Genomic DNA, 226672 nt, shown 5'->3' with positions numbered 1-226672 from the left:
TGCTTGTATTCTTGGTGTGGCTAATGACACGCCAAGTATTGATAAATTCTTCGGCTTGGGTCTGGCTAAAACTCCCCCCTCTCTCGGGCTCCTGAAGAATATCTGCAACATCCTCATCAGAAAAGTCACCACCCAGATACTCAAACAACGTATACGAAGCCTCTGCCAATTGAGCCCTATCAAAAAAACTCATAAATCAACCTCCTTGCCGATTTCTCTATATTTTTTCTTAATAGCTAGAAAGCTAGAGTACCCAGGACTGCATAGAAAGTTGCCAGCCCATATCTTAAATGCCAACGCCCCCATACCACCACGCTTATCATATCCAGTACTAACAGCAACCTCCCTAACCAAGACCTCTCCACTATAAGCATCACGTATCTCTTGAGTTATAATATTCACAGGAATAATACTCATAAGATCCCTGCGAACCGAATGCACCAACCTTGGGTTTAAAACATTATCCGCCAATTGAGGAGGCGTCCTTTGCCACACAATCGCCCCCCCGGGCCCTGAATTTTCGGCCAACCATTGATCTGGGGTTTTATAGACCGTGATACCTGCCTGAGTCGCACAGTAATACCTGCCTATCAGAAAGGTAGGTATTTGCTCATAAGCCACCAGCAGATACATGACAAGCCCTGCAGCCGCACACCAAGGCCACCTTCGTCGTCCACGCTTCTTCGCCCACTTCCCAACCAGAACTATCACACCAACGGAAAGTGCCAAATACAAAGCAATACACGCCAACAAGATGAGCCCTATCATTCCATGTTCACTCCTGTAACCGATCTAGAAAAAAGGGGACAGATTTATTTTCTAGACTCAAAACAGACCCAAATAGACCAAAAAATAAATCCACCCCCTTTTCCTTATCACCGTCATCAAGCTTTTTTGTCAAGCTGGCAATATTTTCTGATGAAAGAGCCATAACAACTTCCTTAGTCAATTACAAACAAAGCCATCAATTAACTCGCGAACCCGAGAGTCAATATCATCTATAGAATCAAGCAGTTCTTCTTCGAAGGTAACTTCATAATTAATCGAGGCATTATAATAATTGTCAAGCTGGCACCTGGCGCCAGAGTTACAGCCTATAACATAGGAATAATCATTAGTCCCCGACGGAACCAAGTAATACTTAAACATTGCAGCGCGCGGACGATCTGATGTCAGCCTTGTATATCTACCGACCTGCTCTTGCTGTGCGCCGCTCAAGTTATTCTGCCACTGCTCACTAGCTGACTTCTTGCCGTCCTTCAAATAACCAATTTTCACACCAATTTTTCTTTTCTCTATCTCATCGACCTCCCTCTTTGATATTTTTTTACGAATCTTATAAAAGTCAATTCTGTCCAGGTATACGTTCCATGGCTCAAGACCATCTGCTTCCGCAGCAAGAGAAAGCCCGATGCCCGAGTCAGGATAAAATGAATTAGAAAATACAAAATATGATTTCGCAACACAAAACTCTTTATCACCCACGGACAGCTTATACTCGTGCATACTTGTCGAGTGATTAAAGACCAGCCCTCCACCATAAAAAGAGATCACAATCCGATCCCCATAGAAGACTACTAAGCTCGCCATTAAGGCCAAAAAAGCCAGTATCGACAGCCTATTTTCCTGCGAGTTGTCACTATCATCAGCTTTTTCCGACATCCCTTCATATCTCAATATAAAATAATTCCGCTGTTTGATACTTCTAAAGAATTGTCCCTCCGAATGCTCGACAGAATTATGCTGGTATAGTCTCTTTGGCCAACCTCGATGGAGTAATCTCGGGCTTTGCACCGTGCCATATGGCGTAACTGCTGATTTTTTTGCGGGAGGGCCAATGCTTCTAGCAATCGCTCGCTCATTGCTCCGATATCGAAGAAATCCACTAACCAGCCGTTGACCCCATCTTGGATGACTTCCCGCACTGGAGCCGTATCGGAAGCAATCACCTGGCAGCCGCAGGCCAACGCCTCCAGCAGCGACCAGGACAAAACGAAGGGATAAGTCAGATAGACGTGTACTGCCGATACCTGCAGTACCTTCTTGTAGGTGGCGTAAGACACTTTTCCAAGAAAATGCACTCGACTCAAATCCACCTGATTCTCGCGCAATAACTTGGTACGCCAATTAGGGGCATCCTTGGGTTTACTGCCGTAGCTCACGTCATCACCACCAACGACCACCACCTGACAAGTCGGGTGTTCCTTGAGGATTTTCGGCAGCGCGCGCATAAAGCAGTGAAAGCCCCGATACGGCTCCAGATTGCGCGCCACATAGGTCACCACCGGGTCGCCGGCCTTCAGTTGCTGACCATTGGGTAGCCTAAGTACTGCATCGGGATCAGGGCCGAGATTGGCTGTATCGATGCCTTCATGAATGACCTTGATCTTGTCCTGGTAAGCGGCAGGATGCAGGCTGTGTTGCCAGTGGGTCGGGGTAATGGCGGCGGCGCAGTTCTCCAGGTTGAGCAGGTGCAGTGCGTTGCGACTGTGGATGCTAGCGGCACCATTCAGCGTCAGCGGAAACTCGGGATCGAAGCCTGCATCCGCTCCATCGGTGCGGTAGTAGTACTCGCAGAAATGGATCAGCTTGCTATCTGGAAAAGCTTGCTTGGCATAGAGGGTTTCACCCCAGCCGGGGTGAGCGACGATCACATCCGGGCGGTAGCCCTTGGCCTTGATGTCGAGCAGCAGGCGTAGTACCTGCTGGCCATGCAGTACACCTTCTTCGAAGGTGCGTGCATAAGGGTGGGTTTCCTTGCTGGCAGGGCGGTGTGGGCGGTAGCGATACAGGCGTATTCCTGCCAGGCCCGGCGCGTGTTCGCGACCAATCGCGCATACATTGACGTCAGGTTGCCGGGCCAGGTGTGCAGCAATATGGCGAAACTGACCAGGAAAGTTCTGGTGGATGAACAGGATATTCAATTGACCACCTGCAGCTTATCGGTTTCATTGGCAGCTTCGAGTAAGGCCACAAGTCGTGTCATGACCTGCTGGCCCGTTGGCTGACCGCTGGAGAATTGCCGTGCTCTCTCGTAGCAACTATCGAGTTGTTTGATGTCGAACCCGAAGACTTTTGATTCGGCAGGCCTGAACGGCATCAACCCCAGCTGTTGCCCTACCGCTGCAAGAGCGGTTCTGAACTGTTCTACATGAGTAGGGATCAGTAACAGTGGTTTGCCCGCCCGCAGACTATGCGTCACGGTTCCAATGCCTCCGTGAGATAGTGTGAAGTCACACGCCTCAAGTATCGAATCAAGCGCCAGTGGTTCCAAGCTCAGGTTGACCCTGCCTGTCTGCCGCAATCGCTCCATCAACTCTTTAGGCCAAAGCGGTAGATAGGCCATCACGCGAAAGCCATTCGCGACACACCACTCAAGGGCTGGAAGTGATTCTGTGCAGTTGGGTTTAAGGTAGGCGAATACCTTTTTCCCACTACCTTCCGGCCACGCCAGACAGTTCCCATGTCTGGGCGACTGTAGCGGCCCTAGGTGCCGCTCGGGCGAGTGATAGCCAAAGTGGTTGAGTTCAGGCCAGGTCAACCAGTACGTTTCATGATCGAACAAGGCGGAGAAGCAGCTCAGAGGTTTTAAGCTAAGCCGGTTCAAGGCCTGATTAACGTATTCAAGTACACGGGCTTCCCTCTCCAGTAGCTGTGCAGCGTCCAACGAGCGCCATTGCCGCAAAGGTGGAAAAGGCTTAGAAATAGGCGGGCAAAAGAAGCCGTTATCGAGAGAAACCACGCGTAAATCTAATGAGCGGGCCGCCAGCCCTGCCGTGGGAGATGCCTCGATCAGGACACGATCAGGTTTCAATAGCTGTAGCAGTGAGCGCCACGCCTGGATGAGCCCAGTCAGGCTTGAGATGCTGTTAAACCCTTGCGCTCTCAGGATATCCGCATGGTTGAGTGGGAGTTCTCTTGGACGGGGGGCCGTTGACAGCGGTGCTTGATACCAAGCAATACCTAATGGATACAAGTAGCTAAAGGCATGTCTCGTGTCCTTGATGATGGCGGTTACCCTATGGCCGTGAGCTTGCAAAGCCTGCCCAATGCTGGCCAATTGGGTTATGTGCCCGAGATCCGCTCCAATTTCCCAGCAGTACACGAAATGCATCACCCCACTCCTTGGCGGTTGCACGCAATGTTTCAACGCTCAGCCAAACTCTCGTCCACGTATTGCTGCAACGGGCTGAGGAAGTAATCGATCACCTTGCGCTTGTCGGTCTTCACCTCTGCCCTGATCGACATCCCGGGCGACAACGCTACCTGTTGGTCGCCCACCACAATGCTGTTCTCCTTAAGCTGTATGCGCGTGCTGTACACCAGTCCCAGACGCTCATCCTCGATGGCGTCGTCGGAGATGCTCACGACCGTGCCGTGCACCACGCCGTACTTGGTGAAGGTGAAGGTGTCGACCTTGACCTCCACCTCCTGGCCCGGGCGCACGAAGCCGATGTCCTTGTTCTCCAGCATGGCCTCGACTTCCACCGGCTGATTGCTGGGCACGATGACCATCAGTGGCTGAGCTTCGGTCACCACGCCGCCGGCGGTGTGGATCGCCAGTTGCTGGACGGTGCCGTCCACCGGTGCGGTGAGGTGCATCAGGCGGTTGCGTTGCTCGGCCTTGCTCAGTTCCTGTTGCAGGCCAGCGGCGCGCTGTTCGGATTCATGCAGGAGGTCGAGCATCGCCCGGCGGGTCTGCGCCAGTACGCTCTGGCGGCGGCTCTCGGCCTGTTGTTTGGCCGCCTGCAGCTCCAGCACGCGCGCCTGTTGCACGGCCAGCTCGCGCTCCTGATCCAGGCGCTGCTGTTCCTTTTCCAGGTAGGCGTGCTTGGCGACATAGGCCTTGTCGAGCAGGCGCTTGTAGTCCGCTGCCAGTTGTCGGGCGATGGGCAAGGACTCCTGCAGCTTGGCCACCCAGGCGCGGGCGGCCTGGATCTCCGCCGTGCGCTGGGCGATCTCGGCATCGCTTTGCTGCAGGGTGCTCTGCAGTTCCAGGTACTGGCCCCGCAGCCAGGTCTGTGCCGAGCGCTGCAGGGCTTCGCTGGCTTGCGCGATACGGCTGGCCAGGGAGGCGGGCTCTCGGCCTTCCTCGATGGCATCAAGCAGGGCACCGGCCCGGGCGCTGTCGACCTGGGCCGCCAGCAGGTCGCTCTTCAAGCGCTGGACGTCAGCACCGGTGATCTGGGTGTCCAGCTCGACCAGCAGCTCGCCTGCCTTCACGCGCTGCCCGTCGTAAACCTGGATGGCCTTGACTACCGCCACTTCGCTGGGCTGGATGACCTTGCTCTTGCCGCTGGGCACGATCTTGCCGGTGGCGGTGGCGACCACGTCGATCTCACCGATGCAGGCCCAGAGCAGCGCAACCACGGCGAACGCGATGATCGTCCACTGAATGATCCGTGGTGCGGGTGAACGGGCGCCTCCTGCAGCGCCAGGGCGGCGGGCAGAAAGTGCACTTCGTGATTGAGCCGTGGCGGTGCATCCATCGCCTGGCGGTTACGCCAGGAGTGGCGCCAAGCCTGGCGGTAGCGGTTGATCAGCTCGCGCTTGGCACTCATGCGGCACCGCCTTGCTGCAGGCGGTGCAGACGCGAATAGTGGCCGGCCTGGTGGGTGAGCAGTTCGGCATGGCTGCCCTGCTCGACGATCTGCCCGCGATCCATCACCAGGATGCGGTTGGCGTCGCGCACCGCACTCAGGCGGTGAGCGATGATGATCACCGTGCGGCCCTTGCAGATGGCCTGCATGTTCTGCTGGATGATGCGTTCGGACTCGTAGTCCAGGGCGCTGGTGGCCTCGTCGAAGATCAGGATGCGCGGGTTGCCCATCAGTGCGCGGGCGATGGCGATACGTTGGCGTTGCCCCCCGGACAGCGAGGCACCGTGTTCACCGACCACGGTGTCGTAGCCCTCCGACAGCTCCAGGATGAACTCATGGGCGCCGGCCATCTTCGCCGCCTGCATCACCTGCTCGATCGGCGCACCGGGGTCGGTCAGCGCAATGTTCTCGCGGATGCTGCGGGCGAACAGCATGTTGTCCTGCAGCACCACGCCGATCTGTCGGCGCAGGGAAGAGACATCGGCCAGGGCCAGGTCCATGCCGTCGACCAGCACCCGGCCGCGTTCAGGCGTATAGAGGCGCTGCAGCAGGCGAGTCAGGGTGCTCTTGCCCGAGCCGGAGCGACCGACCACGCCGATCACGTCGCCAGCCTGAATGTGCAAGCTGATGCCGCGCAGAATCTCCGAGCCATCCGGGCGGTAGCGGAAGTGCACCTGATCGAACTCGATCTGCCCTTTCAGCGGTGGCAGCGCGCTACGGGTGGCCTGGGACAGCTCGGTGCGGGTATTGAGGATGTCCCCCAGGCGCTGCACCGAGACGCCGGTCTGCTGGAAGTTGGTCCACAGCTGGGCCAGGCGCATGATCGGCTGTGAGACCCGCCCGGCCAGCATGTTGAAAGCGATCAACTGGCCGACCGTCAGGTCGCCCTCGATCACCAGGCGCGCGCCCAGCCAGAGGGTGGCCACGGTGACCAGCTTGCCGATGAAACCAACACTTTCATTGGCCAGCATGGAAAGGTTCTGCGTCTTGAAACTCGCAGCTACGTAGCCCGCGAGCTGGTTGTCCCACTTGCGGTTGATCTGCGGTTCCACCGCCATGGCCTTGAGGGTATCGATGCCGTTGACCGTCTCCACCAGAAAGGCCTGGTTCTCCGCGCCCCGGGAGAAACTCTCGTTGAGGCGCGCGCGCAGGACCGGGGTGATCAGCAGAGACACCAGGAAATACAGCGGCAGCGACAGAATCACCACCAGCGTCAGCCAGCCGCTGTAGTAGAACATCACCGCGATGAACACCACGGAGAACAGCACGTCGAGGATCAGCGTGATGGCATTGCCGGTGAGAAAGCTGCGGATGTTCTCCAGTTCACGCACCCGCGCCACCGAATCCCCCACCCGACGGGCCTGGAAATACGCCAGCGGCAGGGTCACCAGATGGCGGAACAGCTTCGACCCCAGCTCCACGTCGATGCGGCTCGCGGTATGCGCGAACACATAGCTGCGCAAGCCCGACAGCAGAGTCTCGAAGATCATGATGCCGAGCAGGCCGATGGCGATCACATCCAGGGTCGACAGGCCACGGTGCACCAGCACCTTGTCCATCACCACCTGAAAGAACAGCGGCGTGAGCAGCGCGAAGATCTGCAGCACGAACGACACCAGCAGCACTTCGCCCAGCAGTTTGCGGTACTTGACGATGGCGGGAATGAACCAGGTGAAGTCGAAACGCGACAGCTCGCCCGCCAGTGAGGCTTCGGAGCGAATCAGGACCAGCTCGCCCGCCCAGCGCGCCTGCAACTGTTCGAACGAAAGGACCTCGGGGCGCTGCGCCTGCGGGTCGTGAATCAGAACCTGGCTCTTGCCTTCATCGATACGGGCGATGATGAAGAAGCGGCCATCCTGATCAGCCGCGATTGCAGGCAACGGGACATGCGGCAGGCGCTCGATGGAACTGCGTGCGGACTTGGCCTTGAGGCCGAGCTTCTTCGCCGCCAGCAGCAACTCGGCACGACCAAAAGCACGGCCATCTTCGGCGAATTCATGAGCGAGTTGCTCCGGGGAGGCCGCTACATTGTGGAAGCGTGCCAGCATGACCAGGCAGGCGAGCCCTGAGTCCAGCTCGCTGTCAGCTTTGGAATTCGAATCGTCACTGGCCATTGTTTCATCCTTGAAACGGCTGTAGGCATGACCAGCGTCTGCATGGTCAGATCTCCAGATACAACAGGACCTGGCATGTCGTCAATCCTGTAACCTAAAAACGTGACACAGATGACCCAAACAAATTATCTGGGCAGGTCGGCAGAACGCTGATCCAGCACCGCTCCCTGCCTACATGCGAAGCATGGGACATGACCTAACGCAGCGCCTCTCCGCGGGAGCTGATGGGCGCAGGACTGTCTAGCTGCTCGACCTGCCAGCCGCCGCCCAGTGCCGCGATCAGTTGCACGCTGGCCAGCAGGCGATTGCCCAGTAGCGTCAGGTTCGAGCGTTCGTTGCTCAATGCCGTCGCCTGCACGGTGACCACGCTGTTGTAGTCCACCGTACCGGCACGGTACTGGTTCTCGATCAGGCGCAGCGCTTCACGCGCGGCATCCAGCGCTTCCTGCTGCACCCCGCTCTCCTGCTCCAGCACGCGCAACTGCACCAGGTAGTCCTCCACTTCGCGGAAGCTATCCAGCACGGCCTGGCGGTACTCGGCCACGGTCTGGTCGTAGGCGGCCTCGCTGCGTTCCAGTTCGGCCCGCCGTGCGCCGCCGTCGAACAGGGTCAGTGCCAGCTGTGGGCCAAGCGACCAGAAGCGGTTGGGCACCTCGATCCAGTCGGCGAAGCTGCTACTGCGATAACCGCCCGTGGCGGAGAGGCTCAGATCGGGAAACCAGGCTGCTTCGGCCACGCCGATCTGCGCGTTGGCGGCCATCACCCGGCGCTCGGCGGCCGCCACGTCCGGACGCCGCTCCAGCAGTTGCGAGGGCAGCGCCAGCGGTATCGCCGGCAAGGCCGGCAGGCTTTCGCGCGGCGCGATCGACAACTGCGCCGGGCTGACACCCACCAGTACGGCGATCGCATGCTCCAGCTGCGCGCGTTGCCATTGCAGGTCGATGGCCTGGGCCTGGGTACTCTTGAGCTGGGTGGTGGCCTGGCTCACGTCGGATTTCGGCACGATGCCGGCGCGGTACTGGTTCTCGGTCAGACGCAACGAGCGTGCATAGGCGGCGACCGTGGCATCGAGCAGGCGCGACTGCTCGTCGAGCACCCGCAGTTGCAGGTAGTTCTGCACCAGCTCGCTCTGCAGGCTCAGGCGCGCGGCGGCGAGATCCGCGGCACTGGCCTCGAACTCGGCACGACTGGCCTCCAGGCCACGGCGCAGCTTGCCCCAGACATCCAGCTCCCACGCCGCGCTGAGGCTCAGGTCATAGCTCTTGCTGATGCCCGATGCGCTGGTGCTGCTGTTCGTCCCCGAGGCGCCCTGCCCCGAACGCGTGACCCCGGCGCTACCGGACAGTGTCGGGTAGAAGCTGGCCCGGGCGCCGCGCACCAGTGCGCGCGCCTGGCGGTACTGAGCTTCGGCTGCCGCCAGGTTCTGGTTGGACAGCTGCAGGCGCTCGACCAGCGCGTTCAGCTCGGCATCGCCGTACAGGGCCCACCAGTTGCCGCGCGCCAGGGCATCGGCCGGGGCCGCCGAGGTCCAGCCCTCGACCTGCTTGAACTGTACCGGCGTGGTCAGTTCGGGGCGCTGATAGTCCGGGCCGAGGGCGCAGCCCGCCAGCAGCCCGAGCAGCCCGAGCAGCAGGATCAGGCTGCAGGAACGCGGCAGGCGCCCGGCCCGGAGCGCACGAGCAGGAGGAAAAACATCTGGGAACTGGACGGGTTTCATAGCGGATTATCCAACGAAGCATCGGTACGCACGCCGCGCCAGCGATTGACGCGATGGCGCAGGCGGTCGAAATAGAGGTAAACCACCGGGGTGGTGTAGAGCGTCAGCAACTGGCTGAGAACCAGGCCGCCGACGATGGTGATGCCCAGCGGCTGGCGCATCTCCGAGCCTTCGGCGCTGCCGAGCACCAGGGGCAAGGCACCGAGAATGGCGGCGAGCGTGGTCATCAGGATCGGCCTGAAGCGCAGCAGGCAGGCCTGGCGGATAGATTCCTGCGGGCCGAGCCGTTCGCCGCGCTCGAGCTGCAGCGCCAGGTCGACCATCAGAATGGCATTCTTCTTGACGATACCGATCAGCAGGAACAGCCCCAGCAGGGAGATCAGGCTGAATTCCATGCCCACCAGCTGCAACGCCAGCAAGGCCCCGACACCGGCCGAAGGCAGCGTGGAGAGGATGGTCAGCGGATGCACGTAGCTCTCGTAGAGCACGCCGAGGACGATGTACACCACCACCAGCGCCAGCAGGATCATCAACGGCTGGTTGCCCTGGGTCTGCTGGAAGGCGGCGCCCGTACCACCCATGGTGCCCTGCACCTCGGTGGGCAGGCCGAGCCGCGCCACCGCATCGTCGATCGCCCGGCTGGCCTGGTCCAGGCTCACGCCTTCGCTCAGGGCGAAACCGATGTTCTCGGAGGCGAACTGGCCCTGGTGGTTGACCCGGTCTTCCTCCAGGCTGCGTTCCCAGCGGGCGAAGGTGGACAATGGCACGCGCGCGCCGTCGGCGGTGATTAGCTGGATCTGATCCAGCGCCTCGGGGTACTGCGCATAGCGCGGGTCGATTTCCATGACCACGCTGTACTGGTTGAGCGCTTCGTAGATGGTCGACACCTGGCGCTGGCTGAATGCATTGTTGAGCACCGAGGTGATCATGACCATGTCCACGCCCAGGCGTTTCGCCGTCTCACGGTCGACCACCAGGCGTATCTGCTGCGCGCCGTCGTTCTCGCTGGCATCGATGTCGGTCAGCTCGGGCAGCGCCCGCAACGCATCGCGCACCTTGGGCAACCACTCGCGCAGCGCATCGAGGTCATCGGAGAGGAGCATGTATTCGGTCTCCGAACTGCGCCCTTCCCGCCCGCCGATTTGCAGGTCCTGATCCGACATGAGGAACATGCGGCCACCCGGCACCTTGGGCACTTCCCTGCGCAGACGGTTGATCACCTCCTGCGACGACAGCCCGCGTTCACCGATGGCCTTGAGCCGCACGATCATGAACGCATTGTTGATGCCACCGCTGCCGCCGATGAAGCCCGCCACGCTGTCCACCGCCGGGTCGGCCAATACGGCCTTGCGGAAGGCCTCCATCTTCGGCTGCATGACCTGGAACGACAGGCCGTCGTCGCCACGGATGAAACCGATCAGCTGGCCGGTGTCCTGCTGCGGCATGAAGGTCTTGGGAATGCTGACGAACAGGTAGACGTTGAGCGCGATGGTGGCGATGAAGCTCAGCAGCATCAGCAGCGAATGGTGCAGGGCCCAGTCCAGCGTACGCCCGTAGACGGCCAACACCCGGCTCTGCACGCGGTCGCCCCATTGCTGCAGGCGGCTGCGCGACTGTTCGTCCTCGGCCCTGAGCCAACGCGCGCAGAGCATCGGCGTCAGGGTCAGCGACACCAGCAGGGAGATCACCACCGCTACCGCGAGGGTGATGGAGAACTCGCGGAACAGGCGCTCGACGATGCCGCCCATGAACAGGATGGAAATGAACACCGCCACCAGCGACAGGTTCATCGACAGCAGGGTGAAACCGACCTCGCGCGTGCCCTTCAGGGCTGCCGCCATGGGTGTTTCGCCATCGTGGATGTGGCGGGCGATGTTCTCCAGCACCACGATGGCATCGTCCACCACCAGGCCGGTGGCGATGATCAGCGCCATCAGCGACAGGTTGTTGAGCGAGAACCCCAGCAGGTACATCGCGGCGAAACTGCCGATCAGCGAAACCGGTACCGCCAGGGCCGGGATCAGCGCCGCCCGCCAGCGCCCGAGAAACGCCAGCACCACCAGGATCACCAGGCCGACGGCGATCAGCAGGGTCTGCTCGGCTTCATGCAGGGTCGCGCGAATCACCGGCGAACGGTCCATCGCCACCTGCAGCTCGACACTGGCGGGGATCACCTCGCGCAACGCCGGCAGTTGCTCGCGGATATCGCTGATGGTCTGCAGGATGTTCGCCCCGCTCTGCCGGTTGATCACCAGCAGCACGGACTCGCGGTCATTGTAGAAGCCGCTGTTGTAACGGTCCTCGACGCCATCGGTCACCGTGGCCACGTCGCCGAGGCGCACGGCGGCACCATCCTGATAGCGAATGATCATCGGGATGTAGTCGGCGGCCTTGGCCAGCTGGTCGCTGGCCTGCACCTGCCAGCGACGCTGCTCGTCCTCCACCGCCCCCTTGGGACGCAGCGCGTTGCTGGAGGCGATGGTCTGGCGCACCTCGTCGAGGGCGATGCCGTAGTGATCGAGCAGGCGCGGCTCCAGCGACACGCGCACGGCAGGCAGGGAGCTGCCGCCGACCTGGACTTCACCCACGCCACCGACCTGCGCCAGCTTCTGCGCGAGGATGGTCGAGGCCACATCGTACAGCTGCCCCTTGTCGAGGTTCGGGCTGGTCAGCGAAAGCACCATGATCGGTGCCTGCGACGGGTTGATCTTGCGGTAGGTGGGCATGGTGCGCATGCCGCTGGGCAGCAGGTCACGGGCCGCGTTGATCGCTGCCTGTACTTCGCGGGCCGCGGTATTGATGTCCTTGTCCAGGTCGAACTGCACCATGATCCGCGTGCTGCCCTGGCTGCTGCGGCTGTTCATCTGGCTGATGCCGGAAATGCTGCCGAGCGAGCGTTCCAGCGGCGTGGCCACGGTGGAGGCCATGATCTGCGGGCTGGCGCCAGGCAGGCTGGCCTGCACGGTGATGGTCGGAAAGTCCATCTGCGGCAGCGGCGCCACCGGCAGCAGGCCGAAGCTGACGCCACCGAGCAGCATGATCGCCAGGCTCAGCAGCAAGGTCGCCACCGGGCGACGGATGAAGGGGGCAGAGAGATTCATGGGCACACGCTCTGCTCCCTCTCCCATTCATGGGAGAGGGCTGGGGAGAGGGTCACCAACGCGACGCGATACCCACCCTCTCCCCCGGCCCCTCTCCCGCAAGCGAGAGAGGGGAGGAAAAGCCCGGCACCGCTCATACCGACACCCCGGCGCCGCTGCGCCCGCTGACGCGGCGCGACAGCCGATCGAAGTACAGATAGATCACCGGCGTGGTGAACAGCGTCAGCACCTGGCTGAGCAGCAGGCCGCCGACCATCACCAGGCCCAGCGGCTGGCGCAGCTCGGCACCGGAGCCCGAGGCCAGCATCAGCGGAATGGCACCGAACAGCGCCGCCAGGGTGGTCATCAGGATCGGCCGGAAACGCAGCAGGGCCGCCTGGTAGATGGCGTCCTGCGGCGCCATGCCCTGATTGCGTTCGGCCTCCAGGGCGAAGTCGATCATCATGATCGCGTTCTTCTTGACGATGCCGATCAGCAGGATGATGCCGATGATCGCGATCAGCCCCAGGTCGTTGCCGGTGAGCAGCAGGGCCAGCAAGGCGCCGACCCCGGCCGACGGCAGCGTGGAGAGAATGGTGATCGGGTGGATGTAGCTCTCGTAGAGCACGCCGAGCACGATGTACATGGTGACGATGGCCGCCAGGATCAGCAGCAGGGTCGATGACAGCGACGCACGGAACGCCTCGGCCGCCCCCTGGAACTGGGTGTTGATACCGCCTGGCAGGCCGATGTCCTGCTCGACACGCTCGATCACCGCTACGGCTTCGCCGAGCGAAACGCCGGGCGCCAGGTTGAACGACAGGGTCACGGCGGGGAACTGACCGATGTGGTTGACCAGCAGGCTGGCCGGACGCTCCTCGATGTGCGCCAGGGACGACAGCGGCACCTGCAGGCCATCCGTGGTGGGCACATGGATCTGGCGCAGCGCGGCCAGGCCGATACGCCCGCCGTCACGGCTTTCCAGGACCACGCGGTACTGGCTGGCCTGGGTATAGATGGTGCTGATCTGGCGCTGGCCGAAGGCGTCGTACAGCGCATCGTCGATATCGCCGACGCTGATGCCGAGGCGCGCGGCGGCGTCGCGGTCGATATCCAGGTACACCTGCAGGCCACGGTTCTGCAGGTCGCTGGCGACGTCGGTCAGCGCTTCCTGTTCACGCAGCGCCTCGACCAGGCGCGGTGTCCAGGTTTCCAGCAGGTCGTTGTCCGGCGACTCCAGGGTGAACTGGAACTGGGTCCGGCTGATGCGATCCTCGATGGTCAGGTCCTGCACCGGCTGCATGTACAGCTCGATACCGGGGACCTTCGCCAGCTCCGGACGCAGCCGCTCGATCACCTCGCTGGCGGTGACATCGCGCTCGGCATGGGTCTTCAGGTTGATCAGCAGGCGCCCGCTGTTGAGCGTCGGGTTGTCGCCGTCCACGCCGATCGACGACGACAGGCTGGCCACCGCCGGATCACGCAGGATCACATCGGCCAGGCGCTGCTGGCGCTCGCTCATGGCAGTGAAGGACACCGACTGCGGCGCCTCGGAGATGCCCTGGATCACGCCGGTGTCCTGCACCGGGAAGAAGCCCTTGGGCACCGCCAGGTAGAGCAGCACGGTCAGGCCCAGGGTCGCCACGGCCACCAGCAGGGTCAGCGCCTGATGCCGCAGGACCCATGACAGGCCCACCCCGTAGCGCTCGATCATGGCATCGATGAAGCCGCCCGCCAGGTGGTAGAAGCGCCCTTCCTGCTCGGGCCGTTCCACCTTGAGCAGGCGCGCGCACATCATCGGCGTCAGGGTCAGCGACACCACCAGTGAGATCAGGATCGCCACCGCCAGGGTGATGGCGAACTCGCGGAACAGGCGGCCGACGACATCGGCCATGAACAGCAGCGGAATCAGCACGGCGATCAGCGACAGAGTCAGCGAGACCAGGGTGAAACCGATCTGCCGGGCCCCCTTGAGCGCGGCGTTCAGCGGCGTCTCGCCCTCCTCCAGATGGCGGGCGATGTTCTCCAGCATGACGATGGCATCGTCGACCACGAAACCGGTGGCGATGGTCAGCGCCATCAGCGTCAGGTTGTTGATGGTGAAACCGGCCAGGTACATCACCGCGAAGGTGCCGATCAGCGACAGCGGCACGACGATGGACGGGATGATGGTCGCCGACAGCTTACGCAGGAACAGGAAGGTCACCATCACCACCAGGGCGATGGCCAGCAGCAGTTCGTGCTGCACGTCGCGCACGGCGGCGCGGATGGTTTGCGTGCGGTCGGTGAGCACCTTGACCTCGACGCTCGCCGGCAGGCCTTCGGTGAGGTGTGGCAGCAGCGTCTGGATGCGGTCGACCACGTCGATCACGTTCGCGCCGGGCTGGCGCTGGACGTTGACCAGCACCGCCTGGTTGCGATTGGCCCAGGCCGCCAGGCGCTCGTTCTCGGCGCCATCGACGATCTCGGCGACGTCCTTCAGGCGTAGCGCGGCGCCGTCCTGGTAGGTGAGGATCAGCTCGCGGTACTCGTCCACCGATTTCAGCTGGTCGTTGGCATCGAGCTGCGAAACCCGCGTCGGCCCGTCGAAGTTGCCCTTGGGCTGGTTGACGTTGCTGGCGGTGATCAGCGTGCGCACGTCGGCCAGGCTCAGGCCATAGGCCGCCAGCGCCTCGGGATTGACCCGGATGCGCACCGCCGGACGTTGCCCGCCGGCCAGGGTCACCAGGCCCACGCCGCTGGTCTGCGCCAGTTTCTGCGCCAGGCGGGTATCGACCAGGTCATTGATCTGCGGCAGCGGCAGCGTGGTCGAACTGACCGCCAGGGTCAGCACCGGGGTATCGGCCGGGTTGACCTTGTTGTACACCGGAGGCGCCGGCAGGTCGCTGGGCAGCAGGTTGCTCGCCGCGTTGATCGCCGCCTGCACCTCCTGCTCCGCAACCGCCAGCGACACGTCCAGGTTGAAGCGCAGGGTGATCACCGAGGCGCCGCCGGAGCTGGTCGAGGACATCTGCTTGAGGCCGGCCATCTGCCCGAACTGGCGCTCCAGCGGCGCCGTCACGGCGCTGGTCATCACGTCCGGGCTGGCGCCTGGATAGAGGGTCAGCACGCGGATGGTCGGGTAGTCCACTTCCGGCAGGGCCGACACCGGCAACAGGCGATAGGCGATCAGGCCGCTGAGGAAGATCGCCACCATCAGCAGCGTGGTGGCGACCGGCCGCAGGATGAACGGGCGCGAGATGTTCATGCGTCGTTCCGCGCTGCGGCCTTGCCCGGTTTGCCCTTGCCTGCCGCGTCGCCGGCCTGCGTGGCGCTGGCGTCGATCACCTCGACCTGGCTGCCGTCGCGCAGGCGGTCGGTGCCCTCGAGCACCAGGCGCTCACCGGGCTGAACGCCTCCGGCCACCATGCTGCGCTCGGCATCGCTGGCGGCGATCGTCACCTGGCGCACGCTGACCTTGCTGTCGCTGTCGACCACGTAGACGAAGGTGCCCTGGGTACCGAACTGCACGGCAGCCGACGGAATGATGGTGGCGGCCTCGCGGGTTTCCACGCGCAGGCGCACGTTGACGAACTGGTTGGGGAACAGCATCTGCTCGGCGTTGGCGAAACGCGCCTTGAGCTTGACCGTGCCGGTGGCGGTGTCGATCTGGTTGTCCAGGCTCTCCAGCACGCCCTCGGCCAGGCGCAGGCGCTCACCGCGATCCCAGGCTTCGACGGCCAGGGTCGCGCCTTCGTTGCGGCGCTTGAGCACCGCCGGCAGATCCCCTTCGGGAATGGTGAAGATCACCGCGATCGGGTCGGCCTGGGTGATCACCACCAGCGGCGTGGTATCGCCGCTGCTGACCAGGTTGCCAAGGTCCAGCTGGCGCAACCCCAGGCGTCCAGCGATGGGCGCGCGGATCTGGGTGAAATCCAGGTTCAGCTTGGCCGTGGCCACGTCGGCCTGGTTGCTCTGCAGGCTGCCACGATACTGGTTGACCAGCGCCTGCTGGGTATCGAGGGTCTGCTTGGCGATGCTGTCTTCGGCGTAGAGTCCCTTGTAGCGCTGCAGGTCCAGTTCGGCATTCTTCAGTTGCGCCTGGTTTTCCTGCAACGCGCCTTGTGCCTGCTGCAGCGCCACCTGATAAGGACGCGGGTCGATCACTGCCAGCAGGTCGCCAGCCTTGACCTGCTGGCCCTCCTCGAACAGCACCTTGACCAGCTCGCCGTCGACGCGCGAACGCACGTTGACCGTGTTGTAAGAGGTCACCGTGCCGAGCGCCTTGAGTTCGATGGCGAAGTCACCCTGCACCACCGGCGCCACCCGCACCGGGACCGGGCCCGTGTCACCGAAGCGGCCCCGCCCCATCTGCTGCTTCTGTGGCTCGCTCGGCCAGAACCACCACAGCAGGACGAGCGACAAAGCGAGCAGTGCCAGGCCGATCAGCCACTGGCGAGAGGTATTCGAGGGGGATGGAGAAACGTTCGACATGGCAGGCGTGGGATCACTTTTTCTGGGAGTCGGCACGATAAGCACTCGCCCGCGTCAAGCAAAGCCCATTTACCGGCTATTTACGCTGCACTTACGTAACCAACTGTTTGCGTCCGGCCTTGGCCGGAGATTGGCCAGCAAGGCGGACGCCTTTTGCGGCAGCAACGAAAACGGCCTGCAGAGCAGGCCGTTTTCAGGTGACGCCTGGCGACTTACTTCAGCACGGCCAGGGCAGCGGCATAGTTCGGCTCGTCGGCGATCTCGCCAACCAGCTCGCTGTGCAGCACCTTGTCGTTCTCGTCGAGCACCACCACGGCGCGCGCGGCCAGGCCGGTCAGCGGGCCACTGGCGATGGCCACGCCGTAATCCTTGAGGAAGCCGGCACCGCGCAGGGTGGACAGGTTGACCACGCTTTCCAGGCCTTCCGCGCCACAGAAACGCGCCTGGGCGAACGGCAGGTCAGCGGAGATGCACAGCACCACGGTGTTGTTCAGCTGGCTGGCTTCGGCGTTGAAGGTGCGCACGGAGGTCGCACAGGTCGGCGTGTCGACACTCGGGAAGATGTTCAGCACCTTGCGTTTCCCGGCCAGGCTGGCCAGGGTGACGTCGCTCAGGTCGCCTGCGACCAGGCTGAAAGCCGGAGCCTGTTGGCCCGCTTGCGGCAGCTGGCCGTCGACCTGCACCGGGTTGCCTTTGAGAGTGACTTGCGCCATGGGAATTTTCCTTATCGTTCAGGGAGTTGAAGGGCGGATAGGTGACTTGGGCGGCACGCTGACGAGCGCCCTGTCGAATGGCAGGTCACGGCCCGACCATCCGTCCAGACTAGCGCAGAAGCGCGGCCGATACACCTGCGAGCATGTAGGGATATAGCAAAAATCAGAAGTCTCGCCGGTAGAACAGGTCCAGCGAACTGGCCAGGCCACTGGCCGCCTCGAGATACAGGCGACGGGTCAGCTCGTAGCGCAGGGCGATGGTGTTGGCCGGCTCGAACACCCCCACGCCATAGCGCAGGCTGAGGCGGTCGGTGAGGTTGCCGCTGGCCACCACGCTGGTGGTCAGGCCGCTGCCCTCGGTATCCAGCTGGAAGTCCTTGATGCCCAGGCTGCCTGCCAGGCTGGTGGTCAGCGAACTGCTACCCGCCAGGCCCAGCGCCAGGGCCGCCTGACCAAGCATGTTGTTGTCGCCGCTGCCCTGCCCCATCGGCCGCCCCAGCACCAGATAGGACAACGCCTGCTCCTGGCTCATGGCCGGCTCGGCGAATACCGTGGTGCTGGGTTGTTCGGCACTGCCGGACAGGCGAATGCCGGCCACCACGTTATCCACGCGGCGAATCGCCTCGACATCGAGGAACGGCTGATCGATCGGCCCGGTGAACAGCAGGCGCGCGCGGCGGATGGTCAGGCGCTGGCCGTAGGCGCGGTAGCGACCATTGACTAGGTCCAGTTCACCACGGGTGTCGAGGTCGTCGCCGATGTGCATGCGGCCGCGCAGATCGGCGCTCAGGCCAAAGCCGCTGAAGGCCAGCCTGTCCTGGCCGACCTCGACATCGACGTCCATGGCGATGCCCAGGCCCTGCTCGGCCAGCGGTTCCTCGCGACCGACCACCCGGGCGTCGCCGGACAGCTTCACCGTGGACGGCGGCAGTTCACGCACGCTGATCAGGCCACGTGGCACGCCCACCTTGCCGCTGACGACCAGATGCTGCTCGCGCAACTGCAGGCGCAGGTCGGGCTCGACCTCCAGCTCGGCGTAGGGCTCCACCTTGACCGGCAGGTGCTGACCCAGCAGGGTCAGCTCCGCGCTCAGCCCGGCGGCCCAGTTCAGTTGCCCGTTGAGCTGGCCACTGCCCTGCTCCCCACTGCGCCAGTTGCCGGACAGCTGCACCTGCTCGCCGGCAATCAGCGCCTGCACCTGCAGCGCCTCGAGGCTCACCGGCAACGCGCTGCCGGACAGCGCACCGCCCTGCAGACGCAACTGGCCATCGATCTGCGGCGCCAGCAACCCGCCCGCCAGCCTGCCAGCGCCCTGCAGGCGGCCTTCGAGTGTTTCCGCCATTGGCACGAAGGGGCGCAGCACGGCCAGGTCGAAGCCGCTCAGGCGGAACTCGCCGCTGATCGGTTTGCTCTGCGGCCGTGGGTCGATCCGCGCCTGCAGCGACAGCTCACCCAGGCGCTCGCTGAGGAAACGCAGCTGGCTGTCGACCCGTTGCGGGCGCAGGCTGCTCTCCAGACGCAGGCTGTCATAGGGGAAATCCAGCCACTGCTCCTGCTCCGGCTGCCGGATACGCAGGGTGCCGGCACCGGCGTCGAGGGTGATCTCGCCATTGGGGCCGCTTTCGCGCAGATCGACCTTGAGCCGGCCGGCCAGCTGCCCTTGCCAGGCAAAATCCTCGGGCAGCCAGGGTTGCAGGCTGGCCAGTGGGAAGTCCTGCAGGCGCCAGTCGAGACTGGGCTGCGGCATCAGCCGCTGCTCGCCACCACACAGGCTGGCCGCACCGGACTGCCAGCAGTGTGCACCCAGGTTCAGCCGGCCGCTGGCCAGGCGTTCCAGGCTGGCGGCCTGTTGCAGCTGCCAGTCCTGGCCACCGCTCTGGACACGGCCGCTGGCGATACGCCCTCGCCAGTCGCCCTGTTCACCGAGCCGGCCATCCAGCGCCAGCGCCAGTGTCAGCAGCGGCCCTTGCAGGTCCAGCTGCAGCGCCTGGCGTTGTAGGTCGCCACGCGCTTCGGCCTGCAAGCGCCCCAGCAGGGTGTCGCCAATGCGGATACCCCGCAGGTTCAAGGCGATGTCCGCCTGCTGCCGGGCATCCAGCGTCGCATCCAGTTGCAGGCGACGCACGCTGGGCTCGCCGAATGCCAGCCGTTCCCCGGTCAAGGCCAACTGCCCCTGTGCAGCCTGCCGGCTGCCGGCCAGCGCCAGGCGCCCCTGCAACTGCCCCTGCAGGCCGGGCCAGAGCTGCCCGAGACGTGGCAGCGCCAGGTCCAGCTGGCCACGCAAGCGCTGCTCGAGCGCGCCCTGGCCGCTGATGCGGTTGTCGCCCAGGCGCACCGACAGCCGATCCAGCTGCCAGTGTTCGCCACTCCCGGCCCCCTGCACTTGGAGCTGCGCAGGCTGGCCGCGCAGACGGCCGTTGAGGTCGATATCGGCGCGCGCCTGCAACACGTCCGCGGCGAAACGCCCCGAGGTGTTCAGCGGGCCTGCCAGCGTGCCCGGCATCTCCGCCAGCCAGTAGCCGGGGTCGAACTCGCTGAGCTGCAGCATCGCCTGCCAGTCGATGCCCGTGGCGAAGCCAAGCCTGACCACACCCTCAGCTCGTCCCTGCCCGGCCACCAGCTGCAACTGAGGCAGACTGACCTGGCCAAGATCGCCGCTGACCGGGCTGCTCAGGCTGAATTCACCGGCCGGCCCCTGCAGCTGTGCGCTGAAGTTACCCAGGTAGTTGCCCTCGCTGAAACTCATCTCGGCCTGCAGGCGGTGCAACGCCACCGGGGGCGGCTGGTCCAGCGGATAGAGGCGCTGCCAGGGAAAGTCCTGCCAGTCCAGTCGCGCATCGATGCTGAACACGTCGCTCCAGTCCAGTGTGCCGTCGAGCTGTACATGCTGCTCCTCGGCCTGGATGCGCAGCGCGTCGATCTTCGCCCCCTGGGCATCGACGCGGCCGCTGAGCCGCACCGGCATGGGCGCCTGCTCGGCCGGCAGGCTGGCCGTGCCGTCGATGCGATAGCCGGCAGCCAGATCGCCCCTGGCCTGCAGGTCCAGGTCGCGCAGCTGCAGGGTCGCCGGCAAGGCGCTGCTGGCCTGAAACTCGCGACTGCTCAGATGCAGTTCCGCCGGCAGCTGCTCGGCCAGCGCCTGCACCTTGCCCTGAATGCGCGCATCCAGGTAGCCGCTGCTGTCTGCGCTGAGCTGCAGGGTGCCCTGCAGCTCGCCCGCCACCTGCAAGGCGACCTGCCAGGGCCTGTCATCGACCTGCGGCAGTTGCAGGCGGCCGCTCAGGGTCAGCGGCCAGTCGCCCTGTGGCGTCAGTTGACCGCTGACCTCCAGCTGCAGGTCATCACGCTGCAAGGTCAGGCGCTGCAGATCGACGCCCTGCTCGTTCCAGTTGCCGATCAGCTGCAACTCCGTCAATTGCGACTGCCCGTCCAGGCGCAGCTCACCCAGGCGGATATCTCCGAGCTGCAGGCGCAGGGGCAGCTTCAGGCTCGGCAGGCGCAGCGGCGCGGCGCTCGCCTCGCTCGGCGGCACGCTCAGCGCGGCCTGCTCGAGATGCACGCGGTCGAGGCACAGGGTCAGGCGCAGCAGGCAGGAAGGTGACCAGGCGAAGTCCACTCGCTGCAACTGCAGCTGCGCATCCGCCTGTTGCCAGCGCACACGTTCAGACTGCCAGGCGCCACCCAGACGACCGCTGAAGTGCTCGACCTCGAGCCCCGGCACCTGGGCCAGCAGCCAGCGACTGCCTCCCTGGGTACCGAGCAGCCCCGCCAGCGTGGCGCCCAGTACCAGCAGCAGCCCCAGTGAAGCGGCGAGCAGGCCTTTCAGCAGGCGCCACGTCATAGCTCGGGCCCCATGGAAAAATGCAGGCGGATGCCGCCATCGTCATCCAGGGCGTGGGCCAGGTCCAGGCGCAGCGGCCCGACCGGCGACACCCAGCGCACGCCGAAGCCGACCCCGGTCTTCAGCGTTGGCAGCTCCAGCGAGTTGAAGGCATTGCCCTGGTCGATGAAGGTCGCCAGGCGCCATTTGTCCGTGAGGCTGTACTGGTACTCGGCGCTGACGGCGAACAGGTAGCGGCCGCCGATCTTGTCGCCCTGGTTGTTCTCCGGCGACAGGGTCTGGTAGTCGTAACCCCGCACGCTCTGGTCGCCGCCGGCGAAGAAGCGCAAGGACGGCGGCACGGCGGTGAAGCCGTTGGTCTCGGTGCCGCCGAACTGCACGCGACCGAGCAGGCGATGGTTGTCGAACAGCGTGGTCAGCCCCTTGAGCATGACGTTGCCGTGCAGCACATTGGCGTCGGACAGCACCCCGTCCACGGCGCCACGCAGATCGAACTGCAGGCGATAGCCCTGGTTCGGATCGAGCCGGTTGTCGCTGCGCAGCAACGAATAGCTGGCGCCCGGCATCAGCAGGGTACTGAGGCCGGAATCGTCGCCCAGGCGATACTCCTCGCGCTGCCACTTGAGCGAGAGCACCCGCTGCCAGCCTCCGGAGCGCTGGCTGTGCCATTCCGGCCCCAGGCTGAGCAGGCGGCTGAGGCTGTCCTTGCTGGCCAGTTCCTCGTACTGATAGCCACCCGCCAGGCGCAGCTTGTCCGTCAGCGGCGGATCGCCCGGTATGTCGTACCACAGCCCGACGTTCTGCCGTGGCGCCGACAACTCGCTCTCTATGCCATAGCTATGCCCTTGCGGGTTGCGCCAGTGGCGCGTCCAGTTGGCCCGCAGGCGCGGCCCGACGTCGGTGGAGAAACCCAGGCCCAGCCCCATGGAGCGCGGCTCGCGCACCTGCAGCGCCACCGTGACGGGAATGCGCTGCTGATCGGCCTGCGTAGGGATGGCATCGACCCGTACCGATTCGAAGTAGCCGCTGGATTGCAACGCCTGGTACAGCTCGGCAATCAGTTCGGAGTCATAGGGCGTGTCCGCCTCGAACGGCGCCATGCGCCGCAGCAGCGCTTCGTCGAAGGGGAAGTCGCCGGTGAAGCTGAGATCACCCAGGCGGTAGCGCGGCCCGCTGACGAACACCAGCTCGATGTCGGCCACCCCGGCGTCCGGGTCGATCAGCAGGCTCTGCCGGGAGAAACGGCCATCGAAGAAGCCATAGCGCGAGGCCTGGTTCTGGATCAGGCGCTTGGCATCCTCGTAGCGCCCATGGTTGAGCACGGCGCCCGGCTGCAGACGGCTGGCGCTGGGCACGCGAAAGGCCGCCAGGTCACTCGCCGGGCCCTCGATACGGATATCGACAGTGCGCAGGCGCACACGCTCGCCGGGCTCGACCTCCAGCACCAGGCGCGGCGGTTCACCTTCGTCGACATGGCTGCGGATACGTGCCTGGTAGTAGCCCAGCGCCTGGGCGGCCTTGTCGGCCTCGCCCTCGACGATGCGGCGCAGACGGCGCAATGCCTGCCGGTCGCGCCCGTCCAGGCTGCCGACATAACCTTCGATATTGGCTTTCAGAGCGGCGTTGCTCGGGGTAATCCGTACGTCCAGTTCGTTCGCGGCGAAAGCCCCCGAACTGATCAGCAACAGCGCCAGGCTGCGCCTGATATGTCCATATACACTCATGGCGGAGGATGCTACCACGGAGCAGAGCCCCAGCCAGAGCCGTCGCGTACCGGGCAGACAGCCGGGGTTCAGGCGCTGGCGCGCACCACCGGCTGCGGGTTGGGATGAAAGAACACGTGCTCCACCACCGGGCCGAGCGCCAGTTCACCGATTTCCTCGTAGCCCTGGCGGCGATAGAACTCCAGGTGCCTGGCATTCCCGGTATCCAGCACCACCCCCTGCGAACCGCTGTCCTGCGCGCACCAGTCATGCAGCGCCTCGAGCAGCTGCTCACCACGGTGCTGGCCCTGGAACTCGGGATGAACGCCGAGCAATGGCAATACGTGGTAGGGACCCGGCGGCAGGCAGGCGAGCACGGCATCGTGGTAGTCGAGATAGCGACGGGTGCAGCTAAAGCCGGTGGTCAGCAGCATGCGCAGGCGCCAGCTCCAGCTTTCGGTGATGTCCAGCCGCCGCTGCGGCGGTGCGATCAGGGCCGCGCCGATCAGACGATCGTCGATCAGCAGGCCGATGGCCGGCAGGTCCTCGGCAAAGTGCTGCTGCACCAGCTCGCGAATCGTCGCGCGAACACGCTGATCGAACCCCGGCCGATCCGCGTCGAACAGATAGCCGAAGGTGGGTTCGTGGCGGTAGGCATGGTAGAGCAGCGAGCGCACCTCACGGGCGTAACCACCATCGAGCATGCGCACTTCTGCAGGAGCGTTGTGGGGCATGGCGGACCTCTGTTGTTATAGGTTGTGGGCCAGATGGTTCTCGGATGACTCAGGCGCTGTCCGTTCCGGCCTGTTGATGCACGGCCCGGACTTCGCCCGCTGACTTTTCGTACAGACCCTAGCACCGCCATGCCATGCTCGCCAGGCGCTGGCCGCAGCCGTGAAGGATCGGCTAGCATCGCCTTTTGCCCAGGACCCGCTGCCCATGAAAATCGTTTCTTTCAATATCAATGGCCTGCGCGCGCGCCCTCATCAACTGCAGGCGCTGATCGAGAAACACCAGCCAGACGTGATCGGCCTGCAGGAAACCAAGGTGTCCGATGAACAGTTCCCGGAGGCCGAGATCCGTCAGCTCGGCTATCACGTGCACTACCACGGGCAAAAGGGCCACTACGGCGTCGCCCTGCTCTCGCGCCAGGAGCCGCTGAGCCTGCACAAGGGTTTCCCGGGCGATGACGAGGAGGCCCAGCGACGTTTCATCTACGCCACCTTCGCCGACGCCGCGGGCAAGCCGGTCACGGTGATGAACGGCTACTTCCCCCAGGGCGAAAGCCGCGACCACCCCGTGAAGTTCCCGGCCAAGCAACGCTTCTACGCCGACCTGCAGCAGCTGCTGACGGAAGGTTTCGATCCGCAGCAGGCGCTGGTGGTGATGGGCGACATCAACATCAGCCCCGAGGATTGCGACATCGGCATCGGCGAACCCAATCGCCTGCGCTGGCTGAAAACCGGCAAGTGCAGCTTCCTGCCGGAAGAGCGCGAGTGGCTGGCGACCCTGAAGAACTGGGGGCTGGTGGACAGTTTCCGCCACCTCAACCCCGAGGTGAACGACCGCTTCAGCTGGTTCGACTATCGCAGCCGGGGTTTCGAGGACGAACCCAAGCGCGGCCTGCGCATCGACGTGATTCTCGCCAGCCAGGCGCTGCAACCACGCCTGCTCGAAGCCGGTATCGACTACGAACTGCGCGGCATGGAGAAACCTTCGGATCACGCGCCGATCTGGCTGCAGATTGCTGAATGATCCACGCAGGCTAGGCTAATTCGATAACGCCATCATTTTCTCCGGTGGCGATCTCGAGGGTCCGGCCATGAGCAGTTCCGCCACCTCACCTCCCGACGCCCGCCACTGCGCAGCGGGCGTTGCAGCCCTGGTTTGCCTGCTGGTACTCGGTGCTTGCCTGTTGGGCATCCTCACCCGCCCGATCGGCCACCTGGCGGCGCTGTGGCCGGCCAACGCCGTACTGCTCGGTGCCCTGGTCCGGTTTCCCCGCCTGGCTCGTCCGGCCGGCTGGTGCGGCGCGTTGTGCGCCTATCTGCTGGCCGACCTGCTGGCCGGCAGCAGCCTGCAGCAGACCCTGCTGCTGAGCGCCGGCAACCTGTCGGGGGTGATTGTCGGCTTCCTCCTGCTCAGGCGCCTGCACGCCGGTCATCGCAGCCTGCGCACGCCCGCCTCGGTGCCTTACCTGGTGCTGGCTATCGTCGCGGCGGCCGCTGCCTCCGGCTGCTTCGGCGCAATCACCGACCCGCTGCTGTACGGCGGCAAGCCGATGGGTGGCTGGGTGTTCTGGTTCATGACCGAGCTGGTCAACTACATGCTGTTCCTGCCGGTCATGCTCACCCTGCCCGCATGCCGGGCCGTGCGCACCGAGCGGCGGCGCCGCCCGCTGTGGACGGCCGAACAGGCGCGCAAGCTCCTGCCACTGCTCGGGCTGCTGATCTCCGCGGCGCTGTGCCTGCTGATCGGCGGCCCCGGCGTGGTCGCCTTCCCGGTGCCGGCGTTGCTGTGGTGCGCCCTGAGCTACCGACTGTTCAGCACCGCCTTGCTGACGTTCCTGGCCAGTGGCTGGGTGCTGGTGTCGATCGCCCTGAACGGCCTGTCGCTGGCGCCGCTGGACGTCAACTCACGGCCGGTGCTGCTGTCGCTGCGCCTGGGCGTGTCGCTGATCGCCCTGGCACCGCTGACCGTGGCCAGTGTGATGTCGGCGCGCAACGAACTGCTGCAACGCATGCGCTACCTGGCCAGCCATGACCAGCTGAGCAGCCTGCTCAACCGCTGGGCCTTTCGTGAGCAGGCCAGCGAACAACTGAGCCTGCTGGCTCAGCAACAGCGCCCCCTGGCCTTGCTGATGCTGGACATCGACCATTTCAAGCTCATCAACGACAACCATGGCCATGCCGCCGGCGACCAGGTCCTCAAGGCCTTCGCCAACCTGGCGGGCAGCGGCCTGCGCAAGGACGAACTGCTGGCGCGCATCGGTGGCGAGGAATTCGCCCTGCTGCTGCCCGGCTGCGACCTCGAACAGGCACGGGAAATCGCCGAACGCATTCGCCAGCGCTTCGGCGACACCCAGGTGCAACTGGACACGCAGACGATCAGTTGCACCCTGAGCATCGGGGCAGTGGTCGCCTGGCCACCCTTCGGCGACCTGGACGGCCTGCTGTTGGCGGCCGACCGCATGCTCTACCAGGCCAAGGCGCTTGGCCGCAACCGCTGCGAGATCACCTTCCTCGGCGGCGCCGCGGAGCCCGGTGCAGAGCCACCCGGCGGCCCGCTGTAACCTGACTGTCATTCAATCGACTTATTCTGCGCACACTTTCTCCCACCCACTAGAAGGTGCCTGCCGCATGCCGCGCGCCCTGTCCTACGCTGATCGCGACCTCTGGGGTCGTACCCTGTCCCTGCTGTTCATCGGTTTCATCTGCTACGCCCTGCCCCTGTCGGTGTTCGCCGCCCTGCCCGCTTCCCAGGGCAACCAGCCGGTCCTGCGCATCCAGGGCTCCAACACCATCGGTGCCAAGCTCGGTCCGGAACTGGTCAAGGGCCTGTTCGAGGCCCAGGGGCTGCGCGACATCCGCAGCGAAGCCGGCGCCCGGGAAAACGAGCAGCGCATCGTCGGCCGTCAGGCCAACGGCCGCAGCGTGATCGTCGAGGTGGCGGCCCATGGTTCCGGCACCGGCTTCGCCTCGCTGCAGAACGGCAGTACCGACCTGGCCGCCTCGTCCCGCCCGATCAAGGACAGCGAAGCCGCCAGCCTGGCGAGCCTGGGCGACCTGCACAGCCCGCAGAGCGAACAGATCATCGCCATCGACGGCCTGGCGATCATCGTCCACCCCGGCAACCCGATCAGCGCCCTCAGCGTCGAGCAGATCGCCCAGCTGTTCTCCGGCGAGATCAGCGACTGGGCCGCCCTCGGCGGCAAGTCTGGCAAGGTGCAGGCCTACGCGCGTGACGACAACTCCGGCACCTACGACACCTTCAAGGAACTGGTCCTGGCGCCAGGTGGCCGGACGCTGGCCGCCAGCGCCCGGCGCTTCGAGTCCAGCAACCAGCTCTCCGACCTGGTCAGCGGCGATCCCAACGGCATCGGCTTCATCGGCCTGCCCTACGTTCGCCAGGCCAAGGCCATCGCCGTGGCTGCGGGCGAATCGCATCCGATGCTGCCGAGCACCTCGCTGATCGCCACCGAGGACTACCCGCTCGCACGCCGCCTGTTCATCTACAACGATCCGCAACTGGAAAATCCCTGGGCGCGCGCACTGATCGACTTCGCGCACAGCCCTCGCGGCCAGGCGATCGTCGACAGCGCTGGCTTCATCGCCCAGACCGTGCAGGCGATCAAGGTCGCCCCGGAAACGCAGATGCCGAGCGACTACCGCCAGCTCGCCGAGCAGGCGCAGCGCCTGTCGGTGAACTTCCGCTTCCAGGAAGGCAGCGCGACCCTGGACAACAAGGCCTACCGTGACCTGCAGCGGGTCATGGACTACCTAAAGCAGCACGACAAGCTGCGGAACAAGGTAGTGCTGGTCGGCTTCGGCGACCCCAAGAGCGACCCCGAGCGCGCCGCACTGCTCTCCAAGCTGCGGGCGATGGCCGTACGTCGGGAACTGGCCAAGCAGGGCGTACTGTTCCGCGAGATCACCGGCCTGGGCAGCGAACTGCCGGTAGCGGCCAACGACCAGGACAGCGGGCGCATCCGCAATCGCCGCGTCGAGGTGTGGGTCTACTGACCACGCCAATATTCCTCGTCAGGGGGCTTGGCAGTTTCTCGGCGCGGCGTTAGCCTTTGCTCCGCGTGACGCCGGGCCCCTCTGGCGGTGAGCTGCTCACCGTGATGTCGGAGTCACTGAGTCGATTTCTTTCAACTCAGGCAGACACAGGGAGGGCTCATGGACGCTCTACTCGCCTTTTTGACATCCCCACTCTTCGGCACACCCGGCTGGTTCTGGCTGGCCTTCCTGCTGCTGATCATCGCCCTGCTGGTACTCGACCTCGGCGTGCTGCACCGCGACCAGCATGAAATCGAGGTGCGTGAAAGCCTGCTGCTGTACGCCGGCTACTTCAGCGTCGGCGTCGCCTTCGGCGGCTGGATCTGGTGGCAGCTCGGCGGCACCAAGGCCATGGAGTACTACACCGGCTTTCTGGTGGAGCAGTCGCTGTCGATGGACAACGTCTTCGTCATGGCGATGATCCTCGGCTACTTCAACATCCCCCGCCGCTACCAGCACCGCGTGCTGTTCTGGGGTATCCTCGGCGTCATCGTGCTGCGCGCGCTGATGATCGGCCTGGGCACGGCGCTGGTGCAGCAGTTCGACTGGATTCTCTACCTGTTCGGCGCCTTCCTGCTGTTCAGTGGCGTGAAGATGCTGCGCAGCAACGATGAAGAGGCGCACCCGGACCTGGCGCAGAACCCGCTGCTGCGCTTCGTGCGCACGCGCATCCGCGTCACCGACGACCTGCACGGCGGCCGCTTCCTGGTGCGCCTGAAGGATCAGGCCAGCGGCAGAGCCCTGCTCTACGCCACACCACTGCTGCTGGCGCTGGTGCTGATCGAACTGGCCGACCTGGTGTTCGCTGTCGACAGCGTGCCCGCCGTCCTGGCCATCTCGCAGGACCCGTTCATCGTCTACACCTCGAACATCTTCGCCATCCTCGGCCTGCGCGCGCTGTACTTTGCCCTGGCCGCACTGATGCACCGCTTCATCTATCTGAAGTACGCCCTGGCGCTGGTGCTGATGTACATCGGCGGCAAGATCTTCCTGCATGACCTGGTCAAGGTTCCCGCCCTGCTCTCACTTGGCGTAACCTTGGGCTTGCTGGCCGGCGGCGTGTTGCTTTCCCTGCTCAAGACACGCGACCGGAAGGCCATCGACTAGCCAGGAGTCGCGATGCCTGACGTCTGCATAGAACTCATCGAGCGCCAGGGTCAACGCCTCTGGCAGGTACGCCTCGGCCGTCGCGCGCTGACGTTCCAGGACGAGCTGGCAGCCCGTCATTTCGCCGCGCAACTGCACATGCGCCTCGGCTGGCTGGGCCAGACCCAGCCAGCCGAAGACCGCCTGCCCTGAGGCGCAAACGCAGAGGCCCGCAGAATGCGGGCCTCTTCATCTACAGCGGCTGATTCAGCGGCTGGCTTTCATCATTTCGCGCGGCACGTACTTGCCGATCTCGTACTTGCCGATCGCCGCACGGTGCACTTCATCCGGACCGTCCGCCAGGCGCAGGGTACGCTGCATGGCGTACCAGTAGGCCAGCGGGAAGTCGTTGGAGACCCCGGCGCCACCGTGCATCTGGATCGCCCGGTCGATCACCTTGAGCGCCACGTTGGGCGCGACAACCTTGATCTGGGCGATCTCGCTGGCGGCGATCTTGTTGCCCACCGTGTCCATCATGTAGGCCGCGTTCAGCGTCAGCAGGCGCGCCTGGTTGATCTCCATGCGCGAATCGGCGATGTGATCGATGTTGCCACCCAGGCGGGCCAGCGGCTTGCCGAACGCCGTACGGCTCACGGCGCGCTTGCACATCAGTTCCAGGGCGCGCTCGGCCATGCCGATCGAACGCATGCAATGGTGGATACGGCCCGGGCCGAGGCGGCCCTGAGCGATCTCGAAGCCGCGCCCCTCGCCCAGCAGCACGCTGTCGTAAGGCACCCGCACGTTCTCGAACAGCACCTCGGCATGGCCGTGCGGGGCGTCGTCATAGCCGAACACCGGCAGCGGTCGCAGTACCGTCACGCCGGGCGCGTCCATCGGCACCAGGATCATCGAGTGCTGCTGGTGGCGCGGCGCGTCCGGGTTGGTCAGGCCCATGAAGATCATCACCTTGCAGCGTGGGTCGCAGGCGCCGGACGTCCACCACTTGCGCCCGTTGATGACCCACTCGTCGCCCTCGCGACGCGCATTGGCCTGCATGTTGGTGGCGTCCGACGAGGCCACCCCCGGCTCGGTCATGGCGAACGCGGAGCGGATCTCGCCGGACAGCAGCGGCTCCAGCCATTGCCGCTTCTGCGCCTCGCTGCCGTAGCGCACCAGGACTTCCATGTTGCCGGTGTCCGGCGCCGCGCAGTTGAAGGGCTCCGGGCCGATCAGCGAACGGCCCATGATTTCCGCCAGCGGTGCGTATTCGGTGTTGCTCAGGCCGGCGCCGTAGTCCGACTCGGGCAGGAACAGGTTCCACAATCCCTCGGCCTTGGCCTTGCTCTTCAGCTCTTCCATGATCGCGGTCGGCTGCCAGCGGTCACCTTCGGCCACCTGCTGCTCGAATACCGCTTCGGCCGGATAGACGTGCGCTTCCATGAATGCGCTGACGCGCTCACGCAGCTCTTGAACCTTCGGGGAATAGGCGAAATCCATGGGCAATACCTTCTGGCGGATCGGGTGTGATGTCGGTGTGGAAATGATGCTAGAACAGCGCTTAAGATTTATCTAACCTATTTTCAGCGTGTATGAACATTCATAACCGATATATGATCGATTGATATCGACAGCCCTGGAGTGCTTGCGGCATGAACTTGACCAAGGTGGATCTCAACCTCTTCATCGTCTTCGACGCCATCTACACCGAGGCCAATCTGACACGTGCCGGACAGATCGTCGGCATCACCCAGCCGGCGGTTTCCAACGCCCTCGCCCGCCTGCGCGAAACCTTCAACGACCCGCTGTTCGTGCGCACCGCCCAGGGCATGGTGCCCACGCCGATGGCGCAGAACATCATCGGTCCGGTGCGCAACGCCCTGCAGCTGCTGCGCGTGTCGGTGCAGGAGAGCCGCACCTTCAACCCGCAGCAGGCCGGCAAGACCTACCGCATCAGCATGACCGACCTCTCCGAGCAGATTCTCCTGCCGCCGCTGTTCCAGCGCCTGCGTCGCCTGGCGCCGAGCGTGTGCATCGAGAGTTTCCTGGCCAAACGCCGCGAAACCACCAAGGAGCTGGCCGCCGGGCGCCTGGACTTCGCCGTCGACGCCCCGCTCAACACCGACCCGCAGGTGCGCCACGTCAAGCTGCTGGATGACCGCTACGTCTGCGCCATGCGCCCTGGCCACCCGCTGGCTAAGGAGAAGATCAGCCTCGACGAATACCTGTCGCTGACCCACATCCACATCTCCAGCCGCCGCAGCGGCCTCGGCTATGTCGACCTGGCCCTGGGCAAGATGGGGATTCAACGCAAGATCGCCCTGCGCTCGCAGCACTACCTGATGGCCAGCAGCGTGATGCAGCAGACCGATATGGTGATGACCGTGCCGGAGCGCTTCGCCCGCCGCCACAACCTGCACCATGTGACCTTGCCGGTGGGCGACGTGCCGGCACTGGAAACGCACCTGTACTGGCACGAAAGCACCGACCAGGACCCGGCCAACCGCTGGATGCGCGAGCAGATGATCGAGCTGGCGCAGCAGGTCGCCGCGCAGGAGAAGAAGGCCGAGCAAGCGCCGGCAGCATGATCGCCCGGCGCTGAACGCAAGAAGGCCCGCATTGGCGGGCCTTCCTGTTGCTTGCGAAGCGAATCAGCCGGCGATCTTGCCGTCGAGCGACAGCTTGCCGGCACCTTCGAACACCAGCGCGATGCTGATCGCCAGCAGCGCCAGGGCGAACTCGTAGCCGTTGTTGCTCATGAAGAAGCCGTTGGCCAGGTGCACGCTGAAGATCGCCACCAGCATGGTCACCGCCAGCACCGCAGCCGCCGGACGCACCAGCAGGCCGATGATCAGTGCCACACCGCCGAAGAATTCGGCGCTACCGGCCATCAGCGCCATCACGTAGCCCGGCGCCAGACCGATGCTTTCCATCCACTGCGCGACACCGGCCAGACCATAGCCGCCGAACCAGCCGAACAGCTTCTGCGAACCATGCGCGGCGAAGGTGAGGCCGGCGATCACGCGCAGAATGGTGATACCCATGCCGGCCTGGCTGGCGGTGATGCTCTTGATCAGGTTGTTCATTGCAAGGCTTCCTTTGATGTGTGAGGTAGATGGCGCACAGAATATCCAATTTATTCGATTTAAAAATCGCAAAATACCGCTAACGATAATCGAAAAAATAGATACCTATTTAACCGTCAGACGCTGTCCTTGCGGTTCGAGCAAATAGCGCTCGCGGTCATAAGCAAGGTAGTACTTATTCACCGAGTTCACATAGCTCACGACCCCCATCCCCATCTGCTCCATGGCCACCCGCTCGACCTGGAAGAACCACTGATTGGGATTGAGGCCACGCCGACGCGCTTCCGCCCGCAGGCTCTGCACCCGTTGCGGCCCGAGGTTGTATCCCGCCAGGACGAAGGCCATGCGCTCACGCTCGTTGAGCTGCGGGCTGTTGAAGAAGTTGCGCCGAATCATCGCCAGGTACTTGCTGCTGGCCTGGACGTTGGCGTCGACCTGCGTGATGTTGCTGACGCCGACGCTGCGCGCCGCCGCCGGCGTGATCTGCATCAGCCCGGTCGCCCCGCTGGCACCGCGCGCCGCAGGATTGAGGGTCGACTCCTTGAACGCCAGCGCCGCCAGCAGCAGCCAGTCGAAGCCCTGCTGCTCGGCATGTTTCTGCAATACCGGGCGCACCTTCTCCAGACGCTGGCGCTCGGTTCGCCCCAGGGGCGAATGCACCTTGTACAGGCGCCGATAGACGCGCTGGAAGGCACTGTCCTGATCCGCCGGGGCCTGATAGCCGCTGAAGAAGCGGTCGATGCTGGCGCGCAGCATCGGCGCGTCGGGGCGCACGAACCACTTCATCTCGCCATCGCGTGCCAGCACCAGCTGCTTGTCGACGCGCAGCCTGGGCATCACCTTGGCCCAGCGCTCGGCAATCGGCAGCTCCACCGCCGTGCGTTCGAAGATGCCGGCCTGGACCATTTCCAGGACGTCCTCGACCGCCAGGCTGGGGTCGACCCACTCGACCACGATGGGCGGCAGCTTGCGCTCCGCCAGTTGCTGATTGATCCGCCGCAGCGCCTCGCCGACCGCGCTGCCTGCTGGCAGCGAAAGACTGCGCCCGGCCAGCTGCTCGAGGCTGCGGTAGTGCCGGTTGCCCTGCTTGGATACCAGCACCAGCGGTACCTGACGGCGAATCGCGGCACTGGCGCTGACATCATGACCGGCGCGAACGCTGAGCAGCTCCCCGGGGGCGACGAGATCGCCCTCGCCGCGCTGCAGGGCGCCAAGCAACTGGTCCTTGGCCTTGGGGATGATCTTCAGGGTGATGCTGCGCCCGTCGCGGGCGTTGCGATTGAGGTACTGCTCGAACGCGCGCAGACGGTGGTACTCGACACCGATGCTCTGCCCTTTCACCAGGCCCGAGCTGTTGCGGCTCTGATTGACCAGGACGCGCAGCTCGCCGCTGGCGCGAATCGTCGACAGGTCACGGGCGCTGCGCGTCTGGCTGCTGACCTCGGGCGGGCCTGCCAGGCGTGCGCTGACCGGCAGCGGCAGCGCGACCAGCAGGCACAGGATCAGCAGCAATCGCGACATCGACTCTCCAACAATGGCAGCAGGCCGGCGAAGCCTCGCGGGGGTGCTTGATCTGCTGCTCGCGGATGCGCGCCAAACGGCAACTGACTGCGAAGCTGCCAAACAAGTTCCCTGGGCCGACACGGGGGCGCGGAGATTGGCACAGGCGCGCCCCGCCACGCCAGCCCATGGCCCTCCGCCGGTCCTGAAAACAACTACCAAGCCGTTGTTTTCAATCGACTTCCTGACGAACGGATGGCGTCTGCTATTCTGCCCCCCTCGCGCTAATCAGGTGGCACCATGCAACTCGTCGACATCGCCGTCAATCTCACCCACCCCAGCCTGGCCGCCCAGTCCGAGGCGCTGCTGGAGCGCGCCTATGCAGCCGGCGTCTGCCAGATGGTGCTGACCGGCACCAATCTGAACGAAAGCGAGGCCAGCCTGGCACTTTGCCGACAGCTGGACGCCAGCGGCCAGCGACTGTTCAGCACGGCCGGCATCCACCCGCACGATGCCAGCAGCTGGAGCACGACCAGCAGCACCGCCCTGAAAGCACTGCTGAACGAGCCCGAGGTCCGTGCCGTCGGCGAATGCGGCCTGGATTTCGACCGCGACTTCTCACCCCGGCCCATCCAGGAAAAGGCCCTGGAAGAACAGCTGGCGCTGGCGGTGGAACTGCAGATGCCGGTGTTCCTCCACGAGCGCGAGGCCAGCCAGCGCCTGCTGGAGATCCTGCGCAGCTATCGTGACCAATTGCCCGCTGCGGTGGTGCACTGCTTCACCGGCGAGCGCCGTGCCCTCTATGCCTATCTCGACCTCGACCTGCACATCGGCATCACCGGCTGGGTCTGCGACGAACGCCGTGGCACCCATCTGCATCCATTGCTCAAGGACATCCCCGCCGAGCGCCTGATGCTGGAGACCGATGCCCCCTTCCTGCTGCCACGCAGCCTGCGGCCCAAGCCCAGGAGCGGGCGCAACGAGCCGGCCTACCTCGGCGAGGTCCTGCGCGAAGTGGCACTGCATCGTGGCCAGAGCGAACAGCAGCTGGCGGCGCAGTCGACGGCATGCGCACGGGCATTCTTCGCCATGCCGACCATACTGGAGAGTGGCAGCACGGACTCTTGATTGACGTCAAGACTCTGACCTTGCCCCAAGGCATACTACTGGCACATAGCCAATAGTGAACGCAGCGAAACGGATAACGACAGCATGGGCGCCTGGATCAGCGATCTTTCTCTCAAGTACAAATTCTGGGCGGTCAACGCCGTCGCATTCGTCATCAGCCTGATGCTGGTGCTGTTCGCCCTGCACACCGAGCAGGCGGCCCGCAGCCTCGATGCGCGCCAGGCAGCCAGCGCCCAGGCACGCCTGCTTCAGCAGTGGCCGCAGCAGGCGACACTGCCCAGCTCCGGCAATGTCCAGGTACTGCAAGGCGATGCCTCCCTGGCGAATGCCCAGGGTGCGGCCGATGCCAGCGGCTGGCAGGTACTGAAACACGACGCCTGGTTCGACAGCATGCCGGCGGTTGGCGCGCAGCGGGTTTCGCTCGCCGACGGACGCAACCTCGCCGTAGTGGCGCGGGCGCCGAGCCTATTCGACCTGTTCACCGAGCACGCGCTGTCCTATGCCCTGGCGGTGGCGGTGCTCATGTTGCTGTTGCTGGCGGCCTCGCAGTTGCTGATCCGCTTCCTGCTCAGCCACCTCAACACGCTCAAGGACGTGATGCTGCAGGCAGAACGCAGCGGTGACCTGTCATTGCGCGTACCGCTGGACAGCCGCGACGAGGTCGGCCAGATGGCTGCCGCCTTCAACGCCATGCAGGCCGGCTACCAGCGTGTGGTCGGCACCGTCGGCCAGGTCGCCAGCGAACTCGACAGCGGCACGCGCAACATGGCCCAGCGCATGGGCGCGGTACGCCAGGGCATGCTCAGCCAGCAGAGCGAAACCGACCAGGCCGCCACGGCGATCAACGAAATGTCGGCGACCGTGCAGCACATCGCCGATCACGCCGGCACGACCCGCGACCAGTCGCTCAGCGCCGACCAGCTGGCACGCGCCGGCCAGCAGGTGGTCGAACGCGTGGAGCAGTCCATCGCCGCCCTCTCCCAGGGCGTGCGCCAGAGCGCCGGCAGCATCGAGCGCCTGGCCGAGGATAGCCAGCACATCAGTCGCGTGGTCGGCGTCATTCATGGCATCGCCGAACAGACCAACCTGCTCGCCCTCAATGCGGCCATCGAGGCTGCCCGCGCTGGCGAAATGGGTCGCGGCTTCGCCGTGGTCGCCGACGAGGTGCGCAACCTGGCCAAGCGCGTACAGGACTCCACCGACGAGATCACCCAGATGATCGGCAACCTGCAAGGCGGCACTCGTGACGCCGTGGAATTCATGCGCGAGAGCTCGGAGAACGCCAACCAGTGCGTGCAGCTGGCACAGGAAGCCGGAGAGTCGCTGGAAGCGATCACCGCCGCCGTGGCCCTGATGCGTGACAGCAACACGCAGATCGCCGTGGCAGCTGCGCAGCAGAGCCAGGTGGCCGAGGAAATGAGCCGCTCGGTCGTCGGCATCCGCGACGTCACCGAGCAGACTGTTGGCCAGACGCTGGAATCGGCAGCCACCAGCCAGCAACTGGCCACATTGGCGGCCCAGCTCAACCAGGCGATCCGCCAGCTCAAGCTGTAGGGTCGCTGGAAGCTATGCCGGTCATAGCCAGAAACGATTCGTCGCCCGCGCCGGAGCGCTCATAGACTGGTTGCACCCCCCCGAGGAATGCAACATGAGCGCCCTTCTGCTTGCCCCGTACAGCACCGCCCGCGCCATTCAGCAATTGGCGGCGTGCCTGCTGCTGCTCGCCGTGGCCCTGCTGGTGACGGCCGCCTGCCAGCCCAGCGCGCTGGCCCTGGCTCTGGCCGGCATCGGCCTGCGCGCCGCCTTCGTCCTGCGTCGCCATGCCGGCGCGAGCCACGCAACGCCCTGAATCCGCGCGCCTCCGTTCGTCGGGCCAATTCAGGCGCCCAGGCTAAACCACGATAGCATCGACAATATATTGACCGATGGCAGCCGCTTTTTTATGTCACGACATTTTATTGTCACGTGTTGCGTGACGTTTTTCTGTCTGACCGCGGTCAAGGCGGAGCCCGTTCCCTACCCGCAGGACCGGACGGCGCTGCGCCTGTACCTGGCCGACGGCCGCCAGCAGAGTTTCACCCTGCACCAGTTGCAGCGTTTCCCGCAAAGCACCGTTCGCCTGCGTGACGCCAGCGGCAAGGAGCAGCTGTGGATGGGCGTGTCCCTGCCGTGGCTGCTGCAATCCATGGATGAAGAAACGCACGACAGGCCGGTGTACACCCGCTCGCTCAATCACTACTCGGTGGTGATCCCGGCGGCCGATATCCAGCGCTACCAGCCGTTGATCGCCTACCAGCGCGACGGCCAGTTCCTCTCCATCCGCGACCTCGGGCCGCTGTACCTCATCTATCCGCTCGACGACTACCCCGAACTGCACCAACAGGTGTTCTACAACCGCTCCGTCTGGCAGCTCAGCGAGATTCACGTCGAATGAGTTCGATTGCAACGCCCCCCGTTTCGCCCTCCCGTCACCGCCTGAAACTGTCCGCCCTGATCACCCTGGTGCTGGCCATGGCACTGGTCACGCTCGGCTCGCTCTGGCTGGTGCAGGAGCAGGCACGCCAACTGGCCCTGCCGACGCTGCACAACGAGCTCTGGCAGGCGTACCAGATCGACAACGAGATGAACCACTTGCTCGACGCGGCGCACAGCCTGCGCAAGGGTGAGCTGGACAGCGACGATCTGGTGGTGCGCATCCAGGTGCTGCGCAGCCTGACCCAGTCACTGGAACGCCACCATCTGTTCGACTTCCTGCCCGAGTCGCAGTCGATCACCCAGGGCACGCTCGATCAGATCATCGGCCTGAGCCGCGACTGGGATGCACGCGCGCGCTGGGGTGACCCGCAGGGTGTCCGGCAACTGGCCGAGGAAATCCATCAACGCCTGCCGCAGCTGCTCAAGCCGATGCACGAGGTGATGGTGGCCAGCAAGATTTCCCTGGCCAACAAGATCGACGCCAAGCGCCAGCTCCTGCACCGCTGCTTCATCGGCCTGGGCTGGACACTGCTCGGCCTGCTGCTCGGCGGCGCCCTGCTGGTGTCGCGCCTGGTCAGCGACTACCGCAAGGCGCGCACGCTGTCGCACAACCTGGCCGAGCTGAATCAGCACCTGGAGCAGCGCGTCAGCGAACGCACCGCCGAGCTCAGCGAGGGCCAGGCGCTGCTGCGGCAGATCCTCGACGCCAGCCCCAGTGACGTGGCGCTGATCAGCGACGACGGCAAGCAGGTGCATTTCGTCAACCAGCGGCTGCGCGAGCGCCTGGAGCTCGATGCCAGCAGCGACTTCTCGCTGAGTCGCCTGTTCAGCAACGCCCGCGAGGCCGTGCATTTCAGCGAGGCCTTGCAGGCCCGCCAGCGCCTGGACGGCTGGGAGACCCAGTTGACCGGAGCCGAACCTTACTGGGGCGTGGTCTCGGGACGCGTGCTGGAGTATCACGGCAGGCCTGCGTTGCTGATCTGGAGCTACGACATCAGCCTGCGCAAGCAGATGGAACAGGAGCTGCTGGTGCTGGCCACCACCGATGCGCTCACCGGCCTGAACAACCGCCACGCGTTCCTGCAGCGCGCCGGCGAGCTGTTCAAGAGCGCCGAACGCTTCGACCAGCCCTGCACCCTGCTGATGCTCGACATCGACCATTTCAAGGCGATCAACGACAACCACGGCCACCAGAGCGGCGACGAGGTTCTCGCCCGCCTGGGCGAGTTGCTGCGCCAGGTGCTGCGTGAAGTGGACATCATCGGCCGCCTCGGCGGCGAGGAGTTCGCCGCCCTGCTGACCCAGACCGACCGTTGCGACGCCCTGCAGGTGGCCGAGCGTCTGCGCCTGAGTGCCAAGGCACTGGCGCTGAACGGCGCCGACGGCCAGTAACTGGGCATCACGCTGAGCGTCGGCCTAGCCGAGCGCCGCCCCGCGGAGCCTCTGGAAGGTGTGCTGGCGCGCGCCGACAGCGCGCTGTACCGGGCCAAGGCAGAGGGCCGTAACCGCACCGCCCAGGCCGTCGACTGAGGCCGCTCAGCCGAACACCGTCACCGTCTGCCGGCTCAGCGCCAGCAGGTCGCCCGCCGGGCTCCACATGGCTGCGGCGACATGCCCATAGCCATCGCGTGCATGCTCGATCTCGGCGCGGTACAGGCACCACTGCTCGGTCGTCAGCGCCTGCAAAGGCTGGACGAACTCGATCGTCCAGGTCAGCGAGCTACCGGGCGCCGGGCTGCTCAGGTGTGGCAGTACCGCTGGCGGCCAGGCGTCGACCAGCGCCAGCAGGTAGGCCTCGTCCAGCGGCTGGGCCGCCTGCTCGCCGCGCAGGCGCACCCAGCCGCCCATCTGCCGCGAAGGATTGTTGCTGAACGGCATGCCGCCAATGCCCCAGCGCATGGCCAGGTAACGGGTGAATTCCGGCGTCACGCCCGGCACGTAAGGCAACTCCTGGCACTGCTCGACCGGCGTGATCTCCGGGGCTGCCAGCGCCGCCACGTCGACCGCGGAGGCACGCGACGCGCCAAAGCTGCCCTGCACCACCGTCACCACCTGGCCATCCTGGACCGCGCGCAGGAGCATCTGGCTGACGGCCTTGCCCTCGCGCAGCACTTCCGCCTGGAAGCTCACCGGCACGTGCGGGGCGACGGGACCGACGAAGGTGATCGCCAGCGAACGCACCGGGCGCCCTTGCGGGACCTTGGCACGCATGGCCTCGAACGCCAGGGCGGCGACCAGGCCACCGAAACTGGCACGCCCCTGGCCCCATTCGGCCGGTATCACCACGGCATCGGGATCGCGGCGCACCGCGTCGAGCAATTGCAAAAGCGTCATACGGACCTCGCGCGTCATCAAGGGCGATGATCTTAGGGGATGGCACAGCCTGGAAGATAGGCCGACAAGATGCCGATTCGGTCATATTGCCGGCGAAAATGTCGCCTCATTCGCTCAGGGGAAAGTCGCCGAACAACGCGATCAGGGCCCCGTCCGCACGCTCCTCGGCAGCCAGCTGCCCCTGCAGCCAGGCCTCCCGGCAGGGATGCAGCGCCTCGATCACCTCGCTCTGCGCCAGCCACTGCAGGTGATCGTGCCAGTCGCCCAGCGCGCTCTGGGCGCGCTTGAGCCGCGCCAGCGCCGCCCTGTCCAGGCCGCTCTGCAAGGGATAGGTCTCGCCCGCGTAGCGCACCCGCTTGATCAGCAGGCGCAGGCGATGGCGGTCGTGCGCTGGGTCACGCAGGGCCTGCGCCAGCTGCGCCTGCTGACGCCGCAGGCGACGCCGGATGCGTTTGCTGACGCTACGCAGCTGGCCACGCCGTGCTGCCTCGCGCCAGGCAACCGGCCAGCTGTCGAGCAAGGCGATCAGTTCGGCCAGTTCACGACTGCTGGCCACTGCCGCAAAAGCCCTGGCATGCGCCTCCTGGTCAAAGGCGAGCAAGCGGGTCAGGCCCATGCGTTCGAGTTCGGCCATCAGCACCTCGCGATCACGCAAGGGACCAGTCAGCCGGCCGAGTACCGCGGCGGCCTGCTCCAGGGCATCCAGCGTCGCCAGGCCGCGCATGGGGCGCAGCAGGCTACGCAGCTGGCGCAAGGTGATGCGCAGGTCGTGCAACGCCTCGGCGTCGGTGAATCCGCTCAGGCGGGCCTGGCAGGCATATAGCCGTACCTGCAGGGCCAGCACACGTTGCAGGCTGCGCTCGATCAGATCGCTCATGCTCGCTACTCCTTGACGCTCAGGGTGACGACCAACAAACCCGTCGCGCCCGAAAAAACCTAATTCAGCCAGCGCCAGGGCAACGCCTGGCGCAACTTACCCAGCGCCTGACGCAGCGCGGCCGGCGCCACGGCCTGGCCGGCGTACTGCTGGCGCTCGAAACACGCGGCGAACGCCTGGATCTGCGCCGCCTGCGCCGGCAGTTCCTGGCTGGCGCGCCGGGCGAAGGCACGCATGCCCTCGCCGGCCTGCCGATGCACGCCATGCCGTGCCAGCAGACGCTCGAACCGTCGCAGCACCTGACGCAGAGGGTCACGCCGCTGCTGCCAGGGCTTGAGCAGCCACAGCGCCAGCAGGCCGAGCAGCGCCGCACCACCCCCGACCAGCGCCAGGGCGAGACGCTGCCAGTCGAGACTGCCGAACCAGCTCTGCAGCAGGCTGAGCTGTTGTTCCCCCTGATAACCCAGCACCCAGCGCTGCCAACCGTAGTTGAGACGCTCCCAGCTCAGGCGCAACTGGTTGAGCCAGGCCAGTTCCCGGTAACGCAGCGGCGAGAAGGGTTGGTCGTCGAGAAAACCGTCCTCTTCGCTCAACGCCTCCTGCAGGCCCTGCTCGATGCGCTCGGGAGCGACCTGGAAGGTCGGGTCGACGCTGCGCCAGCCGGTCCCGGGTTGCCAGTACTCGACCCAGGCATGGGCATCGAACTGGCGAACCTGGATGTAGTTGCCCGAGGGGTTGAGCTCGCCACCCTGGTAGCCGGTCACCACGCGTGCCGGGATGCCGGCGGCACGCAGGACGAAGGTCATGGCCCCGGCGTAGTGGGCACAGAAGCCACTGCGGGTGTCGAACAGGAATTCGTCGACGCTGTCCTGCCCCAGCGTTTGTGGGCGCAGGGTGTAGGCGAACGGCTCACGATTGAAATGCCGCAACAGCGCGTCCACCAGCGCATCGGCCTGCGGGTACTGGCGCTGCAGTTGGGCCGCCCAGGCGCGACTGCGCGGATCGCCCTGCGCCGGCAGCTGCAGGGCATGGCGCAGCGTCGACGGTTGCGCCTCGGCCTCGCGCAGGGCCTGCAGCCAGGAACGCACCTGGTAGAGCAGGCTGCGGTCCACGGGGCGACGGTTCTGCCAGCGGAAGTCGCTCATCATGCGCGTGCCATCCTGGGCGACCTCGCCGACATCGAGCGCGAACAGCCAGGGTTTGCCGCTGGGCTGCATGATGATGCTGTAGTCCAGCGGTTGCCCGGCCTTGCTCCACTGCGGCGCCCTGGGCAGCTGCGCCAGGCTCGATTGCGACCAGCGCCGACCATCGAATCGGTCCAGCGTCAGCGCCCGCCAGTACAGCTGGTTGCGGGGCGGCACGGCGCCTTCGAAACTGGCGCGAAACGCCAGCTCCGAGGAGCGGCTGAGCTCGGCGATATCGGCTGGTTCCATGCTGTCGGAGAGGCCGGTCCGGCCCTTGTCGCTGGGCATCGGCAAGGACCACAGCGGTCCCATGCGCGGAAAGAACACGAACAGCAGCAGCATCAGCGGCAACGCCTGCAGCAGCAGGCCGCCGGCAAGACGCAGGGTGGGCCAGGGCCGCTCGGCAACGCCGCTCTGCTGCAGACCGACCAGGGCAGCCAGCAGCGCCGTGACCGGCAGCAGGCTGTAGAGCGCGGCGACGATGCCATCCTCGAACAGGTAGGCGGTGACCACGCAGAAGAAGCCAAGGAAGACCAGCACCAGCGCGTCACGCCGCGTGCGCATCTCCAGCAGCTTGAGGATGAAGGTGGCGATCAGCAGCACCACGGCGGCATCCAGCCCGACCAGGGTCCCCCGCGAGAACAGGATGCCGATCAGGACCAGCAGCACCAGGCCGCCCTTGACCCAGCCACCGGGGTAGCGCGCACGCATGCGGAAGATCTGCACCCGCCAGCTCGCAGCGCCCAGCCACAGGGCGATCATCCACATGGGCAGATGCACCAGGTGCGGCACGATCACCAGCACCTGCGCCACCAGCAACCAGGTCAGGGCAATGCGCGGAATGCCTGGCAGCCGGCTCATGGACGTTGCCCGAACAGCGCCAGGGCGCGCAGGCAGGCATCGCGATGCGCCTCGCCAACGTCCGCAGCGATCGACGTGCCCGGCAACTGCAGGCCGAAGGGCTGCTGCCGCGCGGAGAACTGCAGCACCCAGTGGCACAGCAGCGACAGGCGCATTTCGCTGTCGCCAGCCAGGCTCTCGTAGTCGAGCCACAGGTCCCGCCCACTGAGCATGGCGAAGTCCTTGACCAGCAGCCCCTGGCCGCGCGAATAGGCCTTCCAGTCCAGCCGCCGCTTGGAATCGCCCGGCTGGTAGTCACGCAGTCCCTGGAAGTCATCGGCACCCTGGCCACGCGCCCGCATGCCTTCGTCGTCGTCCTCGCCGAGACCGGCGGACACGGGCAGATCGCCTTCCAGCGGGCGCGGGTAGACCAGCACCGACTGGTCCAGGTCGACCCAGCTCCACGCCACCAGCAGGCCCAGCGGGAAGCGGCTCTCGACCCGCAGACGACCGGGCCGCAACCAGCCACGTCGCCGCGCCGGCAGGCTCACCTCCACCTCGCACTGGCCTTCGCGCGGCACATCACGCAGCACCAGCTCGGCCGGTGGCCAGCCCAGGGCCACGGCCTGGTGCTCACGCCTGCGGCTTTCCAGGCGCACGCGAAAGACGGCCTGCTCACCCACGAACACCGCCCCGCCGCCGCCCGCCTTCAGCACCAGCCCGGCAAGATTGCGATAGGTGTGCAGGATGGCGACGACGAACACCGCCATCAGCAGGAACGTCAGGCCATACGCCAGGCTGTTCTGGTAGTTGATGGCGACCAGCAGCATCAGCACCAGGGCGACGGCGAAGGCCGCCCCGACCCGACTCGGCACGATGAAGATGCGCCGCTGATTGAGGCGAACGCTGGCCGCAGGCGGGATGCGCCGGGCCAGCCAGCGTGCCCAGAGGGGCCTCAGCGCCGTGCGCATCAGAGCGCCGGAACTTCGCGCAGCAGCCACTGCACCAGGCTGCCGCCACCATGGCCGGCCGGATCGGCGCGTTCGCGCAGGCGGTGACCGACCACGGCGGGCAACACCGCCTGCACGTCCTCGGGAATCAGGTAATCACGCTCGGCGAGCAGCGCCCAGGCCCTGGCCGCAGCCAGCAGCGCCAGGCTGGCACGGGGCGACAGGCCCCAGGCGAACTGCGGCTGGCTGCGGGTAGCCTCCACCAGGCGCAGTACGTAGTCGATCAGGGCATCGCTGGCGCGAATCTTCGGCACCTCGGCCTGCAGGCGCGCCAGTTCGGCATGGTCGAGCACCGGCTCGAGCTTGGGCAGGATGTCGCGCCGCGCATCGCCAAGCAGCAGTGCGCGCTCTGCCGCCTGGGCCGGATAGCCGAGCGATAGGCGCATGAGGAAACGGTCGAGCTGGGATTCGGGCAGCGCGAAGGTGCCGCCGCTGCTGACCGGGTTCTGCGTGGCGATGACGAAGAACGGCTCGGGCAACGGCCGGGTCGCCCCCTCGATGGTGACCTGCCCTTCCTCCATGGCTTCGAGCAATGCGCTCTGGCTCTTCGGCGTGGCGCGGTTGATCTCGTCCGCCAGCACCAGTTCGGCGAAGATCGGCCCCTGGTGAAACACGAACTGCCCGGTGTCCTTGTCGAACACGGAGGTGCCGAGAATGTCGCCCGGCAACAGGTCGGAAGTGAACTGGATGCGCTGGAAACTCAGCCCCAGCACCCGCGCCAGGGCATGACTGAGGGTGGTCTTGCCCATGCCGGGCAGGTCCTCGATCAGCAGGTGACCACGCGCCAGCAGACAGGTCAGCGCCAGACGCACCTGCGCCTCTTTGCCCAGTACCACCTGATTGACCGAGTCGAGGCAGGCATCCAGTTTGGTTCGCATCGTTTGCTCCTTGTACGGACTGCCGATGCTACTGGGCCACTCGGCCGGGGCAAAGCGCCATGTAACCTTTGCTCACGAAACTGTGAATGGCCGTCCAAAGTGCGCCGCAGGCGAACAGCGCGGCCTCACAGGCGGAAGTGCCCCGCCATGCCCTGCAATTCGCGCCCCAGTTCGGCCAGCTGAATGCTGGACGCCGCCGTCTCGTCCATCGCCGTGGCCGACTGATCGGCGATGTCGCGGATCGAGGTGACGCTGCGGTTGATCTCTTCGGCGACGGCCGTCTGCTGCTCGGCCGCCGCGGCGATCTGCTGGTTCATCTCGGAAATCAGCGTCACTGCCTCGGCAATGGCCACCAGGGCGACTTCGGTCTGGCTGGCGTCGTCGACGGTCTTTTCCACCAGCCCGGCGCTCTGCTCCATGTCTGCCACCGCACGCCGGCTGCCCTCGCGCAAGGCGGAGATCAGCGACTCGATCTCCGCCGTCGATTGCTGGGTACGCTTGGCCAGCGCCCGCACCTCGTCGGCGACCACCGCGAAGCCGCGGCCCTGCTCGCCCGCACGGGCCGCCTCGATGGCGGCATTGAGGGCAAGCAGGTTGGTCTGCTCCGCGACGCTCTTGATCACCTCCAGCACCGCGTCGATACGCTGGGTATCCTGGCTCAGGCGCTGGATGCTGGCGGTCGTGGTGTCCATCGCCCGGGCCAGCTGCTCGATGCGTTGCAGGGTCTGGCGGACCACCTGGCTGCCATTGCCCACGCGCTGGTCGGCCTGCTCCGTCGAAGCGGCTGCCGCCTCGGCGTTGCGCGCCACTTCGTGCACGGTGGCGGTCATCTCGCTCATGGCCGTGGCCACCTGATCGGTCTCCAGTTTCTGCCCGTTGACGCCCTGGCGGGTCTGCTCGGCGGTCGCCGAAAGCGACTGAGCCGAGTTGGAAATCTGCGCCACGCCACCCTGCAGGCGGCCAACCATGTCGCGCAGGTTGCCGGCCATGCGCTGCATGGCAGCGAGCAGCTGGCCGATCTCATCGCGGCGGTCCTGCTCGAGGTGCACGCTCAGGTCACCGCCGGCGACCGACTCGGCCAGCGCGATGACGCGCTTGAGCGGCCTGACGATGACCAGGCTGATGATGATCGCCGCCGCAAGGCCGAAGAGCAGCGCCAGCGCCGCAGCCACCACGATCAGGCCACTGCTGGCCTTGCGCTCCGCCTGCATGGCCTGCTGCTGCGCCTGCAGTGCCTGATCGACACGCTGCAGCAACAGTTCGACCTGGGCGACGAGCTGGGCGTAGACCGCCTTCTGCTGCTGCAACTGGCTGGCGTACTCCTGCAGGCGTTCGTTGAACGAGTCGACGTTGACCACCACCTCACCGAGCACGGCGGAATAGCCGGGGTCGTCCAGCGCATCGCGCAGCTCTGCCGCCAGGGCCTGCGCCTCGCCCGCCTGGGCGATCTCCGCCTGTTCGGTGGTGTCCGCACGGCGGCTGGCTTCCAGGCGCTGGCGCGCCTGATCCAGCGCCTGCAGCAGCAACTGGTGGATCTTGCCGACCTGCCCCGCCTGCAGCACCGAGTCACCGCCCCGCTCACCCTGGGAGCTTTTCAGCAGGTCGACGCCATCCTCAGACAGCCCCTCCTGCAGCAGGTCCAGGCTGTTGGCCGCAGCGACCACCAGCCAGTCGGCAGCCTGCAAGGACAGCTGCATGTTGTCGGTCAGTTCGACATAGCGCGCGAAGGCCGTGCGGTAGTCGGCCAGGGCCGGCTCGACCTGCGCCAGGATCGCCGCGCTGTCGCTGTCCAGCTCGCCCTGCAGCGCCTGGCTGGCCTGGAGGATGGCATCGGCCTGCTCGTTGAGCCGTTCTGCATGCTGACTGTCGCCGGCTAGGGCGAAGGCCTGCTCGCTCTGGCGCATGCGCAGCACCTGTTCACCTAGAGCGCTCATGCGCTGCTGCAGTTCGGCGCCGGCGCTGACTTCGCGCAACGCCAGCAGGCCGGTGGCGGCCACCAGCGCGGTCAACAGCAGCACCAGGGCGAAGCCCAGCATCAGTTTGCTGGCCGTACTCAAGCTGGCCAGCCGCTTGGTCAATGAGCTACCCATGACATCCCCCTGCCTACTGCAGCCAGCCCAGAATCCTGAAACATAGGAGCAGCGCCCTGCTGGCGACAAGCCAGCAGGCGGCAGGATGGCCGGAACAGTTAACTGGAGGTCGTTTTCAGAACGAATTCAAGGGCGTTGCATGTTGAAGACATCGCGCGTGCGGCAATAGGCGCTGCCGCCCAGGCGACCGACCAGATCAAGCTGCAGCGGGTCGAGACGGCCCTGCTCGGTCAGCAGCGCGTCGTCGATATGGGCCAGCAGCACTTCGGCGAAGATCAGGTGACTGTTGGGCTGCTGCGCGGGGTACGGCTGGATCTGCGCGACGCGGCACTCGAAGGTCACCGGGGCGCCGACGACACGGGGCACGTCGATGCGCTCGCAGGGCACGCTGGCGATGGCGCAATGCTCGAACTCGCTGACCTCGTGGGGCAACACCGCAGCGCTGGCATTCATCGCTTCGGCCTGCGCGAAGCTCACCAGCTGAATCGCCAGTTCGCCACTGGCCTGGGCGTTGCGCAGCGTGTCCTTGAGACTGCCGTCGTCACGGGTATTGACGTTGACCAGCAGCGTGGGTGGATTGTCGCTGATCACCTGGAAGAAACTGAACGGTGCCAGGTTGGCGACGCCCTCGGGCGAACGACTCGACACCCAGGCGATGGGGCGCGGCGTGACGCTGGACGCCAGCCAGCGATAGGCATCCAGAGGGCTCAGGGCAGAGAAGTCGAGCTGCATCAGCGCCCCGCTCGCGATTCGCGGATGTAGAAGCGCGCGCGCTCGGCCTTGCTGGTACAGCCTTCGTAGGCCTCGAACTGCTGCTGGGTCTTGGCAGCCGTCAGCAGCGACAACGCCTTGGAATAGCTCACGGTGCCAGCGAAGCCTTCGGCCTCGGCGATGCTCAGCTCCTTCCATGCGGCATCCAGCTGGTTGGCGCAGGTATCGCGGTAAACCGTCTTGCCGGCACAGCCGGTCAACGCTACCGCGAGCAGCGGCAAACAGATCCAGTGTTTCATCAACCACACTCCTCGAACGGACATGACTACGGATTGGCCCAGTCTATGACGCTAAGGCCGGGCGAAAGTGCCCGGTTCAGCGTTCGCTGCGACTGCGCAGGTACTCCACCACCGCCTGCTGCTCGCCCGCGAACTCGATGCGTCCGGACTTGCTTTCACGTTGGAACACATACATAGGATCGTAGTACTCAACCAGCAAAGCTTCGATCCAACCGCGATGGCTGTCGACCACGCCATCGTTCTGCTGCTCGTGCAGCGCCTGCTCCATGATCGCCGCCAGGCGCTGATAACGCTCGCCGCCCAGGCGCCGGGTGATATTGGCCAGGCTCTCGCGCAGCCGTGCGGCGAATGCGGGGAATCCCTCCTCCGCCCCCTGCACCGCGACGAACTCGGCGCACAGTTCGACGACATAGGCCTGCAGGATGCGCTCGATGCGGTTCTCCAGGCTGTCTTCCAGCCACACCAGCGGGTAGTTCTGCATGGCCTGGTGCAGCGACAGCGGCAAGGAGCAACGACCGATCAGGCGTGCCTCGTCCTCCAGCACGAACTGGCGCTGGCCAGTCGCCTGGCGCTTGAGCAGATCGATGGCCAGGGCGTTCTCGAAGTCGATCTGCGCCGGCTGGCCACTGGCACGCTTGCCGAAGCTGGAGCCGCGGTGATTGGCATGCGCCTCCAGGTCGAGGCTGTTGCCCAGCTGGCTGATCACCTCGGTCTTGCCGGTACCGGTCATGCCGCCCACGAGGACGAAATCGCACTCCTCCACGGCCTGTTCGGTGATGTGCAGGAGGTAGTTGCGCATCGCCTTGTAACCGCCGACCACGCGCGGATAGTCGATGCCGGCCTCGCTCTTCAGCCATTGCTGGACGATCTGCGAACGCAGGCCGCCGCGAAAGCAGTACAGGTAACCTTCGGGGTTGGCCTTGGCGAAGCGGGCCCAGGCCTCGATGCGTTCGTCCTTGCTGCGCCCGCTGACCAGCTGGTGCCCCAGCTCGATGGCGGCCTGCTGGCCGTGCTGCTTGTAGCAGGTGCCGACCTTCTGCCGCTCCACATCGTTCATCAGCGGCAGGTTGATCACGCCCGGGAAGGCGCCCTTGTGAAATTCGACCGGCGCACGGGCATCCATCATCGGCCGGTCGTGCAGGAAGATGTCGCGGTAATCGGTGCAGTTGTCACGCATTACAGCACCTCGACCGCGTAACGCTGTCGCTCGACCATCTCGCCGATCGGCGCGAGGTCCAGCCCCAGTTCGGCAGCGACCGCCAGAAACTGCGCCTCGCCCTCCGGCGCCACGGCCACCAGCAGCCCGCCGCTGGTCTGCGGATCGCACAGCAGCAGCTTGCTCAGCTCGGGCAGCGGCGCGATCCGCTCGCCGTAGCTGTCGAAGTTGCGCAGGGTGCCGCCCGGCACGCAACCTTCCTGCAGGTAGTATTCCGCGCTCTGCAGACGCGGCACGCGGGCGAACTCGATGCGCGCACTGAGGTGGCTGCCGTCCGCCATCTCCACCAGGTGGCCGAGCAGACCGAAGCCGGTGACATCGGTCATCGCCCGCACGCCTTCCAGCTTGCCGAAACGGCTGCCAGGCTTGTTCAGCGTGCACATCCAGTCACGCGCCAGGCCGATGTCGGCGTCGCGCAGCTTGGCCTTCTTCTCGGCCGTGGTGAGGATACCGATGCCCAGTGGCTTGGTGAGGTACAGCTTGCAGCCGACCGTCGCGGTGTCATTGCGCTTCATGTTGCCCTTGCTCACCAGCCCGGTGACGGCGAGGCCGAAGATCGGCTCGGGGGCATCGATGGAATGGCCGCCGGCCAGTGCGATACCGGCTTCGTCGCAGACCGCGCGGCCGCCACGGATCACCTCGCGGGCGACTTCGGGCGCCAGCACGTTGACCGGCCAGCCGAGGATGGCGATCGCCATCAGCGGGTCCCCGCCCATGGCGTAGATGTCGCTGATGGCGTTGGTCGCGGCGATACGGCCGAAATCGAACGGATCATCGACGATCGGCATGAAGAAGTCGGTGGTCGACACCACTCCGCGCTCCTCATCGATGGCATACACCGCGGCATCGTCGCGCGATGCATTGCCCACCCACAGCTTGGGGTCGAGATTCTGTGCGCCACTGCCGGCAAGAATCACCTCGAGCACCTTGGGCGCGATCTTGCAGCCGCAACCGGCACCGTGGCTGTACTGGGTCAAACGAATGGGTTCGCTCATGCTTCTCTCTCACTGCGACGACTGGCGACGGATTCTAGCAAAGACCGCCTTGGCGCAGCGTCATCGCGCGAGTAAGGTCGTGGCCTGAACGGGGGATTTTTCACATGAGCAAGAAAGTGGCGCTGGTACTGGGCTCGGGGGGAGCGCGTGGCTATGCGCACATTGGCGTGATCGAGGAGCTGCAGGCACGCGGTTACGAAATCGGCTGCATCGCGGGCTGTTCGATGGGCGCGGTGGTCGGCGGCATCTTCGCCGCCGGCAAGTTGCGCGAGTACCGCGAGTGGACGGAGAGCCTGGACTACCTGGACGTGCTGCGCCTGCTCGACGTCAGCTTCCGCCTCGGTGCGATACGCGGCGAACGGGTGTTCGGACGCATCCAGGAGATCGTCGGCGAGGTGGACATCGAGAACCTCGACATCCCCTTCACCGCCGTCGCCACCGACCTGACCAACCAGCAGGAAATCTGGTTCCAGGAAGGCTGCCTGCACCAGGCCATGCGCGCTTCGGCGGCGATTCCCAGCCTGTTCACCCCGGTGGTTCAGGGCAAGCGCATGCTGGTCGACGGCGGCCTGCTCAACCCCTTGCCCATCGTGCCGGTGGTCTCCAGCCACTGCGACCTGATCATCGCGGTCAACCTCAATGCCACCAACCATACCCATTACCAGCTGCCGGTGATCGAGCGGCCGGCCGCCCTCAAGGGGCGCATCGACCAGATGATGAGCAGCCTGGGTTCGCGCCTGCCCAGTTTCCGACGCAAGAGCGAGGATGAAGTCCTGCTGCTGGCCGAGGGGCAGCAGCAGGCCGATGACATCAGCCCGGCCGCGGCACCGAGTCATGACGATGACGAAGCGGCGCCGAAATCCGCCAGCGGTTCGCACGTGGCGGAGTTCAGCGGGCCCGCCTCGCTGCTGGAGCTGGTCAACCAGAGCTTCGAAGTGATGCAGACCTCGCTGGCGCAGTACAAGATCGCCGGTTACCCGCCGGACATCCTGATCAACGTGCCCAAGCGCGTGTGCCGCTTCTTCGAGTTCTACAAGGCGCCGGAACTGATCATGCTCGGCCGGCAGATCGCGCGCGACACCCTGGACAAGTACGAAAGCGAGCGCGGCTGACGATCAACCGCGCGTCTCCTCGTCCGCCAGCGGCTTGTCCACCAGGTTCTCGGCAGGCGGCGCGCGGTCCGCCACCCAGTCGCTGAGCAGGCTGTAGGCCACGGCCAGCAGGGTCGGGCCGAGGAACAGCCCCATGAAGCCGAAGGCAAGAATGCCGCCGAACACCCCGAGCAGCACCACCACCAGCGGCAGGTTGCCGCCGCGGCTGATCAGGTAGGGCTTGAGGATGTTGTCCACGCCGCTGATGACGAAGAAGCCCCAGACCCCGAGGAAGATCGCCATGCCGATCTCCCCCTGCCAGACCAGCCAGGCCACCGCCGGCCCCCAGATCAGCGGCGGGATCATGATGAAACTGAAGGCGAAGGTGAGCAGCCCCAGCACCAGCGCACCCGGCACCCCGGCGATGACGAAACCGATATAGGCCAGCACCGCCTGCGCCGCTGCCGTGCCGATCACCCCGTTGACCACCCGCTGCACCGTGCCGGCGACCAGCTCCAGGTAGTGATCGGCGCGGTCACCGATCAGGCGCTCCAGCAGGCTGTGCACGAACACGGCCAGGCGCGGGCCGTCACGGTAGAAGAAGAACACCAGCACCAGGCTCAGCGCCAGCTCGACCATGCCGCCGCCGATTTTCGCACTGCGCGCCACCAGCCAGTTGCCCACCTGGCCCAGGTAGGGTCGCACGGTGTCGAAGAACGCCGCGCCCTGCTGGTCGATGGTGTGCCACATCTCCACCAGGCGCCCGCCCACCAGCGGTATCGCTTCCAGCCAGCTCGGCGGTGGCGGCAGGCCTTCGACCTGCAGGTCCTTGACCAGTGCATTGGCGTCCTTGATGTGATCGGCAAGGTTGAACCCCAGCCAGACCAGCGGCACGGCCACCAGCACCACCCAGACCCCGGTGAGGATCCCGGCGGCCAGCGACATGCGGCCGTTCAGCAGTTGCGTCAGCAGGCGCATCAGCGGCCAACTGGCGAACGCCAGCACCGCCGCCCAGAACAGCGCCGACCAGAATGGCGCCAGCACCCACAGGCTGGCCGCCAGCAAACCGAGCAGCAGAATCTGCACCAGCAGACGATCATTAGTGGCCATCAATCGAAACTCCATTCGACGAAACGACAAAGCGCCCGAGATGGGCGCTCTGCAAACTTCCCCCGGCACGCCCCTGCTTAACGCAGCAGCCGCACATTCAGCGTATCGCCTTCGCCCTCACCCAGTTCGAGCCGGGCCTCGCGCACACGCTGCGCCATCAGCGCTTCGCGCCAGGCCGGCGCCTGGCCGCCGGACAGGCTGACACGCAGGGTGCTGTCCAGATTCAGGCTGCGCGCCAGCACCTCGACCCAGGCGCTGTCGGCCTTGGCATCCACCGGCAACTGCAGTTGCCCATCGCTGCGCAGTTGCCGCAACAGGGTCGCAGGCGTCGGCAGCAAGGTACCCAGCGGCGCGTCGGCATCCAGCTGCTCGGCATGCAGGTAGGCCCGACGGTTACCACGGGTGATGCTGTACAGCGCCAGCAGGCTTTCATGATTCGGCTCGGCCAGGCGCAACAGGGCATAGGCCTGCTGGTCATCCGAGCCGTACAGGGTGGAATTGCCGAACACCGCATTGGCCCACAGGCTGCTGGAGCCGCACTCACGCCCCTGGCACCAGTACAGCAGCTCTGCGCCCTGCTTCAGCAGGGCCTCGCGCGATGCGCTGAAGACCTGGTCGGCACTGTGGGTGCCCGGCAGCTCGTAGGTCACGGCCTGATGCCGGCCCTGCGCCTGGATTTCGCGCTCGTAGCGCAGGCGTCCGCTGATGCGCCGGACCGAGCCCTGCGGATAGATGCGCTCGGCCGCGGGCTCCTGCGCGAAGGCCACGATGTGGCTTGCAGGAAAGCGCGGCAACGCCTCGAGGTCACGGCTACCGGGCACATCGGCAGCGGCGGCGAGCAGCGCGCCGCTGAAGACGCTGGCAAACAGCGCAGAGAACAGCTTCATGCCTCCCCTCATCGAGTGAACATCCTCTGAGGGGAAACGGTAGACGGTCTTGCTGAACAATGAGTGGCGACTTCGAAAGAGTCGATCATGCGATCCTCCATGGCAGACCGCCACACCTTTCCCCAGGAGCCGCCGGCAAGTCAAGGCACGCGCAGGAATGGATTGAAACAATCCGCTACGAGTTGCGCCCCCCGCTCGTCGTCGAGGTGCAGGTGGTGACCGCCCGGCAGCCTGTGCACCTCGAACGGCAGGTCCTGAAGCAAGGCCCTGACCGCAGGTTGCGCGCCCATCATGCCCTGCTCCGCCAGCACCAGGCTGACCGGGCATTGCAGCGCGCGGACGAAGGCCTGCGCATGCGCCCAGCTCAGGCGCAATGGCGAAGGCAGGGTCAGGCGACTGTCGGTGCGCCAGGTGTAGCCACCCGGCACCGGCATCAGGCCACGCTGGGCCAGCAGCTCGGCGGCCTCACGGCTGACCGCGCCGACACCCTTCATGCGCGCCTCCACGGCACGCGAGACCTCGGCATACACCGGCTTGCGCTTGTCACTGAGCTGTTGCCGGGCACGTAGCGCCTCGCCGAGCTTCTCCGGGGCCTGTTCGGCCTCGCCGGTATAGGGCACCAGGCCATCGATCAGCGCCAGGCGCGCGACCCGCTCCGGCAGGGCTGCCGCCAGCAGCACGGCGGTAATCGCGCCCATGGAATGGCCGAGAATGGAGAAGCGCGACCAGCCGAACTGTTCGGCCACCTGCAGCACATCGAAGGCGTAGTCCCACAGGGCGTAGCCGGCACCTGCCGCACGGTGCTCGGAATGGCCATGCCCGGCAAAGTCCAGGGCGACGATGCGCAATCCTTCGAGCCTGGGCGCCAGGCGCGCGAAGCTCGCCGCGTTGTCCAGCCAGCCATGCAGGGCCAGCACCGGCACGCCATCCTCGGGGCCATACAGGTGCGCCGCCAGTTCGATGTGCGGCAGGCTCAGGCGTACTTCTTCGAAACCGCTGTTCATGCTCTCTCCTCCTGGCCGCCGGCCCAGCGCAGGAACAACTCGCGCAACAGCTCGGCAGTCGCCTGTGGCCGCTCCAGAGGGAACATGTGCCCTCCGGGCAGGCTGTGATATTCGGCCCGCGGCATGCTGCGCAGCAGGCGTGCGTGGTGCGGCAGGACCACACGGCTATGGCGGCCGCGCACCATGGCCAGCGGCACCGCCAGCTGCTGCGGTCGCCCGGGCGAGGTGTGCGGCACGCTGCGATAGATGCTGATCTCGGTGGCCGGGTCGAAACGCAGGCGCAGGCCCTGCTCGTCAGCCTGCAAGCCGTGGCTGACATAGGCATCGAGGCATTCGGGATCGAAACGGCGGAACAGACTCTTGCCGGCGAAGTAGTCACGCGCCTCGTCCGAGTCGGCGAATGCTTCACGCCGCCCCAGGGTACGCCCAGCGGGCGTGATGCGGTCGATGAAGCCGAAGCGCTTGGCCGCACGGATCACCATGCGATCGGCCAGCGTCAGCACCGGCGAGTCGAGCATCACCACGCCGCGATACAGCTCCGGACGGAGCAAGGCGGCGTGATAGTGCAGCACCCCGCCCAGCGAGTGGCCCACGCCCCAGACCGGCTCGTCACTGCACTGCAGGTGATGGATCAGCTCGTCGACCAGGTTGGACCAGTTGTCATTCACCGGGAAACGCGGGTCGTGGCCGTGCTGCTGCAGGTGCCGAATCTGGAAGTCCGGCGCCAGGGCTGCGAACAGCTTGCCGTAGGTCGCGGACGGAAAGCCGTTGGCGTGAGCGAAGAAAAGCGGCTGCGGCATGCATGAAACCCGAGGAAGTCAGTACCAGCGCGATTCTCCGGCAGCCCGCCAGGTACGACAATGACCGTAACCGCCATTGATGGCGGCGCAATGGTCAGGACTATAACAACAGGCGGCCGACGATACTCGCCGCCACCAGCAGGAACACCAGGCCGCAGACGAAATCGATGGTCGGCGCCACCTGCAGCAGGCGCTGGCGCATCAGCGGCCGGCTCAGGGTCATGCCGAGCAGACTGAACCAGAACAGGCTGAGGCCGAACAGCAGCGCCGCGCAGGCCATCTTGCCGGGCAAGGACATGTCCGCGGGCACCAGGCTGGTGAGCAGCGCGAGGAAGAACACCAGCGCCTTCGGGTTGCCCAGGTTGGTGAACACGCCCCGCAGCCAGGGACCGAACACCGAGGGCGCCAGTTCGCCGTCCAGGCGCCGATTGCCCGGGGCCCCGCGCCACCAGGCCTGCACCGCACCGACACCCAGCCAGGCCAGGTACAGCGCCCCGCCGACCTGCAGCAGGTCGAACAGCCACTGCGTGCGACTGAGCAGCAGCGCCACGCCGCTGAGCACCAGGGTGCCGTGCAGGAGAATCCCGCAGGCCAGGCCCAGCGCGCTGAGCAACCCGGCACGCTGCCCCTGGTGCAGCGCCGTACGCACGACCAGCGCCACATCGGGGCCGGGACTGATGAGCGCTACCGCGAACACGGCAGCCAGCGACAGCAAGACGGACGTCTCCTGCATGGTGAACTCCACGAGATTGAAGAGATGAATCGGGGCGGCTGGGCTCAGCGCTGACGCAGTCGCGCGGGTGGCAAGCCGTAGGTACGACGGAACAACCGCGAGAAATGCGCCTGGTCGTAAAAGCCCAGGCGCAGGGCGATTTCGCTGAGCGACTCGCCCGCCAGTACCAGCGGCAAGGCGCGCTGCAGGCGCAACTGCGTCAGCCACTGATGCGGCGGCAGGCCGGTGTGCTGGCGAAAACGCCGCAGCGCCTGCCAGGGGCTCATCGCGCAGAACGAGGCGATTTCCTCCAGCGAAGGCGGATCGTCCAGGCGACTCTCCAGCCATTCGCGCAGCTGCTGCCAGGTACGGCTGTCGAATACCCGGTCGGGCTCGCTGACACGCAGGGTCGAGCCCATGTCCAGCAGATAGGCCAGCGCTTGCCAGAGCGCGCTTTCCTGCGCCAGCGTCGAACCGTCGAGCATGGCCGCATGAAAACGTTGCAGATGCTGCGACAGCAGCGGATGACGCAGGCTGGTGGTGGTCAGCCTGGGCGCACCCTGGCGCCCATCGCTGAGGGTCCGGCTGGCCTCGTCGAGCCAGTGCGGGTCGAAGGCCATCACGCGGATGCGATAGCTCTCTCCCTCCAGACACGCTCCATCGTGGATCCCCTCCGGCGCCATCAGCAGCACATCCCCTGCCCCGACCTGGCGCCGCTCGCCACGATAGGCATAGCGATGCTGCCCCTGGATCAACAGGCCAACGTGGTACTCCAGGTGGAAGTGCCGAGGGAAGGTAAAGCGGCGGTACTCGGCGTCGATCAGGCGAACGCCGGGCAAACTGCTCTGGATGTGAGTGATCTGGTCCATGGCGCCTACTCTAGCGCCATGTGCCGGGTAAATCTTGGATGAAATTGCAGCCTCGGCACCCGCTAAAGGGCGCCGCTGCCGGGTTCGCAAAGCCTGTTCACGATCTCGACGGCGAAATCACCCGAAGAGGCGCGGTTCAGCTGCTGTAGATGCGCATCTTGAGGGGAGTTTCAACACCGCTTGGCCAACGCGCAGCAGATCGTCGACAGGCGATCAGGCCTTCGGCGGCTGCTCACCCAGGGGCACGATGGCCATGGTCAGGCGCGAGATGCAGCTGGTCTTGCCATCGTCACCGCTCAGACGGATATCCCAGACGTGCGTGGTACGCCCCAGGTGCACCGGGCGGGCCACGGCATGCACCCGGCCACTGCGCAGGCCGCGCAGGTGGTTGGCGTTGACCTCCAGCCCGACGCAGTAGAAACGCCGGTTGTCGATGCACAGGTAGCTGGCGGTGGAACCCAGGGTTTCCGCCAGCACCACCGATGCCCCGCCATGCAGCAGGCCGTAGGGTTGATGGGTGCGCGCGTCGATCACCATGCTGGCGCTGATGGAGGCGTCGTCGAACGACTCGAAGCGAATGTCCAGCACTTCACCGACGGTGTTCTTCAGGGTCGCGTTGAGTTCATCGAGATCGGGAGTTCGTTGCCACAGGCCCATGCTGGTAGTACCTCACGTCCACTGGAGACCGGGCCGGCACGAACCGGCCCACCCTGTTCAGTCGTGCCAGAGCACCGCTTCGCTGCGCTCCTGCCACTCGGCGAAACGCTCGCCGTAGGTGCCCTCGATCACCGCCCGCTTGATCTTCAGGGTCGGAGTGAGGAAGCCGTTCTCCACCGCCCAGACCTCCTTGACCAGGACCAGCCCCTGCAAGCGCTCATGCTGATCGAGACGACCGTTGACCTCGCTCAGCAGGGCCTTGAGGCTGCTCTCCAGATCGCTGCGGCTGTCATTGGCCGCCTCCTGCCGCCCCATCTCGGAGAGCACGCACAGGGCGATGGGCTGCGGCAGCCCGTCGCCGACCACGCAGACCTGCTCGATGCGCGAATGTTCGCCGATGCGGTTCTCGATCGGCGCGGGCGCCACGTACTTGCCCTTGCTGGTCTTGAAGATTTCCTTGATCCGCCCGGTCAGGCGCAGGTTGCCCTCGGCGTCCTGCTCGCCCTTGTCACCGGTGCGCAGGAAGCCGTCGTCGGTCAGCGCTTCGGCGGTCTTGATCGGGTCCTTGTAGTAGCCCTGCATCGTGGCGCCACTGCGCACCTGCACCTCGCCGTCCTCGGCAATGCGCACCTCGACGCCCGGGTTGTTCTGGCCGATCCAGCCCTGCTTGAAACTGCCGGGCCGGCATACATGCGAGTAGCCGCAGTTCTCGGTCATGCCGTAGACCTCCTGGATCTCCATGCCCAGACGGCGATACCAGTTGAGCAGCGCCTCGGGGACGGGCGCCGCACCGGACAACGCGTAGCGGATGGCATCGAGCCCCAGCCCGGCGAGCACCTTGCGCCCGACCAGTCGGCCGATGATCGGCAGCCTGAGCAGGCGGTCGAGCTTGTGTGCGGGCATCTTGCCGTACACGCCCATCTGGAACTTGGTCCAGATCCGCGGCACGCCGAACATCACCGTCGGCCGTGCGCGCTTGAGGTCTTCGAGGAAGGTGTCCAGGCTCTCGGCGAAAAAGATCGTCTGCCCGGCATAAAGAGACGCCAGCTCGACGAACATGCGCTCGGCAACGTGACACAGCGGCAGATAGGAGATCAGGCGATCGTCCTCGCCCACGCCGAACAGCGCGGTGGCGTGGCCGGCAGCGAAGCCGAAGTTGGAGAAATTGTGCATCACCCCCTTGGGCATGCCCGTGGTGCCGGAGGTGTAGATGATGGTGGCCATCTGATTGGCCGCCAGCTTGGGGTCGTCCTGGATCGGCGTGCTGCGCTGCAGGTCGTCCCAGCTGTAGTCGAAGTCGCCCGGTGCATGCAGTGGCAGGCTGATGGTCGGCAGGCCCTGCGGCACGCCCGGAGCCATCGCCGCCCAGTCATCGAGCTTGCCGACGAAGGCCAGCGCCGCTTCGGAGTGCTCCAGCACCTGTTGCATCGACTCGGCGGTGAGGTTGGGATACAGCGGCACGGAGACATGGCCGGCCATCCAGATCGCCAGATCGCTGATGATCCAGTGCGCGCAGTTCTTGGAGATGATGGCGATGCGGCTGCCCTGCGGCAGTTCCCGGCTGCGCAGCCAGCTGGCGGCCCGCCGCGCCTGGTCGCCGACATCGGCCCAGCTCAGTTCCAGCAGCTGACCGCCACCCAGCGGCTGCACCATGTAGCGTTTGTTCGGGTGCCTTGCTTCACGTTCGTAGAACAGCTCGAGCGGCAAACGGATTGCATCAGCCACAGGGCTTCCTCCTTGTTGTTTTTGTAGGAATCGACCAAGCACTTGCTTGGTCGACTATTCCACGCAGACACAGGAGGCGCAAGTTAAGAAATGTTTCTCGACAGGACACATCTCGCCAGGGCTTGCGTCAGTCCGCAGCCCCTGGCGGATCAGTGCGGATGGATCAGCGCGAGCAGCTCCATCAGCCCCGCAGCCGGGATGTCGCCTTCCAGCTCGGCCAGGCTCGCGGTACGCATCGGCAATGGATCCTGGCGGTGCCCATGCACCAGCAGGCCACCCAGCGCGCCGATCAGGGGCTGGTGACTGACCAGCAGCACCTCGGCTCGCTCGCGCTCGTCGAGGTACTTCAGCACGTCACGCGGGTCGCTGTCGGGCGTCAGCCAGGGCACGGTGTTCACCTTGCCAGCGAAGCCGAGCGTCTCGCGCACCAGCTCGGCCGTCTGCTGAGCGCGCACGTAAGGGCTGGCGACTATGGCTGTCAGCGGCCGGCCAGCGAGCTGGGCGGCCGCCTGCTGCACCTCGTTGCGGCCATGGGCGGTCAGCTCGCGAGCGGCATCGCTCGCGGCCCGAGGCTCGGCCTCGCCATGTCGCAACAGCCACAGCCTCACAGCTTGGGCTCCTCGTCGCGCACCGGATGCGCAGCGGGTGGAATGCTGTGTGCGGCCTCGCCTTCCGGCGCCCGCGGCGTCGGCCAGTCGGCGAACGGCCAGGGCTTCTCGTCGCTGTTGAAGGTGCCGAAGCGACCGATCTGCGCCAGGTACTGGCTCAGGCTGTCGCCAAAGCCCAGCAGACTGGCGTTCGGTGCGCCGTAGAACAGGCGATAGCCGAGTTGCAGCAGCACCACGGCGCCGAGCAGCAGCTCGGCCAGTTGCCAGACGATAACGAAGATCACCATCCACAGAATGCGCAACAGAATCGACTCGCGCTCAAGCTCCTGTTTTTCATCGCTCATGCTTCAACTCTCCTTGATTGACTTAGCGCTGCTAGAAACCTGCGGTGGGAATGAAGTCGACGTCGGTCTTGGGTTCACCGGCCATCAACAGCTCGATCACCTGAGCCAGCGTACGCCCCTCGAAGAGGATGGCATGCAGGCCCGCGACCAGCGGCATGTAGACGTCGAGTTCCTCGGCACGCGCCTTGAGGACCTTGAGCGTGTTGACCCCTTCGGCCACCTCGCCCAGGCGCTCCACCGCCTCCTGCAGGCTGAGGCCCTCGCCGAGGGCGAAGCCGACCTGATAGTTACGGCTTTTCGGTGACGAGCAGGTGACGATGAGATCGCCGACCCCTGCCAGCCCCAGGAAGGTCATGGGGTTGGCGCCGAGCTTGACGGCAAAGCGGGTCATCTCGGCCAGGGCACGGGTGATCAGCATGCTCTTGGTGTTCTCGCCCATGCCCAGCGCGGCGGCCATGCCGGACATGATGGCGTAGACGTTCTTCAGCGCACCGCCCAGCTCGACACCGAAGCGATCGGCGCTGGCGTAGACCCGGAAGGTCCGGCCATGCAGCGCCTGCTGCACGCACAGGCACAGCGCTTCGTCTTCGCTGGCGATCACCGTGGCGGTCAGTGCGTGGTCGGCGACTTCCTTGGCCAGGTTCGGGCCGGACAGCACGCCGATACGCGCCTGCGGGGCGATCTCTTCGAGAATCTGGCTCATCAACTTGAAGCTCTTGGCCTCGATGCCCTTGGTGGTGCTGATCAGCATCTTGTTCGCCAACTGCCCGGCCACGGGCTGCAGGGCGTCGCGCAATGCGCTCGACGGCAACGCCACCAGCACCAGCTCGGCCTGCTGCAGCACGCCGGCCAGATCGCTGGTCGGCTCGATCCCGGGGTGCAGCTTCACGCCCTTCAGGTAGCGCGGGTTCTCGCCACTCTGGCGCATCTGCTCGGCCTGTTCAGGGTCACGCATCCACTGCAGGACACGCTGGCCGTTCTCTGCCAGCAGATTGGCCAGGGCGGTACCGAAGCTGCCGCCACCCAGGACGGCAATGGGTTGAAGCTCTGTCATATGTCTTCCGAATGAGGCCATGGGTGATGGCGGTCTGCGCTCATTATACGGAGCCGAGAGTACCCGGCCAGGGCAAAAGTTCAGCACGGACGGGCAGATAGATGGCACAAACGCGAATTACCGCAGAGTGCGCGCGCCTGCCACTGGTAAAGCCCGGCAGCTGCGTTAACATGCCGGATCGACGTCAGTTGCCAAGGACAATTCGTGCCAACAGGCAAGCCTTTGCCCGAGCCCTGCCCGCCACGCTCAGACGCGGCAGCGCCACATCCAACCAGGGACGGTAGGGCCTCGAGGCAACGCCGTGGCTGGAACATTCATACCCGCACGCAACTGATCAGCGTTGGCCCGGCGCTGCTGCTGACCCTGTTGCTGACGGGTTTTCTCACGTTCACGCGCCTGCAGGACCTGCGCCAGGAGCAGGGCCACACCGGCCAGCTGATCGCCAACCAGCTGGCGCCAGCCACCGAGTACGGTGTGCTCAACGGCGACCTGAGCATCCTGGAAAACCTCCTGCGCGCCACCCTGAGCACGCCCGACGTGCGCTTCGCCGAAGTCCGTGATCGCGACGACAACATCCTGGTGTACGTCGAACGCGCCAAGGAACAGGGGCAGAGCACCCCGCAGGTGGAAGTCTTCCAGGCCGCGATTCGCCTGCACGCCTCGCAGACCCGCGAACAGCTGCCGCTGGGCAAGGTGCTTGGCAACGGTTACCTGGGGCGCGTGGTGATCGGCATGTCCAACGACACCTTCAATGCCCGCCAACAGGAAATCCTGCTCAAGGCCGGCGTGCTCTCGCTGGTCGCCCTGCTGCTGACCTTCCTGCTCGCCAGGCGCCTGGCCAGACGCCTGGCCCAGCCGCTCAGCGCCATGGGTCAGGCGCTGGAGCGCATCCAGAGCGGCGACTACCGACCGGCGCTGGTCGAACGGGGCAACGACGAACTGACCGACCTGGCCCGCCACATCAACAACCTCGCCTGTGCGCTGGAACAGAGCGGCCAGGAACAGCAACAGGCGATTGCCGAGCTGATCCAGGCACGCGAGGAATCCGAACAGGCCAACCGCGCCAAATCGGACTTCCTGGCGATGATGAGCCACGAGCTGCGCACCCCCATGAATGGCGTGCTGGGCATGCTGCAGCTGCTCGAGACCACCAGTCTCAGCGACGAACAGGCCGAGTACGCGGCGCTGGCCACCGAATCGACCGAGCACCTGCTCAAGGTGATCAACGACATCCTCGACTTCTCCCGCATCGAGCGCGGCGCGCTGGAGCTGGAAGCCATACCCTTCAACCTGCTGGAGTTGCTGCAGAGTTCGATCCAGGTGTTCCAGCACAGCGCCCAGCAGCGCGGTCTGCAGCTGCTGCTGGAGAAACAGGCCGGACTGGAGCAGCTGGAAGTGCGCGGCGACCCGACACGCATCCGGCAGATTCTGGTCAACCTCATCGGCAACGCACTGAAATTCACCGAAGAAGGCCACATCCGCGTCGAGACCCACTGGCAGCCGCTGGATGAGCAGGTGCTGTGGTTCACCTGCGCCGTCCACGACAGCGGCATCGGCATCGACAGCGAACGCCTGGAACACATGTTCGACGCCTTCCAGCAGGCCGACACCTCGATTTCCCGACGCTACGGCGGCACCGGCCTCGGCCTGCCGATCGCCAGGACCCTGGCCGAGCGCATGGGCGGCACCCTGCGGGCAGACAGCCAGCTGGGCAGCGGCTCGGTGTTCACCCTGGAAATTCCGCTGCCATTTCGCACCTACAGCGAACGGCCGCATGACCATGAGAACCTGCCCCTCGGCCAGGACGCAGGCGATGGCCAGGCCGTGCTGCTGGTAGAGGACAACCCGGTCAACCAGACGGTGATCGAGGCCATGCTGCGCAGCCTCGGCTATCAGGTCAGCCTGGTCGGAGACGGCCAGCAGGCGGTGCAGAGCTGCACGCAGAACGACTATGCGGCGATCCTGATGGACTGCCGCCTGCCCGTCATGGACGGCTACGAAGCGACCCGACAGATCCGCCTGCTGCAACAAGGCCAGGATGTACCGATCATCGCCCTGACCGCCAATGCCCTGCAGGGCGACCGCGAAGCCTGCCTGGCGGCCGGGATGAACGATTACCTGGCAAAGCCGTTCAAACGTGCGGATCTGCAGCGCATTCTGCAGCGCTGGCTACCGGTGCGACCTTAGGCCAGTAGCCCTGATGACGAACACGGGTTACAAGGAGAAATTGCAGGGTCTGTGACATTGCGCGGCCAGCGGAGTACAACTGTACTCACTGCGCTGTGACTTTCACCACAACGCAACAGTCTATGACTAGGCTGCCGGCATATGCCCACCGGGCGTGGCCGGCCAGGACGATTCGCCCAGCCTTAGAAGCGTGGGGACAATTGAGGAGCTCGCATGACAAAACAAAACGCCTACACCCGGGAAGACCTGCTCGCCTGCAGCCGCGGCGAACTGTTCGGCCCGGGGAACGCGCAACTGCCCGCCCCCAACATGCTGATGATCGATCGTATCGCTCACATCAGCGAAACCGGCGGCAAGTACGGTAAAGGCGAAATCGTCGCTGAGCTCGATATCAACCCGGACCTGTGGTTCTTCGGCTGCCACTTCCAGGGCGACCCGGTCATGCCCGGTTGCCTGGGCCTCGACGCCATGTGGCAGCTGGTCGGCTTCTACCTCGGCTGGCAGGGCAACCCCGGCCGCGGCCGTGCCCTGGGCAGTGGCGAAGTGAAATTCTTCGGCCAGGTACTGCCGACCGCAAAGAAGGTCACCTACAACATTCATATCAAGCGCACCATCAGCCGCTCGCTGATCCTCGGCATCGCCGACGGCAGCGTCAGCGTCGATGGTCGCGAGATCTACAGTGCCGAAGGCCTGCGTGTCGGCCTGTTCACCTCCACTGACAGTTTCTGAAGGACTTGCACATGCGTCGTGTCGTGATTACCGGTCTGGGCATCGTTTCCTGCCTGGGCAGTGACAAAGCAAGCGTGGCCAGCAGCCTGCGCGAGGGTAAATCGGGTATCCGTTTCAACCCAGCCTACGCCGAAATGGGCCTGCGCAGCCATGTCTCCGGCTCGGTCAACCTGAACCTGGAAGAGCTGATCGATCGCAAGATCATGCGCTTCATGGGGGATGCCGCCGCATTCGCCTACCTGTCCATGGAACAGGCGATCAAGGACTCCGGCCTGACTCCCGAGCAGGTTTCCAACCCGCGTACCGGCCTGATCGCCGGCTCCGGCGGTGCTTCCACCTTCAACCAGATGGAAGCCCTGGACACCCTGCGCGAGAAAGGCGTCAAGCGCATCGGCCCATACCGCGTCACCCGCACCATGGGCAGCACCGTTTCCGCCTGCCTGGCCACGCCGTTCCAGATCAAGGGCGTGAACTTCTCCATCTCCTCGGCCTGCGCCACCAGCGCGCACTGCATCGGCCAGGCCATGGAGCAGATCCAGCTGGGCAAGCAGGACGTGGTCTTCGCCGGCGGTGGTGAAGAGGAGCACTGGAGCCAGAGCTGCCTGTTCGACGCCATGGGCGCCCTCTCCACCCAGTACAACGAGACCCCAGAAAAGGCCTCGCGCGCCTACGACGCCAAGCGTGACGGTTTCGTCATCGCCGGCGGTGGCGGCATGGTCGTGGTCGAGGAACTGGAGCACGCTCTGGCCCGCGGCGCGAAGATCTACGCCGAAATCGTCGGCTACGGCGCCACCAGCGACGGCTACGACATGGTCGCCCCGAGCGGTGAAGGCGCCGTGCGCTGCATGCAGCAGGCACTGTCCACCGTCGACACCCCGATCGACTACCTCAACACCCACGGCACCTCGACACCGGTCGGTGACGTCGCGGAAATCCGTGGCGTACGTGAAGTGTTCGGCGACAAGGCACCGAAGATCAGCTCGACCAAGAGCCTCTCCGGCCACTCGCTGGGCGCCGCCGGCGTACAGGAAGCGATCTACTGCCTGCTGATGATGGAGAACAACTTCATCGCCGGCTCGGCCAACATCGAAGAGCTCGACCCGGAAGTCGCCGACCTGCCGATCCTCTGCAAGACCGAGGAAAACGCCAAGGTCGACACCGTGATGAGCAACAGCTTCGGTTTCGGCGGCACCAACGCCACCCTGGTGCTCAAGCGCTGGAACGGCAAGTGATCGCCACCCGGCTGTAAGCAGAACGGCGCCCCAGGGCGCCGTTTTCTTTTGCCGGCTGCGCTCAGACCTTGAAGCGTGCCACCAGGCCGTTGAGGTCCACCGCCAGGCGCGACAGTTCCTGGCTGGCCGCGCTGGTCTGGTCGGCGCCGGCCGAGGTCTGCATCGACAGATCGCGGATATTGACCAGGTTGCGGTCGACCTCGCGCGCCACCTGCGCCTGCTCCTCGGAGGCGCTGGCGATGACCAGGTTGCGCTCGTTGATCGAGGCGATCGCCTGGGTGATCTGTTCCAGCGCCACCCCGGCAGCCTGTGCGACCTCCAGCGTCGAGCGCGCACGCCCGTTGCTGCCCTGCATGGAGGTGACGGCACGCTCGCTGCCGTCCTGGATGCCACCGATCATCTGCTCGATCTCCTGGGTCGACTGCTGGGTGCGGTGCGCCAGCGCCCTCACCTCGTCGGCGACCACGGCGAAACCGCGCCCGGCTTCCCCGGCACGAGCAGCTTCGATGGCGGCGTTGAGCGCCAGCAGGTTGGTCTGCTCGGCAATGGAGCGGATCACGTCGAGGACCTTGCTGATCTCGCGTACACGTTCGGCCAACTGCTCCACCTCGGCCGCCGTGCTGCCGACGTCGTCGCTGAGCTGGCTGATCGAGTCGACGGTCTGGCGCACCTGTTCGCGTCCCTGCTGCGCGGTGACGTTCGACTCGCGCGAGGCCTCCGAGGTGCTGACCGCATTGCGCGCCACCTCCTCCACGGCGGCGGTCATCTCGTTCACCGCGGTAGCGGCCTGCTCGATCTCGGTGTTCTGCTGGTGCAGGCCGCGGGTCGCATCCTCGGTCACCGCATGCAGCTCCTCGGAGGCCGAGGCCAGCTGGTTGGAGGAATCGGCGATGCCCTGGATGGTGCTGCGCAGGCTCTGCTGCATGCTGCGCAGCGCCAGCAGCAGGCGCGCCGGTTCATCCTTGCCCTCGGCCTCGATGTTCCGGGTCAGATCGCCCGAGGCCACGACCTCCGCCACCTGCACCGCCTCGCTCAGCGGCGCGACGATGCTGCGGGTCAGCAGCATGGCCAGCGCGACGGTGATCAGCGCCGCCACCAGCATCATCACGATGCCCCAGACACGTGCCGACTCGAACACCGCGATCGATTGCGTGGCGGCATCGGCGGCGCCGCTGCGATTGAGCGCGGCGAGCGCCGTCAGCGCCCGGGAAATGTCATCGGCATGCTGATTGATCGTACCGCTCATGACCCCCTTGGCCTGCTCGAAATCGTCCTGGCGGACGAATGTGGTGATCTTTTCCTGCTCGCCCAGGTAGTCCGTCTTCGCCTGCTTGAAGCGGTCGTAGAGCGCGCGCTCCTCATCGCTGGAGATCAGCTTCTCGTAGTTGGCTTCGGCCTGGCCGAGCTTGGCCCGCAGCTCCTCGACGGTACGCAGGCTGGCCTGTACCGTCGCCGCATCCTGGCTGACCAGCATGCGCAGGGTGAGTGCGCGCAGACGCTGAGAGTCCTGACTCAGCTCCCCCAGCGCCATGACACTGGGCAGCCAGTTGCTGTCGACCGCAGCGGACTGCTTGCGCATTTCGGACATCTGCAGCAGGGAGAACATCCCGAGCAGGATCACCAGCAACGCCACCAGACCGAAGCCCAGGGCTGCTCTAGGTGCAATGGACAGATTACGCAGCGACATGTGGCGAAACTCCTTTTACGCACGGAAATCGAGACCTCCGCCGCGTGATCCGGCGGGGGACCTGGGGAAACTGAAGCCACTCCCTGCGTAACTATCGGCACGGCGCGCCAGCGCTTGATAGCGAACCTGCGCTAACGGCGCAGCGCGCTGGCCATCGCCTGATCGACCTGGTGACGCCACTTCCGGTCACTGCGCTGCTGATCCCGCGCCCAGCGCCAGCCGTCGGCATGTTGCACCTGCTCGCACTGGCGAAAACCGTCATCCCAGCCCTGCGCATACAGCGGCTCCCGCTGATAGCGTAGCGGGGCTTTGTCGAACCCGCCCAGCGGGCCGACCATCGCTCGTCCGGAGCTGCAACCGGCCTCGAAGCCGTCCACGTAGGTCGGCGGATAATCGGCCGCGAGCAACTGCTCGCGCAGGCTGGCGCAGCCACCCAGCAGCGCCAGCGTCAGGATGCCGCCGAACAGGCGCGATGCGCCCACCTCACACGCCCTCGACCAGCGACGTGAGCTTCGCCTTGAGTGCGCAGAGTGCCCAGGGGCTGGTGCTGCAGGCACCGCTTTCGAGAGCGATGCGCAGCGCGCCGACATCGGCCCCGCGGATATAGCGTTCGGCATCGCCCATGCGATCCTCGCCACCGAAGCCTGCACCGGCCATCTCCGCCAGCGCCTGCTCCTTGCTCCAGCCCTGGTAGATCACCCGGTACATGGCGGCGATCAGTCCCGTGCGGTTCTGCCCGTGCTTGCAGTGGATCAGCACGGCACCACGACTTTCGCCCTCGCGAATGCTACGCAGCGCGGCGATCACATCACTGTCGTCGACACGATCGGTATGCATCGGCAGGTGCACCTGGGTGACCTGCGGATCGCGCAGCCATTCAGCGTCGCTGTGCTGGTAGAAATTGACCACCGTGGTCACGCCCAGCCGTTGCAGGGCCGGCCAGTCAGTGGCCTTCGGCAAGGCGCTGCGGTACAGCCCCGGCCCCATGCGGTACAGGTTCAGGCGCGGTTCCAGAGATTGCGCCCAGCCCGCCGGGTGAGCCGGTTCGAGTGGCAGCGCGCTGCTGGCGCCCCAGGCCATGCTCAGTGGCAGCGCCAGCAGAGCGCCGAGGAACACCAGTGCGGCAAGACCCAGTCGAGCCAGTTGCAGATAACCTGTCATTGAAGCTGCCCTCCCATCACCAATCGAGCATCCGCGGAGTGAACAGCCGGCGCGCGGTAGAGCACGAGCCGGTAGGTGACCAGGCAGATGACCCAGTCGATCAGCAAGGTCCAGACGTTGTGCGAGAGGAAGTGCGCGCCTTGCAGCATGCGTCCGAGCGAGAACAACGAACCCAGGCCCAGCGCCACGGCCAGGGCAACGCGGGCGGCCCGTGGGCGGCGATCACGCAGGACGAAGAACAGCGCCAGCAGCGAGAAGCCTGCCGAGGCATGCCCGCCCGGCCAGCAGCGCCCGGGCTTGGCCGTGGGGGCCCGCTCGGCGAGCAACGGGGTGAACTGCTCCTGGCCGCCGAACTCAGTGAGGCTCCAGGGGCAATGCATGCCGGTCAGGGCCTTCAGCGGTGTTACCACCGAGGTCGACAGGCCCAGCGCCAGCACCAGATAGCCCAGCGGCCGGCGCCATGCGCGCAGCCTCGTCGGCAACAGGCTGAGGACGAAGCCGACGATCGCCAGCACACCGACGACGATCACGGCCTGCTTGGCGCGGTCATGCAGAATGTCCTCCAGCCAGAAGCTGTGGCGCCCGATGAAGCCCTGCCCCGGTTCGTAGAACAGGTTGGCCAGGGCGAAGTCCAGCGGGGCCGGGTCGATCAGCAGCAAGGCCGCCATCAGGGCCAGGGGGATGCCCAGGGCCAGGCGAAAGTCCAGATAACGCGAAGTCATTGAGGTCTCCTCGGCGGCACTAGCGCTGGCTGACATGCTGCGCATCGCCGCTGTCGGCCTGCCAGGCGATCAGGCGCTTCTGGTAGGCATGGCTGGCCCCCTGGTAGTAGGCGATGTCACGGCGCAGCAACGGGTCGGTGGTGTCGACACGCGCCTCGTGACTGAGCCCCAGGGCGTCTTCGTGGCGACGCATGCCCTGCTGCGGGCTGAGAATGGCCAGGTCATGCCCGTCGAACAGCCCCAGGTGCTGGTAGTTGCCCAGCAGGGCGCGGCCCGGCGCATGGTCCTCGCGCAACACGTTGCGACCGAAGAAGGTGGACACATAGTCGAGGTTGAGCAGGCCCATCAGCGTCGGCGCCACGTCGATCTGACTGACGACGTCGGTGTACTCGGCCTGCTTGACGTGCTTGGGCGAATAGACGAACAGCGGGATGTGGTAGTTGGCCACCGGCAGGTCCTCGCGCCCGGCGCTGCCGGCCGTGTGGTCGGCGACGAAGACGAACAGGGTGTCGTCGAACCAGGGCTTGCTCCGTGCCTCGGCCAGGAACTGGCCGATGGCGTAGTCGGTGTACTTCACCGCGCCTTCGCGCCCCTCCCCCGACTTGATGTCGATACGCCCATCGGGATAGGTGTAGGGACGATGGTTGGAGGTGGTCATCAGCTGCAGGAAGAAACGCTTGCCACTGGCATGATCGGCATCGGCCACCTTCATGGCCTGGCGATAGAGATCCTCGTCAGCCATGCCCCAGGCGTTCTGGAAGCTCATGTCGGCGTCGGCGACGCTGCTCTGGTCGACGATGCGGTAGCCGTTGCCGCCGAAGAAGGCGTTCATGTTGTCGAAGTAGCCGCGCCCGCCATAGACGAACACGCTGTCGTAGCCCTTGGCGCCCAGTTGCTGGCCCAGGCTGGCGTAACCGGATTCGCGGCCGATGCGCTTGACGATCGACCGCCCCGGGGTCGGCGGAATCGACAGGGTGATCGCCTCCAGGCCGCGATCGGTGCGGGTGCCAGTGGCATACAGGTTGGTGAACACCAGGCTGTGCTTGCGCAGCTCGTCGAGGTTCGGCGTCAGCCCGCGAGTGTCGCCGAAGCTCCCCAGGTACTTGGCGCTGAGGCTTTCGATGGTCACCAGCACCACGTTCAGTGGCTTGGCCTTGCCGGGGTTGTCGATGACCCGGCGGATGTCTTCCGGGTCGCGACCGATGAAGCGTGCATTGGGTTCGCTGACTTCTTCGCGCAGCAGCCCCGCCACCGCACCGTCCGGCAAGGTGGCGTAGAACTGCCGGTAGTCCAGCTCGTTGTTGCGGAAAGCGGCGAAGAACTGATATGGGCCGTTGCTCGCCAGCTCACGCTGATAGGTGTTGCCGCCCAGGCCGCGCGGTGCGTCCTGGCCGACCAGGCCACTGCACAGGCCGACCAGCAGGGCCAGCATCAGCACGCCATAGGCCGACCGGCTGAACGGCAGGCGCGGAGCCTGCAACGCGGCGTGCAGGGTACGACGCAGGGCGAAGGTCAGGCCGATGGCCACGACCGCCAGGAGCGACAGCAGCGGATAGATCGGGTAGGACTCGAGGATGTTGTTCACCACCTCCTTGGAGTACACCAGGTAGTCGACGGCGATGAAGTTGAAGCGCACCCCGAACTCGTCCCAGAACAGCCACTCCGCCACGGCGGTGAAGAACATCACGAACAGGCTGACCGCGACCACGCCGACCAGCATGCGCTGGTGCCAGCGTCGGCGCCACAGCCAGGCCGGGCACAGCAGCAGGTACAGGGTCATGGGGATGGCGGCGTAGACCAGGAAGCTCAGGTCATAGACCAGGCCGACGCCGTACAGCCCGAACAGGTCCGTCAGTGACACGCTGGCGTCGCCCAGGTGGCTGAGCAGCAGCACGCTGCGCGTCAGGAAGAAGACCGCCAGCCAGGCCAGCAGAATGATCGACAGATAACGAAGTTGCGCGTAATGGAGCCGAGGCATCGTATGATCCTTGTGGGATGAACGAGCCGAAGTCTGCTCAGTGCGCCGTGAGCCGTTCGTCAAAGCCGTGTGAAAAATTCGTCAAACCCGGGACTATTCGCCGATGCGCATTCTGGTCATCGAAGACAACCGCGACATCCTCGCCAACGTGCTGGACTACCTGCAGCTCAAGGGTTTCAGCGTCGACTGCGCCCAGGACGGCCTCAGCGGCCTGCACCTGGCCAGCACCGGGCATTACGACCTGATCGTGCTGGACATCATGCTGCCGGGCATCGATGGCTACCAGGTGTGCAAGCGCCTGCGCGAGGACGGCCGCAACGAGGTGCCGATCCTCATGCTCACCGCCCGCGATGCGCTGGACGACCGCCTGCAGGGCCTCAACGCCGGAGCCGACGACTACCTGATCAAGCCGTTCGCCCTCTCCGAACTGGTGGCCCGCATCGAGGCCATCCTGCGGCGCAGTCAGGGCACCCGCAAACGCCAGCTGCAGATCGCCGACCTGCTCTACGACCTCGACACCCTGCACGTCAGCCGCGCCGGCCAGCCGCTCAAGCTCAACCCACTGGGGCTGAAGCTGCTGGCCATCCTCATGCAGCGCAGCCCGGCGGTGGTGCGCCGCGAAGCGCTGGAGGAAGCCCTGTGGGGCGACGACTGCCCCGACAGCGACAGCCTGCGCAGCCACGTCCACCAGTTGCGCCAGGTGCTCGACAAGCCCTTCCCGAGCCCCTTGCTGCACACCATCCACGGCGTGGGTTACCGCCTGGCGGAGAACGAGCATGCTGGCTAAGCAGCCTTTCGAACGGCGCATCCTGATCGCCTTCGTGCTGATGACCGTGATGGTCAGCGGCCTGTTCTCGCTGAGCATCGTCGCCGTGGTGCACTTCATCGAGGAGCACCTGGTCTCACAGGAGATGAGCCGCGAACTCGGCGAAACGCTGAACGAGGACATCCACCACGGGCGCCCGCCGCGTCTCGACTCGAGCACCCGCTTTTTCTCCTCGAGCAACCCCGACTACGCCATCCCGGCCGAATACGACGGCCTGGCGGAAGGCTTCAACGAGGTCGTCAGTGGCAACGAAGCGCTCTATGTCTACGTGCAGGAGATCAACGGCCAGACCTACATGCTGGTGCAGGAGCAAGAGGAATTCGAAGCCCGCGAAAATGCCCTGTTCAACGTCGTGCTGGCGGGTTTCCTGCTCACCGTGGTCGCCGCCTGGGGCCTGGGCCTGATCACCGCGCGCAAGGTGATGGCTCCCGTCACCCGCCTGGCGCAGCAGGTGCGCCATCGCGACCAGCTGCATCCACTGGCTCCGCCCCTCGCCCCGGACTATCCGGATGACGAGATCGGCCAGCTGGCCGCCGCCTTCGACAGCACGCTGGGCCAGGTGCGCCAGTCGCTGGAGCGCGAACGCCTGTTCACCAGCGACGTCAGCCACGAGCTGCGCACGCCGCTGATGGTCATCGCCACCTCGTGCGAACTGCTCGCCGAAGCGCCCCTGGCGCCGCGCGAGAAGGAGCAGCTGGCACGCATCACGCGGGCGACCGAGGAGATGCGCGAGCTGGTACAGACCTTCCTCGAACTGGCGCGCGACAAGTCCAACGAGGCGGTGCTCATGGGCACCCGTCCGCTGGCCACCATCGCCCAGGAGCAGGCCAGTCGCTGGGGCGCACTGATGAAGGAGAAAGGCCTGGACTTCCAGCTGATCGAAGAAGGCCAGGACGACGGTCGCTACAACACCACCTTCCTCGCCACGGTGATGGCCAACCTGCTGCGCAACGCCCTGCACTACACCGAACGCGGTAGCGTGCGCCTGATCCTGGAACGCGGCGCCTTTCGCATCGAGGACAGTGGCGCGGGCATTCCGCCCGAGCAGCACGAGCGTATCTTCCAGCCGTTCGTCCGTGGCGCCCAGGCGCGCGGTGAAGGGCTCGGCCTGGGGCTGTCGCTGGTCAAGCGCATCTGCGCCAAGCAGGGCTGGAGCGTCAGCCTGCAGAGCGAACCGGGCGATACGCGCTTCCGCGTGGCCCTGAGCAGCGAGGCTTGACGTTTTTTTCACATCTCTTTGACATTGCCTTGATGCCGCGACGCCTAGGGTGACGAACGTATCCATCAGCGGACGTTCGTCATGCCCAAGCCAAGCCCCATCGAGCTGGAATTCTCCCGCAAGTACGATCTCGACCACGCCCAGCACTACCTGCACAAGCATCGCGACGGCCTGGCCCGTCGCCTGTCGCACTGGCGCGACGTACAGGTGGCACGCCATGCCCTGAAGCTGGCCGATGAACCCAATCTGGTACTCGACCTGCCCTGCGGCGCCGGGCGATTCTGGCCCATGCTCTGCGAGCAGCCCAACCGGGTGATCCTCGCGGCGGACAACTCCGCCGACATGATCGCCACCGCGCGTGCCGCGCAGCCGCCCGAGGTGGTGGCCCGGATCAACAGCTTCCGCACCTCGGCCTTCGATATCGACCTGGGCGCCAACGCCGTGGATTGCATCTTCTGCATCCGCCTGCTGCACCACATCGAGTCCGCCGAGCACCGCGTCGCCGTGCTGCGCGAGTTTCACCGGGTCAGCCGTGACAGCGTGATCGTCTCGCTCTGGGTCGATGGCAACTACAAGGCCTGGAAGCGTCGCCGCCTGGAAGAACGCCGGGCGGCCGAGGGCCGCGCCACGCAGAACCAGAATCGCTTCGTCGTGCCGCGCGCAGTGATCGAAGGCGAATTCCGCCAGGCCGGCTTCGAGATCATCGGCCACCTGGACTTCCTGCCGGGCTATGCCATGTGGCGCACCTACGTGCTGCGCAAGGAGGCCTGAGATGGGCGTCCTCACCGAGAAGGCCATCGGCGCCCTGCCCGCCACCGAATTCGATCGCTGGTGGCACAGCCCCGGCGAGTGGGTCGAGCCGGCCAATCAGCGCCGTGGTGGCGATAGCGGCGTGCTGCTCCTGCAGAGCCGGGACAACGCCCGGCCGCCGCTGTACTGCAAGCGCCAGAACGGCCACATCCATCGGTCACTGCGCCATCCCCTCGGGCGCCCGACCATCCTGCGCGAGCTGCAGGCCTACCGGGCCCTCGCCCGCCTCGGCATCCGCACGCCCAACATCGTCTACTGCGCGGCACGCCGTCAGGCCGGAGACTGGCAGGCGCTGCTGGTCACCGAAGCCCTGCAGGGTTTCATCAGCCTGGAGCAGTGGTATGCCCAGCAGATGCCCACCGCGCTGACCCGGGAGATGCTGCGCCAACTGGCCCTGACCCTGGCCCGCATGCACCTGGGCGGCTGGCAGCATGGTTGCTGCTACGCCAAGCACATCTTCGTCAAGGTACGCGGCGCCGACGATGTCGATATCGCCCTGCTGGACCTGGAAAAGGGGCGCCGCCGCTGGCGCGTCGCCAGTGCTTCCCGGCACGATCTCGGCCAACTGCAACGCCACCGTGGCGACATGCCTGACGGCGACGTGCAGTACCTGCAGCAGGCTTACCAGCACGCGCTCAACAACCCCTGGGGAGTGCTGCAGCCATGAGTGAGGCCCCCGACCTCGACGCCCTGTCGTTCAAGGGCCGTAGCGGCCTGACGCGGATACTCAACGCCACCGGTTACTCGCTGGCCGGCCTGCGCGCGGCCTATCGGGGCGAGGCCGCTTTCCGCCAGCTGGTGTGGCTGAACCTGGTGCTGCTGCCGCTGGCCTGCCTGCTGGATGTCAGCCGCGCCGAACGCGTCCTGCTGATGCTGACGCCGCTGCTGGCACTGGTGGTGGAGCTGCTCAATTCGGCGATCGAAGCGGTGGTCGACCGCATTTCGCTGAACCTGCATCCGCTGTCGAAGCAGGCCAAGGACATGGGTAGCGCCGCGCAGTTGCTGGCGCTGCTGATCATTGCCCTGACCTGGGCGCTGATCCTGCTCTGATCAGCGGACCTGGAAGCGCTGCTCGGCCAGCTTGCGATCGCCCTGATAGACGATGAAATGCCACTCGCCGGGCACCACCTCGTGGTGTTCGGTGAACTCGAACGCCATCACGTCCTGCGGCGCCCCGACCACCAGCTTCTGCTGCACTTCGAACTTGTCGTGACGCTGACCATCCGGGGTGACCACGCCAGGCGTCAGGTACAGCAGGGTCAGCGGCAGATCACCCTCGCGCTTGCCGGCCAGGCTGTAGCGCATGCCGAACTTGGTGCCGAGCCTGGCGGGAATCTCCTCGGTACGCTCGATATCCTGATTGCTGCGCGTCAGCACTCGCTCTCCAGGCTGGAAATCCTTGTACTGGCTGCTGAAAACGCCGTATTCGACCGGACCTTCCACACGCACATCGGCCTGGACCAGGCCGGAGCAGGCCAACAGGCCGGCAATCAGAGTCATTCGGGTGTGATGCATGACGCGCTCCTCGTTGAAATGAGCGCGAGCCTATGACGCCCGAATGACAGGTTGATGACAACGGATCAGGGGTCGAGCTCGGCCTGCACCCTGCGCGGCAGCACAGAGAGGAAATTGTCGCGCGCGACCTTGTGCGCCACGTCCTCGGGAAGCGCGTCGAGGAAGGGGTCGAAGCCCGTCATGTAGTCACCCAGGCTGTCGAAGCGCCCCACCACGTCCGAGCCGATCATGAAACGCTCCGGGTAGCTGCTGACCAGGTGGACCCAGTCCGGGTCCGGCTTGCCGTCCGCATCCAGCAGATACGGGCGCAGCATGGTCCAGGACAGGTCGATGTACAGATTGGGGTACTGGCCGAGCATGCGTTCCAGGGTGTCGAGGAGAAAGTCCAGCTTCTGCTGGTGACGGTGAATCTCCGCGCTGGTGCCGGCATGCGCCCAGATGAAGCGCACATGCGGATGATTGCGCAGCGGCGCCTCGATCTCCTCCAGATACAGCGGTTCCCGCTCGCGCTTTGAGGTGACGTTGGAGTGCAGCATCACCGGCAGGTCGTACTCCGCCGCCAGGTGAAACACGCGGGCCAGGGCTTCGTTGTCGGCGCGCGGGGCACTGCCGTGAATCAGCGCGGTCAGGTCGTCATGCCGGGTGAACACCTCGCCGATGCCCTGCCACAACCCCGGGTCCAGTTCGAGCATGCGGCGGATATGCGCATCCGCGTTCTTGTCGTTGGGATTGAAGCCGGAGAGAAAGGGATGGAAGCGCTTGCGCTGCTCGGCCGGCAGGCGCTTGTAGGCGGCGGCGATGAACACGTCGGTGGCGCTGTACCAGTATGCGTTGGCATCGTCACCGGCGTAGTAGCGCGGACGCTTGGGCTCGTCCTCGTCCCATTTCTTGGCCACCGGAATACCGGAAAACATCACATGCTCGACATTGTTCTCGGCCATTTTCTCCAGCAAGGCATCCATGCCGGCGCTTTCCTGGAAGAAGTCGACATAGTGCAGGTGAGCATCGCTGTAACGGTAATCGCGCGCCTCGGCGCTGCAGGCAATCGCGGCACTGAGCGCGACTATCCATGACATCTTTCGGCGTATGAGCACGTCGAGTCCTCCTGACGGTACGAGCACCATAGACCCGCGGCAGGTGGGGCAAGTTCGCTGGCCCCTTACCGTTCGCCGCACCCCGCTGGAGCGGCCGGCACGACCGGCGCACCAGATTCGCCCGCCGCCACCCGGCACCGCCCGCAGTCAGGGCCATGCGGGCGGTGCGGGATGATGGCACCTGGCTTGCAGTGCGTCGGGTAGACCGAAGAGGGGAACCATCATGCTGCAGTTGCTGCGCAAGCCCGCCCGCAAAGCCAGGGACGAGGCCGCACTGGATGCCTTGTTTCAACAACACGATCTCACCATCCGGTTGCCGGAACACTATCAATGGATGACGCGCCTCAACGATTTCAGCGCCGGTCTCCAGCAGCGCATTCGTGCCAGCCTGGGCGCCGCCGTCGGCATCGCCGCGCATGCCCCGCAACTGGCCCGCATCGCCGCAGCCAACCAGCAGAGCGGCCAGACCCTGGCGCAATCGTCGGAGCTGATCGCCAGCGCCAGCGAACAGGTCACCACCACCCTCGACGCGGAACTGGTGCCGGGTGCCGGCGCGGTCGCGCGCCTGTCGGCGGAGGTGTCCGCGACCCTGCACCAGTGCCAGGAAAGCGGCCAGGCCGTGCTGAGACAGGTCGAGGTGATCGACGCCAGCGAGGCGCAGCTGGCCCAGGTCATCCAGCGCCTGGCCGGGCAGCTCGACGAGGTGAGCAAGGTCATCGGCGTGATCGCCAGCATTTCCCAGCAGACCAACCTGCTGGCACTCAATGCCGCGATCGAGGCCGCCCGGGCCGGTGAGCATGGCCGAGGCTTCGCCGTGGTCGCAGAAGAGGTTCGACGCCTGGCGGGCCACACCACCGACGCCACCGGCCAGGTCAGCGATATCATCGAGCGCTTCCGTGAAGGCATGCAGCAGCTCGGCGATGCCGGGCAGCACATGAACCAGGCGGTGGCCGACGGTCGCGCCGGTATCCTCGCCGTCAGCGACGGCTTGGGCAGCACCCGCCAGGCCATGGACCGGCTGGATGCCCAGGTCGGCCAGATCGCCGCGGGTACCGAGCAGATCGGCCAGGCGGTGCGCTCGATCAACGGCGACGTGCAGAACATCGCCCAGGTCGCGGGTGAACTGCTGGGCAAGGCCGGTCAGGTACTGCACCACAGCAAGGCAGTACGTGAGGATGGCGACCGCCTGCTCGCCGGCCTGGGTGACTTCCGCCTGGAAATCCACAGCGCGGTACGCGCCAGCGTCGAACAGCTGGCCAGGCAAGCGGCGCTGTCAGGGGATGTGGCGGCTGCCGAACGCCTGCTCGGCGAAACCCTGGCACGCGATGCACGCTTCGAACTCTTCTACCTGGTCGACAGTCGCGGCGTGCAGATCTCCGAGAACGTCTTCGCCGCCGACATCGCACAAGGCAGCGCGGCCAGTTGCCGGGGCCGGGACTGGAGCCAGCGGCCCTGGTTCCGCGCCGTGGCCGAGCAGATGCGCAGCCACATCACCCAGGTCTATCGCTCATCGGCGACCGACGACTTCTGCTTCACCGTGTCGGTACCCATCGTCGATGCGCAGGGCCGCCTGCTGCGTGTGCTGGGCGCCGATGTACGGCTGTCGGCACTGGTGTGATCCTGCTGCACTGGGCTAGGCTGGCGGACATTGCCGTCCAGCCTCGCATCCTAAGGAAGAGCCATGATCCGCATCCATCACCGCAAGGGCCTGCAACAGGCGATCGAAATCGGCTCGCACCAGCTCCTCGGGGACGTCGCGCCCGAGCTCGGCGGAGAAGGTGCCGGCCCCGATCCGCATGACCTGTTCGACGCCTCGCTCGGTACCTGCAAGGCCATGACCCTGCTGCTCTATGCGCGCCAGCGTGGCCTGCCGCTGGAAGGTATCGACGTCAACGTCGAGCGTGACGACAGCGAGGAGCGTGAAGGCAACTACCGCCTGGTCGTCGAGCTGGCGCTCAGGGGGCCGCTGGACGATGCCCAGCGCCAGCAGCTGCTGCGCGTCGCCGACAAGTGCCCGATCCACAAGCTGATGACCAGCACCGACATCCAGGTCGAGACCCGTCTGGCGGGAGCACTGGCATGAGCGAGCTGCAGCTGATCCGGCCACGTGCCGAGGACATTTCCGGCCAGCCGATCCTGCGCCCCCTGCCCTCGGCACGCTTTCGCAGCATCGGTCCATTCGTCTTCTTCGATCACATGCTGGAACAGGCGTATCCCGCTGGCAGCGGCATGAACATCGCCCAGCATCCGCACATCGGCCTGTCCACCCTCACCTACCTGTTCGAGGGCCAGCTGCAGCACAAGGACAGTCTCGGCTCCGATCAGTTGGTCGAGCCCGGCGACGTCAGCTGGATGACTGCCGGCGATGCGGTGGCCCACGTGGAGCGCACCCCGCAGGCGCAGCTCGGGCAGAACAAGCGCTTGCACGGGCTGCAGGTGTGGCTGGCGCTGCCGGAGGCCGAGGAACGCTGCGCGCCCAGCTACAGCCACCACCCTGCGGCAACCCTGCCATGCAGCGACGCGCTTGGCGTGCGCATCACCCTGATCGCCGGCAAGGGCTTCTGCCTCGAATCCCCTGTCGCGGTTCGCTCGCCGACCCTCTATGCCGAGCTGCGCCTGGCCGCCGGCGCCAACCTGGTGATTCCGGCCGAGCACAGCGAGCGCGCCCTGTACCTGATCGACGGCGACGCCGAACTGGATGGCGAAGCGCTGCCAGCCCGCGCCATGGCCGTCATCCCTGCCGGAGAAACCCCACTGCTCGGGGCCTGTGGCGAATGCCACCTGGCCCTGATCGGCGGCGAGCCCATCGGCCCACGCCGGATGAACTGGAACTTCGTCGCCAGCAGCGCGGAACTGATCGACCAGGCCCGCCAACGCTGGGCGGCCGGCGACTGGCCACAGGTACCAGGCGAAACCGCGCGCATCGAACTGCCGCGCTGAAAACACCCAATCACCGGCAGGCAGCAGCGGCTGCCTGCCGACCCGCAAAGGATTGCCCGCATGCCCCGACTCCACTCATTGGCCTGGCTGCTGTTCCTGCCCGCCTGTGCCCTGGCCGAGCTGCCTCGCTTCGAACCGCAGAACGGGTTGCAGGCCCAGGTGCTGCAACAGGGCGACGGCTACGTTCTGCAGCAGCCCGACGGCAGCCGTATCGAACTGAGCATTCCCGAGGGTAACGAGGTGGACGCCGCGCCCGGCTTCGAGGTCGACGACTACGACTTCGACGGCCATCCCGACCTGGCCATACGCGTGCCCGTGGGCATGGTCAACTCGAGCTACCACCTCTACCTCTATCGCCCCGACCGGCAGGGCTTCGAGCGCCTGCACATGCCCGAGGCCCTGCTGGACCGCGCCAACTGCGGCGAGCTGTCGGAGCTGCAGGCCAAGCCGGCCGAACGCGCCCTGTACAGCCAATGCCGCAGCGGCCCGCGCTGGTATTACGACGCCTACCGGTTCGATGCCTCCGGCACGCCCTGGCTGTACAAGACGCTGCAGATGCGTCACCACGACCCGGACGCGCCGGTGTTCTTCCACGTATTCGAAAGGACCCTCGATCCGTACGGCAAGGTCATCGCCAGCCGCGCCCTCGACGACGCTGATCAGCCCGTGAGCTGGACCGTCCCCAGCCCGCGCCTGTATCTGCATGCGCGACCGACCGCCAGCAGCCGGAGCAAGGCGTACCTGATCGCCGGTGACGTCTGCGAGGTGCTGGACCAGCAAGGCGACTGGCTGATGATTCGCTACCTCTCGCGCAAGGGCCCGCTGGAGCGCTGGGTCTCGCTCGACGAGGCCTACAGCCGCCCCTGAGGCGACCTTGCACAGGTTTTTTATTGCCTGGCGATGATCCAGTCGTCGTGCTGGCGGGTATAAGCTGCAATGAGGATTTCTCAGGCCGACGGACACCCCATGGCTGCGCGCGAATTCGACTATGAAAGTACCCTGGAAGCCTGTGCCCGCCGAGACGAGCGTGCCTTCCAGGCCCTCTACCGCCAGGAAGCCGGGCAACTGCTGGGGCTGGCCATCAGCATGCTCGGCCGTCGTGATGTCGCCGAAGACTGCCTGCACGACGCCTTCGTGCGCATCTGGCAGCACGCCGCACGCTACCGGCGAGAGCTGGGCAGCGGTCGTGCCTGGGTGCACAGCATCCTGCGCTACCGGGTGCTGAACGCGCTGCGCAGCGGCACCCGCCACATCGAGATGGACGACGGCTTCATCGAGCGCGTACTGGACGACGCTCCCCAGGCTGAAGCACAGGCACTGGAACGCTCCGAGCAACGCCTGCTGCGCCATTGCCTGCAGCGCCTGGAACGGCCACGCCGTCAGCCGATCCTGCTGGCCTTCTATCGCGGCCTGACGCACGAACAGATCGCCCAGCGCCTGAGCACCCCTCTTGGCACCATCAAAGGCCGTATCCGCGCCGGCCTGCGCGCGCTGCAGGAGTGTTTGCAAGCATGATTCCGCATGATCCCGAAGAACGCCGCGCCATGATCGGCGAATACCTGCTCGGCCTGCTCGACGCGTCTGACGCTACCGAGATACGCCAGCTGCTGGAAGAGGATCAGGACGCCGCCCGCATGGCCCTGGAGTGGGAACGGCATTTCCTCGAACTGAGCGACCAGCTACCGCCCCAGCAGCCCTCCCCGGCACTCTGGACGCGTATCAGGCACAGCCTGGGGACGACAGACACGCCGCGCAGCGGGCTCGCGGCCAGCTGGTGGAACAGCCTGCTGACCTGGCGCCTCACCACTGCGGCTCTGGCCATGGCCCTGCTGGTCGCCATCCTGCTGCCCCTGCTGCAGGCTCCGCAGGTCGAAGGTGAACGCTATACCGTCGTCCTGCAACAGCCAGGGCAAGCGGCTCAGCCCGGCTGGGTGATCCAGGTCGGCGGCGACGGCACGCTGCAACTCGAACCGCTGGTCGCCGATCGCATTCCCGAAGGCCGCACGTTGCAGTTCTGGACGCTACAGGACCCGGCTGACGGCCCAAGATCGCTGGGGCTGGTCGAGGCTGGCCAGCCACTGCATCTGCCCGCCGAACGGATAGGCGCGGTACAGGCCGGGCAACTGTTCGAGCTCACCCTGGAACCCGCAGGCGGCTCACCCTACAACCGCCCGAGCGGACCGGTGCAATACATCGGCCGTGCCGTGCTGGCCAGCGCCAACTGATGGATCGCCGGCCCTGCGGCCGGCGATTTCACCCTCCGCAAAATATTTTCTGCCTGCCGACATCCAGCGGCGTTCCTCGCGGGTATTGCTATCAGGTGTTTCGTCGAGGCACCTGCGAAGCCACCACGCGGCTTCGTCTCGATGCTGAACCGTTGAGAGGAACCATCATGAAGCGCATCACCCTCCTGTGCACCGCCAGCCTGCTGACCCTGGGTGCAGGTGCAAGCCATGCCACCGAACTGATCGCCCTGGGCACCGATGGCAAGCTGTTCAAGATCAATGTCGCCGACCTCAGGGTCGCAGCCAGCATGAACGTCAGCGGTGCCAGCGACCTGCGCGGCCTGGACGTGCGCCCGGCCAGCGGCCAGCTCTACGCGCTGGGTGGCAACGACCGGCTCTACACCCTGGACGCCAGCAGCGGCAAGGCGACGCCCGCCAGCACGCTGAAGACCGCACTCCCCGGCAACAGTCAGGCCGTGGTCGACTTCAACCCGGTCGCCGACCGCCTGCGCCTGATGAGCCCGGACGGCACCAACCTGCGGGTCAATGTCGACACCGGCGAGGCGGTGGTCGACGGCAAGCAGGCCTACGGGGCGGACGGCCCCTACGCGGGGCAGCAGCCGCAGGTGATTGCCGGCGCCTACACCAACTCCTATGCAGGTACGCCGAGCACGGCGCTCTACAACATCGACCTGGCCAGCGGCAGCCTGATGCTGCAGAACCCGCCAAACGATGGTGTGCAGCAGCTGGTGGGCAAACTGGCGGATGGCTTGCAGACGGCCGCACTGGACATCGCCAGCGACGGCAAAGGCGGCAATACCGCCTACGTGCTGACAGGCAAGACCCTGCACCAGTTGGACCTGGCCAGCGGCAAGCCGACCACGCTGGGAGATATCGCGAACCTGCCTGACGGCATCATCGACATCAGCGTATTGCCTGCGAAATAGCACCACCAAGGCTGCGCCCACCGGGCGCAGCCTCCCTCATGACGGATCACGGCTCGGCGAAGACCTCGTCGAACAGGTCGTTCATCGCCTTGAACGCCCGCGCGGCAACCACCGGGTGGTACTGGTTGCGCCCCGGCACGTTGGCCTTGGGATCGGTGAACGAATGCACCGCGCCACCGTAGCTGACCAACTGCCAGTCGACCGCGGCGGCCTTCATCTCGGCGACGAAGCCATCCACCTGTGCCTGAGGCACCGCCGGATCATCCGCACCGTGCAGCACCAGCACCGGCGCCTGGATGTTCTTCGCATCCGCTGGGTTGGGGGTGTCCAGATTGCCGTGGAACGAAACGAAACCCTGTAGCGGTGCGCCCGAGCGAGCCAGTTCGAGCACCGCGCCGCCGCCGAAGCAGAAGCCGATGGCGCCCAGCCTGCGGGTATCCAGGGCGACCTCGTCACCCTGCGCCTTGAACACCTCGACCGCCGCCTGGGCGCGCCTGCGCATCAGCGCGCGGTCGGCGCGCACGCTCGTGGCGGCGGCCCTGGCCTCGTCCGCATTGCTGGGGCGCACCGCCTTGCCGTACATGTCGGCGAGAAACACCACGTAGCGGCTGCCCGCCGCACGGGCGGCCTTGGCCACGGTGTCGTCGTTGACACCCATCCAGTTGGGAATGGCCAGCAAGCCGGGACGTGGCGTGGTGACCGAATCGTCGTAGAGCAGAACGCCCTCGAAGGCTTCGCCGTCGATCTCGTAGGGAACCGCCTTGGCCACGACGGCCGCGTCGGCAAGGCCGGCGAATGCTGCGCACAACAGGGGAACCCATGTCTTCTTCTGCATGCTGAGACCTGCCCTTGGCAATGGTGAGAGTTCAACGATAGACCGCCGGCGGTCGATGACCAAGCCGCAGCACCCGGCAGTGTTGCACAGGACATGTCAGGCGACGGGCTGCTCGGCCCAGCGTTCCTTGATCTGCAGAATCTCCGGCAGGCAGCCGATGAACAGCTCCACCAGGCGCGGATCGAAGTGTCGCCCGCTCTGCTCACGCAGAAAGGCCACCGCCTGCTCGACGGGCCAGGCCTGCTTGTAGGGCCGCACGCTGGTCAAGGCGTCGAACACATCGGCAATCGCGACGATGCGCCCCTCCAGGGGAATGTCCTCACCGCAGAGGCCGTTGGGATAGCCGCTGCCATCCCACTTCTCGTGATGCGACAGGGCAACCCGCTGCGCCGTCCTGAGCAGCCCGGAGCTGTGTTCGCCGATGATCCTCGCACCGATCTCCACATGCTGGCGCATCACCTGCCATTCGGCATCGTCCAGCTTGCCCGGTTTGCGCAGTACCGCATCGGGAATGCCGATCTTGCCGACATCGTGCATGGGCGCGGCGTGCAGCAACTCCTCCGCAGCGCTCTCGGAGAAGCCGGCAGCCAGGGCCAGCACCCTGGAGAAGTGACTCATGCGAATCACATGCAGGCCCGTCTCGTTGTCCTTGTACTCGGCCGCCATGCCCAGGCGCTGGACGATCTGCAGACGGGTGTGGGTCAGCTCGTCGACCCTGACCAGCGACAGGTGGGTACGCACCCGGGCGCGCACGATGGGCGGGCTGATCGGCTTGGTGATGTAGTCCACCGCACCGACCTCGAAGCCGTGCGTCTCGTCCTCCACATCGCCCAGGGCGGTGACGAAGATCACCGGAATCCCCTGCAGCAGCGGGTTGGCCTTGAGCTGCTCGCACACCTGGTAGCCGGTCATGCCCGGCATCATCACGTCGAGCAGGATCAGGGCCGGTTGCTCGCGCTCGGCCATTTCCAGCGCGCGCGCCCCCTCCTTGGCGAACAGCAGGCGGTAGTCATCCTGCAGTACATGCCGCAGCACCTGCAGGTTGGTGGGTTCGTCATCGACCAGCAGCAACAGCGGACGGGTATCGGCGACCGGGCTCATGATGGGGTGGTTTCCTCGTCTTGCAGCTGCAACAACAACCGATCCAGCGCAGCCAGGGCCTGATCGAAATCGAACTCGTCGAGGGCCTGGCGCAACTCGCTCATGCTGTTCGCAAAGGCCGTGCCGCTCAGTGCCTGCTCGAGCGCGGACAACGCCTGGTCGTCCAGCCCGCCCCTGGCCAGCACGGCCCGCAAGTGGCCGGCGCGCTCGCGCAGCAGGCCCGGATCAGCGGCCGCGGATTCTAGCGCATTGCTCTCCTCCGGCAACTGCGGCAACGTTTCGATGACGGCCTGCAGGGCCTGTTCGAGTTCGACCAGAAGCGCGCGCAGACTGTCCACGTCACGCGCCTCGAAGCCCTGCTCGAGGCTGCGCCCCAGCTGCGTCAGACGGGTCAGCGCGAGGTTGCCGGCCGCGCCGTGGAAACGGTGTGCCAGTGCCCGGCCTTCGTCCCACTCGGCGGCCTCGAGGAACTGCCTCATGCTCGCCACCAGTGCGCCCTGCTCCTTGATGAAGGCAGCGATCGCCTGGGCCATGCGCAGCGGACCGCCCCACAGGTGGCTGCCGCGCACCCAGTCGAACAGCCCCGTCTCCACGTGTGGCCCGCTGGCGCCAGCGGCACGGGCGGTCTCTGTCACGCCGAGCAGCCTGGCCATCTCCCAGAGCAGCGCGGTCATGTCCAGCGGCTTCGAGGCGAATGCGTTCATCCCGGCGTCCAGCGCGGCCTGACGGTCGCGATCCAGCACACTCGCCGTCAACGCGATGATCGGTATCGCCTGGCGCCCTTCGCTGGCTTCCAGCTGGCGAATCCGCCGCGTGGCCTCCAGGCCATCGACACCGGGCATCTGCACATCCATCAGAATCAGGTCGAAGCGCTCCTCGCCGAACGCCCGCAAGGCGCTCTTGCCATCGGCGACGCAGCGTACCTGGTGGCCCCGGTACTGCAGATTGAGCTGCAGCAGTTCGAGATTCTGCGGCACGTCATCGGCCGCCAGGATGTTCAGTACTCCCAGCTCCGGCAGCGTGGTCGGTTGCTGAGGCGCAGCGCGTTTACCGACCTGCAGGGGCAACTCGACACTAAAGCAGCTGCCCTGCCCCTCGACGCTTTCCACGCGCAAGCGCCCGCCCATCAGCTCGACGAGCTGGCGAGAAATGGTGGTCCCCAGGCCGGTGCCACCGAAACGCCGGCTCATCGAGGCGTCGGCCTGGGCGAAAGGCTCGAAGATCTTCTCCAGGCGGTCGGCGGCGATGCCGATGCCGGTGTCCTTCACCGCCAGGCGGATCGCACCAGGCTCGCCAGAGACCTTCAGGCACACCTCGCCGTGCTGGGTGAACTTGACCGCGTTGCCCAGCAGGTTCGTCAGCACCTGCTGCAGGCGCAGCGGATCGCCGCAGAAGAAGTCGCTGACCGTGGCCGGGTAATCCAGGTGCAGTTGCAGCCCTTTGCCTTCGGCGCCGAGGCGCTGGGTCGTGACGACCTGCTCGCACAGCTCGCGCAGGGAAAAGTCCAGTTGCTCCAGCTCGATCGCGCCACGGTCGAGCTTGGCCGTGTCGAGGATGTCGTTGAGCAGCCCGAGCAGCGAGCGGGAAGACTGCTGCACCGTCGTCAGGTGCCGCCGCTGCTCGGCCGACAGCGAGGTTTCCAGGAGCAGCTCGGTAAAGCCGATGATGGCGTTCATCGGCGTGCGGATTTCATGGCTCATGTTGGCCAGGAAGCTGCTGCGCGCCGCAGCGGCCGCTTCGGCGTGATCGCGGGCGGCGCGCAGTTCCTGTTCCATCACCCGCCGCGGGGTCAGGTCAGTGGCCAGCTTGACGACCTTGAATGGCTTGCCGTCAGTGTCCAGGATCGGGTTGTAGCTGGCCTGGATCCAGACCTCGCGCCCGCCCTTGCCGATGCGCCGGTATTCGCCCGTACGGAAATGCCCGGCGCGCAGCTCCTGCCATATCTGGTGATACTTCGCACTGGCGACCAGTTCAGGGTCGCAGAACAGCGAATGGTGCTGCCCGAGCACCTCGGCCCTGTCGTAGCCATACAGGGCCAGGGCATTGTCGTTGATGTCGAGAATCGTACCGTCGAGGTCGAACTCCGTGAGCGCCATGGCCTTGCTGATGGCCGTCACCTTGCCTTCGTACTCGGCATTGCGCCGCTTGGTCTCGGTCTGATCCAGCAGCACGCCGTCGATCCAGCGCGGCACGCCATGCTCGTCGCAAACCGCACTGCCGCTCTCCCAGATCCAGTGCTCCGCCCCGGCGCTGTCGAACAGCCGGTACTCGACGGTGTAGTTGCGGCCCTGTTCGATCGCCTCCACCACCTCGCTGGCGACTCGCTCGTAGTCATCCGGGTGGTACATGTCGGCGATCGAGCAGCGCCGGTTGATGAAATCGTCAGCGCTGCGCCCGGTCAGGGTCTGCACCGCATCGCTGATGAACAGCATGCTCCAGTCGCGATCCAGCAGACAGCGGAACGACACCCCCGGAATGTTGCTGATCAACGAGCGGTATTGCTGCTCGCTGTCGCGCAGCGCCTTCTCCATGCGCTGCCGCTCGCTGATGTCGGCGACGAACACCACGAACAGCGGCCGGCTGTCGACATGGGTGATGCCGACGCTGATGCGTATGGGCTTTTCCTTACCCTGGCGCGTCAGGCCGATCAGGTCCTGCTCGCCCCTGGGCAGGCTCAGGTTGCCGGTGCGCAGGTAGCTGGCCAGCCGCTCCTCCACCTCGCGCACCAGGCGCGCAGGCACCAGCGAGCGGATGTGCATCCCCACCATCTCCTGCGGGCTCCAGCCGAACAGGCCCGTCACCGCGGGGTTGGCGGAACGCACCCGGCCTTCGTAATCGACGGTCACGATGGCGTCCAGGGCGGTGTCGAAGATCGAGCGCAGGTGCTGCTCGCTGGCCTTGAGCTGCAGGCTCAGGCGGCGATAGCGCAGCAGGGTGTTGGCGGCCACCACGAACACCGTCAGCGCCACGGTCAGCAGGGTAATGGCGATGGCGATGTAGCCGCTGTCGACCACGGCCATCGGGCTGTCCGACTCGGGCGTGCCCACGAAGCGAGCGGCCGCCATGCCGGTGTAGTGCATGCCACTGATGGCCAGGCCCATGACCATGGCACTGATCAGCAGGGCCCAGAGCGCAGGCAGGCGCCCTTCGAGGCCGAAGCGCACCCACAGCGCGATGATGGCCAGGCCGATGGCCACGACGATGGATAGCGCGAACATCCAGGGGTCATAGCGCAGCAACGGCGCCATCTCCATCGCCGCCATGCCGCTGTAATGCATCGCCCCGATCCCGGCGCCGACCAGCACGCCGCCGACGCACAGCTGCACCAGGCTCAGATTGGGCCGGGCCAGCAGGCTCAGAGCCACCCAGGAGGCGCCGAGGCTGGGCAGCATCGAGAGCAGCGTGATGCCCAGGTCGAAACGCACGGCGGCACACAGCTCGAACGCCAGCATCCCGAGGAAATGCATGGCCCAGATGCCCCCGCCAAGTGCGAGCGAGCCGGTGAGAATGGTGACCTGTCGAGCGATGGGCTGAGTGCTGTTGCGGGCTTCGCCTGCGAGTTGCAGTGCCATGCCTGCGGCGAATACGGAGATGGCAAGAGACAGCAGTACCAGGACGGGGTCGTAACTGCTGAGTATCAGGACGCCGGGGTCCGCACCCATGATGAAGAACAGCTCGAGAATCGACATACAACCCCAAGGAAAACGCCGACAAATGCTATCGGAATGCAATCATCTGAAACGACGGGATAGTTCTTGTCAATTGCGGCCTGTCTATCGCGCCCCATGAAAAAAGCCCGCCGAAGCGGGCTTTTCACAAGCTTAGCCGGTCAGGCGGACAATTCCACCAGCAGCTTGTTGAGGCGCTGCACGTACGCGGCCGGGTCCTTCAGGCTGTCACCGGCAGCCAGCGCGGCCTGGTCGAACAGGATGTGCGACAGGTCGGTGAAGCGGTCTTCGTCCGGCTCGGCATCCAGGCGCTCGATCAACGGGTGCGCCGGGTTGAACTCGAAGATCGGCTTCGCGTCCGGCACCTTCTGCCCGCTGGCTTCGAGAATCTGGCGCATCTGCAGGCCGAGGTCCTGCTCGCCGATGGCGAGAATCGCCGGCGAGTCGGTCAGGCGGTGAGACACGCGCACCTCGGCGACCTGCTCGCCCAGGGCACCCTTGAGGCGCTCGATCAGCCCTTCCTTGGCCTTGGCGACTTCCTCCTGGGCCTTCTTGTCCTCTTCCGAGTCCAGCTTGCCCAGGTCCAGATCGCCACGCGCCACGTCGACGAACTGCTTGCCGTCGAACTCGGTCAGGTAGCTCATCAGCCACTCGTCGATGCGATCGGTGAGCAGCAGGACCTCGATGCCTTTCTTGCGGAAGACTTCCAGGTGCGGGCTGTTCTTGATCTGTGCGTAGCTCTCGCCGGTGAGGTAGTAGATCTTGTCCTGCCCGTCCTTGGCACGGGACAGGTAGTCGGCCAGCGACACCGATTGCTCGTCGCCTTCGCCGGCGGTGGACGCGAAGCGCAGCAGACCGGCGATCTTCTCCTTGTTGGCGAAGTCTTCCGCCGGGCCTTCCTTGAGCACCTGACCGAAGGCCTTCCAGAACGCCTTGTAGTCGTCCGGCTTGTCCTTGGCCAGTTTCTCCAGCATGTCCAGCACGCGCTTGGTCAGGGCCGACTTCATCGAATCGATGACCGGACCGGACTGCAGGATCTCGCGGGAAACGTTCAGCGACAGGTCGTTGGAATCCACCACGCCCTTGATGAAACGCAGGTACAGCGGCAGGAACTGGTCGGCCTGGTCCATGATGAACACGCGCTGCACATAGAGCTTCAGGCCCTTGGGCGCCTCGCGGTGGTACAGGTCGAACGGCGCGCGGCCCGGCACGTAGAGCAGCGAGGTGTACTCCAGCTTGCCCTCGACCTTGTTGTGGCTCCAGGACAGCGGGTTCTCGAAGTCGTGGCCGACGTGCTTGTAGAACTCCTGGTATTCCTCGTCCTTGATCTCGGTACGCGGACGGGTCCACAGGGCGCTGGCGCGGTTGACGGTTTCCCACTCGACCTCGGCAGGCGCGTCTTCGCCGTGCTGCTCCTTCGGCAACTCGATGGGCAGGGCAATATGGTCAGAGTACTTCTTGACGATGTTGCGCAGGCGCCAGCCATCGGCGAACTCTTCCTCACCACTCTTGAGGTGCAGGACGATGCGCGTACCACGCTCGGCCTTGTCGATGCTGGCGACTTCGAACTCGCCCTCGCCCTTCGACGACCAGTGCACGCCTTCGCTGGCGGCAGCGCCGGCACGTCGCGTGAAGACTTCGACCTGATCGGCCACGATGAACGCCGAATAGAAGCCCACGCCGAACTGACCGATCAGGTGCGAATCCTTCTTCTGGTCGCCGGACAGGTTCTTCAGGAAATCGGCGGTACCGGATTTGGCGATGGTGCCCAGGTGCGCGATCACTTCATCGCGGTTCATGCCGATGCCGTTGTCTTCGAGGGTGACGGTCTTGGCGTCCTTGTCGAAGGACAGGCGAATCTTCAGCTCGGCGCCGCCTTCGAGCAGTTCGGGCTTGGCCAGCGCCTCGAAGCGCAGCTTGTCGGCGGCATCGGACGCGTTGGAAATCAACTCGCGAAGGAAGATTTCCTTGTTCGAGTACAGGGAATGGATCATCAGGTGAAGCAGCTGCTTCACCTCGGTCTGGAAGCCCAGGGTTTCTTTTTGAGTTTCCACACTCATGGTCTTCTAACTCCATCTGCAGGACAGGAACCGCTATCGCGGCGGATGTCCTGCAGATGGGGGCAACCTGATGGATTTCAAGGGCCTAGGGTTCCAGCAGCTCCAGGTTGCCGATCTCCTGCGGTTTGAAGCTGAAGCTGGCCTGCCCGCCGCCGCTGCCCAGTTGCTGGCTGATGCGGATACTGCCGTCGTCGTCGACGCCGACGAAGCGCCCCTCCACGGTGCCCCCGCTGGCACGCTTGAGGCGCATGCTGAGGTTGCGGTACTGCTCCGGGTTGCGCTGCAGGCGTGCCAGGCTGAAGCGCTGACGACGATCGATACGCCGGCTGAGGCGCTCCTCCGTCGGGGTCGCCTCGGACGGCGGCGCGGCCTGCGCCACGGTGGCCTTGGGCAGCACCGGGAAATGGTCGCCTTCGACACTCCAGCCCTGGCTGGCGCTCTTGTGCAGGCGCAGCGCCAGGCGCTCGTCGCGCTGCTCGACCCGGGCCTCGACCTCCAGCTCCAGGCGGTCGCCGCCAAAGGTGAACGGCGGCAACTTCAGGTCATGCACATCGCGGCTGGCGAAGCGTCGTTGCAGGTAGTCCTGCAGGACATGGGCAACGGTGTCGCGCGAGTCGAAACGCCTGTCGACCTGACCATCGACATAGCGCAGACGGTCACGATAGAGCTCGACACGGCCACTCAGGCTGGTTTTGAAGCGCGGCGGCAGGACCAGGTGAAAGTCACCGACCAGACGATTCGGCGCCTGCGGCTGCAGATCCAGGTGCAGGGTGTAGCCTCGGCTCAGGCGCCGCGCCTCGGGCAGGTCCTGTTCCGGAAGCAGCCAGCTCAGTTCCACCTCGGGCAGATCGCCGCTGTCCTGTGGCAGAACGTCGATGCGCACGGGGCCCTCGACAGGCGGTGGCAAACGGATGCTCAGTTCGCGCAGGGCAAAGAAGTCGAGCCCCTCACGCAGGCTCAGCACGCCATCGATCAGCTCGCCCTGTTGCGGCCGAAATGCTTGGCCGTTGAGCTCGCCATCCAGGTCGATGGCCAGTTCAGCCGGTGCCTGGGCTTCGGGCTTCAGCCAGTCGAGGCGAACGATCGCGGCAAGCCGTTCGGCATCCTTGCTGGCGAGCAAGGTGAAACCGACCACCAGCGGGATCACTCCCAGGCCGATGAGCATCACGGCACTGCGCGCGCGCGCCCAATGGCGCACCACATAGATCAGGGTGAGCGGCGGTAGCAGGCTGCCCCACCCCCACAGCAGGCTCGTGGCGAAGGCCCGCATGACCAGCCAGACCAGACCGGCCAGCATCAACAGCAGACCACCGATTATCAGCAACGCATCCATCTACAGATTCCTTGTCATCATTTCGCTGCGCTACCGATCCGTTCCGTCATGCAAGCAATCACCTCGACAAGGGCTCAGGGCTCATCGACCTTGAAATGGGCACGGGCTGTGGCAATCGGCTCGGTCTGGCTGGTCTGCCAGGCATTGATCGCCACGTTGGCGACCCGTCGCCCCTGGCGCCAGACCTGGCACTGCGCATAGGTGTCACGATAATGGCCGGCGCGCAGGTAATCTATCGAGAAGTCGATGATTTTCGGCAAATGTGGAATTCCCATGAACATCAGCAGATGCAGCATGGCGGCATGCTCCATGAACCCGGCGATCACGCCGCCATGCAGCGCCGGCAGTACCGGGTTGCCGATGCAGTCACGATTGGCCGGCAGGCGAAAGACCATGTCATCGCCCAGGCGCAGGCACTCGATCCCCAGCAGCTTCGCGTAGGGGATCAGGCTGATCAGCGGGTCGTAGTCGTTCTGCTGGTGCGCGCGTGCGACCAGCTGCTCCAGGTTGAGCTCGCTCATGCCGCACCACCCTGCTGAATGTCTTGTTTCAGCTCTCCGCCGCCTTGCGCGGCCTTGCCCATGCGCATGAAGGCGCCGACCACGTGGGCGATGGGCTGCTCGGGGTCATCCTGATAGGCGTAGCCACGGGTGAAGATGACGTTGGGGGTCACGCGATAGCACTCGGCGAAACCGAACACATCCTTGCCCGGCTCGGCGGGATGCATGTAGTCGATGCGCAGGTCCAGCGTCGGGCAGATCTCGAACTCGGGCAGCACGCACACGGTGGAGATGCCGCAGGTGGTGTCCATCAGCGTGGTGATCGCCCCGCCATGGATGACGCCGGTATCCGGATTGCCGACGATGTGCGGCGCGTACGGCAGGCGCAGGGTCAGGCCCTTGCTGTCAGCGCGCTCGACCGCCATGCCGAGCACCTGACAATGACGCAATGCAGCAAGAAACCGCTGCGCGCGATCCTCAATCGACTGTTCACTCATCTCTCTACTCCCGACCGCACCAGCAGCAATGCCTGGGGCACTCCTGACGTCCGCATGCGTTGGACAATGGATCGCAGCTGCCAGACGCGTTTCCGGGCGGCGCCGGCGCGGTGCAACGGCCCGACACGCGCGCTGGCAGGCTGCAAAAAGGGCTGCGCATCATAGCGCCTCGAGGCGCTGCCTCACACCGGCGTCGTGCCAGCGAAACGAAAACGCAGGGAACTTGCGCAGTCGATCAAGGTTCAGAGTGGGTGTGCGCTCTTGGGGTCAACCCAGCCACCTATAACTCTCACACATGGAGTGATGACTGTGAACAAACCTCTGACTTATGCCCTTCTGCTTGCCACCGCCCTGGGTCTCGCCGCCTGCGAGAAAACCCCGGAAGACAAGATGGAGTCAGCCAAGGAGTCAGTCTCCGAAGCCATGGAGAATCTGGGCAATGCGGCCGAGGAAACCGGCGAAGCCATCGAGCAGAAAACCAACGAGGCCCTGGGCAACGAGCCCACCACCGGCGAGAAGATCGAGAATGCAGCCGACGACGCGGCCAACGCCCTCGAAGATGCCGGCAACAAGGCCAAGGACGTCGTGGACGGCGAGTAAGCCTCAGGCGCCTGCGAAAAGGCCCGCATTTTGCGGGCCTTTTTCATTTCAATGCCGGGCTGATCATCAGCAGCAGGCTGCACGCCAGGCCCACGACCCAGACCAGGCTGCGCTGCCAGTGCAGGTCCCACCAGTAGAGCAGCAGGTACAGCACACGACTGACGACGAAGGTCACCGCCAGCACGTCGACGAGCACGCCGTAGGTCTGGGTGACATGCGCCATCAACACGCCGACGGCGAACAGCGGGAAGGCCTCGATGCTGTTCAGGTGCCCGGCCAGCGCACGTGCGCCAAAGCCGGTGAGACGCGCCTGCTGCGCGCGCGGATGGTGGTTGTCGTAGCGACCACCACCCTCCTTGGCCATCGCCTTGGCGACCGGCGCCTTGGCGATGAAGATCAACAGGGCACTGATGAACACACACCAGAACGGCAGACTCATTCACTCTTCTCCTTGGCCACGTCCGTAGCCGGTGTTGGGGTATAGACCATCACTTCCAGTACATCCGAATGGAACTCGCGGCGGTAGAGGATCAGCACCACGCCGGTGGTCACCAGCATGAAGAACCAGGGGTTGATGAACCAGGCCAGCGTCGACATCCCGAAATAATAGGCACGCAGGCCGAAGTTGAACTGGTTCGCAGCCATCGAGATGACCCGCGCGGTGCGCTCGGCGAACGCCTTGCGCTCCTGCTCGGTGACATGGCGCTCCCCCACCATCGGCGCGGAACCGACCAGCACCGCTGCGAAGTTGTACTGACGCATGCACCAGCTGAAGGTGAAGAAGGCGTAGACGAAAATCACCCCCAGGCACAGCAGCTTGATCTCGGACAGGCCGCGGCTGGCCGGTTGCACGAAGGGAATGTCGGCCAGCAGCGAAAGGGCCCGGTCGGACGCGCCGAGCACGGTGAGGATACCGGCCAGGATGATCAGCGTGCTGGAGGCGAAGAACGACGCGTTGCGCTCCAGATTACCGATCACGTTGGCATCGGCAATGCGGTTCTCGCGCAACAGCATGCGGCGCATCCAGTCCTCGCGGTACAGGTGCAGCACGCTGGCGAGACAGGGCGTGGTCCGGCCCTTCCAGGACGCGTAGCGGGTGTAGCCGCCCCAGCACAGGACGAACCAGAGCACGGCGAGAAAGTGAGGCAGGTACGGGTAGCTGTCGAGCATGCCAACTCCTTGTATGACTGCCGCGGATTATAGCCAGAGCGCCAGGCGACTTGTTCGACAAAAAGAAGGCCGCCTCGTGGGCGGCCTTGCTTTGACGGCGACGCGCCTCAGGCAGTGGCGCCCTGGCGCAGACCGAGGATGCGGTCGAGCACCACGACCAGCGCCAGCGTGATCGCCACCGGCAGCAGCCAGCCCAGGCTCTGCCCTGCCAGCGGCAACTGGCCGAACCACGCCGGCACCTTGTCTGCCCACGGCGTCGCTGCGACGCCATCGGCCACGCCGAAGATCAGCGTCACCGCCATCACCGGCACGAAAACCAGGGACTGCGAGAGCCACAGGCGGTTGGCCAGGCTCAGAGCGACCAGCACGATCGCCAGCGGATAGAGGCCGACCAGCACCGGGATGGAGAAGCTGATCAGCTGGGTCAGGCCCTGGTTGGCCACGATCAGGCTGAACAGGCCGAAAACGATCACCACGCTGCGATACGACACCGGCAGCAGCTTGCTGAAGAACTCGCCGCAAGCGGTCAGCAGGCCGACGGCGGTGGTCAGGCAGGCCAGGGTGATGACCACTGCCAGCAGCAGGCTGCCGGTGGTACCGAAAGTGTGCTGGACGTAAGTGGTCAGGACCTGCACGCCGTTTTCCGCATCGCCGGCGATGCCCTGGCTGGTGGCGCCGAGGTAGAACAGCGCCAGGTACACCAGCGACAGGCCGATGGCGGCGATCACCCCGGCGACGATCGAGTAGCGGGTCACCAGGGCGCCGTCGGTGACACCACGGTCACGGATGGCACTGGCGATGACGATACCGAATACCAGGGCGCCAAGGGTGTCCATGGTCAGGTAGCCCTGGAGGAAACCCTGCACCAGGGGCGCCTCGCGATAGCTGTCGGCGACCACGCCGATCTCGCCAGCCGGTGCGAACAGCGCAGCACCGCCCAGTACCAGCAGTGCAGCCAGCAATACCGGGGTGATGAACTTGCCGATACGGTCGACCAGTTGCCCGGGGTTGAGCGAGAGGAACAGGACGGCAGCGAAATAGACCAAGGTGTAGATCAGCAGCGGCGTGCCCTCGTTGCCGGCGAACGGGGCGATGCCCATCTCGAACGACACCACCGCCGTGCGTGGCGTGGCGAACAACGGCCCGATGGCCAGGTACACCGCCACGGCCAGGATCGCACCGGCGACCTTGCCCAGCGGCGCGGTGAGCAGGTCCATGCCGCCGCCGACACGGGCCAGCGCCACGACGGTCAGCAGGGGCAGCCCGACACCGGTCAGGAGAAAGCCGACTGCGGCAGGCAGCAGGTTGGCCCCGGCAGCCAGGCCGGCGCTGGGCGGAAAGATGATGTTGCCGGCGCCAAGGAACAGCGCAAATGTCATGAAGCCAAGGGCCAGGAGATCCGAGCCTTTCAAACGAGTCATAGAGGGGAATACCACGGGCAGGAAATCGAAGAGTTGCGGGGGTTTCCTCAGGGATCAGGGAAACGTCGCCCGAGCGTTTTGGCTCGAACCACTGCTGGTATCGCCAGGCGCTTGTGGCGCCACGGACACGATAAGCCGCGCATACTAGCGAAAACCGCGCAGCAGCAGCACAGTTGCCGGACGAGCTGTCGAACTGGCGTAACTGCCTGTCGCCTCAGCAACAGTTACCGTGCATTTCCATGCGGCTGCTCACGCCGCGCCGCACCAGAGCGGGCAGAAAAACAAAAAGGCCACCCGAAGGTGGCCTTTTTGCGAGCATCAGGAACGCTTAGGCGTTCTTGACTTCCCAACCGGTCAGCTCGGCCAGGGCCTTGCCGATGTCAGCCAGGGAACGCACGGTTTTCACACCCGCGTCCTGCAGTGCAGCGAACTTCTCGTCTGCAGTGCCCTTGCCGCCGGAGATGATGGCGCCAGCGTGGCCCATGCGCTTGCCGGGAGGAGCGGTCACACCAGCGATGTAGGAAACTACAGGCTTGGTGACGTTGGCCTTGATGTAGGCAGCCGCTTCTTCTTCAGCCGAACCGCCGATCTCACCGATCATGACGATCGCTTCGGTCTTCGGATCTTCCTGGAACAGCTTCAGGATGTCGATGAAGTTGGAGCCCGGGATGGGGTCACCGCCGATGCCCACGCAGGTGGACTGGCCGAAACCGGCGTCGGTGGTCTGCTTGACGGCTTCATAGGTCAGGGTGCCGGAACGCGACACGATGCCTACCTTGCCTGGCAGGTGGATGTGACCCGGCATGATGCCGATCTTGCACTCGCCGGGAGTGATCACGCCCGGGCAGTTCGGGCCGATCAGGGTAATGCCCAGCTCGTCGCAGATGACTTTGGCATCCAGCATGTCCAGGGTAGGAATGCCTTCGGTGATGCAGACGATCAGCTTGATGCCGCCGAATGCAGCTTCCAGGATCGAGTCCTTGCAGAACGGAGCCGGAACGTAGATGACCGAAGCGTCGGCGCCGGTGGCTTCGACGGCTTCTTTCACAGTGTTGAACACTGGCAGGCCCAGGTGGGTAGTACCACCTTTGCCCGGAGTCACGCCGCCAACCATCTTGGTGCCGTAGGCGATGGCTTGTTCGGAGTGGAAAGTGCCCTGCGAGCCGGTGAAGCCCTGGCAGATGACTTTGGTGTCTTTATTGATCAGGACGCTCATTACTTGCCCTCCGCAGCTTTGACGACTTGCTGAGCAGCGTCGGTCAGGCTGGTTGCCGCGATGATGTTCAGGCCGCTTTCAGCCAGGACCTTGGCGCCCAGCTCGGCGTTGTTACCTTCCAGGCGGACGACCACCGGGATCTTCACGCCGACTTCTTTCACGGCGCCGATGATGCCTTCGGCAATCATGTCGCAACGAACGATACCGCCGAAGATGTTCACCAGAACGGCAGCAACGTTGCTGTCGGACAGGATGATCTTGAAGGCTTCGGTCACGCGCTCTTTGGTCGCGCCGCCACCTACGTCGAGGAAGTTGGCTGGCTTGCCGCCGTGCAGGTTGACGATGTCCATGGTACCCATGGCCAGGCCGGCACCGTTGACCATGCAGCCGATGTTGCCTTCCAGGGCCACGTAGTTCAGCTCGAAGCTGGCAGCGTGGGCTTCACGAGGATCGTCTTGCGACGGATCGTGGAAGGTCTTCAGCTTCGGCTGACGGTACATGGCGTTAGCGTCGATGTTGATCTTCGCGTCCAGGCAGTGCAGGTCGCCGTCGGCCTTGATGACCAGCGGGTTGACTTCCAGCAGAGCCAGATCGTGATCTTTGAACAGCTTGGCCAGACCTACGAAGATCTTGGCGAACTGAGCGACCTGCTTGCCTTCCAGGCCCAGCTGGAAAGCCAGCTCGCGACCCTGGTACGGCTGAGCGCCGACCAGCGGATCGACGGTGGCCTTGAGGATCTTCTCAGGGGTTTCGTGGGCCACTTTCTCGATGTCCACGCCACCTTCGGTGGACGCCATGAACACGATGCGACGGCTGGAGCGGTCCACTACAGCGCCCAGGTACAGTTCCTTGGCGATGTCGGTGCAGGATTCGACCAGGATTTTGCTGACCGGCTGACCATTGGCGTCAGTCTGGTAAGTCACCAGACGCTTGCCCAGCCAGTTGGCGGCGAAGGCTTTGGCGTCTTCCTTGCTCTTGACCAGTTTTACGCCACCGGCTTTACCGCGGCCACCGGCGTGGACCTGGGCCTTGACGACCCACTCGCTGCCACCGATTTTTTCGCAGGCTTCTGCGGCTTCTTCCGGGGTGTCTACCGCGAAGCCCTTGGATACAGGCAGGCCGTATTCAGCGAACAGCTGCTTACCCTGATACTCGTGAAGATTCATGCTTGTCTACCGTCTTCGTTTAGGTATTGCGCATTCGGCGCTGTACTTTTGATACCGCGCCACCTGTGACTGCCGAGGCAGTCCGCCGGGCATTCCGCTGCGAGTCGAGCTCGACGCGGGCCACCCGCCGTGGTTCTGCTTGCAAAAACCACCGCGACGATGAGGCGATTACGCGACGCCCCACCTACCACGGCGGCTTACAACAACTCGGGCGGCCGGCAGATGCCGACCACCTTTCACACTTAGCGCTTCTTGCGGTTGGCGATGTGGATCGCGCCACCGTTCACTGCCAGGGCCGCTTCGTGCAGCGCCTCGGACAGGGTCGGGTGCGAGAAGACCATCATGCCCAGGTCTTCGGCGCTGGTGCCGAATTCCATACCGATGGCGCCTTGCTGTACCAGCTCGGCAGCGCTTGGGCCGATCACGTGAACGCCCAGTACGCGGTCGGTGTTGGCATCGGCGATGACCTTGACCAGGCCGCCGGTGTCGTTGGCAGCCATGGCACGGCCGCTGGCAGCGAACGGGAAGGTACCGATGTTGATGGCAACGCCCTCACCTTTCAGCTGCTGCTCGGTCTTGCCGACCCATGCGATTTCCGGGTGGGTGTAGATGACCGACGGGATCAGGTCGTAGTTCATCTGCGCCTTGTGGCCGGCGATACGCTCGGCGACCATCACGCCCTCTTCCGAGGCCTTGTGCGCGAGCATGGCGCCACGCACCACGTCACCGATGGCGTAGACGCCCGGTACGCTGGTTTCGCACTGATCGTTGACGTAGATGAAGCCACGCTCGTCCAGGTCCACGCCGCTGTCGGCGGCCAGCAGATCGGTGGTCACCGGGCGACGGCCCACGGCCACGATCAGCTTGTCGAAGACCATCTTCTGCTCGCCGTTGGCGTCGGTGAAGCTGACGGTGACCTGCTTCTTCTTGACTTCCGAACCGGTGACGCGAGCGCCCAGGCGGATGTCCAGACCCTGCTTGGTCAGGGTCTTCTGGGCTTCCTTGGCGATCTGCTCGTCAGCAGCGGCGAGGAACTTGTCCATCGCTTCCAGCACGGTGACTTCGGAACCCAGACGGGCCCATACCGAGCCCAGCTCCAGACCGATCACGCCAGCGCCGATGACGCCCAGCTTCTTCGGTACGCTCTGGAATTCCAGGGCGCCGGTAGAGTCGACGATGACGTCCTGATCGACCGGAGCCGGCGGAATCTCGACCGGCTTGGAGCCGGAAGCGATGATCACGTGAGCGCCTTCGACCACCTGGGTCTTGCCGTCGGTGCCGGTCACTTCGACCTGCTTGCCAGCCAGCAGCTTGCCGTGGCCTTCCAGCAGGGTCACGCCGTTGGCCTTGAACAGCGAGGCGATACCACCGGTCAGGTTCTTAACGATGGTGGCCTTGCGCCCGATCATCGCCGGAACGTCGATGGTCACGCCCTTGGCTTCGATGCCGTGAACGGCGAAACCTTCCTTCGCTTCGTGGTACTTCCAGGAGCTGTCCAGCAGCGCCTTGGAGGGGATGCAGCCGACGTTCAGGCAGGTGCCGCCGAGGGCGGTCTTGCCGTCCTTGCCCTGATATTTTTCGATACAGGCGGTCTTCAGACCGAGTTGCGCTGCTTTGATGGCGGCAACATAGCCACCAGGGCCGGCACCGATGACTACCACGTCGAATTTCTGGGTCATAACGTATTCCTTCTCGAATAAACCGGACGGCCCTGTAAACAGGGCCGCCGTGGAGGAGACTGGCTTTTAGATGTCCAGCAGCAGGCGAGCCGGGTCTTCAAGCAAGTTCTTGATGGTCACCAGGAAGGTCACGGCTTCCTTACCATCGATCAGGCGGTGGTCGTAAGACAGCGCCAGATACATCATCGGGCGGATCACCACCTGGCCGTTGATCGCCATCGGACGCTGGATGATGTTGTGCATACCCAGGATGGCGGCCTGCGGCGGGTTGACGATCGGAGTCGACATCATCGAACCGAAGGTACCACCGTTGGTGATGGTGAAGGTGCCGCCGGTCATTTCTTCGATCGCCAGCTTGCCGTCACGGGCCTTCTTGCCGAAGGTGGCAATGCCGTTCTCGATTTCAGCCAGGCTCATCAGCTCGGCGTTGCGCAGAACCGGGACCACCAGGCCACGGTCGCTGGATACGGCGACGCCGACGTCGGCATAGCCGTGGTAAACGATGTCGTTGCCGTCGATCGAGGCGTTGACCGCCGGGAAGCGTTTCAGCGCCTCGGTAGCCGCCTTGACGAAGAACGACATGAAGCCCAGGCGTACGCCGTTGTGGGACTTCTCGAACAGGTCCTTGTACTTCGAACGCAGCGCCATGACTTCGGTCATGTCGACTTCGTTGAAGGTGGTCAGCATGGCCATGGAGGACTGCGCCTCGACCAGACGCTCGGCGATCTTGGCGCGCAGGCGGGTCATCGGTACGCGCTTCTCGGTACGGTCGCCAGTGGCGACTACCGGAGCAGCAGCGGCCGGAGCGGCAGCCGGCTTGGCAGCAGCGGCCGGCGCGTTCTTCTTGGCTTCGACGGCGGCGACCACGTCTTCCTTGGTCACGCGGCCACCCTTGCCGGTGCCGGCGATGCTGTTCGGGTCGATGCCGTTCTCTTCGGCCAGCTTGCGCGCAGCCGGGGACAGGATCGCATCGTCACCGCCAGCAGCGGCCGGAGCAGCAGCCTGGGCAGGCGCAGCGGCAGCGGCCGGAGCGGCAGCCGGAGCAGCGGCGGCAGCGCCACCTTCGGTCAGTTTGCCCAGCAGCTCGTTGGACAGAACGGTGTCGCCTTCGTTCTTGATGACTTCAGCCAGGACACCATCGGCCTCGGCCAGGACTTCGATCACCACCTTGTCGGTTTCGATGTCGACGATCAGCTCATCGCGCTTGACCGCTTCGCCCGGCTTCTTGTGCCAGGTGGCCACGGTGCCGTCGGCAACCGATTCCGGGAAGGTTGGGGCTTTGATCTCGATAGCCATTGTATGCGTTTCCTTAAATTCGGTTTTACCGCCAGGTGGCACCTGCCACCTGGCGGATGAAGGCGTTAAACAGTAAAGGCGTCCTGCAGCAGTTTTTCCTGCTGCTCGGCGTGCATCGAGGCATAACCGCAAGCCGGCGCTGCCGACGCATCACGACCGGCGTACTCGAGGAACAGGGCCTTCTTGTGCGCAGTGGCGACGCGACGCATGTGGTGCTGACTGCAGTACCAGGCGCCCTGGTTCATCGGTTCTTCCTGACACCAGACGATGTGCTTGAGGTTCTTGTACGGTGCCAGCGCCTCGGCCAGGTCCTCTTCCGGGAACGGGTAGAGCTGCTCGATACGCACGATGGCGATATCTTCGCGGCCCTCGGCACGACGCTTCTCCAGCAGGTCGTAGTAGACCTTGCCGCTGCACAGGACCAGACGCTCGACCTTCTTCGGATCCAGCCCATCGATCTCGCCGATGACGGTCTGGAAGGAGCCTTCGGCCAGATCGTCCAGGGTCGAGATGGCCAGCTTGTGGCGCAGCAGCGACTTCGGCGTCAGCACCACCAGCGGCTTGCGCAGCGGACGGATCACCTGGCGACGCAGCATGTGGTAGACCTGTGCCGGGGTGGTCGGTACGCAGACCTGCATGTTGTGCTCGGCGCACAGCTGCAGGTAACGCTCCAGACGCGCCGAGCTGTGCTCAGGCCCCTGCCCTTCGTAACCATGCGGCAGCAGGACGGTCAGGCCGCAGAGACGACCCCACTTGTGCTCGCCACTGGAGATGAACTGGTCGAACACCACCTGGGCACCGTTGGCGAAGTCGCCGAACTGGGCTTCCCAGATCACCAGCGCGTTCGGCGTGGTGGTGGCGTAGCCGTATTCGAAGGCCAGTACGGCTTCCTCGGAGAGGTAGGAGTCGTACAGCTCGAACTTCGGCTGACCGTCGTACAGGTTCTTCAGCGGAACATAGGTCGCGGCGTCCTTCTGGTTGTGCAGCACCGCGTGGCGGTGCGAGAAGGTGCCACGGCCGATGTCCTGGCCGGTCATGCGGATCGGGTGACCTTCGACCAGCAGCGTGGCGTAGGCCATGGTCTCGGCGAAGCCCCAGTTGATCGGCAGGCCACCGGCGCCCATCTTCTGGCGATCCTCGAGAATCTTCGCGACCTGACGCTGGACGACGAAGCCTTCCGGGATTTCCAGCAGCTTGGAGGACAGATCCTGCAGGGTCTTGAGGTCGAAACGCGTGTCGTGACGCGCGGTCCAGGCGTGGCCCAGGTACGGACGCCAGTCGACGAACAGTTCCTTGTTGGGCTCCTTGACCAGGCTCTTGACCACGTGCTGACCGTTGTCCAGCGCGGTGCGGTACTCGTCGATCTTGGCCTGCACGTCGTCGTTGCTCTGCACGCCGGCCGCAATCAGGGCATCCGCGTACAGCTCACGGGTGGTGCGCTGCTTGGAGATCTGCTGGTACATCAGCGGCTGGGTGCCGTTCGGCTCGTCGGCCTCGTTGTGACCACGGCGGCGGTAGCAGACCAGGTCGATGACCACGTCACGCTTGTACTGCATGCGGTAATCGACGGCCAGCTGGGTAACGAACAGCACCGCTTCCGGATCATCGCCGTTCACGTGGAAGATCGGCGCCTGGATCATCTTGGCCACGTCGGTAGCGTACTCGGTGGAGCGCGCATCCAGCGGGTTGCTGATGGTGAAGCCGACCTGGTTGTTGATCACGATGTGGATGGTGCCGCCAGTCTTGTAGCCGCGGGTCTGCGACATCTGGAAGGTTTCCATGACCACGCCCTGACCGGCGAAAGCCGCGTCGCCGTGGATGGAGATCGGCAGGACCTTCTCACCACCGGCATCGCTGCGGCGATCCTGACGGGCACGTACCGAGCCCTCGACCACCGGGGAAACGATTTCCAGGTGCGAGGGGTTGAATGCCAGCGCCAGGTGCACTTCGCCACCCTGGGTCATCACGTTGGACGAGAAACCCTGGTGGTACTTGACGTCACCGGAGGACAGGCCTTCGGTCTTCTTGCCTTCGAACTCGTCGAACAGGTCGCGCGGGTTCTTGCCGAAGGTGTTGACCAGTACGTTCAGACGGCCACGGTGGGCCATGCCGATGACGATTTCCTTGGTGCCATAGGAACCGGAGCGCTGGATGATCTCATCCAGCAGCGGGATCAGGCTCTCGCCACCTTCCAGGCCGAAGCGCTTGGTGCCCGGGTACTTGGTGCCCAGGTACTTCTCCAGGCCTTCGGCAGCGGTGACGCGTTCGAGCACGTGCGCCTGAACCTCGGCGGAAAACTGCGGGCGACCGCGTACGCTTTCCAGGCGCTGGGCGAACCAGTTGCGCTGACCGGAATCGACGATGTGGGTGAACTCGGCCCCGATGGTGCGACAATATGTCTGCTGCAGCGCATCGCGGATTTCGCGTAGCGTTGCTTCTTCTTTGCCGATGTACAGTTCGCCAGTACGGAACGTGGTATCCAGATCCGCATCGGTCAGACCGTAGTGATTGATCGACAGATCAGACGGCGCAGTGCGCACCCACAGACCCAGAGGGTCGAGCTGGGCGGCCTGATGGCCACGCATGCGGTAGGCCTGGATCAGACGCAGCACTTCCACCTGCTTTTTCTCGTGCTCGCTGCTGACGGCCCCGGCGGAAACCGGCTGGGCACGACGCGAATTCTTGGCGAGCAGGACGAAATGATCGCGAATGGTCGAATGCGATACGTCCGTTGCAGCGCTGCCGTCGGTCGGCAACTTCTGGAAGTAAGTGCGCCACTCTTCTGGCACAGCGTTGGGATCGTGCAGGTAGAGCTCGTAGAGCTCTTCCACGTAGGCAGCGTTGCCACCGGATAGGTGGGCACTGTCCCACATGCGCTGCATCACGCTTTCTTGCATGCTTGGTCACCCTCGGTAAGGGGACACCACCGGCGTGAAAACCGCATGGTCCGATCAGAAGTCATGATGCTGCGACTCGGATACAGCCACTTGGGTTCCCGCAGATAGCCCGGGTACCAGCCCGGATGCCCCTGCTGGTCGTCATGTTTTTCGAGTATGAACCGCGGCTTTGTGGGCTGCGGTTCTGGCTTTTGCTGCGAAACCGACCGGAGTCGGTCCCGCAGGTGTTACAGGTATAGCAACTTGCGAATCAGGTACCGCTCTGCAGCAGCATGTTGCGCACGTGACCGATGGCCTTGGTCGGGTTCAGGCCTTTCGGACAAACGTTGACGCAGTTCATGATGCCGCGGCAGCGGAACACGCTGAACGGATCATCCAGGGACGCCAGACGCTCGGAGGTCTTGGTGTCGCGGCTGTCGGCCAGGAAACGATAGGCCTGCAGCAGCGCAGCGGGACCGAGGAACTTGTCCGGATTCCACCAGAACGACGGGCAGCTGGTCGAGCAGCAAGCGCACAGGATGCACTCGTACAGACCGTCGAGCTTCTCACGCTCTTCCGGCGACTGCAGACGCTCGATGGCCGGAGCCGGCGTGTCGTTCTGCAGGAACGGCTGCACTTTCTCGTACTGCTTGTAGAAGATGCTCATGTCGACGACCAGGTCACGAATGACCGGCAGCCCCGGCAGCGGACGGATCACCAGCTTGCCACCCTTCAGCCCCGCTGCGGACAGCGGAGTGATGCAGGCCAGACCGTTCTTGCCGTTGATGTTCATGCCGTCGGAGCCGCACACGCCTTCACGGCAGGAACGACGATAGGAGAAACCCTCGTCCTGTTCCTTGATCAGCGCCAGCACGTCCAGGACCATGATGTCCTTGCCGTTGGTGTCGATCTGGAAGTCCTGCATGAACGGAGCAGCGTCTTTCTCCGGGTTGTAGCGATAAACACTGACTTGCAACATATCAGTCACCCTTAATAAGTCCGAACCTTGGGTTCAAACGCCGGAACGGTCTTCGGCGCGAAGTTCACGTCACGCTTGGCTACGCGCTTCTCACCCGGGAAGTACAGGGAGTGGCACAGCCAGTTCTGATCGTCGCGCTCTTCGAAGTCTTCACGAGCGTGGGCACCACGGGACTCCTTGCGAGCCTCGGCGGCAACCGCAGTCGCTTCGGCAACTTCGAGCAGGTTTTGCAGTTCCAGCGCCTCGATACGCGCAGTGTTGAACGCCTGGCTCTTGTCGGAGATCTTCACCGTCGCGATACGCTCGCGCAGGTCGGCCAGTTGTTGGATGCCCTTCTGCATGTATTCGCCGGTACGGAATACACCGAAGTAGTTCTGCATGCACTGTTGCAGCTCGCGCTTGAGCGGCGCGACCTCTTCACCGGTGCTGCGCTCGTTGACGCCGGCCAGACGGGCCAGCGACTGCTCGATGTCGGTTTCGCTGGCGCCACGCACCTCGACACCTTCCTTGAGCGCTTTTTCCAGGTGCAGGCCAGCCGCGCGGCCAAATACCACCAGGTCGAGCAGCGAGTTGCCGCCCAGACGGTTGGCACCGTGCACCGATACGCAGGCGACCTCGCCCACGGCGAACAGACCTTCGATGATGGTGTCCTTGCCGTTGGCGTCCTGAGTGATGGCCTGGCCATGGATGTTGGTGGCCACGCCGCCCATCATGTAGTGGCAGGTCGGGATCACCGGAACCGGGGCAACGACCGGGTCGACGTGCGCGAAGGTCTTGGACAGTTCGCAGATGCCCGGCAGACGGCTGTGCAGCACTTCTTCGCCGAGGTGATCGAGTTTCAGCAGTACGTGGTCCTTGTTCGGGCCCACACCGTTGCCGGCGATCACTTCCTTGACCATGGAACGGGCGACGACGTCACGACCAGCGAGGTCCTTGGCGTTCGGCGCATAGCGCTCCATGAAGCGCTCGCCATGGGCGTTGATCAGGTAACCACCCTCACCACGGCAGCCTTCGGTGACCAGTACACCAGCGCCGGCGATACCGGTCGGGTGGAACTGCCACATTTCGATGTCCTGCACCGGCACACCGGCACGCAGGGCCATGCCCACGCCGTCACCGGTGTTGATCAGGGCGTTGGTGGTGGAGGCGTAGATACGGCCAGCACCGCCAGTGGCCAGGACCACGGCCTTGGAGCGGATGTATACGGTCTCGCCGGTCTCGATGCAGATGGCGATGATGCCGACGATGGCGCCATCCTGGTTCTTCACCAGGTCGACGGCGTACCACTCGTTGAGGAACGAGGTGCCAGCCTTCAGGTTGGCCTGGTACAGGGTGTGCAGCAGCGCGTGACCGGTACGGTCGGCAGCGGCGCAGGTACGAGCAGCCTGGGTCGGATTGTCCGGCCCCTTGGACTGACCACCGAACGGACGCTGGTAGATGCGGCCCTGTTCGGTACGGGAGAACGGCAGACCCATGTGCTCGAGCTCGAACACGGCTTCCGGACCAACGGAGCACATGTATTCGATGGCGTCCTGGTCACCGATGTAGTCGGAGCCCTTGACGGTGTCGTACATGTGCCAGCGCCAATCGTCATTCGGGTCGGCCGAAGCGATGGCGCAGGTGATGCCACCCTGGGCGGAAACGGTGTGCGAGCGAGTCGGGAACACCTTGGTGACCACGGCAGTCTTGTGACCACCCTGGGCCAGTTGCAGCGCAGCACGCATGCCGGCGCCGCCGCCACCTACGATGATGGCGTCATAGGAAAGAGTACGGATGCTAGACATGAATCAGAAACCCCACAGAATCTGCACGCCCCAGACGAACATCGCGAACATGGCGATGCCACACACGGCCTGGAACAGGAAACGCACACCAGTCGCCCACTTGCCCAGCGCCATCGGCGTCAGGTAGTCGGTGGAAATGGTCCACATGCCGACCCAGGCGTGCACGCTCAGTGCAACCAGTGCCAGCAGGCTGAAGATGCGCATCGCGGTACTGGAGAACAGGCCGTGCCATTCGGCGTAGCCCATGCCCGGATTGCAGATCACATAGCCCAGCAGGAACAGCGTGTAAGCCGCGAGAACGACCGCAGAAACGCGCTGAGCCATCCAGTCATAGAGGCCCGAACGCGAGAAGTTCGTGACATTAGTTACCATATCCATACCCCCAGCAGCACGATCACGACCGCAGCAACGGCGATGACGATTTTCGAGCCCAGCTTGCCGCCTTCCAGCGTCTCACCGATGCCCATGTCCATGATCAAGTGGCGCACACCGGCCACCAGGTGGTACAGCAGAGCGGACAGAAGACCCCAGATCACGAACTTGGCCAGCGGGCTGGTCAGGCATTCTTTCACCTGGGCGAAGCCCTCTTCGGACGCCAGCGACTTGTCGAGGCCGAACAGCAGAATGGCGATACCGACAAAGAGGATGACACCGGAGATACGGTGAAGAATGGACGTGTAAGCGGTGATTGGGAGCTTGATAGTCCTAAGGTCTAGGTTTACAGGTCGTTGGCTATTCACGGCTTTTTATCACACTGAGAGCCCCTAAACTTCAGGGCAAAGTTGTTGGGAAGTGCACTGGTCAGGTACCCATCACCCAAGGAGTGACGACCGCCATGATATGGCCGCAAAGCCCCTGGCGGTCGGGCGCAGAGTATAGACAGTTAGCAGACTAATGACAATGCAATGGCCTACCCCAAAAAGCGCATTGCAGCCTGCAAACAAATGGCGTAAATAGCGGCCTTTTTTCGCTGAAAATCCCGCCCAAACCCTTCTACTGCCTGGGTTCTCGCAAATTGACTTTCGAATTTATCCCACTATAGTGGTGCGGGCCCTGCGTGGGGGGCCGTCTGATGATTTCAAGCATAACTAGGAGGCCACATATGGCTGACAAAAAAGCGCAGTTGATCATCGAGGGCAATGCCCCCGTCGAACTGCCCGTTCTGACCGGCACTGTTGGTCCCGATGTAATCGATGTGCGGAGCCTGACCGCCACGGGTCGGTTCACATTTGATCCTGGTTTCATGTCGACCGCCTCTTGCGAGTCGAAGATCACCTATATCGACGGCGACAAAGGGATTCTGCTGCACCGCGGCTACCCCATCGAACAGCTCGCCGAGCAATCCGACTACCTGGAAACCTGCTACCTGCTGCTCAACGGCGAACTGCCGAGCAAGGAAGAGAAAGCCAAGTTCGTCAGCACCATCAAGAACCACACCATGGTTCACGAGCAGCTGAAGACCTTCTTCAACGGTTTCCGCCGTGACGCCCACCCGATGGCCATCATGTGTGGCGTGGTCGGCGCCCTGTCCGCCTTCTATCACGACTCGCTGGACATCAAGAACCCGCAGCACCGTGAAGTATCCGCCATGCGCCTGGTCGCCAAGATGCCGACCATCGCCGCGATGACCTACAAGTACTCCATGGGCCAGCCCATGATGTACCCGCGTAACGACCTGAACTACGCGGAAAACTTCCTGCACATGATGTTCAACACCCCGTGCGAGATCAAACCGATCAGCCCGGTGCTGGCCAAGGCGATGGACAAGATCTTCATCCTTCACGCCGATCACGAGCAGAATGCCTCCACCTCCACCGTACGCCTGGCGGGCTCCTCGGGCGCCAACCCGTTCGCCTGTATCGCAGCCGGCATCGCCGCGCTCTGGGGCCCGGCTCACGGCGGCGCCAACGAAGCCGTGCTGACCATGCTCGACGAGATCGGCAGCGTGGACAACATCGAGAAGTTCGTGGCCAAGGCCAAGGACAAGGATGACCCGTTCAAGCTGATGGGCTTCGGCCACCGCGTGTACAAGAACTTCGACCCGCGCGCCAAGGTCATGAAGCAGACCTGCGACGAGGTTCTGGCGGAGCTGGGCATCAACGATCCGCAGCTGGAGCTGGCCATGAAGCTGGAAGAGATCGCGCGCAACGATCCTTACTTCAAGGAGCGCAACCTCTACCCGAACGTGGACTTCTACTCGGGCATCATCCTCAAGGCCATCGGCATTCCGACCTCCATGTTCACCGTGATCTTCGCCCTGGCACGTACCGTGGGCTGGATCTCGCACTGGAAGGAAATGCTCTCCGGTCCGTACAAGATCGGCCGTCCGCGCCAGCTGTACACCGGCTACGAGCAGCGCGACCTGCCCGCCGACCGCGACTGATCGATCGCTGCACGACAAGAAAGGCTGCCATCCGGCAGCCTTTTTCATTCCCGCCTGTCAGCGCCCCTCGACCCGGGCACGCAAGCCCTGCAGGGTCTGCAACGGCGCGTCGACGACGAAGCTGTTGGCCAGCCACGAAGGCACGCTCCCGCCCGGCTCGGTATGCACCTCGTAGGTCACCTCTACCCTGCCCTCGCCCATTGGCTGCAGGTGCCACTGGCCGTCTACCCGCTGCACCCGCACGAAATCATCGTTTTCCGGCAGGCGCTGCGGCACCGCCTCCAGCACCCGCGTGACAGTGCCATCGGCCTCCGTGCGCGTCGTGACCTCGATCACCGAGTCGCGCGCCTTGACCGGCCAGGGCATGTCGAAGCGCGTGTACACCTCGCTCACCTCGCCCTCGTGCTCGAGCAGGCGTTGCTGCTGGCAACTGAATATCCAGGCACAGGAGCCGGCGACATCCTCCTGGGCGGCCTGCACGGCGGCCAGATCCCCCTTGATCGTCACCACGCCGCGATAGGCCTTGTACTTGGAACCCGGCACGTCGGCCAGATAGACGCGCACGCCATCCTCCTCACGCTCCAGCTGCCATTGCCTTTCGGCAGCCTGGGCAGCGCTTGCACACAGCATCACGGCCAACACGGACATACGGATCATCTTGGAACCTGCTCTCTGGGTAGTGTTTGCGTTTCGACCGCAGCAAGGGGAAACGGGTTCAGCCGTCAGACCGTCGCCTGCTCCAGCCAGCCGAGCATGCGAATGGCGCTGTCGCGACTGTCGCCGCAAAGCTCGACCTCGGCCTTGAACGCCAAGCAGACGGGCGGCCGCTCCGGTTTGCCGAACAGGGCACAGAGCGCATCGACGGACAGATGAATGCAGCGCACACCCGCCGGCTTGCCGTCGGGCATGCCAGGGATGGGCGAACTGATGGAGGGCGCGACGCAACAGGCGCCACAGCCGGCACGGCATTCCATGGGGAACCTCGACGAGGCAGAACGAACGGCGCGATGCTAATAAGCCGCGCGCCGTCAGTCGAGGGCTTTCGTGATCAGCGGTTACGCTGCAGGCGCGCCAGCAGGCTGGAGGTATCCCAGCGTCCACCGCCCATGGCCTGGACGTCGGCGTAGAACTGATCGACCAGCGCCGTCACCGGCAACTGCGCACCGTTGCGGCGCGACTCCTCGAGCAGGATCGACAGGTCCTTGCGCATCCAGTCGACGGCGAAGCCGAAGTCGAATTCCCCGGCCAGCATGGTCTTGTAGCGGTTCTCCATCTGCCAGGACTGCGCGGCGCCCTTGCTGATCACATCGACCACCGCCTGACCATCGAGCCCGGCGCACTGCGCGAAGTTCAGCGCCTCGGCCAGGCCCTGCACCAGGCCGGCAATGCAGATCTGGTTGACCATCTTGCTCAGCTGCCCGCTGCCCGCAGGCCCCATCAGGCGCATCATCCGCGCGTAACTCTGGATCACCGGTTCGGCCACCGCATAGGTCTCCGCCTCGCCGCCCACCATGACCGTCAGCACGCCGTTGACCGCCCCCGCCTGGCCACCGGAGACTGGCGCATCGAGAAAGCCCAGCCCGCTCTCGGCGGCCATGCTCGCCAGCTCGCGGGCGACATCGGCGGATGCCGTGGTGTGGTCGACCAGGATCGCCCCCGGCGACATCCCGGCGAAGGCGCCCTGCTCGCCCAGGATCACGCTGCGCAGATCGTCGTCGTTGCCCACGCAGCACATCACCAGCTCGGCGCCCTGCGCGGCCTCGCGCGGCGTCGGCGCCGCACTGCCGGCGTACTCGCCGAGCCACTGCTCGGCCTTGCCCGGCGAGCGGTTGTACACCGTCACCTGGTGACCGTTGCGGGCGAGATGCCCGGCCATCGGATACCCCATCACGCCCAAGCCGATAAACGCGACCTTAGCCATAGCAACCTCCTGCGGACATAGGCGGCAGAGCCTAACACGACGTTTGCCCTCGCCGGAAAGCCCTTCCATACTGCCAGCGGACCCGCTCGAACCGGGCATCGGACGCTAAGGAGTGCCAATGGGACATTGGTTGGTCATCGACCTGGAAGCCACGACCGACGAAGGCGGCTGGCCGGTGGAAGAAATGGAAATCATCGAGATCGGTGCCAGCCTGGTCGGAGCGGACGGCCATGAACGCGACCACTTCCAGCGCATCGTCAGGCCGCAACGACGCCCCTGCCTGACCGATTTCTGCCGTCAGCTCACCCACATCACCCAGGCGGACGTCGACAGCGCGGCGCCACTGCCCCAGGTCTGGGCGCAGTTCGAGCGCTGGCTGACGCAGCATGCGCCGCGCCTGGTCGGCTGGAGCAGCTGGGGCGATTACGACCGCCGCCAGCTGCACCAGGAGTGGCGCCAGCACCAACTCCTCAGCCTGCTCGCCGATGTGCCCCACCTGAACCTCAAGCAGGCCTTCGCCAAGGCTCGCCAGCTGCAGCGCCCGGTAGGCCTGCACAGCGCCCTGCAACTGGCCGGCATGCAGTTTCAGGGGCAGCAGCACCGTGCGCTCGAGGATGCCCGCAACACCGCTCGCCTGCTGCCGCTGGTACTGCCCATCAAAGGGTGATGACGAAAAAAAGGCGCTTGGGCATACTGGCGCCCCTTTTATGGCCATGCCCGCCGTGGCGGCCTGCCTTCGGGGCGGCGCCAGGCGACGTTGCAAATGGCTCCCAGCAGTTTGTCCACCCACTTCCGAGGAATCGCAGATGTTCAAGGTCAACGAGTACTTCGACGGCACCGTCAAATCCATCGGCTTCAGCATGGCTGAAGGCCCGGCCACCCTCGGCGTCATGGCCCCGGGCGAATACGAGTTCGGCACCAGCCAGCTGGAAGTGATGCACGTCGTGGCCGGCGCCCTGACCGTCAAGCTGCCGGGCACTGACAGCTGGACCACCTTCGAGGCCGGCAGCCAGTTCACCGTCGAGGCCAACAGCAAGTTCCAGCTGAAGGTCGCCGTGGATACCGCGTACCTCTGCGAATACCGCTAAGCCGCAAGCCTCATGAAGAACCGGCCCCTGCGGCCGGTTTTTTCGTTGAACAGCACCAGGACACAGCCTCATGCCCCGCCCCGCCCTCCTTGTCCCCATCGCCCTGCTCGTGGTGGCCATGACCTCGATCCAGAGCGGCGCATCGCTGGCCAAGAACCTGTTCCCCCTGGTCGGCGCCGAAGGCACCACGGCCCTGCGCCTGGTGCTTGGCGCGATCATCCTGTCGCTGGTGATGCAGCCCTGGCGCGCCAGGCTCGACCTGCGCAAGTGCCATGCCCTGCTCGCCTACGGCCTGGCCCTCGGCGGCATGAACCTGTTGTTCTACATGTCGCTGCAGAGCATTCCGCTGGGCATCGCCGTCGCCCTGGAGTTCACCGGGCCGCTGGCCCTGGCGCTGTTCTCGTCGCGACGCCTGCTGGATTTCGTCTGGGTAATCCTGGCCATCGCCGGCCTGTGGCTGCTGCTGCCCACCGGCGCGACGCAAAGCGCCATCGATCCGCTCGGCGCGGGCCTGGCACTTGGCGCCGGCGTATGCTGGTCGCTGTACATCATCTTCGGCCAGAAAGCCGGCGCGCAGCATGGCCGTCATACTGTCGCGCTGGGCACCTGGGTTGCCGCATTGCTGGTCCTGCCGGTCGGCCTGTGGCACGCCGGCGGCGACCTGTTCGACCTCGACCTGCTGCCCATCGCCCTCGGCGTGGCGGTGATGTCATCGGCGCTGCCGTACAGCCTGGAAATGATAGCCCTGACACGCATGCCCGCGCGCACCTTCAGCGTGCTGATGAGCCTGGAGCCGGCGATAGCCGCGCTCTGTGGCTTGATCTTCCTCGGCGAGAAGCTGCTTTGGGGACAGTGGCTGGCCGTGGCGGCGATCATCATCGCCTCGACCGGCGCCGCCGCCACCATCAAGCCGCAACGTTAACTGCCGAACTGCAGCTCTGCCAGGCGCGCATACAGCGCGCTGCTGTCGATCAGCTCGGCATGCCGGCCAATGGCGGCCAGACGCCCGCGCTCGATCACCGCGATGCGGTCGGCCTGCTTCACCGTGGCCAGACGATGGGCGATCACCAGGGTCGTGCGCCCGGCCATCAGCGACGGCAACGCCTGCTGGATCAGGTGCTCGCTTTCGGCGTCCAGCGCACTGGTCGCCTCGTCCAGCAGCAGGATCGGCGCATCGGCGAGCAAGGCGCGGGCAATCGCCAGGCGCTGGCGCTGCCCACCGGACAAGCCCAGCCCCGCCTCGCCCAGATGTGTCTGATAGCCCTGCGGCAGGCGCTGAATGAACTCGTGCGCATGCGCGGCGCGCGCAGCGGCCTCGACCTCGGCCTGACTCGCATCCAGGCGACCATAGCGGATGTTGTCTTCGATCGAGCCGTAGAACAGCGCCGGGTTCTGCGACACCAGCGCGAAGCAGGCACGCAGCTCACGTGGATCGAGCTGATCGATCGGCACCCCGTCGATGAGGATACGCCCTTGCTGTGGGTCGAAGAAGCGCAGCAGCAGATCGAACAGGGTCGACTTGCCGGCCCCGGAGGGGCCCACCAGCGCCAGCGTCTCGCCCGCGGCTACCTGCAGGTCGACGCCGTCGATGGCATAGCTGTCCGCACGTGACGGATAGGCGAAGCGCACCCCCTGCAACTCGATGCGCCCCTGCACTGGCCGCTGCAGCGGCTGCGACCGTTCCGGCGCCACGATGGCGTTGCGCGAACGCAGCAGCTCGCCGATGCGCTCGGCCGCCCCGGCTGCACGCTGCAGCTCGCCGATCACCTCGCTCAGCGTACCGAAGGACGAGCCGACGATCAGGCTGTAGAACACGAAGGCCGCCAGCTCGCCACCGGAAATGCGTCCGGCGATGACATCCATGCCGCCGACCCAGAGCATCACCCCCACCGCGCCGAGCACCAGCACGATCACCACCGTGATCAGCCAGGAGCGCTGGGCGATGCGCTTGCGCGCGACATCGAAGGCCGCCTCGGCGGACTCGCCGAAACGCCGCTTGTCTTCATCCTGGTGGTTGTAGGCCTGCACGGTCTTGATCTGCCCCAGCACCTCGCCGACGTAGCTGCCGACGTCGGCCACGCGATCCTGACTCTGCCGCGACAGCGCCCGCACGCGCCGGCCGAACAGCAGGATGGGCACCACCACCAGCGGCAAGGCCAGCAGCACGATGCCGCTGAGCTTGGGGTTGGTGACCACCAGCAGGATGCTGCCGCCGATGAGCATGATCAGGTTGCGCAGCGCCATCGACAGCGATGAACCGATCACCGATTGCAGCAAGGTGGTGTCGGCGGTCAGCCGCGACTGGATCTCCGAACTGCGGTTGCTCTCGTAGAAACCGGGGTGCAGCTCGATCAGGTGATCGAACACCCGGCGGCGGATGTCGGCGACCACCCGTTCACCGATCCACGACACCAGGTAGAACCGCGTGTAGGTGCCGAACGCCAGTGCCAGCACCAGCACGAAGAACAGCAGCAGGGAATGCCGCAACGCGGCCGGTGACTGCGTGGCCAGGCCCTGGTCCACCAGCAGCTTGATGCCCTGGCCCATGGACAGGGTGATGGCCGCCGTGAACAGCAGCGCCAGCAGTGCACCCAGCACGCGGCCGCGATACGGCGCGATGAAGCGCCAGGCCAGGCGGACGGCGCCACGCTGGCGAGAAGAAAGCATCGATGTCATGACAGGTCTCAGGAGTCAGCAGCCGAGGGCGCTTCGGCCAGCCAGGCCACTGCGCACAAGGCCAGCGCAGCCAGGTTGGTGGAAAGCGGGTTGAACGCCTGAAGCAACAGATGGGGACTGAACAGCGCAACATCAAGCCGCAGCACCAGCAATACCGCGACAGCGACCCGCAGCGGCCAGCGCCGGCGACGCATCGTCAGCAGAACGATACCCGGAGTATTTCCCCCGCGCCGGCGATGCGGGCGATCAGTTCCGGCGCGAACAGCGGGTGCTGCGGAAGCCCATGGACACCGATCATCGCCACCTCGTCAGGACTGAGCCAGAGGATCTTCGGCGCCAGCCGATGCCAGATGAACACCAGTGCCGGGGCCAGGCGATCCGCACCAGACGCGGCTCAGTCATGCAGGAAGCGTTCGCCATGGTCGGCCGTGGGCAGCAGGCAGACGTCATGCCGACCGAACAGGCGGTAGCGATTCAGCGCGATCCGGTCATAGCACCAGTCACGCAGCGGCCTGGGCACCAGGCGCAGCCAGCTCAACCCGCGCCACGGCCAGGGCAGCCTGGCGAGAATGCGCAGCAGCGCGGAGGAACGCAGGTGCAAGCCCTGCTCGTCGATCAGCGCCATACTGTCGAAGTGATCGGTCGGCAGGCCGTACCAGGCCAGCAGCGCCTGACCCTGTGCGGACTGCACCGAGGCCAGACGAAAGCGTCGTTCGGGGTCATGCCGGATGAGAAACTTCGCCCAGCCGTTGCACAGCTTGCAGACGCCGTCGAACAGCACGACGCGCTCTCCAGCAGCCAGCCCCGGCGGCAGATTCGACTGCGTCATCGCGCGGCACTCGCCTGTTGCGCCTGCGGGCGATAATGGCCGGTGATCCGGAAGGTGAACAGGATGTCCTCCTCCTGCGTGCCACGGCCGATGTTGTGCAGCACCAGCGGCACGCCATCTGGCGCCCGACGGTCGCTGACGATGCCGATATGGGTGAGGCCACGCCCCAGATCCCAGGTGACGATGTCACCGGCCGCGTAGGCGGCTGGCTCCTGGCTGACCGGCAGGGACCAGCCCTGGCGCGCGAACCAGGTCATCAGGTTCGGCACGCGGCGATGGTCGATGTTGCTGTCCGCCCGCTTCAGCCCCCAGTGCTGCGGATACACCGCGAAGTTGCCACGCATGTCGCGGTGCACCGCCTCCTGCAGGTCCAGCCCCTGCTCGCGCAACGCCCGGATCACCACATCGGTGCAGACCCCGGTGGCCATGGGTACATCGCCGCCCGGGTAGCTCAGGCGCCGGTACGCCGGATCATAGCTCAGGGTCACACCCACCTGCTTGCGCGCATCCAGCACCAGCCGGTCGGCCTCGATGGCTTGCGCGGCGAACGCCAGCGACCAGGCCAGCAGCAGCATCACTACCCGCATTTCGATCTCCTATCGACTCAGGGGATAAAGCAATTCTTCCTTGTAGCCTGCCCAGACCCGCACGGCATCGGGAAAGGCGTCGTCCAGCGTCACGTCGCCGCTGTCGACCAGCAGCGGACGGCCTTCCAGCGTCGCCAGCTTGCGCTTGGTGGCGACCACCCGCAGGCGCTCCAGGCCGACTTCGCGCAGCACGCGCGGGCTGATCTGCTGATTGCCACGGCCGATGACATGCCCCTGGCCGCCGATGGCGGTCACCAGGATGTAGGCGGGATGGCCAGCGACCAGGGCGAACAGTTCGGCCTCGTTGACGTCGCGGGCGATCACCTGACCATCCTCGATCACGTCGACGCCCAGCAAGGTTGTTTCCAGCCCCAGGTTCTGCGCCAGGCCGTGCAGGGTCGAACCGGGGCCGAACACATAGCGCACGCCCGACTCCCACTCTGCTTCCAGCCAGGCAGCAAGGTCGGCCAGCACCAGCTCCTCGGACTCCATGCCGCCCTGCTTGACCGCCTGCACATAGCCGCCCTCCTGCGGCACGCACAGTTCGCCGTACCAGCGCGCGGTAACGCGCCCCTCACGCAGGGCGCTCTCATCGATATCGCGCACCTCGCCACTGGCCAGGCGCACCAGGCCGCCCTCCACCAGGCGAGCGGTCAACTCGCCCGCCGCGCGCGGGCTGATGGCATAGACCCCGGACTGGATCTTCACCCCGGCCGGGATGCCCAGCACCGGCTGCCCGTCTCGCACCACCGCGCAGACATCGCGCGCCGTCCCGTCACCCCCGGCGAAGAGGATCAGCGCCACACCGGCATCCTGCAGTTGCTGCACGGCGCGCCGGGTATCCTCGGCAGTGGTCGGCTGCGCACCCAGCGAGCCCAGCAGGCGGTGCTCGAAACCCATCTGCGCCAGCAGATCGCCGCCCATGGCACCGGGATAGGTGACGAACTCGATACGCTCATGCAAGCCCTGCAGCTGTTCGAGCGCGGTACGCGTACGCTGCGCCGCCTTGGCCTCGACACCCAGCGCCAAAGCCTGCTCGGCCATGCCATCGCTGCCCTTGAACGCAGCCGGACCGCCAAGCCCGGCCAATGGATTGATGATCAGCCCAACATGAAAACGCGACATGTATTCCTCGTTCCGCGCAGGCTGGCACGCAGCCTGCAATACCACTTTCGCACTGTGTTTCGTGACGGAATTCCGCCGTCGCAGCTGTCACCGCGCCTTCATCTGGACTTCCTAGAATGGCGCGCATCATTGATCAGGAGACAGGCCATGAGCTTGCACGACAACGCCGCCCAACACCCCGACACATCGGCCCGGCAACTGCCGGTCGGGGGCTTCGTCATCGACGCCGAAGGCCGCGAAGTGCCCATCACCGAAGACATGATCCAGCGCGCCTGCAGCGAACTGGAAGAAAACCGCCAGGCCAGCGACAAGCCGGATTGAATCGCACGCCAGACAGGATCGAGCCTGGCGCGCAGGCTCAATCGCGCGGTACCAGCTTCAGCGACAGCGAGTTGATGCAGTAACGCAGCCCGGTAGGCCGTGGCCCATCGGGAAACACATGCCCCAGATGGGCATCGCACTTGGCGCACTTGACCTCGATGCGGTGCATGCCGTGGCTGAAATCGTCGACGCTGGCGACCACCTCGTCGTTGACCGGCTGGAAATAGCTCGGCCAGCCACTGCCGGAATCGTACTTGGCAGCGGAATCGAACAGCGCCTCGCCGCAGCAGGCGCAATGGTAGATACCCGGCGTCTTGCTGTCATGGTACTCGCCAGTGAACGGCCGCTCCGTGCCCCCCAGGCGGCACACGTGAAATTGCTCCTGCGACAGCTCTTCGCGCCAGGTTTCCAGGGATTTGTCGACTTTATCCACGGGCTGCTTTCCTCCTCGACGATCAGGTGAACGGTGGCGACGGTGAATCTTCGTGATCACGGCCAGTCCAGGCGCAGTCCGCACGGCACTGCCGCCATCCTCCGCCTCGTTGCCAGGGTAGCAGGCATGAAAAAAGCCCGACTGGTACCTTTGCCGCGATCAGGTCGCCACGTATGATTCGACCCCAGTCTGTCACCCACGTTACAGGCTGCCAAGACTCACCCACGGGGAATCTCGGCAGCCTGAGCCGGTGGGTTCTTCATAGATCGGGATCCCATACATGCAGGTCAGCAAATCGAACAAGCTCGCCAACGTCTGCTACGACATCCGCGGGCCCGTGCTCAAGCACGCCAAACGCCTGGAAGAGGAAGGCCACCGCATCCTCAAGCTGAACATCGGCAACCCGGCACCGTTCGGTTTCGAAGCACCGGAAGAGATCCTCCAGGACGTCATCCGCAACCTGCCGACCGCACAGGGCTACAGCGACTCCAAGGGGCTGTTTAGCGCGCGCAAGGCGGTGATGCAGTACTACCAGCAGAAGCAGGTCGAAGGCGTCTCCATCGAGGACATCTACCTCGGCAACGGCGTCTCCGAACTGATCGTCATGGCCATGCAGGCCCTGCTCAACAACGGTGACGAAGTGCTGATCCCGGCGCCCGACTACCCGCTGTGGACCGCCGCCGTGGCGCTGTCCGGCGGCAAGCCGGTGCACTACCTGTGCGACGAACAGGCCGGCTGGTTCCCCGACATCGCCGACATGCGCGCCAAGATCACCCCGAACACCAAGGCGCTGGTACTGATCAACCCGAACAACCCGACCGGCGCGGTGTATTCGCGGGAAGTCCTGCAGGACATCGTCGAACTGGCCCGCCAGCACAACCTGGTGATCTTCTCCGACGAGATCTACGACAAGATTCTCTACGACGAAGCCGTGCACATCAGCACCGCCTCGCTGGCACCGGACGTGCTCTGCCTGACCTTCAACGGCCTGTCCAAGAGCTACCGCGTGGCGGGCTTCCGCTCCGGCTGGGTAGCCATCTCCGGGCCCAAGCACCGGGCACAGAGCTACATCGAGGGGCTCGACATCCTGGCCAACATGCGCCTGTGCGCCAACGTGCCGAGCCAGCATGCGATCCAGACCGCCCTCGGCGGCTACCAGAGCATCAACGATCTGGTGCTGCCCAACGGCCGTCTGCTGGAACAGCGCAACCGCGCCTGGGAGCTGCTCAACGACATCCCCGGCGTCAGTTGCGTCAAACCCATGGGCGCGCTGTACGCATTCCCGAAGATCGACCCCAAGGTCTGCCCGATCCACAACGACGAGAAGTTCGTCCTCGACCTGCTGCTCTCGGAAAAGCTGCTGATCGTGCAGGGCACCGCCTTCAACTGGCCCTGGCCCGACCACTTCCGCGTGGTCACCCTGCCCCGTGTCGACGACCTGGAGCAGGCCATCGGCCGCATCGGCAACTTCCTCAAGGGCTACAGCCAGTAAACCGGCATGGACCTGCAGATAGACGATTTCTACAAGGACGCGGCCAGCGGCCTGCTCATGCTCTACCAGGCCTTCCCGCGCAAGATGGCGCTGTACGTGGAAGACCTGATTGGGCGTGAGGAACCGGACGAGTTCGGCCTGCCCAGCAAACGCCATCAGGCCTGTCTCGGCGCACTGCTGTGGCTGGCCGAGGAAGGCTACCTGCGCTTCGAGTCGACCATCGCCTACGATGCGCTGGATCAGGCGGTGCTGACCGAGAAAGGCTTCCTGCGCCTGTCGCGCTCCATTCCCCACGCCCTGCGCGAAGGCGAAGTGCTGCCGCCGAGCGTGCGCCGCGTGCACGCAACGCTGGCCTTCCAGCTGCGCGAAGCCCTGGCGCAGCGCCACGGCGAGCGCACCGCACGGCTGACTCGCCTGCTGTTCGAGAGCACGCTGCACGGCCAAGAGACATAGTTTGAAATAGTCGCCGGTTGAAAGCCCCGGGGGCGCGCCCTTATATAGCCCGCATTACTCGTACGTCTTTCCCGTGAGGAGTCCGTTCACACCATGATGCGCATTATGTTGTTCCTGGCCACCAACCTGGCGGTCCTGGTTATCGCCAGCATCACTCTCAAACTGCTGGGCGTCGACCGCTTCACTGGCCAGAACCACGGCAGCCTGCTGATCTTCTGCGCCGTGTTCGGCTTCGCCGGCTCGCTGGTCTCGCTGTTCCTCTCCAAGTGGATGGCGAAGATGAGCACCGGCACGCAGATCATCACCCAGCCGCGCACCCGCCACGAACAGTGGCTGCTGCAGACCGTCGAGGAGCTGTCCCGCGAAGCCGGCATCAAGATGCCGGAAGTCGGCATCTTCCCGGCCTACGAGTCCAACGCCTTCGCCACCGGCTGGAACAAGAACGATGCGCTGGTCGCCGTCAGCCAGGGCCTGCTCGAGCGTTTCTCGCCGGATGAAGTACGCGCGGTGCTGGCCCACGAGATCGGCCACGTCGCCAACGGCGACATGGTCACCCTGGCGCTGATCCAGGGCGTGGTGAACACCTTCGTCATGTTCTTCGCACGCATCTTCGGCAACTTCGTCGACAAGGCGATCCTGAAGAACGAGGAAGGTCACGGCATCGGCTATTTCGTCGCGACCATCTTCGCCGAACTGGTACTGGGCATCCTGGCCAGCATCATCGTCATGTGGTTCTCGCGCAAGCGCGAGTACAAGGCCGACGAAGCCGGCGCCCGCCTGGCCGGTACCGGTGCGATGATCGCCGCCCTGCAGCGCCTGCGTGCCGAACAGGGCGTGCCGGTACAGATGCCCGACAGCCTCACCGCCTTCGGCATCAACGGCGGCCTGAAGAATGGCCTCGCCGGCTTGCTGATGAGCCACCCGCCGCTGGAAGACCGCATCGAGGCGCTGCGCCGCCTCGGCTGATCGACAGCCGCAAAAGAAAAGGCGACCCCAGGGTCGCCTTTTTCATGACGCTGCCGAATCAGCGCCGCGTGAGGTGGAACACCACCTCGTCCACCGCCTCGAGCTGGTTCTCGCTGAAGCGCGGATTGCCGCTCAGCACATCCTTGCGTTCGACCTCCTGCAGCGCCCAGCCCCCGCTGAAGAGGCGCTCGGCCTCGGCATCCTCGACCGAGAATGGCGGGCCATCCATGCGCTGCTGGTCGTAGACCAGGGTCACCAGCAGCCCCTGACAGGCAGCCGGCAATATCGCCTGCAGGTGCGCGGCGTAGCGCTCGCGCATCTCGGCCGGCAAGGCGATCAGCGCCGCACGGTCATAGAACGCCTGGCAGCCGGCAACGTCCTCGCCAGTCAGGGCGAAGAAATCGCCACAGAGAATCTGCAGGTTGCCGGCGGCATAGACCTTGTACGCACCGCGTTGCGATATCTGCGGCTGCACATCGCGCTCGGCGAAGAAATCCTGCACGGCGCGCTCGGCCAGCTCCACGCCGATCACCGCATGCCCCCTGCTCCGCCAGCCAGGCCAGGTCGAGGCTCTTGCCGCACAGCGGCACCAGCACCGTCGCCTGCGCCGGCAACCCCAGGGCAGACCAGTGACGACGCAGGTAGCCGTTGACCTTCTCCTGGTGAAAACCAATCTGGCTACGCGCCCAACGATCCTGCCAGAACGCCTCGTGCATCAGAAACCCTCCATGAAATTCGATAGGAATACTCAATAATTTATACTGGAAGTCGATACATCCAGCGCCGAAGATGGCCACATCCTACTTCAGGAGCCAACTTCCATGCTGCCTTCCCTGTACATTTCCCATGGTTCCCCCATGCTCGCCCTGGAGCCCGGCGCCAGCGGCCCGGCACTGGCGCGCCTGGCCAGCGAACTGCCGCGGCCGCAGGCCATCCTGGTGGTCTCCGCGCACTGGGAAAGCCGGCGCCTGCTGCTCACGGCGGCTGAACGACCGGAAACCTGGCACGACTTTGGTGGCTTTCCCGCGGCGCTCTACGCCGTGCAATACCCGGCCCCCGGCGCTCCGCAGCTGGCCGAGACGATCGCCCGGCAACTGGACGCCGCCGGCCTGCCTGCCGAGCTGGACGCACGCCGCCCCTTCGACCATGGCGCCTGGGTCCCGCTGTCACTGATGTATCCGGACGCGGACATCCCGCTGCTGCAACTGTCGCTGCCCAGCCAGCTCGGCCCCGAGCTGCAGACGCGCGTGGGCCGAGCGCTGGCGAGCTTGCGCGAGCAAGGCATATTGCTGATCGGTTCCGGCAGCATCACCCACAATCTCGGCGAACTGGACTGGCGGGCCGGGCCGGATGTCGTCACACCCTGGGCCAAGGCGTTTCGCGACTGGATGGTGGAGCAACTCGAAGCCGGGGACGAGCAGGCGCTGCACCACTACCGCCAGCGGGCGCCAAGCGCCGTGCGCAACCACCCCAGCGAAGAGCACCTGCTACCGCTGTTCTTCGCCCGTGGCGCTGGCGGCAGCTTCTCCGTGGCGCACACAGGCTTCACCTACGGCGCACTGGGCATGGACATCTACCGCTTCGACTAGCCGTCGTTCCTCACGCTGTCCCAGGCGATCTGCGCCAGCAGCTCGCGGCAATCGCGCAGCTCGCTGCGGGTCCGCCCAGCCAGCCAGTTGCGCGCCAGATCCTGCGTCGGACCGATCACCACCGAGGCGAAGCAGTCATCCGGCAGTGCCTTGAACAGCCCCTGCTGACGGTATTCGGCCAGCGCCGCGAAAATCTGCGCGAAGTGCGCGCGGTTGGCCTCGCGCAGCGCATCACCCATCTCCCCCGCCTCGACCCGACTGCGGCTGTGCAGAATGAAGCGCGCCCAGTCCGGGTTGGCCACCACCCAGTCGATGTAGCTGGTCACCAGCAGCCTGACGCAGGCCTCGGCGCTGTCTGCGCTGGCGAAACCGCGTTGCAGCATTTGCGCGTACTGCGCGGTGCCGCTCATGTACAACGCGGCGATGATCCGTTCCTTGTTGCCGAAGTGGTGATACAGACTGCCGATGCTCGCACCGGAGCGGTCACGGATCATCTCGATGGTGGTGCCATCGACCCCCTGCTCGGTGACGCAGGCCAGTGCGGCCTGGAGGATTTCGTCTTTGCGTGATGGACGGGCCATGCCGCTCCTCGATGACTAGAATATTTTTCTAGAATAATTTTCTAACGCTCGTATACTGCCTCGGCGCGCGCTCATCTTCAATCGCAGACACGCAGGAGAGAGTCATGAGTCAGATGTTGCAGATGTTCCAGCAGGCCGGCGCTGCCCAGTTCAGCGCGATGATCGGCCAGGTCGCCCCCTACTTCGCCAGCATCGCCCCGCAGATGGTCGAGTTGCGCCCCGGCTACGCCGAGGTGCATTTCGCCAAGCGTCGCGAAGTGCTGAACCATATCGGTACGGTGCACGCCATCGCCCTGTGCAACGCGGCGGAACTGGCCGCCGGCAGCATGACCGATGCCTCGATTGCCAGCGGTTGCCGCTGGATTCCCAAGGGCATGACGGTGGAATACCTGGCCAAGGCCGATGGCGACATCCGCGCGGTGGCCGACGGCAGCGCGGTGGACTGGAGCCAGACCGGCGACATCAGCGTGCCGGTGATGGCCTACGTCGGCGACAAGCCGGTATTCCGCGCCGAGATCACCATGTACGTCAGCCAGGCCTGAAAACACGAGGCCCGTCATGACGGGCCTCGTACCTGCATTCAGTCCAGTCGCACCAGGATACGGCCGACCATGCCGCCGGAAAGTATGCGCTCGATGGCTGCCGGCAACTCCGCCAGGCCAATTTCCTGGCACAGCGGCGCAAGATCGAGTTTCCACTGCAGCGAGAGCTTGTCCCACATCGACGCCTTGACCACCAGTGGCAGCTCCACCGAGTCCACGCCCAGCAGGTTGACCCCACGCAGGATGAACGGCAGCACGTTGGCCTGGAAGCCAACGCCGGCCGTCAGCCCGCAGCAGGCCACACTGGCGCTGTGACGCAGCGACTTGACCACGTTGAACAGAATCTCGCCGCCCACGGTGTCCACCGCGCCGGCCCAGCGCTCCTTGAGCAGCGGACGCTCACCACCCTGCTGCAGCTCCTCGCGGCTGACGATCTCGTCGGCCCCGAGCCCACGCAGGAAATCGCCCTGCTCGGCCTTGCCGGTCGCGGCGGCGACCCGGTAGCCCAGTTGCTTGAGCAGCACCACGGCAATGCTGCCAACGCCGCCCGTGGCGCCGGTGACCAGCACCGTGCCGGCCTCGGGAACCACACCGGCCTGCTCCAGCTTGTCCACGCACAGTGCGGCAGTCAGTCCGGCGGTGCCGAGGATCATCGCCTCGCGCAGCGGCAAGCCCTGCGGGCGCTTGATCGCCCAGGCAGCCGGCACGCGGATGTACTGGCCAAAACCGCCCGCCGTGTTCATGCCCAGGTCGTAGCCGGTGACGATCACCTCGTCGCCCACCGCGAACTCGGCCACGCCGGACGCCTCGACCACCCCGGCGGCGTCGATCCCCGGCGTATGCGGATACGCCTTGGTGACACCACGGTTGCCGCTGGCGGACAGTGCATCCTTGTAGTTGAGCGAGGAGTAGCGCACCCGGATCAACAGCTCGCCCTGCGGCAACTGTTCGACGTTGCGCCCGACCACTTCACGCTTGAAGGCGCCAGTGGCGTCTTCGCTGACCAGCAAGGCCTTGAACTCAGTCATCACCCTCTCCTCTTGTCATTGTTCGCGGTGTACGCCGTACACGAAGCGCTACCAGAAACGCTGCTGATTGAGACGACTCAACCAGGTCAGGACGAAGCGGTCCAGCGCCATGCTGGCAGCCAGGCCGACACGCTCCTGCAGGCTCTTCTTCTGAGCGAAGTGCAGATGGAACAGTTCAGCCTCGGCGGCCCGCTCGGCCAGGTACTGGTCGCTGGTCTTCAGCTCATCCACCAGCAGCCGCTCCTGCGCCGCCATGCCCAGCCAGACCTCGCCGGTGGCGATGGCATCGATGTCCAGTTGCGGGCGATAGCGCGCGACGAAGCCCTTGAACAGCTCGTGCGTGGTTTCCAGGTCTTCCTGGAACTTCTCCCGGCCTTTCTCGGTGTTCTCGCCGAATACGGTCAGGGTACGCTTGTATTCGCCGGCGGTGAGCACTTCGAAGTCGATCTCGTGCTTCTTCAGCAGGCGGTGCACGTTCGGCAGCTGCGCCACCACGCCGATGGAGCCGAGGATGGCGAACGGCGCGCTGAGGATCTTCCCGCCGATGCAGGCCATCATGTAGCCGCCGCTGGCCGCCACCTTGTCCACGCATACCGTCAGCGGTATGCCGGCATCGCGGATGCGCACCAGTTGCGAGGACGCCAGGCCGTAGCTGTGCACCATGCCACCCCCGCTTTCCAGGCGCAGCACCACCTCGTCATCGGCCTTGGCCATCGACAGCAGCGCCGTGACCTCGTGGCGCAGGTTCTCGGTGGCCGATGCCTTGATGTCGCCATCGAAGTCGAGCACGAACACCCGCGCCTTGCTCGACGGCGCCTTCTTCTCCTGCTTGGCTGCCTTGGCCTCGGCCTTGCGCACGGTCTTGAGCTGATCCTTCGACAGCACGCTGTGCTCGAGACGCTCGCGCAGGTCCTTGTAGAAATCGTTGAGCTTCTGCACCTGCAACTGGCCGTTGCCGCGTCGCCCCTTGCCGCGCGTGGCGGCCACCACCAGCAACACCGCGACGATGGCGACCAGCACGGTCAGGGTCTTCGCCAGAAAGCTGGCGTACTCGCTAAGAAACTCCACGGATCCCCCTTGGGTAATACAGCGGCGCCTGGGCGCACAAAGGCTCAAGCATACCGGCGCGGCAACGGGTCGGCCAAGCGCGATGGCGGTTCAGGAATGCCATACAAGCATTTCAAACAAGCGTATGTTTTTTCATTGACAGCCCCCGAGCTTCCTCATAACCTCGCGAAACCTTCAACGTGCCGAGACCGATACGGACGTGGGCAGCATTTACCTGATTCGACATGGCCAGGCTTCATTCGGTGCAGACGACTACGATGTCCTGTCTCCCGTCGGTGTACGCCAGGCCGAAGTGCTGGGCGAGCACCTCGAGCAGCTCGGCATCGTTTTCGATCGCTGCGTCAGCGGCAGTCTGCGCCGCCAGCAGCATACGGCCACGTCGGCCCTGCAGCGCATGAGCAGCGCCCCGGCGCTGGACATCGACGCCGCCTTCAACGAGTTCGATGCCGACGCGGTGATCCGCAGCCTGCTGCCCGGTCTGCTGCCCGAAGAACCCGAGGCGCTGCACATCCTGCGCAACGGCGCGCAGAACCGTGCCGAGTTCCAGCGCCTGTTCGCCAAGCTGATCCAGCGCTGGGTATCGGGCGAGCACGACACGCCCGAGCTGCAAAGCTGGCAGGCCTATGTCGAGCAGGTCGCCGGCGGCCTGCAGCGGATTCTCGAACAGGCCCACAGCAAACAGAACATCGCCATCTTCACGTCCGGCGGCACCATCACCGCCCTGCTGCGCCTGATCACCGGCGTACCGGCAGAGAAGGCCTTCGACCTGAACTGGCAAATCGTCAACACCTCGCTCAGCCTGCTGAAGTTTCGCGGCAGCGAGGTAAGTCTGGCTTCCTTCAACAGCCATGTGCATTTACAGCTGCTGAAGGCGCCGGAGCTCATCACCTACCGTTGAGCTCCAGCCCACTGCGGCCATCAGGCTGCGCGAAAAACCCGAGAAAAGGATAAGACCATGAGCGTTGCTGACATCGTCCAAACCATGCAATCCAAGTTCAACGCCAGCGCCGCTGCGGGCCTGGATCTGGTATTCCAGTTCAACATCGAAGATGGCGAGAACTACGCACTGATCGTCAAGGATGGCACCTGCGCCATCGAACAAGGCGACAACCCGAACGCCAACGTGACCCTGATCATGGACAGCGAAACCCTCAAGGGTATCGTCAGCGGCGAAACCGACGGCATGCAGGCCTTCATGGCTGGCAAGCTGCGCGCCGAAGGCGACATGATGCTGGCGATGAAGCTGGGCGAACTGTTCCCGGTCTGATCGGCGAGCCGAGCGCAAGACACGAAAACCGGAGTCCTGGACTCCGGTTTTTTATTGCCCGGCATCCTGGACGGCACCCTTGCAGACTGCCGCCAGGCGACGTCAAAAGCGTTCTCCTTGAATTTTTTCCACACCGGTGCACTGGCGAACGGCTCAGCGCGAAGATGACTGATCAGGCAGTTTGATCGTGGTGCAACACGCCCGCCTATAACGGCGCGTATTGCTTGTGACAGCCTGAGTGCAGCATTAGATTAGCCAATTATCTAGGGCACCCATCATAAGTAGAAGGGATAAGCATGGCGCTCACTGACCAGTCCACCCGTATCCGCTCAGGCGAAGAGCTCGACGCCAGCGTCATCGACGCCTACCTCAAGGCCAACATTCCCGGCCTGAGCGGCGAAGCCAGGATCAGCCAGTTCCCTGGCGGCGCTTCCAACCTGACCTACCTGATCGAGTACCCGCAGCAGGAGTTCGTCCTGCGCCGTCCGCCGTTCGGCCACAAGGCCAAGTCGGCGCACGACATGGGCCGCGAGTACCGCATCCTCAACCAGCTCAACGCAGGTTTCCCCTACTGCCCCAAAGCCTACGTGCACTGCACCGACGACGCGGTGATCGGCGCCGAGTTCTACGTCATGGAGCGCGTCAAGGGCATCATCCTGCGCTCCGAGATGCCGGCCGAGCTGAACTTCACCCCGGAGCAGACCAGTGCCCTGTGCAAGAGCTTCATCGACAAGCTGGTGGAGCTGCACAACGTCGATTACAACGCCTGCGGCCTGGGTGACCTGGGCAAGCCCGAGGGTTACGTCGAGCGTCAGATCAAGGGCTGGAGCGATCGCTACGAGAAAGCCCTGACCCCGGATGCGCCGACCTGGGAACCGGTCAAGGCCTGGCTGAACGACAAGATGCCGGCCGACCATCACAAGCCGGGCATCGTGCACAACGACTACCGCTTCGACAACGTCATCCTCGACCCGAACAACCCGATGCAGATCATCGGCGTGCTCGACTGGGAAATGACCACCATCGGCGACCCGCTGATGGACCTGGGCAACACCCTGGCCTACTGGATCGAAGCCGGCGACCCGGCGCCGGTGCAGCTGATGCGCCGCCAACCGAGCAACGCCCCCGGCATGCTCACCCGCCAGCAGTTCGTCGACTACTACGCCGAGCAGGCCGGCATCGAGATCAACAGCTTCGATTTCTACTACACCTACGGCCTGTTCCGCCTGGCCGGCATCGTGCAGCAGATCTACTACCGCTTCTATCACGGCCAGACCCAGGACAAGCGCTTCGCCCAGTTCATCCACATGAACAAGCTGCTGGAACAGATGTGCCTGCAGGTCATCGGCAAATCCACTCTCTAACCCCGGGGTAACCACCATGTCCAAGACCCAACTGTTCGATCTCGACGGCAAGATCGCCTTCGTCTCCGGCGCCAGCCGTGGCATCGGCGAGGCCATCGCCAAGCTGCTGGCCCAGCAAGGTGCCCATGTGATCGTATCCAGCCGCAAGACCGAAGGCTGCCAGGCCGTGGCCGACGCCATCGTCGCGGAAGGTGGCAAGGCCACCGCGATCGCCTGCCACATCGGCGAGATGGAGCAGATCACCAGCGTCTTCGCGCAGATCAAGGAGCAGTTCGGTCGCCTCGACATCCTGGTCAACAACGCCGCCACCAACCCGCAGTTCTGCAATGTGCTGGACACCGACCTGGGTGCCTTCCAGAAGACCGTGGACGTGAACATCCGTGGCTACTACTTCATGTCCATCGAAGGCGGCAAGCTGATGAAGGAAAACGGGGGTGGCAGCATCATCAACGTCGCCTCGATCAACGGCGTCTCCCCCGGCGAGTTCCAGGGTATCTACTCGGTGACCAAGGCTGCGGTGATCAGCATGACCAAGGTGTTCGCCAAGGAGTGCGCGCAGTTCGGCATTCGCTGCAACGCGCTGCTGCCGGGCCTGACCGACACCAAGTTCGCCTCGGCGCTGACCAAGAACGACGCCATTCTCAAGCACGCCCTGCAGCGCATCCCGCTCAAGCGTGTGGCCGACCCGAGCGAGATGGCCGGCGCCGTGCTGTACCTGGCCAGCGAAGCCTCCAGCTACACCACCGGTGTGGCCCTCAACGTGGACGGTGGCTTCCTCTCCTAAGGCCCTGGCCAGAATGAAAAAGGCACCCGATGGGTGCCTTTTTCGTTTCAGGACGACCAGCCACACGCACGAACCGGTTTCACTGACGCATCCCGCGACCACTGACCAGCAGGCGGATGCACAGCGTGTAGAGCGCCGCGGTGGCCAGCAGCATGAAACCGATGGCCACGCCGATACGGATGTCCGACACCCCGAGGATGCCGTAGCGGAAGGCGTTGACCATGTGCAGGATCGGGTTGCCCAGCGAGACCGCCTGCCAGAACGGCGGCAGCAGGGTGATGGAATAGAACACCCCGCCCAGATAGGTCAGCGGCGTCAGCACGAAGGTCGGAATGATCGAGATGTCGTCGAAGTTGCGTGCGTACACCGCATTGACGAAGCCACCGAGGGAGAAGATGGTCGCCGTCAGCAGCACCACCAGCACGGTCACGCCGAGGTGATGCACCTGCAGGTGGGTGAAGAACAGCGACAGCATGGTGACGATCACGCCCACCGCCAGCCCACGCAGCACACCCCCGACGACGAAGCCGATGAGGATGGTGTGCGGCGATACCGGCGACACCAGCAGCTCCTCGACGTTGCGCTGGAACTTGCTGCCGAAGAAGCTCGACACCACGTTGCCGTAGCTGTTGGTGATCACCGACATCATGATCAGCCCCGGGACGATGTACTCCATGTAGGTGAAACCGCCCATGTCGCCGATCTGCCGGCCGATCAGATTGCCGAAGATGACGAAGTACAGAACCATGGTGATCGCCGGCGGCAGCAGGGTCTGCGGCCAGATGCGCAGGAAGCGCCGCACCTCGCGGTGGACGATGGTACGCAGGGCCACCAGGTTGGCGGCGAATTCGCTGTTGAGGTACTGGGTATTCATTGCGCCACCTTGGCCAGGTTCTTTTCCACCAGGGAGACGAACAGCTCCTCCAGGCGATTGGTCTTGTTGCGCAGGCTGAGCACCTGCACCTGCTGCTGCGCCAGTTGCTGGAACAGGGCATTGAGGCCCTGGCTCTTCTCCACCTGCACCTCCAGGGTGTGGTGGTCGAGCAGGCGCGCCGGGTAGCCGACCAGGTCAGGCGCCTCGCGGTAGGAGTCCTGCAGGTCGAGCAGGAAGGTCTCGACGTGCAGCTTCTTCAGCAGGTCCTTCATGCTGCTCAGCTCGACGATGCGACCATGGTCGATGATGCCGATGTTGCGGCACAGCTGCTCGGCCTCCTCCAGATAGTGGGTGGTGAGGATGATGGTGATGCCCTGCTTGTTCAGGTCGGTGAGGAAGCTCCACATCGAGCGACGCAACTCGATGTCCACCCCGGCGGTGGGCTCGTCGAGGATCAGCAGGCGCGGCTGATGCACCAGCGCGCGGGCGATCATCAGGCGCCGTTTCATGCCACCGGACAGCTCGCGCGAGGCGACATCACGCTTCTCCCACAACCCGAGCTGGGTCAGGTACTGCTCGGCACGCTCCTTGGCGATGGAGCGCGGAATGCCGTAGTAGCCGGCCTGGGTGACGACGATGTCGAACACCTTCTCGAACTGGTTGAAGTTGAATTCCTGCGGCACCACGCCCAGACAGCGCTTGAGCGCATAGGGCTCGCGGTCGAGGTCGTGGCCGAACACATTGACCGTACCGCTGCTCTTGTTCACCAGCGTGGAGAGAATGCCGATGGTGGTGGACTTGCCGGCGCCGTTGGGTCCGAGCAAGGCGAAGAAGTCTCCCTCGGCGACGTCCAGATCGATGCCGTGCAGGGCCTGGAAGCCGTTTCCGTAGGTCTTGGTCAACTGGCGAATGGTCAGGGCGGAGCTCATGTAGATGGGGTTTCCCGCGCGAGTGAGGTCATTGAAGGCAGCTCTGAAAACATGGACGAAGCAGTCAGCACGATACCGACGGCGGCCCTGCGAGAACAGGCGAAAAGCGCTCGCAGCCGCGCTGCAGATCAGCCGGGCCAGCAAAGCGTTTTCAGAGATGCCTTGTTGATGAGGGCGAAGAGGCGTGATTGCAACCAGGTGTTTCCGCTCTTCGCAGGCATGCACCCTACCGACCCTGGCGTGCGGAGAAAAGGCCGTCGTGACGATCTTGACTATCGACTCAGTCGATAACGCCCGCCTCGCGCTGCATGTCGCCGCTGGGTTGCTGCGCGCCCGGCTCGAACAGATGTGGGTAGCAGTGGCGCAGATGGCCGAAGAACAGCTGCTCGGGCAGGTCCTCGAACTGGCCGTGGTCCTGCAGGTATTCCATGTAGCGCTCGCCCTGCTCGTTGTAGGGGTGGAAGACGCTGTCACAGGTACCGTCGAACGCCAGCGGCGCCACCTTGAACACCCGGCACAGCGCCTCGTTGAACGCAGGCGTGGCCTTGACCCAGCGACCATCGAGGTACAGCTCGGTATAGCCATGCATGGCGAACACCTCGCTGCGCAACAGCTCCAGCAGACGCGGGGTGGACAGGTGATTGCGCACGTCGGCCAGGCCGATGCGCGCTGGAATGCCGCAGTGCCGGGCGCAGGCCGCGAGCAGGATGGCCTTCGGCACGCAATAGGACTCCCCCGCCAGCAACGCATGGCTGGCCTTCAGCGTCTGTGCATCGAGGCTGAAGGCATAGGGGTTGTAGCGAATCTCGTCACGCACGGCGAGATAGAGTGCGACAACCTGACTGCGCGGTTCTCGTGACGCACCACGGTAACGTTCGGCGAACTCGATTACCCTCGGGTGGTCACTGTCAATGAAGCGGCCGGGACGTAGGTAGGTCTGCATGGGGGCTCCTGAAGTTCGTTTCAGTGTAAGCCTGCCGATTGCGCCAACTTAACGACGATCCGGCCAAGCTCACCGCCCTTGCCGCCATTTATAGCTATGCTCGGGGCGTCGCCCGCTCGAATCATGGAGGAATGCAAATGCTCGTCATCTGGTTGCTGGTTCTGCTACTCGGGGTCGTCTATCTGGCCCATAGCCGTACCGCCGCCCTGCCCGCGCTGGGCATCACCGCCGCCTACCTGTTGGCCATGGCCCTGTTCAGCCCGGTACCCGGCTGGCTGCAGCTGCTGCTGTGGATCGTCACCGGCGCGGTCGCTGCCTTCATGCTGCTCGGCGACCTCCGCCGGCAGCTGTTCACCAGCCCGCTGTTCGCCTGGTTCCAGCGCGTGCTGCCGCCCATGTCGAGCACCGAGCGCGACGCCATCGAAGCCGGCACCGTCTGGTGGGATGGCGAGCTGTTCAGCGGCAGACCGGACTGGGACAAGCTGCTGGCCTACCCCAAGGCCACGCTGAGCGAGGAAGAGCAGGCCTTCATCGACGGCCCCACCGAGGAACTCTGCGGCATGATCAGCGACTGGCAGGTCGGCCAGCAGCTGGACCTGCCGGAGAAAGCCTGGCAGCACATCAGGCAGCACGGTTTCTTCGCCCTGATCATTCCCAAGGAGTACGGCGGCAAGGGTTTCTCCGCCTACGCCCACTCGCAGGTGGCGATGAAACTGGCCACCCGCAGCGGTGACCTGGCCTCCACCGTGATGGTGCCCAACTCGCTCGGCCCTGCCGAGCTGCTGCTGCACTACGGCACCGACGCGCAGCGCCAGCACTACCTGCCGCGCCTGGCCAGCGGCGAGGACATCCCCTGCTTCGCCCTCACCGGCCCGCTGGCAGGCTCCGATGCCGGCGCAATGCCCGACACCGGGATCATCTGCAAGGGCCAGTGGAATGGCGAGGAAGTCATCGGCCTGCGCCTGAACTGGGAGAAGCGCTACATCACCCTGGGCCCGGTCGCCACCCTGCTCGGCCTGGCGTTCAAGGCCTATGACCCCGAGCACCTGCTGGGCGACCAGGAAGACCTCGGCATCAGCCTGGCCCTGGTGCCCACCGAGACCCCTGGCGTGGAAATCGGTCGCCGCCACCTGCCGCTGGGCGCCGCCTTCATGAACGGGCCCAACAGTGGCAAGGACGTGTTCATTCCGCTGGACTACCTGATCGGTGGCCAGGAGTACCTCGGCAAGGGCTGGATGATGCTGATGAACTGCCTGTCGGTCGGTCGTTCCATCTCGCTGCCGGCCGTCGGCACCGGCGCCGCCAAGTTCACCAGCCTGACCACCGGCCAGTACGCCCAGTTGCGCGAGCAGTTCAACGTGCCGCTGGCCGCCTTCGAAGGCATTCAGGAGGCCCTCGCGCGCATCGGCGGCAACGCCTGGCTGATGGACAGCGCGCGCATCCTCACCGCCAACGCCGTCGACCTGGGCGAGAAACCGTCGGTACTGTCGGCGATTCTCAAGTACCACCTCACCGAGCGCGGCCGCGAGTGCATCGGCCACGCCATGGACGTGCACGGCGGCAAGGGCATCATCATGGGCCCGAACAACTACCTGGCCCGCTCCTGGCAGGGCGCGCCGATCTTCATCACCGTCGAGGGCGCCAACATCCTCTCGCGCAACCTGATGATCTTCGGCCAGGGCGCCATCCGCTGCCATCCCTATGTGCTCAAGGAAATGGCCCTGGCAGACCGCGAGGACAAGGACCAGGCGCTGGCCGAATTCGACACGCTGCTGATGAACCATATCGGCTTCGCCGTGGGCAACGCCGCCAGCAGCTTGCTCCTGGGCCTGACCCTCAACCGCCTGGGCCAGGTTCCCGGCGACGACATCAGCCAGCCCTACTACCGTGCGCTCAACCGCCTGGCGGCTGCGTTCGCCCTGTGTGCCGACAGCAGCATGATGCTGCTCGGCGGCGACCTGAAGCGCCGCGAGCGCCTCTCCGCGCGCCTCGGCGATGTGCTCAGCCACCTGTACCTGGGCTCGGCGGCGCTCAAGCGCTATCACGACCTGGACTACCCGGAGGCCCTACGGCCGCTGCTGCGCTGGGCCATGGAGGAAAACCTGTACCACGCCGAGCAGGCCCTCGATGAGTTGCTGGGCAACTTCCCCAACCGCCTGTTCGGCTGCCTGCTCAAGGTGCTGGTGTTCCCGCTGGGCCGCCGCCATCAGGGGCCGAGCGACGAACTGGATGGCGAAGTCGCCGCGATCATCGGCCGCCAGGCCGGCGACCCGGCCCTGGAGTCGGTCCTGGAAGGCTGCTATCGCCCGCAGGCCGACCAGGATTCGGTCGGCGCCCTGCAGCATGCGCTGAACCTGGTGCACGCCAGCCACGATGCCCGCAAGCGCCTGCACCAGGCGCTCAAGGATGGCAGCCTGCAACCGGCCCCCGGCCAGGACGCCATCGAAGCGGCGATTGGCGCCGGCATTCTCGACGGCGAGCAGGGCCAGCGCCTGCAGGATGCCGAAGCGGCGCGGCGCCGCGTGATCGACGTCGACGACTTCGCCAAGGAAGAGCTCAAGCTCGGTCGCGGCAAGGTGCGCTGACAGCAGCCGGCACCAGGCCGGCAATCACCCGGACGGGACAGCGGGCGCCAGGAACTCTATACTCCTGCGCCCGTTTTACCCTTCAGGAAATCGCATCATGGCCAGCCATCTCGAACACCACCTCGCCCTGCTCAACCACCTGCGCGGCATCCTCGTCGCCCTGGGCGAAGCCGAACAGGTGCTCGACGACAGCCACGCCCTGTTCCTCGAACGTTACGACGAACTGCTCGCCGAACTGCCGCGCGACCCGGTCTCCAGCCAGTACCTGGGCCAGGACCTGATCAGCCAGGTGTTCAACCGCTACCCGCAGATCGCCCATCTGGTGCCGCGCGACCTGCTGTGGTTCTTCGGCGGCGATTGCCTGCACTTCATGCCGGACGAGGAAATTGCCCTGTACCAGACGCTCGATGAACGTCGCTTCGCCGCCGAAGAGAACGGCGAGCCGTTCGACTGGCACCAGGAAAAGCAACTGCTGACCCTGCCCACCGACGGCGCCCGGCACTGATCCGCACCTGAATGCACTACGAGTCGTCGTGTCGCAGGTCGTGGCGATGACAGCGCGCTGGTTTCGTGCATAAATACCCCCACCAGTATTTATGAGGATCGATCATGCGCACCCTGCTGCTCGCCGCCCTGCTTACCAGCGACACCCTGTATGCCGCCACGCCCTGGCAGGAGGACGCGGCCAAGCAGATACCTGCGTTCGCCGAACAGCTGCTCGGCACCGTGCGCCAGGCCATCGCCGATGGCGGGCCGGGTGCAGCGGTCCAGGCCTGCCACGCACTGGCGCCGCGGATCGCCAGCGAACACAGCCGGCAGACCTGGCAGATCGGCCGCACGTCCCTGAAGGTACGCAACCCGGACAACGCCCCCGATGCCTGGGAGCGCCGTGTACTGCAGGATTTTGCCGCCGCAGCCGCCAGCGGCACGCCCGTCGCGCAGCTGCGCCATGCCGAGGAAGTCGACGGGCAATACCGCTACATGCAGGCCATCGCCGTCGGCGAGCCTTGCCTGGCGTGCCACGGTGCGACGATCAGGACAGAGGTAGAGAATGCGATTGACCAGTACTATCCGCATGATCAGGCCCGCGGCTACCAGCTTGGCGAACTGCGCGGCGCCTTCACCCTGAGTCGCCCCATCGCACAGGACACGCCATGACCGAACCTACCGACCTGCACGCACGCATGCTCGAGCAGCAACAAGCGATGCTCAAACGCCTGGCCCGGGTCGAGGGCCAGATACGCGGCATCCAGGCGATGATCAGGCGCGGCGAGGATTGTGCCGCCATTGCCCAGCAGTTCTCGGCGGCGCGCAGTGCGCTGGACAAGTCCTATCGGCTGATGCTCACCTGCCTCATCGAAGAAGCCATGCTCGACCCGGAGCAGGACACCGAAGCGTCACTGCAGCGCGTGCGCGAGATCTTCACCAAGTACACCTGATCACCCCTCTCCGGCGTGCGTTCGAGTCCGCCGGATCTGGCCAAAGCCAAGTCATTCAACGACTTGCAGGACGGTTATGGCCGTCCTGAACAAGGCCACCCTCGCTTATTCCATATCAATCTATGCATAGAACCAAAACACAGTTAAGCTCTTTCTTAACTAAATACTCCCACGGGTATGAGAAGGAGCCTGGTCATGCAGCCCGATGTCGTCGAATTCTTCGATCCTGCCACCTACACCTACAGCTATGTGGTCATTGACCCAACCTCGCAGCATTGCGCGATCATCGACTCGGTGCTGGACTACGATGCCGCCTCCGGGCGCACCTCGCACGCCAGCGCCGAGCGCATCGTCGCCTTCGTCAGGGCACGCGATCTGCACGTCGAGTGGCTGCTGGAAACCCACGTGCACGCCGACCACCTCTCCGCCGCGCCCTTCCTCAAGCGCGAACTGGGCGGCCAGTTGGCCATCGGTGAAAACATCAGGGTGGTGCAGAACACCTTCGGCAAGCTGTTCAACGCCGGCAGCGAGTTCGCCACCGACGGCAGCCAGTTCGACCGCCTGCTTCGCGATGGTGACGAGTTCCGCATCGGCGAGCTGCGTGGCCGGGCCCTGCACACCCCTGGCCATACCCCGGCCTGTATGACTTACCTGATCGGCGACGCCGGCTTCGTCGGCGACACGCTGTTCATGCCGGACTACGGCACCGCGCGCTGCGACTTCCCCGGCGGCGATGCCCATGTGCTGTTCCAGTCGATCCAGAAGCTCTTCGCCCTGCCCGACGACACCCGCCTGTTCATGTGCCACGACTACAAGGCAGCGGGCCGCGACGATTTCCGCAACCAGACCACGGTCGCCGAACAGCGCGCGCACAACGTGCACGTTCACCAGGGCATCGCCGAGGCCGATTTCGTCGCCATGCGGCGCGAGCGCGACGCCACCCTGGGCATGCCCAACCTGATCCTGCCCTCGGTGCAGGTCAACATGCGCGCCGGTCAGCTGCCGCCGGCCGAAGGCAACGGCACCCGCTACCTGAAGATCCCTCTCGACGTGCTCTGAGGTCATCACCATGGAATCGCTCAAGCGCCTGACCCCGTTCATCGCCGTGGCAGCCCAGTTGCAGCCGGCGGACATGGGCATGCTCGCCGCTGCCGGTTTTCGCAGCGTCATCAACAATCGCCCCGACGGCGAAGAGCAGGGCCAGCCCGGCTCCGCCGAACTGGCGGCCGCCGCCCAGGCCAATGGCCTGGAGTACTACCACCTGCCCGTGGTTTCCGGACAGATCGGCGACGACGACGTCAGCGCCTTCAATGCCCTGCTGACACAGGCGCGTGGCCCGCTGCTGGCGTTCTGCCGAAGCGGCACTCGCTCGACCAGCCTGTGGGCGCTGAGCGAGGCCCACCACCTCGACCCGCAGGTGCTGCTCAGCACCGCAGGCGAGCAGGGTTACGACCTCAGTGGGCTGGCACCACGCCTGCAGCAACGCTGGCAGCAGGCGCCGCTGCCCCAGGCGCAGTCCGCCAGTACGCCCACCCAGCGCTACGACGTGGTCGTGGTCGGAGGCGGCGCGGCGGGCTGTGCGGTGACCGCCAGTCTGTTCAAGCGCAACCCCGAGCTGCGCATCGCGGTGATCGAACCGCGTGAGCAGCACTACTACCAGCCGGGCTGGACCCTGGTCGGTGCCGGCGTGTTCGACCGCGCCCGCACCGAGCGCCCGATGGCGCGCTGCATTCCCCATGGCGCGCACTGGATCCACGCGGCGGTGGCCGGTTTCGAGCCGGAGCAGCAACGGGTGGTGCTGGAAGACGGCAACCGGATCAGCTATCGCGCCCTGGTCGTGTGCCCCGGCCTCAGCCTGCACTGGGATGGCATCGAAGGTCTCAGGGAGACGCTGGGCAAGAACGGCGTGACCTCCAACTACCAGTTCGAACTGGCGCCCTATACCTGGCAACAGGTACAGAACCTGCGCGAGGGCCGCGCCCTGTTCACCCAGCCGGCCATGCCGATCAAATGCGCGGGAGCGCCGCAGAAGGCCATGTACCTGTCGTGCGACTGGTGGCTCAAGCAGGCGGTGCTGGCGCAGATCGACGTCGAGTTCTGCTCGGCAGGCGCGGTGCTGTTCGGCGTCGCGGCCTTCGTTCCGCCGCTGATGCAGTACGTCGAGCGCTATGGCGCACAGCTCAACTTCAATACCGATCTGATTGCCGTCGATGGCCCCGCCAGACGGGCCTGGTTCCGGCAGACCGATGCCAATGGCGAAAGCCGGACGATCGAGAAGACCTTCGACTTCCTGCATGCCGTCCCACCCCAGCGCGCCCCCGAGTTCATCCGCCAGAGCCCGCTGGCGGGTGCCGATGGCTGGCTCGAGGCCGATCACGAAACCCTGCGCCACCCGCGCTTCGGCAACGTCTTCAGCCTGGGCGACGTCTGCGCGGCACCCAATGCGAAAACCGCAGCCGCCGTGCGCAAGCAGGCCCCGGTCGTCGCCGAGAATGTGCTGGCGCTGCTCGCTGGCCGAGGCCCACAGGCGATCTATGACGGCTACGGCTCCTGCCCGCTGACGGTGGAGCGCGGCAAGGTGGTGCTGGCCGAATTCGGCTATGGCGGCAAGCTGCTGCCGACCTTCCCCCTGGACCCGACCGTACCGCGCCGCCTGGCCTGGGACCTGAAGGTGAAGATGATGCCTGGCATCTACTTCGACCTGATGCTCCGGGGCCGCGAGTGGCTGGCCGAACCCAGGCACCTGCCGCATCAGCCCCTGGCGGTGGAGGCACCCGCAGCGTGTGACTTCGACAAGGAGCAGAAATGAAGCTGGGCCACTGGCTGCCCTGTCTGCAATGGGGGCGCACGTACAACCGCGCCAGCGCCTCGCAGGATGGACTGGCCGCGGTGATCGTCACGCTGATGCTGATCCCGCAGAGCCTGGCCTACGCCATGCTCGCGGGCCTGCCGCCGGTGACCGGCCTGTACGCCAGTATCCTGCCGCTGCTGGCCTATGCCGTGTTCGGCACCAGCCGCACCCTGGCCGTCGGCCCGGTGGCCGTGGTCTCGCTGATGACCGCCGCCAGCCTGGCACCGCTGTTCCCTGCCGGCAGCCCGGAATACATCGGCGCCGCGATGCTGCTGGCCTTGCTCTCGGGCCTGCTGCTGGCCGCGATGGCCATGCTGCGCCTGGGTTTCGTCGCCAACTTCCTCAGTCATCCGGTGGTTTCCGGCTTCATCAGCGCCTCCGGCATCCTCATCGCCGTCGGCCAGCTCAAGCACCTGCTGGGCGTCTCCGCCTCCGGCGAGAACCTGCTGCACCTGCTGCCAGAGCTGCTGCAGGCACTGCCGCAGACGCACTGGCCCACGCTGATCATCGGCCTGCTCAGCCTCGCCTGGCTGGGATGGGCCAGGGGTTACCTCAAGCAGACGCTGCAACGCCTCGGGCTGTCGCCGCAGCTGGCCGGCAACCTGGCCAAGGCCGGGCCGGTGCTGGCCATCGTCGTCGCGATCATCGCGGTCAGCCTGCTGCACCTGCAGCAGGCCGGGGTCAAGGTCGTCGGCAGCGTGCCCCAGGGCCTGCCCGGCCTGACACTGCCGACGCTGAACCTGGAGCTGGCCGTGCAGCTGCTGCCGGCCGCGCTGCTGATCAGCCTGGTGGGCTTCGTCGAGTCGGTCTCCGTCGGCCAGACACTGGCGGCGAAACGCCGCCAGCGCATCCAGCCGGACAACGAGCTGCTCGGGCTGGGGGCGGCGAACCTCTCCGCAGCCTTCAGCGGCGGCTTTCCCGTCACCGGCGGTTTCGCTCGCTCGGTGGTCAATTACGATGCCGGGGCGCAAACCCCCATGGCCGGCGTGTTCACCGCCATCGGCATCGGCGTCAGCGTGATGCTGCTGACACCCCTGCTGCACGACCTGCCGCAAGCGGTGCTGGCAGCCACCATCATCGTCGCGGTGCTCAGCCTGGTGGACCTGCGGTCACTGCGCCATACCTGGCGCTACTCGCGCCAGGATGGCGCAGCGCAGGCCGCGACCCTGTTCGGCGTGCTGCTGATCGGTGTCGAAGCCGGCATCCTCATCGGCGTCGGCCTGTCGCTGCTGCTGTTTCTCTGGCGCACCAGCCAGCCGCACATGGCCGTGGTCGGCCAGGTACCGGGCAGCGAGCACTTTCGCAACGTCGAGCGCTTCGCCGTGGTCGAGTCACCCAGCGTGCTGTCGCTGCGTGTCGACGAGAGCCTGTACTTCCCCAATGCCCGCTATCTGGAAGACCGTATCGGCGAGCTGATCGCCAGCCGCCCGCAGGTGCGCCACCTGGTGCTGATGTGTCCGGGCGTCAACCTGATCGACGCCAGCGCCCTGGATTCGCTGCACGCCATCGTCGAGCGCCTGCATGCGGCCGGCGTGCAGCTGCACCTGTCCGAGGTCAAGGGACCGGTGATGGATCAGCTGCGCCGCTCCGACTTCCTCGAACGCTTCGCCGGCCAGGTATTCATCAGCCAGTTCCAGGCGCTCAAGCACCTGGCGCCGCAGCTGACCCGGGAGACCCTGGAGCGTGCCGATACTCCCTCCCCCATACGCGACGAAAGGAACGTTTCATGAAGAGCGCACATGACCTGGTGGCCGCTGCCAGGAGCCGCATCGACGAAGTCGATCTGCCGCAGGCTGACGCGGCCATCCGGGCTGCCGACCTGCTGATCGACGTGCGAGAGGCGGACGAGTTCAGCGCAGCGCACATTCCCGGCGCCGTCCACATCCCTCGCGGGCTGCTGGAATTCAGGCTGAGCAACGACCCGCAACTGGCCAACCGCGACCTCAGGCTGGTGCTCTACTGCAAGAACAGTGGACGCTCGGCGCTGGCCGCCGACGCCCTGCGGGAAATGGGCTACCGCCAGGTGCTTTCCCTGGCAGGTGGTATCGATGCCTGGCAGGCCGCCGGACGCGACGTGCTCGCCCCCAGCCTGCCGGAATTCGACTGAAACGGCCCGTGACCGGCAACGCCTGTCACCGTCGGCAAGCTAATCGCGGTTCTACTGACCTGCATCAATCCCCGGCACTTCTATACTCCCCCAGGTAATCAGTAACATTAGGACACACACTGCCAGCGAGCGTCGCCCGCTCAGGGCCGCCCGCTGCCGGCAAGGAGCTCCTGGATGTCCGAACGCCAACCCTCCGCCTCCGCATGGCGCATCCCGCTGGTACGCGAGATCGCCGTGATCCTGCTGATCAAGCTGACCCTGCTGCTGAGCATCAAGGCCATCTGGTTCAACGAGCCGGCCGTCCCCGGCGACGGCCAGCAACGCGTCGAGGCCCACCTGTTCGGCCCCGCTACCACCCCCTCTTCAATACCCACCGAGGAGAAACCGAGATGATCTCGGAATCAGTCGTCGACCTGTCACGCCTGCAGTTCGCCATGACAGCGATGTATCACTTCATCTTCGTGCCCCTGACCCTGGGCCTGGCCTTCCTGCTGGCGATCATGGAGTCGGTCTACGTGATGACCGGCAAACAGGTCTATCAGGACATGGTCAAGTTCTGGGGCAAGCTGTTCGGCATCAACTTCGCCCTGGGCGTCACCACCGGGCTGACCATGGAGTTCCAGTTCGGCACCAACTGGGCCTACTACAGCCACTACGTCGGTGACATCTTCGGCGCGCCACTGGCCATCGAAGGGCTGATGGCCTTCTTCCTCGAATCCACCTTCATCGGCCTGTTCTTCTTTGGCTGGGATCGCCTGTCCAGGCTGCAGCACCTGACCGTGACCTGGCTGGTGGCACTGGGTTCGAACCTCTCGGCGCTGTGGATCCTGATCGCCAACGGCTGGATGCAGAACCCGGTCGGCGCCGAGTTCAACTTCGAGACCATGCGCATGGAGCTGACCGACTTCGGCGCCCTGCTGTTCAACCCGGTGGCCCAGGTCAAGTTCGTGCACACCGTGGCGGCCGGCTACGTCACCGGTTCGATCTTCGTCCTGGCGATCTCCAGCTACTACCTGCTGAAAAAGCGCGACCAGGGCTTCGCCCGCCGCTCCTTCGCCATCGCTTCGGCCTTCGGCCTGGCCTCGATCCTCTCGGTGATCGTCCTCGGCGACGAATCCGGCTACGAGATCGGTGACGTGCAGAAGACCAAGCTGGCCGCCATCGAAGCCGAGTGGGACACCCACCCGGCACCGGCCGGCTTCACCCTGTTCGGCCTGCCCAACCAGCAGGAGCAGCGCACCGACTATGCGGTGAAGATTCCCTACGTGCTGGGCCTGATCGCCACCCGCTCGCTGGATGAAGAGGTCAAGGGCATCAAGGACCTGCTCATCGAGCACGAGGCACGCATCCGTACCGGCATGAGCGCCTACGCGCTGCTGGAGCGCCTGCGCGGCGGCGACAAGTCGGCAGAGACCATCGCCGCCTTCAACGAGGTCAAGAACGACCTGGGCTACGGTCTGCTGCTGAAGAAGTACACGCCGAACGTGGTCGATGCCAGCGAAGCGCAGATCAGGCAGGCGGCGCTGGACACCATCCCCAACGTATTCAGCCTGTTCTGGACCTTCCGCATCATGGTCGCCTGCGGCTTCCTCATGCTGGCGCTGTTCGCCTGCGCCTTCTGGGCCTCGGCGAAGAAGAACGAGGAAAGCAAACCCTGGCTGCTGAAATGGGCGCTGTGGAGCCTGCCCCTGCCGTGGATCGCCGCGCAGACCGGCTGGTACGTGGCCGAGCATGGTCGCCAGCCCTGGTCGATCGGCGAGGTGCTGCCGACCCACCTGTCCGCCTCCAGTCTGTCGACCGGCGACATCTGGGGCTCGCTGACGGCGCTGATCGCCTTCTACAGCCTGCTGCTGGTGGTGGAGATGTACCTGATGATCAAGTTCGCCCGCCTCGGCCCCTCCAGCCTGCACAGCGGACGCTACCACTTCGAGCAACAGCAGCCGGCCCACGCCTGAGGACTTCGTCATGTTCGACTACGAAACACTGAAACTCGTGTGGTGGCTGCTGATCGGCGTGCTGCTGATCGGCTTCGCCCTGACCGACGGCTTCGACATGGGCGCCATGGCGCTGATGCCCTTCGTGGGCAGGACCGACAACGAACGCCGCGTCGCCATCAACACCATCGCCCCGCACTGGGACGGCAACCAGGTATGGTTCATCACCGCCGGCGGCGCGCTGTTCGCCGCCTGGCCAATGGTCTACGCGGTGGCCTTCTCCGGACTGTACTGGGCGATGCTGCTGGTGCTGTTCGCCCTGTTCTGCCGGCCCGTCGGCTTCGACTACCGCAGCAAGGTCAGCGACCCGCGCTGGCGCAGCGCCTGGGACTGGGCCCTGTTCGTCGGCGGCGCGGTGCCTGCGCTGGTATTCGGCGTGGCCTTCGGCAACCTCTTCCTCGGCCTGCCGTTCCAGCTCGACGACATGATGCGTTCGACCTACCACGGCTCCTTCTTCGCCCTGCTCAACCCGTTCGCGCTGCTCTGTGGCGTGGTCAGCCTGAGCATGCTCTGCGCCCATGGCGGCGCCTGGCTGATGCTGCGCACCGAGGGTGACCTGGCAGCACGTTCGCGCCGCGCCACCTACCTCTGTGCCCTGGTATTCCTGGTTGGCTTCCTTCTCGCTGGCAGCTGGCTGGCCATGGGCATCGAAGGCATGACCCTGGCCAGCGCCGTGGATGCCGGCGCCGCCCTGAACCCGCTGAACAAGCAGGTGATCGCCGACAACGCCGGCTGGCTCGGCAACTATGCCCGTTACCCGGTGACCCTGGTCGCCCCCGTACTGGCCCTGCTCGGCGCCCTGCTGGCGATTCTCGCCAGCACCTGGCGACGCGCCGGCCTGGCCTTCGCCGGCAGCAGCCTGATGATAGTCGGGGCCATCTGCACCGCAGGCTTCGCCCTGTTCCCCTTCGTCTTCCCCTCGAGCCTCGATCCGGCCTCCAGCCTGACCCTGTGGGACGCGGTATCGAGTCGCAAGACCCTGGGCATCATGTTCGTCGTCGCCTGCATCTTCGTTCCGCTGATCCTCGTCTACACCCTGTGGGGCTACGTGAAGATGTGGGGCAAGCTCAACGAGCAGAGCATCGAAGCCAACCCCCACGGCCTGTATTGAGGAGAAACGCGATGTGGTACTTCACCTGGATTCTTGGCGTGCTGCTGGCCTGCAGCTTCGGCATCATCAACGCCCTGTGGCTGGAAACCACTCAGGACCTCGACACCGAGAGCGAGCATGAGTGAACTTGCCCTGAGCGAGCGCGCGCCACTGCGCGCGCTCTCCTGGCTGCTGGCGATGCCCATGGCGCTGGTGCTGCTGATCCATCCCGGCGCCATGCTCGACAGCCAGGGAGGCTACAGCCATTCGCTGCTGATGCTGGTGATGTGGGGCGTGTCCTGCGCCTTCATCCACGGCGTCGGCTTCACGCCGCGCCTGCGGCTCTGGCGCACGCTGTTCTCGCCCTGGCTGGGCTGGGGGCTGTGCGGACTGGGCTATGCCCTGCTGGGCCTGGCACAAGCGACCTGAAGGCAAATCGCAGAAACGAAAACGCCGCTCGAATGAGCGGCGTTTTCGTTTATTTGGAGCGGGAAACGAGACTCGAACTCGCGACCCCGACCTTGGCAAGGTCGTGCTCTACCAACTGAGCTATTCCCGCGGTACAACTTGAAGTGGCGTCCCCTAGGGGACTCGAACCCCTGTTACCGCCGTGAAAGGGCGGTGTCCTAGGCCACTAGACGAAGGGGACCTGGAACTTCGTTTGAAACCCTGCCGAAGCAGTATTTCGAAAATCTGGAGCGGGAAACGAGACTCGAACTCGCGACCCCGACCTTGGCAAGGTCGTGCTCTACCAACTGAGCTATTCCCGCATGTACAACTTAAAGTGGCGTCCCCTAGGGGACTCGAACCCCTGTTACCGCCGTGAAAGGGCGGTGTCCTAGGCCACTAGACGAAGGGGACACACCCCGGAACATCAAACAACTTTCCGGCTTCCTTCGCTCTGTTTCTAGCATTGCGCTGGAAGTGGCGCGCATTCTATGGAGCCTTTCGGAGTCCGTCAACCTCTCTCTAAAAAATTTTTAAAATCAAAGACTTCAGACCATAAATTGACATGGCACTAGGAGCCATGCGGCCAAGCCACTACACTCGGTCGAAAAGTCGATTTCCGAGAGGTCCCAAGCAGTGTCCGCACTCGTGATTACCCTGCTGATCGTCGGCGGCATCGCCCTGTTGATGGTGATTGCCTATATCAACCACGCCGTCGAGAACAGCAAGCTGGAGAAGGCGCGCCAACGTGCCGACCTGCTCGACCGCATCCGGCGCTGCCAGGACCTCTCCGAACGTCTGCCAGGCCAACTGATGACCCCGCAGCTGAAGCTGCTGCTCGCCAAACTGCAACTGCAGGCCAGTGAACGCCTGCTGCCGCTGGAAAAACAGAACGCCACGCTCAAGACAGACATCGAGACGCTGAAGGCGCAGATCGCGCAAGGCGAATCCATCGCGGTGAAGAATCCCCCACAACCGATCGCCAACGAAGCCAAGGCCAAGGATGTGCGCTTCCTGCTGGAGAACCTTCACGCCCTGGTCACCGGTTCGGTACAAGGCGGGCTGCTGCCGGCCAACGAAGGCAAGCACTGGCTGAAGCAGATCCGCCAGATGCTGGTGCTGGTGCATATCGAGTTCTTCAGCACCCTGGGCCAGGCGGCCCTGCAACAGAAGCAGCCAGGACAGGCCCGCCTGGCCTTCGAGCGAGGCGTCCAGTACCTGCGCAAGCAGCCTGAGCCCGCCCAGTACCAGGCGCAGCTCAAGCGCTTCGAAGAGCAGCTGGCGCGCGCCAACGCCATGGTACTCAACAACAACGCCCCGAGCGCCGAGGAGTCCAGCGAGCTGACCGAAGGCCTGAAGAACCTGGGAGACGACGACTGGAAGAAGAAGAACATCTACGACTGAGCCTCGCGCGACTTCATCCGGCCCAGTCGAAAACACCGTACGCCGAGAGAAAGGAACTGAAATGAGCCTGACCGTCTACGGGGCACCCCTGTCCCCTTTCGTCCGCAAACTCTGCCTGTGCCTGATCGAAAAGGAGCTGGATTACGAGCTCGAAGTGGTCATGCCCTTCGGCCAACCCGACTGGTTCCGTGAGCTCAACCCGCTGGGGCGCATTCCGGCCTTTCGTGACGGCGACCTCAAGCTGGCCGACTCCAGCGTCATCTGCCAGTACCTGGAAGAACGCTACTCCGAGCGCAAGCCTCTCTATGGTGCGGACGCGCAGCAGCGCGCCCAGGTCCGCTGGCTGGAGAAGTACGCCGACTACGAGCTGGCCCCCTTGTGCACCTTCACCGTGTTCCGCCATCGCGTGCTGAAAACCAGCATGGGCCAGCCCTGTGACGAGGACAAGGTGCAGCAGACGCTCAAGGACAAGCTGCCCGGCCATTTCGACTATTTCGAGACAACCCTGGGCGACGCGCCCTACTTCCTGGGCGAGCAACCGAGCATGGCCGACCTGGCGCTGGCCAGCCAGCTGCTGAACATGGAACACGGCGGGGAGACACTGGACGCTGCGCGCTGGCCGAAGCTGGCTGCTCACTACCAGCGCATCAAGGCCAGCGCCTCGATGCAGCAATTGCTCCCACGCGAACTGCGCACGCTGGAAAAGATCGGCATCAAGCGCTAAGCCGGAACGCCCGCTGGGCATACAACCCAACCGAAACGCCCCTGAAAGAACAATGCCCCTGATCCTTGCGAGGATCAGGGGCATTTCACGTCACCTGAGTACTGCGCTTACCAGTCCTTCAGCGCCGCCTCGGCAGCAGAATTCATCGGCTCGGCCAGCAGCCCGGTCGGGGTCAGGCTCACGCTGTACACGGCATCCGCCGCGATCGGCAGGTAGGTCACCCGCAGCGCCTGCGGATCGAACAGCAGCAGGTCACGCTGGCTCAGGCGCAACCAGCGCCACAGGTCGACGCCATAGGGACTCTCGGCCAGCTGCACGCGGCCATGCTGCGCCAGTGCCTGCTGCTCGATGGCGAGGAAACGCCCGGAAAGGCGCTCCAGGCGGTAACCGGGCTCGAGGCCGATCAGCTCGGCCAGGCCCTTCCAGCGAATCAGCCGGCCATCGAGCTGCCACATGTCCCCCTCGAGGGTGACGACCCGCTCCCGCCCGCCTTCCAGCAGGCTGACCCGATAGCGCTGCGGGCCATCCGCCTTGAAGCTCAGCGTCACCAGCGGCTTGCCCGGCTCCAGCGGCTCGTAGGTATACAGGTCGTAGGCCACCAGGCCTATCAGGCCGGCCAGTGCGAGAAACGCCAGGCCGCAGGTGCCGCGCAGCCAACCGAGGAACCAGCCTGTATTGAGCAGAACGCGCAATGCCACCAGTAGCGCCAGCACGGCCAACAGCGCCACGGCCCAGGCCAACCCATCGTATTGCATCGCTCGCATTCCTTCTCTGACGAAATCCCGGCATTATGCGCAGCTCTCCCTGCCACGAACAGCCGCCAGGCTGCGCACTTGCCCACAAGTCGACATTTTTAATATGCCCCTGCTCGAACTCGCCATCGACCCCAGCACGCTGGCCATCCTCGCTCTGGTTGCCTTCATCGCCGGTTTCATCGACGCCATCGCCGGCGGCGGTGGCCTGCTGACCATCCCGGCACTGCTGACCGCTGGCCTGCCACCACACCTGGTGCTGGGCACCAACAAGCTCTGCGCCACCTTCGGCTCGGGCACTGCCGCACTGACGTTCTACCGGCGCAAACTGTTCGATCCGAAACAGTGGCGCAACGCCCTGCTGGCCACCCTGATCGGCGCCCTGCTCGGCGCCGTCATCGCCCACTGGATGCCGGCCGCCTGGCTCAATCAGATGCTGCCGGCCGTGGTCTTCGCCTGCGGCATCTACCTGCTGTTCGGCCGCATGCCGGAGGCCCCGGCCGAACACGACCTGCCGATCGCCAAAGCCCGCCAGTGGCCTCAAGGCCTGGGGCTCGGTCTCTATGACGGGGTGGCCGGCCCTGGCACGGGCGCATTCTGGACGGTCAGCAGCCTGCTGATGTACCCGCTGGACCTGGTTCGTGCCAGCGGTGTCGCACGCACCATGAACTTCGTCAGCAACGCGGCGGCACTGGTGGTCTTCATCGCCTTCGGCCAGGTGGCCTGGGTGCTCGGCCTGAGCATGGGCGCAGCCCTGATGATCGGCGCCTTCCTGGGCGCGCGCACCGCGATCAAGGGCGGCTCGAGATTCATTCGCCCGGTGTTCATTCTGGTGGTATTGGCACTGACCGCCCGCCTGGTCTGGCAACACTGGGTCGCCTGAGCGACCTCGCACCGCGCACGAGCAGGCCTTGCGCCTGCTCTGTCAGGCCTGCAGTTCGGGCTCCGGCAGGCCCAGGCGGCGAGCCACGTAGAGATCGATCAGGTAGCGCGCGATGGAGCGCGAAGCCGGCAGCGGTGGCAGGTCGTCGACACGGAACCAGCGCGCGTCCTCGATCTCGTCCTCCTGCATGACGATGTCGCCGCCGGCATACTCGGCATGGAAGCCCAGCATCAGCGAGTGTGGGAACGGCCAGCCCTGGCTGCCAATGTACTGCAGGTTCTGCACCTCGACACCGACTTCCTCGCGCACTTCACGCGCCACGCAGTGCTCCACCGACTCGCCTGGCTCGACGAAGCCGGCCAGGGTGCTGTAGATCCCCGTGACGAAACGCGGCGAGCGCGCCAGCAGGACCTCATCGCCGCGCGTGACCAGAACGATCATGCTCGGTGAAATCCGCGGATAGTGCTGCGATTCGCAGCTGTCGCAGCGCATCGCCCGCTCGCCAGGCAACTGCCGTGTCGCAGCCCCGCAGCTGCCACAGAAACGGTGCTCGGCATACCAGGTGCCGATCTGCGCGGCGTAGGCGAGCATGCGGAAGGTTTCCGCCTCGCCCTGCAACATGAACTGACGCAGGCTCTGCCAGCTGCAGCCCTCGAGCTGTGTCGACGGTTTCACCTGCAGCAGGTAGACCGCATCCTCGCCGAAGTAGCCAATGCCCTGCTCACCGACTATCTCCAGGTCCTGGCGCTTGATCCAGTCACGCGGGAACAGGACGCCGTTGCTGTCAGCCAGAAAGTGCTGCTGGTTGTACAGCAGCGCCCAGCCCCCCGCCTGCGCGGGATCGAGAAAGGCATTGCGCCAGGCCATCAGGCGGCCACCGGCATGCCCAGCGCCTTGACGCTTTCCTCGGCCAGGTCGAGCACGCTGGGCCGCGTTTCCGGACGCATCACGGCACCGGCTTCCAGGTAGTACTCCAGGCTGCTGAGGGCATCAGCCAGGGTTTCGAGCATCTGCTCGGAGGGCATCTGCCCCGAATCGAGCATGCGCGTCTGGATGTAGTCGGCGCAGGCGCCGACCAGGTTCGCCGCACGACGCTGCTCGAGGAACCACAGACCACCCCGGACGGCCTGCAGGCTGAACGGTACGTTGGCCAGGTGCATCTTGTCGCCACCCGCTTCCAGGTAGGCGGTGATGGCCCGCTTGGCCAGCGCCAGGCCGGCCTGAGCCTCGTCGACCACCACGATGCGCGCTTCGTTGAGCTGGTGATGGGCGAAGGAGTCGGCCTCGTTGCCAGGCTCGGCCGCCGCCGGCCGCGCCTCTCGACCCTCGCCCCGCTCCAGGCTGGCCACCATACCCTCGACGTACAGCACCGCGTCGGCAAGCTTGTGCAGCTGCTCCGGTTGCGGCGGTGTCTCGGCATTCCAGGCGGCGACGTGCGGCAACTGGGCGCTGAGCGAGTTGCCAGCGGAATTCAAGCCGACCATGCCAAGGGTCTTGGCCAGCTTGCCCAGCAACGCATGCAGGGTACCCAGGGTCTCGCCCTGTAGGGTGCCGCGCTCGAGCAGGTCGAGCATGTCCTTGACGCTGGCCAGTTCCTCACGGATCGCCGAGGACAGCGAACGCATCACCGCCTTGCCCGGCCCGGACAGGCGCTGGTATTCCTCTTCCAGCAGGTGATCGGTGAACGGCAGCGGCGTCAGGCCGAATACCTCGCGCATGGCGCTCGCCTGGGGGCCGTGGCTGTCCGCCAGCGCGACGAGGTACAGCAGCTCCTTCAGCAGGCTGCGCGGGGCTTCGTACTGCGGGTTGCCCAGCATCAGCTTGAGTTCGCGGTCGACCCGCGAGAACAGCTGCTTGCGGGACTTGCGCGCCAGCAATTGTGCGTCGCACTGCGCCTCGATGGCCGCAGCGCCGATCCAGCACATGCGCCCGCGCGGCTCGTTGGCGAACAGGCTGTCGAGGCGCACCATCGCCCGCACCATCAGCTTCAGGCTGGCCTGCGGGTTCTGTTCGCGGATGAAGCCCAGCAGGCCGACCTGGTACATGTGCCGCAGGCGCTTACCTTCCGCCAGCTTGGCCGCGCCATCGAGCGGCTGGGTCGCGGTGTGCGGCCGCGCATGATCGAGGCGCACGCTGAAGAAGAAGCTCTCCGGCAAGGGCTGCTGCGCACCGGCCTGGCGCAGGTCATTGATCGCCGGCAGCAGCAGCTCGGGCATTTCCTGGCGATGGGCATCGACGTTTTCCAGGTAGCGGCGCAGCACGTGCAGCGCATTGCTCAGCGCCGCCAGCTGCACGTCACGCTCCTCGCCCGCCCCGACCGGAATGTCGGTGGCCTGGTCCAGCACTTCCTGGGCCAGCAGTTCGGCCCCGGCCAGCTCGATCAGGTTGAGCGTGCCACGCACCTGCTGCAGGCTCTCTACCGCCTGCTGCAGCAGGCTGCCGTTGTGCCGCTCGGCAATGAAATGCTCCAGGCTCTGCTCGGCCTCTTCCATGGTGACGAACAGCTCGTCGCGCACCAGACTCAGGGATGTGGCTCCACTTACCATGCTCTATGCACCTCGCGGTTCGCTCGCATCAAACGACAGTGGAACGGCATCAGTCGGCGAACTCCGGCTTCTGCTTGCTCATGTGCGCGGTCATCGCCAGGCGCAGGTCTTCCGACTGCAGCATGGCGGCATTCCAGGTGGCAATGTATTCGAGACCATCGTCGACCCGATGATCACGCATGTAGCGAATCATTTCCTTGGTTCCTCGTACCGCAATCGGTGATTTGCTGGCGATCTCCGCGGCGATGCCCATGACCCCGTCCAGCAGCGCCTCCTGGCTGGCATAGGTGCGGTTGACCAGGCCGATACGTGCGGCCTCGCTGCCATCGATGCTGCGTCCGGTGAAAGCCAGCTCGCGCATCATGCCATCGCCGATGATACGCGGCAGACGCTGCAGGGTGCCGACATCCGCGGCCATGCCCATGTCGATCTCCTTGATGGAGAACTGCGCATCGGCCGTCGAATAACGCATGTCGCAGGCGCTGACCAGATCGATGGCGCCACCGATGCAATAACCCTGGATCGCCGCCAGCACCGGCTTGCGGCAGTTGTCGACGGCATTGAAGGAGGCCTGCAGCTCGAGAATCTTGCGGCGCAGGGCATCGGCGTTGCGACCGACGTCCTTGCCCAGCTGCGCGCCGACCGAAGCCAGCAGCATCAGGTCGATGCCCGAGGAGAAATGCTTGCCCGCACCGGAAAGCACCACGACACGCACTGCGTCGGTGGCATCGACCCAGCGGAAGATCTCGATGATCTCCCGCCAGAAATCGGCGTTCATCGCGTTGACCTTTTCCGGACGATTGATCTGCACATGGGCGATCTTGTCCGCCAGGTCGACGCGGAAGGCTTTGTAGTCGGACATGGCAGGCATCCTCAGCCGCAGCTCGGCACAATAATTATTTTGTGATTAATAACCGAGCAACTATAACAAGCACGCCATAAAAGTCGATGCTTGCCAGTGTGACGCAGGGCACGCCCCGGATGTTAACGAACGCTTTGAATATCCGTGGTAAGGGTTTGATCTGCCGAGAATCCCGCTCCCCGGCAGAGCGACCCTGCGGTCATTCCATCAGGCAATCCACGCAGTACTGCCCCGCCTCGGTCTGCAATCCGTGCACGTCGATGTCGAAGCCCGGGAAGGCCTGGTCGAAGGTCCGCGCGAAGGCCAGATAGTCGAGAATAGAGCGCGTCGCTGCCGTGAAGCGCTCGCCCGGCATGATCAGCGGAATGCCCGGCGGATAAGGCACCAGCATCACCGCCGCGATGCGCCCCTGCAGCTGATCGATGGGCACTGCCTCGACCTCGCCGCGCACCAGCCGGTCATAGGCATCGGCCGGTTTGATCGCCACCTCGGGCAGCGCCGTGTACATGCTCTTCAGCGCCTTGGCCGTGGCGTTGTCGCGGTAGCAGCCATGCAGCGCATCGCACAGGTCGCGCAAGCCCATGCCCTGGTAGCGTCCGGCGCCGGCATGGGCGATGGACGGCAGCACGTCGATCAGCGGCAGGTTGGCATCGAAGCTGCGCTTGAACTCCAGCAACTCGGTCAACAGCGTGCTCCACTTGCCCTTGGTGATGCCCATGGAGAACAGCACCAGGAAGGAGTACAGGCCGGTCTTCTCCACCACCAGACCGCGCTCCCAGAGGAACTTGCTGACCACGGCGGCGGGAATGCCCTGCTGCTCCAGCTTGCCCGCCGCGTTAAGGCCGGGCATGACCAGCGTGACCTTGATCGGATCGAGCAACACGTAGTCGTCGGCCACCTCGCCGAAGCCATGCCAGTCGGCATCCGGCTGCAGCACCCAGTCGCCCGTGGCCAGCTCATCGGCGCCGTCGACCGCCCCCGGCTGCCAGATGCTGAACCACCAGTCGTCAGCACTGAGGTTGCGGCGCACGTTGGCCAGGGCGCGGCGGAAGCTCAGCGCCTCGTCGAAGGTTTCCTGGATCAGCGAACGACCGGCCGGCCCCTCCATCATCGCCGAGGCCACATCCAGCGAAGCGATGATGCCGTACTGCGGCGAGGTCGAGATGTGCATCATGAACGCCTCGTTGAAGCGATCACGGTCGAGCTGGCGCTGCCCGCCATCCTGCACATGGATCATCGACGCCTGGCTGAAGGCCGCCAGCAGCTTGTGCGTCGAATGCGTGGTGAACACCAGCGGCGAGTGCTCGTCGCACTGGGTGCCCATGCCAAAGCGCCCGGCGTAGAAGTCGTGGAAGGCGGCGTAGGCGTACCAGGCCTCGTCGAAGTGCAGCACCTCGACCGAATCGCCCAGGGCCTGCTTGACCATCTCGGCGTTGTAGCAGAGCCCGTCGTAGGTGGAGTTGGTCACCACGGCCAGCTTGACCTTCGGCGCCCGACCGCGCGCCAGCGGGCTGGCGTCGATCTTGGCCTGGATCGACTCCCGGCTGAACTCGCTCAGCGGAATGGGGCCGATGATGCCCAGTTCGTTGCGCTCGGGGCAGAGATACAGGGGAATCGCCCCGGTCATGATGATCGAATGCAGGATCGACTTGTGGCAGTTGCGGTCGACCAGCACCAGGTCGTCCCGGCCGACCATCGAATGCCAGACGATCTTGTTCGCCGTGGAGGTGCCGTTGATCACGAAGAAGGTGTGATCGGCGCCGAAATTGCGCGCAGCCCGTGCTTCGGCCTCGGCCAGCGGCCCGGTGTGATCGAGCAGCGAGCCCAGTTCCGGTACCGACACCGAGAGGTCCGAACGCAGCGTGTTCTCCCCGAAGAACTGGTGGAAGGCCTGGCCCACCGGGCTCTTGCGATAGGCCACGCCACCGCCGTGCCCGGGCGTGTGCCAGGAGTAATTGGACTGCGCGGTATGCTGCACCAGCGCCTTGAAGAAGGGCGGCAGCAGGCCTTCCAGGTAGTTGTGCGCGGCACGCGCCACCTGCCGCGCCAGGAAGGACACGGTGTCTTCGTAGAGGTAGAGGATGCCACGCAGGTGGTTGAGATCGGCCATCGCCTCGGCCGGGGCATTCTCGATGGTGACCTGCTCGCCGAGGGCGAAGATCGGCAGCTGCGGCGCCCTGACCCGCGCCACGCGAATCAGCTCGACCATGTCCTGCAGCAGCCGGCTGTTCTCACCGGCGCCCTCGGCGGCGACGAGGATGCAGGCCAGGCCATGGTGGGTCGAGGCGACGATGCGACCCTCGGCTGCACTGGCGGTGGGCAGGATGCTGAAGCCGTCCTGGGTGAGTTCCTGAGCGATGGCGCGCACCCGATCACCGGCCACGGTGTCGGCCTTGATGTCGCGGTGCACGATTAGGACGGGAAACTTGAGATCTTTATACATTGTGACGTCCTGAAGGCTGGCAGGCCTGGCCTGCCCATCGCCTCAGGTTAGAGGCTCCCCCCTGGCGGCGGAACCCCCTGTGCATCACGCTATAAGAAAAGGTCGCAATTGCGCTGTTCGGTTATTCCGGCGCCTTTTCCAGCTGGGCCCACAATGCCGGGCCGCCGGAGGATTTCTCGATGGCGGCGAGCCGCGTCAGATGCGCCGCCAGCTCGTCTTCACTGGCGCGGATGACCCGCGTGCGAGGACGACCGGCATCCAGCCGGCGAATCGGCGTGGCCTGCTGGCGCCCGCTGCCATCGCCATCACCGCCCTCGCCCGCCAGCGACAGGTGGGTCTGCCCACCGGTCATGGCCAGGTAGACGTCGGCCAGAATCTCGGAGTCGAGCAGTGCGCCGTGCAGCTCACGGTTGGAGTTGTCCACGCCGTAACGCTTGCACAGCGCATCCAGACTGTTGCGCTGCCCCGGATGGCGCTCGCGCGCCATCATCAGGGTATCGAGCACCGAGCAGTAGTCACTGACATCGGCGCGCTCGCTCTGCCCCAGCAGGGCGAACTCGTTGTTGATGAAGCCGACGTCGAACGCCGCGTTGTGGATGATCAGCTGGGCGCCCTTGATGAACTCGTAGAATTCATCGGCCACTTCCCTGAAGCGCGGCTTGTCGGCCACGTAGTCGTTGGTGATGCCGTGGACCGCGATGGCGCCTTCGTCGATCTCGCGGTCCGGATTGAGGTAGACATGGAAGTGACGCCCGGTCAGGCGCCGCCCCAGCAACTCGACACAACCGATCTCGATGATCCGGTGCCCGTCCGTGACCGGCATGCCCGTGGTTTCGGTATCCAGCACCACATAGCGGTTGGGGGTGTTATCGGTCGTCACGCCTTGTCTCTCTCATCGTTCAGGTTGCCGCACAAGCGCGACATGTTAACCCAGGTTGCCGGGCATCACTCAGCGCGCTGCGCGCACCTCGTCGACACCACGGTTGGCCAACTGGTCGGCACGCTCGTTGCCCGGATGCCCGGTGTGACCACGCACCCACTGCCAGCTGACCTGGTGGCGATTCACCTCCTCGTCCAGCTTCTGCCAGAGGTCGGCATTCTTCACCGGCTCCTTCGAGGCGGTTTTCCAGCCACGCTTCTTCCAGTTCGGCATCCATTCCTGGATACCCTTCATCACGTACTGCGAATCGGTCACCAGCTTCACCGCGCAAGGGCGGGTCAGCGCGATCAGGCCGGCAATCGCGGCCATCAGCTCCATGCGATTGTTGGTGGTACTCGGGTCGCCGCCCCACAGTTCCTTCTCCACGCCCTTGTAGACCAGCAACGCGCCCCAGCCGCCGGGGCCGGGATTGCCCTTGCAGGCGCCATCGGTGTAGATCACCACTTCATCGGTTTCAGACATTCATCAGCTCTGTACGGGTTTGACCAACCGGGGCGCGGCGCCTAGCTGTCCAGATCGCGCCGGCTGACCTTCGCCACCGGCATCGGCAACAGCTTGCCCATCGGCTCGCGGCGCGCCTGCCGCAGCGGACGCAAGCCGACCACCAGCTTGCGCGCCACCAGCAGGTAGAAGCCGGCACCCGGCAGCTGCCAGGTATCGCCCCAGCGCTCCATCCGGCGCAGGCGCATCTGCCAGGCCAGTGAAGCGAGCGGCGGACGATAGCACCCGAACCGGCGTTTCTCCAACGCAAAGCCGAGCAGTGCCAGCCAGTCGCCAACGCGCCCGGGGTCGATGCAACGCGCCTTGCTCAGGCCATCGCGCGCGAACAGGCGGCGAGCGCCCCACGCGCTCCAGGGGTGAATGCCCAGAATCAGCAGATGCCCACCGGGCCTGACGCTGCGCGCCGCCTCGCGCAGCAGGCCGTGAGGCGACAGGCTGAAATCCAGACCGTGCTGCAGCAGCACCACATCGGCGGCGTGCTCGCCCAGTGGCCAGGACTGCTCTTCGCAGACGATCTGCACGCCGGGCAGCGGCGCCCCCAGGCGCACGTTGTGCTGAATCTGCCCGGCCTCCGGCGTGCGCTCGGCACCCGGACCGTAACTCACCAGATAGCCGCCGAAGAAACGCGCCAGCTCGTCTTCCAGCAAGCGCCGCTCCTCCTCCAGCAGCAACTGCCCGAGCGGCCCGGAAAGCCAGTCGCGCGCCTCGCTGATGAGCTTGAGCCACTCAGGATCGGCCTGAGCGAATACCTGATCGGTCATCGCTGCCTCCGCATGACAGTCTCTGCATCCAGTGTCTAAGATGCACCTTTATATCCAGCTTAGCGACCCACAATGATTCAGATCGACGCGCTACCGGCCTTCAACGACAACTACCTCTGGCTGCTGCAGGAGCCGACCAGCAAGCGCTGCGCAGTGGTCGACCCGGGCGATGCGGCGCCGGTGCTGGCGTGGCTGGAGGCGCACCCCGGCTGGTGCCTCAGCGACATTCTCATCACCCACCATCACTTCGACCATGTCGGCGGCGTCGAGACGCTGAAGAACGCCACCGGCGCCCGCGTGGCCGGCCCGGCGGCAGAGAAGATCCCGGCACGCGAGCTGGACCTGGGCGACAACGACACGCTCGAGGTGCTCGGCCTGCGCTTCCAGGTTCTTGCCGTTCCGGGACACACCCTCGGCCACATCGCCTACTACAACGCCGAGCAGCAGCTGCTGTTCTGCGGCGACACCCTGTTCGCCGGTGGCTGTGGCCGCCTGTTCGAAGGAACGCCGCAACAGATGCACGCCTCGCTCGGCCGCCTGGCTGCCCTGCCCGGGAGCACGCAGGTCTACTGCACCCACGAGTACACCCTCAGCAACCTGCGCTTCGCCCATGCCGTGGAGCCGGACAACCTGCGCCTCAGCGAGCGCCTGGCCGAAGTGACGCGCTGGCGCGAGGCGGGCCGCATCAGCCTGCCCTCCTCGATCAAGCTGGAACTGGCCACCAATCCGTTCCTGCGCACCGACGCGCCAGACGTCATCGCGGCGGCTGCGAACCGTGCGGGCGAATCCCTCGACGAAGCCAGCGCGGTGTTCGCCAGCCTGCGTGCGTGGAAGGATAAATTCTGATTCGCCGACGAACGCGCCGGCGCCTTGCCAGCAGCGGTTTTCTGGCGCCATGACCCAGGCATATTGAACCAAGTGAGAGGGATACAGGTCACAATTGGCTGGTGAAAACTTGACCAACCTTGACCCGATTCCTAGAATCGCCCGATCTTTTTGTCGGGAAAAACACCTCACCCAATGCCTTTTTTGTCACGTAAGCCATTGAATTTCAAGGCATTGGCGCGAAGCTCTCGAGTGCTCGCGGTGATGTGTTGCATAACCCTGGCCGGCTGCCAGAGCCTGCCCAGCGAGGGCCCGGACGGCGCGACCGATACCTCGCGCGCCGTCGGCCTGGAGCGCGAGCCCGAGTGGCTGAGCAACGAGATCAAGCCGCGCGAGTACAACGATATCTGGGAGCGTCTGCGCGATGGCTTCCAGCTGCAGGACGAGATCGGCGTCAACCCGCGCATTGAGCGCCTGCGTCTCTGGTACGCCAGCAACCCCCGGCACGTCAACGCCGTCAGCGAACGCAGCGCGCCGTACATCCACTACATCGTCGAGCGACTGGCAGAGCGCGACATGCCGATGGAACTGGCACTGCTGCCGGTCATCGAGAGCGCCTACGACCCCCAGGCCTATTCCCCGGCGAACGCCGTCGGCCTGTGGCAGTTCATCCCCTCCACGGGTCGCCACTTCAATCTGCGCCAGACCAACTGGTATGACGGCCGCCGCGACGTCACCGCCTCCACCCAGGCAGCGCTGAACTACCTGAGCCGCCTGCACGAGATGTTCAATGGCGACTGGCTGCTCGCCCTGGCCGCCTACAACGCAGGCGAAGGCCGCGTCAGCCGCGCCATCGAACGCAACGAGAAACTCGGCCTGCCCAGCGACTACTGGAACCTGTCGCTGCCCAAGGAAACCGAAGACTACGTGCCCAAGCTGCTGGCCCTGTCGCAGGTGATCCTCACCCCCGAGGCCTACGGCGTGAACCTGGCGCCGATCGCCGACGCGCCCTACTTCGAACAGATCGCCATCAAGCAGCACATGGACCTGTCCCGCGTGGCCAAGCTGGCCGACCTGGACGAAGAGGAACTGCTGCAACTAAACCCCGCCTACAAGCGCGGCATCACCCTGGACGGCCCGCAGCACCTGCTGGTGCCTACCGACAAGGCGGAAATGCTCAGCGCCAACCTGGCACTGATGAAGCCCCAGGAGCTGGTCGACTGGCAGACCTATACCGTGCGTTCCGGCGATAGCCTGCATGCCATTGCCAATCGCAATCACCTGACCGTCAGCATGCTCAAGGACGTCAACCGCCTGAGCAGCAACAACCTGCGCATCGGCCAGGTGCTGACCATTCCGGGCAAACCCGGCGCCCAGCCGAGCGAGCCGCTCTACCAGCAACGCAGCACGCTGGCCAGCGCAAGCCGCACCTACAAGGTGAAGAACGGCGACAACCTCTGGCAGATCGCCCGCGAACACCAGGTTGCGGTGCATGACCTGCGCCGCTGGAACGCACTGCAGGGCAACAACCTCAAGGTTGGCCAGGTGCTCAATCTGGCCGCCGCCGAGAGCGCACCACAGGCCGTCGCCGCGACACGCCGGCAGAACGCCGCACACGACAAGGCGACCTACTATCGCGTGCAGCAAGGTGACTCGCTCTACGTCATCGCCAAGCGCTTCAAGATCGAACTCAAGCACCTGCAGGCCTGGAACCCGCGCAGCAATACGCTGCGCCCAGGGCAGATGCTGACGCTCTACCTGCCCTGATCAGCGCTTGCTGATCGCCTCCAGGCAACGCCCGGTCAGCTGGGTAAAACGCTGGAACGCCACGAACTGCTCGTGGCGCAAGGCGCGGCCGGACAAGCGACTGTCGGCATAAAGCACGCCGATCTCCCGCGTACCCGCGACGATCGGTGCGATGAAGAACATGCCACTGCCGAGGCTGCGGCGAATCGGCTGGGTGACCAGCTCGGCCAGGTTGTAGCTGGCCGGCACCCCCATCCAGATCGCTTCGCGATGGCGCAGCACATAGCTGAAGATGTGCGGCTGTTCCGTCTGCTCCGCTGGCAGGACGAAGTCGTCCAGCCAGTGCTGGGTGTCTTCGCCAACCACGCGCTTGGCGCGAAAGCGACTCTGGCCATCGGCCAGCACCGTGAGCATGACCCGCTCCAGCCCCACCCCACGATGCAGGCCCTTGAGCAGGGTATCGAGCACCAGGCCGACATCGGCTCGCGCACTGACCATCAGCCCCAGGTCCTGCAGCGCCTGCTGCATCAGCAGCAGGTCCGGCTGCAGGAGCCGCGCGCGCCGCTCCTCCTGCTGCAGGCGAATCTGCTCCGGGTCGGTATTGGGTATCAGGCAGCACAGCTTGCTGGCACCGAAGGTCGAGGCGACCTTGACGGCCTCCTCGGCGCTGGCCAGCACCTGCTGCAGGGTTTCCTCCTGGGTCAGCGCAGTGAAGCTGGCCACCTTGGCCAGCACCTCCTCCATCTCTGCGCAATCCCAGCCATCTAGCGCGGCCTCGCTGATACGCACGCCCAACTGCACGGCATAGGCGGCGGGGTCGTGCTGATTGCTCCCGGCCTGCGCCAGGCTGGCGGTCTCACCCAGGTTCCAGCTCTTCAGCAAGGCCTGCGTCAGCTGTCGGAAACTGGTGCCGAGAACCTCGCGCACCGCTTCATCGACGTCCCCCCCTGGCCGCTCGAGCACCGCGACCAGCTCATCGGCCTGCTCGCCAGCGCAGCCCCAGAACGCCAGCTCACCCAGGTGATGCAGCAAGGCGGCGATGAACACCTCTTCGGCGTGCCCGGACAAGGCGTAGCCCGCGATATTGCGCGCCTGCACGGCGGCGTGGAAGGAACGCGCGAGCAGCATCTGCAGCTGCTCGCGCGGGGTTCGGGTCAGCAACCCGTCGATCAGGCTGACCGACAGGCCGATCAGGCGCACGTTCTCGAAACCGATCAGGACGATGGCCCTGGAGATGGTCTTGATCGCTTCCTGCGACGGGTTGTAATAGACGCTGTTGCCGACGCGCAGCACCTTGGACGTCAGCGACGCGTCGCGCAGCAGCACATCGGCCAGCTGCTGCACCGAGGCGGAGTCCTGCTGGGCGAGGCGCTGAAGGTCCTGCACGACGGCGGCCAGCGCGGGGAGTTCGGCTTGGTTGAGGCGATCGATCCATGACTGCAAACCATGGCTACGTTCCGGCAAAATCTTACCCTCTAGGTGTCTCCTTCAAGTGTATGTCAAAGCGCCACGACTGCTCGCTCGCCAGCCCACTCTTTTTCCTGCCGATACAAGCTGTTACTGTACCGCTCAAGAAGCCCAAACGCCGCCATGGATCGGATCTCACCTCCCGATGCGACCCCTCCTCCTGCCGTTCCTCAGCCTGGCCTTGAGCTTTCCCGCCTCTGCGACTATCAGCGAGAGCCACGGCTACGCCCAGTTCGGGACGCTCAAGTACCCTGCCAGCTTCAGTCACTTCGACTGGGTCAACGCCGACGCGCCCAAGGGCGGCACGTTGCGCGTCATGGCGTCCGGCACCTTCGATACGCTCAACCCCTACACGTTCAAGGGTACCAGCCCGATCGCCACTGCACATTTCCTGCAGTACGGCGTCAATGAACTGAACGAACCGCTGATGGTGGGCACCGGCGCCTACGACCCGTCGGGCGACGAGCCGGCCTCCAGCTATGGCCTGATCGCCGGAAGCGTGGAGTACAGCGAAGACCGCAGCTGGGTGGTCTTCAACCTGCGCCCGGAGGCGCGCTTCAACGATGGCAAGCCGATCACGGCCTATGACGTGGCCTTCTCCTATCGCCTGCTGCTTGCCGAAGGCCATCCGCAGTACCGGACCAACCTGCAGGAGGTGAAGCGTGTCGACATCCTCGGCCGCCACCGCATTCGCTTCGTCTTCAAGCGTGCCGGCAATCCCCTGTTGATACTGCGCCTGGGGGAACTGCCGGTCCTGCCGCAGCACTACTGGAAAGGCCGCGACTTCAAGAGCACCACCTTCGAGCCACCACTGGGCAGCGGCCCCTACCGCATCGTCGAGGTCGTGCCCGGGCGACGCCTGGTGTTCGAACGGGTGAAGAACTGGTGGGGCAAGGACCTGCCGGTCAATCGCGGCAAGTACAACTTCGACCGGGTGGAAGTGGAGTTCTACCGCGACAACAACGTGGCCTTCGAAGCGTTCAAGGCCGGTGAATTCGATTTCTACATCGAGAACCAGGCAAAGAACTGGAGCAACGGCTACGACTTCCCGGCCGTCGCCCGCGGCGAGGTGGTTCGCGCCGAGATTCCGCACCGCATCCCGACCCAGACCCAGGCGCTGTTCATGAACAGCCGGCGCGCCCTGTTCAGCGACCGTCGGGTGCGCGAGGCACTGGGCCTGATGTTCGACTTCGAATGGACCAACCGCACGTTGTTCAACAACGCCTACGTGCGCGCCGCCAGCTACTACCCCAACAGCGAATTCTCGGCGACCGGCAAGCCCGAGGGCGCCGAGTGGCTGCTGCTGTCACCGCACCGCGACAAGCTCCCCGCCCGCCTGTTCACCGAGCCACCGACCCAGCCAGTGACCAACGGCCGTGGCATCCCCCGGGAAACCTTGCGCCGTGCCCTCGGTCTATTGGCCGAAGCCGGCTGGAAGCCGGTCGGTCAGGAGCTGCGCAATGCCCGCGGGCAGCGTCTCGAATTCGAGATCATGCTGGTCAACCCCAGCCTCGAGCGCATCCTCCAGCCCTACACCGCCAACCTTGCCAGCATCGGCATACAGGCCAATCTGCGTACCGTGGACCGCGCCCAGTACAAGCAACGCCTCGATCAGTTCGACTACGACATGATTCTGCTGACCCTGCCACAAACCCTCAGCCCGGGCCTGGAACAGTCGCTGTATTTCCACTCCAGCCAGGTAAACGTCAAGGGCGGCAAGAACTACGCCGGAATCAACGACCCGGTGGTCGACGAGATGATCGACAAACTGCTCTCGGCGCAGACCCGCGACGAACAGATCGCCGCCACCCGCGCCCTCGACCGCGTGCTGCTGTGGCAGTACTACAGCATCCCCAACTGGTACATCAATTATCACCGCCTGGCGTACCGCAATCGGTTCGCCTTCGTCACCACGCCGCCCTACACGCTGGGCCTGCGTACCTGGTGGCTGAAGCCAACGGAGAACGCTCGATGACCCACCCGCTGCGCAGTTTCCTGCTTCACGGCAGCAGCCTCATTCTGCTCGGCCTGGCCGGCCTGGCCTCCGCCGCCCCGCAACACGCCGTCACGCTGTATGACGAACCGCCCAAGTACCCCGCCAACTTCACCCACTTCGAGTACACCAATCCCGATGCGCCCAAGGGCGGCACTTTCCGCGAGGCCGGTTTCGGCGGCTTCGACAGCCTCAACCCGTTCATCAGCAAAGGCGTGGCCGCCGACGACATCGGCCTGATCTACGACACCCTCGCCGTACAGAGCATGGATGAGCCCTTCACCGCCTACGGCCTGATCGCGGAGAAGATCGAGAAAGCGCCGGACAATGCCTGGGTGCGCTTCCTGTTGCGCAAGCAAGCGCGCTTTCATGACGGCACCCCCGTCACCGCCGAGGACGTCAAGTTCACCTTCGATACCCTGATGGAAAAAGGCGCGCCCATGTACCGCGGCTACTACGCCGACGTCGACCACGTCGAGGTGGAGTCGCCACACAGCGTGCGCTTCGTGTTCAAGCATGCCGGCAACCGCGAGCTGCCGCTGATCGTCGGCCAGTTGCCGGTACTGCCCAAGCACTGGTGGGCCGAGCGCGACTTCGCCAAGGGCAATCTCGATGCTCCGCTGGGCAGCGGCCCGTACCAGGTCGACCGGGTCCAGGCCGGGCGCAGCATCCGCTACGAACGGGTCAAGGACTGGTGGGCCAAGGACCTGCCGGTCACCCGTGGCTTCTACAATTTCGACGCCATCCAGATCGACTACTACCGCGATAACACCGTGGCCCTGGAAGCGCTCAAGGCGGGTCAGTTCGACTATTGGCTCGAGACCAGCGCGAAGAACTGGGCCACGGCCTACAACACGCCGGCCGTCGCCAACGGCCAGCTGATCAAGGAAGAGATCCAGAACCGCAACCCCACCGGCATGCAGGGCTTCATCTTCAACACCCGCCGCCCGCAGTTCCAGGACCGCCGGGTGCGAGAGGCACTGGGCCTGCTGTTCGACTTCGAGTGGGCCAACAAGCGCCTGTTCAACGGCGCCTACAGCCGCACCCACAGCTACTTCGACAACTCCGAGCTGGGCTCCAGCGGCTTGCCGGGCGACGAGGAACTGGCGATTCTCGAGCCGCTGCGCAACCAGATTCCGCCCGAGGTGTTCAACGAGGAGTTCCGCGTGCCGGTCACCGACGGCAGCGGCATCATCCGCGAGCAGCAGCGCCGCGCCTATCAGCTGCTGCAACAGGCCGGCTGGCGCATCGACGGCGACCGCATGCTCGATGCCAACGGCCAGCCGGTGACGTTCGAATTCCTCCTCGCGCAGACCGAGTTCGAGCGCATCCTCCTGCCCTTCAAGCGCAACCTTTCCGACCTCGGCATCGAACTGGTCATCCGCCGTGTCGACGTCTCGCAGTACATCAACCGCCTGCGCTCGCGTGATTTCGACATGATCGTCGGCGGCTTCGGCCAGTCCAACTCGCCCGGCAACGAGCAGCGCGAGTACTGGCACTCCTCCAGCGCCGACAACCCGGGCAGCCGCAACTACATCGGCCTGAAGGACCCGGCCATCGACCAGCTCGTCGAAGGGCTGATCAACGCCGACTCCCGGCAGGACCTGATCAGTCACACCCGCGCCCTGGATCGCGTGCTGCTGTGGGGCTACTACGTGATCCCCAACTGGCATATCAAGACCTGGCGCGTGGCCTACTGGAATCGCTTCGAGCATCCCAAGGTCACTCCGCTCTACGACATCGGCCTGCATACCTGGTGGGTACGCCCCGGTCTCGAGCAACCGGACGAAGAACAGCAACAACCCGCTGAACAGGCGGAGCAATAAGCATGCTGGCCTATATCATCCGCCGTTTGCTGCTGATCATTCCGACCCTGTTCGGCATCCTGGTGATCAACTTCATCATCATCCAGGCCGCGCCAGGTGGCCCGGTCGAGCAGATGATCGCCAAGCTCGAGGGTTTCGAGGGCGCCACCAGCCGCATCGCCGGTGGCGGCGCCGAAGTCTCGGTGGCCGGCTCCAACTACCGCGGCGCCCAGGGCCTCGACCCGCAGCTGATCAAGGAAATCGAGAAGATGTACGGTTTCGACAAGTCGGCGCCGGAACGCTTCTGGATCATGCTGAAGAACTACGCGCAGCTGGACTTCGGCTCCAGCTTCTTTCGCGACGCCCAGGTCATCGACCTGATCATCGAGAAGATGCCGGTCTCCATATCACTGGGCCTGTGGAGCACCCTGATCATGTACCTGGTCTCCATCCCGCTGGGGATCGCCAAGGCCACCCGGCACGGCAGCGCCTTCGACATCTGGACCAGCTCGGCGATCATCATCGGCTACGCCATTCCCGCCTTCCTCTTCGCCATTCTGCTGATCGTGCTGTTCGCCGGCGGCAGCTACTGGGACTGGTTCCCGTTGCGCGGCCTGACCTCCAACGACTTCGAGTCGCTCAGCCTCGGCGGCAAGATCCTCGACTACCTCTGGCACCTGGTGCTGCCGGTCACGGCACTGGTCATCGGCAACTTCGCCACCCTGACCCTGCTGACCAAGAACAGCTTCCTCGACGAGATCAACAAGCAGTACGTGATCACCGCCCGCGCCAAGGGCCTGACCAACCACCGCGTGCTCTATGGTCACGTCTTCCGCAACGCCATGCTGCTGATCATCGCCGGCTTCCCGGCGGCCTTCATCGGCATCTTCTTCACCGGTTCCCTGCTGATCGAAGTGATCTTCTCCCTCGACGGCCTCGGCCTGATGAGCTTCGAGGCGGCAATCAACCGCGACTATCCGGTGGTCTTCGGCACCCTGTTCATCTTCACCCTGCTGGGGCTGATCGTGAAACTGATCGGTGACATCACCTACACCCTGGTCGACCCCCGTATCGACTTCGAAAGCCGGGAGTGTTGAGCATGAAACTGTCCCCGCTCAATCGCCGCCGTCTCGACCGTTTCAAGGCCCACAAGCGTGGCTGGTGGTCGCTCTGGCTGTTCCTCATCCTGTTCGGCCTGAGCCTCGGCGCCGAACTGATCGCCAACGACAAGCCGCTGGCCGTGCGCTACGACGGCGAGTGGTACTTCCCCGTGCTCAAGCGCTACCCGGAGACCGTGTTCGGTGGCGAATTCCCGCTGCAGGCCAACTACAAGAGCCCGTACATCCAGGACCTGATCGCAGAGAAGGATGGCTGGATGCTCTGGCCACCGATCCCGTTCAGCTATTCGAGCATCAACTACGACCTGGAAGTCCCGGCCCCGGCGCCGCCCTCGGCGCAGAACTGGCTCGGCACCGACGACCAGGGGCGCGACGTGCTGGCGCGGGTCATCTACGGCTTCCGCATCTCGGTGCTGTTCGCCCTGACCCTGACCCTGGCCAGCTCGGTGATCGGCGTCATCGCCGGCGCCCTCCAGGGCTTCTATGGCGGCTGGGTCGACCTGCTCGGCCAGCGTTTCCTGGAAATCTGGTCCGGGCTGCCCGTGCTCTATCTGCTGATCATCCTGGCCAGCTTCGTGCAGCCGAACTTCTGGTGGCTGCTGGGCATCATGCTGCTGTTCTCCTGGATGAGCCTGGTCGACGTGGTCCGCGCCGAGTTCCTCCGTGGGCGCAACCTGGAATACGTGCGCGCCGCACGCGCGCTGGGCATGGGCAATGGCGCGATCATGTTCCGCCACATCCTGCCCAACGCCATGGTCTCGACCATGACCTTCATGCCCTTCATCCTCACCGGCGCGATCGGCACCCTGACCGCTTTGGACTTCCTCGGTTTCGGCCTGCCTCCGGGCGCGCCCTCGCTGGGGGAACTGGTCGCCCAGGGCAAGAGCAACCTGCAGGCGCCCTGGCTGGGCATCAGCGCCTTCGCCGTGCTGGCACTCATGCTGAGCCTGCTGGTGTTCATCGGCGAGGCCGCCCGCGATGCTTTCGACCCGAGGAAATGACATGAGCCAGAACGAAACCCTGCTGCAAGTTCGCGACCTGGCCGTCGAGTTCGTCATGGGCGAGCAGTGCCAGCGCGTGGTCGAGGGCGTCAGCTTCGACATCCACAAAGGCGAGACCCTGGCCCTGGTCGGCGAAAGCGGTTCGGGCAAGTCGGTCACTGCGCATTCCATCCTGCGCCTGCTGCCCTACCCCCTCGCCCGCCATCCGTCCGGCAGCATCGAATACGTCGGTGAAGACCTGCTCAAGCTCGGCGAGGGCCGCCTGCGTGGCATTCGCGGTAACCGTATCGCCATGGTCTTCCAGGAGCCGATGACCTCGCTCAACCCGCTGCACAGCATCGAGAAGCAGATCAACGAGGTGCTAGCCCTGCACAAGGGCCTGCGCGGCAAGGCCGCCAGTGCGCGCACGCTGGAGCTGCTGGAACTGGTCGGCATTCCCGAGCCGAAGAAACGCCTGAAGGCCTACCCCCACGAGCTGTCCGGCGGCCAACGCCAGCGCGTGATGATCGCCATGGCCCTGGCCAACGAGCCGCAACTGCTGATCGCGGATGAGCCAACCACCGCGCTGGACGTCACGGTGCAGCTGAAAATCCTCGAGCTGCTCAAGGATCTGCAGGCGCGCCTGGGCATGTCGTTGCTGCTGATCAGCCACGATCTCAACCTGGTGCGCAGAATTGCGCATCGCGTATGTGTCATGCAGCGCGGTCGCATCGTCGAACAGGCGTCGTGTGAAGAATTGTTCCAGGCTCCGCAGCATCCCTATACCAGGGAACTGCTCGGTGCCGAGCCCAGCGGCGAACCTGCGGCCAACCCCGTGGGCCAGCCGCTGCTGGAAGTGGACGACCTGCGCGTGTGGTTCCCGATCAAGAAGGGCCTGCTGCGTCGGACGGTGGATCATGTCAAAGCGGTGGACGGCATCAACTTCAGCCTGCCCCAGGGCCAGACCCTGGGCATCGTCGGCGAGAGTGGCTCCGGCAAATCCACCCTGGGCATGGCTATTCTGCGGCTGCTCGCCAGCCAAGGTGACATCCGCTTCCAGGGTCAGCATCTGCAGGGCCTTAGCCAGCAGCAGGTACGTCCGCTGCGCCGGCAGATGCAGGTGGTGTTTCAGGACCCCTTTGGCAGCCTGAGCCCACGCATGTCGGTGAGCCAGATCGTCGGTGAGGGTCTGCGCATTCACGGTATGGGCAACGAGGCGGAACAGGAACAAGCCATCATCGACGCGCTTTTGGAGGTAGGGCTGGACCCGCAGACGCGGCATCGCTACCCCCACGAGTTTTCTGGCGGACAACGGCAGCGGATTGCCATTGCCCGAGCACTGGTGTTGAAACCGGCGCTGATCCTGCTCGACGAGCCCACTTCGGCGCTCGACCGCACGGTACAGCGTCAGGTGGTGGAGTTGTTGCGCGGCTTGCAGGCCAAGTACAACCTGACCTATCTGTTTATCAGCCATGATCTGGCGGTAGTCAGAGCGCTGAGCCATCAGCTGATGGTGGTCAAGCAGGGCCAGGTAGTCGAACAGGGGTCTGCCGAGTCGATCTTCAGTGCACCGCAACACCCTTATACGCAGCAGTTGCTGGAAGCCGCTTTCATGGCCCCGGCAACGGCTCACTGATCCTTGAAACAGGAAGAGGAATAGCACAATGGGTTTTCTAACCGGTAAGCGCGTACTCATCGTTGGCGTAGCCAGCAAACTGTCCATCGCCTCGGGTATCGCCGCCGCCATGCACCGCGAAGGTGCCGAGCTGGCTTTCACCTACCAGAACGAAAAGCTCAAGGGTCGCGTCGAAGATTTCGCTGCCGGCTGGGGCTCCAGTGCCGACCTGTGCTTCCCTTGCGATGTGGCCAGCGACGAGGAAATCGCCGCGGTATTCGAAGCGCTGAGCAAGAAATGGGATGGCCTGGACTGCATCGTCCACTCCGTCGGTTTCGCTCCGGGTGACCAGCTGAACGGCGACTTCACCGACGTCACCACCCGTGAAGGCTTCAAGATCGCCCACGACATCAGCGCCTACAGCTTCGTCGCCCTGGCCAAGGCCGGTCGCGAGATGATGAAAGGCCGCAACGGCAGCCTGCTCACCCTCTCCTACCTGGGTGCCGAGCGCACCATGCCCAACTACAACGTCATGGGCATGGCCAAGGCCAGCCTGGAAGCCGGCGTTCGCTACCTCGCCGGCAGCCTCGGCCCGGAAGGCACCCGCGTCAACGCCATCTCCGCCGGCCCGATCCGCACCCTGGCCGCCAGCGGCATCGCCAGCTTCCGCAAGATGCTGGCCGCCAACGAGAAGCAGACCCCGCTGCGCCGCAACGTCACCATCGAGGAAGTCGGCAACGCCGGCGCGTTCCTCTGCTCCGACCTGGCTTCGGGCATCAGCGGTGAAATCATGTACGTCGACGGCGGCTTCAACACCACCGCCATGGGCGCCATGGAAGACTGATCCGCGCCGCTCCCGGCAGAGCAGTTGCCGGGAGCGTCTCGCTGTCATCCCCGGATGGCAGGCAATAAAAAACCCGCACGCCGTGCGGGTTTTATTATTGCCTGTTCCAGCGCCTCGCCAGAGGCACTGGAGGAGCGACTCAGAAGCGCTCGATATCGGCTTCGGCGGCCAGCTGCTTGCGCAGTGCGGCGAAGTCCTGCTGGCCTTCGCGCGAGGCCAGGAAGTTGCGGTACATGGCCAGTTGCTCGGCCGCCAGCGCTTCCTCCGGCACGTTGACGCCATCCAGGCGCAACAGCACGTAGTCACCCGTGTTCAGGGTCACGCCGGCAAAGGTCGGCTCACCCGCCTTGCTCGGCTTGGCCATGCGGAACAATGCCTGCAGTACCTTGGGCTCCACGCCGTCCTGGCTGCGGGTAACCGCTTCCTGGACCTGCCAGCCGGCATCCTGGGCCTCGCCAGCCTGGGCTGCGGCCAGGCGCTTCTCACCCTCGGCCTTGGCTGCCGCGCTTGCACGCTCCTGCAGCAGATGACCGCGAATGCTCTCGGCAACCTGCTCCAGCGGCAACTGCTCGGGCTGGTTGTGCTCCTTGACGCGAACGACGACGACGGTGCTCGGGTCCAGCTCGATGGTCGAGCTGTTGGCGCCATCCTCGAGAACCTCGGGGCTGAATGCCGCCTGCAGCACCTGACGATTGGCCGTGATGCCGGTAGCGCCGCCTTCGCGGCCAACGGGCTCGCTGACCTTGACCTCGAGACCGAGATCCTGAGCCGGCTGCGCCAGATCCGAAGCCTCGAACGCCGCATCTTCCAGTTGCTTGGTCGCCTCGACGAAACGCTGCTCGACCTGCTGCGCCTTGAAGTCACGTGCCAGCTTGTCCTTGAGGCTATCGAAGCTCGGCACCTCAGGCGACTGGACACCCAGCAGCTTGATCAGGTGCCAGCCGAACGCGCTCTTCACCGGCGCGGAGACTTGCCCCTGCTGCAGTGCATAAAGCGCCTCTTCGAAGGCCGGATCGTAGACGCCAGGGCCGGCATAGCCCAGATCACCGCCGTCGGCGGCCGAGCCCGGATCCTGAGAGAACTCCTTGGCCAGTGCCGCGAAGTCTTCGCCAGCGTCGATGCGCGCCTTGATTTCCTTGGCCTTGGCACGGGCCGCCTCGTCATCACCCTCGATGAGAATGTGCGCGGCATGGCGCTGCTCGGCGAGGTTGGCGATCTCGCTCTCGTACGCCGGCTTGAGGTCCTCGTCACTCACTTCGATCTGATCGAAGAAGCTGTCCTTCTTCAGCTCGACGTATTCCAGCACCACCTGTTCAGGGCTCATGAACTCGCTGGCGTGCTCGTCGTAGTAAGCCTTGACGTCGCTGTCGCTGAGCTCGACCGCAGCGGTGTCGGCCTTGATGGTCAGGCTGGCGAAATCACGCGTCTGACGCTCGAGATTGGCGAAGGCAAGCGCCTGCTGCTCGGTGACGAAGCTGCTGGCACCGATGCCTGCGCGCAGCTGCCCGATCAGCATTTCCTCTTCCAGCATCTGGCGGAACTGCAGGCGGGTGTAACCCATCTGGCGAATCACCTGGTCGAAACGCGCCGCGTCGAAGCGGCCGTCGGCCTGAAACTCCGGCGTCTGCAGGATGACCTGGTCGAGCGCGGTCTGCGAGAAGGCGAAACCGGCGTCGCCAGCGGCCTGTAGCAGCAGCTTGCGGTCGATCAGACCCTTGAGCGAAGACTCGCGCAGCAGCTTGTCATCGAGCTGCGAAGCATCGAAATCACGCCCCAGTTGCTGCAGCAACTGACGACGCTGCATCTCAACGGCCTGACTCAGCTCGTTGAGGGTAATGGTGTCACCGTTCACGTCTGCAGCGTTGTTACGATTGCTGGTTCCCGTGACGATGGCTTCGAAACCGGTAAATGCCATCAGCATGACGATGAGGCCGATGATGGTTTTGGCAATCCAACCGCGTGAATTGTCCCTGATGTTTTGCAGCATGCTTCCCCCAGAACGACTGTACAGAGCCACCAGCCGCGCAATATGGGTAATGTCCAGATAGAGGAAAGGCGCATCCTTGGATGCGCCTTCTCGTAATGCGTTAAGCGGTCAGTGCAGAAAAATTGAAACCACCTGCTCTGCGCCTAACAACCACCGGGCATGGCCCTGGCGGCGAGGCAAACCCGGAAGACGCTTAATTGACGGCGTCTTTCAGAGCCTTGCCGGCTTTGAAGCCTGGGATCTTGGCGGCGGCGATGCTGATCGGCTTGCCGGTCTGCGGGTTGCGGCCAGTGCGAGCAGCACGCTCTTTGACAGCGAAGGTGCCGAAGCCAACCAGTACAACGGAGTCACCAGCCTTCAGGGCGCCAGTGACGGATTCAATCACTGCATCCAGCGCGCGGCCAGCAACAGCTTTCGGGATATCAGCAGATGCAGCAATGGCATCGATCAGTTCCGACTTGTTCACTCTAAGTCCCCTTATTTCTGTTGAGTTTGTTTCTTGATTTTTAGTGTAAGCAAAGCGGGTGCTGGAAGGCCTGCCGACACAATAAAAGCCGTTTTATAGCAAGGGCCGAAAAATTGTGTCAAGAAAGCCCCCCTGCTAATGCGTGCTGATTCGCTCCTTGGAATCAGACTCGCGCTTGTCATCCGTTGCAATCATCTCGGGAGCCGCATCAGGCAAGGGCTCCGGGGCGTATTGCAGCGCAATTTGCAGGACCTCGTCAATCCATTTAACCGGTTTAATCTGCAGGTCTTGTTTAATATTTTCCGGAATTTCTTTCAGGTCACGCACATTTTCTTCCGGAATGATCACCGTCTTGATCCCACCACGGTGAGCGGCCAGAAGTTTTTCCTTGAGCCCGCCGATCGCCAGCACCTGACCACGCAGGGTGATTTCCCCCGTCATGGCGACGTCCGCGCGCACCGGAATCTGCGTCAGCGCCGACACCAGCGCCGTGCACAGGCCGATGCCTGCACTCGGGCCATCCTTGGGCGTCGCACCTTCCGGCATATGGATGTGAACGTCGCGCTTCTCGTTGAAATCGCCGGGAATTCCGAGGCTTCTGGCACGACTGCGGACCACCGTCATGGCAGCCGTCATGGACTCCGCCATGACATCGCCGAGGGAACCGGTCTTGATCAGATTGCCCTTGCCCGGCACCACCGCCGTCTCGATGGTGAGCAGCTCGCCACCCACCTGAGTCCAGGCCAGACCGGTCACCTGACCGATCTGATCCTGCTGCTCGGCAAGGCCATAGCGATGCTTGCGCACGCCCAGGAAGTGCTCCAGCGACTCCGCCGTCACCGTGACCTGGAAGCGCTTCTCGCGCATGTGCTCCTTCACCGCCTTGCGGCACACCTTGGCAATCTGCCGCTCCAGGCTGCGCACACCCGCCTCGCGAGTGTAGTAACGAATGATGTCGCGAATCGCCGCCTCGTCGAATGCCAGTTCGCCCTTCTTCAGGCCATTGGCCTGGATCTGCTTGGGCGCCAGGTACTTGATGGCGATGTTGACCTTCTCGTCCTCGGTGTAACCCGGCAGACGGATGATTTCCATCCGGTCCAGCAGCGGGCCGGGGATGTTCATCGAGTTGGCCGTGCAGAGGAACATCACGTCCGACAGGTCGTAGTCGACCTCCAGATAGTGATCGTTGAAATTGTGGTTCTGCTCGGGATCGAGGACTTCGAGCAGCGCCGAGGCGGGATCGCCGCGCATGTCCTGCCCCATCTTGTCGATCTCGTCGAGCAGGAACAGCGGGTTGCGCACGCCGACCTTGGTCAGTTTCTGGATCAGGCGCCCAGGCATCGAGCCGATGTAGGTGCGGCGATGGCCGCGAATCTCGGCCTCGTCACGCACGCCACCCAGGGCCATGCGCACGAACTTGCGATTGGTCGCGGTAGCGATGGACTCGGCCAGCGAGGTCTTGCCCACGCCAGGCGGCCCTACCAGGCACAGCACCGGGCCCTTGAGCTTCTTCACCCGTTTCTGCACGGCGAGGTACTCGAGAATGCGTTCCTTGACCTCTTCGAGGCCATAGTGGTCGGCATCGAGGATGCTCTCCGCACGCACCAGGTCGAGGCGCACCTTGCTCTCGGCCTTCCACGGCACGTTCACCAGCCAGTCGATATAGGAGCGCACCACGGTGGCTTCGGCGGACATCGGCGACATCTGCTTGAGCTTGTTCAGCTCCGCATTGGCCTTGGCCAGCGCCTCCTTGGACAGGCCCGCGTTGTCGATGCGCTTGCGCAGCTCATCGAGCTCGTTGTGCCCCTCGTCGATGTCGCCCAGCTCTTTCTGAATGGCCTTCATCTGCTCATTCAGGTAGTACTCGCGCTGGCTGCGCTCCATCTGCTTCTTGACGCGACCACGGATGCGTTTCTCGACCTGCAGCAGGTCGATCTCGGCATCCAGCAGGGCCAGCACGTGCTCGACACGCGCGGACAGGGAGGTGATTTCGAGGATTTCCTGCTTCTGCTCGATCTTCAGCGCCATGTGCGCGGCCATGGTGTCGACCAGGCGGCTGGGCTCATCGATGCTGTTGAGCGACGAAAGCACCTCGGCGGGCACCTTCTTGCCCAGCTGCACGTACTGTTCGAACTGGCTCAGCAGGCTGCGCGTGAAGACTTCGGACTCGCGCTCGGCGGTTTCGCCCTCTTCGATCAGCAGCACCTCGGCACGGCAGTGCTCGTCCACCTCGAGGACACGCTCGATGGAGCCGCGCTGCTCGCCCTCGACCAGCACCTTGACGGTGCCGTCCGGCAACTTGAGCAGCTGCAGCACGGTGGCGACGGTGCCAACGCGATAGAGGTCCTGATCATCCGGATCATCGACCGCCGGGTTCTTCTGGGCCACCAGCAAAATCTGCTTGTCACCCGTCATCGCGGCCTCGAGGGCCTCGATGGATTTCTCACGCCCGACGAAAAGCGGGATGACCATGTGCGGATAGACCACAACATCGCGCAACGGCAGGAGAGGCAATTCGATGGTTGTCTTCATGATTTCGGCTCAGCGGCGGCCATAAGGCCGTAAACAGGCGGGATTACCCTTGGCTTTTAAGATGGGGGCAGTGCCCGTAAAAAACAAGCGCAATGTCCACAAAAGCAAAGGGCCCCTGGGGGCCCCTTGCGTGCATCGTGTGACAGGCGTTACGCGTCTGGCGCGGCCTTCGCGGGCGGCTCGCTGTTCTCGTAGATCAGCAGCGGCTTGGAAGAACCATCGATGACGCTCTCGTCGATCACCACCTTGCTCACGTCCTGCTGGGACGGGATTTCATACATGGTGTCGAGCAGAATGCCCTCCAGGATCGACCGCAGACCACGCGCACCGGTCTTGCGCTCCAGGGCCTTCTGCGCCACGGATTTCAGCGCATCCGGACGGAACTCCAGGTCCACGCCCTCCATCTCGAACAGCTTGCCATACTGCTTGGTCAGCGCGTTCTTCGGCTCGGTCAGGATCTGTACCAGGGCCGCCTCGTCCAGCTCTTCGAGGGTCGCGATGACCGGCAGACGACCGACGAACTCGGGAATCAGTCCGAACTTGACCAGATCGTCCGGCTCGACCTCACGCAGCGACTCGCCGATCTTCTTGCCCTCTTCCTTGCTGCGCACCTCGGCACCGAAACCGATACCGCCCTTGGTGGAGCGGGCCTGAATGACCTTCTCCAGGCCAGCGAAGGCACCGCCGCAGATGAACAGGATATTGCGCGTGTCGACCTGCAGGAACTCCTGCTGCGGGTGCTTGCGGCCGCCCTGCGGCGGTACCGAAGCCACGGTCCCCTCGATCAGCTTGAGCAGGGCCTGCTGCACGCCCTCGCCCGATACGTCACGGGTGATCGACGGGTTGTCGGACTTGCGCGAGATCTTGTCGATTTCGTCGATGTAGACGATGCCCATCTGGGCCTTCTCGACATCGTAATCGCACTTCTGCAGCAGCTTCTGGATGATGTTCTCGACGTCCTCGCCCACGTAACCGGCCTCGGTCAGCGTGGTCGCGTCGGCGATGGTGAACGGCACATTGAGCAGGCGCGCCAGGGTTTCCGCCAGCAGCGTCTTGCCCGAACCGGTCGGACCGATCAGCAGGATGTTGCTCTTGCCCAGTTCGACATCGTCTTTCTTGTCGCGCTGATTGAGACGCTTGTAGTGGTTGTACACCGCTACCGACAGCACCTTCTTCGCACGCTCCTGACCAATCACATACTGATCGAGGATGCTGCTGATTTCCTTGGGTGCCGGGAGTTTGTGCGCGCTGCTCTCGGCCTGGGCTTCCTGCACCTCCTCGCGGATGATGTCATTGCACAGGTCGACGCATTCGTCGCAGATGAAGACGGAAGGACCGGCGATCAACTTGCGCACTTCGTGCTGGCTCTTGCCGCAGAAGGAGCAATAAAGCAGTTTGCCGCTGTCCTCACCGTTACGGGTGTCAGTCATTCGATCAATCCAATACGGTAGGCTTGAAACACAAGATGAAGGCAAATGCGGGCATTTTCAAGGGCACGAATCGTCCCCGTGCAGAATGCCCGCAGCCGGCGCCTCATCTACACCGGCATTTTACGCTTCTCATGCACCGCATCGACCAGGCCGTACTCGACGGCACGCGACGCGCTCATGAAGTTGTCGCGGTTGGTATCACGCTCGATGGTTTCCAGGTTCTGCCCCGTGTGATGCGCCAGCAACTCGTTCAGGCGCTCACGGATGAAGAGGATTTCCTTGGCATGGATCTCGATATCCGAGGCCTGACCCTGGAAGCCGCCCAACGGCTGGTGGATCATCACGCGCGAGTTCGGCAGGCAGAAACGCTTGCCCTTGGCGCCGCCGGCCAGCAGGAAAGCACCCATGCTGCAGGCCTGACCGATGCAGGTAGTGGACACGTCCGCCTTGATGAACTGCATGGTGTCGTAGATGGCCATACCGGCCGTCACCGAACCACCCGGCGAGTTGATGTACAGGTGAATGTCCTTGTCCGGGTTCTCTGCTTCCAGGAACAGCAGCTGGGCGCAGATCAGGTTGGCCATGTAGTCCTCGACCTGACCCACCAGGAAGATCACACGCTCCTTGAGCAGGCGCGAGTAGATGTCATAGGCACGCTCGCCACGAGCGGACTGCTCGATGACCATCGGCACCAGGCCGCCAGCGGCCTGGATTTCAGGCATGTTTTGCATAAAAGGATTGCGGGACATGTCTTGCGCTCACTCCCTAATAGTCATGTCTCAAATACACATAAGCCAGCACGGAGGCTGGCTTATGGTGGTGTTCTCGAACGAGGTGACCCGATCAGTCGGCTTTAGGAGCTTCCGCCGGCTTGACTGCGTCTTCGTAGGAAACCGCTTTATCGGTCACGTTGGCCTTCTGCAGAACAGTATCTACAACTTGTTCTTCCAGTACAACCGAACGCACTTCGTTCATCTGCTGATCGTTCTTGTAGTACCAGGCGACCACTTGCTCGGGCTCCTGGTAGGCGGAGGCCATCTCTTCGATCAGCTCGCGCACACGGGCCTCGTCAGGCTTCAGCTCGAACTGCTTGACCACTTCCGCGACGATCAGGCCCAGCACGACGCGACGCTTGGCTTGTTCTTCGAACAGTTCGGCCGGCAGTTGGTCTGGCTTGATGTTGCCACCGAACTGCTGAACAGCCTGCACGCGCAGACGATCCACTTCGTTGCCGATCAGCGCCTTCGGTACTTCGACCGGGTTGGCAGCCAGCAGGCCGTCCATTACCTGGTTCTTGACCTTGGACTTGATGGCCTGGCGCAGCTCGCGCTCCATGTTCTTGCGAACTTCGGCGCGGAAGCCTTCCAGACCGCCTTCCTTGATGCCGAACAGGGCGAAGAACTCGTCGTTCAGCTCAGGCAGTTGCGGTGCGGAAACGCTGTTCACGGTCACGGTGAACTCGGCGGTCTTGCCGGCCAGATCGAGGTTCTGATAGTCCTCGGGGAAGGTCGGGTTGATGACGCGTTCTTCACCCGCCTTGACGCCGACCAGAGCCTCTTCGAAGCCTGGGATCATGCGACCGGAGCCCAGTACCAGCTGAGTGCCCTTGGCGCTGCCGCCGGCGAAGGCTTCGCCGTCGATCTTGCCGACGAAGTCGATGTTCAGCTGGTCGTCGTTCTCGGCAGCACGCTCGACGGTTTCGAAGCGAGTGTTCTGCTTGCGCAGGATGTCCAGCATGTTGTCGACATCGCTGTCAGCCACGTCGGCCTGCAGGCGCTCGATGGCGATGGAGTCGAAGCCGGAAACCTCGAACTCGGGGAAAACTTCGAAGGTCGCGACGTATTCCAGGTCCTTGCCCTTCTCGAAGGACTTCGGCTCTACCGCAGGAGCGCCGGCCGGGTTCAGCTTCTGCTCGACCACGGCTTCATAGAAGGTGGCCTGGATCAGGTCGCCCAGTGCTTCCTGACGAGCGGCGTCTTCGTAACGCTGACGGATGACGCTCATCGGCACCTTGCCAGGACGGAAGCCAGGAACCTTGGCACGACGGGCAGTCTGTTGCAGACGCTTGTTGACTTCGGTCTCGATGCGCTCGACGGGGACGCCGACGGTCATGCGGCGCTCAAGAGCAGAAGTGCTTTCAACAGAAACTTGCATGGATATTCCTCGTTGCACAGACATAAGCCGGCTCGAACCGGCCCCGAATCAAGGCCAAGCATTCTAGAGGGTCGATATGAAGAAGTCACCCTAGAAACAGGCGGCAATGCGGGGGGATTTGTAAGATGGTGCGGACGGAGAGACTCGAACTCTCACACCTTGCGGCGCCAGAACCTAAATCTGGTGTGTCTACCAATTTCACCACGTCCGCGTGGTTTCAAGCTAAAAACAAAAACGCCAGGCTTTTGGCCTGGCGTTCTGGAATATGGGGTGGACGATGGGAATCGAACCCACGACACCAGGAGCCACAATCCTGTGCTCTACCAACTGAGCTACGCCCACCATATTGCATTGCTTACTCAAATTGCCTGACCGCCAAATGGCGCACCCGGCAGGACTCGAACCTGCGACCATCCGCTTAGAAGGCGGATGCTCTATCCAGCTGAGCTACGGGCGCTTATCCATCCGCTAACGCAGACTTAGAAGCTTTCGGCTCCAGCCTCACCACGGGGGCTTGGCTCTTGCCGTCTCACCCAGCGAGTGGCTGTTCCTGAGAAGCGGGGCGAATGTTATAGACGCTTACGCACCTCGTCAACAGAAAAAATCAAAAAAATTCAGCGATATAAAGGAGTTACGCGAAAACGACGGCAGGCGCCTTTGCCCGGGTGAGCACCCATGCGAGAATGCGCGTCCTTTTTTCATCCTTATTAATGGTTAACCAGCGTAATGACCGCACAACTGATCGATGGCAAGGCGATCGCCGCCAGCCTCCGCCAGCAGATTGCCAAACGCGTCGCCGAACGCCGCGAACAAGGCCTTCGCACTCCGGGTCTGGCCGTGATCCTGGTCGGTACCGATCCTGCCTCCCAGGTCTATGTGTCACACAAACGCAAGGATTGCGAGGAAGTCGGCTTCCTCTCGCGCGCCTATGACCTGCCGAGCGACACCAGCCAGGCCGATCTGCTGGCCCTGATCGACGAGCTCAACGACGACCCGGCCATCGACGGTATCCTGGTGCAGTTGCCGCTGCCCGAGCACCTGGACAGCTCGCTGCTGCTCGAGCGCATTCGCCCCGACAAGGATGTGGACGGTTTCCACCCCTACAACATCGGCCGCCTGGCCCAGCGCATGCCGCTGCTGCGCCCCTGCACGCCCAAGGGCATCATGACCCTGCTGGAAAGCACCGGCGTCGACCTCTACGGTCTGCACGCGGTGGTGGTCGGCGCCTCGAACATCGTCGGCCGCCCGATGGCCATGGAGTTGCTGCTGGCCGGTTGCACGGTCACCGTCACCCACCGTTTCACCAAGGACCTCGCCGGCCATGTCGGCCAGGCCGACATCGTCGTGGTCGCCGCCGGCAAGCCGGGGCTGGTCAAGGGCGAGTGGATCAAGCCGGGTGCCATCGTCATCGACGTCGGGATCAACCGCCAGGAAGACGGCAAGCTGGTCGGCGACGTGATCTACGAGACCGCCCTGCCCCGCGCCGGCTGGATCACCCCGGTACCGGGCGGTGTCGGCCCGATGACCCGCGCCGGCCTGCTGGAAAACACCCTGCACGCGGCCGAGCACCTGCATGAGTGATCGCTGCGGCTGAATCGAAAACGGCACCCAAGGGTGCCGTTTTTTTTCGCGGCTGAAACCGCTCCTACAACACAGGCATCGGCCTCACTTGCGCGCCTGCTCCCAGGACTTGAGCAACTCGTCGTAGGCGATGGTTTCGCCCTTGGGCTTCTCGTTGGCCAGCTTGGGCTTGGGTGCACCCGGCTGATCGAACCAGTACTGCGGATCACGCGGCTCGTTCAGCTTAGGCCCGCACTCGCCAAGCACGTTGGAGCGTTCCAGGCGACCGAGCATGGTGTCCTGCGCGGCAGCCAGACCATCGAGCGCCTGCTGTGGCGTCTTGTCGCCACTCGCGGCTTCGGCGATGAACTGCCACCACAGCTGGGCCAGACGCGGATAGTCCGGCACGTTGGTGCCGGTCGGCGTCCACTGCACGCGAGCCGGGCTGCGGTAGAACTCCACCAGACCGCCAAGCTTCGGCGCTATGTCCGTCATGGCCTGCGAGTTGATGTCCGATTCGCGAATCGGGGTCAGGCCGACCAGGGTCTTCTTCAGCGAGACGGTCTTGGAGGTGACGAACTGGGCGTACAGCCAGGCCGCCAGGCGCTGCTTCTCCGGGGTCGACTTGAGGAAGGTCCAAGAACCGGTGTCCTGGTAGCCGAGCTTCATGCCCTCCTCCCAGTACGGTCCCTTCGGCGACGGTGCCATGCGCCATTTCGGCGTGCCGTCCTCGTTGACCACCGGCAGGCCCGGCTTGGTCATGTCGGCGGTGAAGGCGGTGTACCAGAAGATCTGCTGGGCAATGGCGCCCTGCGCCGGCACCGGACCGGCCTCGGAGAAGGTCATGCCCTGGGCTTCCGGCGGTGCGTACTGACGCATCCAGTCGACGTACTTCTGCGTGGCGAACACTGCCGCCGGGCCGTTGGTGTCGCCGCCACGGGCAACGCTGGAGCCCACCGGGCGGCAGCCGTCGACGCGAATGCCCCACTCGTCCACCGGCAGGCCATTGGGCAGGCCCTTGTCGCCGCCGCCAGCCATGGAGAACCAGGCATCGGTGAAGCGCCAGCCCAGCGACGGGTCTTTCTTGCCGTAGTCCATGTGGCCATAGACGCGCTGGCCATCGATCTCCTTGACGTGCTTGGAGAAGAACTCGGCAATGTCTTCATAGGCCGACCAGTTGACCGGCACGCCCAGCTCGTAGCCGTAGATTTCCTTGAACTTGGCCTTGAGTTCCGGGCGCTCGAACCAGTCGGCGCGGAACCAGTAGAGGTTGGCGAACTGCTGATCCGGCAGCTGGTACAGCTTGCCGTCCGGCCCGGTGGTGAAGGACGTGCCGATGAAGTCCTCGAGATCCAGGGTCGGCGAGGTGTAGTCCTTGGCTTCGCCAGCGATCATGTCGCTGATGGCCACCGCCTTGCCGTAGCGCGCATGGGTGCCGATCAGGTCGGAGTCGTTGACCCAGCCGTCGTAGATGTTCTTGTCCGACTGCATCTGCGTCTGCAGTTTCTCGACCACGTCGCCTTCCTGCAGCAGGTCATGGCGCAGCTTGATCCCGGTAATCTCGCTGAACGCCTTGGCCAGCACCTTGGACTCGTACTCGTGGGTGGTGATGGTTTCCGACACCACGCTGATATCCATGCCGCGGAACGGCTCGGCGGCCTTGATGAACCACTGCAGTTCGGCGAGTTGCTGCTCGGGTGTCAGGGTCGAGGGGTTGAACTCCTCGGCGATCCATTTCTTGGCGGCCTCTTCATAGGCATCCGCCCAGGCCGCACCGCTCAAACCGGACAACGCCAGCAAGGCGGCCAACGCCATGCTATGTCGGGTCTTGTTGTTATTGTCGAACATAGAGACCTCCATCTCAGGATATGGGAGAGGCAAACCGGTGGCAGCCCGGCTCAGCCCCAGCGCATGACTGCGCACAACCACAACAGCGATAGCAGTGACGCTATCCACACGCTCCAGTCGGTCACGCCTATCACCAGCAGGTGCAGGTAGGCGCTACCGAGCAGACCGATGAACAACCGGTCACCACGGGTCGTGGCGATCGGCAGAAAGCCCTTGCGTTCCACGCAAGGCCAGCGCAGCTCCACCAGCGTCATGCCGGCCAGCAGCACGGCGATGCCGGCGAAGAACAGCGCAGTCGGTAAAGTCCAGGCCATCCAGCTCATGACGAACCTCCTTACACGCGACCGAGGGCAAAGCCCTTGGCCACATGATTGCGAACGAACCAGATCACCAGCATGCCGGGAATGATGGTCAGCACCCCGGCGGCGGCCAGCACGCCCCAGTCGATCCCCGACGCGGATACCGTACGGGTCATCACCGCGGCGATGGGCTTGGCGTCCACGGATGTCAGGGTGCGCGCCAGCAGCAGCTCGACCCAGGAGAACATGAAGCAGAAGAAAGCCGTGACGCCGATGCCGGAACGGATCAGCGGGATGAAGATCTTCACGAAGAATTTCGGGAAGCTGTAGCCGTCGATATAGGCCGTCTCGTCGATTTCCTTGGGCACGCTGGACATGAACCCTTCCAGGATCCACACCGCCAGCGGCACGTTGAACAGGCAGTGCGCCAGCGCCACGGCGATATGGGTATCGAACAGGCCGATGGACGAATACAGCTGGAAGAACGGCAGCAGGAACACCGCCGGCGGCGCCATGCGGTTGGTCAGCAGCCAGAAGAACAGGTGCTTGTCGCCGAGGAAGCGGTAGCGCGAGAAGGCATAGGCCGCCGGCAGCGCCACGCTGAGCGAGATCAGGGTGTTGAGGCTGACGTAGTACAGCGAGTTGAGATAGCCCTCGTACCAGCTGCGATCGGTGAAGATCACCCGGTAGTTTTCCAGGGTGAAATGCTGCGGCCACAGGCTCAGGCCACCGAGAATCTCGGTGTTGCTCTTGAACGACATGTTCAGCAGCCAGTAGATCGGCACCAGCAGGAAGAGGAAGTAGATCAGCAGAGCCAGGCGTTTGCGTAGCATCATGGTCGGCCTCAGCGATTCTTGTCGTCGTGGGTCATGGCGGTATAGAACAGCCAGGACACCAGCAGGATGATCAGGAAGTAGACCAGCGAGAACGCCGCCGCCGGGCCCAGGTCGAACTGACCGATGGCCATCTGCGTCAGGGTCTGGCTGAGGAAGGTGGTGGCGTTGCCCGGGCCGCCCCCGGTCAGCACGAACGGCTCGGTGTAGATCATGAAGCTATCCATGAAACGCAGCATCACCGCGATCAGCAGCACGCTCTTCAGCTTGGGCAGCTGGATATGGCGGAACACTGCCCAGTTCGACGCACGGTCGATGCGCGCCGCCTGATAGTAGACGTCGGGTATCGCCCGCAGCCCCGAGTAGCACAGCAGCGCCACCAGCGACGTCCAGTGCCAGACGTCCATGATCAGCACCGTCACCCAGGCATCCATGGTGTTGGCGGCATAGTTGTAGCTGAGGCCCAGCTTGTTCAGTGCCCAGCCCATCAGGCCGATGTCGGCACGGCCGAAGATCTGCCAGATGGTGCCCACTACGTTCCATGGAATCAGCAGCGGGATGGCCATCAGGATCAGGCACAGCGACGCCCAGCGCCCGCGGGTCGGCATGCACAGGGCGATGGCGATGCCCAGCGGAATCTCGATCAGCAGCACGCAGGCGGAGAAGATGAACTGGCGCAGCAGCGAGTCGTGCAGGCGCGGGTCCTGCAACACCTGGCGATACCAGTCGACGCCGACGAAGTAGCGCGTGGCCGGATCGAAGATGTCCTGCACCGAGTAGTTGACCACCGTCATCATCGGCACGATGGCACTGAAGGCCACCAGCAGGAACACCGGCAGGACCAGCCACCAGGCCTTGTTGTTCTGTACCTTCATGGCGCCACCTCCACCAGGTAGTCATCGGCATAGAGCATCAGCCACTGCGCCGGAAAGCTCAGGTAGACCTGTTCGCGTGGCACCGGCTGGTCCTCCTGCAGGCGTGCCTTGAGCACCTGGCCGTCGAGGTCGAAGGTAAGGATCTTGTAGGTGCCGAGGTCCTCGACGTGCAGCACGCGCCCGCACAGCGCGTCTTCATAGGCGCCGTCCCAGACATGCACGAACTCGGGGCGGATGCCCACCTGCAGGCGCCTGCCGTCCAGTTCGGCCAGGCGCTGGTTGAGCGCGTCGGAAAGCGGCAGCACGGTATCGGCGAAACGCACGCCACCTTCGCAGCGCTGCACGTCGATCAGGTTCATCCCCGGGCTGCCGATGAAGTAGCCGACGAAGGTGTGTCCGGGGCGCTCGAACAGTTCGCGCGGCGTACCGAACTGGACGATCTGCCCGCCATACATCACCGCGATCTTGTCGGCGAAGGTGGAAGCCTCCAGCTGGTCGTGGGTGACGTAGACCATGGTGATGTTGAACTGCTCGTGGATCTGCTTGAGCTTGCGCCGCAGCTTCCACTTCAGGTGCGGGTCGATCACCGTCAGCGGCTCGTCGAAGAGAATCGCCGATACGTCGTCACGCACCAGGCCACGCCCCATGGATACCTTCTGCTTCTCGTCGGCGGTGAGGTTGCGCGCCTTCTTGCGCAGCAGCGGATGGAGTTCGAGCACCTCCGCGATCTCATGCACCTTGCTGGTGATGCGCGCCTCGTCCATGCCCTGGTTACGCAGCGGGAAGGCCAGGTTGTCGAACACCGTCATGGTGTCGTAGACCACCGGGAACTGGAACACCTGGGCAATGTTGCGCTGCTGCGGCGACAGTGCGTTGACCGCCTTGCCGTCGAACTGCACCTCGCCCTGGGACGGGCTGAGCAGGCCGGAGATGATGTTGAGCAGGGTCGACTTGCCGCAGCCCGAGGGGCCCAGCAGCGCGTAGGCACCGCCCTGCTGCCAGATGTGGTTCATCTCGCGGATCGCATAATCCTCCGGCGCCTTCGGCGCACCGCTGTAGCTGTGCGCGAGGTTGTGCATACGAATCTCGGCCATCAGGCAGCCCTCCCCTGGCGACGACTGGGTGCCTGGACCAATTGCCCATCGGCGGCAAAGACGAACAGCTTATGGGTCGGGATGTAGATGAGTATCGGCGTATCCACCGCGTACTCGTGCACGCCCGGCAGGTGCAGTACCAGCACGAACTGTTCGTTGCGCACGTGCAGGAAGGTTTCCGAGCCACTGATCTCGGCCAGCTCCACGGTGACCGCCAGTTCCAGGTCATCGTCGTTCGACGGCACCAGGCCAATATGGCTCGGGCGCACGCCGAAACGGTACTCGCCTTCGGCGATGTCGCGCAGGTCCTGATTGAGCGGAAAGTGCACGCAGTCGGCAAAGCTCACCTCGCTGCCGCTGATCCGCCCCGGCATCAGGTTGATCGCCGGCTCGGAGAACAGCTCGGCGGCCAGCACCTGCTGCGGACGGTGATAGACATCGGCGGTCTTGCCACTCTGCACCACCCGCCCCTCGTGCAGGATGGTGGTGGTGCCACCGAGGGCCAGCGCCTCGTTCGGCTCGGTGGTGGCGTAGATGGCGATGGTGTGGCGCGCTTGGAACAGCTCGCGCATTTCCTGGCGCAACTCCTCGCGCAGCTTGTAGTCGAGGTTGACCAGGGGCTCGTCGAAGAGGATCAGCGACGCGTCCTTGACCAGCGCCCGCGCCATGGCCGTGCGCTGCTGCTGACCACCAGACAGTTCCAGTGGGTAGCGTGACAGCAGGTTGTCGATGCGCAGCATGCGCGCCGTGCTCTCGACCTTGTCGGCGATCAGCTCCCTGGCCATTCCGGCCTGGCGCAGCGGCGACGCGATGTTCTCGAACACCGTCAGGGTCGGGTAGTTGATGAACTGCTGATAGACCATCGACACGTTGCGCTGACGCACCGGGACGCCGGTGACATCGGCGCCGTTCATCAGCACGCGGCCGCTGCTGGGTCGATCCAGGCCGGCCATCAGGCGCATCAGGCTGGTCTTGCCGGCCAGGGTGCGGCCCAGCAGGACGTTGAAAGAGCCGGGTTCGAAACTCAGGCAGGCATCATCGATATGCACCTGGCCGTCGACGATACGGGTGACGTGTTCGAGCTTGAGCGACATGGCCTGTCCTTTTTCTTGTCGTGCCATTCGATTACGAACACCTTAGCGACAAGCATGCCAGGGCCGAAAAACATCAACTATCCATTTGATAAACAAGAAAAAAAGCGAAATTTCTGGAAAGCTCATCGCGACCTGACTGAACAGCTTTGCACAAGCGGATGTGAACAACTGAACAGTTCGACTGTTGACTTTGAACAGTTTTGAACAAGACTGGACGGACGCGACGCAGGTCGCGAGCACATCGCGGCGCAGATCGCGAACCTACAAGAAGAGAGCGTCCATGACAGAAGCTGCCCGCGCGCAGGCGCACGACACCATCATCGAGCAATCCTGGTCGCGCTGCCGTGACTACGGCCTGACCCACCAGAGTCCGCCCTGCTTCGACCCGCCCCCTCCCGGTGAACTCTCGGCCCTGCTGGAGAGCCGCCAGGCGCTGGTACAGACCACCCACCAGGAAGTGCTGCCCTACTACGGCACCATCCTGGCCAACTCCAACTGCCTGATCATGCTCGCCGACGAGCAGGGCCGGCTGTTGCAGTCCTGGGGCGACCAGCGCTTCATCGAACCGCGCCAGGCCGCGGGCTTCGTCGCCGGCGCCAGCTGGCTGGAGCGCTACACCGGCACCAATGCCATCGGCACCGCGCTCAGCTGCGGCCAGGCCGTGCACATCCAGCACGACGAGCACTTCCTCAAGGCCAACCGCTTCATGACCGGCTCGGCCTCACCGATCTTCGACGAACAGCGACGCATGGTCGCCGTGCTCGACGTGTCCAGCGACAGCTACCTGCCGCCCGCGCACACCCTTGGCATGGTCAAGATGATGAGCCAGTCGGTGGAGAACCGCCTGATCCTCAAGCTGTTCGCCGAGCAGTACCACCTGCTCAGCTTCAATACCAGCCTGGACAACCTCGACAGCCCCTGGGCCGGGCTGGTGGTGTTCGACGAGCAGGGCCACGTGGTCTCGGCGAACCGCCGCGCTGACAACCTGCTCGGGCAACCCCTTGCCTACTGCGCCATCGAGCAGCTGTTCGACGTGCCGCTGCAGCAGTTGCTCAACCAGCCGGACAACCTGCCCTTCAACCTGCGCACCAGCGGCCACTTTCGCTTCCACGCGCGGGTGCGCCGCCCTACCCGGCCAGCCCCCGTTCAACCCCGCGACTTCCGCCCGCCGCTGACCAGCCGCAGCGAGCAGGAGCCGCCCCTGCACGCGCTCAACCTGGGCGACGCCAGGGTGGACAAGGCCATTCGCCAGGCCGAGCGCCTGCTGGAGAAGGACATCCCGATTCTGGTGCAGGGTGAAACCGGCGCCGGCAAGGAGGTCTTCGTCAAGGCCCTGCACCGCTCCAGCTCACGCGCCAGCCAGGCGTTCATCGCGGTCAACTGCGCCGCCATCCCGGCGGAGCTGGTGGAGTCGGAGCTGTTCGGCTACGAGAAAGGCGCCTTCACCGGCGCCAGCCAGAAGGGCCATATCGGCCTGATCCGCAAGGCGCACAAGGGCACGCTGTTTCTCGACGAAATCGGCGACATGCCGCTGCGCGTCCAGGCCCGATTGCTGCGCGTCCTGCAGGAACGCTGCGTGCAGCCGCTGGGCAGCAGCGAGTTGCACCCGGTGGACGTGCGCCTGATCTCCGCGACCAACCGCCCGTTGCGCCAGGACATCGACAATGGCCAGTTTCGCGCCGACCTCTACTACCGCATCAGCGGCCTGAACCTGGAGCTGCCGCCGCTGCGCGAACGCACCGACAAGGCGGCCCTGTTCCAGAAGCTCTGGGAACAGCACCGCGAACCCAGGCAGTGGGCGGGGCTCAGTCGCGAGGTACTCGAACTGTTCCAGCGCCACCCCTGGCCGGGCAACCTGCGCCAGCTCAGCAGCGTGCTGCGCGTCGCGCTGGCCATGGCCGACGACCAGCCGATTCGCGCCGAACACCTGCCGGACGACTTTTTCACCGACCTGCCCGGCGCGGCGCAGCAGCCGTCACTGCCCGTGGCAGACAGCGACGACCTGGCCAGCCAGTACCAGGCCTGCGGCGGCAATATCTCCTACCTGGCGCGCCACCTCGGCCTGAGCCGCAACACCCTGTACAAGCGCCTGCGTGAACAGGGCGTCAGGCCTTGATCACGCGCCGCACCCAGACAGCCGGCCGCCATCCGCGCTGCATGCCCGCCGCCGCCAGCAGGATGGCCGCGACACCGAACCACTGCAGCGGGCTCAGCCAGTGGTCGAAGGCCAGCCAGTCGACCAGAATCGCCGCCACCGGGTAGATGAATGACAGTGCGCCGGTCACCGCCGTCGGCAGTTTCTGGATCGCGCCATACAGCAGCAGGTACATCAACCCGGTATGCACCAGCCCCAAGGCCAGCAGGCTGGCCCAGGCGACTTCGCCCTGCGGCAGTTCACGCCCCATCAGCGGCGCCAGCAGGATCACCCCGGTCACCAGCTGGATCAGCGCGATCAGGTGCGGTGGCGTGTCGCTGAGGCGTTTGACGATCAATGCGGCGATCGCATAGAGCAGCGCCGCCCCCAGCGCCAACCCGATGCCCATCAGGTAGTTGGCGCCGGCCACGGCACCCCGGCCATGGGCACTGACGATGGCCAGCATGCCGACGAACGCCAGGGCCAGCCAGGCGAGCTTGAGCCAGGTCAGGCGCTCGCCGAGAAACAGTGCCGCCAGCCCCACCAGCATGAACGGCTGAACGTTGTACACCACCGTGCTGACGGCGATGGAGGCCTGCGCGTAGGAGGCGAACAACAGCAGCCAGTTGCCGACGATGGCCACGCCGCTGAGCACGCCCAGCAGCAGCACGCGTCGCCCGAGCAGCTCGGCGCGCAACAGACCGAGCGCGGCGCAGACCAGCAGCAACGTGCCGCCACCGATCAGGCAGCGCCAGAACACCACGTCCACCACCGCCTGGCCGGAGAGCAGCACGAACCAGCCGATGGTGCCGGAAATCAGCATGGCGGCGATCATTTCCAGCGAGCCACGCTTGAGCTTGTCGTCCACGGGTCGATCCTCATTGAAATGAGCTGCCATTATGCGAAGGTGCAACTTCTCGCTCCATGGAGAATCTGAGGCAGAATCCAGCCCTCACCTTTTTTACAACGGCAGATTCCGGCTTTTACCTAACGAGGCCTGCAATGACCGATGAAATCGACCAGACCCTGATCGCCGCGTTGATGGCCGACTCGCGGCGTTCGCTGAAAGCACTGGCACAGCTCAGTGGCCTGTCCTCCCCCAGCGTGGCCGAACGCCTGCGCCGCCTGGAGGAGCGCGGCGTGCTGAGGGGCTACACCGTGGAGATCGACCCACGGCATTTCGGCTACCAGTTGCAGGCCATCGTTCGCGTCAGGCCGCTGCCCGGCAAACTGCACGAAGTCGAACGACTGATCCAGGCCACCCCCGAATTCACCGAATGCGACAAGGTCACCGGCGAGGATTGTTTCATCGCGCGCCTGCACGTGCGCTCCATGGAACAGCTGGACGAGGTGCTCGATCGCCTCAACGGCCATGCCGAAACCAACACCGCCATCGTCAAGAAGACCTCGGTCCCGCGCCGATTGCCACCGATGAACTGACAAGGAACGCTCATGCCCTCCTCCCTACGCCCCCTGCTCGCCGCACTCGGCCTCTGCCTGGCCAGCCAGAACGCGCTCGCCGAACTGCGCCCGGCCGTCGACGCTGCCGTGAAACCCGTGATGCAGGCCTACGCCATCCCCGGCATGGCCATCGCCATCAGCCACAAGGGGCAGCAGCACTTCTTCGACTATGGCGTCGCCTCCCGCGAAAGCGGCCAGGCCGTGGATCGTCACACGCTGTTCGAGCTGGGCTCGATCAGCAAACTGTTCACCGCCACCCTCGGCGCCTACGCGCAGGCGCGTGGCACCCTGAACCTCAGTGACAACGCCAGCCAGTACCTGCCAGCCCTGCAAGGCAGCGCATTCGACCATATCAGCCTGCTGGACCTGGCGACCTACCGCGCCGGCGGCCTGCCGCTGCAGTTCCCGGACGCGGTAGACGACGAGCGTCAGATGCTCGACTACTACCGCAACTGGCAGGCCGTCTATCCGGCCGGCACCCGTCGCCTGTATTCCAACCCGAGCATCGGCCTGTTCGGCCACCTGGCGGCGGCCAGCCTGGCCGAACCCTTCCAGCAGGTGATGGAGCAGGACCTGCTGCCACGACTGGGCATGCAGGAAAGCTACGTGCAGATACCGGCCGGGCAGATGCAGCACTACGCCTGGGGCTACCGCGACGACAAGGCCATGCGCGTAGGCCCCGGCGCCCTGGATGGCGAAGCCTACGGGTTGAAATCCAGCGCCACCGACATGCTGCGCTTCATCGAGGTCAACCTGCACCCGGATCGCCTGCCCTCGCCGCTGCACCAGGCCGTCAGCGCCACTCATCGCGGCTACTACCAGGTCGGTGACATGACCCAGGCCCTCGGCTGGGAACGCTACGCCTACCCCATCAGCCTGGAACGGCTGCAGGCCGGCAACTCCGCCGACATGGCCCTGCAGCCACATCCCGTCGAGCGTTTCGCCGTGGCCAAGCCTGCCGAAGGCGATCTGCTGCTGAACAAGACCGGCTCGACCAATGGCTTCGGTGCCTACATCCTGCTGCTGCCCGCACGGGACACCGGGCTGGTGATACTCGCCAACCGCAACTACCCCAACGCCGAGCGTGTGCGCCTGGCGCTGCAACTGCTCGAGGCCATTGCACCCTAGCCGGCGCAGCTCGTGAGCCAAACGACGACGCCCGCCGCTGAGGCGACGGGCGTCGTCGATCGAGAAGCTGAGGTCAGGCCGAGAAACCACCGTCGATCGTCAGATTGGCGCCGGTGATGTAGGCCGCTTCGGGGCCTGCCAGGTACGCCACGAAACTGGCGATTTCCTCTGCCTTGCCATAACGCGGCAGGGCCATGGTCTGCTTCAGCGACTCGGCGAAATCACCCTGATCGGGGTTCATGTCGGTATCCACCGGGCCAGGCTGAACGTTGTTGACCGTGATGCCGCGCGGCCCCAGGTCACGGGCCAGCCCCTTGGTGAAGCCGGCCACCGCCGCCTTGCTCAAGGCATAGACGGAGCCACCGGCGAACGGCATGCGCTCGGCGTTGGTGCTGCCGATGGTGATGATCCGCCCGCCCTCGCCCATCACCCGGGCAGCCTCCTGGCTGGCGATCACCACGCTGCGCACGTTCACGTCCAGCGTGCGGTCCAGATCCTCGATGCTGAAGGTTTCGATGGGGGCGACGGCCAGCACACCGGCATTGTTCACCAGAATATCGAGGCCACCGAGACTCTCCAGCGTATGGCGGATGGCGGCACGAATCGCCTGTTCGTCACGACTGTCGGCCTGAATCGCGATGGCGCGGCCACCGGCCGCTTCGATACCGGCCACGACGTCGAGTGCACCCGCAGCAGAGGACACGTAGGTCAGGGCCACTGCAGCGCCTTCCTGCGCCAGGCGCTGGGCGATCGCGGCGCCAATGCCGCGCGAACCACCTTGGATGAATGCGACTTTGCCTTCGAGGGTTTTCTTGATGCTCATGGGAATCTCCTGGAACTGAGGTTTGATTGGGACACGGACTCAGTATTCACCCAGGACTCACAACCAATAAGCCGGCAATTGCTATATTCATTCGATACCAATGGTTTACAGGCGACCCATGGAAACCCTCAGCAGCATCGAGTGTTTCGTCCGCACGGCAGAAGCCGGCAGTTTCGCCGAGGCCGCCAGGCGCCTGGGCCTGACCCCCGCCGCTGTCGGCAAGAACGTTGCACGTCTGGAGTCCAGCCTCGGAGTGCGCCTGTTCCTGCGCAGCACCCGGCGCCTGACGCTGACCGAGGCCGGCGAACGGTTTCTCGCGCAGGTGAGCGGCGGGCTGGCGAGCATCCAGAGCGCGGTGGCCAATCTCGCCAGCAGCCAGGGCCAGCCCGCTGGCCGGCTCAAGGTGAGCATGGGCGTCGCCTTCGGCCGTGATTACATCCTGCCGCACCTGAGCGACTTCCTCGCCCGCTATCCGGCGATCACCCCAGACTGGCACTTCGACAACCGCGCCGTGGACCTGATCGGCGAAGGCTTCGATGCGGCCATCGGCGGCGGCTTCGAGCTACCGCCCGGTGCGATCGCTCGCCAGCTGGCCCCCGCTCATCGGGTGCTGCTGGCCTCGCCAGGCTATCTCGCCAGGCATGCTGTCATTCGGACGCCGGAGGACCTGGCACGGCATGACGGTATCCTGATCCGCTCGCCGCAGACCGGGCGCGTACGCAGCTGGCCCCTGCGCACGGCGGATGAGCGCCAGGCCACCCTGGAGCTGAACCGGCGCATGACCATGAACGACCCCGAGGCCGCCTGTCATGCCGCCCTGCAGGACCTGGGCATCACCCTGGTCAGCACCGTGCACGCGCTGCCCTACCTGCAGCGCGGTGAGCTGCAACGGGTGCTGCCGGACTGGTACGTGGACACCGGCAGCCTGAGCCTCTACTTCAGTGCGCAGAAGCTGCTGCCGGCCAAGACGCGGGGGTTCATCGACTTCATCGTCGAGCGTTTCCGTGAACACCGCTGGGCGCAGCGTTTCGATGCGCGCAACCCCATGGCCGCCACCACGGAGCCCCCCCGAAAATGACGAAGGCCGCTTCACAGCGGCCTTCGTCGTTCAGCGTCGGGGCTTACTCGGCCAAGCGCCAGGTGGTACCGCCCTTGCCGTCTTCCAGTACCACGCCCATGGCGGTGATCTGGTCACGGATGCGGTCGCTTTCCGCCCAGTTCTTCTCGGCACGCGCCTGCAGGCGCGCGGCGATCAGTGCCTCGACCTCGGCCGCATCGACCTTGCCGGCAGCGCCCGCCTGAAGGAAGGCTTCCGGCTCCAGCTGCAGCACGCCCAGCACGGCGGCCAGCTGCTTGAGCTGGGCGGCCAGGCCGGCAGCGGCCTGCACGTCGGATTCGCGCAGGCGGTTGACCTCACGGATCATCTCGAACAGCACCGCACAGGCTTCCGGCGAGTTGAAGTCGTCGTCCATCGCCGCACCGAAGCGCTCGACGAAGGCTTCGCCACCGGCAGGCGCCAGCTCCGGCAGGCCCTTGAGGCCGTTGTAGAAGCGTTCCAGGGCGCCCTTGGCTTCCTTGAGGCTCTCTTCGGAGTAGTTGATCGGGCTGCGGTAATGGCTGGACACCAGCAGATAACGCACCACCTCCGGGTGATACTTCTCCAGCACCTCGCGGATGGTGAAGAAATTGCCCAGGCTCTTGGACATCTTCTCGCCATCGACGCGCACCGCCCCGGCATGCATCCAGGCCTTGGCGTACTGCTTGCCGGTCGCCGCCTCGCTCTGCGCGATCTCGTTCTCGTGGTGCGGGAACACCAGGTCCGGGCCACCGCCGTGGATGTCGAAGGTCTCGCCCAGGCAGCAGGTGGACATCACCGAGCACTCGATGTGCCAGCCCGGACGGCCCTTGCCCCACGGCGAGTCCCAGCTCGGCTCACCCGGCTTGGCGCCTTTCCACAGAACGAAGTCCAGCGGATCTTCCTTGATTTCGTCGACTTCGATGCGCGCACCGATCTTCAGCTCGTCGATCTTGCGCCGCGACAGCTTGCCGTAGGTCTCGAACTTGGTGACGCGGTAGTACACGTCGCCATTGCCCGGCGCATAGGCGAAGCCCTTGTCGATCAGGGTCTGGATCATCTGGTGCATGCCGGCGATATGGCCGGTGGCGCGCGGCTCGATGTCCGGGCGCAGCACGGACAGACGCGCTTCGTCCTCGTGCATCGCGGCGATCATGCGCTCGACCAGCGCCTCGAACGGCTCGCCGTTCTCGTTGGCGCGGCGGATGATCTTGTCGTCGATGTCGGTGATGTTGCGCACGTAGGTCACGTCATAGCCGCGCTGACGCAGCCAGCGGGTGACCACGTCGAAGGCGACCATCACGCGGGCGTGACCGATATGGCAGTAGTCGTACACGGTCATGCCGCACACGTACATACGCACCTGGTTGCCGATCAGCGGCTGGAAGGCGTCCTTGGTCTTGCTCAGGGTGTTGTAAATGCTCAGCATCTTTCTCTAATTCCTCAAGCACGGCTTGCAAGGCAGCGCGCGATGATCAGGCAACGCGGGGCGAGGTGAGGTGAGCAAACGCTTTGCCAACCTCGCATCGACGCTGCCTGATCGAGCGCAGCGATTTGCCAGCCGCTATTGCCCCCAGGAGTCGCGCAGGGTCACGGTACGGTTGAACACCAGGGCATCGGCGGTCGAGTCCTTGTCCAGGCAGAAGTAGCCTTCGCGCTCGAACTGGAAGCGATCGTCGGCAGTAGCCTGGGCCAGCGACGGCTCGGCACGGCAACCGGTGAGCACCACCAGCGAATCAGGGTTGATGTTGTCGAGGAAGCTGCCGCCCTCTTCCGCCTTCTCCGGGTTGGCCGAGCGGAACAGGCGATCGTACAGGCGCACTTCGCAGGCCACGCTCTCGGCTGCCGGCACCCAGTGGATCACGCCCTTGACCTTGCGCCCTTCCGGGTTCTTGCCGAGGGTGTTCTCGTCGTAGGAGCAACGCAGCTCGACGATGTTGCCGGCGGCGTCCTTGACGGCCTCGTCGGCGCGGATCACGTAGCTGCCGCGCAGGCGCACTTCGCCACCGGGGATCAGACGCTTGAAGCCGTCCGGCGGGGTTTCCTCGAAGTCGCTGGCATCGATGTAGATCTCGCGGGAGAACGGCAGCACGCGCACGCCCATATCCTGCTTCGGGTGGCGCGGCAGCTCGAGGTTCTCGACCTGGCCTTCCGGGTAGTTGGTGATCACCACCTTGAGCGGCTTGAGCACGCACATGGCGCGCGCGGCGTTGGCGTCCAGGTCGTCACGAATGGCGAATTCCAGCATGCCGATATCCACCAGGCCGCCGGCACGGTTGACGCCGATCATGTCGCAGAAGGTGCGGATCGACGCCGGGGTGTAACCGCGACGGCGGTAACCGGACAGCGTCGACATGCGCGGGTCGTCCCAGCCATCGACGTGTTTCTCGTCGACGAGCTGCTTGAGCTTGCGCTTGCTGGTGATGGTGTAGTTCAGGTTCAGGCGGGCGAATTCGTACTGACGCGGCGCCGCCGGCACCGGCAGGTTGGCCAGGAACCATTCGTACAGCGGACGGTGATCCTCGAACTCTAGGGTGCAGATCGAGTGCGTCACGCCCTCGATCGCGTCGGACTGACCGTGGGTGAAGTCGTAGCTCGGGTAGATGCACCACTTGTCGCCCGTCTGGTGGTGATGGGCGTGGCGGATGCGATAGAGGATCGGGTCGCGCAGGTTGATGTTCGGCGAGGCCATGTCGATCTTGGCACGCAGCGAACGGGCGCCGTCCGCGAACTCGCCGGCCTTCATGCGGGCGAACAGGTCCAGGTTCTCCTCCACCGAACGCTCACGGAACGGGCTGTTCTTGCCCGGCTCGGTGAGGTTGCCACGGTATTCGCGCATTTCTTCGGCGTTCAGATCGCAGACGAAGGCCTTGCCCGCCTTGATCAGCTCGATGGCCCAGGCATGCAGCTGGTCGAAGTAGTTGGAGGCGTAGCGCTCTTCGCCCGCCCACTTGAAGCCCAGCCACTCGACGTCGGCCTTGATCGCGTCGATGTATTCCTGGTCTTCCTTGGCCGGGTTGGTGTCGTCGAAACGCAGGTTGCACTGGCCGCCGAACTCTTCGGCCAGGCCGAAGTTCAGACAGATGCTCTTGGCATGACCGATGTGCAGGTAGCCGTTGGGCTCCGGCGGAAAGCGGGTCACGATCTGGGCGTGCTTGCCGCTGTCCAGATCGGCCTGGACGATGGGGCGCAGGAAGTTGGCGGCTTTTTCGACGGTGGGCTTGCTCATGGTGTCCTTAACAATACTGGCGCGGCACAGGGTAGGCCGCCTCGGGCAAAGTCCGTATCATAACCAACCTGTCAAGCCCCTGACAGGGTGCATGCCACCCTGACAAGCGCTGTTCATCCACGAGCCGAGCGCTCGAACCTGCCTCATCACGGATACGACCATGATCAAACTGCACACCAACCACGGCGTCATCACCCTGAACCTGTTCGCCGACAAGGCCCCGGAAACCGTGGCCAACTTCGAGCAATACGTGAAGGAAGGCCACTACGACGGCACCATCTTCCACCGTGTGATCGGCAACTTCATGATCCAGGGCGGCGGTTTCGAGCCGGGCATGAAGCAGAAGCCGACCCGTGCACCGATCAAGAACGAAGCCAACAACGGTGTCGCCAACAAGGTCGGCACCGTCGCCATGGCCCGCACCATGGAGCCGCATTCGGCCAGCGCGCAGTTCTTCATCAACGTCGCCGACAACAGCTTCCTCAACCACAGTGCACCGACCGTTCAGGGCTGGGGCTACGCCGTGTTCGGTGAAGTGGTCGAAGGCATGGACGTGGTCGAGAAGATCAAGGGCGTCTCCACCACCATGAAAGCCGGCCACCAGGACGTACCGGTCGACGACGTGATCATCGAAAAGGCCGAAGTCGTAGCCGAGTAAGTCGATGATCCTGCTGATCTCCGATCTGCACCTCGAAGAGAAACGCCCGGACATCACCCGGGCGTTTCTGCATTTTCTCGCCACGCGCGCGCGCCAGGCCGAAGCGCTGTACATCCTCGGCGACTTCTTCGAGGTCTGGATCGGCGACGACGGCATGTCGCCCTTCCAGCATGAGATCGCCCGCGCCCTGCGCGAGCTGAGCGATGCCGGCACGCGCATCCATCTGATGCACGGCAACCGCGACTTTCTCATCGGCAAGGCATTCTGCCGCGAGGCCGGCTGCACACTGCTCCGCGATCCCTGCACGGTGCAGCTGGGCGGTGAACGCGTACTGCTGATGCACGGCGACAGCCTGTGCACTCTGGATGTCGGCTACATGAAGCTGCGGCGCTGGCTGCGCAACCCGCTGTCACTGCTGATCCTGCGCAACCTGCCGCTCGCCACCCGGCAGAAGCTGGCACGCAAGCTGCGCAACGAAAGCCGCGCGCAAACGCGGATGAAGGCCAGTGAGATCGTCGACGTCACGCCGCAGGAAGTGCTCAGGGTCATGGCCGCGCATGGCGTGCGCACGCTGATCCATGGCCACACCCATCGCCCGGCCGTGCATGAGCTGGAAGTGAACGGCCAGCCGGCACGGCGCATCGTGCTGGGCGACTGGGATCGCCAAGGCTGGGCGCTGCAGATCGATGACGAGGGCTTCAACCAGGCGCCGTTCGAGCTTGCTCCCGCAAACGCCTGCGAGCCGTAGCCATACAATCCTGTAGGAGCGGCTTCAGCCGCGAAAGCGATGTAGGGCGGGTGAAACCCGCCATCTCCCTCACGGCGGGTTTCACCCGCCCTACCCAGCCAAACGCCTCCAAACCGTAGCCCGTACAAATTCGTAGGAGCGGCTCAATCTGAGGTCGCCACCGCCGCCGCGGCCTTATGCCGGTACACCACTGTGGAAACGGAACTGCTCGTCCGGCATGGTGATCAGTTCCTGCTCCACGGCCCTCACCACCTCGATGCGCGCATCGACATCGGTCGCATCGCCGTACAGGTAAGCGAGCTTGAGATAGCCCCGGTAGTGGCGCCCTTCGCTTTCCAGCAGCCCGGCGTAGAACTTGGCCAGCTCGGCGTCCAGACGCGGCACCAGCGCGGCGAAGCGCTCGCACGAGCGCGCCTCGATGAAGGCGCCCACCACCAGCACGTCCACCAGCCGCTCGACTTCGCCATTGCGCAGCAGCGCACGCAGGCCGGCGGCGTAGCGCGAGGCCGATACGTGGCGAATCTCGATACCCCGGCCGCGAATGATCTTGCTCACCTGCTCGAAGTGCACCAGCTCCTCACGGGCCAAACGCGACATTCTCGCGGTCAATTCGGTCTTGGTTAGGTAGCGTCCCATGAGGCTCAGGGCTGTCTGTGCGGCCTTGTACTCCAGGTTGCGGTGATCGAGCAGCAGGATTTCCTGCTGACGCAAGGCCTCGTCCAGCCAGGCATCCGGGGTGGCGACGCCGCCAAGAAAGCCGAGAATTTCCTGCAGGATCGACACAGGTTCTTCGCCGTTACTCGGAATATGCTCGGCATTTGACATCATATTTGAAGCGCTCATGGTGCTGGCGAGGTTGAAAATGGCGGGCCATTATACGAGTGACAGGCCCGTCGACCAGCACAGCGTTGATACAGGTCAACGAGCGGCTGAAGCCGGCGCACCTATAGTTGGATAAGCGCTATTCATTCTCAGGGAGACGACCATGCAAGCGATTCGCAGTATTCTGGTGGTGATGGAGCCCCAACACCCGGAAGGCCTGGCACTGAAGCGGGCCAGACTGATAGCTGGAGTCACCCAGTCGCATCTGCACCTGCTGGTGTGCGACAAGAAGGGCGATCACAGCGCCTGGCTCAACGACCTCAGCAGCGGCCTCGCCCAGGAGGGCTTCAGCGTCTCCACCCAGCAGTCCTGGCACGACAACCTGCACCAGACCATCATCACCGTGCAGCAGGCCGAAGGCTGCAACCTGGTGGTCAAGCAGCACCTGCCGGACAACCCCCTGAAGAAAGCCCTGCTCACCCCCGAGGACTGGAAGCTCCTGCGCTACTGTCCGGGGCCGGTGCTGATGGTCAAGACCGACCGCCCATGGACTGGCGGCAGCATCCTCGCCGCCGTGGATGTAGGCAATGCCGATGGCGAGCATCGCACCCTGCATGCCGGCATCATCAGCCACGGCTACGATATCGCCGGGCTGGCCAAGGGCACCCTGCACGTCATCACCGCCCACCCGACGCCCATGCTGTCCGCCGTCGACCCGACCTTCCAGCTGAAAGAAACCATCGAGGCGCGCTACCGCGAGCAATGCCGCAGCTTCCAGGCCGAGTACGACATCAGCGACGAACGCCTGCACGTGGTCGAGGGCCCTGCCGACGTGGTGATCCCGCAAATGGCTCACCGCCTCGGCGCCGCCGTCACGGTGATCGGCACGGTGGCGCGCACGGGGCTCTCCGGCGCCCTGATCGGCAACACGGCCGAGGTGGTGCTCGATGCACTGGAAAGCGATGTCCTGGTGCTCAAGCCGGATGAGGTGATCGCCCACCTCGAAGAACTGGTGGCGCAGCGCTGAAGCTGCCTCCGAAATGAAAATGCCGCTCGAGGTCGAGCGGCATTTTTGTATCTGCCGGTGTCGGGCTAGACCCGTACTTCCAGGCCTTCGCGCAGGAATTTCGGAGCGATGTAGCGCTCGTAGTGCGCCTCGGACAGGAGGAAGAACTCGCGGTCGATGGCATCGCGCAGCTCGGGCAGGCCCCAGTCGCGAAACTCCGGGAGCAGCACCATGCCGTAAGCCTCCAGCTGATTGATCATGCGCGCGCCGCGCGCGATCAGCTGATACGCCCAGCAATAGGGCGACTGCTGCGGCACGAAGCGGATCTGCCGCTGCTCCAGCTGGCTCCGCAGGCGCTGCTCGTCGAACACCTCCAGCTTGGCCGCCATCACCTGCACCAGCAGGACTTCCAGGCGCGTCCAGACGGCGCGCTTCTCCTCGTCGCCGTAGCTGTTCCAGTTGATCACCTCGTGGTGGAAGCGCTTGCAACCGCGGCAGACCACATCGCCATAGACGGTCGAACACAAGCCTACACAAGGCGTCTTGATGCGCTGATTGGACATGGCAAAGCAATATAGACAGCAGAACGGCCGAGCATCTTAGCCCTTTGTCTAATCCAGATCACCCCTACCAATACGGGGACGTCGGCTTAACTTTGTCCGCGCTTTCCAGTAGAATCGGCCCGCCTTTTACGGCGCCAATGTCCGTTGGAAGCTGTTTTCAAAGCGTCACGAGCACAGTCGATCCTGCAGGTACGATGGCGACGCAGCCGCTCGAAGTCCCCCCGAGCGTCTGCGTCAGCCCTCATCAGAACCCGTCCTGCCGGCGTAAAACTTTGAAAGCAGCTTCTACAAGAGACTCATGCAATCTCGGCTGATCGGCTCATAAAGTCGAAAAGCGCCTGGTTCGTGAGTATCTGGATCGCGTCCCGGACAACCCTTTGGGACCACTGATGAGGGTAATAACTGTGCTTGAAGCCTATCGCAAACACGTAGCAGAGCGTGCCGCTCAGGGTATCGTGCCCCAGCCGCTGAACGCCGAACAAACCGCAGGCCTGGTCGAGCTGCTGAAAAACCCGCCGGCTGGCGAAGAAGAATTCCTCGTAGACCTGATCACCAACCGCGTGCCGCCAGGCGTGGACGAAGCCGCCTACGTCAAGGCCGGTTTCCTCTCTGCCGTTGCCAAGGGCGAAGCCACTTCCCCGCTGATCAGCAAGCAGCGCGCCGCTGAACTGCTGGGCACCATGCAGGGCGGCTACAACATCGCCACCCTGGTCGACCTGCTGGACGATGCCGCCCTCGGCACCGTTGCCGCCGAGCAGCTCAAGCACACCCTGCTGATGTTCGACGCCTTCCACGACGTCGCCGAGAAAGCCAAGGCCGGCAATGCCAACGCCAAGGCCGTGCTGCAGTCCTGGGCCGATGGCGAGTGGTTCACCAACAAGCCGGCCATCGCCGAGAAATACAGCCTGGCCGTGTTCAAGGTCCCGGGCGAAACCAACACCGACGACCTGTCCCCTGCCCCGGACGCCTGGTCGCGCCCCGACATCCCGCTGCACGCCCTGGCCATGCTGAAAATGGCCCGCGACGGCATCGTGCCGGAGCAGCAAGGCGCCATCGGCCCGCTGAAGCAGATCGAAGAGATCAAGGCCAAGGGCTTCCCGGTCGCCTACGTCGGTGACGTGGTCGGTACCGGTTCGTCCCGCAAGTCCGCCACCAACTCGGTGCTGTGGTTCTTCGGCGACGACATCCCTTACGTTCCGAACAAGCGTGCCGGCGGTTTCTGCTTCGGCACCAAGATCGCTCCGATCTTCTACAACACCATGGAAGATGCCGGCGCCCTGCCGATCGAGTTCGATGTCTCGAACATCAACATGGGCGACGTGATCGATGTCTACCCGTACGCTGGCAAGGTCTGCAAGCACGGCACCGACGACGTCATCACCACCTTCGAACTGAAGACCCCGGTGCTGCTCGACGAAGTCCGCGCTGGCGGCCGTATCCCGCTGATCGTCGGCCGTGGCCTGACCGAGAAGGCGCGTGCCGAGCTGGGCCTGGGCGCTTCCGAGCTGTTCAAGAAGCCGGAGCAACCGGCTGACAGCGGCAAGGGCTTCACCCTGGCGCAGAAGATGGTCGGCAAGGCCTGCGGCGTCGAAGGCGTGCGTCCGGGCACCTACTGCGAACCGAAGATGACCACCGTCGGTTCCCAGGACACCACCGGCCCAATGACCCGCGACGAGCTGAAAGACCTGGCTTGCCTGGGCTTCTCCGCTGACCTGGTGATGCAGTCCTTCTGCCACACTGCGGCCTATCCGAAGCCGATCGACGTCACCACCCACCACACCCTGCCGGATTTCATCCGCACCCGTGGCGGTGTGTCCCTGCGTCCGGGCGACGGCATCATCCACAGCTGGCTGAACCGCATGCTGCTGCCTGACACCGTCGGCACCGGTGGCGATTCGCACACCCGTTTCCCGATCGGCATCAGCTTCCCGGCCGGTTCCGGCCTGGTGGCCTTCGCCGCCGCCACCGGCGTCATGCCGCTGGACATGCCGGAATCCGTTCTGGTGCGTTTCAAGGGCAAGATGCAACCGGGTATCACCCTGCGTGACCTGGTCCATGCAATCCCTTACTACGCCATCCAGAAAGGCCTGCTGACCGTCGAGAAGAAAGGCAAGAAGAACATCTTCTCCGGCCGCATCCTCGAGATCGAAGGCCTGGACAACCTGACCGTCGAGCAGGCGTTCGAGCTGTCCGACGCCTCCGCCGAGCGTTCGGCCGCCGGCTGCACCATCAAACTGCCGGAAGCGGCCATCGCCGAATACCTGCAGTCCAACATCACCCTGCTGCGCTGGATGATCAGCGAAGGCTACGGCGATGCCCGTACCCTGGAGCGTCGTGCCCAGGCGATGGAAGCCTGGCTGGCCAACCCGGTGCTGATGGAAGCCGACAAGGACGCCGAGTACTCGGAAATCATCGAGATCGACCTGGCCGAGCTCAACGAGCCGGTACTGTGCGCCCCGAACGATCCGGACGACGCCCGCCTGCTGTCCACCGTGGCCGGCGACAAGATCGACGAAGTGTTCATCGGTTCGTGCATGACCAACATCGGTCACTTCCGCGCTGCCGGCAAGCTGCTGGACAAGGTCAAGGGCGGCATCCCGACTCGTCTGTGGCTGTCGCCGCCGACCAAGATGGATGCCCACCAGCTGACCGAGGAAGGCTACTACGGCATCTACGGCAAGGCCGGCGCGCGCATGGAAATGCCGGGCTGCTCGCTGTGCATGGGTAACCAGGCTCGCGTCGCTGCCAACTCCACCGTGGTCTCGACCTCCACTCGTAACTTCCCGAACCGTCTGGGCGATGGCGCCAACGTGTACCTGGCCTCTGCCGAACTGGCTGCGGTCGCTTCGATTCTCGGCAAGCTGCCGACCGTCGAGGAGTACATGGCCTACGCGAAGGACATCGACAGCATGGCTGGCGACATCTACCGCTACCTGAGCTTCGACCAGATCGCAGACTTCCGTGAAGCTGCGGCCAACGCCCAGATCCCGGTCGTTCAGGCCTGATCCCAGCGTTGTGACAATAGCCCCGCCCAGTGCGGGGCTTTTTCATGGGCGCCGGAAAGGACCTTTTGCCGCACTGTCTTGCAGACGTTACGGCAGCAGCTAATGTCATTTGTGGGGATTCCCCCGCAACCTTTCAGGAGCACATCATGAAGCCATGGATCATCGTAGCCCTGTGCCTTTTCGGACTGGTCGGCTGCGCCAGCGAGTACATCATCACGACCACTGACGGCCAGATGCTCACCAGCGATGGCAAGCCCAAGCTTGACTCCGATACCGGCATGCTTCAGTTCACCGATAGTGAAGGCCGCAAGCAACAGATCCCGCAGACCAGCGTGAAGCAGGTTCTGGAGCGCTGAACGCACTGGCATACCCCTTGCTTCAACCCCATGCAAGCAGCCTTTCCAACGACGGATAGGCTCGATCGACAACGGCGTCGTATCTGATCCGGCCATCCGCGCCGGATCGGGTACGACGTTTTTTTATGGCCAACCATCCCTGCCCACCGTCACCGGTAACGCCATGAGGCGGGCGCGGCGTTCTGATGCACGGCTGCCGTTATTTGCGTGAGCGTTAAGGAAGCGACATGAGCGAACACGACACCCCTCGCGACGACGCCCCGGCCTGGGGCAGCGATGCCCCTGAGAAGAGCGTCCTGAACATCGGCTTCATGGCCCTGAGCGACTCCGCCTCGGTGGTGGTGGCCGCCACTCAGGGCTTCGCCGAGAAGTACGGACTGAGCCTCAGGCTGCATCGCCAGACGTCCTGGGCCAGCCTGCGCGACCGCCTGCTCAGCGGCGAGCTGGATGCCGCGCACAGCCTGTACGGGTTGATCTACGGGGTGCAGCTGGGCCTCGGTGGCGCCCCCGCCACCGACATGGCAGTGCTGATGGGGCTGAACCAGAACGGCCAGAGCATCAACCTGTCGCACAGCCTGCAGGCGGCCGGCGTGACCAACGGCGAGGCACTCAGGCAACACGTGCACCAGCATGAGGCACGCCTGACCTTCGCCCAGACCTTCCCCACCGGCACCCACGCCATGTGGCTCTACTACTGGCTGGCCAGTCAGGGCATCCATCCGCTGCGCGATGTCGACAGCGTGGTGGTCCCGCCGCCACAGATGGTCGAGCACCTCGAAGCGCGGCGCATCGACGGCTTCTGCGTCGGCGAACCCTGGACCGCCAAGGCCGTCGACGAACAGCTGGGCTGCACCGTCACCACCATCCAGGCGATCTGGCCGGACCACCCGGAGAAGGTGCTGGGTTGCACCCGCGCCTTCGTCGAGCAGAACCCCAACACCGCGCGCGCCCTGATCATGGCCGTGCTCGACGCCGCCCGTTTCATCGACGACAACGAAGAGAACAAGCGCAGCACCGCCCAGCTGCTCAGCGGCAGCGAATACGTCAACGCCCCGGTGTCAGCCATCACGCCACGCTTCCTTGGCCAGTATCAGGACGGCCTGGGGCGCACCTGGCAGGACGAGCACCCGCTGCGCTTCCATGCGGGCGGCCTGGTCAACCAGCCCTACCTGTCCGACGCCATGTGGTTCATGACCCAGTTCCGCCGCTGGGGCCTGCTGCGCAGCGACCCGGACTACCTCGGCATCGCCCGCCAGGTGCAGCAACTGGCGCTGTATCGCCAGGCCGCCAGCGCGCTGGGCATTGCCGTACCCGCCGAGATGCGCAGCTCCACGCTTCAGGACGGCACCCGCTGGGACGGCAGCGACCCGGCCGCCTATGCCCGCAGCTTCCACCTCCACGCCCTGGCCGACAGCCCGGCTGCCGCCCTGTAACTGCCCGGAGAGCCATCGATGCTGCGTATCCTGCTGATCAACGACACGCCCAAGAAGGTCGGCCGCCTCAAGACCGCGCTGGTCGAGGCCGGCTTCGAGGTGATCGACGAATCAGGGCTGACCATCGACCTGCCCGAGCGCGTCGAGGCGGTGCGCCCCGACGTCATCCTGATCGACACCGAGTCGCCCGGACGCGACGTCATGGAACAGGTGGTCCTGGTCAGCCGCGACCAGCCACGGCCGATCGTCATGTTCACCGACGAGCACGACCCCGGCGTGATGCGCCAGGCGATCCAGAGCGGTGTCAGCGCCTACATCGTCGAGGGCATCCACGCCCAGCGCCTGCAGCCGATCCTCGACGTCGCCATGGCGCGCTTCGAGAGCGACCAGGCCTTGCGCGCGCAATTGCAGGCCCGCGACGCACAGCTGGCCGAACGCAAGCGCGTGGAGCTGGCCAAGGGCCTGCTGATGAAGATGAAGAGCTGCAACGAAGAGGATGCCTACACCCTGATGCGGCGCCAGGCCATGAGCCGCCAGCAGAAGCTGATCCAGGTCGCCGAACAGATCATCGCCATGCACGACATGCTCGGCGGCTGAGCAACTGTACCGCTGAAACAGTTCACTGTACCGGTACGGACTGTATCAGTCAGGCAACTGTTACAGTCGCCTTCGCCGGCGCCTGTGTATGCCCCGTCCCGCCGGCCTCGGCTAGGGTAGACAACCCCTAGCCGAGGAACCCTTCATGACCGAACACGACCTGCTGGCCGAAGCCGACCGCCGCGCCCTCGCCTACCTGGACGGTACCCCCACGCGCCGGGTCTTCCCCGACGCCCCTGCCATCGCCGCCCTGGCCGCCTTCGACCAGCCACTGCCGGAGCAGGGTCACGCCGCCGAGCAGGTGCTGCGCCAGCTCGATGACATCGGCTCACCCGCGACGGTGGCGAGCAACGGCGGGCGCTACTTCGGCTTCGTCATCGGCGCGACGCTGCCGGCGGCGGCCGCCGCCGAACGCCTGGTGCTGGCCTGGGACCAGTGCGCCTCGTCCTTCAACAACTCGCCGGTGGCGGACCAGCTCGAACGGGTCGCCGGGCGCTGGGTATGCCAGGCCCTGGGGCTGCCGGCGCAGAGCGCGGTCGGCTTCGGCACCAGCGCCACCGCCTGCACCCTGACCTGCATCGCCACCGCTCGACGCAAGCTGCTCGCCGGGCAGGGCTGGGATTTAGATGGCGATGGCCTGGCCGGTGCGCCAGCGCTGCGCGTGGTGCTCTCGGAGACGGCGCACGTCACCGTGAAGAAAGCCCTGCGCGTGCTCGGCTTCGGCATGAATCAGCTGATCTACGCACCGGTCGACGAACGCGGGCGCATCGACCCGGCGCGTCTGCCGCCGCTGGATGCACGCAGCCTGCTGATCCTGCAGGCCGGCGAGGTCAACAGCGGCGAGTTCGACCCGTTCGCCGAACTGATCCCCAAGGCCCGCGCCGCTGGCGCCTGGGTGCATGTCGACGGCGCCTTCGGGCTCTGGGCGCGGGCCTCGTCGTCGGCGCACCTGGCCGCCGGCATCGAGCAGGCCGACAGCTGGACCTGCGATGGGCACAAATGGCTCAACACCCCTTACGACAGTGCCATGGCCATCTGCCGGGACGCCAGCGCCCTGGCTGCGGCGATGAACAGCGACGCCGCCTACGCCATGGCCAGTGCCCACGCGCAGACCAACCTGACCCTGGAGTTCTCCCGCCGGGCGCGCGGCGTGGCGATCTGGGCGGCACTGGCCAACCTCGGCCGCGACGGCCTGCGGCGCATGATCGACCGACACATTCGCCAGGCCCGCCTGCTCGCCGACGCCCTCAGCGCCGGTGGCTACCAGGTGCTCAACCAGGTGCCGCTGAATCAGGTGCTGGTACGCGCCGACTCGGACGCACAGACAGACGCCATCCGCGAGGCGGTCCAGGGCAGTGGCGAGGCCTGGTTCGGCCCGACCCGCTGGCAGGGACGCCCGGCGTTCCGCCTGAGCGTCTCGTCCTGGCGCACCACTGACGAGGACATCCAGGCCCTGGCCGAACTGCTGCTGCGACTCAAGCGCCAGAGCGGCGCATAGCGCGCTGGACAGCCTGGCGGCCACAGGCGTATCGTCGCCGCCAGGTCACAGCAGTGACCAACGTCGCTCGGACGGTTCCGGGCGCTTACGTATCCGAGGAAATCATGGCAGAGAACGCCAAGCGCCGCTTTGCGCGCATAGATCGTCTCCCCCCCTACGTCTTCAACATCACCGCCGAACTGAAGATGGCTGCACGCCGTCGCGGTGAAGACATCATCGACTTCTCCATGGGCAACCCCGACGGTGCGACTCCGCCGCACATCGTCGAGAAGCTCGTGCAGGTCGCCCAGCGCGAAGACACCCACGGATACTCCACCTCCCGCGGTATTCCACGCCTGCGCCGCGCCATCTCGCGCTGGTACAAGGACCGCTACGACGTGGAGATCGATCCGGAAAGCGAAGCCATCGTCACCATCGGCTCCAAGGAAGGCCTGGCGCACCTGATGCTGGCCACCCTGGATCATGGCGACACCGTGCTGGTGCCCAACCCCAGCTACCCGATCCACATCTACGGTGCGGTGATCGCCGGCGCCCAGGTGCGCTCGGTACCGCTGGTGCCGGGCGTGGACTTCTTCGCGGAACTGGAACGCGCCATCCGCGAGTCGATTCCCAAGCCGAAGATGATGATCCTGGGCTTCCCCTCCAACCCCACCGCACAGTGCGTGGAGCTGGACTTCTTCGAGCGCGTGGTCGCCCTGGCCAAGCAGTACGACGTACTGGTGGTGCATGACCTGGCCTATGCCGACATCGTCTACGACGGCTGGAAGGCCCCGTCGATCATGCAGGTGCCAGGTGCCAAGGACATCGCGGTGGAATTCTTCACCCTGTCCAAGAGCTACAACATGGCCGGCTGGCGCATCGGTTTCATGGTCGGCAACCCCGAGCTGGTCAACGCCCTGGCGCGGATCAAGAGCTACCACGACTACGGCACCTTCACACCCCTGCAGGTGGCCGCCATCGCCGCCCTGGAAGGCGACCAGCAATGCGTGCGCGATATCGCCGAGCAGTACCGCCAGCGTCGCAACCTGCTGGTCAAGGGGCTGCACGAGATCGGCTGGATGGTAGAGAAGCCCAAGGCCTCGATGTACGTCTGGGCCAAGATTCCCGAGGCCTACGCGCATCTGGGCTCGCTGGAGTTCGCCAAGAAGCTGCTGGCCGAAGCCAAGGTCTGCGTGTCGCCCGGCCTGGGCTTCGGTGACTACGGCGACGACCACGTCCGCTTCGCCCTGATCGAGAACCAGGACCGCACGCGCCAGGCGCTGCGCGGGATCAAGGCGATGTTCAGGGCCGACGGCCTGCTGCCGGGCAAGCCCGCCAGAGCCGAGCAGGAACAGTGACAGAGGGCGCCGCAAGGCGCCCTTTCTCCATCTGCGGCAAAGCTGACAAGATCTGCGACAATTCATGACGTTTACCAACCTCAGCTGGTAGTTCCGGGGAATTGCCCGGCAGAGTGAACGCCCGTACACTGCGCGCCCCTTCCCTGACGGTCGTACCTCGATGCTCTTCGTTCTGCGCATGCTGCTGATGGGCGTGCATTTCATCTTCGCCGGGCTGCTAGGCCTGCTGCTCGGCCTATGCCGCCCCTTCAACCCGGACAACAGCCGCCTCTGCGCACGCCTCTACTCGCTGCCCGCGCTGTGCCTGCTGCGCCTCAAGCTCAAGGCCGACGTCCGCCCGCTGCTGGAACACCAGCGCTCATGCGTGATCATCGCCAACCATCAGTCCAACTTCGACCTGTACGTGCTGGGCCGCGTGGTGCCCAGACGCACGGTGAGCATCGGCAAGAAGAGCCTCAAATGGGTGCCGTTCTTCGGCCAGCTGTACTGGCTGGCGGGCAACGTGCTGATCGACCGCAGCAATGCCCTGGCTGCCAAGTGGGCCATGCTGACCACCACCGCAACCCTGCGTGATCACGACACCTCGATCTGGGTGTTCCCGGAGGGCACGCGCAATCTCGGCCGTGGCCTGCTGCCGTTCAAGAAAGGCGCCTTTCAGATGGCGATCAACGCCGGTGTTCCGATCATTCCGGTGTGCGTGAGCAACTATGCCAGGTCCATGCGTCTCAACCGCTGGAACAGCGGCCGCATCCTGATCCGCTCGCTGCCGGCCATCCCCACTGCCGGCCTGAGCCTGGACGACATGCCGGCGCTGATGGAGCGCTGCCAGCAGGCCATGCGCGAGTGCATCAGCAGCATGGACGCGGAACTGGCCAGCGCCTGACTGGCAGGCGGGTTGTCGGTGCGCACCGACAACCCGCGGCAACCATCAAAACGATCGATAGTTACTCTGCTGCACATCCATTATTCAATCGAAATGCCTTGAGCGATTCTGTGCCCACGCCTACCCAAGACCTGGAGCACGGACATGTCACGCCTCGCACAAGCGGCCCGCAACGGCGCCCTCGCAGCCATCGGCCTGTATCTGATCAGCACCTCCACGGTGCTGGTGCTGAGCTATGCCAGCCTGAAGCCAAGCACGCCGACCTTCGAACAGTCGGCGCCGCTGCAGACGCTGATCAGCCAGCTGCCGGCGCTGTTGCGCGCCCTCTCGCCGAGCTGAGGTGCGGCCATGCTCAGAACCCAACGGAGCCGCCTGCTGATGCTTGCCGGCATGGCCCTGCTGACCACCCTGCTGGCCTTGGTCGGCATCGGCAAGGGCTCGGCTGGCGCGGTGGCGCGCAACATCGAGTGCAGCCACAAGCTCGCCCATCACCTCGACCTGGCCGAGAGCCTCAAGCGGCAACGCAGCAGCCCGCCACCCAGCCGCGACGAGCGCTTCTCGCCCTACTTCCTGCCCGTCAGGCAGGCATGAAAAAGCCCGGAAATCCGGGCTTTCTGACTGCGAATCAGGCTCAGACCTTGGCTTTCCTGCCCTGGGCGACGAAACGCATCATCCACTCGCCCACCACACTGCCCTGCTGGGCGTGCTTGAGGCTGTCCACCCCTTGCTGATAGACCTGCTCGCCAAGGTGCTGCTGACGCAGCTCGAGCAGCGCCCGCGAGTAATCGTGGATGAACTCGGGGTGGCCCTGGAAGCACAGCACCTGATCCTCGATGTGGTACGCACCGATCGGGCAGAAGTCGCTGGACGCCAGCAGCGTGGCCTTCTCCGGCAGGCGAGTGACCTGGTCCTGGTGGCTGATCAGCAGTTGCAGCTCGTCCAGTGCCGGGCTCATCCACTCCGGATTGCCCTGCAGGCGATAGCTGTGCACGCCTACGCCCCAGCCCTGCTCGGCACGCTCGGCCTTGCCGCCCAGCAACAGCGCCAGCAGCTGGTGACCGAAGCAGATGCCCAGCAGCTTGTCGCCACGCTGGTAGCGCTCGAGCAGGTACTGCTTGAGGGTCTGGATCCATGGCTCGCTGCCGAACGAATCCGCCTTGCTGCCGGTCACCAGGTAGGCGTCGAACTGCTCGCTGTCGGGCGGGTAATGCCCCTCCACCACGTTGTAGACACTGAACTCCGCCGCAACCGGTTGCTGAGCGAAAAGCTGCTCGAACATACGGCCATAGCCCTGATACTGGTCGACCAGTTCGGGACGGAGGATGTCAGTTTCCAGGATGCAGATACGCAGTGACATGAGGTTTCCTGTGTGAGCACGAAGGTAGGACGATTTGTGCGTTTTTCTTAACACATGCCCCCACACAAAGAAATAGCCAAGCCTGATTTACACGCATATTCGGCGTTCCGGAGCCCTGTGCAAGGCTGCGAACATTCGTCAATTAAAATTGACATCGCCCTGACGCAATGGCGCTGCACGAGGCGCTATCAGCCGCTTCGATAGTTACCATGCACACCATTCACTTCTGTGATGGCGAGCCTGCGGTGAATATCACTTCACCGGGCAGTCGCCCTCATCACACAGAAGGAAATCGATCATGAGCATTTATGCCGCGCTCGCCAGCTTCGCCGCTGCTTCCGCCTTCCAGACCTCCGCCCCGGCTCGCCCTGCCCCTGCGGCACCGGCAAACCGCGACGTCCGTTCCAGCTGACGACCCGCCAGGAGAGCCGCCATGCACAGCCAACTCAGCCTGGACGCCTATGGCGTCACCTACGTTCACCTGCAAGACGACGGCCTGCAGTTCGAGAGCGAAGCCGCCCTGCAGCTCGATGACGGCAGCATGCTGACCCTGCGCATGCCGACCCGCTACAGCGAGATGCTGGCCATTCACGAAGCGGTGTGCATTCAGCAGGGCTGGTGCCAGGCGGCCTGACGGACGCTCCCCAAAAAAGAAACGGCCCATCGGGCCGTCTCTTTGCACACCAGTCGCCTCAGAAGCACTCGTCCTTGGCCGCCTTCTCCAGCAGCAGCGCCGGCGGCAGGAAGCGCTCGCCATATTGCTCGGCCAGGTACTGCGCACGGGCGACGAAGTCCTTCACCCCGTACTGATTGATGTACTGCAGCGCACCGCCCGTCCAGGCGGCGAAGCCAATGCCGAAGATCGAGCCGACGTTGGCATCGGCCACCGACTGCAGCACGCCCTCCTCGACGCAACGTACCGTTTCGATGGCCTGGATGAACAGGATCCGGTCGCGGACATCCTGCTGCGGAATCTGCGCATCGGCCTTTTCGAAACGCGCCTTGAGCTCGGGCCACAGGTGCTTCTTGCCAGCGGCCGGGTAGTCGTAGAAACCCATGCCCGCCGCCTTGCCTGGACGCTTGTACTCGCCCAGCATCATGTCGATGACCGCGAAAGCCGGGTGCTCGGGGATGGATTTGCCCTCTGCCGCCAGATCCTTGATGGTCTGCTGGCGGATGTGATTCATCAGGCTCATCGACACTTCATCGCTGATCGCCAGCGGGCCGACCGGCATGCCGGCGTTGCGTGCCTCGTTCTCGATCATCGCTGCGCTGACGCCTTCGCCAAGCATGGCCAGGCCTTCGTTGGTGAAGGTGCCGAACACCCGCGAGGTGAAGAAGCCACGGCTGTCGTTGACCACGATGGGGGTCTTCTTGATCTGCATGACGTAGTCGAAACCACGCGCCAGCGTCTCGTCGGAGGTCTTCTCGCCGCGGATGATTTCCACCAGCGGCATCTTGTCCACCGGACTGAAGAAATGCAGGCCGATGAAGTTCTCCGGCCTGGCCACGGCAGTCGCCAGGCCGGTGATCGGCAGCGTCGAGGTGTTGGAGGCGATCACCGCATCGCCCAGCGCGGCGGCTTCTGCGGCGGCGGTGACCTTGCCCTTGAGCGCACGATCCTCGAATACCGCTTCGATGATCAGGTCGCAGCCCTCGAAGTCCGCCTCGCTGTCGCTCGCCTTGATCAGCCCGAGGAAGGCGTCGCGCTGCTCGGCGCTCATGTGCCCCCTGCCGACCTTCTTGTCCAGCAGCCTGGCCGAGTAGCCCTTGCCCTTCTCCGCCGCTTCCACGGACACGTCCTTGAGCACCACCTCGATACCCGCCGCTGCCGATACGTAGGCGATACCCGCACCCATCATGCCCGCGCCGAGCACACCGACCTTCTTCGTCCGGGTCTTCGGGTAACCCTGCGGGCGCGAACCGCCGGCATTGATCTCATTGAGCTGAAACCAGAAGGTGCCGATCATGTTCTTCGCCACCTGGCCGCAGGTCAGCTCGGTGAAGTAGCGCGCCTCGATGATCTGCGCGGTGTCGAAGTCGACCTGCGCGCCCTCGACCGCCGCGCACATGATTTTCTCCGGCGCGGGGAAGCAGCCCCGGGTCTTGTCGCGCAACACGCTCGGGGCAATGGCCAGCATCTGCGCCACGTTAGGTGAACTCGGCGTCCCCCCCGGAATCTTGTAGCCCTGCACGTCCCAGGGCTGCCGCGCGGTCGGGTTGGCGACGATCCAGGCACGCGCCTTGGCCAGCATCTCCTCGCGGTCGCCGGCCAGCTCATGGATCAGCCCGGCCTTGAGCGCTGCTTCCGGGCGCACCTTCTTGCCTTCGGCCAGGTACGGCAGCGCCTTTTCCAGGCCGAGGATGCGCACCATGCGCACCACGCCGCCGCCCCCGGGCAGCAGCCCCAGGGTGACCTCCGGCAGGCCGAGCTGCACATGGGGCTCGTTCAGGGCGATGCGCTGGTGGCAGGCCAGGGCGATCTCCCAGCCGCCACCCAGCGCGGCGCCGTTGATGGCCGCGACCACCGGCTTGCCGAGGGTCTCGAGACGGCGCAGCTGGCCCTTGATCTTGAGGATCATCTCGTAGAAACCCTGGGCGTCGGCCGGGGTGACCTGGATCAGTTCGTTGAGGTCGCCGCCAGCGAAGAAGGTCTTCTTCGCCGAGGTGACGATGACCCCGGCGATGGTGTCCTTTTCCGCCTCCAGGCGGTCGACGATCTCGGCCATGGCCTCGCGGTACACCGCGTTCATGGTGTTGGCACTCTGGCCGGGCATGTCCATGGTCAGGACGACGATAGCGTCCTGGCCTTTTTCGTAGCGGATGGCGTCAGTCATTTTTTCACGTCCCAAATATTCGGGGAGTGCTTCAGGGGCGTCACGCGCGCGGCTCAGGCAAGGCGGAAATCATTGGACTTCCAGCGCCGCGTGGCCGAGCGCAGTCGCCCGTGACAGCTCCTAGATACGTTCGATGATGGTGGCGATACCCATGCCACCGCCCACGCAAAGGGTGGCCAGGCCATAGCGCAGCTGGCGCTTCTCCAGTTCGTCGAGCAGCGTGCCGAGGATCGCGCAGCCGGTGGCGCCCAGCGGGTGGCCCATGGCGATCGCGCCGCCATTGACGTTGACCTTGTCCTCGCTCACGCCCATGTCCTTCATGAACTTCATCACCACCGAGGCGAAGGCCTCGTTGACCTCGAACAGGTCGATGTCATCCACCGCCAGCCCCGCCTTGGCCAGCGCCTTGCGCGTGGCGGGCGCCGGACCGGTGAGCATGATGGTCGGATCGGTACTGGTCACCGCCGTGGCGACGATGCGCGCACGTGGTTTCAGGCCCAGTTCGCTGCCCTTGGCCGCGGAGCCGATCAGCATCAGCGCGGCGCCGTCGACGATGCCGGAGCTGTTGCCCGGCGTGTGCACATGCTCGATACGCTCGACATGGCTGTAGACGCGCAAGGCGGTGGCATCGAAGCCCATCTGCCCCATCATCTCGAAGCTGGGCTTGAGCTTGTTCAGCCCCTCCAGCGTCGAGTCGCCACGGATGAATTCGTCATGTTCGAGCAGCAGGATGCCGTTCTGGTCGCGGACCGGCACCAGGGACCTGGCGAATGCGCCATTGCCGCTGGCGCGTGCGGCCTTCTGCTGCGAACGCAGGGCGAAGGCATCGACGTCCGCGCGGGTGAACCCTTCCAGCGTCGCGATCAGGTCGGCGCCGATGCCCTGCGGCACGAAATTGGAGTGAATGTTGGTTTCCGGGTCCATCACCCAGGCGCCGCCGTCGGAACCCATGGGCACGCGTGACATCGACTCGACGCCACCGACCACCACCAGGTCCTCGAAGCCGGAGCGCACCTTCATCGCCCCCATGTTCACCGCCTCCAGCCCCGAGGCGCAGAAGCGATTGAGCTGTACGCCCGCCACGCATACGTCCCAGTCGGCCACCATCGCGGCGGTCTTGGCGATGTCGGCGCCCTGGTCGCCTACCGGCGTCACGCAGCCCAGCACGATGTCGTCCACCTGGCTGGTATCCAGATCGTTACGGGCTTGCAGGGCAGTCAGCAGGCCGGCGACCAGCTGGACGGGCTTGACGCTGTACAGCGCGCCGTCCTTCTTGCCCTTGCCACGCGGCGTGCGTACCGCGTCGAAAATATAAGCTTCGGTCATGGCATCCTCGGAAGGTCATGCGGCGCTGGCGATCACGGCGCCGCGCCGGTTCTTGTTTGAGCGTCCCTACCTTAGCGCCACGAGGCCAGCGCTCAATGACCGAAGCGCTCAGCGCCATTGACCACTGAGCTCAGACGAACGGTCGTTTGTTCGTCAACGGGCACATGGGCCCGAGCAACCTGTCTGCCACAAGGCATGCGGCCTGCGCGCCTGGCGCGCGTCATAGCGCGTGTTTCCTAGCAGCCAGCCATTAGCAACCAAGTCATCTAAGAAAGCGCAGACGGCAGCCCTAGAGTTAGTCATGCACCTTGACGAAAACCGGTGCAGGGAACCGTCGCTGGGTCATGCCGGGGCGGTCGATGGAACTACGCCCAGGCAGCAGCTCGCCAGGCAGACCGGCAGGCGTCCGACACGACGCCCATAACAACAAGAGGCATATGGCCATGAACAAGCAGCCGAAATACCGTCAGGCTGGCGTCATTCTCTTCGCCACGGCGGTCATACTGATCCTTCCCAACCTGACCCGTCTGGTCAGCTGACCCAGCAACGACCCCGCTGCTGTGCAGACGCCGTGGTGCGCTCGGCACAGGGCGGGTACTTTCCCATGACCTGGTGACACCCCGTCTGGACGGCGCGCCCGCATCGGGCAAAGATAGTTCGATCCCTCGCCAGCCCCGGAGCCAGACATGCGCCTCGCCATTCTCTTCCTTACCGGCCTGTTCACCCTTGCCGGCGCCCACGCCGCGGAAGTGGACCAGGCTGCCGCACTCGAGACGCTGCAAGACGAAGACAGCCTGCTGATCGACGTGCGCAGCGCCGAGGAATTCGCCGACGGCGCCCTGCCCGGCGCCATCAACCTCGAACATGATCGGATCGCGGAACGCATCGCCAGCGTGGCACCCGACAAGGACCGCCCGCTGGTGCTGTACTGCCGCAGCGGGCGGCGCTCCTCATTCGCGCAGGACAAGCTGCAGGCACTGGGCTACAGCCGGGTGATCAACGCAGGCGGCTATGACGACCTGCTGCCGCTCCTGGAGCGCGGCGAATGAGGGGGCTGCTGGTCAGCCTGATGTTTCTTGGCTGTTCCCTCTCGCTGCAGGCCGGCGAGTTCGCCGCACAACTGAACGCTGGCACGCGCAGCTGGAGCAGCAGCGAACTGTTGCACCACCCTCAGGCCCGCGACATCGAGATCGCCGACGACGTCAGCTACAAGCGCCCCATGCGCTACCGTGCGGTCCCGATCCGCGCGCTGCTCGAGGGCGTGACGGCGGGCGATCACCTGCAGGCGGTGGCATCGGACGGCTTCGCCGCTGAGCTTCCGGCCGCCCTGCTGCTGGCCGACGAGGGGGCCAAGGCCTGGCTGGCCATCGAAGACCCGGACGAGCCATGGCCACCGCTGGCCCAGGGCAAGGCCAGCGCGGGGCCGTTCTACTTGGTCTGGACCGACCCGCACGCCAGCCAGATCAGCCCCGAGCAGTGGCCCTTCCAGGTCGTCAGGATTCGCCAGCTGGCGGCGGTGGAGCAACGCTTCCCCGCCCTGCTCCCGGCCGGTGACGCGAGCAGCGAGGTGCAGGCCGGCTTCGCCCTGTTCCAGAAGAACTGCATGGCCTGCCACCGCCTCAATGGCGCCGGTGACTCCGCGTTCGGCCCCGATCTGAATATCCCCTACAACCCCACCGAGTACTTCACCGGCGACTTCCTGCGCCAGTACATCCGTGACCCGCAAAGCCTGCGGCGCTGGCCGCAGGCACGCATGCCCGGCTTCTCCGAGCAGGTGCTCGACGCCACGCAGCTGCAGCAGCTGATCGCCTACCTGCAGCACATGGCCACGCGCAAGCTCCCGCCGCCGGGCTAGCCCGGCAGGCTCTCCTCCAGCGCCTCGCGAATCAGGCTCTGCAGCAACTGCATCGGCTCGCTCGGCTGCGTCTCGGCGCGGTGCAGGGCCAGCTCCAGCGTCGGCAGCGACGGCAACCCGCTGCTGCCGCTCGGCAGGACCTCGACGCCGGCCGGCAGGCACAACGCCGTACGCCCGGTGATGCCCAGGCGCGCACGCGCGGCGGCCCACAGTCCCCCCAGGTTGGCGCTGGAAAACGCCACGCGCCAGGGCAAACCGGCACGATCCAGCGCCGCGCATGGCTCGGAACGGAACAGGCAGGCCGGCGTGGCCCGTGCGGGCACGGTGCTGGGCATGGCCAACACCCTGGTGTTCGCCGGCATGTTCCTCACCCCGACGCTGGTCGCCGCCGGCCTGCGCCACGGTGACTGGCCGCTGGTGTGGGGCGTGGCGGCCCTGCTGACGCTGGCAGCCTGGCCGCTGCTGCGCGCGGCGGGCTGAGCGGCCCTACTGCTGGCGCACCTGCAGCAACGGCGCGACCTGCACCTGCGCATGCATCTGCTCGCAACCACCGCCACGGCGCATGCCGCGCACCGGGCAGGCATCGAGGTAGTCCAGGCCGACCGCCAGCTTCAGGTGACGCTCCGGGCGTGCCAGGCAGTTGGTCACGTCGAAGCTGTACCAGGCATCGCCGACCCAGGCCTCGGCCCAGGCATGGCTGGCCAGGTGCTCGGCATCGTCCGTGTAGAGGTAGCCCGACACGTAGCGCGCCGGCACCCCCAGGCTGCGAGCACAGGCGAGGAAGGCATGGGAGTGGTCCTGGCAGACACCACGGCGACCGGCGAAGGCCTCGGCGGCACTGGTATCCACCTCGGTGACGCCCGGCTGATAGACGATATGGGCATTGAGCGCATGCATCAGGTCGATCAGGCCGTTGCGGTCGCTATGCGCCCTGGCGTGCTGCGCGGCGAACTCGCGAATGGCGTCATCCGCCTGGGTCAGGCGGGTGAAGCGCAGGAACGGCAACGCCGACTGCTGCTCGTGCTCGGCCTCGCACGTCTCGTCGATCTCCACCTGGCCCCGGGCGCCGATGACGATGGCCTCGTGCGGCTCGTCCAGGGTCAGCACATGCAGGATGTTGCCGTACGGATCGATCTGCGCATGCACCGGGCGCGGCAGATCGAGCTGCCAGCTGAGCACCTGCTGTCGCTCGCTGTCATGCGGGGTCAGGCGCAGGTACTGGATACTCGCGCGCACCTGATCATCGTAACGGTAGGTGGTGTCATGACTGATCGAAAGTCTCATGCGACCTCCAGATAGGACGTGTGGATGGTGTTGCCCAGCTGGCGCACCAGCAGGATGAAGTCGGTCAGCCAGGCGTGCAGACCTTCGTCGAGCACTTCGTCGATGCTGGTGTAGCGCAGGCGCGCATCCAGTTCGGCGGCCAGGCGCTGCGCGGGGCGACCGTTCTCCCCCGGTAGACCGGCGAGCATCAGGTTGAGTTCTTCCATGCAGGCGCGCAGCGAACGCGGCACGTCCGGACGCAACAACAGCAGCTCGGCGACCTTGCGCGTGCGCGGCGAGCCACGGTAGATCTCGGCGAAGGCCTCGAACGAGGACAGCGCACGCAACAACGCGCTCCACTGGTAGTAACTGCGCGCCGTGCGCTCCTCCAGTTCGTCGATCTCTTCGCCGAGCATTTCGTAGCGCGCATCGAGCAGGCGCAGGGTGTTGTCGGCGCGCTCGATGAAGGTGCCCAGGCGGATGAAGCGATAGGCCTCGCCACGCATGATGGTGCCGAAGGTGGCGCCACGGAACAGGTGCGAGCGCTCCTTGACCCACTCGCAGAAGCGACTGATGCCGTAACGCCCCAGGCCCTGCTCGGCGATGCCGCGCATTTCCAGCCAGGTGGCGTTGATGTTCTCCCACATGTCGGCGGTGATGCGCCCGCGCACCGCGTGTGCATTGCTGCGCGCCGCCTGCAGGCAGCAGTAGATGCTGCCGGGGTTGCTCGCATCGAGGGCGAAGAAGTGCAGCATGCGCTCGGCATGCAGCGGGCCATGACGCTCCAGGTATTCGTCCAGCGTGCCGGTGATGAGCAGCGGCATGGCCAGTTCGTCGAGGCCGTCGCCACGGCCGTCCTGCGGCATCAGCGACAGCGAGTAGCTGACGTCGAGCATGCGCGCGAGGTTCTCGGCACGCTCCAGGTAGCGCGACATCCAGTACAGATCGGAGGCAGTACGACTGAGCATGATTAGTCCTCCACCACCCAGGTGTCCTTGGTCCCGCCGCCTTGCGACGAGTTGACCACCAGCGAGCCTTCGCGCAGTGCCACGCGCGTCAGGCCGCCAGGCACCAGGCGGGTTTCGCGGCCGGTCAGGACGAACGGGCGCAGATCGATATGGCGCGGTGCGATGCCGCGCTCGACGAAGGTCGGGCAGGTCGACAGGCTCAGCGTCGGCTGGGCGATGTAGGCCTCCGGCTTGGCGATCAGGCGGGCACGGAAGGTCTCGATCTCGGCCTTGCTCGCCGCCGGCCCGACCAGCATGCCGTAGCCACCGGAGCCCTGGGTTTCCTTGACCACCAGCTCGGACAGGTTGGCCAGCACGTGGGACAGCTCCTCCGGCTTGCGGCACTGCCAGGTCGGTACGTTCTTGAGAATCGGCTCCTCGTCCAGGTAGAAGCGGATCATGTCGCCGACGAAGGGATAGACCGACTTGTCGTCCGCGACGCCGGTGCCAATGGCGTTGGCCAGCACCACGTTGCGCGCGCGATAGGCCGACAGCAGCCCGGCGACGCCGAGCATCGATTCGGGATTGAAGGCCAGCGGATCGAGGAAGGCGTCGTCGAGACGGCGGTAGATCACGTCGACCTGGCGCGCCCCCGCGGTGGTGCGCATGTAGACCTTGTCGTCACGCACGAACAGGTCCGCCCCCTCCACCAGCTCCACACCCATCTCGCGGGCCAGGAAGGCGTGCTCGAAATAGGCGCTGTTGAAACGTCCCGGGGTCAGCACCACGACCGTGGGGTTGTCCAGCGGGCTGGAGCTCTTCAGCGCATCGAGCAGCAGGTTCGGGTAGTGATCCACCGGCGCCACGCGCTGCGCGGCGAACAACTCGGGGAACAGGCGCATCATCATCTTGCGGTCTTCGAGCATGTAGCTGACGCCGCTCGGCGTGCGCAGGTTGTCCTCGAGCACGTAGTAGCTGCCGTCGCCATCGCGTACCAGGTCGACCCCGGCGATGTGCGCGTAGATGTCGCGATGCAGGTCGAGCCCCTGCATGGCCATCTGGTACCCCTCGTTGGCCAGCACCTGTTCGGCCGGGATGATGCCCGCCTTGATGATGCGCTGGTCATGGTAGAGGTCGGCGAGGAACAGGTTGAGCGCCTGCACCCGCTGGATGCAGCCACGCTCGACGATGCGCCACTCGCTGGCGGGTATGGCGCGTGGAACGATGTCGAAGGGAATCAGCCGCTCGGTGCCCTGATCGTCGCCGTAGAGGGTGAAGGTGATACCCGCGCGGTGGAACAACAGATCGGCTTCGCGCCGGCGCTGGGCCAGCAGCTCGTCCGGCGTTTCCGCCAGCCAGCGGGCGAACTCTCGGTAGTGCGGGCGGACAGCGCCACTCGCGTCGTACATCTCGTCATAAAAGGTGCGGGCCATGCCGTACTCCTTGTCACCCGGACTTGCAGCATCCTCTGCAAGGCCCGAGCCAGCACTATTAATCCTTTAATTTCAACAACCTAGCAAATGATCGAATACTCCACGCACCATCAAGGTGCGGCGCGATGTTGCCGTCACAACCTGTCGCCCCATTAGGTGGCGCAGGAGCGGCGAACGCCTCGCGATGCAGGCAGAAAGCCTGCACCACCCGCTCCACGCCGGACGCGGCCAGCTGTCCGTCACATTGCGTGACCGCCCGGTCAAGTGCAATCGCTTTCGCACGCAGACGACGGCATGACCTGCCCCCGGCTGAAGCGCCCCCTCACTGCCTGGAGGCGAGAAACTCGGCAACGACCTGCACGGCCGTGTCGAGGTGCTGCTCATGAGTGTAGCCCGACGCCTTCAGCGGCTTGAGGTCGTGGTCGGCGGCGGCCAGCCAGTGCAGGTCGATGGCCGAGGACAATGCGTAGGCGGCGACCGCCTCACGATTACCCAGCGCATCGCGTTCGCCCTGGACGATCAGCGTCGGCGTGCGCAGCTCGGCCAGGTGGGCAACGCGGGGCTTTTCCGGTTTTCCGGCAGCATAGAAAGGGTAGCCCAGGCAAACCAGGGCAGCCGCCCCCAGTTCGTCTGCCAGCAGACTGGCCATGCGCCCGCCCATGGACTTGCCGCCGATGGCCAGGGGCCCTGCGACGCGTTGGCGCACCTGGGCATGGACGTCACGCCATTGCTGCAGCAGTTGCGCCTGGGGATTGGGGGGGCGCTTGCGCCCATCCACACGGCGCTGGGCCATGTAGGCGAACTCGAAGCGCACCACGCGCACGCCGCGCGCGGCGAGCCCCTGCGCCATGCGCTGCATGAACGGACTGTCCATCGCTGCGCCTGCCCCGTGCGCCAGGATCAGAGTGGCCGTTGCCGCCTGCGGCGGTTCGTCCCACAACCAGGACAGCCCCTGCTCACATTGATCGGCGTCAATAAACCCAGATGGCCCTTTGCTCATGCTTGCCTCGCGTCGATATCCGTGGTGTTCATGGCCTGCTCATGCCTAGGGGTGCCACGGATGTCGGCCGCTCTGCCATAACCGTGGATGGAAGCCCAGACATGAACACAACAACCCGTTCCGCCTACAACTACAGGGTGGTTCGCCAGTTCGCCATTATGACGGTGGTTTGGGGCATCGTCGGCATGGGACTCGGCGTATTCATCGCCGCCCAGCTGGCCTGGCCCGAACTGAACTTCAACCTACCCTGGACCAGCTTCGGCCGGCTCCGCCCACTGCACACCAATGCGGTGATCTTCGCCTTCGGTGGCTGCGCACTGTTCGCCACCAGCTACTACGCGGTGCAACGCACCAGCCAAACCACGCTGTTCGCACCCAAGCTGGCTGCCTTCACCTTCTGGGGCTGGCAACTGGTGATCGTGCTGGCCGCCATCAGCCTGCCGCTGGGCTGGACCAGCTCCAAGGAATACGCCGAGCTCGAGTGGCCGATCGATATCCTCATCACCATCGTGTGGGTGTCCTACGCCATCGTCTTCTTCGGCACCGTCATGCAACGCAAGGTCAGCCACATTTATGTGGGCAACTGGTTCTTCGGCGGTTTCATTCTCACCGTGGCGATCCTCCACCTGATCAACAACATGGAGATTCCGGTCACCCTGACCAAGTCCTACTCGCTGTACGCGGGTGCGACCGATGCGATGATCCAGTGGTGGTACGGCCACAACGCCGTGGGCTTCTTCCTGACCGCCGGCTTCCTGGGGATGATGTACTACTTCGTGCCCAAGCAGGCAGGTCGTCCGGTCTATTCCTACCGCCTGTCCATCGTCCACTTCTGGGCGCTGATCGCGGTCTACATCTGGGCCGGTCCGCACCACCTGCACTACACCGCGCTGCCGGACTGGGCCCAGTCCCTCGGCATGGTGATGTCGCTGATTCTCCTGGCACCGAGCTGGGGTGGCATGATCAACGGCATGATGACCCTCTCCGGCGCCTGGCATAAGCTGCGCACCGACCCGATCCTGCGCTTCCTGGTGGTCTCCCTGGCCTTCTACGGCATGTCCACCTTCGAAGGCCCGATGATGGCCATCAAGACCGTCAACGCCCTGTCCCACTACACCGACTGGACCATCGGCCACGTGCACGCCGGTGCCCTGGGCTGGGTCGCCATGGTGTCGATCGGCTCGCTGTATCACCTGATTCCCAAGGTCTTCGGTCGCGAGCAGATGCACAGCATCGGCCTGATCAACGGCCACTTCTGGCTGGCCACCATCGGCACCGTGCTGTACATCGCCTCGATGTGGGTCAACGGCATCACTCAGGGCCTGATGTGGCGTGCAGTCAACGAAGACGGCACCCTCACCTACTCCTTCGTCGAAGCGCTGGAAGCCAGCCATGTCGGCTTCGTGGTGCGGGTGATCGGTGGCGCCATCTTCTTCAGCGGCATGCTGCTGATGGCCTGGAACGTCTGGCTGACCGTGCGTAGCGCCGAGTCGACCGAGATGGAAGCCGCTGCGCAGTTCTCGGTAGAAGGAGCCCACTGATGAAACACGAGATTCTCGAGAAGAACATCGGCCTGATGGCACTGGTGATGATCCTGGCGGTCAGCATCGGTGGCCTGACCCAGATCGTTCCCCTGTTCTTCCAGGACGTCACCAACGAGCCGGTCGAAGGCCTCAAGCCTTACAACGCCCTGCAGCTCGAAGGTCGCGACATCTACATCCGCGAGGGCTGCGTCGGCTGCCACTCGCAGATGATCCGCCCGTTCCGCGCCGAGACCGAGCGCTACGGCCACTACTCCGTCGCCGGCGAAAGCGTCTGGGACCACCCCTTCCTCTGGGGCTCCAAGCGTACCGGTCCGGACCTGGCCCGCGTCGGCGGCCGCTACTCGGACGAGTGGCATCGCGCTCACCTGTACAACCCGCGCAACGTCGTGCCCGAGTCGAAGATGCCGGCCTACCCCTGGCTGGTGGAAAGCACCCTCGACGGCCAGGACACCGCCAAGAAGATGAGTGCCCTGCGCACCCTTGGCGTGCCCTACAGCGACGAGGACATCGCCGGGGCCGGTGATGCGGTCAAGGGCAAGAGCGAGATGGACGCGCTGGTCGCCTACCTCCAGGTGCTTGGCACCGCCGTGAAGAACAAGAGGTAAGCGCCATGTTGGAATTCATCGATGTGGGCACGCTGCGCGGGCTGGGTACCGCGCTGGTACTGATCGCCTTCACCGCAGTCACCTTCTGGGCCTATAGCGGCGAGCGCCGCGACGAGTTCAACGCAGCGGCCAACCTGCCGTTCGCCGACGACAAGCCCGATGTCTGGAGTAACGAAGCATGACCGCCTTCTGGAGCCTATACATCACCCTGCTCACCGTGGGCACGCTGATCGCGCTGTTCTGGCTGATCTTCGCCACCCGCAAGAGCGAAGTGCACAAGAACCCGACCGAGCAGACCATGGGTCATGCCTTCGATGGCATCGAGGAGTATGACAACCCGCTGCCCAAGTGGTGGTTCATGCTGTTCCTCGGCACCCTGGTGTTCGGCGCGGCCTACCTGCTGCTCTACCCGGGCCTGGGCAACTTCAAGGGCCTGCTGCCGGGTTACAAGGACGGCTGGACCCAGGTCAACCAGTGGCAACGCGAGATGGATCGTGCCGATGAGCTGTACGGGCCGATCTTCGCCAAGTTCGCCGCCATGCCCATCGAGGACGTGGCCAAGGACGAGCAAGCCCTGAAGATGGGTGGCCGCCTGTTCGCCTCCAACTGCTCGGTATGCCACGGTTCCGACGCCAAGGGCAGCTACGGCTTCCCCAACCTGGCCGACGACAGCTGGCGCTGGGGCGGCGAGCCGGAGACCATCAAGACCACCATCCTCAAGGGGCGTCACGGCATGATGCCGCCGCAGGGTGCGGTGATCGGCGAAGACGGCGTGCGCAACGCTGCCGCCTACGTCCTGACCCAGCTGGCCGGCCGCGAACTGCCGGAAGGTGAAGTCGCCGACGTCGCAGCAGGCGAGAAGATCTTCTCCACCACCTGCTTCGCCTGCCACGGCGCCAGCGGCACGGGCACCCCTGCCCTGGGTGCACCGGACCTGACCCGTCCGAGCGCATTCATCTACGGCAGCAGCTTCGCCCAGCTTCAGCAGACCATCCGCTATGGTCGCAGTGGCAACATGCCGCCTCAGGAAGACTTCCTGGGTAACGACAAGGCCCACCTGCTGGCGGCCTATGTGCTGAAACTGAGCCAGGGCAAGAACGAGTAACTCCCGCTTTGCCGGCGATCATCCCCTGGTCGCCGGCCCCTCCCCGCACCTGTGCGACCCAGTGTCGCACCTGCCGACCAATAGCCCTGCAATTTTCTTGATCTGGGCTAAGCTGCCTTTCAGTCGCCATCTGACACAACTCCAAGGCGATCCCTTCTTAGCGCTGCGCAAACTGGTTGCGCCAAAGCTGCCAGAGCTGTCTCCGGGGCCTGCCCGCAGTCCCCTTGAAAGGCTCTGAAACCCCGTTCGTGTCGGCATGTTGCGTTGCAATGGCTACCTGCTTTCTCCATACTTGCCGCCGATTTTTGCCCCATAAAACTCCATTAACCGTGGAACCCCTAGCATGAGCACAGCAATCAGTCAGACTGCTTATAACTATAAGGTGGTCCGCCAGTTCGCCATTATGACGGTGATCTGGGGGGTCATTGGGATGGGTCTAGGCGTGTTCATCGCCGCACAACTCGTGTGGCCAGAACTCAACCTGGGCCTGCCGTGGACCAGCTTCGGCCGTCTGCGTCCCTTGCATACCAACGCGGTGATCTTCGCTTTCGGCGGATGCGCCCTCTTCGCGACCTCGTACTACGTGGTCCAGCGCACCTGTCAAACGCGTCTGGTCTCCGACGGTCTGGCTGCCTTCACCTTCTGGGGTTGGCAAGCGGTCATCGTCCTGGCGGTGATCACCCTGCCCTTGGGCTACACCAGCTCCAAGGAATACGCCGAGCTCGAGTGGCCGATCGACATCCTCCTGGGTGTGGTCTGGGTCACCTACCTGCTGGTGTTCTTCGGCACCATCATGAAGCGCAAGACCAAGCACATCTATGTGGGCAACTGGTTCTTCGGCGCCTTCATCCTGGTCACCGCGATGCTGCACATCGTCAACAGCATGGAAGTACCGGTCACCCTGACCAAGTCCTACTCCATGTATGCCGGTGCCACCGACGCCATGATCCAGTGGTGGTACGGTCACAACGCCGTGGGCTTCTTCCTGACCACCGGCTTCCTCGGCATGATGTACTACTTCGTACCCAAGCAGGCCGAGCGTCCGATCTACTCCTATCGCCTGTCCATCGTCCACTTCTGGGCGCTGATCACCCTGTACATCTGGGCCGGCCCGCACCACCTGCACTACACCGCACTGCCGGACTGGGCCCAGTCCCTCGGCATGGCGATGTCCGTGATCCTGCTGGCGCCGAGCTGGGGTGGCATGATCAACGGCATGATGAGCCTGTCCGGCGCCTGGCATAAGCTGCGCACCGACCCGATCCTGCGCTTCCTGGTGGTCTCCCTGGCCTTCTACGGCATGTCCACCTTCGAAGGCCCGATGATGGCCATCAAGACCGTCAACGCCCTGTCCCACTACACCGACTGGACCATCGGCCACGTGCACGCCGGCGCCCTCGGCTGGGTAGCGATGATCTCCATCGGTTCGCTGTATCACCTGATTCCCAAGGTGTTCGGTCGCGAGCAGATGCACAGCATCGGCCTGATCAACGCGCACTTCTGGCTGGCCACCATCGGCACCGTGCTCTACATCGCCTCGATGTGGGTCAACGGCATCACCCAGGGTCTGATGTGGCGCGCGGTCAACGAAGACGGCACCCTCACCTACTCCTTCGTCGAAGCGCTGGAAGCCAGCCATGCGGGCTATGTCGTGCGCATGATCGGTGGTGCCTTCTTCGTCACCGGCATGCTGCTGATGGCCTACAACACCTACCGCACCGTGCGTGCCGCCAAGCCGGCTGAATACGATGCGGCTGCGCAGATTCCCGCCGGAGTAGCTCACTGATGAAACACGAAATCATCGAGAAGAATATCGGCCTGATGGCGCTGCTGATGGTGATTGCCGTCAGCATCGGTGGCCTGACCCAGATCGTCCCGCTGTTCTTCCAGGACGTCACCAACGAGCCGGTCGAAGGCCTCAAGCCCTACACCGCGCTGGAACTGGAAGGCCGTGACATCTACATCGCCAACGGTTGCGTTGGCTGCCACTCGCAGATGATCCGTCCGTTCCGCGCCGAGACCGAGCGCTACGGCCACTACTCCGTCGCCGGTGAAAGCGTCTGGGACCACCCCTTCCTGTGGGGTTCCAAGCGTACCGGTCCGGACCTGGCCCGCGTCGGCGGCCGTTACTCGGACGAGTGGCACCGCGCCCACCTGTACAACCCGCGCAACGTAGTGCCCGAGTCGAAGATGCCGGCCTACCCCTGGCTGGTCGAGAACAAGCTCGATGGCAAGGACACCGCGAAGAAGATGGAAGTCATGCGTGGCTTCGGCATCCCCTACACCGATGAAGATATCGCCGGTGCTCGCGATGCCGTGAAAGGCAAGACCGAAATGGACGCGCTGGTCGCGTACCTGCAGGTTCTCGGCACTTCCATCAAGAACAAACGGTAAGACGCCATGGATATCGGGACTATTCGCGGAATCGGCACGGCGGTGGTGTTCATCGCCTTCATCAGCGTGGTGCTCTGGGCCTACAGCAGCAAGCGCAAGTCGGGCTTCGACGAGGCCGCCAACCTGCCCTTCGCGGATGATCCCGAAACCAAGCGCGACCAAGACTCTTCCAGGAGCAATAACCAATGACCACGTTCTGGAGTTGGTACGTAACCATCCTCTCCCTGGGCACCATCTTCGCCCTGACCTGGCTGATCTTCGGCACCCGCAAGGGCCAGCGCCAGGAAGTGACCGACGAAACCGTCGGCCACAGCTTCGATGGCATCGAGGAGTATGACAACCCGCTGCCGAAGTGGTGGTTCATGCTGTTCGTCGCCACCATCATCTTCGCCCTCGGTTACCTGGCCCTCTACCCGGGCCTGGGCAACTGGAAAGGCCTGCTGCCGGGCTACGACTACGTCGACAGCGAGAGCAAGACCCCCTTCGCTGCCGGCGTACAGATCGCCGACGGCTCCATGCGTCACGCGGGCTGGACCGGCGTGCACCAGTGGGAGAAGGAAATGGCGCGCGCCGACGAGCAATACGGCCCGCTGTTCGCCAAGTACGCTGCCATGCCCATCGAGGAAGTGGCCAAGGACGAGCAAGCCCTGAAAATGGGTGGCCGTCTGTTCGCTTCCAACTGCTCGGTGTGCCACGGTTCTGATGCCAAGGGCAGCTACGGCTTCCCCAACCTGACCGACAACGAATGGCGCTGGGGCGGCGAGCCGGAAACCATCAAGACCACCATCCTCAAGGGTCGCGAAGGCGCCATGACACCTCAGGGTCCGGTCATCGGCGAAGATGGCGTGCGCAACGTCGCCGCCTACGTCCTGACCCAGCTGGCGGGTCGTGAGCTGCCGGAAGGCACCGAAGCCGACATCGAAGCGGGCCAGAAGGTCTTCGCCGGTACCTGCTTCGCCTGCCACGGTGCCGACGGCAAGGGTACCCCTGCCCTGGGCGCCCCGAACCTGACCAACCCGGCAGCGTTCATCTACGGCAGCAGCTACGCGCAACTGCAGCAGACCATCCGCTACGGTCGTCACGGCAAGATGCCGGCCCAGGAAGAATTCCTCGGCAACGACAAGGTCCACCTGCTGGCCGCTTACGTCTATAGCCTGTCGCACAAGGCGCAGGAGCAGTAAGCGTAGAAGGACTCTTTTGACAAGGGTCAATGAACGCCCGGGTCGCGACTGCTGGTCGCACCCGGGCGTTGTCTTTCAGGCGTACCATATAGCCACCGTGAACTGACCCTGACCGGCACGCATCGGCCCGGGCTGCCAACCAACCGCCGTGGTATGCATTGATGAGCGAACAGATTCCCGTCCAGGACATCACCCCTCCTTCCGCCAAGAATGCCAGCGTCGATCTGTACGCCAGCCGCGAGAAGATCTACACCCGCGCATTCACCGGCCTGTTCCGCAACCTGCGCCGCGCAGGCGGAGCACTGCTGTTCATTCTGTTCTTCGGCACCGTCTGGCTGAACTGGGAAGGCCGTCAGGCCGTCTGGTGGAACCTGCCGGAGCGCAAGTTCCACATCTTCGGCGCCACCTACTGGCCACAGGACTTCATGCTGCTGTCCTGGCTGCTGATCATCTGCGCCTTCGGCCTGTTCTTCATCACCGTGTTCGCAGGCCGCGTCTGGTGCGGCTACACCTGCCCGCAGAGCGTGTTCACCTGGGTGTTCATGTGGGCCGAGAAGGTCACCGAGGGCGACCGCAACCAGCGCATGAAGCTGGACAAGCAGCAGATGAGCGGCCACAAGCTGGCGCGCAAGGTGGCCAAGCACGGTATCTGGCTGGGCGTGTCCCTGCTCACCGCGATCACCTTCGTCGGCTACTTCACTCCCATCCGCGACCTGATTCCCGAGCTGCTGACGCTGCAGGCCGGCGGCTGGGCGCTGTTCTGGGTCGGCTTCTTCACCCTGGCCACCTATGGCAACGCCGGCTACCTGCGCGAACAGGTATGTATCTACATGTGTCCCTACGCACGCTTCCAGAGCGTGATGTTCGACCAGGACACCCTGATCGTCTCC

General features: G+C 64.7%; 213 protein-coding genes, 7 tRNA genes and 2 pseudogenes (2 of these 222 cut by a window edge). 97 read left to right on the top strand and 125 right to left on the bottom strand.

From position 1 onward, the window contains the following. The 16 genes and pseudogenes from JLK41_RS11785 to JLK41_RS11710 form a co-directional block, all read right to left on the bottom strand. Positions 1 to 193: the 5' end (the start) of a Tle-like phospholipase domain-containing protein gene (locus JLK41_RS11785; RefSeq protein ID WP_210391067.1), read on the bottom strand. It extends 608 nt beyond the left edge of the window; 193 of the gene's 801 nt are visible here — the first part of the coding sequence; it begins with the start codon at positions 191 to 193; the stop codon falls past the left edge of the window. Then, complete coding sequence (locus tag JLK41_RS11780; protein WP_210391066.1) at positions 190 to 633, bottom strand: hypothetical protein; 444 nt, start codon at positions 631 to 633, stop codon at positions 190 to 192. Before JLK41_RS11780 ends, JLK41_RS11785 begins: the two co-directional genes overlap by 4 nt. A 142-nt stretch (positions 634 to 775) precedes the next feature. Continuing rightward, positions 776 to 931 carry a hypothetical protein gene (locus JLK41_RS11775; protein ID WP_210391065.1) on the bottom strand — a complete coding sequence of 52 codons (156 nt, stop codon included), beginning with the start codon at positions 929 to 931 and terminating at the stop codon, positions 776 to 778. Positions 932 to 945: 14 nt separating this feature from the next. Further along, entirely contained in the window at positions 946 to 1662 is a 717-nt protein-coding gene (locus tag JLK41_RS11770) for a hypothetical protein (protein WP_210391064.1), read from the bottom strand. An 11-nt stretch (positions 1663 to 1673) separates the two neighbouring features. Further along, positions 1674 to 2924, bottom strand: a complete 1251-nt coding sequence (locus JLK41_RS11765; RefSeq protein ID WP_210391063.1) for a glycosyltransferase family 4 protein — start codon at positions 2922 to 2924, stop codon at positions 1674 to 1676. Continuing rightward, entirely contained in the window at positions 2921 to 4114 is a 1194-nt protein-coding gene (locus JLK41_RS11760; protein WP_210391062.1) for a glycosyltransferase family protein, read from the bottom strand. The genes JLK41_RS11765 and JLK41_RS11760 overlap by 4 nt, the downstream gene beginning before the upstream one ends. 32 nt (positions 4115 to 4146) lie before the next feature. Then, positions 4147 to 5561, bottom strand: a pseudogene (locus JLK41_RS11755) (HlyD family type I secretion periplasmic adaptor subunit). Further along, positions 5558 to 7714: a type I secretion system permease/ATPase gene (locus JLK41_RS11750; RefSeq protein WP_210391061.1), complete on the bottom strand. Its 2157-nt coding sequence runs from the start codon at positions 7712 to 7714 to the stop codon at positions 5558 to 5560. Before JLK41_RS11750 ends, JLK41_RS11755 begins: the two are co-directional and overlap by 4 nt. Positions 7715 to 7910: 196 nt before the next feature. Then, the gene (locus JLK41_RS11745) at positions 7911 to 9431 is read right to left on the bottom strand and encodes an efflux transporter outer membrane subunit (protein WP_244976496.1); all 1521 of its coding nucleotides are present in this window, start codon (positions 9429 to 9431) and stop codon (positions 7911 to 7913) included. Then, positions 9428 to 12532: a multidrug efflux RND transporter permease subunit gene (locus JLK41_RS11740; protein WP_210391060.1), complete on the bottom strand. Its 3105-nt coding sequence runs from the start codon at positions 12530 to 12532 to the stop codon at positions 9428 to 9430. The genes JLK41_RS11745 and JLK41_RS11740 overlap by 4 nt, the downstream gene beginning before the upstream one ends. Before the next feature lie 133 nt (positions 12533 to 12665). Then, on the bottom strand, positions 12666 to 15758 hold the full coding sequence (locus tag JLK41_RS11735; protein ID WP_210391059.1) for an MdtB/MuxB family multidrug efflux RND transporter permease subunit: 3093 nt from the start codon (positions 15756 to 15758) through the stop codon (positions 12666 to 12668). Next, positions 15755 to 16984, bottom strand: a complete 1230-nt coding sequence (locus JLK41_RS11730) for an MdtA/MuxA family multidrug efflux RND transporter periplasmic adaptor subunit (RefSeq protein ID WP_037052075.1) — start codon at positions 16982 to 16984, stop codon at positions 15755 to 15757. The genes JLK41_RS11735 and JLK41_RS11730 overlap by 4 nt, the downstream gene beginning before the upstream one ends. Before the next feature lie 212 nt (positions 16985 to 17196). Next, on the bottom strand, positions 17197 to 17697 hold the full coding sequence (gene tpx / locus JLK41_RS11725; RefSeq protein ID WP_037052072.1) for a thiol peroxidase: 501 nt from the start codon (positions 17695 to 17697) through the stop codon (positions 17197 to 17199). Positions 17698 to 17860: 163 nt separating this feature from the next. After that, positions 17861 to 21538 carry a translocation/assembly module TamB domain-containing protein gene (locus JLK41_RS11720; RefSeq protein ID WP_210391058.1) on the bottom strand — a complete coding sequence of 1226 codons (3678 nt, stop codon included), beginning with the start codon at positions 21536 to 21538 and terminating at the stop codon, positions 17861 to 17863. Then, the gene (locus JLK41_RS11715) at positions 21535 to 23262 is read right to left on the bottom strand and encodes an autotransporter assembly complex protein TamA (protein ID WP_210391057.1); all 1728 of its coding nucleotides are present in this window, start codon (positions 23260 to 23262) and stop codon (positions 21535 to 21537) included. Before JLK41_RS11715 ends, JLK41_RS11720 begins: the two co-directional genes overlap by 4 nt. Positions 23263 to 23330: 68 nt before the next feature. Beyond that, positions 23331 to 23975: a GNAT family N-acetyltransferase gene (locus JLK41_RS11710; RefSeq protein WP_210391056.1), complete on the bottom strand. Its 645-nt coding sequence runs from the start codon at positions 23973 to 23975 to the stop codon at positions 23331 to 23333. A 205-nt stretch (positions 23976 to 24180) separates the two neighbouring features. Here JLK41_RS11710 and xthA point away from each other — a divergent pair, with 205 nt between their 5' ends. The 5 genes from xthA to JLK41_RS11685 all read left to right on the top strand — a co-directional run bounded on the left by xthA (position 24181) and on the right by JLK41_RS11685 (position 29321). Then, positions 24181 to 24996, top strand: a complete 816-nt coding sequence (gene xthA, locus JLK41_RS11705) for an exodeoxyribonuclease III (RefSeq protein WP_037052067.1) — start codon at positions 24181 to 24183, stop codon at positions 24994 to 24996. Positions 24997 to 25063: 67 nt separating this feature from the next. Beyond that, positions 25064 to 26533: a GGDEF domain-containing protein gene (locus tag JLK41_RS11700; RefSeq protein ID WP_210391055.1), complete on the top strand. Its 1470-nt coding sequence runs from the start codon at positions 25064 to 25066 to the stop codon at positions 26531 to 26533. 67 nt (positions 26534 to 26600) lie between these two features. After that, positions 26601 to 27983 carry a substrate-binding domain-containing protein gene (locus JLK41_RS11695; RefSeq protein WP_210391054.1) on the top strand — a complete coding sequence of 461 codons (1383 nt, stop codon included), beginning with the start codon at positions 26601 to 26603 and terminating at the stop codon, positions 27981 to 27983. Positions 27984 to 28142: 159 nt separating this feature from the next. Continuing rightward, on the top strand, positions 28143 to 29129 hold the full coding sequence (locus tag JLK41_RS11690; RefSeq protein ID WP_037052064.1) for a TerC family protein: 987 nt from the start codon (positions 28143 to 28145) through the stop codon (positions 29127 to 29129). 12 nt (positions 29130 to 29141) lie between these two features. Next, entirely contained in the window at positions 29142 to 29321 is a 180-nt protein-coding gene (locus JLK41_RS11685) for a hypothetical protein (RefSeq protein ID WP_037052063.1), read from the top strand. A gap of 54 nt (positions 29322 to 29375) precedes the next feature. Here the strand turns inward: JLK41_RS11685 and JLK41_RS11680 are convergent, their stop codons facing one another. After that, complete coding sequence (locus JLK41_RS11680; RefSeq protein ID WP_175252885.1) at positions 29376 to 30605, bottom strand: acyl-CoA dehydrogenase; 1230 nt, start codon at positions 30603 to 30605, stop codon at positions 29376 to 29378. A 152-nt stretch (positions 30606 to 30757) separates the two neighbouring features. Here JLK41_RS11680 and JLK41_RS11675 point away from each other — a divergent pair, with 152 nt between their 5' ends. Beyond that, on the top strand, positions 30758 to 31693 hold the full coding sequence (locus tag JLK41_RS11675) for a LysR family transcriptional regulator (RefSeq protein ID WP_037052061.1): 936 nt from the start codon (positions 30758 to 30760) through the stop codon (positions 31691 to 31693). A gap of 63 nt (positions 31694 to 31756) precedes the next feature. Here the strand turns inward: JLK41_RS11675 and JLK41_RS11670 are convergent, their stop codons facing one another. Together JLK41_RS11670 and JLK41_RS11665 are read right to left on the bottom strand one after the other, a co-directional pair. Continuing rightward, positions 31757 to 32191 carry a DoxX family protein gene (locus JLK41_RS11670; protein ID WP_150609501.1) on the bottom strand — a complete coding sequence of 145 codons (435 nt, stop codon included), beginning with the start codon at positions 32189 to 32191 and terminating at the stop codon, positions 31757 to 31759. Between the two features lie 105 nt (positions 32192 to 32296). Then, entirely contained in the window at positions 32297 to 33712 is a 1416-nt protein-coding gene (locus JLK41_RS11665) for an MltF family protein (protein WP_210391053.1), read from the bottom strand. 279 nt (positions 33713 to 33991) lie between these two features. On the opposite strand from JLK41_RS11665, the gene JLK41_RS11660 reads away from it, so the two are divergent. The 5 genes from JLK41_RS11660 to JLK41_RS11640 all read left to right on the top strand — a co-directional run bounded on the left by JLK41_RS11660 (position 33992) and on the right by JLK41_RS11640 (position 38686). Next, positions 33992 to 34819, top strand: a complete 828-nt coding sequence (locus tag JLK41_RS11660) for a TatD family hydrolase (RefSeq protein ID WP_210391052.1) — start codon at positions 33992 to 33994, stop codon at positions 34817 to 34819. Between the two features lie 84 nt (positions 34820 to 34903). Further along, a complete protein-coding gene (locus tag JLK41_RS11655; RefSeq protein WP_175252881.1) occupies positions 34904 to 36373 on the top strand; it encodes a methyl-accepting chemotaxis protein in 1470 nt (489 codons plus the stop codon). 94 nt (positions 36374 to 36467) lie between these two features. Next, a complete protein-coding gene (locus JLK41_RS11650; RefSeq protein WP_210391051.1) occupies positions 36468 to 36668 on the top strand; it encodes a hypothetical protein in 201 nt (66 codons plus the stop codon). A gap of 123 nt (positions 36669 to 36791) precedes the next feature. Beyond that, positions 36792 to 37253, top strand: coding sequence for a putative pterin-binding protein (locus tag JLK41_RS11645; protein WP_210391050.1), 462 nt, complete (start codon positions 36792 to 36794; stop codon positions 37251 to 37253). Next, positions 37250 to 38686: a GGDEF domain-containing protein gene (locus JLK41_RS11640; RefSeq protein WP_244976495.1), complete on the top strand. Its 1437-nt coding sequence runs from the start codon at positions 37250 to 37252 to the stop codon at positions 38684 to 38686. The genes JLK41_RS11645 and JLK41_RS11640 overlap by 4 nt, the downstream gene beginning before the upstream one ends. Positions 38687 to 38830: 144 nt before the next feature. Here the strand turns inward: JLK41_RS11640 and JLK41_RS11635 are convergent, their stop codons facing one another. The 10 genes from JLK41_RS11635 to selD form a co-directional block, all read right to left on the bottom strand. Then, positions 38831 to 39628 carry an acyl-CoA thioesterase gene (locus tag JLK41_RS11635; protein WP_134675903.1) on the bottom strand — a complete coding sequence of 266 codons (798 nt, stop codon included), beginning with the start codon at positions 39626 to 39628 and terminating at the stop codon, positions 38831 to 38833. Between the two features lie 106 nt (positions 39629 to 39734). Then, on the bottom strand, positions 39735 to 40505 hold the full coding sequence (locus JLK41_RS11630) for a CHAD domain-containing protein (protein WP_210391049.1): 771 nt from the start codon (positions 40503 to 40505) through the stop codon (positions 39735 to 39737). A 59-nt stretch (positions 40506 to 40564) separates the two neighbouring features. Beyond that, positions 40565 to 42550 (bottom strand): transglutaminase TgpA family protein, encoded by a 1986-nt coding sequence (locus JLK41_RS11625; protein ID WP_210391048.1) that lies wholly within the window; start codon positions 42548 to 42550, stop codon positions 40565 to 40567. Beyond that, positions 42547 to 43500 carry a DUF58 domain-containing protein gene (locus JLK41_RS11620; RefSeq protein ID WP_210391047.1) on the bottom strand — a complete coding sequence of 318 codons (954 nt, stop codon included), beginning with the start codon at positions 43498 to 43500 and terminating at the stop codon, positions 42547 to 42549. Before JLK41_RS11620 ends, JLK41_RS11625 begins: the two co-directional genes overlap by 4 nt. Further along, positions 43500 to 44417, bottom strand: coding sequence for an AAA family ATPase (locus JLK41_RS11615; RefSeq protein ID WP_210391046.1), 918 nt, complete (start codon positions 44415 to 44417; stop codon positions 43500 to 43502). The genes JLK41_RS11620 and JLK41_RS11615 overlap by 1 nt, the downstream gene beginning before the upstream one ends. A 125-nt stretch (positions 44418 to 44542) precedes the next feature. Then, positions 44543 to 46507, bottom strand: coding sequence for a methyl-accepting chemotaxis protein (locus JLK41_RS11610; RefSeq protein ID WP_037052030.1), 1965 nt, complete (start codon positions 46505 to 46507; stop codon positions 44543 to 44545). A 126-nt stretch (positions 46508 to 46633) separates the two neighbouring features. Then, positions 46634 to 47239 (bottom strand): flavin reductase family protein, encoded by a 606-nt coding sequence (locus tag JLK41_RS11605; RefSeq protein WP_037052027.1) that lies wholly within the window; start codon positions 47237 to 47239, stop codon positions 46634 to 46636. Then, complete coding sequence (locus tag JLK41_RS11600) at positions 47239 to 47517, bottom strand: hypothetical protein (RefSeq protein WP_037052024.1); 279 nt, start codon at positions 47515 to 47517, stop codon at positions 47239 to 47241. Before JLK41_RS11600 ends, JLK41_RS11605 begins: the two co-directional genes overlap by 1 nt. A gap of 76 nt (positions 47518 to 47593) precedes the next feature. Continuing rightward, positions 47594 to 48694 carry a tRNA 2-selenouridine(34) synthase MnmH gene (mnmH, locus tag JLK41_RS11595; protein ID WP_210391045.1) on the bottom strand — a complete coding sequence of 367 codons (1101 nt, stop codon included), beginning with the start codon at positions 48692 to 48694 and terminating at the stop codon, positions 47594 to 47596. Next, entirely contained in the window at positions 48694 to 49728 is a 1035-nt protein-coding gene (gene selD / locus JLK41_RS11590) for a selenide, water dikinase SelD (protein ID WP_037052019.1), read from the bottom strand. Before selD ends, mnmH begins: the two co-directional genes overlap by 1 nt. 104 nt (positions 49729 to 49832) lie before the next feature. Between selD and JLK41_RS11585 the strand changes: the two genes are divergently transcribed. After that, positions 49833 to 50840, top strand: coding sequence for a patatin-like phospholipase family protein (locus JLK41_RS11585; RefSeq protein ID WP_047584466.1), 1008 nt, complete (start codon positions 49833 to 49835; stop codon positions 50838 to 50840). A 3-nt stretch (positions 50841 to 50843) separates the two neighbouring features. Here JLK41_RS11585 and JLK41_RS11580 read toward each other — a convergent pair whose 3' ends face one another. The 11 genes from JLK41_RS11580 to JLK41_RS11530 form a co-directional block, all read right to left on the bottom strand. After that, a complete protein-coding gene (locus tag JLK41_RS11580; protein ID WP_134675909.1) occupies positions 50844 to 51929 on the bottom strand; it encodes an AI-2E family transporter in 1086 nt (361 codons plus the stop codon). A 77-nt stretch (positions 51930 to 52006) separates the two neighbouring features. Continuing rightward, entirely contained in the window at positions 52007 to 52816 is an 810-nt protein-coding gene (locus JLK41_RS11575; RefSeq protein WP_210391044.1) for a DUF4892 domain-containing protein, read from the bottom strand. Between the two features lie 140 nt (positions 52817 to 52956). Continuing rightward, complete coding sequence (locus tag JLK41_RS11570) at positions 52957 to 53820, bottom strand: alpha/beta hydrolase (protein WP_150609471.1); 864 nt, start codon at positions 53818 to 53820, stop codon at positions 52957 to 52959. After that, a complete protein-coding gene (locus tag JLK41_RS11565; protein WP_150609469.1) occupies positions 53817 to 54620 on the bottom strand; it encodes an alpha/beta fold hydrolase in 804 nt (267 codons plus the stop codon). Before JLK41_RS11565 ends, JLK41_RS11570 begins: the two co-directional genes overlap by 4 nt. Positions 54621 to 54720: 100 nt before the next feature. Continuing rightward, positions 54721 to 55353, bottom strand: a complete 633-nt coding sequence (locus JLK41_RS11560) for a LysE family translocator (protein WP_037052004.1) — start codon at positions 55351 to 55353, stop codon at positions 54721 to 54723. A 44-nt stretch (positions 55354 to 55397) separates the two neighbouring features. Continuing rightward, a complete protein-coding gene (locus JLK41_RS11555) occupies positions 55398 to 56201 on the bottom strand; it encodes an AraC family transcriptional regulator (protein ID WP_210391043.1) in 804 nt (267 codons plus the stop codon). Between the two features lie 213 nt (positions 56202 to 56414). Then, positions 56415 to 56858, bottom strand: coding sequence for a hotdog fold thioesterase (locus tag JLK41_RS11550; protein WP_210391042.1), 444 nt, complete (start codon positions 56856 to 56858; stop codon positions 56415 to 56417). A gap of 57 nt (positions 56859 to 56915) precedes the next feature. After that, complete coding sequence (locus tag JLK41_RS11545; RefSeq protein WP_210391041.1) at positions 56916 to 58583, bottom strand: AMP-binding protein; 1668 nt, start codon at positions 58581 to 58583, stop codon at positions 56916 to 56918. A gap of 149 nt (positions 58584 to 58732) precedes the next feature. Then, positions 58733 to 59191, bottom strand: coding sequence for a phosphohistidine phosphatase SixA (gene sixA, locus JLK41_RS11540; RefSeq protein ID WP_037051994.1), 459 nt, complete (start codon positions 59189 to 59191; stop codon positions 58733 to 58735). Continuing rightward, the gene (locus tag JLK41_RS11535; protein WP_037051991.1) at positions 59188 to 59535 is read right to left on the bottom strand and encodes a DUF4389 domain-containing protein; all 348 of its coding nucleotides are present in this window, start codon (positions 59533 to 59535) and stop codon (positions 59188 to 59190) included. The genes sixA and JLK41_RS11535 overlap by 4 nt, the downstream gene beginning before the upstream one ends. 31 nt (positions 59536 to 59566) lie before the next feature. Further along, on the bottom strand, positions 59567 to 60589 hold the full coding sequence (locus JLK41_RS11530; protein ID WP_134675915.1) for an NAD(P)H-dependent glycerol-3-phosphate dehydrogenase: 1023 nt from the start codon (positions 60587 to 60589) through the stop codon (positions 59567 to 59569). A 312-nt stretch (positions 60590 to 60901) separates the two neighbouring features. On the opposite strand from JLK41_RS11530, the gene JLK41_RS11525 reads away from it, so the two are divergent. The 3 genes from JLK41_RS11525 to fabB all read left to right on the top strand — a co-directional run bounded on the left by JLK41_RS11525 (position 60902) and on the right by fabB (position 64737). Then, positions 60902 to 62776: an ATP-binding protein gene (locus JLK41_RS11525; RefSeq protein WP_244976514.1), complete on the top strand. Its 1875-nt coding sequence runs from the start codon at positions 60902 to 60904 to the stop codon at positions 62774 to 62776. Between the two features lie 213 nt (positions 62777 to 62989). Next, positions 62990 to 63505, top strand: a complete 516-nt coding sequence (gene fabA, locus JLK41_RS11520) for a 3-hydroxyacyl-[acyl-carrier-protein] dehydratase FabA (protein WP_210391040.1) — start codon at positions 62990 to 62992, stop codon at positions 63503 to 63505. A gap of 11 nt (positions 63506 to 63516) precedes the next feature. After that, entirely contained in the window at positions 63517 to 64737 is a 1221-nt protein-coding gene (gene fabB, locus JLK41_RS11515) for a beta-ketoacyl-ACP synthase I (protein WP_037051981.1), read from the top strand. Positions 64738 to 64798: 61 nt separating this feature from the next. Here fabB and JLK41_RS11510 read toward each other — a convergent pair whose 3' ends face one another. The 5 genes from JLK41_RS11510 to JLK41_RS11490 form a co-directional block, all read right to left on the bottom strand. After that, entirely contained in the window at positions 64799 to 66424 is a 1626-nt protein-coding gene (locus tag JLK41_RS11510; RefSeq protein ID WP_210391039.1) for a methyl-accepting chemotaxis protein, read from the bottom strand. A 131-nt stretch (positions 66425 to 66555) separates the two neighbouring features. Then, positions 66556 to 66906, bottom strand: a complete 351-nt coding sequence (locus JLK41_RS11505) for a hypothetical protein (protein WP_244976494.1) — start codon at positions 66904 to 66906, stop codon at positions 66556 to 66558. 1 nt (position 66907) lies between these two features. After that, a complete protein-coding gene (locus JLK41_RS11500) occupies positions 66908 to 67585 on the bottom strand; it encodes a phosphatase domain-containing protein (protein ID WP_210391038.1) in 678 nt (225 codons plus the stop codon). Then, complete coding sequence (locus JLK41_RS11495) at positions 67582 to 68307, bottom strand: phosphatase PAP2 family protein (protein ID WP_210391037.1); 726 nt, start codon at positions 68305 to 68307, stop codon at positions 67582 to 67584. Before JLK41_RS11495 ends, JLK41_RS11500 begins: the two co-directional genes overlap by 4 nt. 19 nt (positions 68308 to 68326) lie before the next feature. Then, positions 68327 to 70285: an LTA synthase family protein gene (locus JLK41_RS11490; protein WP_210391036.1), complete on the bottom strand. Its 1959-nt coding sequence runs from the start codon at positions 70283 to 70285 to the stop codon at positions 68327 to 68329. A gap of 103 nt (positions 70286 to 70388) precedes the next feature. On the opposite strand from JLK41_RS11490, the gene JLK41_RS11485 reads away from it, so the two are divergent. The 5 genes from JLK41_RS11485 to JLK41_RS11465 all read left to right on the top strand — a co-directional run bounded on the left by JLK41_RS11485 (position 70389) and on the right by JLK41_RS11465 (position 74190). Further along, positions 70389 to 71072, top strand: a complete 684-nt coding sequence (locus JLK41_RS11485) for a response regulator transcription factor (RefSeq protein WP_047586466.1) — start codon at positions 70389 to 70391, stop codon at positions 71070 to 71072. Continuing rightward, positions 71062 to 72330 carry a sensor histidine kinase gene (locus tag JLK41_RS11480; RefSeq protein WP_210391035.1) on the top strand — a complete coding sequence of 423 codons (1269 nt, stop codon included), beginning with the start codon at positions 71062 to 71064 and terminating at the stop codon, positions 72328 to 72330. The genes JLK41_RS11485 and JLK41_RS11480 overlap by 11 nt, the downstream gene beginning before the upstream one ends. An 81-nt stretch (positions 72331 to 72411) precedes the next feature. Beyond that, positions 72412 to 73101 carry a class I SAM-dependent methyltransferase gene (locus tag JLK41_RS11475; protein WP_037051954.1) on the top strand — a complete coding sequence of 230 codons (690 nt, stop codon included), beginning with the start codon at positions 72412 to 72414 and terminating at the stop codon, positions 73099 to 73101. A gap of 1 nt (position 73102) precedes the next feature. Next, a complete protein-coding gene (locus tag JLK41_RS11470) occupies positions 73103 to 73807 on the top strand; it encodes a lipopolysaccharide kinase InaA family protein (RefSeq protein WP_210391034.1) in 705 nt (234 codons plus the stop codon). After that, entirely contained in the window at positions 73804 to 74190 is a 387-nt protein-coding gene (locus JLK41_RS11465; protein WP_037051950.1) for a diacylglycerol kinase, read from the top strand. Before JLK41_RS11470 ends, JLK41_RS11465 begins: the two co-directional genes overlap by 4 nt. Here the strand turns inward: JLK41_RS11465 and JLK41_RS11460 are convergent, their stop codons facing one another. Both JLK41_RS11460 and JLK41_RS11455 read right to left on the bottom strand, forming a co-directional pair. After that, positions 74191 to 74655: a DUF3859 domain-containing protein gene (locus JLK41_RS11460; protein ID WP_037051948.1), complete on the bottom strand. Its 465-nt coding sequence runs from the start codon at positions 74653 to 74655 to the stop codon at positions 74191 to 74193. It abuts the gene before it with no gap. 65 nt (positions 74656 to 74720) lie between these two features. Further along, positions 74721 to 75731 (bottom strand): amidohydrolase family protein, encoded by a 1011-nt coding sequence (locus tag JLK41_RS11455; protein WP_047586474.1) that lies wholly within the window; start codon positions 75729 to 75731, stop codon positions 74721 to 74723. A 241-nt stretch (positions 75732 to 75972) separates the two neighbouring features. On the opposite strand from JLK41_RS11455, the gene JLK41_RS11450 reads away from it, so the two are divergent. The 7 genes from JLK41_RS11450 (at position 75973) to JLK41_RS11420 (ending at position 81861) form a co-directional block, all read left to right on the top strand. Then, positions 75973 to 77367: a methyl-accepting chemotaxis protein gene (locus JLK41_RS11450; RefSeq protein ID WP_179554097.1), complete on the top strand. Its 1395-nt coding sequence runs from the start codon at positions 75973 to 75975 to the stop codon at positions 77365 to 77367. 63 nt (positions 77368 to 77430) lie between these two features. Beyond that, positions 77431 to 77832, top strand: coding sequence for an OsmC family protein (locus JLK41_RS11445; protein WP_037051940.1), 402 nt, complete (start codon positions 77431 to 77433; stop codon positions 77830 to 77832). Next, positions 77829 to 78689 carry a pirin family protein gene (locus JLK41_RS11440; RefSeq protein ID WP_210391033.1) on the top strand — a complete coding sequence of 287 codons (861 nt, stop codon included), beginning with the start codon at positions 77829 to 77831 and terminating at the stop codon, positions 78687 to 78689. Before JLK41_RS11445 ends, JLK41_RS11440 begins: the two co-directional genes overlap by 4 nt. 60 nt (positions 78690 to 78749) lie before the next feature. Then, on the top strand, positions 78750 to 79556 hold the full coding sequence (locus JLK41_RS11435) for an XAC2610-related protein (RefSeq protein ID WP_210391032.1): 807 nt from the start codon (positions 78750 to 78752) through the stop codon (positions 79554 to 79556). Positions 79557 to 79655: 99 nt separating this feature from the next. After that, positions 79656 to 80204 carry a sigma-70 family RNA polymerase sigma factor gene (locus tag JLK41_RS11430; RefSeq protein WP_210391031.1) on the top strand — a complete coding sequence of 183 codons (549 nt, stop codon included), beginning with the start codon at positions 79656 to 79658 and terminating at the stop codon, positions 80202 to 80204. Then, positions 80201 to 80914: an anti-sigma factor gene (locus JLK41_RS11425; RefSeq protein WP_210391030.1), complete on the top strand. Its 714-nt coding sequence runs from the start codon at positions 80201 to 80203 to the stop codon at positions 80912 to 80914. Before JLK41_RS11430 ends, JLK41_RS11425 begins: the two co-directional genes overlap by 4 nt. 167 nt (positions 80915 to 81081) lie before the next feature. Continuing rightward, positions 81082 to 81861, top strand: coding sequence for a DUF4394 domain-containing protein (locus JLK41_RS11420; RefSeq protein WP_210391029.1), 780 nt, complete (start codon positions 81082 to 81084; stop codon positions 81859 to 81861). A gap of 46 nt (positions 81862 to 81907) precedes the next feature. Here JLK41_RS11420 and JLK41_RS11415 read toward each other — a convergent pair whose 3' ends face one another. From JLK41_RS11415 to JLK41_RS11385, 7 genes are all read right to left on the bottom strand, one after another. Continuing rightward, positions 81908 to 82696, bottom strand: coding sequence for a dienelactone hydrolase family protein (locus JLK41_RS11415; RefSeq protein WP_210391028.1), 789 nt, complete (start codon positions 82694 to 82696; stop codon positions 81908 to 81910). Between the two features lie 96 nt (positions 82697 to 82792). Further along, a complete protein-coding gene (locus tag JLK41_RS11410) occupies positions 82793 to 83797 on the bottom strand; it encodes a response regulator (RefSeq protein ID WP_037051920.1) in 1005 nt (334 codons plus the stop codon). Next, complete coding sequence (locus tag JLK41_RS11405; RefSeq protein WP_210391027.1) at positions 83794 to 87486, bottom strand: PAS domain S-box protein; 3693 nt, start codon at positions 87484 to 87486, stop codon at positions 83794 to 83796. Before JLK41_RS11405 ends, JLK41_RS11410 begins: the two co-directional genes overlap by 4 nt. A 140-nt stretch (positions 87487 to 87626) precedes the next feature. Continuing rightward, positions 87627 to 89525 carry a molecular chaperone HtpG gene (gene htpG / locus JLK41_RS11400; protein ID WP_150609440.1) on the bottom strand — a complete coding sequence of 633 codons (1899 nt, stop codon included), beginning with the start codon at positions 89523 to 89525 and terminating at the stop codon, positions 87627 to 87629. Between the two features lie 85 nt (positions 89526 to 89610). After that, positions 89611 to 90858: an MFS transporter gene (locus JLK41_RS11395; RefSeq protein WP_210391026.1), complete on the bottom strand. Its 1248-nt coding sequence runs from the start codon at positions 90856 to 90858 to the stop codon at positions 89611 to 89613. A 74-nt stretch (positions 90859 to 90932) separates the two neighbouring features. Continuing rightward, positions 90933 to 91379, bottom strand: coding sequence for a PaaI family thioesterase (locus JLK41_RS11390; protein WP_037051907.1), 447 nt, complete (start codon positions 91377 to 91379; stop codon positions 90933 to 90935). Then, complete coding sequence (locus JLK41_RS11385) at positions 91376 to 91855, bottom strand: PaaI family thioesterase (protein ID WP_037051900.1); 480 nt, start codon at positions 91853 to 91855, stop codon at positions 91376 to 91378. The genes JLK41_RS11390 and JLK41_RS11385 overlap by 4 nt, the downstream gene beginning before the upstream one ends. Before the next feature lie 303 nt (positions 91856 to 92158). On the opposite strand from JLK41_RS11385, the gene JLK41_RS11380 reads away from it, so the two are divergent. Next, a complete protein-coding gene (locus tag JLK41_RS11380; protein WP_047588985.1) occupies positions 92159 to 92455 on the top strand; it encodes a hypothetical protein in 297 nt (98 codons plus the stop codon). Between the two features lie 43 nt (positions 92456 to 92498). Here the strand turns inward: JLK41_RS11380 and JLK41_RS11375 are convergent, their stop codons facing one another. From JLK41_RS11375 to sdhC, 12 genes are all read right to left on the bottom strand, one after another. Further along, positions 92499 to 92894 (bottom strand): MAPEG family protein, encoded by a 396-nt coding sequence (locus JLK41_RS11375; protein ID WP_037051896.1) that lies wholly within the window; start codon positions 92892 to 92894, stop codon positions 92499 to 92501. Next, a complete protein-coding gene (locus tag JLK41_RS11370) occupies positions 92891 to 93625 on the bottom strand; it encodes a DUF599 domain-containing protein (protein ID WP_037051894.1) in 735 nt (244 codons plus the stop codon). Before JLK41_RS11370 ends, JLK41_RS11375 begins: the two co-directional genes overlap by 4 nt. A 107-nt stretch (positions 93626 to 93732) precedes the next feature. Then, positions 93733 to 95046 (bottom strand): branched-chain amino acid transport system II carrier protein, encoded by a 1314-nt coding sequence (gene brnQ / locus JLK41_RS11365; RefSeq protein ID WP_152488614.1) that lies wholly within the window; start codon positions 95044 to 95046, stop codon positions 93733 to 93735. A gap of 328 nt (positions 95047 to 95374) precedes the next feature. Next, positions 95375 to 96262, bottom strand: coding sequence for a succinate--CoA ligase subunit alpha (gene sucD, locus JLK41_RS11360; protein ID WP_037051890.1), 888 nt, complete (start codon positions 96260 to 96262; stop codon positions 95375 to 95377). Further along, positions 96262 to 97428, bottom strand: a complete 1167-nt coding sequence (gene sucC / locus JLK41_RS11355) for an ADP-forming succinate--CoA ligase subunit beta (protein WP_037051889.1) — start codon at positions 97426 to 97428, stop codon at positions 96262 to 96264. Before sucC ends, sucD begins: the two co-directional genes overlap by 1 nt. Before the next feature lie 242 nt (positions 97429 to 97670). After that, entirely contained in the window at positions 97671 to 99107 is a 1437-nt protein-coding gene (gene lpdA, locus JLK41_RS11350; RefSeq protein ID WP_037051888.1) for a dihydrolipoyl dehydrogenase, read from the bottom strand. Between the two features lie 66 nt (positions 99108 to 99173). Then, positions 99174 to 100403: a 2-oxoglutarate dehydrogenase complex dihydrolipoyllysine-residue succinyltransferase gene (odhB, locus tag JLK41_RS11345; RefSeq protein ID WP_037051887.1), complete on the bottom strand. Its 1230-nt coding sequence runs from the start codon at positions 100401 to 100403 to the stop codon at positions 99174 to 99176. A 65-nt stretch (positions 100404 to 100468) separates the two neighbouring features. After that, entirely contained in the window at positions 100469 to 103300 is a 2832-nt protein-coding gene (locus tag JLK41_RS11340; protein WP_037051886.1) for a 2-oxoglutarate dehydrogenase E1 component, read from the bottom strand. A 250-nt stretch (positions 103301 to 103550) separates the two neighbouring features. Further along, complete coding sequence (locus JLK41_RS11335; protein WP_037051885.1) at positions 103551 to 104258, bottom strand: succinate dehydrogenase iron-sulfur subunit; 708 nt, start codon at positions 104256 to 104258, stop codon at positions 103551 to 103553. 11 nt (positions 104259 to 104269) lie between these two features. After that, positions 104270 to 106042 carry a succinate dehydrogenase flavoprotein subunit gene (gene sdhA, locus JLK41_RS11330; RefSeq protein WP_037051884.1) on the bottom strand — a complete coding sequence of 591 codons (1773 nt, stop codon included), beginning with the start codon at positions 106040 to 106042 and terminating at the stop codon, positions 104270 to 104272. A 3-nt stretch (positions 106043 to 106045) separates the two neighbouring features. Further along, positions 106046 to 106414 carry a succinate dehydrogenase, hydrophobic membrane anchor protein gene (gene sdhD, locus JLK41_RS11325; protein ID WP_037051883.1) on the bottom strand — a complete coding sequence of 123 codons (369 nt, stop codon included), beginning with the start codon at positions 106412 to 106414 and terminating at the stop codon, positions 106046 to 106048. Continuing rightward, positions 106408 to 106782, bottom strand: coding sequence for a succinate dehydrogenase, cytochrome b556 subunit (gene sdhC, locus JLK41_RS11320; protein ID WP_037051882.1), 375 nt, complete (start codon positions 106780 to 106782; stop codon positions 106408 to 106410). Before sdhC ends, sdhD begins: the two co-directional genes overlap by 7 nt. Positions 106783 to 107144: 362 nt before the next feature. On the opposite strand from sdhC, the gene gltA reads away from it, so the two are divergent. Beyond that, positions 107145 to 108425, top strand: coding sequence for a citrate synthase (gltA, locus tag JLK41_RS11315; protein WP_210391025.1), 1281 nt, complete (start codon positions 107145 to 107147; stop codon positions 108423 to 108425). A 57-nt stretch (positions 108426 to 108482) separates the two neighbouring features. On the opposite strand, the gene JLK41_RS11310 is transcribed toward gltA, so the two are convergent. The 3 genes from JLK41_RS11310 to JLK41_RS11300 form a co-directional block, all read right to left on the bottom strand. Then, a complete protein-coding gene (locus JLK41_RS11310; RefSeq protein ID WP_210391024.1) occupies positions 108483 to 109082 on the bottom strand; it encodes an START domain-containing protein in 600 nt (199 codons plus the stop codon). Between the two features lie 65 nt (positions 109083 to 109147). Continuing rightward, the gene (locus tag JLK41_RS11305) at positions 109148 to 109399 is read right to left on the bottom strand and encodes a YkgJ family cysteine cluster protein (RefSeq protein WP_210391023.1); all 252 of its coding nucleotides are present in this window, start codon (positions 109397 to 109399) and stop codon (positions 109148 to 109150) included. A gap of 74 nt (positions 109400 to 109473) precedes the next feature. After that, positions 109474 to 110346, bottom strand: a complete 873-nt coding sequence (locus JLK41_RS11300) for an NAD(P)-dependent oxidoreductase (RefSeq protein ID WP_210391022.1) — start codon at positions 110344 to 110346, stop codon at positions 109474 to 109476. A 118-nt stretch (positions 110347 to 110464) separates the two neighbouring features. Between JLK41_RS11300 and JLK41_RS11295 the strand changes: the two genes are divergently transcribed. The 3 genes from JLK41_RS11295 to rhtA all read left to right on the top strand — a co-directional run bounded on the left by JLK41_RS11295 (position 110465) and on the right by rhtA (position 112356). Continuing rightward, positions 110465 to 111013: a 3'-5' exonuclease gene (locus JLK41_RS11295; RefSeq protein ID WP_037051877.1), complete on the top strand. Its 549-nt coding sequence runs from the start codon at positions 110465 to 110467 to the stop codon at positions 111011 to 111013. A gap of 139 nt (positions 111014 to 111152) precedes the next feature. Next, a complete protein-coding gene (gene ppnP / locus JLK41_RS11290) occupies positions 111153 to 111434 on the top strand; it encodes a pyrimidine/purine nucleoside phosphorylase (protein WP_037051876.1) in 282 nt (93 codons plus the stop codon). Between the two features lie 70 nt (positions 111435 to 111504). Next, positions 111505 to 112356, top strand: a complete 852-nt coding sequence (gene rhtA / locus JLK41_RS11285) for a threonine/homoserine exporter RhtA (RefSeq protein ID WP_179554086.1) — start codon at positions 111505 to 111507, stop codon at positions 112354 to 112356. On the opposite strand, the gene JLK41_RS11280 is transcribed toward rhtA, so the two are convergent. Genes JLK41_RS11280 through JLK41_RS11260 form a run of 6 tightly spaced genes read right to left on the bottom strand, consistent with a single transcriptional unit; the run spans position 112353 to position 116651 of the window. Beyond that, complete coding sequence (locus JLK41_RS11280; RefSeq protein ID WP_210391021.1) at positions 112353 to 114110, bottom strand: ABC transporter transmembrane domain-containing protein; 1758 nt, start codon at positions 114108 to 114110, stop codon at positions 112353 to 112355. The genes rhtA and JLK41_RS11280 overlap by 4 nt on opposite strands. An 8-nt stretch (positions 114111 to 114118) precedes the next feature. Continuing rightward, a complete protein-coding gene (locus JLK41_RS25510) occupies positions 114119 to 114304 on the bottom strand; it encodes a DoxX-like family protein (RefSeq protein WP_342357379.1) in 186 nt (61 codons plus the stop codon). A 2-nt stretch (positions 114305 to 114306) separates the two neighbouring features. Continuing rightward, complete coding sequence (locus tag JLK41_RS25505) at positions 114307 to 114468, bottom strand: hypothetical protein (protein WP_342357378.1); 162 nt, start codon at positions 114466 to 114468, stop codon at positions 114307 to 114309. A 36-nt stretch (positions 114469 to 114504) separates the two neighbouring features. Continuing rightward, positions 114505 to 114939, bottom strand: coding sequence for a thiol-disulfide oxidoreductase DCC family protein (locus JLK41_RS11270; protein WP_047584302.1), 435 nt, complete (start codon positions 114937 to 114939; stop codon positions 114505 to 114507). Continuing rightward, positions 114936 to 115526, bottom strand: a complete 591-nt coding sequence (locus tag JLK41_RS11265; RefSeq protein ID WP_210391020.1) for a DUF1287 domain-containing protein — start codon at positions 115524 to 115526, stop codon at positions 114936 to 114938. The genes JLK41_RS11270 and JLK41_RS11265 overlap by 4 nt, the downstream gene beginning before the upstream one ends. A gap of 9 nt (positions 115527 to 115535) precedes the next feature. Next, complete coding sequence (locus JLK41_RS11260; protein ID WP_037051871.1) at positions 115536 to 116651, bottom strand: ATP-NAD kinase family protein; 1116 nt, start codon at positions 116649 to 116651, stop codon at positions 115536 to 115538. Positions 116652 to 116798: 147 nt separating this feature from the next. Between JLK41_RS11260 and JLK41_RS11255 the strand changes: the two genes are divergently transcribed. Next, the gene (locus JLK41_RS11255; protein ID WP_179554083.1) at positions 116799 to 116972 is read left to right on the top strand and encodes a PA1571 family protein; all 174 of its coding nucleotides are present in this window, start codon (positions 116799 to 116801) and stop codon (positions 116970 to 116972) included. A 37-nt stretch (positions 116973 to 117009) separates the two neighbouring features. Here JLK41_RS11255 and msrB read toward each other — a convergent pair whose 3' ends face one another. Continuing rightward, the gene (gene msrB / locus JLK41_RS11250; protein ID WP_037051870.1) at positions 117010 to 117405 is read right to left on the bottom strand and encodes a peptide-methionine (R)-S-oxide reductase MsrB; all 396 of its coding nucleotides are present in this window, start codon (positions 117403 to 117405) and stop codon (positions 117010 to 117012) included. A gap of 280 nt (positions 117406 to 117685) precedes the next feature. Here msrB and JLK41_RS11245 point away from each other — a divergent pair, with 280 nt between their 5' ends. The 3 genes from JLK41_RS11245 to htpX all read left to right on the top strand — a co-directional run bounded on the left by JLK41_RS11245 (position 117686) and on the right by htpX (position 120316). Then, positions 117686 to 118897, top strand: coding sequence for a pyridoxal phosphate-dependent aminotransferase (locus tag JLK41_RS11245; RefSeq protein WP_037051869.1), 1212 nt, complete (start codon positions 117686 to 117688; stop codon positions 118895 to 118897). A gap of 6 nt (positions 118898 to 118903) precedes the next feature. Beyond that, positions 118904 to 119350 (top strand): hypothetical protein, encoded by a 447-nt coding sequence (locus tag JLK41_RS11240; protein WP_037051868.1) that lies wholly within the window; start codon positions 118904 to 118906, stop codon positions 119348 to 119350. A 93-nt stretch (positions 119351 to 119443) separates the two neighbouring features. After that, complete coding sequence (gene htpX / locus JLK41_RS11235; protein ID WP_037051867.1) at positions 119444 to 120316, top strand: protease HtpX; 873 nt, start codon at positions 119444 to 119446, stop codon at positions 120314 to 120316. Between the two features lie 58 nt (positions 120317 to 120374). Here htpX and JLK41_RS11230 read toward each other — a convergent pair. Then, positions 120375 to 121032, bottom strand: a pseudogene (locus tag JLK41_RS11230) (thiopurine S-methyltransferase). 105 nt (positions 121033 to 121137) lie between these two features. On the opposite strand from JLK41_RS11230, the gene JLK41_RS11225 reads away from it, so the two are divergent. Beyond that, positions 121138 to 121905, top strand: coding sequence for a DODA-type extradiol aromatic ring-opening family dioxygenase (locus JLK41_RS11225; RefSeq protein ID WP_210391019.1), 768 nt, complete (start codon positions 121138 to 121140; stop codon positions 121903 to 121905). Here JLK41_RS11225 and JLK41_RS11220 read toward each other — a convergent pair. After that, a complete protein-coding gene (locus JLK41_RS11220) occupies positions 121902 to 122486 on the bottom strand; it encodes a TetR/AcrR family transcriptional regulator (RefSeq protein WP_210391018.1) in 585 nt (194 codons plus the stop codon). The genes JLK41_RS11225 and JLK41_RS11220 overlap by 4 nt on opposite strands. A gap of 104 nt (positions 122487 to 122590) precedes the next feature. Here JLK41_RS11220 and JLK41_RS11215 point away from each other — a divergent pair, with 104 nt between their 5' ends. After that, positions 122591 to 123028, top strand: a complete 438-nt coding sequence (locus JLK41_RS11215) for a hotdog fold domain-containing protein (protein ID WP_037051863.1) — start codon at positions 122591 to 122593, stop codon at positions 123026 to 123028. A 38-nt stretch (positions 123029 to 123066) separates the two neighbouring features. Here JLK41_RS11215 and JLK41_RS11210 read toward each other — a convergent pair whose 3' ends face one another. Next, positions 123067 to 124056, bottom strand: a complete 990-nt coding sequence (locus tag JLK41_RS11210; protein WP_037051862.1) for a YhdH/YhfP family quinone oxidoreductase — start codon at positions 124054 to 124056, stop codon at positions 123067 to 123069. A gap of 48 nt (positions 124057 to 124104) precedes the next feature. Beyond that, the gene (gene sohB, locus JLK41_RS11205; protein WP_037051861.1) at positions 124105 to 125124 is read right to left on the bottom strand and encodes a protease SohB; all 1020 of its coding nucleotides are present in this window, start codon (positions 125122 to 125124) and stop codon (positions 124105 to 124107) included. A 199-nt stretch (positions 125125 to 125323) separates the two neighbouring features. Here sohB and JLK41_RS11200 point away from each other — a divergent pair, with 199 nt between their 5' ends. From JLK41_RS11200 to JLK41_RS11185, 4 genes are all read left to right on the top strand, one after another. After that, positions 125324 to 126022 carry a histidine phosphatase family protein gene (locus JLK41_RS11200; protein ID WP_210391017.1) on the top strand — a complete coding sequence of 233 codons (699 nt, stop codon included), beginning with the start codon at positions 125324 to 125326 and terminating at the stop codon, positions 126020 to 126022. A gap of 57 nt (positions 126023 to 126079) precedes the next feature. After that, positions 126080 to 126391: an SCP2 sterol-binding domain-containing protein gene (locus JLK41_RS11195; protein WP_037051859.1), complete on the top strand. Its 312-nt coding sequence runs from the start codon at positions 126080 to 126082 to the stop codon at positions 126389 to 126391. 296 nt (positions 126392 to 126687) lie between these two features. Further along, positions 126688 to 127755, top strand: coding sequence for a phosphotransferase family protein (locus JLK41_RS11190; protein ID WP_037051858.1), 1068 nt, complete (start codon positions 126688 to 126690; stop codon positions 127753 to 127755). Positions 127756 to 127771: 16 nt separating this feature from the next. Continuing rightward, positions 127772 to 128539 (top strand): SDR family oxidoreductase, encoded by a 768-nt coding sequence (locus tag JLK41_RS11185; protein WP_210391016.1) that lies wholly within the window; start codon positions 127772 to 127774, stop codon positions 128537 to 128539. A 79-nt stretch (positions 128540 to 128618) separates the two neighbouring features. Here the strand turns inward: JLK41_RS11185 and JLK41_RS11180 are convergent, their stop codons facing one another. The 3 genes from JLK41_RS11180 to JLK41_RS11170 form a co-directional block, all read right to left on the bottom strand. Continuing rightward, positions 128619 to 129413 (bottom strand): ABC transporter permease, encoded by a 795-nt coding sequence (locus JLK41_RS11180; protein ID WP_037051856.1) that lies wholly within the window; start codon positions 129411 to 129413, stop codon positions 128619 to 128621. Then, positions 129410 to 130342: an ABC transporter ATP-binding protein gene (locus JLK41_RS11175; RefSeq protein WP_037051855.1), complete on the bottom strand. Its 933-nt coding sequence runs from the start codon at positions 130340 to 130342 to the stop codon at positions 129410 to 129412. The genes JLK41_RS11180 and JLK41_RS11175 overlap by 4 nt, the downstream gene beginning before the upstream one ends. A 280-nt stretch (positions 130343 to 130622) precedes the next feature. After that, positions 130623 to 131285, bottom strand: a complete 663-nt coding sequence (locus JLK41_RS11170) for a transglutaminase-like domain-containing protein (RefSeq protein ID WP_047589316.1) — start codon at positions 131283 to 131285, stop codon at positions 130623 to 130625. A 137-nt stretch (positions 131286 to 131422) separates the two neighbouring features. On the opposite strand from JLK41_RS11170, the gene JLK41_RS11165 reads away from it, so the two are divergent. The 13 genes from JLK41_RS11165 to JLK41_RS11105 all read left to right on the top strand — a co-directional run bounded on the left by JLK41_RS11165 (position 131423) and on the right by JLK41_RS11105 (position 143780). After that, a complete protein-coding gene (locus tag JLK41_RS11165; RefSeq protein WP_210391015.1) occupies positions 131423 to 133870 on the top strand; it encodes an acyl-CoA dehydrogenase in 2448 nt (815 codons plus the stop codon). Between the two features lie 94 nt (positions 133871 to 133964). Then, the gene (locus JLK41_RS11160) at positions 133965 to 134375 is read left to right on the top strand and encodes a PA2817 family protein (protein ID WP_134675946.1); all 411 of its coding nucleotides are present in this window, start codon (positions 133965 to 133967) and stop codon (positions 134373 to 134375) included. 104 nt (positions 134376 to 134479) lie between these two features. Continuing rightward, complete coding sequence (locus JLK41_RS11155) at positions 134480 to 135028, top strand: Tll0287-like domain-containing protein (RefSeq protein ID WP_210391014.1); 549 nt, start codon at positions 134480 to 134482, stop codon at positions 135026 to 135028. Next, on the top strand, positions 135025 to 135309 hold the full coding sequence (locus JLK41_RS11150; protein ID WP_037051846.1) for a metal-sensing transcriptional repressor: 285 nt from the start codon (positions 135025 to 135027) through the stop codon (positions 135307 to 135309). The genes JLK41_RS11155 and JLK41_RS11150 overlap by 4 nt, the downstream gene beginning before the upstream one ends. Before the next feature lie 195 nt (positions 135310 to 135504). Next, positions 135505 to 136368: an MBL fold metallo-hydrolase gene (locus JLK41_RS11145; RefSeq protein WP_150609417.1), complete on the top strand. Its 864-nt coding sequence runs from the start codon at positions 135505 to 135507 to the stop codon at positions 136366 to 136368. 10 nt (positions 136369 to 136378) lie between these two features. Beyond that, positions 136379 to 138118 carry a bifunctional protein tyrosine phosphatase family protein/NAD(P)/FAD-dependent oxidoreductase gene (locus JLK41_RS11140; RefSeq protein ID WP_179554074.1) on the top strand — a complete coding sequence of 580 codons (1740 nt, stop codon included), beginning with the start codon at positions 136379 to 136381 and terminating at the stop codon, positions 138116 to 138118. Beyond that, complete coding sequence (locus JLK41_RS11135; protein ID WP_210391013.1) at positions 138115 to 139890, top strand: SulP family inorganic anion transporter; 1776 nt, start codon at positions 138115 to 138117, stop codon at positions 139888 to 139890. The genes JLK41_RS11140 and JLK41_RS11135 overlap by 4 nt, the downstream gene beginning before the upstream one ends. Beyond that, a complete protein-coding gene (locus JLK41_RS11130; RefSeq protein WP_152488595.1) occupies positions 139887 to 140267 on the top strand; it encodes a rhodanese-like domain-containing protein in 381 nt (126 codons plus the stop codon). The genes JLK41_RS11135 and JLK41_RS11130 overlap by 4 nt, the downstream gene beginning before the upstream one ends. A gap of 174 nt (positions 140268 to 140441) precedes the next feature. Further along, positions 140442 to 140660, top strand: a complete 219-nt coding sequence (gene cydP, locus JLK41_RS11125; RefSeq protein ID WP_210391012.1) for a cytochrome oxidase putative small subunit CydP — start codon at positions 140442 to 140444, stop codon at positions 140658 to 140660. Beyond that, positions 140657 to 142222, top strand: coding sequence for a cytochrome ubiquinol oxidase subunit I (locus tag JLK41_RS11120; RefSeq protein WP_150609409.1), 1566 nt, complete (start codon positions 140657 to 140659; stop codon positions 142220 to 142222). Before cydP ends, JLK41_RS11120 begins: the two co-directional genes overlap by 4 nt. 10 nt (positions 142223 to 142232) lie before the next feature. Continuing rightward, entirely contained in the window at positions 142233 to 143372 is a 1140-nt protein-coding gene (cydB, locus tag JLK41_RS11115) for a cytochrome d ubiquinol oxidase subunit II (protein ID WP_210391011.1), read from the top strand. An 11-nt stretch (positions 143373 to 143383) separates the two neighbouring features. After that, positions 143384 to 143497, top strand: coding sequence for a cytochrome bd-I oxidase subunit CydX (cydX, locus tag JLK41_RS11110; protein ID WP_037051820.1), 114 nt, complete (start codon positions 143384 to 143386; stop codon positions 143495 to 143497). Then, positions 143490 to 143780 (top strand): cyd operon YbgE family protein, encoded by a 291-nt coding sequence (locus JLK41_RS11105; protein WP_210391010.1) that lies wholly within the window; start codon positions 143490 to 143492, stop codon positions 143778 to 143780. The genes cydX and JLK41_RS11105 overlap by 8 nt, the downstream gene beginning before the upstream one ends. A 54-nt stretch (positions 143781 to 143834) precedes the next feature. Here JLK41_RS11105 and JLK41_RS11100 read toward each other — a convergent pair. The 4 genes from JLK41_RS11100 to JLK41_RS11085 all read right to left on the bottom strand — a co-directional run bounded on the left by JLK41_RS11100 (position 143835) and on the right by JLK41_RS11085 (position 144212). Then, positions 143835 to 143910: transfer RNA gene (locus JLK41_RS11100), tRNA-Gly, on the bottom strand. A gap of 14 nt (positions 143911 to 143924) precedes the next feature. Continuing rightward, a tRNA-Glu gene (locus JLK41_RS11095) sits at positions 143925 to 144000 on the bottom strand. Between the two features lie 45 nt (positions 144001 to 144045). Beyond that, positions 144046 to 144121 (bottom strand) — tRNA-Gly (locus tag JLK41_RS11090). 15 nt (positions 144122 to 144136) lie between these two features. After that, positions 144137 to 144212 (bottom strand) — tRNA-Glu (locus JLK41_RS11085). Positions 144213 to 144485: 273 nt separating this feature from the next. Here JLK41_RS11085 and JLK41_RS11080 point away from each other — a divergent pair. Continuing rightward, complete coding sequence (locus JLK41_RS11080; RefSeq protein ID WP_218952935.1) at positions 144486 to 145202, top strand: hypothetical protein; 717 nt, start codon at positions 144486 to 144488, stop codon at positions 145200 to 145202. 61 nt (positions 145203 to 145263) lie between these two features. Next, positions 145264 to 145926 (top strand): glutathione S-transferase family protein, encoded by a 663-nt coding sequence (locus JLK41_RS11075; protein WP_210391009.1) that lies wholly within the window; start codon positions 145264 to 145266, stop codon positions 145924 to 145926. A 107-nt stretch (positions 145927 to 146033) separates the two neighbouring features. Here the strand turns inward: JLK41_RS11075 and JLK41_RS11070 are convergent, their stop codons facing one another. Next, entirely contained in the window at positions 146034 to 146681 is a 648-nt protein-coding gene (locus JLK41_RS11070) for a membrane protein (protein WP_047589564.1), read from the bottom strand. Between the two features lie 103 nt (positions 146682 to 146784). On the opposite strand from JLK41_RS11070, the gene JLK41_RS11065 reads away from it, so the two are divergent. Further along, positions 146785 to 147561, top strand: a complete 777-nt coding sequence (locus JLK41_RS11065; RefSeq protein ID WP_210391008.1) for a TSUP family transporter — start codon at positions 146785 to 146787, stop codon at positions 147559 to 147561. A gap of 42 nt (positions 147562 to 147603) precedes the next feature. Here JLK41_RS11065 and nudC read toward each other — a convergent pair whose 3' ends face one another. The 7 genes from nudC to JLK41_RS11030 all read right to left on the bottom strand — a co-directional run bounded on the left by nudC (position 147604) and on the right by JLK41_RS11030 (position 155614). Then, complete coding sequence (gene nudC / locus JLK41_RS11060) at positions 147604 to 148428, bottom strand: NAD(+) diphosphatase (protein ID WP_134675954.1); 825 nt, start codon at positions 148426 to 148428, stop codon at positions 147604 to 147606. Next, positions 148428 to 150107: a FimL-related protein gene (locus JLK41_RS11055; RefSeq protein ID WP_179554065.1), complete on the bottom strand. Its 1680-nt coding sequence runs from the start codon at positions 150105 to 150107 to the stop codon at positions 148428 to 148430. The genes nudC and JLK41_RS11055 overlap by 1 nt, the downstream gene beginning before the upstream one ends. A gap of 49 nt (positions 150108 to 150156) precedes the next feature. Beyond that, positions 150157 to 150969 (bottom strand): crotonase/enoyl-CoA hydratase family protein, encoded by an 813-nt coding sequence (locus tag JLK41_RS11050; RefSeq protein WP_210391007.1) that lies wholly within the window; start codon positions 150967 to 150969, stop codon positions 150157 to 150159. Positions 150970 to 151168: 199 nt separating this feature from the next. Continuing rightward, entirely contained in the window at positions 151169 to 153412 is a 2244-nt protein-coding gene (locus JLK41_RS11045) for an Orn/Lys/Arg family decarboxylase (protein WP_210391006.1), read from the bottom strand. A gap of 121 nt (positions 153413 to 153533) precedes the next feature. Then, positions 153534 to 154292: a DNA polymerase III subunit epsilon gene (gene dnaQ, locus JLK41_RS11040; RefSeq protein WP_134675957.1), complete on the bottom strand. Its 759-nt coding sequence runs from the start codon at positions 154290 to 154292 to the stop codon at positions 153534 to 153536. A gap of 69 nt (positions 154293 to 154361) precedes the next feature. Continuing rightward, complete coding sequence (gene rnhA, locus JLK41_RS11035) at positions 154362 to 154814, bottom strand: ribonuclease HI (RefSeq protein ID WP_037052942.1); 453 nt, start codon at positions 154812 to 154814, stop codon at positions 154362 to 154364. A 41-nt stretch (positions 154815 to 154855) separates the two neighbouring features. Continuing rightward, a complete protein-coding gene (locus JLK41_RS11030; RefSeq protein WP_152488590.1) occupies positions 154856 to 155614 on the bottom strand; it encodes a class I SAM-dependent methyltransferase in 759 nt (252 codons plus the stop codon). 72 nt (positions 155615 to 155686) lie between these two features. On the opposite strand from JLK41_RS11030, the gene gloB reads away from it, so the two are divergent. Together gloB and JLK41_RS11020 are read left to right on the top strand one after the other, a co-directional pair. Then, positions 155687 to 156460, top strand: coding sequence for a hydroxyacylglutathione hydrolase (gene gloB / locus JLK41_RS11025; RefSeq protein ID WP_210391005.1), 774 nt, complete (start codon positions 155687 to 155689; stop codon positions 156458 to 156460). 174 nt (positions 156461 to 156634) lie between these two features. Then, positions 156635 to 158206, top strand: coding sequence for a lytic transglycosylase domain-containing protein (locus JLK41_RS11020; RefSeq protein WP_210391004.1), 1572 nt, complete (start codon positions 156635 to 156637; stop codon positions 158204 to 158206). Here JLK41_RS11020 and JLK41_RS11015 read toward each other — a convergent pair whose 3' ends face one another. Further along, positions 158207 to 159649 carry an HDOD domain-containing protein gene (locus JLK41_RS11015; protein ID WP_210391003.1) on the bottom strand — a complete coding sequence of 481 codons (1443 nt, stop codon included), beginning with the start codon at positions 159647 to 159649 and terminating at the stop codon, positions 158207 to 158209. A 148-nt stretch (positions 159650 to 159797) separates the two neighbouring features. Between JLK41_RS11015 and JLK41_RS11010 the strand changes: the two genes are divergently transcribed. Genes JLK41_RS11010 through fabI form a run of 6 tightly spaced genes read left to right on the top strand, consistent with a single transcriptional unit; the run spans position 159798 to position 168007 of the window. Beyond that, positions 159798 to 161627, top strand: coding sequence for an extracellular solute-binding protein (locus JLK41_RS11010; protein ID WP_210391002.1), 1830 nt, complete (start codon positions 159798 to 159800; stop codon positions 161625 to 161627). Continuing rightward, positions 161624 to 163471, top strand: coding sequence for an extracellular solute-binding protein (locus JLK41_RS11005; RefSeq protein WP_037052955.1), 1848 nt, complete (start codon positions 161624 to 161626; stop codon positions 163469 to 163471). The genes JLK41_RS11010 and JLK41_RS11005 overlap by 4 nt, the downstream gene beginning before the upstream one ends. Before the next feature lie 2 nt (positions 163472 to 163473). Beyond that, the gene (locus JLK41_RS11000; RefSeq protein WP_037052957.1) at positions 163474 to 164547 is read left to right on the top strand and encodes a microcin C ABC transporter permease YejB; all 1074 of its coding nucleotides are present in this window, start codon (positions 163474 to 163476) and stop codon (positions 164545 to 164547) included. Positions 164548 to 164549: 2 nt separating this feature from the next. Continuing rightward, positions 164550 to 165569: an ABC transporter permease gene (locus tag JLK41_RS10995; RefSeq protein WP_037052959.1), complete on the top strand. Its 1020-nt coding sequence runs from the start codon at positions 164550 to 164552 to the stop codon at positions 165567 to 165569. A gap of 1 nt (position 165570) precedes the next feature. After that, entirely contained in the window at positions 165571 to 167184 is a 1614-nt protein-coding gene (locus JLK41_RS10990) for an ABC transporter ATP-binding protein (protein WP_210391001.1), read from the top strand. Between the two features lie 28 nt (positions 167185 to 167212). Beyond that, the gene (gene fabI, locus JLK41_RS10985) at positions 167213 to 168007 is read left to right on the top strand and encodes an enoyl-ACP reductase FabI (protein ID WP_003461408.1); all 795 of its coding nucleotides are present in this window, start codon (positions 167213 to 167215) and stop codon (positions 168005 to 168007) included. 139 nt (positions 168008 to 168146) lie between these two features. Here the strand turns inward: fabI and JLK41_RS10980 are convergent, their stop codons facing one another. The 9 genes from JLK41_RS10980 to JLK41_RS10940 all read right to left on the bottom strand — a co-directional run bounded on the left by JLK41_RS10980 (position 168147) and on the right by JLK41_RS10940 (position 177033). Beyond that, positions 168147 to 169994 carry a SurA N-terminal domain-containing protein gene (locus JLK41_RS10980; RefSeq protein WP_210391000.1) on the bottom strand — a complete coding sequence of 616 codons (1848 nt, stop codon included), beginning with the start codon at positions 169992 to 169994 and terminating at the stop codon, positions 168147 to 168149. 193 nt (positions 169995 to 170187) lie between these two features. After that, entirely contained in the window at positions 170188 to 170460 is a 273-nt protein-coding gene (gene hupB, locus JLK41_RS10975; protein WP_003239952.1) for a nucleoid-associated protein HU-beta, read from the bottom strand. Positions 170461 to 170595: 135 nt separating this feature from the next. Continuing rightward, complete coding sequence (lon, locus tag JLK41_RS10970) at positions 170596 to 172992, bottom strand: endopeptidase La (RefSeq protein WP_210390999.1); 2397 nt, start codon at positions 172990 to 172992, stop codon at positions 170596 to 170598. 149 nt (positions 172993 to 173141) lie between these two features. After that, positions 173142 to 174422, bottom strand: coding sequence for an ATP-dependent Clp protease ATP-binding subunit ClpX (gene clpX, locus JLK41_RS10965; RefSeq protein ID WP_037052970.1), 1281 nt, complete (start codon positions 174420 to 174422; stop codon positions 173142 to 173144). 107 nt (positions 174423 to 174529) lie between these two features. Beyond that, positions 174530 to 175171: an ATP-dependent Clp endopeptidase proteolytic subunit ClpP gene (clpP, locus tag JLK41_RS10960; protein ID WP_210390998.1), complete on the bottom strand. Its 642-nt coding sequence runs from the start codon at positions 175169 to 175171 to the stop codon at positions 174530 to 174532. A 94-nt stretch (positions 175172 to 175265) separates the two neighbouring features. After that, a complete protein-coding gene (tig, locus tag JLK41_RS10955; protein ID WP_037052976.1) occupies positions 175266 to 176576 on the bottom strand; it encodes a trigger factor in 1311 nt (436 codons plus the stop codon). A 126-nt stretch (positions 176577 to 176702) separates the two neighbouring features. Beyond that, positions 176703 to 176787 (bottom strand) — tRNA-Leu (locus tag JLK41_RS10950). Positions 176788 to 176842: 55 nt separating this feature from the next. Next, positions 176843 to 176918 (bottom strand) — tRNA-His (locus JLK41_RS10945). Positions 176919 to 176956: 38 nt separating this feature from the next. Continuing rightward, positions 176957 to 177033: transfer RNA gene (locus JLK41_RS10940), tRNA-Arg, on the bottom strand. A 269-nt stretch (positions 177034 to 177302) separates the two neighbouring features. Here JLK41_RS10940 and folD point away from each other — a divergent pair. Next, complete coding sequence (gene folD / locus JLK41_RS10935) at positions 177303 to 178157, top strand: bifunctional methylenetetrahydrofolate dehydrogenase/methenyltetrahydrofolate cyclohydrolase FolD (RefSeq protein ID WP_037053043.1); 855 nt, start codon at positions 177303 to 177305, stop codon at positions 178155 to 178157. A gap of 84 nt (positions 178158 to 178241) precedes the next feature. Here the strand turns inward: folD and JLK41_RS10930 are convergent, their stop codons facing one another. Genes JLK41_RS10930 through JLK41_RS10905 form a run of 6 tightly spaced genes read right to left on the bottom strand, consistent with a single transcriptional unit; the run spans position 178242 to position 184179 of the window. Then, positions 178242 to 179984, bottom strand: coding sequence for an ABC transporter substrate-binding protein (locus JLK41_RS10930; RefSeq protein WP_037053052.1), 1743 nt, complete (start codon positions 179982 to 179984; stop codon positions 178242 to 178244). A gap of 50 nt (positions 179985 to 180034) precedes the next feature. Then, positions 180035 to 180307, bottom strand: coding sequence for a DUF2160 domain-containing protein (locus JLK41_RS10925; RefSeq protein ID WP_037053054.1), 273 nt, complete (start codon positions 180305 to 180307; stop codon positions 180035 to 180037). Positions 180308 to 180318: 11 nt separating this feature from the next. After that, positions 180319 to 181119 carry a carbohydrate ABC transporter permease gene (locus tag JLK41_RS10920; RefSeq protein WP_037053055.1) on the bottom strand — a complete coding sequence of 267 codons (801 nt, stop codon included), beginning with the start codon at positions 181117 to 181119 and terminating at the stop codon, positions 180319 to 180321. Positions 181120 to 181127: 8 nt separating this feature from the next. Then, positions 181128 to 181991 carry a carbohydrate ABC transporter permease gene (locus JLK41_RS10915; protein WP_037053057.1) on the bottom strand — a complete coding sequence of 288 codons (864 nt, stop codon included), beginning with the start codon at positions 181989 to 181991 and terminating at the stop codon, positions 181128 to 181130. Beyond that, positions 181988 to 183085 carry an ABC transporter ATP-binding protein gene (locus JLK41_RS10910; RefSeq protein ID WP_210390997.1) on the bottom strand — a complete coding sequence of 366 codons (1098 nt, stop codon included), beginning with the start codon at positions 183083 to 183085 and terminating at the stop codon, positions 181988 to 181990. Before JLK41_RS10910 ends, JLK41_RS10915 begins: the two co-directional genes overlap by 4 nt. Continuing rightward, a complete protein-coding gene (locus JLK41_RS10905; protein WP_037053060.1) occupies positions 183085 to 184179 on the bottom strand; it encodes an ABC transporter ATP-binding protein in 1095 nt (364 codons plus the stop codon). The genes JLK41_RS10910 and JLK41_RS10905 overlap by 1 nt, the downstream gene beginning before the upstream one ends. 280 nt (positions 184180 to 184459) lie before the next feature. Between JLK41_RS10905 and JLK41_RS10900 the strand changes: the two genes are divergently transcribed. Continuing rightward, positions 184460 to 186295, top strand: coding sequence for a sigma-54-dependent Fis family transcriptional regulator (locus tag JLK41_RS10900; RefSeq protein ID WP_210390996.1), 1836 nt, complete (start codon positions 184460 to 184462; stop codon positions 186293 to 186295). Here the strand turns inward: JLK41_RS10900 and JLK41_RS10895 are convergent. Further along, positions 186285 to 187181 carry a DMT family transporter gene (locus tag JLK41_RS10895; RefSeq protein WP_037053062.1) on the bottom strand — a complete coding sequence of 299 codons (897 nt, stop codon included), beginning with the start codon at positions 187179 to 187181 and terminating at the stop codon, positions 186285 to 186287. The two genes, JLK41_RS10900 and JLK41_RS10895, sit on opposite strands and share 11 nt — an antisense overlap. Positions 187182 to 187315: 134 nt before the next feature. Between JLK41_RS10895 and JLK41_RS10890 the strand changes: the two genes are divergently transcribed. After that, positions 187316 to 187753 (top strand): Lrp/AsnC family transcriptional regulator, encoded by a 438-nt coding sequence (locus JLK41_RS10890; protein WP_037053063.1) that lies wholly within the window; start codon positions 187316 to 187318, stop codon positions 187751 to 187753. A 12-nt stretch (positions 187754 to 187765) separates the two neighbouring features. Next, the gene (gene ampC / locus JLK41_RS10885; protein ID WP_210390995.1) at positions 187766 to 188902 is read left to right on the top strand and encodes a class C beta-lactamase; all 1137 of its coding nucleotides are present in this window, start codon (positions 187766 to 187768) and stop codon (positions 188900 to 188902) included. Positions 188903 to 188975: 73 nt separating this feature from the next. On the opposite strand, the gene JLK41_RS10880 is transcribed toward ampC, so the two are convergent. Then, complete coding sequence (locus JLK41_RS10880) at positions 188976 to 189725, bottom strand: 3-oxoacyl-ACP reductase family protein (protein ID WP_037053065.1); 750 nt, start codon at positions 189723 to 189725, stop codon at positions 188976 to 188978. Positions 189726 to 189843: 118 nt separating this feature from the next. Between JLK41_RS10880 and JLK41_RS10875 the strand changes: the two genes are divergently transcribed. Continuing rightward, entirely contained in the window at positions 189844 to 190803 is a 960-nt protein-coding gene (locus JLK41_RS10875; RefSeq protein ID WP_210390994.1) for a LysR family transcriptional regulator, read from the top strand. 43 nt (positions 190804 to 190846) lie between these two features. On the opposite strand, the gene cysS is transcribed toward JLK41_RS10875, so the two are convergent. Then, entirely contained in the window at positions 190847 to 192229 is a 1383-nt protein-coding gene (cysS, locus tag JLK41_RS10870) for a cysteine--tRNA ligase (RefSeq protein WP_037053069.1), read from the bottom strand. Between the two features lie 135 nt (positions 192230 to 192364). Beyond that, a complete protein-coding gene (locus JLK41_RS10865; protein ID WP_037053072.1) occupies positions 192365 to 194029 on the bottom strand; it encodes a glutamine--tRNA ligase/YqeY domain fusion protein in 1665 nt (554 codons plus the stop codon). A gap of 160 nt (positions 194030 to 194189) precedes the next feature. Here JLK41_RS10865 and JLK41_RS10860 point away from each other — a divergent pair, with 160 nt between their 5' ends. Both JLK41_RS10860 and lpxH read left to right on the top strand, forming a co-directional pair. Beyond that, entirely contained in the window at positions 194190 to 194687 is a 498-nt protein-coding gene (locus JLK41_RS10860) for a peptidylprolyl isomerase (protein ID WP_037053074.1), read from the top strand. 4 nt (positions 194688 to 194691) lie between these two features. Further along, positions 194692 to 195435: a UDP-2,3-diacylglucosamine diphosphatase gene (lpxH, locus tag JLK41_RS10855; protein ID WP_179554045.1), complete on the top strand. Its 744-nt coding sequence runs from the start codon at positions 194692 to 194694 to the stop codon at positions 195433 to 195435. 174 nt (positions 195436 to 195609) lie between these two features. Here lpxH and JLK41_RS10850 read toward each other — a convergent pair whose 3' ends face one another. Further along, a complete protein-coding gene (locus tag JLK41_RS10850; protein ID WP_210390993.1) occupies positions 195610 to 196263 on the bottom strand; it encodes a MiaE family protein in 654 nt (217 codons plus the stop codon). Positions 196264 to 196420: 157 nt separating this feature from the next. On the opposite strand from JLK41_RS10850, the gene JLK41_RS10845 reads away from it, so the two are divergent. Continuing rightward, positions 196421 to 197284, top strand: coding sequence for a universal stress protein (locus tag JLK41_RS10845; protein ID WP_210390992.1), 864 nt, complete (start codon positions 196421 to 196423; stop codon positions 197282 to 197284). Positions 197285 to 197349: 65 nt separating this feature from the next. On the opposite strand, the gene JLK41_RS10840 is transcribed toward JLK41_RS10845, so the two are convergent. Beyond that, a complete protein-coding gene (locus tag JLK41_RS10840) occupies positions 197350 to 197826 on the bottom strand; it encodes a DUF1289 domain-containing protein (RefSeq protein ID WP_037053082.1) in 477 nt (158 codons plus the stop codon). 404 nt (positions 197827 to 198230) lie between these two features. On the opposite strand from JLK41_RS10840, the gene acnB reads away from it, so the two are divergent. From acnB to JLK41_RS10795, 9 genes are all read left to right on the top strand, one after another. Further along, positions 198231 to 200831: a bifunctional aconitate hydratase 2/2-methylisocitrate dehydratase gene (gene acnB / locus JLK41_RS10835; protein ID WP_134675997.1), complete on the top strand. Its 2601-nt coding sequence runs from the start codon at positions 198231 to 198233 to the stop codon at positions 200829 to 200831. A gap of 146 nt (positions 200832 to 200977) precedes the next feature. Then, complete coding sequence (locus JLK41_RS10830) at positions 200978 to 201187, top strand: YgdI/YgdR family lipoprotein (RefSeq protein WP_037053086.1); 210 nt, start codon at positions 200978 to 200980, stop codon at positions 201185 to 201187. A 227-nt stretch (positions 201188 to 201414) separates the two neighbouring features. Further along, on the top strand, positions 201415 to 202620 hold the full coding sequence (locus JLK41_RS10825; RefSeq protein WP_210390991.1) for a CmpA/NrtA family ABC transporter substrate-binding protein: 1206 nt from the start codon (positions 201415 to 201417) through the stop codon (positions 202618 to 202620). An 18-nt stretch (positions 202621 to 202638) separates the two neighbouring features. Beyond that, complete coding sequence (locus JLK41_RS10820) at positions 202639 to 203217, top strand: ANTAR domain-containing response regulator (RefSeq protein WP_037053090.1); 579 nt, start codon at positions 202639 to 202641, stop codon at positions 203215 to 203217. Between the two features lie 145 nt (positions 203218 to 203362). Continuing rightward, positions 203363 to 204715: a pyridoxal phosphate-dependent decarboxylase family protein gene (locus JLK41_RS10815; RefSeq protein WP_210390990.1), complete on the top strand. Its 1353-nt coding sequence runs from the start codon at positions 203363 to 203365 to the stop codon at positions 204713 to 204715. A gap of 104 nt (positions 204716 to 204819) precedes the next feature. Then, a complete protein-coding gene (gene alaC / locus JLK41_RS10810) occupies positions 204820 to 206052 on the top strand; it encodes an alanine transaminase (RefSeq protein WP_037053093.1) in 1233 nt (410 codons plus the stop codon). Between the two features lie 160 nt (positions 206053 to 206212). Then, on the top strand, positions 206213 to 206935 hold the full coding sequence (locus tag JLK41_RS10805; RefSeq protein WP_210390989.1) for a lysophospholipid acyltransferase family protein: 723 nt from the start codon (positions 206213 to 206215) through the stop codon (positions 206933 to 206935). A 144-nt stretch (positions 206936 to 207079) separates the two neighbouring features. Continuing rightward, the gene (locus JLK41_RS10800) at positions 207080 to 207274 is read left to right on the top strand and encodes a hypothetical protein (protein ID WP_134675977.1); all 195 of its coding nucleotides are present in this window, start codon (positions 207080 to 207082) and stop codon (positions 207272 to 207274) included. A 9-nt stretch (positions 207275 to 207283) separates the two neighbouring features. Beyond that, complete coding sequence (locus JLK41_RS10795) at positions 207284 to 207526, top strand: hypothetical protein (RefSeq protein ID WP_047588484.1); 243 nt, start codon at positions 207284 to 207286, stop codon at positions 207524 to 207526. Positions 207527 to 207566: 40 nt separating this feature from the next. Here the strand turns inward: JLK41_RS10795 and JLK41_RS10790 are convergent, their stop codons facing one another. Next, entirely contained in the window at positions 207567 to 208292 is a 726-nt protein-coding gene (locus JLK41_RS10790; protein WP_037053097.1) for an amidotransferase, read from the bottom strand. Between the two features lie 298 nt (positions 208293 to 208590). Between JLK41_RS10790 and JLK41_RS25455 the strand changes: the two genes are divergently transcribed. Further along, positions 208591 to 208704: a PA2485 family small membrane protein gene (locus JLK41_RS25455; protein ID WP_277700522.1), complete on the top strand. Its 114-nt coding sequence runs from the start codon at positions 208591 to 208593 to the stop codon at positions 208702 to 208704. A gap of 21 nt (positions 208705 to 208725) precedes the next feature. Further along, entirely contained in the window at positions 208726 to 208926 is a 201-nt protein-coding gene (ptrC, locus tag JLK41_RS10785; protein ID WP_037053098.1) for a type III secretion system co-regulatory protein PtrC, read from the top strand. A gap of 58 nt (positions 208927 to 208984) precedes the next feature. Here ptrC and JLK41_RS10780 read toward each other — a convergent pair whose 3' ends face one another. Together JLK41_RS10780 and JLK41_RS10775 are read right to left on the bottom strand one after the other, a co-directional pair. Beyond that, on the bottom strand, positions 208985 to 211129 hold the full coding sequence (locus tag JLK41_RS10780; protein WP_210390988.1) for a 3-hydroxyacyl-CoA dehydrogenase NAD-binding domain-containing protein: 2145 nt from the start codon (positions 211127 to 211129) through the stop codon (positions 208985 to 208987). A gap of 120 nt (positions 211130 to 211249) precedes the next feature. Next, entirely contained in the window at positions 211250 to 212455 is a 1206-nt protein-coding gene (locus JLK41_RS10775) for an acetyl-CoA C-acetyltransferase (protein ID WP_037053104.1), read from the bottom strand. 686 nt (positions 212456 to 213141) lie between these two features. Here JLK41_RS10775 and JLK41_RS10770 point away from each other — a divergent pair. Continuing rightward, positions 213142 to 213504, top strand: coding sequence for a rhodanese-like domain-containing protein (locus JLK41_RS10770; RefSeq protein WP_175253502.1), 363 nt, complete (start codon positions 213142 to 213144; stop codon positions 213502 to 213504). Continuing rightward, positions 213501 to 214310 carry a c-type cytochrome gene (locus tag JLK41_RS10765; RefSeq protein ID WP_150609365.1) on the top strand — a complete coding sequence of 270 codons (810 nt, stop codon included), beginning with the start codon at positions 213501 to 213503 and terminating at the stop codon, positions 214308 to 214310. Before JLK41_RS10770 ends, JLK41_RS10765 begins: the two co-directional genes overlap by 4 nt. Here JLK41_RS10765 and JLK41_RS10760 read toward each other — a convergent pair. Continuing rightward, complete coding sequence (locus tag JLK41_RS10760) at positions 214307 to 214645, bottom strand: type 2 periplasmic-binding domain-containing protein (RefSeq protein ID WP_210390987.1); 339 nt, start codon at positions 214643 to 214645, stop codon at positions 214307 to 214309. The genes JLK41_RS10765 and JLK41_RS10760 overlap by 4 nt on opposite strands. Between JLK41_RS10760 and JLK41_RS10755 the strand changes: the two genes are divergently transcribed. Next, on the top strand, positions 214644 to 214790 hold the full coding sequence (locus tag JLK41_RS10755) for a hypothetical protein (RefSeq protein ID WP_210390986.1): 147 nt from the start codon (positions 214644 to 214646) through the stop codon (positions 214788 to 214790). The genes JLK41_RS10760 and JLK41_RS10755 overlap by 2 nt on opposite strands. Before the next feature lie 6 nt (positions 214791 to 214796). Here the strand turns inward: JLK41_RS10755 and JLK41_RS10750 are convergent, their stop codons facing one another. The 4 genes from JLK41_RS10750 to JLK41_RS10735 form a co-directional block, all read right to left on the bottom strand. Further along, the gene (locus tag JLK41_RS10750; RefSeq protein WP_210390985.1) at positions 214797 to 215594 is read right to left on the bottom strand and encodes a transglutaminase family protein; all 798 of its coding nucleotides are present in this window, start codon (positions 215592 to 215594) and stop codon (positions 214797 to 214799) included. After that, positions 215591 to 216541, bottom strand: a complete 951-nt coding sequence (locus JLK41_RS10745) for an alpha-E domain-containing protein (RefSeq protein WP_037053110.1) — start codon at positions 216539 to 216541, stop codon at positions 215591 to 215593. Before JLK41_RS10745 ends, JLK41_RS10750 begins: the two co-directional genes overlap by 4 nt. 2 nt (positions 216542 to 216543) lie before the next feature. Beyond that, complete coding sequence (locus JLK41_RS10740; protein WP_047590580.1) at positions 216544 to 217953, bottom strand: circularly permuted type 2 ATP-grasp protein; 1410 nt, start codon at positions 217951 to 217953, stop codon at positions 216544 to 216546. 322 nt (positions 217954 to 218275) lie between these two features. Then, entirely contained in the window at positions 218276 to 218953 is a 678-nt protein-coding gene (locus JLK41_RS10735; protein WP_342357377.1) for an alpha/beta family hydrolase, read from the bottom strand. A gap of 101 nt (positions 218954 to 219054) precedes the next feature. Here JLK41_RS10735 and ccoN (JLK41_RS10730) point away from each other — a divergent pair, with 101 nt between their 5' ends. The 9 genes from ccoN (JLK41_RS10730) to ccoG all read left to right on the top strand — a co-directional run. Continuing rightward, a complete protein-coding gene (gene ccoN, locus JLK41_RS10730) occupies positions 219055 to 220494 on the top strand; it encodes a cytochrome-c oxidase, cbb3-type subunit I (RefSeq protein ID WP_134675982.1) in 1440 nt (479 codons plus the stop codon). Further along, a complete protein-coding gene (ccoO, locus tag JLK41_RS10725; protein WP_134675983.1) occupies positions 220494 to 221102 on the top strand; it encodes a cytochrome-c oxidase, cbb3-type subunit II in 609 nt (202 codons plus the stop codon). The genes ccoN (JLK41_RS10730) and ccoO (JLK41_RS10725) overlap by 1 nt, the downstream gene beginning before the upstream one ends. Before the next feature lie 5 nt (positions 221103 to 221107). Then, positions 221108 to 221284, top strand: a complete 177-nt coding sequence (locus tag JLK41_RS10720) for a cbb3-type cytochrome oxidase subunit 3 (RefSeq protein ID WP_037057539.1) — start codon at positions 221108 to 221110, stop codon at positions 221282 to 221284. Further along, positions 221281 to 222207: a cytochrome-c oxidase, cbb3-type subunit III gene (gene ccoP / locus JLK41_RS10715; protein WP_047589881.1), complete on the top strand. Its 927-nt coding sequence runs from the start codon at positions 221281 to 221283 to the stop codon at positions 222205 to 222207. Before JLK41_RS10720 ends, ccoP (JLK41_RS10715) begins: the two co-directional genes overlap by 4 nt. Before the next feature lie 343 nt (positions 222208 to 222550). After that, complete coding sequence (ccoN, locus tag JLK41_RS10710) at positions 222551 to 223993, top strand: cytochrome-c oxidase, cbb3-type subunit I (RefSeq protein ID WP_210390984.1); 1443 nt, start codon at positions 222551 to 222553, stop codon at positions 223991 to 223993. After that, entirely contained in the window at positions 223993 to 224601 is a 609-nt protein-coding gene (ccoO, locus tag JLK41_RS10705) for a cytochrome-c oxidase, cbb3-type subunit II (protein ID WP_134675985.1), read from the top strand. Before ccoN (JLK41_RS10710) ends, ccoO (JLK41_RS10705) begins: the two co-directional genes overlap by 1 nt. Before the next feature lie 6 nt (positions 224602 to 224607). Next, positions 224608 to 224790 carry a CcoQ/FixQ family Cbb3-type cytochrome c oxidase assembly chaperone gene (locus JLK41_RS10700; protein WP_037057020.1) on the top strand — a complete coding sequence of 61 codons (183 nt, stop codon included), beginning with the start codon at positions 224608 to 224610 and terminating at the stop codon, positions 224788 to 224790. Beyond that, positions 224787 to 225782: a cytochrome-c oxidase, cbb3-type subunit III gene (ccoP, locus tag JLK41_RS10695; protein WP_037057022.1), complete on the top strand. Its 996-nt coding sequence runs from the start codon at positions 224787 to 224789 to the stop codon at positions 225780 to 225782. Before JLK41_RS10700 ends, ccoP (JLK41_RS10695) begins: the two co-directional genes overlap by 4 nt. A 161-nt stretch (positions 225783 to 225943) precedes the next feature. Continuing rightward, positions 225944 to 226672, top strand: partial view of a cytochrome c oxidase accessory protein CcoG gene (gene ccoG / locus JLK41_RS10690; protein WP_037057029.1) — the 5' portion only. 684 nt of this gene lie beyond the right edge of the window; the window shows 729 of its 1413 coding nt (coding positions 1–729); its start codon is at positions 225944 to 225946; its stop codon lies off the right edge, out of view.

It is taken from the genome of Ectopseudomonas khazarica, assembly GCF_017915135.1.
Lineage (GTDB): Bacteria > Pseudomonadota > Gammaproteobacteria > Pseudomonadales > Pseudomonadaceae > Aquipseudomonas > Aquipseudomonas khazarica.
This window is presented reverse-complemented; position numbering and strand designations above follow the sequence as displayed.

Coding starts and splice junctions, on each gene's coding strand:
- JLK41_RS11780 (WP_210391066.1), bottom strand. CDS start 633: ATGTATCTGCTGGTGGCTTATGAGCAAATACCTACCTTTCTGATAGGC.
- JLK41_RS11775 (WP_210391065.1), bottom strand. CDS start 931: ATGGCTCTTTCATCAGAAAATATTGCCAGCTTGACAAAAAAGCTTGAT.
- JLK41_RS11770 (WP_210391064.1), bottom strand. CDS start 1,662: ATGTCGGAAAAAGCTGATGATAGTGACAACTCGCAGGAAAATAGGCTG.
- JLK41_RS11760 (WP_210391062.1), bottom strand. CDS start 4,114: ATGCATTTCGTGTACTGCTGGGAAATTGGAGCGGATCTCGGGCACATA.
- JLK41_RS11750 (WP_210391061.1), bottom strand. CDS start 7,714: ATGGCCAGTGACGATTCGAATTCCAAAGCTGACAGCGAGCTGGACTCA.
- JLK41_RS11745 (WP_244976496.1), bottom strand. CDS start 9,431: ATGAAACCCGTCCAGTTCCCAGATGTTTTTCCTCCTGCTCGTGCGCTC.
- JLK41_RS11740 (WP_210391060.1), bottom strand. CDS start 12,532: ATGAATCTCTCTGCCCCCTTCATCCGTCGCCCGGTGGCGACCTTGCTG.
- JLK41_RS11735 (WP_210391059.1), bottom strand. CDS start 15,758: ATGAACATCTCGCGCCCGTTCATCCTGCGGCCGGTCGCCACCACGCTG.
- JLK41_RS11730 (WP_037052075.1), bottom strand. CDS start 16,984: ATGTCGAACGTTTCTCCATCCCCCTCGAATACCTCTCGCCAGTGGCTG.
- tpx (WP_037052072.1), bottom strand. CDS start 17,697: ATGGCGCAAGTCACTCTCAAAGGCAACCCGGTGCAGGTCGACGGCCAG.
- JLK41_RS11720 (WP_210391058.1), bottom strand. CDS start 21,538: ATGACGTGGCGCCTGCTGAAAGGCCTGCTCGCCGCTTCACTGGGGCTG.
- JLK41_RS11715 (WP_210391057.1), bottom strand. CDS start 23,262: ATGAGTGTATATGGACATATCAGGCGCAGCCTGGCGCTGTTGCTGATC.
- JLK41_RS11710 (WP_210391056.1), bottom strand. CDS start 23,975: ATGCCCCACAACGCTCCTGCAGAAGTGCGCATGCTCGATGGTGGTTAC.
- xthA (WP_037052067.1), top strand. CDS start 24,181: ATGAAAATCGTTTCTTTCAATATCAATGGCCTGCGCGCGCGCCCTCAT.
- JLK41_RS11700 (WP_210391055.1), top strand. CDS start 25,064: ATGAGCAGTTCCGCCACCTCACCTCCCGACGCCCGCCACTGCGCAGCG.
- JLK41_RS11695 (WP_210391054.1), top strand. CDS start 26,601: ATGCCGCGCGCCCTGTCCTACGCTGATCGCGACCTCTGGGGTCGTACC.
- JLK41_RS11690 (WP_037052064.1), top strand. CDS start 28,143: ATGGACGCTCTACTCGCCTTTTTGACATCCCCACTCTTCGGCACACCC.
- JLK41_RS11685 (WP_037052063.1), top strand. CDS start 29,142: ATGCCTGACGTCTGCATAGAACTCATCGAGCGCCAGGGTCAACGCCTC.
- JLK41_RS11680 (WP_175252885.1), bottom strand. CDS start 30,605: ATGGATTTCGCCTATTCCCCGAAGGTTCAAGAGCTGCGTGAGCGCGTC.
- JLK41_RS11675 (WP_037052061.1), top strand. CDS start 30,758: ATGAACTTGACCAAGGTGGATCTCAACCTCTTCATCGTCTTCGACGCC.
- JLK41_RS11670 (WP_150609501.1), bottom strand. CDS start 32,191: ATGAACAACCTGATCAAGAGCATCACCGCCAGCCAGGCCGGCATGGGT.
- JLK41_RS11665 (WP_210391053.1), bottom strand. CDS start 33,712: ATGTCGCGATTGCTGCTGATCCTGTGCCTGCTGGTCGCGCTGCCGCTG.
- JLK41_RS11660 (WP_210391052.1), top strand. CDS start 33,992: ATGCAACTCGTCGACATCGCCGTCAATCTCACCCACCCCAGCCTGGCC.
- JLK41_RS11655 (WP_175252881.1), top strand. CDS start 34,904: ATGGGCGCCTGGATCAGCGATCTTTCTCTCAAGTACAAATTCTGGGCG.
- JLK41_RS11650 (WP_210391051.1), top strand. CDS start 36,468: ATGAGCGCCCTTCTGCTTGCCCCGTACAGCACCGCCCGCGCCATTCAG.
- JLK41_RS11640 (WP_244976495.1), top strand. CDS start 37,250: ATGAGTTCGATTGCAACGCCCCCCGTTTCGCCCTCCCGTCACCGCCTG.
- JLK41_RS11635 (WP_134675903.1), bottom strand. CDS start 39,628: ATGACGCTTTTGCAATTGCTCGACGCGGTGCGCCGCGATCCCGATGCC.
- JLK41_RS11630 (WP_210391049.1), bottom strand. CDS start 40,505: ATGAGCGATCTGATCGAGCGCAGCCTGCAACGTGTGCTGGCCCTGCAG.
- JLK41_RS11625 (WP_210391048.1), bottom strand. CDS start 42,550: ATGAGCCGGCTGCCAGGCATTCCGCGCATTGCCCTGACCTGGTTGCTG.
- JLK41_RS11620 (WP_210391047.1), bottom strand. CDS start 43,500: ATGCGCACGGCGCTGAGGCCCCTCTGGGCACGCTGGCTGGCCCGGCGC.
- JLK41_RS11615 (WP_210391046.1), bottom strand. CDS start 44,417: ATGCGAACCAAACTGGATGCCTGCCTCGACTCGGTCAATCAGGTGGTA.
- JLK41_RS11610 (WP_037052030.1), bottom strand. CDS start 46,507: ATGGGTAGCTCATTGACCAAGCGGCTGGCCAGCTTGAGTACGGCCAGC.
- JLK41_RS11605 (WP_037052027.1), bottom strand. CDS start 47,239: ATGCAGCTCGACTTCTCTGCCCTGAGCCCTCTGGATGCCTATCGCTGG.
- JLK41_RS11600 (WP_037052024.1), bottom strand. CDS start 47,517: ATGAAACACTGGATCTGTTTGCCGCTGCTCGCGGTAGCGTTGACCGGC.
- mnmH (WP_210391045.1), bottom strand. CDS start 48,694: ATGCGTGACAACTGCACCGATTACCGCGACATCTTCCTGCACGACCGG.
- selD (WP_037052019.1), bottom strand. CDS start 49,728: ATGAGCGAACCCATTCGTTTGACCCAGTACAGCCACGGTGCCGGTTGC.
- JLK41_RS11585 (WP_047584466.1), top strand. CDS start 49,833: ATGAGCAAGAAAGTGGCGCTGGTACTGGGCTCGGGGGGAGCGCGTGGC.
- JLK41_RS11580 (WP_134675909.1), bottom strand. CDS start 51,929: ATGGCCACTAATGATCGTCTGCTGGTGCAGATTCTGCTGCTCGGTTTG.
- JLK41_RS11575 (WP_210391044.1), bottom strand. CDS start 52,816: ATGAAGCTGTTCTCTGCGCTGTTTGCCAGCGTCTTCAGCGGCGCGCTG.
- JLK41_RS11570 (WP_150609471.1), bottom strand. CDS start 53,820: ATGAACAGCGGTTTCGAAGAAGTACGCCTGAGCCTGCCGCACATCGAA.
- JLK41_RS11565 (WP_150609469.1), bottom strand. CDS start 54,620: ATGCCGCAGCCGCTTTTCTTCGCTCACGCCAACGGCTTTCCGTCCGCG.
- JLK41_RS11560 (WP_037052004.1), bottom strand. CDS start 55,353: ATGCAGGAGACGTCCGTCTTGCTGTCGCTGGCTGCCGTGTTCGCGGTA.
- JLK41_RS11555 (WP_210391043.1), bottom strand. CDS start 56,201: ATGGACCAGATCACTCACATCCAGAGCAGTTTGCCCGGCGTTCGCCTG.
- JLK41_RS11550 (WP_210391042.1), bottom strand. CDS start 56,858: ATGGGCCTGTGGCAACGAACTCCCGATCTCGATGAACTCAACGCGACC.
- JLK41_RS11535 (WP_037051991.1), bottom strand. CDS start 59,535: ATGAGCGATGAAAAACAGGAGCTTGAGCGCGAGTCGATTCTGTTGCGC.
- JLK41_RS11530 (WP_134675915.1), bottom strand. CDS start 60,589: ATGACAGAGCTTCAACCCATTGCCGTCCTGGGTGGCGGCAGCTTCGGT.
- fabA (WP_210391040.1), top strand. CDS start 62,990: ATGACAAAACAAAACGCCTACACCCGGGAAGACCTGCTCGCCTGCAGC.
- fabB (WP_037051981.1), top strand. CDS start 63,517: ATGCGTCGTGTCGTGATTACCGGTCTGGGCATCGTTTCCTGCCTGGGC.
- JLK41_RS11510 (WP_210391039.1), bottom strand. CDS start 66,424: ATGTCGCTGCGTAATCTGTCCATTGCACCTAGAGCAGCCCTGGGCTTC.
- JLK41_RS11500 (WP_210391038.1), bottom strand. CDS start 67,585: ATGACAGGTTATCTGCAACTGGCTCGACTGGGTCTTGCCGCACTGGTG.
- JLK41_RS11495 (WP_210391037.1), bottom strand. CDS start 68,307: ATGACTTCGCGTTATCTGGACTTTCGCCTGGCCCTGGGCATCCCCCTG.
- JLK41_RS11490 (WP_210391036.1), bottom strand. CDS start 70,285: ATGCCTCGGCTCCATTACGCGCAACTTCGTTATCTGTCGATCATTCTG.
- JLK41_RS11485 (WP_047586466.1), top strand. CDS start 70,389: ATGCGCATTCTGGTCATCGAAGACAACCGCGACATCCTCGCCAACGTG.
- JLK41_RS11480 (WP_210391035.1), top strand. CDS start 71,062: ATGCTGGCTAAGCAGCCTTTCGAACGGCGCATCCTGATCGCCTTCGTG.
- JLK41_RS11475 (WP_037051954.1), top strand. CDS start 72,412: ATGCCCAAGCCAAGCCCCATCGAGCTGGAATTCTCCCGCAAGTACGAT.
- JLK41_RS11470 (WP_210391034.1), top strand. CDS start 73,103: ATGGGCGTCCTCACCGAGAAGGCCATCGGCGCCCTGCCCGCCACCGAA.
- JLK41_RS11465 (WP_037051950.1), top strand. CDS start 73,804: ATGAGTGAGGCCCCCGACCTCGACGCCCTGTCGTTCAAGGGCCGTAGC.
- JLK41_RS11460 (WP_037051948.1), bottom strand. CDS start 74,655: ATGCATCACACCCGAATGACTCTGATTGCCGGCCTGTTGGCCTGCTCC.
- JLK41_RS11455 (WP_047586474.1), bottom strand. CDS start 75,731: ATGTCATGGATAGTCGCGCTCAGTGCCGCGATTGCCTGCAGCGCCGAG.
- JLK41_RS11450 (WP_179554097.1), top strand. CDS start 75,973: ATGCTGCAGTTGCTGCGCAAGCCCGCCCGCAAAGCCAGGGACGAGGCC.
- JLK41_RS11445 (WP_037051940.1), top strand. CDS start 77,431: ATGATCCGCATCCATCACCGCAAGGGCCTGCAACAGGCGATCGAAATC.
- JLK41_RS11440 (WP_210391033.1), top strand. CDS start 77,829: ATGAGCGAGCTGCAGCTGATCCGGCCACGTGCCGAGGACATTTCCGGC.
- JLK41_RS11435 (WP_210391032.1), top strand. CDS start 78,750: ATGCCCCGACTCCACTCATTGGCCTGGCTGCTGTTCCTGCCCGCCTGT.
- JLK41_RS11430 (WP_210391031.1), top strand. CDS start 79,656: ATGGCTGCGCGCGAATTCGACTATGAAAGTACCCTGGAAGCCTGTGCC.
- JLK41_RS11425 (WP_210391030.1), top strand. CDS start 80,201: ATGATTCCGCATGATCCCGAAGAACGCCGCGCCATGATCGGCGAATAC.
- JLK41_RS11420 (WP_210391029.1), top strand. CDS start 81,082: ATGAAGCGCATCACCCTCCTGTGCACCGCCAGCCTGCTGACCCTGGGT.
- JLK41_RS11415 (WP_210391028.1), bottom strand. CDS start 82,696: ATGCAGAAGAAGACATGGGTTCCCCTGTTGTGCGCAGCATTCGCCGGC.
- JLK41_RS11410 (WP_037051920.1), bottom strand. CDS start 83,797: ATGAGCCCGGTCGCCGATACCCGTCCGCTGTTGCTGCTGGTCGATGAC.
- JLK41_RS11405 (WP_210391027.1), bottom strand. CDS start 87,486: ATGTCGATTCTCGAGCTGTTCTTCATCATGGGTGCGGACCCCGGCGTC.
- htpG (WP_150609440.1), bottom strand. CDS start 89,525: ATGAGTGTGGAAACTCAAAAAGAAACCCTGGGCTTCCAGACCGAGGTG.
- JLK41_RS11395 (WP_210391026.1), bottom strand. CDS start 90,858: ATGGATGCGTTGCTGATAATCGGTGGTCTGCTGTTGATGCTGGCCGGT.
- JLK41_RS11390 (WP_037051907.1), bottom strand. CDS start 91,379: ATGAGCGAGCTCAACCTGGAGCAGCTGGTCGCACGCGCGCACCAGCAG.
- JLK41_RS11385 (WP_037051900.1), bottom strand. CDS start 91,855: ATGAGTGAACAGTCGATTGAGGATCGCGCGCAGCGGTTTCTTGCTGCA.
- JLK41_RS11380 (WP_047588985.1), top strand. CDS start 92,159: ATGACTGTGAACAAACCTCTGACTTATGCCCTTCTGCTTGCCACCGCC.
- JLK41_RS11375 (WP_037051896.1), bottom strand. CDS start 92,894: ATGAGTCTGCCGTTCTGGTGTGTGTTCATCAGTGCCCTGTTGATCTTC.
- JLK41_RS11370 (WP_037051894.1), bottom strand. CDS start 93,625: ATGCTCGACAGCTACCCGTACCTGCCTCACTTTCTCGCCGTGCTCTGG.
- brnQ (WP_152488614.1), bottom strand. CDS start 95,046: ATGACTCGTTTGAAAGGCTCGGATCTCCTGGCCCTTGGCTTCATGACA.
- sucD (WP_037051890.1), bottom strand. CDS start 96,262: ATGAGCGTCCTGATCAATAAAGACACCAAAGTCATCTGCCAGGGCTTC.
- sucC (WP_037051889.1), bottom strand. CDS start 97,428: ATGAATCTTCACGAGTATCAGGGTAAGCAGCTGTTCGCTGAATACGGC.
- lpdA (WP_037051888.1), bottom strand. CDS start 99,107: ATGACCCAGAAATTCGACGTGGTAGTCATCGGTGCCGGCCCTGGTGGC.
- odhB (WP_037051887.1), bottom strand. CDS start 100,403: ATGGCTATCGAGATCAAAGCCCCAACCTTCCCGGAATCGGTTGCCGAC.
- JLK41_RS11340 (WP_037051886.1), bottom strand. CDS start 103,300: ATGCAAGAAAGCGTGATGCAGCGCATGTGGGACAGTGCCCACCTATCC.
- JLK41_RS11335 (WP_037051885.1), bottom strand. CDS start 104,258: ATGTTGCAAGTCAGTGTTTATCGCTACAACCCGGAGAAAGACGCTGCT.
- sdhA (WP_037051884.1), bottom strand. CDS start 106,042: ATGTCTAGCATCCGTACTCTTTCCTATGACGCCATCATCGTAGGTGGC.
- sdhD (WP_037051883.1), bottom strand. CDS start 106,414: ATGGTAACTAATGTCACGAACTTCTCGCGTTCGGGCCTCTATGACTGG.
- gltA (WP_210391025.1), top strand. CDS start 107,145: ATGGCTGACAAAAAAGCGCAGTTGATCATCGAGGGCAATGCCCCCGTC.
- JLK41_RS11310 (WP_210391024.1), bottom strand. CDS start 109,082: ATGATCCGTATGTCCGTGTTGGCCGTGATGCTGTGTGCAAGCGCTGCC.
- JLK41_RS11305 (WP_210391023.1), bottom strand. CDS start 109,399: ATGGAATGCCGTGCCGGCTGTGGCGCCTGTTGCGTCGCGCCCTCCATC.
- JLK41_RS11300 (WP_210391022.1), bottom strand. CDS start 110,346: ATGGCTAAGGTCGCGTTTATCGGCTTGGGCGTGATGGGGTATCCGATG.
- JLK41_RS11295 (WP_037051877.1), top strand. CDS start 110,465: ATGGGACATTGGTTGGTCATCGACCTGGAAGCCACGACCGACGAAGGC.
- ppnP (WP_037051876.1), top strand. CDS start 111,153: ATGTTCAAGGTCAACGAGTACTTCGACGGCACCGTCAAATCCATCGGC.
- rhtA (WP_179554086.1), top strand. CDS start 111,505: ATGCCCCGCCCCGCCCTCCTTGTCCCCATCGCCCTGCTCGTGGTGGCC.
- JLK41_RS11280 (WP_210391021.1), bottom strand. CDS start 114,110: ATGACATCGATGCTTTCTTCTCGCCAGCGTGGCGCCGTCCGCCTGGCC.
- JLK41_RS25510 (WP_342357379.1), bottom strand. CDS start 114,304: ATGCGTCGCCGGCGCTGGCCGCTGCGGGTCGCTGTCGCGGTATTGCTG.
- JLK41_RS11270 (WP_047584302.1), bottom strand. CDS start 114,939: ATGACGCAGTCGAATCTGCCGCCGGGGCTGGCTGCTGGAGAGCGCGTC.
- JLK41_RS11265 (WP_210391020.1), bottom strand. CDS start 115,526: ATGCGGGTAGTGATGCTGCTGCTGGCCTGGTCGCTGGCGTTCGCCGCG.
- JLK41_RS11260 (WP_037051871.1), bottom strand. CDS start 116,651: ATGTCGCGTTTTCATGTTGGGCTGATCATCAATCCATTGGCCGGGCTT.
- JLK41_RS11255 (WP_179554083.1), top strand. CDS start 116,799: ATGAGCTTGCACGACAACGCCGCCCAACACCCCGACACATCGGCCCGG.
- JLK41_RS11245 (WP_037051869.1), top strand. CDS start 117,686: ATGCAGGTCAGCAAATCGAACAAGCTCGCCAACGTCTGCTACGACATC.
- JLK41_RS11240 (WP_037051868.1), top strand. CDS start 118,904: ATGGACCTGCAGATAGACGATTTCTACAAGGACGCGGCCAGCGGCCTG.
- htpX (WP_037051867.1), top strand. CDS start 119,444: ATGATGCGCATTATGTTGTTCCTGGCCACCAACCTGGCGGTCCTGGTT.
- JLK41_RS11225 (WP_210391019.1), top strand. CDS start 121,138: ATGCTGCCTTCCCTGTACATTTCCCATGGTTCCCCCATGCTCGCCCTG.
- JLK41_RS11220 (WP_210391018.1), bottom strand. CDS start 122,486: ATGGCCCGTCCATCACGCAAAGACGAAATCCTCCAGGCCGCACTGGCC.
- JLK41_RS11215 (WP_037051863.1), top strand. CDS start 122,591: ATGAGTCAGATGTTGCAGATGTTCCAGCAGGCCGGCGCTGCCCAGTTC.
- JLK41_RS11210 (WP_037051862.1), bottom strand. CDS start 124,056: ATGACTGAGTTCAAGGCCTTGCTGGTCAGCGAAGACGCCACTGGCGCC.
- JLK41_RS11195 (WP_037051859.1), top strand. CDS start 126,080: ATGAGCGTTGCTGACATCGTCCAAACCATGCAATCCAAGTTCAACGCC.
- JLK41_RS11190 (WP_037051858.1), top strand. CDS start 126,688: ATGGCGCTCACTGACCAGTCCACCCGTATCCGCTCAGGCGAAGAGCTC.
- JLK41_RS11185 (WP_210391016.1), top strand. CDS start 127,772: ATGTCCAAGACCCAACTGTTCGATCTCGACGGCAAGATCGCCTTCGTC.
- JLK41_RS11180 (WP_037051856.1), bottom strand. CDS start 129,413: ATGAATACCCAGTACCTCAACAGCGAATTCGCCGCCAACCTGGTGGCC.
- JLK41_RS11175 (WP_037051855.1), bottom strand. CDS start 130,342: ATGAGCTCCGCCCTGACCATTCGCCAGTTGACCAAGACCTACGGAAAC.
- JLK41_RS11170 (WP_047589316.1), bottom strand. CDS start 131,285: ATGCAGACCTACCTACGTCCCGGCCGCTTCATTGACAGTGACCACCCG.
- JLK41_RS11165 (WP_210391015.1), top strand. CDS start 131,423: ATGCTCGTCATCTGGTTGCTGGTTCTGCTACTCGGGGTCGTCTATCTG.
- JLK41_RS11155 (WP_210391014.1), top strand. CDS start 134,480: ATGCGCACCCTGCTGCTCGCCGCCCTGCTTACCAGCGACACCCTGTAT.
- JLK41_RS11150 (WP_037051846.1), top strand. CDS start 135,025: ATGACCGAACCTACCGACCTGCACGCACGCATGCTCGAGCAGCAACAA.
- JLK41_RS11145 (WP_150609417.1), top strand. CDS start 135,505: ATGCAGCCCGATGTCGTCGAATTCTTCGATCCTGCCACCTACACCTAC.
- JLK41_RS11140 (WP_179554074.1), top strand. CDS start 136,379: ATGGAATCGCTCAAGCGCCTGACCCCGTTCATCGCCGTGGCAGCCCAG.
- JLK41_RS11135 (WP_210391013.1), top strand. CDS start 138,115: ATGAAGCTGGGCCACTGGCTGCCCTGTCTGCAATGGGGGCGCACGTAC.
- JLK41_RS11130 (WP_152488595.1), top strand. CDS start 139,887: ATGAAGAGCGCACATGACCTGGTGGCCGCTGCCAGGAGCCGCATCGAC.
- cydP (WP_210391012.1), top strand. CDS start 140,442: ATGTCCGAACGCCAACCCTCCGCCTCCGCATGGCGCATCCCGCTGGTA.
- JLK41_RS11120 (WP_150609409.1), top strand. CDS start 140,657: ATGATCTCGGAATCAGTCGTCGACCTGTCACGCCTGCAGTTCGCCATG.
- cydB (WP_210391011.1), top strand. CDS start 142,233: ATGTTCGACTACGAAACACTGAAACTCGTGTGGTGGCTGCTGATCGGC.
- cydX (WP_037051820.1), top strand. CDS start 143,384: ATGTGGTACTTCACCTGGATTCTTGGCGTGCTGCTGGCCTGCAGCTTC.
- JLK41_RS11105 (WP_210391010.1), top strand. CDS start 143,490: ATGAGTGAACTTGCCCTGAGCGAGCGCGCGCCACTGCGCGCGCTCTCC.
- JLK41_RS11080 (WP_218952935.1), top strand. CDS start 144,486: ATGGTGATTGCCTATATCAACCACGCCGTCGAGAACAGCAAGCTGGAG.
- JLK41_RS11075 (WP_210391009.1), top strand. CDS start 145,264: ATGAGCCTGACCGTCTACGGGGCACCCCTGTCCCCTTTCGTCCGCAAA.
- JLK41_RS11070 (WP_047589564.1), bottom strand. CDS start 146,681: ATGCAATACGATGGGTTGGCCTGGGCCGTGGCGCTGTTGGCCGTGCTG.
- JLK41_RS11065 (WP_210391008.1), top strand. CDS start 146,785: ATGCCCCTGCTCGAACTCGCCATCGACCCCAGCACGCTGGCCATCCTC.
- nudC (WP_134675954.1), bottom strand. CDS start 148,428: ATGGCCTGGCGCAATGCCTTTCTCGATCCCGCGCAGGCGGGGGGCTGG.
- JLK41_RS11055 (WP_179554065.1), bottom strand. CDS start 150,107: ATGGTAAGTGGAGCCACATCCCTGAGTCTGGTGCGCGACGAGCTGTTC.
- JLK41_RS11050 (WP_210391007.1), bottom strand. CDS start 150,969: ATGTCCGACTACAAAGCCTTCCGCGTCGACCTGGCGGACAAGATCGCC.
- JLK41_RS11045 (WP_210391006.1), bottom strand. CDS start 153,412: ATGTATAAAGATCTCAAGTTTCCCGTCCTAATCGTGCACCGCGACATC.
- rnhA (WP_037052942.1), bottom strand. CDS start 154,814: ATGTCTGAAACCGATGAAGTGGTGATCTACACCGATGGCGCCTGCAAG.
- JLK41_RS11030 (WP_152488590.1), bottom strand. CDS start 155,614: ATGACCGATCAGGTATTCGCTCAGGCCGATCCTGAGTGGCTCAAGCTC.
- gloB (WP_210391005.1), top strand. CDS start 155,687: ATGATTCAGATCGACGCGCTACCGGCCTTCAACGACAACTACCTCTGG.
- JLK41_RS11020 (WP_210391004.1), top strand. CDS start 156,635: ATGCCTTTTTTGTCACGTAAGCCATTGAATTTCAAGGCATTGGCGCGA.
- JLK41_RS11010 (WP_210391002.1), top strand. CDS start 159,798: ATGCGACCCCTCCTCCTGCCGTTCCTCAGCCTGGCCTTGAGCTTTCCC.
- JLK41_RS11005 (WP_037052955.1), top strand. CDS start 161,624: ATGACCCACCCGCTGCGCAGTTTCCTGCTTCACGGCAGCAGCCTCATT.
- JLK41_RS11000 (WP_037052957.1), top strand. CDS start 163,474: ATGCTGGCCTATATCATCCGCCGTTTGCTGCTGATCATTCCGACCCTG.
- JLK41_RS10995 (WP_037052959.1), top strand. CDS start 164,550: ATGAAACTGTCCCCGCTCAATCGCCGCCGTCTCGACCGTTTCAAGGCC.
- JLK41_RS10990 (WP_210391001.1), top strand. CDS start 165,571: ATGAGCCAGAACGAAACCCTGCTGCAAGTTCGCGACCTGGCCGTCGAG.
- fabI (WP_003461408.1), top strand. CDS start 167,213: ATGGGTTTTCTAACCGGTAAGCGCGTACTCATCGTTGGCGTAGCCAGC.
- JLK41_RS10980 (WP_210391000.1), bottom strand. CDS start 169,994: ATGCTGCAAAACATCAGGGACAATTCACGCGGTTGGATTGCCAAAACC.
- lon (WP_210390999.1), bottom strand. CDS start 172,992: ATGAAGACAACCATCGAATTGCCTCTCCTGCCGTTGCGCGATGTTGTG.
- clpX (WP_037052970.1), bottom strand. CDS start 174,422: ATGACTGACACCCGTAACGGTGAGGACAGCGGCAAACTGCTTTATTGC.
- clpP (WP_210390998.1), bottom strand. CDS start 175,171: ATGTCCCGCAATCCTTTTATGCAAAACATGCCTGAAATCCAGGCCGCT.
- tig (WP_037052976.1), bottom strand. CDS start 176,576: ATGCAAGTTTCTGTTGAAAGCACTTCTGCTCTTGAGCGCCGCATGACC.
- folD (WP_037053043.1), top strand. CDS start 177,303: ATGACCGCACAACTGATCGATGGCAAGGCGATCGCCGCCAGCCTCCGC.
- JLK41_RS10930 (WP_037053052.1), bottom strand. CDS start 179,984: ATGTTCGACAATAACAACAAGACCCGACATAGCATGGCGTTGGCCGCC.
- JLK41_RS10925 (WP_037053054.1), bottom strand. CDS start 180,307: ATGAGCTGGATGGCCTGGACTTTACCGACTGCGCTGTTCTTCGCCGGC.
- JLK41_RS10920 (WP_037053055.1), bottom strand. CDS start 181,119: ATGATGCTACGCAAACGCCTGGCTCTGCTGATCTACTTCCTCTTCCTG.
- JLK41_RS10915 (WP_037053057.1), bottom strand. CDS start 181,991: ATGAAGGTACAGAACAACAAGGCCTGGTGGCTGGTCCTGCCGGTGTTC.
- JLK41_RS10910 (WP_210390997.1), bottom strand. CDS start 183,085: ATGGCCGAGATTCGTATGCACAACCTCGCGCACAGCTACAGCGGTGCG.
- JLK41_RS10905 (WP_037053060.1), bottom strand. CDS start 184,179: ATGTCGCTCAAGCTCGAACACGTCACCCGTATCGTCGACGGCCAGGTG.
- JLK41_RS10900 (WP_210390996.1), top strand. CDS start 184,460: ATGACAGAAGCTGCCCGCGCGCAGGCGCACGACACCATCATCGAGCAA.
- JLK41_RS10890 (WP_037053063.1), top strand. CDS start 187,316: ATGACCGATGAAATCGACCAGACCCTGATCGCCGCGTTGATGGCCGAC.
- ampC (WP_210390995.1), top strand. CDS start 187,766: ATGCCCTCCTCCCTACGCCCCCTGCTCGCCGCACTCGGCCTCTGCCTG.
- JLK41_RS10880 (WP_037053065.1), bottom strand. CDS start 189,725: ATGAGCATCAAGAAAACCCTCGAAGGCAAAGTCGCATTCATCCAAGGT.
- JLK41_RS10875 (WP_210390994.1), top strand. CDS start 189,844: ATGGAAACCCTCAGCAGCATCGAGTGTTTCGTCCGCACGGCAGAAGCC.
- cysS (WP_037053069.1), bottom strand. CDS start 192,229: ATGCTGAGCATTTACAACACCCTGAGCAAGACCAAGGACGCCTTCCAG.
- JLK41_RS10865 (WP_037053072.1), bottom strand. CDS start 194,029: ATGAGCAAGCCCACCGTCGAAAAAGCCGCCAACTTCCTGCGCCCCATC.
- JLK41_RS10860 (WP_037053074.1), top strand. CDS start 194,190: ATGATCAAACTGCACACCAACCACGGCGTCATCACCCTGAACCTGTTC.
- lpxH (WP_179554045.1), top strand. CDS start 194,692: ATGATCCTGCTGATCTCCGATCTGCACCTCGAAGAGAAACGCCCGGAC.
- JLK41_RS10850 (WP_210390993.1), bottom strand. CDS start 196,263: ATGATGTCAAATGCCGAGCATATTCCGAGTAACGGCGAAGAACCTGTG.
- JLK41_RS10845 (WP_210390992.1), top strand. CDS start 196,421: ATGCAAGCGATTCGCAGTATTCTGGTGGTGATGGAGCCCCAACACCCG.
- JLK41_RS10840 (WP_037053082.1), bottom strand. CDS start 197,826: ATGTCCAATCAGCGCATCAAGACGCCTTGTGTAGGCTTGTGTTCGACC.
- JLK41_RS10830 (WP_037053086.1), top strand. CDS start 200,978: ATGAAGCCATGGATCATCGTAGCCCTGTGCCTTTTCGGACTGGTCGGC.
- JLK41_RS10825 (WP_210390991.1), top strand. CDS start 201,415: ATGAGCGAACACGACACCCCTCGCGACGACGCCCCGGCCTGGGGCAGC.
- JLK41_RS10820 (WP_037053090.1), top strand. CDS start 202,639: ATGCTGCGTATCCTGCTGATCAACGACACGCCCAAGAAGGTCGGCCGC.
- JLK41_RS10815 (WP_210390990.1), top strand. CDS start 203,363: ATGACCGAACACGACCTGCTGGCCGAAGCCGACCGCCGCGCCCTCGCC.
- alaC (WP_037053093.1), top strand. CDS start 204,820: ATGGCAGAGAACGCCAAGCGCCGCTTTGCGCGCATAGATCGTCTCCCC.
- JLK41_RS10805 (WP_210390989.1), top strand. CDS start 206,213: ATGCTCTTCGTTCTGCGCATGCTGCTGATGGGCGTGCATTTCATCTTC.
- JLK41_RS10800 (WP_134675977.1), top strand. CDS start 207,080: ATGTCACGCCTCGCACAAGCGGCCCGCAACGGCGCCCTCGCAGCCATC.
- JLK41_RS10795 (WP_047588484.1), top strand. CDS start 207,284: ATGCTCAGAACCCAACGGAGCCGCCTGCTGATGCTTGCCGGCATGGCC.
- JLK41_RS10790 (WP_037053097.1), bottom strand. CDS start 208,292: ATGTCACTGCGTATCTGCATCCTGGAAACTGACATCCTCCGTCCCGAA.
- JLK41_RS25455 (WP_277700522.1), top strand. CDS start 208,591: ATGAGCATTTATGCCGCGCTCGCCAGCTTCGCCGCTGCTTCCGCCTTC.
- ptrC (WP_037053098.1), top strand. CDS start 208,726: ATGCACAGCCAACTCAGCCTGGACGCCTATGGCGTCACCTACGTTCAC.
- JLK41_RS10780 (WP_210390988.1), bottom strand. CDS start 211,129: ATGACTGACGCCATCCGCTACGAAAAAGGCCAGGACGCTATCGTCGTC.
- JLK41_RS10775 (WP_037053104.1), bottom strand. CDS start 212,455: ATGACCGAAGCTTATATTTTCGACGCGGTACGCACGCCGCGTGGCAAG.
- JLK41_RS10770 (WP_175253502.1), top strand. CDS start 213,142: ATGCGCCTCGCCATTCTCTTCCTTACCGGCCTGTTCACCCTTGCCGGC.
- JLK41_RS10765 (WP_150609365.1), top strand. CDS start 213,501: ATGAGGGGGCTGCTGGTCAGCCTGATGTTTCTTGGCTGTTCCCTCTCG.
- JLK41_RS10755 (WP_210390986.1), top strand. CDS start 214,644: ATGGCCAACACCCTGGTGTTCGCCGGCATGTTCCTCACCCCGACGCTG.
- JLK41_RS10760 (WP_210390987.1), bottom strand. CDS start 214,645: ATGCCCAGCACCGTGCCCGCACGGGCCACGCCGGCCTGCCTGTTCCGT.
- JLK41_RS10750 (WP_210390985.1), bottom strand. CDS start 215,594: ATGAGACTTTCGATCAGTCATGACACCACCTACCGTTACGATGATCAG.
- JLK41_RS10745 (WP_037053110.1), bottom strand. CDS start 216,541: ATGCTCAGTCGTACTGCCTCCGATCTGTACTGGATGTCGCGCTACCTG.
- JLK41_RS10740 (WP_047590580.1), bottom strand. CDS start 217,953: ATGGCCCGCACCTTTTATGACGAGATGTACGACGCGAGTGGCGCTGTC.
- JLK41_RS10735 (WP_342357377.1), bottom strand. CDS start 218,953: ATGAGCAAAGGGCCATCTGGGTTTATTGACGCCGATCAATGTGAGCAG.
- ccoN (WP_134675982.1), top strand. CDS start 219,055: ATGAACACAACAACCCGTTCCGCCTACAACTACAGGGTGGTTCGCCAG.
- ccoO (WP_134675983.1), top strand. CDS start 220,494: ATGAAACACGAGATTCTCGAGAAGAACATCGGCCTGATGGCACTGGTG.
- JLK41_RS10720 (WP_037057539.1), top strand. CDS start 221,108: ATGTTGGAATTCATCGATGTGGGCACGCTGCGCGGGCTGGGTACCGCG.
- ccoP (WP_047589881.1), top strand. CDS start 221,281: ATGACCGCCTTCTGGAGCCTATACATCACCCTGCTCACCGTGGGCACG.
- ccoN (WP_210390984.1), top strand. CDS start 222,551: ATGAGCACAGCAATCAGTCAGACTGCTTATAACTATAAGGTGGTCCGC.
- ccoO (WP_134675985.1), top strand. CDS start 223,993: ATGAAACACGAAATCATCGAGAAGAATATCGGCCTGATGGCGCTGCTG.
- JLK41_RS10700 (WP_037057020.1), top strand. CDS start 224,608: ATGGATATCGGGACTATTCGCGGAATCGGCACGGCGGTGGTGTTCATC.
- ccoP (WP_037057022.1), top strand. CDS start 224,787: ATGACCACGTTCTGGAGTTGGTACGTAACCATCCTCTCCCTGGGCACC.